This is a genomic window from Brevibacterium sp. HMSC24B04, assembly GCF_001806835.1.
Taxonomy (GTDB): domain Bacteria; phylum Actinomycetota; class Actinomycetes; order Actinomycetales; family Brevibacteriaceae; genus Brevibacterium; species Brevibacterium ravenspurgense.
In genome coordinates this window covers 57,672-288,357 of the sequence record NZ_KV786068.1, presented here as the reverse complement: position 1 = coordinate 288,357, position 230,686 = coordinate 57,672, and the positions used below count along the sequence as shown (strand labels likewise).

The 230,686-nt window shown below is 62.3% G+C and carries 214 protein-coding genes and 7 tRNA genes (1 of these 221 running past the window's edge); 163 read left to right on the top strand and 58 right to left on the bottom strand.

The window, feature by feature from the left end; translation table 11 throughout:
- Window positions 1-38: 38 nt before the first annotated feature.
- Both HMPREF3092_RS01355 and HMPREF3092_RS01350 read right to left on the bottom strand, forming a co-directional pair.
- Window positions 39-710, bottom strand: coding sequence for a TenA family protein (locus HMPREF3092_RS01355; protein ID WP_070423568.1), 672 nt, complete (start codon window positions 708-710; stop codon window positions 39-41).
- A 77-nt stretch (window positions 711-787) separates the two neighbouring features.
- Window positions 788-2,224 (bottom strand): L-lactate permease, encoded by a 1,437-nt coding sequence (locus HMPREF3092_RS01350; protein WP_070423567.1) that lies wholly within the window; start codon window positions 2,222-2,224, stop codon window positions 788-790.
- A 56-nt stretch (window positions 2,225-2,280) separates the two neighbouring features.
- Here HMPREF3092_RS01350 and dusB point away from each other — a divergent pair, with 56 nt between their 5' ends.
- The 3 genes from dusB (at window position 2,281) to dnaG (ending at window position 6,862) form a co-directional block, all read left to right on the top strand.
- A complete protein-coding gene (gene dusB, locus HMPREF3092_RS01345; protein ID WP_370919353.1) occupies window positions 2,281-3,504 on the top strand; it encodes a tRNA dihydrouridine synthase DusB in 1,224 nt (407 codons plus the stop codon).
- 1 nt (window position 3,505) lies between these two features.
- Window positions 3,506-4,789 carry a deoxyguanosinetriphosphate triphosphohydrolase gene (locus tag HMPREF3092_RS01340; protein ID WP_019175207.1) on the top strand — a complete coding sequence of 428 codons (1,284 nt, stop codon included), beginning with the start codon at window positions 3,506-3,508 and terminating at the stop codon, window positions 4,787-4,789.
- A gap of 93 nt (window positions 4,790-4,882) precedes the next feature.
- Window positions 4,883-6,862 (top strand): DNA primase, encoded by a 1,980-nt coding sequence (gene dnaG, locus HMPREF3092_RS01335; protein ID WP_070423565.1) that lies wholly within the window; start codon window positions 4,883-4,885, stop codon window positions 6,860-6,862.
- Window positions 6,863-6,871: 9 nt separating this feature from the next.
- Here the strand turns inward: dnaG and HMPREF3092_RS01330 are convergent, their stop codons facing one another.
- Both HMPREF3092_RS01330 and HMPREF3092_RS01325 read right to left on the bottom strand, forming a co-directional pair.
- Window positions 6,872-7,480 (bottom strand): response regulator transcription factor, encoded by a 609-nt coding sequence (locus HMPREF3092_RS01330; protein WP_062020949.1) that lies wholly within the window; start codon window positions 7,478-7,480, stop codon window positions 6,872-6,874.
- A complete protein-coding gene (locus tag HMPREF3092_RS01325) occupies window positions 7,477-8,736 on the bottom strand; it encodes a sensor histidine kinase (RefSeq protein WP_070423564.1) in 1,260 nt (419 codons plus the stop codon). The genes HMPREF3092_RS01330 and HMPREF3092_RS01325 overlap by 4 nt, the downstream gene beginning before the upstream one ends.
- A 141-nt stretch (window positions 8,737-8,877) precedes the next feature.
- On the opposite strand from HMPREF3092_RS01325, the gene HMPREF3092_RS01320 reads away from it, so the two are divergent.
- Window positions 8,878-9,498 (top strand): TetR/AcrR family transcriptional regulator, encoded by a 621-nt coding sequence (locus HMPREF3092_RS01320; protein ID WP_062020955.1) that lies wholly within the window; start codon window positions 8,878-8,880, stop codon window positions 9,496-9,498.
- On the top strand, window positions 9,495-11,114 hold the full coding sequence (locus tag HMPREF3092_RS01315; protein ID WP_070423563.1) for an MDR family MFS transporter: 1,620 nt from the start codon (window positions 9,495-9,497) through the stop codon (window positions 11,112-11,114). The genes HMPREF3092_RS01320 and HMPREF3092_RS01315 overlap by 4 nt, the downstream gene beginning before the upstream one ends.
- A 30-nt stretch (window positions 11,115-11,144) precedes the next feature.
- Here the strand turns inward: HMPREF3092_RS01315 and glpK are convergent, their stop codons facing one another.
- From glpK to HMPREF3092_RS01285, 6 genes are all read right to left on the bottom strand, one after another.
- Window positions 11,145-12,620: a glycerol kinase GlpK gene (gene glpK / locus HMPREF3092_RS01310; RefSeq protein ID WP_070423562.1), complete on the bottom strand. Its 1,476-nt coding sequence runs from the start codon at window positions 12,618-12,620 to the stop codon at window positions 11,145-11,147.
- A 2-nt stretch (window positions 12,621-12,622) separates the two neighbouring features.
- On the bottom strand, window positions 12,623-14,056 hold the full coding sequence (locus tag HMPREF3092_RS01305) for a glyceraldehyde-3-phosphate dehydrogenase (RefSeq protein ID WP_070423561.1): 1,434 nt from the start codon (window positions 14,054-14,056) through the stop codon (window positions 12,623-12,625).
- A 39-nt stretch (window positions 14,057-14,095) separates the two neighbouring features.
- Window positions 14,096-14,776 (bottom strand): DNA-3-methyladenine glycosylase, encoded by a 681-nt coding sequence (locus tag HMPREF3092_RS01300; RefSeq protein ID WP_070423560.1) that lies wholly within the window; start codon window positions 14,774-14,776, stop codon window positions 14,096-14,098.
- The gene (locus HMPREF3092_RS01295; protein WP_070423559.1) at window positions 14,776-15,813 is read right to left on the bottom strand and encodes a YhjD/YihY/BrkB family envelope integrity protein; all 1,038 of its coding nucleotides are present in this window, start codon (window positions 15,811-15,813) and stop codon (window positions 14,776-14,778) included. The genes HMPREF3092_RS01300 and HMPREF3092_RS01295 overlap by 1 nt, the downstream gene beginning before the upstream one ends.
- 10 nt (window positions 15,814-15,823) lie before the next feature.
- Complete coding sequence (gene ppk2 / locus HMPREF3092_RS01290; RefSeq protein WP_218078996.1) at window positions 15,824-16,936, bottom strand: polyphosphate kinase 2; 1,113 nt, start codon at window positions 16,934-16,936, stop codon at window positions 15,824-15,826.
- 86 nt (window positions 16,937-17,022) lie between these two features.
- On the bottom strand, window positions 17,023-18,825 hold the full coding sequence (locus HMPREF3092_RS01285) for an AMP-dependent synthetase/ligase (protein WP_070423558.1): 1,803 nt from the start codon (window positions 18,823-18,825) through the stop codon (window positions 17,023-17,025).
- Window positions 18,826-18,960: 135 nt separating this feature from the next.
- On the opposite strand from HMPREF3092_RS01285, the gene leuS reads away from it, so the two are divergent.
- Window positions 18,961-21,834: a leucine--tRNA ligase gene (gene leuS / locus HMPREF3092_RS01280; RefSeq protein ID WP_070423557.1), complete on the top strand. Its 2,874-nt coding sequence runs from the start codon at window positions 18,961-18,963 to the stop codon at window positions 21,832-21,834.
- A gap of 118 nt (window positions 21,835-21,952) precedes the next feature.
- Window positions 21,953-22,780, top strand: coding sequence for an ammonia-dependent NAD(+) synthetase (gene nadE, locus HMPREF3092_RS01275; protein WP_070423556.1), 828 nt, complete (start codon window positions 21,953-21,955; stop codon window positions 22,778-22,780).
- Between the two features lie 19 nt (window positions 22,781-22,799).
- Here nadE and HMPREF3092_RS01270 read toward each other — a convergent pair whose 3' ends face one another.
- From HMPREF3092_RS01270 to HMPREF3092_RS01260, 3 genes are read right to left on the bottom strand one after another with little or no spacing between them, the layout of a single operon-like run.
- Complete coding sequence (locus HMPREF3092_RS01270; protein WP_070423555.1) at window positions 22,800-23,159, bottom strand: fluoride efflux transporter FluC; 360 nt, start codon at window positions 23,157-23,159, stop codon at window positions 22,800-22,802.
- Window positions 23,156-23,581 (bottom strand): FluC/FEX family fluoride channel, encoded by a 426-nt coding sequence (locus HMPREF3092_RS01265; protein ID WP_019175191.1) that lies wholly within the window; start codon window positions 23,579-23,581, stop codon window positions 23,156-23,158. The genes HMPREF3092_RS01270 and HMPREF3092_RS01265 overlap by 4 nt, the downstream gene beginning before the upstream one ends.
- On the bottom strand, window positions 23,578-24,273 hold the full coding sequence (locus tag HMPREF3092_RS01260; RefSeq protein WP_070423554.1) for a hypothetical protein: 696 nt from the start codon (window positions 24,271-24,273) through the stop codon (window positions 23,578-23,580). The genes HMPREF3092_RS01265 and HMPREF3092_RS01260 overlap by 4 nt, the downstream gene beginning before the upstream one ends.
- A 72-nt stretch (window positions 24,274-24,345) precedes the next feature.
- On the opposite strand from HMPREF3092_RS01260, the gene HMPREF3092_RS01255 reads away from it, so the two are divergent.
- From HMPREF3092_RS01255 to holA, 5 genes are all read left to right on the top strand, one after another.
- Window positions 24,346-25,701 carry a UDP-glucose dehydrogenase family protein gene (locus HMPREF3092_RS01255; protein WP_083274185.1) on the top strand — a complete coding sequence of 452 codons (1,356 nt, stop codon included), beginning with the start codon at window positions 24,346-24,348 and terminating at the stop codon, window positions 25,699-25,701.
- A 109-nt stretch (window positions 25,702-25,810) separates the two neighbouring features.
- Window positions 25,811-26,758: a DegV family protein gene (locus HMPREF3092_RS01250; RefSeq protein WP_070423552.1), complete on the top strand. Its 948-nt coding sequence runs from the start codon at window positions 25,811-25,813 to the stop codon at window positions 26,756-26,758.
- 109 nt (window positions 26,759-26,867) lie between these two features.
- The gene (locus HMPREF3092_RS01245) at window positions 26,868-27,584 is read left to right on the top strand and encodes a ComEA family DNA-binding protein (RefSeq protein ID WP_061941152.1); all 717 of its coding nucleotides are present in this window, start codon (window positions 26,868-26,870) and stop codon (window positions 27,582-27,584) included.
- Window positions 27,585-27,630: 46 nt separating this feature from the next.
- Window positions 27,631-29,832, top strand: a complete 2,202-nt coding sequence (locus HMPREF3092_RS01240) for a ComEC/Rec2 family competence protein (RefSeq protein ID WP_070423551.1) — start codon at window positions 27,631-27,633, stop codon at window positions 29,830-29,832.
- Between the two features lie 9 nt (window positions 29,833-29,841).
- Complete coding sequence (gene holA / locus HMPREF3092_RS01235) at window positions 29,842-30,828, top strand: DNA polymerase III subunit delta (protein ID WP_070423550.1); 987 nt, start codon at window positions 29,842-29,844, stop codon at window positions 30,826-30,828.
- Window positions 30,829-31,607: 779 nt separating this feature from the next.
- On the opposite strand, the gene HMPREF3092_RS01225 is transcribed toward holA, so the two are convergent.
- The gene (locus HMPREF3092_RS01225; protein ID WP_019175183.1) at window positions 31,608-31,961 is read right to left on the bottom strand and encodes a hypothetical protein; all 354 of its coding nucleotides are present in this window, start codon (window positions 31,959-31,961) and stop codon (window positions 31,608-31,610) included.
- A 280-nt stretch (window positions 31,962-32,241) separates the two neighbouring features.
- On the bottom strand, window positions 32,242-32,409 hold the full coding sequence (locus tag HMPREF3092_RS11275; protein WP_155799786.1) for a hypothetical protein: 168 nt from the start codon (window positions 32,407-32,409) through the stop codon (window positions 32,242-32,244).
- 132 nt (window positions 32,410-32,541) lie between these two features.
- On the opposite strand from HMPREF3092_RS11275, the gene HMPREF3092_RS11150 reads away from it, so the two are divergent.
- Window positions 32,542-33,120, top strand: coding sequence for a hypothetical protein (locus HMPREF3092_RS11150; protein WP_141737918.1), 579 nt, complete (start codon window positions 32,542-32,544; stop codon window positions 33,118-33,120).
- A gap of 554 nt (window positions 33,121-33,674) precedes the next feature.
- Here the strand turns inward: HMPREF3092_RS11150 and HMPREF3092_RS11145 are convergent.
- Complete coding sequence (locus HMPREF3092_RS11145) at window positions 33,675-34,205, bottom strand: hypothetical protein (protein ID WP_141737917.1); 531 nt, start codon at window positions 34,203-34,205, stop codon at window positions 33,675-33,677.
- 284 nt (window positions 34,206-34,489) lie between these two features.
- Between HMPREF3092_RS11145 and HMPREF3092_RS01205 the strand changes: the two genes are divergently transcribed.
- On the top strand, window positions 34,490-35,557 hold the full coding sequence (locus tag HMPREF3092_RS01205; protein ID WP_070423546.1) for an IS1249 family transposase: 1,068 nt from the start codon (window positions 34,490-34,492) through the stop codon (window positions 35,555-35,557).
- Window positions 35,558-35,687: 130 nt separating this feature from the next.
- On the opposite strand, the gene rpsT is transcribed toward HMPREF3092_RS01205, so the two are convergent.
- Window positions 35,688-35,954, bottom strand: coding sequence for a 30S ribosomal protein S20 (rpsT, locus tag HMPREF3092_RS01200; protein WP_061941135.1), 267 nt, complete (start codon window positions 35,952-35,954; stop codon window positions 35,688-35,690).
- A gap of 249 nt (window positions 35,955-36,203) precedes the next feature.
- Window positions 36,204-36,935 carry a type II toxin-antitoxin system PemK/MazF family toxin gene (locus tag HMPREF3092_RS01195; RefSeq protein ID WP_070423545.1) on the bottom strand — a complete coding sequence of 244 codons (732 nt, stop codon included), beginning with the start codon at window positions 36,933-36,935 and terminating at the stop codon, window positions 36,204-36,206.
- 71 nt (window positions 36,936-37,006) lie between these two features.
- On the opposite strand from HMPREF3092_RS01195, the gene lepA reads away from it, so the two are divergent.
- From lepA to HMPREF3092_RS01180, 3 genes are all read left to right on the top strand, one after another.
- Window positions 37,007-38,869, top strand: coding sequence for a translation elongation factor 4 (lepA, locus tag HMPREF3092_RS01190; protein ID WP_070423544.1), 1,863 nt, complete (start codon window positions 37,007-37,009; stop codon window positions 38,867-38,869).
- A gap of 15 nt (window positions 38,870-38,884) precedes the next feature.
- Window positions 38,885-40,099 carry a radical SAM family heme chaperone HemW gene (hemW, locus tag HMPREF3092_RS01185; RefSeq protein ID WP_070423543.1) on the top strand — a complete coding sequence of 405 codons (1,215 nt, stop codon included), beginning with the start codon at window positions 38,885-38,887 and terminating at the stop codon, window positions 40,097-40,099.
- A 74-nt stretch (window positions 40,100-40,173) separates the two neighbouring features.
- Window positions 40,174-40,246: transfer RNA gene (locus HMPREF3092_RS01180), tRNA-Ala, on the top strand.
- Between the two features lie 54 nt (window positions 40,247-40,300).
- On the opposite strand, the gene HMPREF3092_RS11270 is transcribed toward HMPREF3092_RS01180, so the two are convergent.
- The gene (locus HMPREF3092_RS11270; RefSeq protein WP_070423542.1) at window positions 40,301-40,579 is read right to left on the bottom strand and encodes a hypothetical protein; all 279 of its coding nucleotides are present in this window, start codon (window positions 40,577-40,579) and stop codon (window positions 40,301-40,303) included.
- A 117-nt stretch (window positions 40,580-40,696) separates the two neighbouring features.
- Here HMPREF3092_RS11270 and HMPREF3092_RS01170 point away from each other — a divergent pair, with 117 nt between their 5' ends.
- Window positions 40,697-41,224, top strand: coding sequence for a GNAT family N-acetyltransferase (locus HMPREF3092_RS01170; RefSeq protein WP_070423541.1), 528 nt, complete (start codon window positions 40,697-40,699; stop codon window positions 41,222-41,224).
- 22 nt (window positions 41,225-41,246) lie between these two features.
- On the opposite strand, the gene HMPREF3092_RS01165 is transcribed toward HMPREF3092_RS01170, so the two are convergent.
- From HMPREF3092_RS01165 to HMPREF3092_RS01155, 3 genes are all read right to left on the bottom strand, one after another.
- Window positions 41,247-42,518, bottom strand: a complete 1,272-nt coding sequence (locus tag HMPREF3092_RS01165; RefSeq protein ID WP_061943109.1) for an ATP-binding protein — start codon at window positions 42,516-42,518, stop codon at window positions 41,247-41,249.
- A gap of 140 nt (window positions 42,519-42,658) precedes the next feature.
- Window positions 42,659-43,663, bottom strand: coding sequence for an isopenicillin N synthase family dioxygenase (locus HMPREF3092_RS01160; protein ID WP_070423540.1), 1,005 nt, complete (start codon window positions 43,661-43,663; stop codon window positions 42,659-42,661).
- A 187-nt stretch (window positions 43,664-43,850) separates the two neighbouring features.
- Window positions 43,851-44,330, bottom strand: a complete 480-nt coding sequence (locus HMPREF3092_RS01155; RefSeq protein WP_070423539.1) for a hypothetical protein — start codon at window positions 44,328-44,330, stop codon at window positions 43,851-43,853.
- Window position 44,331: 1 nt separating this feature from the next.
- On the opposite strand from HMPREF3092_RS01155, the gene HMPREF3092_RS11140 reads away from it, so the two are divergent.
- From HMPREF3092_RS11140 to HMPREF3092_RS01135, 6 genes are all read left to right on the top strand, one after another.
- On the top strand, window positions 44,332-44,568 hold the full coding sequence (locus HMPREF3092_RS11140) for a hypothetical protein (RefSeq protein ID WP_141737915.1): 237 nt from the start codon (window positions 44,332-44,334) through the stop codon (window positions 44,566-44,568).
- A 62-nt stretch (window positions 44,569-44,630) separates the two neighbouring features.
- Entirely contained in the window at window positions 44,631-46,352 is a 1,722-nt protein-coding gene (locus HMPREF3092_RS11470) for a phosphodiester glycosidase family protein (protein WP_256174348.1), read from the top strand.
- Complete coding sequence (locus HMPREF3092_RS11465; protein ID WP_256174347.1) at window positions 46,249-48,411, top strand: metallophosphoesterase; 2,163 nt, start codon at window positions 46,249-46,251, stop codon at window positions 48,409-48,411. Before HMPREF3092_RS11470 ends, HMPREF3092_RS11465 begins: the two co-directional genes overlap by 104 nt.
- 167 nt (window positions 48,412-48,578) lie before the next feature.
- Entirely contained in the window at window positions 48,579-49,343 is a 765-nt protein-coding gene (locus HMPREF3092_RS01145; RefSeq protein WP_070423538.1) for a hypothetical protein, read from the top strand.
- A 77-nt stretch (window positions 49,344-49,420) separates the two neighbouring features.
- A complete protein-coding gene (locus HMPREF3092_RS01140; RefSeq protein ID WP_061943099.1) occupies window positions 49,421-50,014 on the top strand; it encodes a TetR/AcrR family transcriptional regulator in 594 nt (197 codons plus the stop codon).
- A complete protein-coding gene (locus HMPREF3092_RS01135) occupies window positions 50,011-50,367 on the top strand; it encodes a DoxX family protein (protein ID WP_061943097.1) in 357 nt (118 codons plus the stop codon). Before HMPREF3092_RS01140 ends, HMPREF3092_RS01135 begins: the two co-directional genes overlap by 4 nt.
- 66 nt (window positions 50,368-50,433) lie before the next feature.
- On the opposite strand, the gene HMPREF3092_RS01130 is transcribed toward HMPREF3092_RS01135, so the two are convergent.
- Together HMPREF3092_RS01130 and HMPREF3092_RS01125 are read right to left on the bottom strand one after the other, a co-directional pair.
- On the bottom strand, window positions 50,434-50,973 hold the full coding sequence (locus tag HMPREF3092_RS01130) for a GNAT family N-acetyltransferase (protein WP_070423537.1): 540 nt from the start codon (window positions 50,971-50,973) through the stop codon (window positions 50,434-50,436).
- Complete coding sequence (locus HMPREF3092_RS01125) at window positions 50,973-51,821, bottom strand: DUF3097 domain-containing protein (protein ID WP_070423577.1); 849 nt, start codon at window positions 51,819-51,821, stop codon at window positions 50,973-50,975. Before HMPREF3092_RS01125 ends, HMPREF3092_RS01130 begins: the two co-directional genes overlap by 1 nt.
- 199 nt (window positions 51,822-52,020) lie before the next feature.
- On the opposite strand from HMPREF3092_RS01125, the gene hrcA reads away from it, so the two are divergent.
- The 25 genes from hrcA (at window position 52,021) to HMPREF3092_RS01000 (ending at window position 74,517) form a co-directional block, all read left to right on the top strand.
- Complete coding sequence (gene hrcA, locus HMPREF3092_RS01120) at window positions 52,021-53,025, top strand: heat-inducible transcriptional repressor HrcA (protein WP_070423536.1); 1,005 nt, start codon at window positions 52,021-52,023, stop codon at window positions 53,023-53,025.
- 97 nt (window positions 53,026-53,122) lie between these two features.
- Window positions 53,123-54,229 (top strand): molecular chaperone DnaJ, encoded by a 1,107-nt coding sequence (gene dnaJ / locus HMPREF3092_RS01115; RefSeq protein ID WP_070423535.1) that lies wholly within the window; start codon window positions 53,123-53,125, stop codon window positions 54,227-54,229.
- Entirely contained in the window at window positions 54,226-54,999 is a 774-nt protein-coding gene (locus tag HMPREF3092_RS01110; RefSeq protein WP_070423534.1) for a 16S rRNA (uracil(1498)-N(3))-methyltransferase, read from the top strand. The genes dnaJ and HMPREF3092_RS01110 overlap by 4 nt, the downstream gene beginning before the upstream one ends.
- 34 nt (window positions 55,000-55,033) lie before the next feature.
- Window positions 55,034-55,984 (top strand): PhoH family protein, encoded by a 951-nt coding sequence (locus HMPREF3092_RS01105; RefSeq protein ID WP_040377231.1) that lies wholly within the window; start codon window positions 55,034-55,036, stop codon window positions 55,982-55,984.
- Between the two features lie 13 nt (window positions 55,985-55,997).
- On the top strand, window positions 55,998-56,474 hold the full coding sequence (ybeY, locus tag HMPREF3092_RS01100) for an rRNA maturation RNase YbeY (protein WP_070423533.1): 477 nt from the start codon (window positions 55,998-56,000) through the stop codon (window positions 56,472-56,474).
- Window positions 56,475-57,734: a hemolysin family protein gene (locus HMPREF3092_RS01095; RefSeq protein ID WP_070423532.1), complete on the top strand. Its 1,260-nt coding sequence runs from the start codon at window positions 56,475-56,477 to the stop codon at window positions 57,732-57,734.
- Window positions 57,731-58,666: a GTPase Era gene (gene era, locus HMPREF3092_RS01090; protein WP_019175155.1), complete on the top strand. Its 936-nt coding sequence runs from the start codon at window positions 57,731-57,733 to the stop codon at window positions 58,664-58,666. The genes HMPREF3092_RS01095 and era overlap by 4 nt, the downstream gene beginning before the upstream one ends.
- Before the next feature lie 56 nt (window positions 58,667-58,722).
- The gene (zapE, locus tag HMPREF3092_RS01085; protein ID WP_070423531.1) at window positions 58,723-59,769 is read left to right on the top strand and encodes a cell division protein ZapE; all 1,047 of its coding nucleotides are present in this window, start codon (window positions 58,723-58,725) and stop codon (window positions 59,767-59,769) included.
- Between the two features lie 139 nt (window positions 59,770-59,908).
- Window positions 59,909-59,981: transfer RNA gene (locus HMPREF3092_RS01080), tRNA-Gly, on the top strand.
- Between the two features lie 29 nt (window positions 59,982-60,010).
- Window positions 60,011-60,081 (top strand) — tRNA-Cys (locus tag HMPREF3092_RS01075).
- 12 nt (window positions 60,082-60,093) lie between these two features.
- Window positions 60,094-60,165 (top strand) — tRNA-Val (locus HMPREF3092_RS01070).
- A 36-nt stretch (window positions 60,166-60,201) separates the two neighbouring features.
- A tRNA-Val gene (locus tag HMPREF3092_RS01065) sits at window positions 60,202-60,273 on the top strand.
- A 201-nt stretch (window positions 60,274-60,474) separates the two neighbouring features.
- Window positions 60,475-61,581 carry a DUF4190 domain-containing protein gene (locus HMPREF3092_RS01060; RefSeq protein WP_070423530.1) on the top strand — a complete coding sequence of 369 codons (1,107 nt, stop codon included), beginning with the start codon at window positions 60,475-60,477 and terminating at the stop codon, window positions 61,579-61,581.
- 249 nt (window positions 61,582-61,830) lie between these two features.
- Entirely contained in the window at window positions 61,831-63,783 is a 1,953-nt protein-coding gene (thrS, locus tag HMPREF3092_RS01055) for a threonine--tRNA ligase (protein WP_370919354.1), read from the top strand.
- On the top strand, window positions 63,783-64,364 hold the full coding sequence (locus tag HMPREF3092_RS01050) for an HIT family protein (protein ID WP_019175150.1): 582 nt from the start codon (window positions 63,783-63,785) through the stop codon (window positions 64,362-64,364). Before thrS ends, HMPREF3092_RS01050 begins: the two co-directional genes overlap by 1 nt.
- Window positions 64,351-64,965 carry a phosphatidylinositol phosphate synthase gene (gene pgsA / locus HMPREF3092_RS01045; protein WP_019175149.1) on the top strand — a complete coding sequence of 205 codons (615 nt, stop codon included), beginning with the start codon at window positions 64,351-64,353 and terminating at the stop codon, window positions 64,963-64,965. Before HMPREF3092_RS01050 ends, pgsA begins: the two co-directional genes overlap by 14 nt.
- Window positions 64,962-65,459, top strand: a complete 498-nt coding sequence (locus tag HMPREF3092_RS01040; protein WP_019175148.1) for an NUDIX hydrolase — start codon at window positions 64,962-64,964, stop codon at window positions 65,457-65,459. The genes pgsA and HMPREF3092_RS01040 overlap by 4 nt, the downstream gene beginning before the upstream one ends.
- Before the next feature lie 75 nt (window positions 65,460-65,534).
- A complete protein-coding gene (locus tag HMPREF3092_RS01035) occupies window positions 65,535-66,290 on the top strand; it encodes a YebC/PmpR family DNA-binding transcriptional regulator (protein WP_019175147.1) in 756 nt (251 codons plus the stop codon).
- Between the two features lies 1 nt (window position 66,291).
- Window positions 66,292-66,894, top strand: a complete 603-nt coding sequence (gene ruvC / locus HMPREF3092_RS01030; RefSeq protein WP_019175146.1) for a crossover junction endodeoxyribonuclease RuvC — start codon at window positions 66,292-66,294, stop codon at window positions 66,892-66,894.
- A 52-nt stretch (window positions 66,895-66,946) separates the two neighbouring features.
- Entirely contained in the window at window positions 66,947-67,546 is a 600-nt protein-coding gene (ruvA, locus tag HMPREF3092_RS01025; protein ID WP_019175145.1) for a Holliday junction branch migration protein RuvA, read from the top strand.
- The gene (gene ruvB / locus HMPREF3092_RS01020; RefSeq protein WP_019175144.1) at window positions 67,543-68,613 is read left to right on the top strand and encodes a Holliday junction branch migration DNA helicase RuvB; all 1,071 of its coding nucleotides are present in this window, start codon (window positions 67,543-67,545) and stop codon (window positions 68,611-68,613) included. The genes ruvA and ruvB overlap by 4 nt, the downstream gene beginning before the upstream one ends.
- A 105-nt stretch (window positions 68,614-68,718) precedes the next feature.
- Complete coding sequence (gene yajC, locus HMPREF3092_RS01015; protein WP_019175143.1) at window positions 68,719-69,159, top strand: preprotein translocase subunit YajC; 441 nt, start codon at window positions 68,719-68,721, stop codon at window positions 69,157-69,159.
- 20 nt (window positions 69,160-69,179) lie between these two features.
- A complete protein-coding gene (gene secD / locus HMPREF3092_RS01010; RefSeq protein ID WP_070423528.1) occupies window positions 69,180-71,102 on the top strand; it encodes a protein translocase subunit SecD in 1,923 nt (640 codons plus the stop codon).
- Window positions 71,102-72,121 (top strand): protein translocase subunit SecF, encoded by a 1,020-nt coding sequence (gene secF / locus HMPREF3092_RS01005; protein ID WP_019175141.1) that lies wholly within the window; start codon window positions 71,102-71,104, stop codon window positions 72,119-72,121. The genes secD and secF overlap by 1 nt, the downstream gene beginning before the upstream one ends.
- Window positions 72,122-72,210: 89 nt before the next feature.
- Complete coding sequence (locus tag HMPREF3092_RS01000) at window positions 72,211-74,517, top strand: RelA/SpoT family protein (RefSeq protein WP_070423527.1); 2,307 nt, start codon at window positions 72,211-72,213, stop codon at window positions 74,515-74,517.
- 39 nt (window positions 74,518-74,556) lie between these two features.
- Here the strand turns inward: HMPREF3092_RS01000 and HMPREF3092_RS00995 are convergent, their stop codons facing one another.
- Both HMPREF3092_RS00995 and HMPREF3092_RS00990 read right to left on the bottom strand, forming a co-directional pair.
- Window positions 74,557-75,126 (bottom strand): hypothetical protein, encoded by a 570-nt coding sequence (locus HMPREF3092_RS00995; protein WP_019175139.1) that lies wholly within the window; start codon window positions 75,124-75,126, stop codon window positions 74,557-74,559.
- 101 nt (window positions 75,127-75,227) lie between these two features.
- Window positions 75,228-76,574, bottom strand: coding sequence for a DUF349 domain-containing protein (locus tag HMPREF3092_RS00990; RefSeq protein WP_070423526.1), 1,347 nt, complete (start codon window positions 76,572-76,574; stop codon window positions 75,228-75,230).
- Window positions 76,575-76,795: 221 nt separating this feature from the next.
- On the opposite strand from HMPREF3092_RS00990, the gene HMPREF3092_RS00985 reads away from it, so the two are divergent.
- The 51 genes from HMPREF3092_RS00985 (at window position 76,796) to HMPREF3092_RS00735 (ending at window position 129,568) form a co-directional block, all read left to right on the top strand.
- A complete protein-coding gene (locus HMPREF3092_RS00985; protein WP_019175137.1) occupies window positions 76,796-77,446 on the top strand; it encodes an MBL fold metallo-hydrolase in 651 nt (216 codons plus the stop codon).
- A gap of 47 nt (window positions 77,447-77,493) precedes the next feature.
- Entirely contained in the window at window positions 77,494-78,837 is a 1,344-nt protein-coding gene (gene hisS, locus HMPREF3092_RS00980) for a histidine--tRNA ligase (RefSeq protein ID WP_070423525.1), read from the top strand.
- 65 nt (window positions 78,838-78,902) lie between these two features.
- Window positions 78,903-80,684, top strand: coding sequence for an aspartate--tRNA ligase (aspS, locus tag HMPREF3092_RS00975; protein WP_070423524.1), 1,782 nt, complete (start codon window positions 78,903-78,905; stop codon window positions 80,682-80,684).
- The gene (locus HMPREF3092_RS00970) at window positions 80,685-82,109 is read left to right on the top strand and encodes a replication-associated recombination protein A (protein ID WP_070423523.1); all 1,425 of its coding nucleotides are present in this window, start codon (window positions 80,685-80,687) and stop codon (window positions 82,107-82,109) included.
- 225 nt (window positions 82,110-82,334) lie between these two features.
- Entirely contained in the window at window positions 82,335-82,958 is a 624-nt protein-coding gene (gene rpsD, locus HMPREF3092_RS00965; protein WP_019175133.1) for a 30S ribosomal protein S4, read from the top strand.
- Between the two features lie 123 nt (window positions 82,959-83,081).
- Window positions 83,082-85,739, top strand: a complete 2,658-nt coding sequence (gene alaS, locus HMPREF3092_RS00960) for an alanine--tRNA ligase (protein WP_070423522.1) — start codon at window positions 83,082-83,084, stop codon at window positions 85,737-85,739.
- Window positions 85,736-86,212 carry a Holliday junction resolvase RuvX gene (gene ruvX / locus HMPREF3092_RS00955; RefSeq protein WP_019175131.1) on the top strand — a complete coding sequence of 159 codons (477 nt, stop codon included), beginning with the start codon at window positions 85,736-85,738 and terminating at the stop codon, window positions 86,210-86,212. Before alaS ends, ruvX begins: the two co-directional genes overlap by 4 nt.
- Window positions 86,209-87,342, top strand: a complete 1,134-nt coding sequence (gene mltG, locus HMPREF3092_RS00950) for an endolytic transglycosylase MltG (RefSeq protein WP_019175130.1) — start codon at window positions 86,209-86,211, stop codon at window positions 87,340-87,342. Before ruvX ends, mltG begins: the two co-directional genes overlap by 4 nt.
- Complete coding sequence (locus tag HMPREF3092_RS00945; protein WP_070423521.1) at window positions 87,335-88,180, top strand: shikimate dehydrogenase family protein; 846 nt, start codon at window positions 87,335-87,337, stop codon at window positions 88,178-88,180. Before mltG ends, HMPREF3092_RS00945 begins: the two co-directional genes overlap by 8 nt.
- The gene (locus HMPREF3092_RS00940) at window positions 88,177-88,926 is read left to right on the top strand and encodes an A24 family peptidase (RefSeq protein WP_070423520.1); all 750 of its coding nucleotides are present in this window, start codon (window positions 88,177-88,179) and stop codon (window positions 88,924-88,926) included. Before HMPREF3092_RS00945 ends, HMPREF3092_RS00940 begins: the two co-directional genes overlap by 4 nt.
- Window positions 88,927-88,936: 10 nt before the next feature.
- Complete coding sequence (aroC, locus tag HMPREF3092_RS00935) at window positions 88,937-90,121, top strand: chorismate synthase (RefSeq protein WP_070423519.1); 1,185 nt, start codon at window positions 88,937-88,939, stop codon at window positions 90,119-90,121.
- Window positions 90,118-90,750, top strand: coding sequence for a shikimate kinase (locus HMPREF3092_RS00930; protein ID WP_061943049.1), 633 nt, complete (start codon window positions 90,118-90,120; stop codon window positions 90,748-90,750). The genes aroC and HMPREF3092_RS00930 overlap by 4 nt, the downstream gene beginning before the upstream one ends.
- Window positions 90,747-91,850 (top strand): 3-dehydroquinate synthase, encoded by a 1,104-nt coding sequence (gene aroB / locus HMPREF3092_RS00925; protein ID WP_070423518.1) that lies wholly within the window; start codon window positions 90,747-90,749, stop codon window positions 91,848-91,850. The genes HMPREF3092_RS00930 and aroB overlap by 4 nt, the downstream gene beginning before the upstream one ends.
- 52 nt (window positions 91,851-91,902) lie before the next feature.
- Complete coding sequence (gene efp / locus HMPREF3092_RS00920) at window positions 91,903-92,466, top strand: elongation factor P (protein WP_061943046.1); 564 nt, start codon at window positions 91,903-91,905, stop codon at window positions 92,464-92,466.
- Window positions 92,463-92,942 carry a transcription antitermination factor NusB gene (nusB, locus tag HMPREF3092_RS00915; protein ID WP_070423517.1) on the top strand — a complete coding sequence of 160 codons (480 nt, stop codon included), beginning with the start codon at window positions 92,463-92,465 and terminating at the stop codon, window positions 92,940-92,942. Before efp ends, nusB begins: the two co-directional genes overlap by 4 nt.
- A 70-nt stretch (window positions 92,943-93,012) precedes the next feature.
- Window positions 93,013-93,573: a bifunctional pyr operon transcriptional regulator/uracil phosphoribosyltransferase PyrR gene (gene pyrR / locus HMPREF3092_RS00910; protein WP_070423516.1), complete on the top strand. Its 561-nt coding sequence runs from the start codon at window positions 93,013-93,015 to the stop codon at window positions 93,571-93,573.
- Window positions 93,573-94,553 carry an aspartate carbamoyltransferase catalytic subunit gene (locus tag HMPREF3092_RS00905; protein WP_061943040.1) on the top strand — a complete coding sequence of 327 codons (981 nt, stop codon included), beginning with the start codon at window positions 93,573-93,575 and terminating at the stop codon, window positions 94,551-94,553. The genes pyrR and HMPREF3092_RS00905 overlap by 1 nt, the downstream gene beginning before the upstream one ends.
- Window positions 94,550-95,854 carry a dihydroorotase gene (locus HMPREF3092_RS00900; protein WP_019175120.1) on the top strand — a complete coding sequence of 435 codons (1,305 nt, stop codon included), beginning with the start codon at window positions 94,550-94,552 and terminating at the stop codon, window positions 95,852-95,854. Before HMPREF3092_RS00905 ends, HMPREF3092_RS00900 begins: the two co-directional genes overlap by 4 nt.
- Complete coding sequence (locus HMPREF3092_RS00895) at window positions 95,842-96,324, top strand: PH-like domain-containing protein (RefSeq protein ID WP_070423515.1); 483 nt, start codon at window positions 95,842-95,844, stop codon at window positions 96,322-96,324. Before HMPREF3092_RS00900 ends, HMPREF3092_RS00895 begins: the two co-directional genes overlap by 13 nt.
- A complete protein-coding gene (gene carA / locus HMPREF3092_RS00890; RefSeq protein WP_070423514.1) occupies window positions 96,321-97,466 on the top strand; it encodes a glutamine-hydrolyzing carbamoyl-phosphate synthase small subunit in 1,146 nt (381 codons plus the stop codon). The genes HMPREF3092_RS00895 and carA overlap by 4 nt, the downstream gene beginning before the upstream one ends.
- A complete protein-coding gene (carB, locus tag HMPREF3092_RS00885) occupies window positions 97,466-100,738 on the top strand; it encodes a carbamoyl-phosphate synthase large subunit (protein WP_070423513.1) in 3,273 nt (1,090 codons plus the stop codon). Before carA ends, carB begins: the two co-directional genes overlap by 1 nt.
- On the top strand, window positions 100,735-101,571 hold the full coding sequence (pyrF, locus tag HMPREF3092_RS00880) for an orotidine-5'-phosphate decarboxylase (RefSeq protein ID WP_070423512.1): 837 nt from the start codon (window positions 100,735-100,737) through the stop codon (window positions 101,569-101,571). The genes carB and pyrF overlap by 4 nt, the downstream gene beginning before the upstream one ends.
- A gap of 47 nt (window positions 101,572-101,618) precedes the next feature.
- Window positions 101,619-101,930 carry an integration host factor, actinobacterial type gene (gene mihF, locus HMPREF3092_RS11460; protein WP_019175115.1) on the top strand — a complete coding sequence of 104 codons (312 nt, stop codon included), beginning with the start codon at window positions 101,619-101,621 and terminating at the stop codon, window positions 101,928-101,930.
- Window positions 101,923-102,495 carry a guanylate kinase gene (gmk, locus tag HMPREF3092_RS00870; protein WP_019175114.1) on the top strand — a complete coding sequence of 191 codons (573 nt, stop codon included), beginning with the start codon at window positions 101,923-101,925 and terminating at the stop codon, window positions 102,493-102,495. The genes mihF and gmk overlap by 8 nt, the downstream gene beginning before the upstream one ends.
- Before the next feature lie 15 nt (window positions 102,496-102,510).
- Window positions 102,511-102,831: a DNA-directed RNA polymerase subunit omega gene (rpoZ, locus tag HMPREF3092_RS00865; protein WP_141737913.1), complete on the top strand. Its 321-nt coding sequence runs from the start codon at window positions 102,511-102,513 to the stop codon at window positions 102,829-102,831.
- Window positions 102,828-104,069, top strand: a complete 1,242-nt coding sequence (gene coaBC, locus HMPREF3092_RS00860) for a bifunctional phosphopantothenoylcysteine decarboxylase/phosphopantothenate--cysteine ligase CoaBC (RefSeq protein ID WP_070423510.1) — start codon at window positions 102,828-102,830, stop codon at window positions 104,067-104,069. Before rpoZ ends, coaBC begins: the two co-directional genes overlap by 4 nt.
- A gap of 9 nt (window positions 104,070-104,078) precedes the next feature.
- The gene (metK, locus tag HMPREF3092_RS00855) at window positions 104,079-105,266 is read left to right on the top strand and encodes a methionine adenosyltransferase (RefSeq protein ID WP_062021158.1); all 1,188 of its coding nucleotides are present in this window, start codon (window positions 104,079-104,081) and stop codon (window positions 105,264-105,266) included.
- Window positions 105,267-105,271: 5 nt separating this feature from the next.
- Window positions 105,272-107,377 carry a primosomal protein N' family DNA-binding protein gene (locus HMPREF3092_RS00850; protein WP_083274179.1) on the top strand — a complete coding sequence of 702 codons (2,106 nt, stop codon included), beginning with the start codon at window positions 105,272-105,274 and terminating at the stop codon, window positions 107,375-107,377.
- 27 nt (window positions 107,378-107,404) lie between these two features.
- On the top strand, window positions 107,405-108,319 hold the full coding sequence (locus HMPREF3092_RS00845) for a methionyl-tRNA formyltransferase (RefSeq protein ID WP_070423509.1): 915 nt from the start codon (window positions 107,405-107,407) through the stop codon (window positions 108,317-108,319).
- A complete protein-coding gene (locus HMPREF3092_RS00840) occupies window positions 108,316-109,725 on the top strand; it encodes an RsmB/NOP family class I SAM-dependent RNA methyltransferase (RefSeq protein WP_070423508.1) in 1,410 nt (469 codons plus the stop codon). The genes HMPREF3092_RS00845 and HMPREF3092_RS00840 overlap by 4 nt, the downstream gene beginning before the upstream one ends.
- A 10-nt stretch (window positions 109,726-109,735) precedes the next feature.
- Window positions 109,736-110,398 (top strand): ribulose-phosphate 3-epimerase, encoded by a 663-nt coding sequence (gene rpe / locus HMPREF3092_RS00835; RefSeq protein WP_070423507.1) that lies wholly within the window; start codon window positions 109,736-109,738, stop codon window positions 110,396-110,398.
- Window positions 110,392-111,063 carry a nicotinamide riboside transporter PnuC gene (pnuC, locus tag HMPREF3092_RS00830; protein ID WP_062021172.1) on the top strand — a complete coding sequence of 224 codons (672 nt, stop codon included), beginning with the start codon at window positions 110,392-110,394 and terminating at the stop codon, window positions 111,061-111,063. The genes rpe and pnuC overlap by 7 nt, the downstream gene beginning before the upstream one ends.
- Before the next feature lie 88 nt (window positions 111,064-111,151).
- Window positions 111,152-111,415 carry a phosphoribosyl-ATP diphosphatase gene (locus tag HMPREF3092_RS00825; RefSeq protein ID WP_019175105.1) on the top strand — a complete coding sequence of 88 codons (264 nt, stop codon included), beginning with the start codon at window positions 111,152-111,154 and terminating at the stop codon, window positions 111,413-111,415.
- A gap of 11 nt (window positions 111,416-111,426) precedes the next feature.
- Window positions 111,427-112,296: an ATP phosphoribosyltransferase gene (hisG, locus tag HMPREF3092_RS00820; RefSeq protein ID WP_070423506.1), complete on the top strand. Its 870-nt coding sequence runs from the start codon at window positions 111,427-111,429 to the stop codon at window positions 112,294-112,296.
- A 51-nt stretch (window positions 112,297-112,347) separates the two neighbouring features.
- Window positions 112,348-113,541: a CaiB/BaiF CoA transferase family protein gene (locus HMPREF3092_RS00815; RefSeq protein WP_062021177.1), complete on the top strand. Its 1,194-nt coding sequence runs from the start codon at window positions 112,348-112,350 to the stop codon at window positions 113,539-113,541.
- Window positions 113,538-115,043, top strand: coding sequence for a carboxyl transferase domain-containing protein (locus HMPREF3092_RS00810; protein ID WP_070423505.1), 1,506 nt, complete (start codon window positions 113,538-113,540; stop codon window positions 115,041-115,043). Before HMPREF3092_RS00815 ends, HMPREF3092_RS00810 begins: the two co-directional genes overlap by 4 nt.
- Window positions 115,043-115,798 carry an imidazole glycerol phosphate synthase subunit HisF gene (gene hisF, locus HMPREF3092_RS00805; protein WP_062021183.1) on the top strand — a complete coding sequence of 252 codons (756 nt, stop codon included), beginning with the start codon at window positions 115,043-115,045 and terminating at the stop codon, window positions 115,796-115,798. The genes HMPREF3092_RS00810 and hisF overlap by 1 nt, the downstream gene beginning before the upstream one ends.
- On the top strand, window positions 115,795-116,142 hold the full coding sequence (gene hisI, locus HMPREF3092_RS00800; RefSeq protein ID WP_061943002.1) for a phosphoribosyl-AMP cyclohydrolase: 348 nt from the start codon (window positions 115,795-115,797) through the stop codon (window positions 116,140-116,142). The genes hisF and hisI overlap by 4 nt, the downstream gene beginning before the upstream one ends.
- A complete protein-coding gene (locus HMPREF3092_RS00795; RefSeq protein ID WP_070423504.1) occupies window positions 116,123-117,661 on the top strand; it encodes an anthranilate synthase component I in 1,539 nt (512 codons plus the stop codon). The genes hisI and HMPREF3092_RS00795 overlap by 20 nt, the downstream gene beginning before the upstream one ends.
- On the top strand, window positions 117,658-118,173 hold the full coding sequence (locus tag HMPREF3092_RS00790; RefSeq protein ID WP_070423503.1) for a Trp biosynthesis-associated membrane protein: 516 nt from the start codon (window positions 117,658-117,660) through the stop codon (window positions 118,171-118,173). Before HMPREF3092_RS00795 ends, HMPREF3092_RS00790 begins: the two co-directional genes overlap by 4 nt.
- Window positions 118,174-118,251: 78 nt before the next feature.
- The gene (locus HMPREF3092_RS00785) at window positions 118,252-118,542 is read left to right on the top strand and encodes an HGxxPAAW family protein (RefSeq protein ID WP_061942996.1); all 291 of its coding nucleotides are present in this window, start codon (window positions 118,252-118,254) and stop codon (window positions 118,540-118,542) included.
- On the top strand, window positions 118,539-119,321 hold the full coding sequence (gene trpC, locus HMPREF3092_RS00780; RefSeq protein ID WP_061942994.1) for an indole-3-glycerol phosphate synthase TrpC: 783 nt from the start codon (window positions 118,539-118,541) through the stop codon (window positions 119,319-119,321). The genes HMPREF3092_RS00785 and trpC overlap by 4 nt, the downstream gene beginning before the upstream one ends.
- A 94-nt stretch (window positions 119,322-119,415) precedes the next feature.
- Window positions 119,416-120,633: a tryptophan synthase subunit beta gene (trpB, locus tag HMPREF3092_RS00775; protein WP_062021193.1), complete on the top strand. Its 1,218-nt coding sequence runs from the start codon at window positions 119,416-119,418 to the stop codon at window positions 120,631-120,633.
- The gene (gene trpA, locus HMPREF3092_RS00770) at window positions 120,630-121,409 is read left to right on the top strand and encodes a tryptophan synthase subunit alpha (protein WP_070423502.1); all 780 of its coding nucleotides are present in this window, start codon (window positions 120,630-120,632) and stop codon (window positions 121,407-121,409) included. Before trpB ends, trpA begins: the two co-directional genes overlap by 4 nt.
- Complete coding sequence (lgt, locus tag HMPREF3092_RS00765) at window positions 121,406-122,506, top strand: prolipoprotein diacylglyceryl transferase (RefSeq protein WP_070423501.1); 1,101 nt, start codon at window positions 121,406-121,408, stop codon at window positions 122,504-122,506. Before trpA ends, lgt begins: the two co-directional genes overlap by 4 nt.
- Window positions 122,507-122,558: 52 nt before the next feature.
- A complete protein-coding gene (gene pyk, locus HMPREF3092_RS00760) occupies window positions 122,559-124,055 on the top strand; it encodes a pyruvate kinase (RefSeq protein WP_070423500.1) in 1,497 nt (498 codons plus the stop codon).
- Window position 124,056: 1 nt separating this feature from the next.
- Entirely contained in the window at window positions 124,057-124,779 is a 723-nt protein-coding gene (locus HMPREF3092_RS00755) for a GntR family transcriptional regulator (protein ID WP_083274178.1), read from the top strand.
- Between the two features lie 192 nt (window positions 124,780-124,971).
- Complete coding sequence (locus HMPREF3092_RS00750; protein WP_019175090.1) at window positions 124,972-126,006, top strand: 2-keto-3-deoxygluconate permease; 1,035 nt, start codon at window positions 124,972-124,974, stop codon at window positions 126,004-126,006.
- On the top strand, window positions 126,003-127,271 hold the full coding sequence (locus tag HMPREF3092_RS00745) for a four-carbon acid sugar kinase family protein (RefSeq protein ID WP_061942981.1): 1,269 nt from the start codon (window positions 126,003-126,005) through the stop codon (window positions 127,269-127,271). The genes HMPREF3092_RS00750 and HMPREF3092_RS00745 overlap by 4 nt, the downstream gene beginning before the upstream one ends.
- A complete protein-coding gene (gene pdxA / locus HMPREF3092_RS00740) occupies window positions 127,268-128,299 on the top strand; it encodes a 4-hydroxythreonine-4-phosphate dehydrogenase PdxA (RefSeq protein ID WP_070423498.1) in 1,032 nt (343 codons plus the stop codon). The genes HMPREF3092_RS00745 and pdxA overlap by 4 nt, the downstream gene beginning before the upstream one ends.
- A gap of 153 nt (window positions 128,300-128,452) precedes the next feature.
- Window positions 128,453-129,568 carry an IS1249 family transposase gene (locus HMPREF3092_RS00735; RefSeq protein WP_083274177.1) on the top strand — a complete coding sequence of 372 codons (1,116 nt, stop codon included), beginning with the start codon at window positions 128,453-128,455 and terminating at the stop codon, window positions 129,566-129,568.
- A 92-nt stretch (window positions 129,569-129,660) separates the two neighbouring features.
- Here HMPREF3092_RS00735 and HMPREF3092_RS00730 read toward each other — a convergent pair.
- Window positions 129,661-129,742 (bottom strand) — tRNA-Leu (locus tag HMPREF3092_RS00730).
- A 119-nt stretch (window positions 129,743-129,861) separates the two neighbouring features.
- Between HMPREF3092_RS00730 and HMPREF3092_RS00725 the strand changes: the two genes are divergently transcribed.
- A complete protein-coding gene (locus tag HMPREF3092_RS00725; RefSeq protein ID WP_026022758.1) occupies window positions 129,862-130,467 on the top strand; it encodes an ANTAR domain-containing response regulator in 606 nt (201 codons plus the stop codon).
- A 101-nt stretch (window positions 130,468-130,568) separates the two neighbouring features.
- Here HMPREF3092_RS00725 and HMPREF3092_RS00720 read toward each other — a convergent pair whose 3' ends face one another.
- The gene (locus HMPREF3092_RS00720) at window positions 130,569-131,015 is read right to left on the bottom strand and encodes a PaaI family thioesterase (RefSeq protein ID WP_019175086.1); all 447 of its coding nucleotides are present in this window, start codon (window positions 131,013-131,015) and stop codon (window positions 130,569-130,571) included.
- Between the two features lie 75 nt (window positions 131,016-131,090).
- Here HMPREF3092_RS00720 and polA point away from each other — a divergent pair, with 75 nt between their 5' ends.
- The gene (polA, locus tag HMPREF3092_RS00715) at window positions 131,091-133,718 is read left to right on the top strand and encodes a DNA polymerase I (protein ID WP_070423497.1); all 2,628 of its coding nucleotides are present in this window, start codon (window positions 131,091-131,093) and stop codon (window positions 133,716-133,718) included.
- A gap of 56 nt (window positions 133,719-133,774) precedes the next feature.
- On the opposite strand, the gene HMPREF3092_RS00710 is transcribed toward polA, so the two are convergent.
- Window positions 133,775-134,611: a class I SAM-dependent methyltransferase gene (locus tag HMPREF3092_RS00710; protein ID WP_070423496.1), complete on the bottom strand. Its 837-nt coding sequence runs from the start codon at window positions 134,609-134,611 to the stop codon at window positions 133,775-133,777.
- Between the two features lie 189 nt (window positions 134,612-134,800).
- On the opposite strand from HMPREF3092_RS00710, the gene rpsA reads away from it, so the two are divergent.
- From rpsA to coaE, 3 genes are all read left to right on the top strand, one after another.
- Window positions 134,801-136,279 (top strand): 30S ribosomal protein S1, encoded by a 1,479-nt coding sequence (gene rpsA, locus HMPREF3092_RS00705; RefSeq protein WP_070423495.1) that lies wholly within the window; start codon window positions 134,801-134,803, stop codon window positions 136,277-136,279.
- A 61-nt stretch (window positions 136,280-136,340) separates the two neighbouring features.
- A complete protein-coding gene (locus HMPREF3092_RS00700; RefSeq protein ID WP_141737911.1) occupies window positions 136,341-138,068 on the top strand; it encodes a hypothetical protein in 1,728 nt (575 codons plus the stop codon).
- On the top strand, window positions 138,062-138,664 hold the full coding sequence (gene coaE, locus HMPREF3092_RS00695; RefSeq protein WP_070423493.1) for a dephospho-CoA kinase: 603 nt from the start codon (window positions 138,062-138,064) through the stop codon (window positions 138,662-138,664). The genes HMPREF3092_RS00700 and coaE overlap by 7 nt, the downstream gene beginning before the upstream one ends.
- A gap of 127 nt (window positions 138,665-138,791) precedes the next feature.
- Here coaE and HMPREF3092_RS00690 read toward each other — a convergent pair whose 3' ends face one another.
- A complete protein-coding gene (locus HMPREF3092_RS00690) occupies window positions 138,792-139,220 on the bottom strand; it encodes an OsmC family peroxiredoxin (RefSeq protein WP_019175080.1) in 429 nt (142 codons plus the stop codon).
- Between the two features lie 92 nt (window positions 139,221-139,312).
- Here HMPREF3092_RS00690 and uvrB point away from each other — a divergent pair, with 92 nt between their 5' ends.
- A complete protein-coding gene (gene uvrB, locus HMPREF3092_RS00685) occupies window positions 139,313-141,457 on the top strand; it encodes an excinuclease ABC subunit UvrB (RefSeq protein WP_062021240.1) in 2,145 nt (714 codons plus the stop codon).
- Between the two features lie 180 nt (window positions 141,458-141,637).
- Window positions 141,638-142,624, top strand: coding sequence for a TerC family protein (locus HMPREF3092_RS00680; protein ID WP_070423492.1), 987 nt, complete (start codon window positions 141,638-141,640; stop codon window positions 142,622-142,624).
- Between the two features lie 68 nt (window positions 142,625-142,692).
- Here HMPREF3092_RS00680 and HMPREF3092_RS00675 read toward each other — a convergent pair whose 3' ends face one another.
- Window positions 142,693-142,986, bottom strand: a complete 294-nt coding sequence (locus HMPREF3092_RS00675; protein WP_070423491.1) for a YciI family protein — start codon at window positions 142,984-142,986, stop codon at window positions 142,693-142,695.
- A gap of 51 nt (window positions 142,987-143,037) precedes the next feature.
- Between HMPREF3092_RS00675 and HMPREF3092_RS00670 the strand changes: the two genes are divergently transcribed.
- The 10 genes from HMPREF3092_RS00670 to secG are packed head-to-tail and all read left to right on the top strand — an operon-like array spanning window position 143,038 to window position 156,594.
- The gene (locus HMPREF3092_RS00670) at window positions 143,038-145,566 is read left to right on the top strand and encodes a DEAD/DEAH box helicase (protein ID WP_070423490.1); all 2,529 of its coding nucleotides are present in this window, start codon (window positions 143,038-143,040) and stop codon (window positions 145,564-145,566) included.
- A gap of 3 nt (window positions 145,567-145,569) precedes the next feature.
- The gene (gene uvrA / locus HMPREF3092_RS00665) at window positions 145,570-148,467 is read left to right on the top strand and encodes an excinuclease ABC subunit UvrA (protein WP_070423489.1); all 2,898 of its coding nucleotides are present in this window, start codon (window positions 145,570-145,572) and stop codon (window positions 148,465-148,467) included.
- Window positions 148,460-150,316 carry an excinuclease ABC subunit UvrC gene (gene uvrC / locus HMPREF3092_RS00660; RefSeq protein ID WP_019175074.1) on the top strand — a complete coding sequence of 619 codons (1,857 nt, stop codon included), beginning with the start codon at window positions 148,460-148,462 and terminating at the stop codon, window positions 150,314-150,316. Before uvrA ends, uvrC begins: the two co-directional genes overlap by 8 nt.
- 33 nt (window positions 150,317-150,349) lie before the next feature.
- A complete protein-coding gene (rapZ, locus tag HMPREF3092_RS00655; RefSeq protein ID WP_070423488.1) occupies window positions 150,350-151,222 on the top strand; it encodes an RNase adapter RapZ in 873 nt (290 codons plus the stop codon).
- Between the two features lies 1 nt (window position 151,223).
- The gene (gene yvcK, locus HMPREF3092_RS00650) at window positions 151,224-152,237 is read left to right on the top strand and encodes a gluconeogenesis factor YvcK family protein (protein WP_070423487.1); all 1,014 of its coding nucleotides are present in this window, start codon (window positions 151,224-151,226) and stop codon (window positions 152,235-152,237) included.
- A 16-nt stretch (window positions 152,238-152,253) separates the two neighbouring features.
- A complete protein-coding gene (gene whiA, locus HMPREF3092_RS00645; RefSeq protein ID WP_070423486.1) occupies window positions 152,254-153,237 on the top strand; it encodes a DNA-binding protein WhiA in 984 nt (327 codons plus the stop codon).
- A 48-nt stretch (window positions 153,238-153,285) separates the two neighbouring features.
- Window positions 153,286-154,290 carry a type I glyceraldehyde-3-phosphate dehydrogenase gene (gene gap, locus HMPREF3092_RS00640; protein WP_070423574.1) on the top strand — a complete coding sequence of 335 codons (1,005 nt, stop codon included), beginning with the start codon at window positions 153,286-153,288 and terminating at the stop codon, window positions 154,288-154,290.
- Between the two features lie 25 nt (window positions 154,291-154,315).
- Entirely contained in the window at window positions 154,316-155,536 is a 1,221-nt protein-coding gene (gene pgk, locus HMPREF3092_RS00635) for a phosphoglycerate kinase (RefSeq protein ID WP_070423485.1), read from the top strand.
- Window positions 155,537-155,546: 10 nt separating this feature from the next.
- Window positions 155,547-156,338: a triose-phosphate isomerase gene (gene tpiA, locus HMPREF3092_RS00630; RefSeq protein ID WP_070423484.1), complete on the top strand. Its 792-nt coding sequence runs from the start codon at window positions 155,547-155,549 to the stop codon at window positions 156,336-156,338.
- A 34-nt stretch (window positions 156,339-156,372) separates the two neighbouring features.
- Window positions 156,373-156,594 (top strand): preprotein translocase subunit SecG, encoded by a 222-nt coding sequence (secG, locus tag HMPREF3092_RS00625; protein ID WP_019175067.1) that lies wholly within the window; start codon window positions 156,373-156,375, stop codon window positions 156,592-156,594.
- A 507-nt stretch (window positions 156,595-157,101) separates the two neighbouring features.
- Here secG and HMPREF3092_RS00620 read toward each other — a convergent pair.
- From HMPREF3092_RS00620 to tkt, 4 genes are all read right to left on the bottom strand, one after another.
- Window positions 157,102-158,766, bottom strand: a complete 1,665-nt coding sequence (locus HMPREF3092_RS00620) for an alanine/glycine:cation symporter family protein (protein WP_256174346.1) — start codon at window positions 158,764-158,766, stop codon at window positions 157,102-157,104.
- Between the two features lie 131 nt (window positions 158,767-158,897).
- A complete protein-coding gene (locus tag HMPREF3092_RS00615) occupies window positions 158,898-160,505 on the bottom strand; it encodes a hypothetical protein (protein ID WP_070423482.1) in 1,608 nt (535 codons plus the stop codon).
- Window positions 160,502-161,593: a transaldolase gene (gene tal / locus HMPREF3092_RS00610; RefSeq protein ID WP_083274176.1), complete on the bottom strand. Its 1,092-nt coding sequence runs from the start codon at window positions 161,591-161,593 to the stop codon at window positions 160,502-160,504. The genes HMPREF3092_RS00615 and tal overlap by 4 nt, the downstream gene beginning before the upstream one ends.
- Window positions 161,590-163,671 (bottom strand): transketolase, encoded by a 2,082-nt coding sequence (gene tkt / locus HMPREF3092_RS00605; protein ID WP_070423480.1) that lies wholly within the window; start codon window positions 163,669-163,671, stop codon window positions 161,590-161,592. Before tkt ends, tal begins: the two co-directional genes overlap by 4 nt.
- Before the next feature lie 153 nt (window positions 163,672-163,824).
- Between tkt and HMPREF3092_RS00600 the strand changes: the two genes are divergently transcribed.
- A complete protein-coding gene (locus HMPREF3092_RS00600; RefSeq protein WP_019175062.1) occupies window positions 163,825-164,799 on the top strand; it encodes a heme o synthase in 975 nt (324 codons plus the stop codon).
- 176 nt (window positions 164,800-164,975) lie between these two features.
- On the opposite strand, the gene HMPREF3092_RS00595 is transcribed toward HMPREF3092_RS00600, so the two are convergent.
- The 6 genes from HMPREF3092_RS00595 to HMPREF3092_RS00575 are packed head-to-tail and all read right to left on the bottom strand — an operon-like array spanning window position 164,976 to window position 171,242.
- Window positions 164,976-166,856 (bottom strand): ABC transporter ATP-binding protein, encoded by a 1,881-nt coding sequence (locus tag HMPREF3092_RS00595; RefSeq protein ID WP_070423479.1) that lies wholly within the window; start codon window positions 166,854-166,856, stop codon window positions 164,976-164,978.
- Complete coding sequence (locus tag HMPREF3092_RS00590; RefSeq protein ID WP_070423478.1) at window positions 166,849-168,573, bottom strand: ABC transporter ATP-binding protein; 1,725 nt, start codon at window positions 168,571-168,573, stop codon at window positions 166,849-166,851. The genes HMPREF3092_RS00595 and HMPREF3092_RS00590 overlap by 8 nt, the downstream gene beginning before the upstream one ends.
- A 3-nt stretch (window positions 168,574-168,576) precedes the next feature.
- Complete coding sequence (locus HMPREF3092_RS00585) at window positions 168,577-169,545, bottom strand: COX15/CtaA family protein (protein WP_061942920.1); 969 nt, start codon at window positions 169,543-169,545, stop codon at window positions 168,577-168,579.
- 13 nt (window positions 169,546-169,558) lie between these two features.
- Complete coding sequence (locus HMPREF3092_RS11455; protein WP_256174345.1) at window positions 169,559-169,987, bottom strand: hypothetical protein; 429 nt, start codon at window positions 169,985-169,987, stop codon at window positions 169,559-169,561.
- Window positions 169,954-170,343, bottom strand: coding sequence for an ABC-2 transporter permease (locus tag HMPREF3092_RS11450; protein WP_256174344.1), 390 nt, complete (start codon window positions 170,341-170,343; stop codon window positions 169,954-169,956). Before HMPREF3092_RS11450 ends, HMPREF3092_RS11455 begins: the two co-directional genes overlap by 34 nt.
- A complete protein-coding gene (locus HMPREF3092_RS00575; RefSeq protein ID WP_070423477.1) occupies window positions 170,340-171,242 on the bottom strand; it encodes an ABC transporter ATP-binding protein in 903 nt (300 codons plus the stop codon). The genes HMPREF3092_RS11450 and HMPREF3092_RS00575 overlap by 4 nt, the downstream gene beginning before the upstream one ends.
- Window positions 171,243-171,382: 140 nt before the next feature.
- Here HMPREF3092_RS00575 and HMPREF3092_RS00570 point away from each other — a divergent pair, with 140 nt between their 5' ends.
- From HMPREF3092_RS00570 to HMPREF3092_RS00535, 8 genes are all read left to right on the top strand, one after another.
- On the top strand, window positions 171,383-172,102 hold the full coding sequence (locus tag HMPREF3092_RS00570; protein WP_070423476.1) for a helix-turn-helix transcriptional regulator: 720 nt from the start codon (window positions 171,383-171,385) through the stop codon (window positions 172,100-172,102).
- Window positions 172,099-173,538 (top strand): Fe-S cluster assembly protein SufB, encoded by a 1,440-nt coding sequence (gene sufB, locus HMPREF3092_RS00565; protein ID WP_305366915.1) that lies wholly within the window; start codon window positions 172,099-172,101, stop codon window positions 173,536-173,538. The genes HMPREF3092_RS00570 and sufB overlap by 4 nt, the downstream gene beginning before the upstream one ends.
- Window positions 173,539-173,578: 40 nt before the next feature.
- On the top strand, window positions 173,579-174,730 hold the full coding sequence (gene sufD / locus HMPREF3092_RS00560; RefSeq protein ID WP_070423475.1) for a Fe-S cluster assembly protein SufD: 1,152 nt from the start codon (window positions 173,579-173,581) through the stop codon (window positions 174,728-174,730).
- Complete coding sequence (locus HMPREF3092_RS00555) at window positions 174,727-175,047, top strand: Rieske (2Fe-2S) protein (protein WP_019175053.1); 321 nt, start codon at window positions 174,727-174,729, stop codon at window positions 175,045-175,047. Before sufD ends, HMPREF3092_RS00555 begins: the two co-directional genes overlap by 4 nt.
- An 11-nt stretch (window positions 175,048-175,058) precedes the next feature.
- Window positions 175,059-175,814, top strand: coding sequence for a Fe-S cluster assembly ATPase SufC (sufC, locus tag HMPREF3092_RS00550; RefSeq protein ID WP_061942908.1), 756 nt, complete (start codon window positions 175,059-175,061; stop codon window positions 175,812-175,814).
- An 18-nt stretch (window positions 175,815-175,832) separates the two neighbouring features.
- Window positions 175,833-176,168: a metal-sulfur cluster assembly factor gene (locus HMPREF3092_RS00545; protein ID WP_019175051.1), complete on the top strand. Its 336-nt coding sequence runs from the start codon at window positions 175,833-175,835 to the stop codon at window positions 176,166-176,168.
- Window positions 176,169-176,230: 62 nt separating this feature from the next.
- Window positions 176,231-176,953, top strand: a complete 723-nt coding sequence (locus HMPREF3092_RS00540) for a ribonuclease H family protein (RefSeq protein WP_070423474.1) — start codon at window positions 176,231-176,233, stop codon at window positions 176,951-176,953.
- Window positions 176,950-178,551, top strand: coding sequence for an ABC-F family ATP-binding cassette domain-containing protein (locus HMPREF3092_RS00535; protein WP_070423473.1), 1,602 nt, complete (start codon window positions 176,950-176,952; stop codon window positions 178,549-178,551). The genes HMPREF3092_RS00540 and HMPREF3092_RS00535 overlap by 4 nt, the downstream gene beginning before the upstream one ends.
- 55 nt (window positions 178,552-178,606) lie before the next feature.
- On the opposite strand, the gene HMPREF3092_RS00530 is transcribed toward HMPREF3092_RS00535, so the two are convergent.
- Window positions 178,607-179,503, bottom strand: coding sequence for an SURF1 family cytochrome oxidase biogenesis protein (locus tag HMPREF3092_RS00530; RefSeq protein ID WP_070423472.1), 897 nt, complete (start codon window positions 179,501-179,503; stop codon window positions 178,607-178,609).
- 202 nt (window positions 179,504-179,705) lie between these two features.
- Window positions 179,706-180,065 carry a DUF3099 domain-containing protein gene (locus HMPREF3092_RS00525; RefSeq protein ID WP_070423471.1) on the bottom strand — a complete coding sequence of 120 codons (360 nt, stop codon included), beginning with the start codon at window positions 180,063-180,065 and terminating at the stop codon, window positions 179,706-179,708.
- A gap of 116 nt (window positions 180,066-180,181) precedes the next feature.
- Here HMPREF3092_RS00525 and HMPREF3092_RS00520 point away from each other — a divergent pair, with 116 nt between their 5' ends.
- From HMPREF3092_RS00520 to HMPREF3092_RS00510, 3 genes are read left to right on the top strand one after another with little or no spacing between them, the layout of a single operon-like run.
- Window positions 180,182-180,892 carry a beta-ketoacyl-ACP reductase gene (locus tag HMPREF3092_RS00520; protein ID WP_070423470.1) on the top strand — a complete coding sequence of 237 codons (711 nt, stop codon included), beginning with the start codon at window positions 180,182-180,184 and terminating at the stop codon, window positions 180,890-180,892.
- Window positions 180,893-180,918: 26 nt separating this feature from the next.
- The gene (gene fabI, locus HMPREF3092_RS00515) at window positions 180,919-181,677 is read left to right on the top strand and encodes an enoyl-ACP reductase FabI (protein ID WP_061942899.1); all 759 of its coding nucleotides are present in this window, start codon (window positions 180,919-180,921) and stop codon (window positions 181,675-181,677) included.
- A gap of 10 nt (window positions 181,678-181,687) precedes the next feature.
- Entirely contained in the window at window positions 181,688-182,158 is a 471-nt protein-coding gene (locus HMPREF3092_RS00510; RefSeq protein ID WP_019175043.1) for a SixA phosphatase family protein, read from the top strand.
- A gap of 127 nt (window positions 182,159-182,285) precedes the next feature.
- On the opposite strand, the gene serB is transcribed toward HMPREF3092_RS00510, so the two are convergent.
- Complete coding sequence (serB, locus tag HMPREF3092_RS00505; RefSeq protein ID WP_070423469.1) at window positions 182,286-183,077, bottom strand: phosphoserine phosphatase SerB; 792 nt, start codon at window positions 183,075-183,077, stop codon at window positions 182,286-182,288.
- Window positions 183,078-183,105: 28 nt separating this feature from the next.
- Window positions 183,106-183,861, bottom strand: a complete 756-nt coding sequence (locus HMPREF3092_RS00500) for a hypothetical protein (RefSeq protein ID WP_070423468.1) — start codon at window positions 183,859-183,861, stop codon at window positions 183,106-183,108.
- Between the two features lie 39 nt (window positions 183,862-183,900).
- Here HMPREF3092_RS00500 and HMPREF3092_RS00495 point away from each other — a divergent pair, with 39 nt between their 5' ends.
- The 5 genes from HMPREF3092_RS00495 to HMPREF3092_RS00475 all read left to right on the top strand — a co-directional run bounded on the left by HMPREF3092_RS00495 (window position 183,901) and on the right by HMPREF3092_RS00475 (window position 187,566).
- Complete coding sequence (locus tag HMPREF3092_RS00495) at window positions 183,901-184,689, top strand: ABC transporter ATP-binding protein (protein ID WP_019175040.1); 789 nt, start codon at window positions 183,901-183,903, stop codon at window positions 184,687-184,689.
- Complete coding sequence (locus HMPREF3092_RS00490; protein WP_070423467.1) at window positions 184,689-185,492, top strand: sulfite exporter TauE/SafE family protein; 804 nt, start codon at window positions 184,689-184,691, stop codon at window positions 185,490-185,492. The genes HMPREF3092_RS00495 and HMPREF3092_RS00490 overlap by 1 nt, the downstream gene beginning before the upstream one ends.
- Entirely contained in the window at window positions 185,489-186,376 is an 888-nt protein-coding gene (locus tag HMPREF3092_RS00485; protein WP_070423466.1) for a TrmH family RNA methyltransferase, read from the top strand. The genes HMPREF3092_RS00490 and HMPREF3092_RS00485 overlap by 4 nt, the downstream gene beginning before the upstream one ends.
- Window positions 186,369-187,133, top strand: a complete 765-nt coding sequence (locus HMPREF3092_RS00480; RefSeq protein WP_083274174.1) for a phosphatase — start codon at window positions 186,369-186,371, stop codon at window positions 187,131-187,133. Before HMPREF3092_RS00485 ends, HMPREF3092_RS00480 begins: the two co-directional genes overlap by 8 nt.
- Window positions 187,134-187,308: 175 nt before the next feature.
- Window positions 187,309-187,566: a type B 50S ribosomal protein L31 gene (locus tag HMPREF3092_RS00475; protein WP_019175036.1), complete on the top strand. Its 258-nt coding sequence runs from the start codon at window positions 187,309-187,311 to the stop codon at window positions 187,564-187,566.
- A 130-nt stretch (window positions 187,567-187,696) separates the two neighbouring features.
- Here HMPREF3092_RS00475 and HMPREF3092_RS00470 read toward each other — a convergent pair whose 3' ends face one another.
- Both HMPREF3092_RS00470 and HMPREF3092_RS00465 read right to left on the bottom strand, forming a co-directional pair.
- On the bottom strand, window positions 187,697-188,527 hold the full coding sequence (locus HMPREF3092_RS00470; protein ID WP_019175035.1) for a bifunctional hydroxymethylpyrimidine kinase/phosphomethylpyrimidine kinase: 831 nt from the start codon (window positions 188,525-188,527) through the stop codon (window positions 187,697-187,699).
- 20 nt (window positions 188,528-188,547) lie between these two features.
- Window positions 188,548-189,015 carry a tRNA (cytidine(34)-2'-O)-methyltransferase gene (locus HMPREF3092_RS00465; protein ID WP_019175034.1) on the bottom strand — a complete coding sequence of 156 codons (468 nt, stop codon included), beginning with the start codon at window positions 189,013-189,015 and terminating at the stop codon, window positions 188,548-188,550.
- Window positions 189,016-189,078: 63 nt separating this feature from the next.
- On the opposite strand from HMPREF3092_RS00465, the gene HMPREF3092_RS00460 reads away from it, so the two are divergent.
- The 5 genes from HMPREF3092_RS00460 to HMPREF3092_RS00440 all read left to right on the top strand — a co-directional run bounded on the left by HMPREF3092_RS00460 (window position 189,079) and on the right by HMPREF3092_RS00440 (window position 197,231).
- The gene (locus HMPREF3092_RS00460) at window positions 189,079-189,735 is read left to right on the top strand and encodes a hypothetical protein (RefSeq protein ID WP_019175033.1); all 657 of its coding nucleotides are present in this window, start codon (window positions 189,079-189,081) and stop codon (window positions 189,733-189,735) included.
- Window positions 189,728-191,365 (top strand): Y-family DNA polymerase, encoded by a 1,638-nt coding sequence (locus HMPREF3092_RS00455; RefSeq protein ID WP_070423464.1) that lies wholly within the window; start codon window positions 189,728-189,730, stop codon window positions 191,363-191,365. Before HMPREF3092_RS00460 ends, HMPREF3092_RS00455 begins: the two co-directional genes overlap by 8 nt.
- Entirely contained in the window at window positions 191,362-194,634 is a 3,273-nt protein-coding gene (locus HMPREF3092_RS00450; protein ID WP_083274173.1) for an error-prone DNA polymerase, read from the top strand. The genes HMPREF3092_RS00455 and HMPREF3092_RS00450 overlap by 4 nt, the downstream gene beginning before the upstream one ends.
- A gap of 200 nt (window positions 194,635-194,834) precedes the next feature.
- The gene (locus HMPREF3092_RS00445) at window positions 194,835-196,145 is read left to right on the top strand and encodes a bifunctional o-acetylhomoserine/o-acetylserine sulfhydrylase (RefSeq protein ID WP_070423463.1); all 1,311 of its coding nucleotides are present in this window, start codon (window positions 194,835-194,837) and stop codon (window positions 196,143-196,145) included.
- Between the two features lie 21 nt (window positions 196,146-196,166).
- Window positions 196,167-197,231, top strand: coding sequence for a homoserine O-acetyltransferase MetX (locus tag HMPREF3092_RS00440; RefSeq protein WP_256174343.1), 1,065 nt, complete (start codon window positions 196,167-196,169; stop codon window positions 197,229-197,231).
- 51 nt (window positions 197,232-197,282) lie between these two features.
- Here the strand turns inward: HMPREF3092_RS00440 and HMPREF3092_RS00435 are convergent, their stop codons facing one another.
- The 3 genes from HMPREF3092_RS00435 to HMPREF3092_RS00425 are packed head-to-tail and all read right to left on the bottom strand — an operon-like array spanning window position 197,283 to window position 200,632.
- Entirely contained in the window at window positions 197,283-197,930 is a 648-nt protein-coding gene (locus HMPREF3092_RS00435) for a DUF8175 domain-containg protein (protein ID WP_070423461.1), read from the bottom strand.
- Window positions 197,931-197,951: 21 nt separating this feature from the next.
- Window positions 197,952-200,027, bottom strand: a complete 2,076-nt coding sequence (locus HMPREF3092_RS00430; protein WP_070423460.1) for an acyl-CoA dehydrogenase family protein — start codon at window positions 200,025-200,027, stop codon at window positions 197,952-197,954.
- Window positions 200,027-200,632 carry a TetR/AcrR family transcriptional regulator gene (locus tag HMPREF3092_RS00425; protein WP_061942869.1) on the bottom strand — a complete coding sequence of 202 codons (606 nt, stop codon included), beginning with the start codon at window positions 200,630-200,632 and terminating at the stop codon, window positions 200,027-200,029. The genes HMPREF3092_RS00430 and HMPREF3092_RS00425 overlap by 1 nt, the downstream gene beginning before the upstream one ends.
- 53 nt (window positions 200,633-200,685) lie before the next feature.
- Here HMPREF3092_RS00425 and HMPREF3092_RS00420 point away from each other — a divergent pair, with 53 nt between their 5' ends.
- From HMPREF3092_RS00420 to HMPREF3092_RS00405, 4 genes are all read left to right on the top strand, one after another.
- Window positions 200,686-201,966 (top strand): acetyl-CoA C-acetyltransferase, encoded by a 1,281-nt coding sequence (locus HMPREF3092_RS00420; RefSeq protein ID WP_070423459.1) that lies wholly within the window; start codon window positions 200,686-200,688, stop codon window positions 201,964-201,966.
- 1 nt (window position 201,967) lies between these two features.
- The gene (locus HMPREF3092_RS00415) at window positions 201,968-203,308 is read left to right on the top strand and encodes a 3-oxoacyl-ACP reductase (RefSeq protein ID WP_070423458.1); all 1,341 of its coding nucleotides are present in this window, start codon (window positions 201,968-201,970) and stop codon (window positions 203,306-203,308) included.
- The gene (locus HMPREF3092_RS00410) at window positions 203,308-204,144 is read left to right on the top strand and encodes a MaoC/PaaZ C-terminal domain-containing protein (RefSeq protein WP_070423457.1); all 837 of its coding nucleotides are present in this window, start codon (window positions 203,308-203,310) and stop codon (window positions 204,142-204,144) included. The genes HMPREF3092_RS00415 and HMPREF3092_RS00410 overlap by 1 nt, the downstream gene beginning before the upstream one ends.
- A gap of 76 nt (window positions 204,145-204,220) precedes the next feature.
- Window positions 204,221-204,308 (top strand) — tRNA-Leu (locus HMPREF3092_RS00405).
- 537 nt (window positions 204,309-204,845) lie between these two features.
- On the opposite strand, the gene HMPREF3092_RS00400 is transcribed toward HMPREF3092_RS00405, so the two are convergent.
- A complete protein-coding gene (locus HMPREF3092_RS00400) occupies window positions 204,846-205,379 on the bottom strand; it encodes a hypothetical protein (protein WP_070423456.1) in 534 nt (177 codons plus the stop codon).
- Window positions 205,380-205,489: 110 nt separating this feature from the next.
- On the opposite strand from HMPREF3092_RS00400, the gene HMPREF3092_RS00395 reads away from it, so the two are divergent.
- From HMPREF3092_RS00395 to HMPREF3092_RS00380, 4 genes are all read left to right on the top strand, one after another.
- Window positions 205,490-207,394 carry a Dam family site-specific DNA-(adenine-N6)-methyltransferase gene (locus HMPREF3092_RS00395; RefSeq protein WP_070423455.1) on the top strand — a complete coding sequence of 635 codons (1,905 nt, stop codon included), beginning with the start codon at window positions 205,490-205,492 and terminating at the stop codon, window positions 207,392-207,394.
- Window positions 207,394-209,148, top strand: a complete 1,755-nt coding sequence (locus HMPREF3092_RS00390) for an AlwI family type II restriction endonuclease (protein ID WP_070423454.1) — start codon at window positions 207,394-207,396, stop codon at window positions 209,146-209,148. The genes HMPREF3092_RS00395 and HMPREF3092_RS00390 overlap by 1 nt, the downstream gene beginning before the upstream one ends.
- A gap of 318 nt (window positions 209,149-209,466) precedes the next feature.
- The gene (locus HMPREF3092_RS00385) at window positions 209,467-210,096 is read left to right on the top strand and encodes a hypothetical protein (protein WP_141737910.1); all 630 of its coding nucleotides are present in this window, start codon (window positions 209,467-209,469) and stop codon (window positions 210,094-210,096) included.
- Window positions 210,097-210,099: 3 nt separating this feature from the next.
- On the top strand, window positions 210,100-211,410 hold the full coding sequence (locus tag HMPREF3092_RS00380; protein ID WP_070423452.1) for a M20/M25/M40 family metallo-hydrolase: 1,311 nt from the start codon (window positions 210,100-210,102) through the stop codon (window positions 211,408-211,410).
- Window positions 211,411-211,456: 46 nt separating this feature from the next.
- Here the strand turns inward: HMPREF3092_RS00380 and HMPREF3092_RS00375 are convergent, their stop codons facing one another.
- Together HMPREF3092_RS00375 and HMPREF3092_RS00370 are read right to left on the bottom strand one after the other, a co-directional pair.
- Complete coding sequence (locus HMPREF3092_RS00375; RefSeq protein ID WP_070423451.1) at window positions 211,457-212,431, bottom strand: DMT family transporter; 975 nt, start codon at window positions 212,429-212,431, stop codon at window positions 211,457-211,459.
- Window positions 212,428-212,622, bottom strand: coding sequence for a DUF5703 family protein (locus tag HMPREF3092_RS00370; RefSeq protein WP_019175019.1), 195 nt, complete (start codon window positions 212,620-212,622; stop codon window positions 212,428-212,430). Before HMPREF3092_RS00370 ends, HMPREF3092_RS00375 begins: the two co-directional genes overlap by 4 nt.
- A 60-nt stretch (window positions 212,623-212,682) precedes the next feature.
- Here HMPREF3092_RS00370 and HMPREF3092_RS00365 point away from each other — a divergent pair, with 60 nt between their 5' ends.
- Window positions 212,683-213,348 (top strand): histidine phosphatase family protein, encoded by a 666-nt coding sequence (locus tag HMPREF3092_RS00365; protein WP_070423450.1) that lies wholly within the window; start codon window positions 212,683-212,685, stop codon window positions 213,346-213,348.
- Window positions 213,349-213,369: 21 nt separating this feature from the next.
- Here the strand turns inward: HMPREF3092_RS00365 and HMPREF3092_RS00360 are convergent, their stop codons facing one another.
- Both HMPREF3092_RS00360 and HMPREF3092_RS00355 read right to left on the bottom strand, forming a co-directional pair.
- Entirely contained in the window at window positions 213,370-214,215 is an 846-nt protein-coding gene (locus tag HMPREF3092_RS00360; RefSeq protein WP_070423449.1) for an undecaprenyl-diphosphate phosphatase, read from the bottom strand.
- A gap of 135 nt (window positions 214,216-214,350) precedes the next feature.
- On the bottom strand, window positions 214,351-214,659 hold the full coding sequence (locus HMPREF3092_RS00355) for a hypothetical protein (protein ID WP_070423448.1): 309 nt from the start codon (window positions 214,657-214,659) through the stop codon (window positions 214,351-214,353).
- A gap of 46 nt (window positions 214,660-214,705) precedes the next feature.
- On the opposite strand from HMPREF3092_RS00355, the gene HMPREF3092_RS00350 reads away from it, so the two are divergent.
- The 3 genes from HMPREF3092_RS00350 to mshC are packed head-to-tail and all read left to right on the top strand — an operon-like array spanning window position 214,706 to window position 217,318.
- A complete protein-coding gene (locus HMPREF3092_RS00350) occupies window positions 214,706-215,245 on the top strand; it encodes a DUF3090 family protein (RefSeq protein WP_070423447.1) in 540 nt (179 codons plus the stop codon).
- Complete coding sequence (locus tag HMPREF3092_RS00345) at window positions 215,242-216,039, top strand: SCO1664 family protein (RefSeq protein WP_141737909.1); 798 nt, start codon at window positions 215,242-215,244, stop codon at window positions 216,037-216,039. Before HMPREF3092_RS00350 ends, HMPREF3092_RS00345 begins: the two co-directional genes overlap by 4 nt.
- A 25-nt stretch (window positions 216,040-216,064) precedes the next feature.
- Complete coding sequence (mshC, locus tag HMPREF3092_RS00340; RefSeq protein ID WP_370919352.1) at window positions 216,065-217,318, top strand: cysteine--1-D-myo-inosityl 2-amino-2-deoxy-alpha-D-glucopyranoside ligase; 1,254 nt, start codon at window positions 216,065-216,067, stop codon at window positions 217,316-217,318.
- A 19-nt stretch (window positions 217,319-217,337) separates the two neighbouring features.
- Here the strand turns inward: mshC and HMPREF3092_RS00335 are convergent, their stop codons facing one another.
- A complete protein-coding gene (locus HMPREF3092_RS00335) occupies window positions 217,338-218,171 on the bottom strand; it encodes a PAC2 family protein (protein ID WP_019175012.1) in 834 nt (277 codons plus the stop codon).
- A gap of 67 nt (window positions 218,172-218,238) precedes the next feature.
- Here HMPREF3092_RS00335 and HMPREF3092_RS00330 point away from each other — a divergent pair, with 67 nt between their 5' ends.
- Entirely contained in the window at window positions 218,239-218,898 is a 660-nt protein-coding gene (locus HMPREF3092_RS00330; protein ID WP_256174342.1) for an HAD family hydrolase, read from the top strand.
- Here HMPREF3092_RS00330 and HMPREF3092_RS00325 read toward each other — a convergent pair.
- Window positions 218,876-219,688: a RecB family exonuclease gene (locus HMPREF3092_RS00325; RefSeq protein ID WP_070423444.1), complete on the bottom strand. Its 813-nt coding sequence runs from the start codon at window positions 219,686-219,688 to the stop codon at window positions 218,876-218,878. The two genes, HMPREF3092_RS00330 and HMPREF3092_RS00325, sit on opposite strands and share 23 nt — an antisense overlap.
- A 69-nt stretch (window positions 219,689-219,757) precedes the next feature.
- Here HMPREF3092_RS00325 and HMPREF3092_RS00320 point away from each other — a divergent pair, with 69 nt between their 5' ends.
- Genes HMPREF3092_RS00320 through arc form a run of 3 tightly spaced genes read left to right on the top strand, consistent with a single transcriptional unit; the run spans window position 219,758 to window position 223,682 of the window.
- Window positions 219,758-220,930, top strand: coding sequence for a site-2 protease family protein (locus HMPREF3092_RS00320; protein ID WP_070423443.1), 1,173 nt, complete (start codon window positions 219,758-219,760; stop codon window positions 220,928-220,930).
- Between the two features lie 54 nt (window positions 220,931-220,984).
- Entirely contained in the window at window positions 220,985-222,022 is a 1,038-nt protein-coding gene (locus tag HMPREF3092_RS00315; RefSeq protein ID WP_070423442.1) for a tRNA (adenine-N1)-methyltransferase, read from the top strand.
- Window positions 222,015-223,682 (top strand): proteasome ATPase, encoded by a 1,668-nt coding sequence (arc, locus tag HMPREF3092_RS00310; RefSeq protein ID WP_070423441.1) that lies wholly within the window; start codon window positions 222,015-222,017, stop codon window positions 223,680-223,682. Before HMPREF3092_RS00315 ends, arc begins: the two co-directional genes overlap by 8 nt.
- 21 nt (window positions 223,683-223,703) lie before the next feature.
- On the opposite strand, the gene HMPREF3092_RS00305 is transcribed toward arc, so the two are convergent.
- Window positions 223,704-224,081: a DUF3054 domain-containing protein gene (locus HMPREF3092_RS00305; protein WP_019175006.1), complete on the bottom strand. Its 378-nt coding sequence runs from the start codon at window positions 224,079-224,081 to the stop codon at window positions 223,704-223,706.
- 32 nt (window positions 224,082-224,113) lie between these two features.
- On the opposite strand from HMPREF3092_RS00305, the gene dop reads away from it, so the two are divergent.
- The 8 genes in view from dop to HMPREF3092_RS00265 are tightly spaced (at most 48 nt apart) and all read left to right on the top strand, a layout consistent with a single transcriptional unit that may run on beyond the window.
- Entirely contained in the window at window positions 224,114-225,655 is a 1,542-nt protein-coding gene (gene dop / locus HMPREF3092_RS00300; protein ID WP_019175005.1) for a depupylase/deamidase Dop, read from the top strand.
- 3 nt (window positions 225,656-225,658) lie between these two features.
- Entirely contained in the window at window positions 225,659-225,856 is a 198-nt protein-coding gene (locus HMPREF3092_RS00295) for a ubiquitin-like protein Pup (protein WP_019175004.1), read from the top strand.
- Window positions 225,853-226,656, top strand: a complete 804-nt coding sequence (gene prcB / locus HMPREF3092_RS00290; RefSeq protein WP_070423440.1) for a proteasome subunit beta — start codon at window positions 225,853-225,855, stop codon at window positions 226,654-226,656. Before HMPREF3092_RS00295 ends, prcB begins: the two co-directional genes overlap by 4 nt.
- Entirely contained in the window at window positions 226,653-227,339 is a 687-nt protein-coding gene (prcA, locus tag HMPREF3092_RS00285) for a proteasome subunit alpha (RefSeq protein ID WP_070423439.1), read from the top strand. Before prcB ends, prcA begins: the two co-directional genes overlap by 4 nt.
- On the top strand, window positions 227,336-228,796 hold the full coding sequence (gene pafA, locus HMPREF3092_RS00280; protein ID WP_070423438.1) for a Pup--protein ligase: 1,461 nt from the start codon (window positions 227,336-227,338) through the stop codon (window positions 228,794-228,796). The genes prcA and pafA overlap by 4 nt, the downstream gene beginning before the upstream one ends.
- 48 nt (window positions 228,797-228,844) lie before the next feature.
- A complete protein-coding gene (locus HMPREF3092_RS00275) occupies window positions 228,845-229,792 on the top strand; it encodes an FKBP-type peptidyl-prolyl cis-trans isomerase (RefSeq protein WP_256174341.1) in 948 nt (315 codons plus the stop codon).
- A 12-nt stretch (window positions 229,793-229,804) separates the two neighbouring features.
- A complete protein-coding gene (locus HMPREF3092_RS00270) occupies window positions 229,805-230,179 on the top strand; it encodes an FKBP-type peptidyl-prolyl cis-trans isomerase (RefSeq protein ID WP_019174999.1) in 375 nt (124 codons plus the stop codon).
- 2 nt (window positions 230,180-230,181) lie between these two features.
- Window positions 230,182-230,686 carry the 5' end (the start) of a helix-turn-helix transcriptional regulator gene (locus tag HMPREF3092_RS00265; protein ID WP_070423436.1) on the top strand. 512 nt of this gene lie beyond the right edge of the window, so 505 of the gene's 1,017 nt are visible here — the first part of the coding sequence; it begins with the start codon at window positions 230,182-230,184; its stop codon lies off the right edge, out of view.

Below are 230,686 nucleotides of genomic sequence, written 5' to 3'. Positions count from 1 at the left end.
CGTCACCGGACCGGCGCCTCGTGTGTTGTGTGGTTGGGTCAGTAGGCGGCGTCGAAGAACGCCCGCTCGACGGCGACGCACTCACAGAAGAGGTTCGTCAGACGGTCCTGTTCTGGCTTGTCCGCCGGCCAGACCTCTTCAAGTTCGTCCAGCAGGAACTGCGCCCAGGCGCGAAAGTCCTCGCCTCGGTGCAGGTCAATCCAGTCCAGGTGCAGCCATGAGTTCGGTTCGCCCAGATCAGTGCGCTCGCCCCAGTCCAGGTAGAGCCATTCGGCGACGAGCAGAACGGTGAGCATCTGCGCGTAGTTCTGCGACTGCGCGGCGTCGTGCATGAGGCGGTTGAAGTCCCGCGTCGGCTGCTTCCATGCGTCCTGGCGGCGCTGCAGATTCTCTCCGCCTACCGCCTCGAGCGCGCGTGTGAAGTACGTGTCTTCATCAGCTGCGAGCATTCCGAGCTGGGCGGCGTAGCGGATTTTGGATTCGGGCTTCGGCGCCGTGGCAACACAGCCGCCGAGCAGCGCGACGAAATCGGTGAAGAACGTGTAGTCCTGTTCGACGTAGGTGCGCAGGACAGCCTCGTCGACGGTCCCGGCAAACAGTTCGCGGACGAAACGGTGATCAACTGCGGCAGCCCAGTCGGCTTCGGCGGCAGTGCGCAGTGCGTCTCCCACGCCGTGCGGTGAAACGGTCAGTGTTGTGGTGTAGCTCATATGTGAATCCTAGCGCTTGTGTCCGTGACGAACACGCGGCCGACCAACGGGTCAAGGGCAGCGGTCCACGCGGCAGATCAGGCCGCGACGAACGTGAGTGCGACAGCAAGGACCGCGGTGAGAATGAGCGTATTGACGCTCACCGCGACACTCAGGGTTCGGGTCACGGGACGCTGATCGGTGGCGGCATTGGCTCCGGCCATCTGCATGCCCAGCAGAATGCGCGGGGGAGAAGCGATGATTGCCAAAGAACCGGCCACATTGGCCGCAGCGATCGTCACAAGCACATTCGCACCGCTGCCAGAGGCCATCGCCGCGATTGTCTGGGCGAACATCGCGTTCGAACCGGTGGTGCTGCCCACCAGATAGGCCCCAACAGTGTTGAGCGTCGGAGCTGGCCACACCCCGAGAACAGAAGCCGCCTGGCCCAGTGCGGTGCTCATTCCGGTGACAGTCATGATCCAGCCGAGAACCATAAAACCGGCCGTTGAGACTCCCACCGGAACCCAGCGGCGGGCAGCTGCGGGCACCTCGGGAAGCAGAGCGCGGCCCCGCCAGATGAAGAAAACGGTCGCACACGCCGCAGCCAGCCACACGGGCGGCCAAATGAGAACAGCGGTCAGCGTGTTCTCCCACACTCCGTGGGCGGCGTAGGAGACAAGCAAGCCGCCGGTGAGAACCGCGTAGGGCACACCCGCAATTGCCGTGGCCCGCGTTGCCGGAAGCCTGCCGGTGCGAATCCGGAAGAACACAAACAGCGCGAGCAACACCGCAAGACCGCCGAGAACACCGGCAACGGCGGTGCCGATGAGCAGATTGACCGTCAGCACCGAAACCCACAGGAACGCGGCTGAAGCTAACACGGCGAGCGCGCTGCCAAACCCGGGACGGTGGTCGGAAGACTGGCCGGGCTCACCGCCGGCAAACCGCATTGTCAGCCACACGACTACCGCAACAAGCAGGAGAGTCGGGCCGTTGAAAAGGGCGGAGAACACACCGATGTCCTGAAACGTCTGTCCCGAAAGCTGCGCGGCGATTGACGTGCCGGGGCCCAGTGCGCCCCACGCCACCGCATTGAGGCCCAGCATGCCCAAGATTACCGCTTTTGCCGGGGCGAAGCCCAAAGCACGCAGAATCGGCACGCCTACTGTCACGCCGACCCCGTAGCCGGTGACTGACTCGGCAAAGGGCACGACACCGAACACAACGGCTGCCGCCCCCAGTGTCGGGGTAGGCACAGACTCAGAAAGGAAGCGGGAAAGCTCCGCCATGGCCCCCGAACGCTCCAGCAGTGCGGCCAACAACATGCCGAACAGCAGAATGAGCAGCACCTGAAGAGTCAGCAGGCCATACTCGCCGGCCTCGCCCAGGTGGTGCCACGACAGCCCGCCCGTGGCCACCCCGATGACGACAGCGACAGCAGCAGAAGCCAAGGCAGCGGTGACGGCACCTCGTCCCAGCAGAAGAATGCCGACCGCGGTGAGAACCGGAAGGGCCATGAGGAAGAGGGACATAGCGTCACACTAGCCCTCCCGAAGTCTGCTGAACAGAGAAAGCGCACGACTCAGTCATGTTTCGCCCCCTCCGGCACACACCGGAGGTGCCGTGGATTTGCCCCGCCTGGGATAATGTGCCCGTGACTGTGACTGAGAAGACGAAGCTGCGAATCGGCGACATCGAACTGGACTCCCCGGTGGTGCTCGCCCCGATGGCCGGCATCACCAACACCGCGTTCCGCAGGCTGTGCCGCGAATACGGTGCCGGGCTGTACGTGACCGAAATGGTCACCAGCCGCGCCCTCATCGAACGCAACGACAAGAGCATGCGGATCATCCAGCACGAAGATTGGGAAACCCCGCGCTCAGTCCAGCTGTACGGGGTCGACCCCGAAACCATGGGTGCGGCCGTAAGGATGCTCGTCGAAGAAGACAGGGCGGACCACATCGACCTCAACTTCGGCTGCCCCGTCCCGAAAGTCACCCGCAAGGGCGGCGGTTCCGCTCTGCCGTGGAAGCTCGACCTGTTCAGCGACATCGTCCACACCACCGTGCGCGAAGCCGACAAGGGCGACATCCCGCTGACCATCAAACTGCGCAAAGGCGTTGACGCCGACCACCTGACCTACCTCGATGCGGCGCGCATCGGCATTGACGCGGGCGTGGCAGCCATGACGCTGCACGGGCGCACCACCGCCGATCTCTACTCAGGAAAAGCCGACTGGGACGCCATCGCCAGGCTCAAAGACTTCGTCGTCGACCGCGTGCCGGTGCTCGGCAACGGAGACATCTTCGCCGCTGAAGACGCCCAGGCCATGATGGCCACAACCGGCTGCGACGGCGTCGTCATCGGACGCGGCTGCCAGGGACGGCCGTGGCTGTTCGGCGACCTGCAGAACGCCCTGAACGGCTCCGATGAACGTCACCGCCCCACCCTGGGGGAAGTCGCCGACATCGTGTACCGCCACGGAGAATACCTGCGCGACTACTATGACGACGAATTCTTCGGCGTACGCGATCTGCGCAAACACATGGCCTGGTACTTCAAGGGGTACCCGGTTGGCGGAACCCTGCGCACCCGCCTGGCCATGGTGTCCAGCCTCGAAGAGCTGCGCAGCTTCCTTGACGAACTCGACCATTCCGCGCCCTACCCGGGGGCTGCTGCGGAAGGTGTGCGCGGACGCACTGGGCGCGCTCGCCGCCCCCACCTGCCCGACGGCTGGCTGGACGACCGGATCTTCGACCACGAAGCCCACGCGGACATTTCCGAAGCTGAACTCGACATTTCCGGAGGCTGATGTGTCACTGACCGGCGGTGTTGCCGAATACGACGACCACTCGCGCGAACGGTGGGTTGTCGAACCCCGAAAGAACCCGCGCCGTTCGGCCTTTCAGCGCGACCGCGGACGGCTCCTGCATTCGTCGGCACTGCGCCGGCTGTCCGCAAAAACCCAGGTCGTCTCACCTGGAACTGATGACTTTGTGCGCAACCGACTGACCCACTCCCTCGAGGTGGGGCAGGTGGGCCGCGAACTGGCCCGGTACCTCGGGTGCGACCCCGACATCGTCGAAACAGCGTCACTGGCCCACGACCTCGGCCACCCGCCGTTTGGGCACAACGGCGAAACGATCCTCGATGACTTCGCAAAGGACATAGGCGGCTTCGAGGGCAACGCGCAGACACTGCGGATCCTCACTCGCCTAGAGCCGAAGGTCTTCACCGACCAGGGCGGACCGGCGGGACTCAACCTGACGCGCGCAACCCTTGACGCCTGCATCAAATACCCGTGGTCGCGGGAGAACGCGCCCACACCGGACAAAGCGGGTGCCCCCGTGCGGAAGTTCGGAGCCTACGAAGATGACAGCACGGTCTTCGAATTCATCCGCGACGGCAGAACGGGAACACAGCGCTGCATTGAGGCCCAGCTGATGGACCTTGCCGATGACATCGCGTACTCCGTCCACGACGTCGAAGACGCTGTGAACTCCGGCCACCTGGTGTTCGAGGCCTACGAAAACGATCACGCCATGGCCGGCCTGATCGACATCACGCGGTCCTGGTATCTGCCGGGGGCACGCGACGAAGACATCATCGATGCGCTCGACCGCCTGCGCTCCACCGCCTACTGGCCTAGGGAGCGCTTTGACGGGTCCCGCCGTGCGCAGGCTGCGATGAAGCACCTGACAAGCCAGCTCATCGGCCGGTTCGTCGGTGCGGCAGAAGCGGCAACCCGCGAAGGCTACGGCTGGGAGCCGCTGGGCCGCTATCAGGGCAACCTCGTCGTGCCGCAGACGACCGAACACGAAATCGCGGTGCTCAAAGGTCTGGCAACCGTCACAGTCATGGTTGCCGAAGAGCGCATGCAGACCCAGCGCATCCAAGGCCGAGTGCTGAGTGCGCTGTGCGAATACTTCAGCGAAAAACCCGAAGCCATGGACACCATGTTCTGGATGGACTACCGGGATTCCGACAGCGACGACGGGAAAGTCCGCGCCGTCATCGACCAAGTGGCAAGCCTGACCGACCACTCAGCGTGGGCGTTCTACCATGCAATGCAGGAGGACACCGGCAGCCTTCTGTAAGCCGCCGTTCAGGTCTGCTGCGCAGGTACGCTGCCCGGACAGGTGAGCGTGTAGGCAGGCGCCGGGGACAGGATTCTTAAGGGGGAGGACGCAATGGCAGGGCTGATAGTGCGCGAGGACATCGACGAGGTGCGCTCGCGCGTACGGATCGACGATGTTGTCGGTGAGTACGTCACCCTGCGCAGTGCGGGAGTCGATTCGATGAAGGGCCTGTGTCCCTTCCACGACGAAAAGACCCCGTCCTTCCACGTCAGGCCGAGCTCGGGGTACTACCACTGCTTCGGCTGCGGCGAAAGCGGCGACGCCTACACGTTCCTGCAGAAGATGGACGGCTGCACATTCACAGAAGCCGTCGAACGGCTGGCTGAGCGCGCCGGCATGCAGCTGCGCTACGAAAAGGGCAGCGGACCGGACAGACGCGAGGCCGGTCAGCGGGCCCGGCTGTTTGAGGCGCACAAAGAGGCTCAGGACTTCTTCCGGGCGAACATCCGCTCACCCGAAGCTGAAAAAGCCCGCCGCTACATGGCTGAGCGCGGCTTCGACGAAGGCGCACTCACGTCCTTTGGCGTGGGCTATGCGCCGCGCGGTTGGGACAATCTCAGCATGCACCTGCGCTCGCGCGGTTTCCTCGACAAAGAGCTGACCGCGGGAGGGCTGGCCGCGGAAGGCCGCCGAGGCGGAGTCTACGACCGCTTCCGAGGTCGCCTGATCTGGCCGATCCGGGATGTGACGGGACGTGTGATTGGCTTTGGGGCGCGCAAACTGTACGACGATGACGAAGGTCCCAAGTACCTCAACACCCCCGAAACTCCGCTCTACCGCAAAAACCAAGTGCTCTACGGGCTGGACCGGGCGAAAAGGGCGATCGCCAAGGACGGCCGGGCGGTCGTCGTTGAGGGGTACACGGATGTTATGGCCGCTCACCTGGCCGGCATTGACTGCGCGGTTGCAACCTGCGGTACGGCGTTCGGAGCTGAGCACACCAAGATCATCCGCCGCCTCATGGGGGATGCTGCATCGAAGACGGGTGAGGTCATCTTCACCTTCGACGGCGACGAGGCAGGCCAGCAGGCAGCTCTGCGCGCGTTTCGCGAAGACAGCGAATTCACTGCAGACACTTTTGTTGCGGTCGAGCGCTCCGGACTCGATCCTGCGGACATCCGTCTGCAGAAGGGCGACGGCGCGCTGCGCGACCTCATTGAGTCCCGCCGACCGCTTTTTGAATTCGCACTTTCGAAGGCAATTGCCGACTACGACCTCGACACTGTTGAGGGGCGCGTGAAGGCTCTGCGCGAAGCCGCACCGATTGTCGCTGCTATTCGCGACCGTGGTATGCGGCCGGGCTATGAGCGCTGGCTCTCGGGCCGGCTGGGTATGACCTTCGACGAAATCCGCGACGCCGTGCAGCGTGCCGCCGCGGCGAACCGACCTTCCGCCCAGCCGGGACGCGATCAGCAGAACCGCGGCTGGCAGCAGCAGGCGCCTCGCGGGGGAGGCCAGCAGGCGGGCAGCTACTCCGGTCACCAGCGCGGCTACGCGGAGGATCCAGGCGCCCGGATTGCCAGTGATGTCGAGTCCTATCAGCGGGAAATCGGCGGGACCGAACAGGACTCGACCGGTTTCCGCATTGAGCGCGGCGCACTGCAGGTGGCGCTGCAGAAACCGGACTTCATCAACGTCAGGCTGTTTGACCGGCTCAAGCCCGAAGCGTTCAACGATCCGGGCAGCCGCGCCGTCTTCCAGGCCATGCAGGCCGCCGGCGGTATGGCCTGGGCAGTGCAGAATCCGCAGAACTGGCCCGAGCGCGTGATCGAAAACGCTGATGAACGGGCAAAGCAGATCGTGGCGGAACTCGTGGTGCGAGCTCTTCCGGCACAGAAGGAAGACGAGGTGGAGCGCTACTGCCGCTCGATTGTTGCGCGGCTTTTCGACAAGGACATTGTGCGCATTGCCGGGCTTCTGCACTCGCAGCTGCTGCGCACCGATCCGAGCGATGTAGAAACCTCGGCCAAGCTGCTGGAACAGCTGCAGGTGCTCGAACGTCAGCGGGCCAGGCTGCGCCAGCACATGTGATGTACAGCCTCAGCTGATGAGGCCCAGCTCCCGGGCTCTTTTCGCGGCTGCAGTCCGGTTGTCGACGTCGAGCTTGTCGAAAATGCGGCTGACGTGGGTTTTTACGGTTGCCAGTGAAATGAACAGCTCACCGGCGATATCGCTGTTGGTGCGCCCGGCTGCCAGCAGGCGGACGATCTCGGTTTCGCGTTCGGACAGTTCGCTGTGGGACATGCGGGTGCGCTGCATGAGCGCTGTTGCCGCGGCATCGGACATGACCGGCTGCCCCGCGGCGGCCCGCCGGATGCCATCCAGAAGGGTCTGTGCGGGGGAGTCCTTGAGCAGATAGCCCGCCGCACCCGCATCGACCGCCCGGTAGACCAGCGACTGGGTGTCGAAAGTCGTGAGAATGAGCACGGGAGGGCCGTCGGGCAGGGCTTTTATGAGCTCGATGCCGTCACCGTCAGGCATCTGCAGATCAGAGACGACCAGGTCCACATCGACAGTGCGCAGGCGGTTCAGAGCATCTGTGCCGGATTCGGCGACGTCGACAACGTCAATGTCGTCAGCGCTGGAAATGACGGCCGCCAGCCCGGCGCGCACAACAGGGTGGTCATCAACCAGAAGAACGCGAATCACGGTGTTCCCTCCTGCCGGGCGGTCTGGGCGTTCAGGGGAGCCGAGGTGCCTGCTGGACGGGCGAGAGAATCTCCTGTGATCGGGACGAAGACGCTCACTTCGGTGCCTGCACCGGGGGATGAGCGAACGGTCATGGAACCGCCGAGTTCCTCTGTGCGCTCATTGAGCGAATTCAGTCCGTAGCCGTAGTGGCTGCCGGCGAATCCCTTGCCGTTGTCAACGACATCGAGGCCGACAGCCGTTCCCCAGTAGTGCAGGCTCACGGATACGTAGTCGGCTTCGGAGTGCAGGAGAGCATTCGACAGAAGTGACTGCCCGGCACGCGAAAAGAAATATTCAAGTGACGGCGCCAGACCGATTTTTGCGCCCTCGGAGGAAAACTCCGCGCGCAGGGGAGTGCCGATGGCCGCAGCGGCGGCCTCGACGGTGGAGCAGGCTTCCGCGAGTTCTGCTTCGGCGGAGCCCCCGCCCAGTTCTTCACCCGCGAGGAAACCGCGGACCGTTGTCAGGCTGTGCGAGGCTGTGTTCTCGATTGTTGACAGGTCCTCATGCAGTTCCTGCACGTCGTTGCGGTTCTGCCCGGCGCGAGAGATGAGCACAATCGACAGCAGGCTCTGAGCAATCGTGTCGTGGAACTCTGCGGCAACTTTCTGCCGCTCAGCCAGGCGGCCCTCCTGCTGCTGAGACAGGGCGAGCTTCGCCTGCGCGGCGCGCAGCTCATCAAATGCCGCCCGCGTGCGCACGGCTTCGTCGACAAGCTTTGCGTACACCGCCGAAATGGTGACGGCGACGATCGCGCCGACGAGCGGTCCGATGATGACTCCGGGGGTGAATGCGGAGTGCAGAACGCTGCTGCCGGCGATGACGACGAGCATCCCCACAATGGCTGCTGCCGCGCCGATTGGAGGCCACGCGTAGAGGACGAGGAAGAACAGCGGAAAGGACACCCACACAAAGCTTTCGCCCGACATCGCCAGCCCGGCCCACAGGACGAGGATGGAAGCCAGCCACCACGTGGTCAAAGACCGCGGGTCAAAGGATGACTGCCCTTTGGCGAAGCGGATTTCGCTGAGAGTCCCCACAAAGTACAGGCAGGCGGTGAACGCTGCTGTCAGAAGAATGCAGATGAGCGGCGCAAGCTGGGTCTGTTCGATGAACGTCCGCAGGATGCCGACGCCCAGCAGCGCTGCGAAGCTCAAATGCAGGATGATGCGCAGCATCGAAAGAATGTGGGGAATGGAGGACTCTTGAGCCATGTCCCCAAGAATACGGGAGTGCTATGTGAGCATCCTGGCGCCCAAGGAGGGTGCAGAGCGCATCCCCATCAACTCGCCTCGTGAGCAATATCCCAAATGTTGCAGTTGATGTAACTTTGCAGTGAGTGCATAATTGTCTACGTGACTGAACAGGATTCGCTGCGCGTACGCAAACAGAACGCCACCCGATCAGCGTTGCATGCAGCGGCAGTCGAACTCGTCTACGCAGGGTCCTTGGAAACGGTGACGACCGCGCAGATCGCCGAAGCCGCAGGCGTGTCACCGCGCACGTTCTTCAACTACTACGACACAAAAGAAGACGCCATCATCGGGCTGAGCGATCAGACCCTCAACCCGCAGCGGCTGGCTGAATACGTTGCAGACTGTCCACTGGCGGGCAGCCCGCTGGAAGACGTATCAGCGGTCATGCGGTCGGTATACAGCCGCATTGGCGGTGATGACGTCGACAAAGACAAGCGCAAGGCGATTCTGCGCCGCTACCCGATGTTGGTGCGGCGCAACGTCGAGATTGCCCGCGGCATCGAAACGCACTTGGCAGAACAGATCGCGGATCGCGTTGAAAGCCTCGGCGTGCAGCTGCCCGACGGTGATCGCACGGTTGTAGGCCGCATGATCATTCGCGTGTGCTCTGTACCCCTGGCTCTGGCCTACCAGCTCAGCGGAGAAGGCCAGGAGGAATTCGACCGGACTTTCGCCGACACGGTGGACCTGTGCAGACAGCTTTTGGAAAGGATGAAATGACAGACGACACGACCGTCGCCGGTGCCGACGCGAACCCCGCTGAGCCCATGTCGCGGGGCGCTGTTCTGTGGGTGTTCGTCGGACTGCTCGTGTCGATGTTCATGTTCTCGCTGAACCAGACGGTGCTGGCGACAGCGCTGCCGACAATTGTCGGTGAACTCGACGGCTGGGACAGCATGCTGTGGGTCTCAACCGCTTTCATGCTCGCATCGACCGCAACGATGCCCGCCTACGGGAAGATCGGCGACCTCTTCGGCCGCAAACCCCTGTTCCTCGTGGCCATTTCGATCTTCATTCTGGGCTCCGTCATCGCTCTGTTCGCAGATTCAATGGCAATGCTCATCACCGGACGCGTTTTTCAGGGCCTTGGCGGGGGAGGGCTCATGACGCTCTCCCAGGCGATCATCGCAACCATCGTGCCTGCGCGCAGCCGCGGCAAGTACATGGGCATCATGGGTTCCGCCTTTGCTGTGTCCTCGGTTGCCGGGCCGCTGCTGGGCGGCTGGATCACGGAAGGGCCGGGCTGGCGGTGGGCTTTTGCCATCAACCTGCCGCTGGGAGCGCTCGCGATTCTGACGGCGGCTTTCCTGCTCAAACTGCCGCACCAGAAAGCAGACGAACGTCCCCGCATCGATGGGGCCGGCATGATGCTCATTGCCGTGTTCACCACCTGCCTCGTGCTGATGTCGGCGTGGGGCGGCCACCAGTACGAGTGGACCGATCCGGTCATCATCGGCCTGGGAGCCGCATCACTGGTTTCAGCGGTGACCTTCGTATTCGTCGAACTCAAGGTGACCGAACCGATTGTGCCCATGTCGCTGTTTGCGGACCGCAACTTCACGCTGAGCACAATCGCCGGTGTATTCATCGGCGTGGCAATGTTCGGCGTTCTGTCGTACATGCCGACCTACCTGCAGATGGTGCACGGTGTCGAGGCCGCCCGCGCAGGGCTCATGATGACGCCGATGATGGGCTGCATGCTCATTGTGTCCACCGGAATCGGCTTCGTCGTGTCCCGCTGGGGGCGCTACAAGATCTACCCGATCATCGGGACTGTCATCATCGGGCTGGCGCTTTTCTTCATGTCGCGCATGCATCCTGACGACTCCGCCGTCATTCCGATTGCGCTGCTGGCACTGCTGGGCCTGGGCATTGGCCTGTCGATGCAGCTGCTGGTGCTGATCGTGCAGAATTCCTTCCCCGTGAGCATGGTCGGCACTGCAACAGCGTCGAATAACTTTTTCCGTCAGATCGGCGCGACACTGGGCATGTCGGTCATCGGATCAGTCTTCACCGCCAGGCTCATGACGAACCTCGCAGAATCCCTTCCCGCCAAGGCGCAGGGCGCAGCAGGCGCTTCGGGTCAGCTGACCCCAGCAAAAGCGGCTGAACTTCCCGCACCCATCCACGATGCGGTCATTGCGTCCTACAACGACGCTTTAGTGCCGATCTTCCTGTGGGTTGTTCCGCTGCTGGCCATCGCCGCGGCCATCCTGCTGTTCATCAAGGAGATTCCGCTGGCCACAACGGTGGGCAAACAAGGAAGTACACGCACAACCCTCGAAGACAGCTCCGAGGTGAGCTCCGCCTCGTCAGCTTCAGCGGAAGCGCGCTGACCGAAGATCAGCGCGCACCCAGCCGAAAGTTCAGACCCAGCCCAGCGAGCGCTCGACCGCCTGATACCAGCGGGCCATCCGGGCCTGTGCCCAGTCCCGATCGCGTTCCGGTTCGAATGTGCGGTCAGCCGACCACAGCTGGGTGAGCTCGGCAAGATCCGAGTGGAGGCCGCAGCCGAGTCCCGCCGCGAACGCAGCTCCCAGGGCGGTCGATTCCGAGGTGGAGGACCGGATGACGGGGGTGCCCAGGAGGTCCGCTTGGAACTGCATGAGCAGATTGTTGAGGCTCATACCGCCGTCCGCGCGGATTTCGCTGATGTCATAGCCGGAATCGGCGCGCATGGCATCGAGAACTTCCGCTGTCTGGTAGGCGGTTGACTCCAAAGCGGCGCGGGCAATGTGGCCGCGGCCGGCAAAACGGGTGAGCCCCACGAGAACGCCGCGTGCATCCGGCCGCCAGTGGGGAGCCAGGAGGCCGGAGAAAGCCGGCACCAGGTAGACGTCGCCGTTGTCGCTGACAGAGCGGGCCAGCGGCTCGATCTCATCTGATGACCGCACCAGGCCCAAGTTGTCGCGCAGCCACTGAATGAGCGATCCCGCCACCGCAATGGAGCCTTCCAGCGCGTAGGTCAGCTCACTGCCTTCGCGACCGTAGGCGACGGTCGATACGAGTCCGCTGTCCGAGCTCGGGATGTCGGTACCGGTGTTGGTCAGCAGAAAACCACCGGTGCCGTACGTGTTCTTGGTGTCGCCGGGCTGATAGCAGCACTGGCCGAACGCGGCGGCCTGCTGGTCGCCCAGAACACCGGTGATCGGCGTGCCGCGCAGCAGCTGGCCCTCAGAGACCTCGCCGAAGAAGCCGACCGACGGTTTGATCTCCGGAAGCATCGCCCGGGGAATTCCCGTGAGCTCAAGCATCCTGTCTGACCACTGGCCTGTGCGCAGATCCATGAGCATGGTGCGCGAAGCGTTTGTGACGTCCGTTGCGTGCACTCCGCCGGTCAGATTCCAGATGAGCCACGAATCAATCGTGCCGAAGGCCAGTTCCCCAGCTTCGGCACGGGCCCGCAGGCCGTCGTGCTCACGCAGCATCCACATGAGTTTCACGGCAGAAAAATACGTGTTGACGGGCAGGCCGGTGATGGCTCGGATCTCATCGGTGTGCTCGGTGAGCGATTCGGCGCTGTCGGTGCCCCGACCGTCCTGCCAGACGATTGCGGGGCCAACGGGAACACCCGTCTGCCGGTCCCATACGACCGTGGTTTCACGCTGATTGGTGATGCCGAGCGCGCGGATATCGTCTTTTGTCAGACGCGCACGGCCCAAAGCTGCGCCGATCACCTGACTGGAGGCCAGCCAGATTTCCTGGGCGTCGTGTTCAACCCAGCCGGGCTGCGGGAAGCTCTGCGTGAACTCGGTGGACGCGGAAGCGACCGTGCGGCCATCTTCAGCGAAGATGACCGCACGGGTGCTCGTCGTCCCCTCATCGAGGGCGAGCAGGTACATGATCAGTCGTTGCCGGGCAGAGAGGGTGCCTGAACTCCGGCCATAACGGCGAGGCAGCGGACAACCTGCCACGAATAGCCGTACTCGTTGTCGTACCAGACGTAGACGACGGCGCGGTCGCCGTCGACGATCGTGGCCAGGCCGTCGACGATGCCGGCGCGGTGCGAGCCGACGAAGTCAGTGGAGACGACCTCGGGGCTGGCGATGTAGTCGATCTGGTTGCGCAGCGGCGAATCCAGCGAAACATCGCGCAGGTGGGTGTTGAGTTCGTCCTTCGTGGTGGCCTTGTCCAGGTTGAGGTTGAGGATGGCCATCGAAACGTCCGGGGTGGGAACGCGAATGGCGTTGCCGGACAGCTTGCCCTCGAGTTCCGGCAGGGCCTTGGACACGGCCTTTGCAGCACCGGTTTCGGTCAGAACCATGTTCAGACCGGCTGCGCGGCCGCGACGCGATCCCTTGTGGAAGTTGTCGATGAGGTTCTGGTCGTTGGTGAACGCGTGCACGGTTTCGACGTGGCCGTTGCGGATGCCGAAGCGGTCGTTGATGACCTTGAGCGTGGGCGTGATGGCGTTCGTGGTGCACGATGCTGCCGACAGGATAGTGTCGCTCTCTTCGATGTCTGCCGTGTTGACACCGTAGACGATGTTCTTGATGTCGCCCTTGCCGGGAGCAGTGAGGATGACCTTGCTGACACCCTTGGACTTCAGGTGCTGGCCCAGGCCCTCTTCGTCGCGCCACACGCCGGTGTTGTCGACGACGATGGCGTCGTTGATGCCGTAGGCGGTGTAGTCGACACTGGCGGGGTCAGACGAGTAGATGACGTTGATGAGAACGCCGTTTGCCTGGATGGTGCTGTTCTCTTCGTCGACGACGATGTTGCCGTCGAACTTGCCGTGCACAGAGTCACGGCGCAGCAGCGAGGCACGCTTGATGATGTCGTCATCAGATCCCTTGCGGACCACGATGGCACGCAGGTTCAGGCCGTTTCCGCCGGCCTGCTGGACGAGGATGCGGGCCAGCAGACGGCCGATGCGGCCGAAGCCGTAGAGCACGACGTCACGCGGTGCGGGTGAATTGCCTGCCTTGCCGACGGCGTCGGCGAGTTCGCTGCGGAGGTATCCTTCGAGGTCGCCACCCTGGAAGCCAGCGGTCAGGCGGCCCAGGTCGATGGTGCTTTCACCCAGTTCGAGGGTTTCGAGGACGCCGGCGATTTCAGCTGCGGTGCTGAGGTCGAGTTCGACTCCGTTGTTGTGGTGACGCGCGTAGCGGGCGGCTTTGATGATGCCGTTGACCGACTTGTTCTGCAGTGTGCGACCGAAGATGGTCAGCTGTACGCGGTTGTTCCGGTAGAGGCGGCCGACAGCGGGAAGAAGCTGTTCAGCGGCTTCTGCTTTTGCGTTCCATTCGCTCAGGCGCTTCTCGGTAAGCTCACTCACCCTGGGGGTTCCTTCCTTTGGCAGATGATCGCCCCCATTCTACTGGGGACGCGGTCCTATCGCCCAGCGGCTCGCAGGGCGGATGTTGCGTCCGGGGCGGAATTGCGAAACCGACGGGTCGCCCGCAAGCCAGAAGCGCCACGGGAAGACGTCCGGGTCGCCGCCCTCGCCGCTCACGCCGACCCGCGGGCCGTTTCTCACGAGGTGCCGATCCGGCTGCCCTCCTCCGGTGCGCAGCTGCCACGGTCCAGGCGACAGCAGGTGTGCTCCGTCATCGCTGAGGTCAGCGCCGAGTGCCTGTGCCACATTGCCGGGGCCGGAGGCCAGGATCCGATGGGGGACCGGCGTGGTGCGCCTGGCCATGCGGCGCTGCTGTGCAAGGTCTGTGCCCTCGACGATTTCGCCGGAGCGGATGAGCACTCCCGTTCCGCACCCTGCACGGTCGGCCACGATGTTGATCGAGAAGTGCATTCCGTAGATGAAATAGCAGTACAGGTGCCCTCCGGAGCGGAACATGGTCTGATTGCGCTGGGTCCGGCCGCGGAAGGCATGGGACCCGGGGTCTGCGCTGCCGACGTAGGCTTCAACCTCGGTGATGCGCAGAGCAACGGTTCCGTCAGTGCTCGTGTTGATGAGAACTCGGCCAAGAAGATCCGGGGCGAGGGAAAGGGCAGGGCGGAGGAAGAAGCCTTCCTCCGCCCTGGGTCCGTATGTGTTGATCAGTGCTTCTCTTCGTAGCGTTTGAGTCCCAGAATGGTTGCTGCGACGATGCCGGTTCCGACGACCAGTGCGCCCAGGTGGGCGGCCGCCGACGGCGGTTCGACGTTTTCACGTTCAGCAACTGCCTGCGGGTCTTCGCTGACGCGGCCGAACACGGGAGTTTCCGCGGTGGTGCCCATCCAGGCCGCGACCACCAGGATGATGCGGGCAAACAGGTTCATCGACAGCATGATCGCGATGACCGGTCCGAACAGTGCCGCGGTGGGCGAACCGGAGAACATCGAAATGAGCACGGTCGCCAGGTTGAGCAGAAGCGTCAGGGCGATTGCACCGAACAGGGAGCCGAGCATGAGCGTGTTCTTCGGCAGCGGCTTCGCCGGGATCGACCAGAAGATGAACATGAACAGCACCCAGCCCAGGCCCAGCGTCAGCAGGATCGTGACGATGTTGAGCACCGGTGCCGCCCAGCCGGGCAGCTGGAACAGTTCGGCGATGAACGACTGCAGGCCGGTGCCGATCACGGTGCCGGCGATCGTCAGCCCCGTGAGGATGAGAATCCCGATGAGTGTTCCGATGTTCGTGATGACGCGAACGGGGAACGACTGCTTGGGAATCTCGTCCATGTCGGCAGCCAGCTGCGAGCGGATCGCGTCTTTGAGGTTGCCGATGAATCCCTGGGCGGTGTAGAGCGCCGAGAGGATACCGACGATGCCGACGGCCTTCCAGTTGGAGATGAAGTTCGTCAGCATCGCGGCCATTTCGTCACTCGAGCCGAGCGAGCTTTCGATGTAGTCGTTGACGGTGTCGACCAGTTCTGGACGGACAACATCGAGGAAGAACCCGAGTGCGGAGAAGGCGAACATGAGGATCGGGATCATGGCGAGCACGAGGAAGTACGTGATCGCAGCACCGAACTGGTTGCCCAAACGGGCTCCGAAACGGCTCATCGCCCGGATGAGGTGGGCGATGGCCGGACGGGCCGTCAGCGGGACCGAATATTCGTCTTCGCTTTTCTTGTCCGTCAGAAGCTGAGTCATAGGTTCCTAATCAGATTTCGAGGGTGTCGAACCGCACGCCGGGAGTTTCACCCGAATCGTAGATGTCGAAGCGGGACCCGAGGATGAGTGGGTCGGGTGCGGTTGCGATCTCTTCGTCCTTGCCAGGGTAGTCAAACTGGTTGAGAACGTGGCGAATCGCCTCGAGGCGGGCGCGCTTCTTGTCGTTGGACTTCACAACCGTCCACGGGGCTGCCGCAGTGTCGGTGTAGAAGAACATGGCCTCCTTGGCCTCGGTGTAGGAGTCCCACTTGTCGAGGCTGGCGAGGTCAGTCGGGGAGAGCTTCCACTGGCGAACCGGGTCGTTGCTGCGCGATGCGAAGCGGTGCAGCTGTTCTTCACGGCCGACGGAGAACCAGAACTTGACCAGGTGGATGCCGGAGTTGACGAGCATGTTCTCAAACTGCGGGGCCGAGCGGGTGAACTCGAGGTACTCTTCCGGCGTGCAGTAGCCCATGACGCGCTCAACGCCGGCACGGTTGTACCAGGAGCGGTCGAACAGGACGATTTCGCCGGCTGCCGGCAGGTGGTAGACGTAGCGCTGGAAGTACCACTGGGTCTTTTCGCGCTCAGTCGGCTTTTCGAGGGCGACGACGCGGGCGCCGCGCGGGTTGAGGTGCTCCATGAACCGCTTGATGGTTCCGCCCTTGCCTGCTGCGTCGCGGCCTTCGAAGATGATGACGAGCTTCTGGCCGCTTTCCTTGATCCAGGTCTGCAGCTTCAGCAGTTCGATCTGCAGTGCGCGCTTGGTGCGCTCGTATTCCTTGCGGCCGAGCTTTTCGTCGTACGGGTAGTTGATCTTCCACGCGTCCGACTTCGGTCCCTTGCGCTTTTCCAGGCTGTTGCGCAGCGAGCGGATGGAGTCGATTTCGTTGGCGAAGTCCGGCACACCCTTGGGTGTGAGTTCGAATTCTGTGTCGGCGTCAGGCTTCGTGGTCTGCGCGGTGTTGGTCGCCTGCGCTTTGTCGGCTGCGCCGGCCGAGGTGTCGGGCCTGTCAGCGGCTGCTGTTGCGGGCTTCTTGGCAACCGGTTTCGCGGTTGCGCCTTCCGGCTTCTGCACGGGGGTGATGGCGGGCTTGCGCGGGTCTTTGTTCTGAGCGTTCATAATTCAACCTTAAGAGAATTCACAGGCTTCATGGAGCATCTGTTCATGGAGCAGAAGCGTGCGTCTTGCCGCGTGGTCTCAGCGGATCATTCGGCTGGTTTGTGCTGTGCGTAGATGTCGTCAATGGCCTCAGCAAAGTCGCGTGTGACCAGGTGGCGCTTGACGGACTGCTTGGCCGACAGGTAGCCGTTCTCGACTGTCAGTTCGACCGGCAGAATGCGGAAGGCACGGATCGACTCTGCGCGGGAAACCGTCTTATTCGCCCGGTCGATGACCCGCTGGACTGCCTCCTGGATGCGTTCGTGCTTGGCTGCTTCCTCCAGGCTCATGTTCGGCAGGCCCTTGCTTTCGAGCCAACCGGGAAGCATTTCCGAATCGAGGAAGATGAGCGCGGACACGAACTTCTGCCCTTCGCCGATGACGACCGGCTGGCCGACCACAGGGTGGCGCCGAATGATGTCTTCCAGGGGTGCCGGTGCTACGTTCTTGCCTCCGGCAGTGACGATGAGCTCCTTCTTGCGGCCGGTGATGGTGATGAAGCCGTCTTCGTCAATCGAACCCATATCTCCGGTGCGGAACCAACCGTCGACGAAGCTGTTCTTGGTGGCTTCGTCGTTGTGCAGGTAGTCCTTGAACACGCACACGCCCTTGGCGAGGATTTCGCCGTCGGGCGCCAGTGCGACAGAACAGCCCGGCAGGGGAGTGCCGACCGTGCCGATACGGCTGCGTCCCGGTGTGTTGACGCTGATGGGTGCGGTGGTCTCCGTCAGGCCGTAGCCTTCCAGGACATCAATGCCGACTCCGGCGAAGAAGTGGCCCAGACGGGTGCCCAGCGGGCCTCCGCCGGACACCGCGTGTGCTGCCTGGCCGCCGAGGATGTTGCGCAGCTTGCTGTAGACCAGCTTGTCGAACAGTGCGTGCTGCAGTTTCAGGCCCAGCGGGACCTTGCCCTTGGACTTAGCTTCCGAGAAGGCGACGGCGACGTTTTCGGCAGCGCTGAAGATCTTTCCCTTGCCGGAGGACTCAGCGTTCTGCAGGGCGCCGTTGAACACCTTTTCGAAGACGCGGGGCACGCCCAGGATGAAGGTGGGGCGGAACAGGCCGAGCGATTCGGTGAGCTTGCCCAGGTCGGCTTCGTGAGCCAGTACGACGCCCTGAATGATGCACGCCGTCTGGATGAAGCGGGCGAAAACATGTGCTGTGGGCAGGAACAGCAGGCAGCGGGCTCCGGTGTAGAAGACTTCCGGAACGTGGGCGCGGGCCGCCTGCACCGTCTGTACGAAGTTGGCGTGGGTGAGTTCGCAGCCGCGTGATTTGCCGGTGGTGCCGGAGGTGTAGATGATCGTGGCGACGTCGGCCTGCTGGACTGCGGAGCGGTGCTGTGTGAGTTCGTCGTCGCTGACCGACCGGCCTTCGGCGATGAGCTCGGTGCAGCCGCTGTCCCAGACGACGACTTCGATGTCGCCGGATGCGGCTTCGCGCAGGCGCTGGGCGTATTCATCGTTTTCTGCCGCGGCGATTGTGACACCTGCGTCTTCGAGGATCCAGGCCACCTGGTCACGGCTTGACGTGTCGTAGAAGGGGACCGAAATGCCGCCGGCGAAGCTGATGGCGAAGTCCATGACGGACCAGTCGTAGCTGGTGGGCCCGAAGATGCCCACGCGCACGCCGGGGCCGACTCCGCGCTTCATGAGTCCTTTTGCACGCGCCAGGATGTCGGACAGGAATTCGCGGGCGCTCACTTCTTCTTCGCGTCCGCTCTCAAGACGGCTGAGCAGATGCGCTTGGGGGTCGATTTCGACTCGTGCGATCAGGGCGTCGGGGATGGTCGACACGGTGTCAAGCTCAAACTCGAGCGGGGTCGACGACATCGGCATCATCAGCGTCATGCAATCTCCTTCGAATTGTTACTGCCATCGTATTGGTGATCTCGCGCCTGTGCACCTTTCGGACACGCTGAGCGTTCTCTTGCGCCTGTGCATAGAATTAGCCGCGACCCACCGTGTTCACCTGGAAGGACCCCGATGACGTCTACGTCGCCCAAGCCCGCCTCTTTTCGATACGACGCGGCTCTTGCCGAAAAGATCGAACAGAAGTGGCAGCGTCGGTGGCAGGAGCGGCAGACCTTCGCCGCTCCGAACCCCACGGGTGATCTCGCCGAGCCGATCAACGGGTTTTCGGCGAAAGACCGCGAACCGGTCTACATCATGGATATGTTCCCGTACCCGTCGGGTGCTGGCCTGCACGTGGGCCACCCGCTGGGCTACGTGTCGACTGACACCTATGGCCGGTTCCTGCGCATGCGCGGCAAGAACGTCATGCACGCACTGGGCTATGACGCCTTCGGTCTGCCGGCCGAACAGTACGCCCTGCAGACGGGGCAGCACCCGCGCGTGACGACGGACGCTGCGATTGCCAACATGCAGAAGCAGCTGTTCCGCATGGGCCTGGCACACGACCCGCGCCGTTCTTTTGCCACGACGGACCCCGAGTTCGTCAAGTGGACGCAGTGGATCTTCCTGCAGATCTTCAATTCCTGGTATGACCCAGAGGCTGAGGGCGGACGAGGTGCCGCCCGCCCGATCTCGGAACTGGTCTCCCAGTTCGAGCAGGGGCGGGATACCGGCCGCGGTCCGTGGGCCGAGCTCAGCGCTGCCGAACGCGAAGACGTGCTGCAGGACTACCGCCTGGCCTATGTTTCGGAATCCCCGGTCAACTGGTGCCCGGGTCTGGGAACGGTGCTGGCGAACGAAGAGGTCACTGCCGAAGGCCTTTCGGAGCGCGGGAACTTCCCGGTGTACACCCGCAGCCTGCGTCAGTGGAACATGCGCATCACCGCCTATGCCGACCGTCTGGCCGATGATCTTGACAAGGTCGACTGGCCGGACGCGATCAAGGCCATGCAGCGCAACTGGATCGGCCGTTCGACGGGTGCTTTCCTGCGCTATGAACCGCAGACCGAGGGCCTGGAGCGCATTGAGGTCTACACGACCCGCGCCGACACGCTGTTCGGCGGAACGTTCCTCGTTCTGTCACCGGAGCACCCGCTCGTCGAGTCCTACACGGCCGAGCAGTGGCCGGCCGACACTCCCGACAGCTGGAAGGGCGGCAAGGACACTCCTGCTGCCGCAGTAGAGGAGTACCAGCGCTGGGCTGCCGGGCGCACCCCCGTGGAGCGTCAGCAGGACAAGAACAAGACCGGTGTGTTTACCGGCACCTATTCGACGAACCCGGCAACGGGCAAGCGCATCCCCGTCTTCATTGCCGACTACGTGCTCATGGGATACGGCACGGGAGCCGTCATGGGCGTTCCCGCTGAAGACCCCCGCGACTGGGACTTCGCGAAGGTGTTCGACCTGCCCTACATCCGCACGGTCCAGCCGGATGCCGACCACGACGAAGACTCGGCCTATCAGGGTGAAGGCGAGAAGATCAACTCCGCCAACGCCGACATCGACATCAACGGCATGGAGGTCGAAGCCGCCAAGGCCGCAGTTGTCGAATGGCTGGCGGGCCAGGGTCTGGCCGAAGAGGCCACGCAGTACCGTCTGCGCGACTGGCTGTTCTCCCGTCAGCGCTACTGGGGTGAGCCTTTCCCCATCGTGTACGACGAAGACGGCATCCCGCACGCACTTCCGGAAGACCAGCTGCCGGTCGACCTGCCGGAAATGGACGACTTCTCGCCGCGCACCTTCGACGCGGACGACGTTGCCTCTGAACCGGAACCGCCGCTTGGACGCAAGGAAGCGTGGGTCAACGTCACCCTCGACCTGGGCGATGGGCCCAAGCAGTACCGCCGGGAAACCAACACGATGCCCAACTGGGCCGGATCGTCCTGGTACCAGCTGCGCTACGCGGACCCGAAGAACGACAGCGTTCTGGTCGACCCGCAGAACGAGGCGTACTGGCTTGGCCCGACAGCTGAGCGGCCCGCCGGGGGTGCTGGCCTGTACGTCGGCGGTGTTGAACACGCAGTTCTGCACCTGCTGTACGCCCGCTTCTGGCACAAGGTGCTGTTCGACCTCGGCCACATCTCTTCGTCTGAGCCGTTCCACCGCCTGGTGAACCAGGGCTACATTCAGGCTTATGCCTACACGGATTCCCGCGGGGTCTACGTGCCGGCCGCAGAAGTCGAAGAGCGCACGGATGAGGCCGGTGAAACCACCTACTGGTTCGACGGCGAAGAGGTGAACCGCGAATACGGCAAGATGGGCAAATCGCTCAAGAACGTCGTCACCCCGGATGAAATGTATGCCGCCTTCGGTGCCGACACCTTCCGTGTCTACGAAATGTCGATGGGCCCGCTGGTCATGTCCCGGCCGTGGGAGACCCGCGCGGTTGTCGGCTCGCAGCGCTTCCTGCAGCGCCTGTGGCGCCTGGTCGTGGATGAAGACTCAGGTGAACTGCTGGTCACCGATGACGCCCCGGACGAAGAGACCCTGCGGGCCATGCACACCGCGATTGCCGGTGTCACGGAGGACATGGAGAACATGCACTTCAACACCGCGGTGGCGAAGCTCATTGTTCTCACCAACCACCTGACCAAGTCGGGGAAGGCACCTCGGGAGGCTGTTGAGGCCCTCGTACAGATGACCGGCCCGCTGGCACCGCACATTGCGGAAGAGCTGTGGGAGCGCTTGGGGCATGAAGAAACCCTGGCCTACCGCGCCTTCCCGGAAGCTGACGAACGCTACCTCAAGGCCGAAACCGTGACTGCAGTCGTGCAGGTCAAGGGCAAAGTCCGCGACCGGCTCGAAGTTCCTGCAGACATCACGGAAGAAGAGCTTGAGAAGCTCGCCATCGAATCGCCGGGAGCCCAGCGGGCACTGGCCGGTGCAGGCCTGCGCCGCGTGATCGTCAAGGCCCCCAAGCTCGTCAACCTGGTGCCGGACGCCTAAGCTCCCGACGCCCTTTTGTGACGCAGGCCGTCTGCTGTTGTGAAACTCACACCTGCAGACGGCCTGTTTGTGCGCTGTTTAATTGGTGTGAATTCTTCTTCGGGCTACCGTGGAGCTCATGACTAGGCTTGCTGATGAGATCCGGGCTTCCCTGGTAGTAAGGCCGACCATTGAACCGCGCGACGAAATCGCTGTGCGCGTGCAGTTCCTTGTCGACTACTGCCTGACAACGGGGGCCCGCGGTTTTGTGCTGGGCATTTCCGGCGGCCAGGATTCCACACTTGCCGGCCGTATGTGCCAGATGGCAGCGGAGAAGCTGCGCTCACTGGGCGAAGACGTCACCTTCACCGCTGTGCGGCTGCCCTACCGCGTCCAGTCAGACCACGAAGACGTGCAGCTGGCCATGGAGTTCATCCAGCCTGACAAAGACGTTGACTTCAACATCGGCAACTCCGTTGATGCTCTCGCAGACGAATTCACCGAAACTCTCGGCGAACCGATGAGCGATTTCAACCGCGGCAACGTGAAAGCCCGCATCCGCATGACCGCCCAGTACGCAATCGCCGGTGCCGCTGGCCAGCTGGTTGTCGGCTCCGACCACGCGGCAGAAGCAGTCACGGGCTTCTACACGAAGTTCGGTGACGGAGGAGCGGACGTCATGCCCCTGTACGGGCTGACCAAACGCCAGGGCCGTGCCCTTTTGGAAGAAATGGAAGCTCCCGCCCGCCTGTACGAGAAGACACCGACAGCTGACCTGCTGGACGACGCGCCGGGACAGTCCGACGAAGACGCGCTCGGTGTGAGCTACGAGGAGATTGACACCTACCTCGAAGGCGGCGAAGTCCCCGACGACGTCGCGATGAAAATCGAACAGCTCTTTATGCGCAGCAGGCACAAGCGCACCGTGCCGGTAACACCGCAGACCGACTGGTGGATTCGCTGCTGAGTTCGCGTGCCCAAAGGCCTCAGCCGGACAGCAGGTAGAACACCCAGGCGCCCGCACCGCAGAAGATCGCGGTGGCCGCGAGGTAGCTGATCGCTAGAGCAATCCGGCGAGTAGACAGCATCTGCACGACTGACACCATGAGTGTTGAGAACGTTGTGAAGCCCCCGAGGAAACCGGTCGAGATCAGCGGCACCTCGTTCCCAGTAAGACCGGCCGCGGCGGCTCCGGCAGCACAGCTGCCGACCAGGTTGACAGCAAAGATGCCGACAGGCCACGCGGGAGAGCGGAACAGGCGCGTGAGAGCGCTGTCGAGCAGATAACGCGCGACCGCACCCAGACCGCCCGCGGCGCACACGGCGAAGAAAACAAACCCGGTCATGCTTGACCCGTGAAACGGTGCCCGGCGACCAATCCTGCGACCGCTGCCGCAAGCCCCGCCAAGATTGTCAGCAGCGGGTAGAACGCGGAGTTGGTCAGCACACTGTGCACGGCAATTGCGGACGTGCTGGAGAGTGCACCAGCCAGTCCCGTGCCGAGGGCCAGGCGAACAAGCGGGTGCGCGGTGAAACGCGATGTCAGGGCGAAGCCAAGCAGACCGCACGCCACGGTATTGGCGGCAAGCAGTGCCGGGCCTTCTGCAAACAGCAGGCCCAGTCCTGCGCGAAGAGCAGTGCCGGCCATACCGCCGATGAAAACCGCCGCCAACCTGCTCAGCAGGTGCGGAGGTGTGGCAGAGGGGTGCGCTGTGGTGCCGCGGCTCTCAGGGCCGGGTGGGTCGGCTGCGTAGGCAGCGGAAGTCACAGGAGGTCGGCTTCGAGTGCGGCTCGTTCAAATGCCGAACGCGCAGTCAGCAGGTCCTGGGCGAGAACATCGCCGCGTGCTGCGGCCGCCGAAAATTCGCGCCATCCGCCTTCCCGAGCGTCGCCCGGGGTGATCGACAGGATGCCGTCAGCTTCCGCGGTTTCAGCCTTGAGCCATTCGCGCAGGTCGCGTGCGGCACGGAAAACACTCATAAAAGCAGAGTGGACCGCCGCATCCGAGAACGACTGCTTGGCTGAGGAGCTGAGAAAGCCGTCAAGCTGGGCAGCACCTTGGGCCGGGAGGTCCTGGCCGCGATCAATGCGGAGGTTCTCCATCAGCGGGCTGTCAGCGGCAAAGGTCTCGAGGAGCTTCTGTGCGACGGGGGCATCAGGCTGGTCGTCTTCTGGCAGTTCGGCCGCGTAGTAGATGGTGTTCTCAGCACTGCGGGCTTCCGCGACTTCGGCATTGAGAGCGTCAATGCGGTTCTGCGTGCGCGCCCATTCTGCGCCGATGCCGACGGTGCCGGCCACAACGACCAGGCCCGCGACGACGATGATGAGGCCGATGACAACAGCTGCGGTACCGGGGAAGATGACAGCCGCGACGATTCCCACAGCCACGATGACGACACCGGCGACCGCAATGAGCAGCGCCGGCAGGGAATTCACGAGAAAGTCGGTAAAACGCTTCACACCGTCAACCTTAGTACGGACACCCGTGGGACTATGGGAGGCAGAACTGATCACCTGCGAGGAGAGGGTCAATTGACTCACATTTCGGTCATCGGCTGTGGTTATCTCGGAGCGGTGCACGCCGCTGCTATGGCTTCTGTCGGACACACCGTCGTCGGAGTCGACACGGACAAGCAGAAGCTGCAGAAGCTGGAAAACTACCAGCCGCCGTTCTTTGAACCCGGACTTGCCGAGCTTCTGGAAGCCGGCCAGGCCGATCATTCAGCCGGCCAGGAAGGTGCGGACGGGACAGCGCAGCGTCTGCTGTTCACCTCGGATATCTCTCGTGCCGCCGAAGCCACGGTCCACTTCATCTGTGTGGGCACGCCGCAGTCGAAAGACAGCAACGCGGCCGACATGACCTATGTGAACTCCGCGATCACCGACCTCATGCCCCACCTCAAGCCCGGTGACCTGGTTGTCGGGAAGTCGACCGTGCCCGTGGGGTCGGCCGCCGAACTGGCCAAAAAGATTGCCCCGACGGGAGCGAAACTCGCCTGGAACCCGGAGTTTCTGCGCGAAGGCCACGCTGTCGAAGACACCCTGCGTCCGGATCGGATCATCTACGGGGTTGAAAGCGGCAGTGAAGACGACCCGGCTGTGGCCATCCTCGACGAGGTGTACGCACACAACCTGGGTGAAGAGGAAACAACCCCGCGGCTCGTCATGGACTACCAGACGGCGGAACTGGTCAAGACTGCCGCGAATTCGTTCCTCGCGACCAAGATTTCGTTCATCAACGCCATGGCCGAACTGTGCGAAACCGCCGGCGGTGACGTTGCCGTGCTGGCTGATGCGATCGGCATGGACAAGCGCATTGGGCGTCGGTTCCTCAACGCCGGCCTGGGCTTCGGCGGCGGCTGCCTGCCAAAGGACATTCGCGCCTTCATCGCCCGTGCTGACGAACTCGGAGTCGAACAGGCCGTGAGCTTCCTGCGGGAAGTCGACAGCATCAACCTGCGCAGGCGCGCCCGCATGGTCGACCTGACCCGCGAAGCACTCGGCGGCGACCTCACCGGCAAGCGGATCACGGTGCTCGGCATTGCGTTCAAACCGAATACCGACGACGTCCGAGACTCTCCTGCACTCGATGTTGCTGAGCGGCTGGAACAGGCCGGCGCACAGGTCGTCATCACCGACCCCGAGGCGATTGAAAACGCACGCCTTCGCGACCCGGAGCTGACCTACACGCCGGACCTCACCGAAGCGCTTACAGGAGCTGACGGTGTCGTCCTGCTGACGGAATGGAAACAGTACAAGGAACTCGACCCGGTCGCTGCCGGCGAACTCGTTGCACAGAAGATCATTGTGGACGGCCGCAACGTCGTCGACCGCAAGGCCTACCGCGACGCCGGCTGGACGGTCCGCGGTCTGGGCAGGCAGGAATGAGCTTGGGTTCTTTCAGCGGGCGCGGCTGCTGTGGGGTCGGTCGCGGGAATCGCGGGAGTCGTGGCTGCGAGGTGGATGGTCGCGGGGTAGATCGGCGCGGAGGTGCGCTGTGATCGGCCTGATCCTCGACTCTACCGTGCGACTGAGCGACTCTGACCGCGAAGTAATCACCGAGGCGTTCGCCGGGCGGGTGCGCACAGTGGACCTCACGGTCACGGTTGACGATGACGAGTTCCGGGATTCGCAGCTGGAACCGTCTGAACTGTGCTCGCGTATGCGCGGCGGAAGCACGGCGCGGACATCCATGCCCGCCGTCGAAGACTTCGCCGTTGAGATTCGCGAACTGCTGGACGACGGAGCCGACGGGGTCATCATCATCACGCTGTCGGCAGAAATGTCCGGCACCTATAAGGCCGCGGCTGCCGCGGCCGCGCAGGTTGCGCAGGAACGGGGTCTTCCGGCTGACAGCGGTGCTGGTGCTGAGGGTGTTCGGCCAGGCGAGGCCGTGGGCATCCGGGTGATCGACTCGCGCACCGCCAGCGCCGGCTCCGTCGGCATCGCCCACTGGGCGGCCGCATATGCGCACTTGGGATTGGCAGCTTGCGGCGATGCCGCGGAAAAAGCCGCCGCACAGTACAGCGCAACCTACTTTGTGCCCGAAACACTCGAGTACCTGCACAGGGGAGGAAGAATCGGCGGCGCGGCGGCTTTGTTCGGACGCGCACTGAAGATCGTGCCCGTCTTGCAGGTCGACGAAGGCCGCGTCGAACCGGCAGCCAGGGTCCGCACCACCGCAAAGGCCGCACGTCGCGCAGTCGACGAGGCCGTGGCCGCCGTGGACGCGATGCGGACGCTTGACGGGGCGGAAAACTTGCGGGTGCAGGCGACCGTTATGCACCCCGAAGCCACAGACGGTGAAGCCAGCACGCTGTTTCGCGCCATTCTTGAGGCCGCACAGGCTCAATGGGATGACGTGGACACGGCGGTTCTGTCGACTGTTGTGACAGCCCATGTGGGTCCAGGTGCTGCCGGCGTGGAAGTGCGACTGGTTCCCTAAACAGCTCCTGCAACTTCAGGCGGGCACTTCTGTGTCTGCCGCTGTGGATGGTTTCGCACTGTCCACAGGCACCCTCCGCTGGGCTTGGCGACGGGGTTGAATGCGGTGCATGAAACGCTCACCAGAAGACAGACTGGGTGCCCTGCGGGAAAACTCGGCGCAGGGCTGGCAGCCCGACGACGACGTCGATGACATCGCCGACCTGCTGCCCAAAAGCCGCCCGCTCCCGCGGCGGATGGTTATTGTGTCGCTTATGATCATCGTCCTCATCGCCCTCTGTGTTTTCGGTTTCCTCAGGACACGCGGAACCAGCCAGCCTGAGGCAGCGCAGATCACTGCGCAGCCGACCGAAAAGGCAAGCGTGCAGGTGCACGTCGCAGGGGCTGTGAAGAAGCCGGGTGTTGTCACCCTCGACGGACAAGCACGGGTGGTTGATGCTCTCGACGCCGCCGGAGGGACGAAGAAGAACGCTGATCTCACCCAGGTGAATCTCGCCAGGGTCGTCAAAGACGGTGAACAGATCGTTGTACCGGAAATCGCTGACGATGCCGGTGCAAACGCACCGCAGACGGCACAGGGCACAGCCGGAGGCGGCACCGGTTCCGCGGCCGGCGGCACAGCGGCGGGTGCGGGCCAGAAGATCAACATCAATTCCGCCTCGGCAGCTGAACTTGAGAATCTGCCCGGTATCGGGCCGGTTACGGCCGCGGCGATCGTGGCGTACCGCGAGGAGAAAGGGCCTTTTGCCTCGGTGGATGCGCTGACAGAGGTGTCAGGTATCGGGGAGGCCACCCTTGAGAAGATCAAGCCGAACGCCACCGTCTGAGCATCTTTTTCGATATGCGCTGAAATTTCCCGTCACGCTCCGCCTGGTGGCAACGGCTGCGGCCGTGTGGGTGTGTGCTGCTCTTCCCGGCCGTGATTGGACGATCCTGCTGGGCTCTGGATCTTTCGCTGTCATGGCCGTTGGCCTGTGGGTGTGGACTGCGCGGTCATCCGGCGGCGTGCAGAAGACAGCGCTCGTAGCGGTGACGTGTGTTGTCGTTGGGATGGCCGCAGTGTGTGTCAGCACGGTGCGCATGCTCGGCACACCAGACGAAGGTGACCTGTCGGGGCAGGTCAAGATCGTCAGTGATCCTGTGCAGAGCGCTTCGGGGCGGTGGCGAGCGGCGGCCTCAACGGATGACGGCCCGGTCACCCTGTTGTCACGTGAAGAACTCCCCGAAGCCGGCAGCACAGCCCAGGCGGAACTGTCGCTCAAGCGCACAGGGGCGCAGGCAACCGGTTTCGTCACCGCGCTTGAAGATGTGCGCGAACCGGTTGGCGTGTGGCGCATTCGGCGGGATGTGCGACAGGAGTTCCACGCGGCGGTGTCAGCAGGCAGTGAAGGTGCGGGGTTGGTGCCCGGTCTGGTGGTCGGCAATCGCACCACGGCCGATGACGCGCTGTTGGAGGACATGAAGATCGCCTCGCTGACTCACGTGTCGGCGGTCTCGGGTACGCATTTGGCGATTGTTGCGATGACCGCACTGTGGTTGGCCCGCTGGATCAGCCATCATCCGCTGGCATCGACTGCAGTGGCCGTCGTGATCGTGGCAGGGTTCGTGTTCATTGTGGGTCCGGCTCCTTCGGTCATCCGCGCCGCGGGCATGGGGCTCGTGGGCGCCTACGCCGTTGTGCGCGGAACCGGCAAGCGCAGTCTGGCGCTCATAGCGGCGGCAGTCATCGGGGTACTCATCATCCGACCAGAATTGTCCACATCGATCGGCTTCATCTTGTCGGTGTGCGCTGCTGGGGCGCTGATCGTACTGAGCCAGCCGATGACAACCGCACTGTGTCGGTTCATGCCGTCTTTTGCTGCGAATCTCCTCGCGGTTCCGGTGTGTGCCCAGCTGGGTGTTTTCCCGGTTCTGCTGACAATCGACAGTCAGCCGAACCTGTGGTCGATACCGGCAAACATCGTGGCGGTTCCCGCACTGGGGCCGATTGTCATCGGAGGGCTGGCAGTGCTGGCATCCGGGGGTCTGCACGTACTCACTGGCTGGGCAGTTTTCGGATACTTCGCTGATGGTGTGGGCTGGCTGCTGCAGTGGCCGGCCCAGTGGATTGTCGTGGTCTCACACGTGGCCGCGGCTTTGCCCGGTTCTGTGCTGCCGTGGGCAGCGGGAATCGCGGGTGTCATTCTGGCCGCCCTACTTGGAATTGCCATTGGTGTTGCTGTCCTCGGTTTTCGGAAAACCAGGGTCCGCCGCATCGCTGTGGCTGTCGCTGTCTGTGCGCTGGCAGCCGGGATGGGACTGCCTTTTATTCACCGTCCCGCTGGTGACTGGACGGTCGCATTCTGCGATGTGGGGCAGGGCAGTGCGACGCTGGTTCGGCTCGATTCCGCACACTCCCTGCTGATCGATGCCGGACCGGACGAGGCGAAACTCGCCGACTGCTTGTCTGCTCTGAGAGTGCAGCAGACGAGTGTCATCATCAGCCACTTCGACGCCGACCACTACGCGGGCCTGCGGGCTGCCACGGTAGGCGGACGGACAGTCGAAGCCGTATGGACATCCGCCCCGAGCCTCGCAGACCCCAGAGTAAGCGAAGTGCAGACTCTCACGGGTCACGAGGTGCAGGGGCTTTCAGACGGCATGGCCTTTTCAGCCGGTGAGGTCCGGTGGGAAGTGCTGTGGCCGCCGCCGGCGATGGCCGAACAGACCGACGGACGCAATCAGATCTCAGCTGTCATCAAGGTCGAAACCGCAGGAGTCTCAGTTCTTGTCACAGGCGACGTCGAAGAAGACGGGCAGAGAGCCATGGCGGCTGAGAGCATAGATGCCGACATCCTCACCGCACCCCACCACGGTTCCCGGTTCATAGAACCAGCCTTCTTCACCCAGGTGGGAGCCGCGGCGGGGATCGTGTCCGTCGGAGCTGACAATCGCTATGGCCACCCAACACAACAGGCACTTGATGCTTTCGGCCCTGTGCCGGTGCTGCGCACAGACGAATGCGGCACTGTTGTACTTCGCCGGGACGGACAGCTGACAGGCCTCGGCGGGTGCACAGCAGCCGTGAACCGCTAGGCTGATCCCGTGGCAGCGAAGAAAACCCTCACCCCGTGGCACCGAGCCAAACCGGCTCCCATCGTGCTGATTTCCGGGCCGGAAGCCGTTCTTGCCAGAAAAGCCCAAGACACCGTGTTGGCCAAGGCGAAGAAAACCCACGGGGATGACATCACCCATCTCGACGCCAGTTCGTACCAACCGGGTGAACTCGCACAGGCGGCCGCACCTTCGCTGTTCACCACACGCGGGATTGTGGTGGTCGACAACTGCGCCACCATGAACGACGCCTTCTTAGACGACGCGCTCGCCTACGCGGCTGAACCCTCCGATGACATGGTCGTCATCCTCAAACACTCAGGCGGCAACAGGGGAGCGCGGCTCATCAAGGCGCTCGAAAAAGCAAAGTTTCCCCGCATCGACGCATCGGCCCTGAAGTCAGAAGCCGACAAAAACGCCTTTGCCGAAGGCGAATTCAAACGTGCCGGACGCTCCATTCGACCGGACGCGCTCGCGGCCCTCATGGATGCACTGGGCTCAGATGTTTCCGAGCTCGACCAGGGCATCCGCCAACTGTTGGCAGATACAGAAGGCGAGATCACCCACCAGATCGTTGACCGCTATTACGGCGGACGGGTAGAAGCGACCGGCTTCAAAGTCGCTGATGCGGCGTGTTCCGGCAATACGGGGCAAGCGCTCGCGCTGACCCGTCACGCACTGTCAACGGGAACCGACCCCGTGCCGATTGTTGCAGCGATTGCGCTGAAGCTTCGTCAGCTGGCAAAGGTACAGGGCCTCAGCGGTTCTTCAGGACAGCTGGCGGCCGAACTCAAAATGGCGCCGTGGCAGGTGGATCGGGCACGCCGGCAGGTGCGCCAGTGGAACGAGGCGGAACTCGGCAGGGCGCTTCTCAGTGTGGCTGCCGCTGATGCCGCCGTGAAGGGCGGGGGACGAGACCCCGAGTTTGCCGTCGAAACCCTCGTTCGGGAAGTTGCCCAGTCGGCCCGTCGGCGCTGAAACCAGCCCGGCGCCGCCCCTCCGGAAGCCATACACACATTTTGTCGCTTACCCCCGAACGGTGGCGCTCTCTGCGGCACTGACACTGGGCCTCACGGTCGCCTGTAGCTCTGAGCCGGAAGGAGGCCAGGTGGTTTCGTGCGGGGCGTATGCACAGGATCCTGATGTTGAGGCGTTAATTGATGAGTCAGCTGCAGTCATCGTCGGGGATCTCAGTGAGACCGGTGATAATTCGGTAGAAGCTCAAGTAAAGGACGTTTTCAAGGGCTCGATAAACCCTGGTGACACGATTACTTTCTCGTGGGGCAACGATTGCGGAAGCCCAACGGACTTCCTCACCGCACCCCCGAAGACAATGATGAATTTGTATATTTCCTCGGCAAGCAGGGAGAGTAGTTCACGCTCGTTGACGGCGCTTACGGCATGTTTAATGCATCCGTTGCTCTACTCGGTGAAGTCTCTGCCGCAACTCGCAAGTGAGCACGAGTCTATAAACATTCCGTCCGTATGGCTGATGCGTAGCGCATTGGATCCCACAGGGACGAAGTAGCTAACGATGGATGTCCATTGGGTATACGGTCTCAACAAATCCGCCCCACGGTTCGACCGAACCGTTGACAAATGTGCCTATCCCCGCACCACCTTGACCTCAGGAATCGCCGCCCAAGAGAAGGCCGGCGTTACGGCGCCTCCGTTTCGATAAGACAATCGACGCGAGTATCCCCGCAAGCAGCAGCGGCACCATTGTATCCGCCACGACTTGCCGTGGGAACGGCAGCTCACACGGCGCCCCAACCGCATACACCTGACGTGAGAACGATGATTTGGCGACTGCCGGCCAGGAACACGCAGGCCATGCCGACAACGATCGTCCCAAGCGATTGGTGCACGATGTCGACGATGTCAGCAACTGGTGCTGCGAAGACCGTGAACTCGGCAACCAGGCCGAAACCGATAGAGATGAGGGTGGCGGTCGCGATGGCCGGTGCGGCGTCGGCAAATGCTGATGGCCACCGGCTGCTTAGCAATGACCAGAGTGCATTCGTCGCAACGATCAGGATCAGTGTGCCACTGACCCCTGCGAGGAAGTATGCGGCGTAGTCGAAGCGGCCGGATCCGATGAGATACGCCACTGCCCCCGCTCCTGCAAGTACGCAGACCGCCACAAGGCGGCGGACTACCAGGAACTCATACATTGCGGATCTCGATGGGAATCGAATGCCACCACCAACCGGTTGACGTCTCATATTTCCCATTCGTTTTCAGATAGTCTTCGACATCCTCGCGGGTGCTATGGTCAGCGACCTATATTTCAATGATCGCGCCATCACATCGATCAACCAGAATTGGGTCTGCATCAGCGATCCGAGGGAAGTCGCCGATGACTTGCACTACGGTCGCTGTTGCCGGGACTTACGAACAGGATGCTTTCGACGGAACGTTGTCGTAGACGGCATCTTGGACGAGGAACGAGCGGAGGACAAGAATGGCCGCGATGCCTAACAAAGCGAGAACAGCGCACACCGCTCCCGCCGCGAGAGCGATACGAAAGATCGAACGGCGACGTGTACTGCGCTTCACGAGTGCCTCCCTGTGCCAGTACCCGTCTCTGGACCCGCCCTCGCACGAAAGCCCGAGCCCAATGAAGTACGCATCCTCCGTGACCTGAGTAGAATGGATTAGTGTCGGCACGCCTATCTGTGAGGACCCAAAGTGACCCACCCCGTACCGCTAGACGCCGTGATGACACCACTTGCGGAGCTTTCTGATTCCGATGTAATCATTACAACAGAAGGAGAATTCGCCTGGGTAGCGGCTGTTCTCCATGGCCCCGATGGCACGAGCGTTCATGCATTTCCTGGCGCCGGACCCGGATCCCAGGGAGACGGTTTTAGCACATCTCTACCGGAGTTCAGTCTGCCCCCAGAATCCGTGGTTGTGGCGTCTCCTGGAGTTCCCTCAGACTGTCCAACCATATTGGCACTCCCTCCTGGCAGGATTCAGCAAGCCTTCATACTAGCGGGCGTGAACGCAACGAGGATACGCGTCGAATGGAAGCGCTCCGACGACTTGGACTTCTTAAATCAAGACAGTGCCGTGCATTTTGTACTCGACGATGGAAGACTCTACCATGCCGTTTACGGCACTTTCGTCCCCTCCGGTGCAAATCTGGAAAAAACTAAAATTAGATACAGTAAATCTACCGTAAATAACTATTTGGCCAATAAAGACTGCGCACACTGGCCGCTTCTTGCAATCACTGAACTATCTGAAAACCCCAAGCAAGCATAAGATCCTCCGGGCCATCGCTGGTATCAACAACCCAGGTCGCCTGAAACGCAAAATAGCGATCTTCCGGATTCGCCGCAGCTATGTGGACAGACGAGGTTTCCGACTCCCCTAACACCTGATCGATTGAGCATGACGAAAGGAGATCCGTCGACCCGAACGTGCATGTCTCAACTGTAGGGTCGCCCTGGGGGATTCCGGAACTGTCCACCTCCGCATACCGTGCGACTGTTGCCTCCAGCGGTGCAGAGGGTCCCTGGAGCGACAAATCAACCACTGAAGAATTTTGGTTTTTCGCTTGGCTGAGGTCAGGCCAGGTCACCTTCTTTGGTATAGGTGACGATTCAGGGTAGTCAGAAGTATCAGGCCATGAAGTAGAAACCAGAACAGGTTGAGTTGAACCACCGGGGAGCGATAGCTGGTAATGGGACTGGGCGGCACGCGATCGCTCTACGACCTCGTAACCGTCAGTGTCTTGCTTCTCAACAGTGCCTGCAGGGTTGTTGGAACAGCCGGCTAAGAGGGCGACTATCGACGAAAGAACTATTAAGCGGAGTCTATTTTCCACCCTTGACGCATGTCTCCTTCTTGGGCGTCTGATTATAGTAGCTCACCGCGAACGTCTTCTTGCCGACCTTTGAGTAGAATCGGCCAGTCGCGCGGTAGACATACTTCGAATTTTTCTTGCATTTTGTGTTGAGATTAACCTGGTGGTACTTCTTGGCCCCCGATCGCTTGCCGCTCTTGAGATGCTCTTGGCCAAACCACCGGAGGCGGTAGAGCTTTCCTTCGACGCTATGCGCGGATGGAGTAACCTTGCACCTACCGATTACATGCGTGTTGATCGTGTAAGTCACTCCCTTGCTTCTGGAAATATGAGGGTAGTCGATGTCTCCCTGGCATCCGGTCTTCGAGGGCGGACGCTTTGCGAAGGGCTGCGTGGCAACTGAGGCGTCGGCATATGCGGCCGTTCGCTTGGGCCCGTCAGGCGGTGGATCGCTATGTGCCGTTTCTGCCGAGGCGGGTGATGCTGAGAAGGTTGTCACCAGCGCTATGGAGCAGGCGATTGCTACAATGCACTTCTTCATGTCGATCCTTACTGACGGGGAGGAGGGGGCTGAGGTGGAGCGTCGAAACCAATCAGATAGTGAAGATGCCTTCGGGTGCCTCGCACGAAAGTATGAAGTGGGTTAAGCGACAAAATGTGTGTACAGGATAGGCCGCTTTCCCACTAGTCGGTAGGGCAGAAGGACTCTGCACACGCTTTGAAAGCATGTGGTGTGAGTGGTGCTTCTAATAATCCGCGTCGTGGTGTATGTGAATCCAAGCTGGTGAAGAACGGTAAGACCAGCGCGGGGCGCATCCGGTGGCGATGCAAATCCTGCGGAGCTTCAGCCACGCAGTCTCGCGGGTTGTCACGCGGACGCATCAGCTGCGCATCTTCTTGTCCTGGCTGCTCGATGGCTACCGCAAAACAGATCTAGCGCCAACATCCCGCACCTTTGAACGTTCCACCGCTTGGTGCTGGAACGTCGAGCCTCGCCTGGTGCCTACCGGTGAAGTCCGCGACCAAATCATGCTCGATGGCACGTACTTCAACGGCTGGTGCGTACTCATCGCCCACACCGGCCGGTATGTCGTTGATTGGCAGTGGTGTGACCGGGAAAGGACCGCTTCCTGGAGTGCGTTCATCGAACGCATCCCCGCCCCTGTGGCTGCGGTTGTCGACGGCAACGGGCCACTGTTGAGCACGATCAAGAAACTATGGCCTGAGACCCGAATCCAGCGGTGTCACTTCCACATCCAGCAAGCCGCCCGTAAGCATTCAACACGCCAGCCCAGACGGGAGGCGAACACAGAACTCCAAGCCATCTACAAGGCGCGCAGACGGGTGCGGTCCCTGGATGCAGCCGCAGTCTGGCAAGGCCAGTTCATCGAATGGGAAGCACGCTGGAGTGACTTCCTGAAAGAACGCACCTACGCCGCTCCTGTCGTATCTAGGTCTTCTTATGAGAAAGCCGATCAGACGTGGTGGCGCACCCGCCTGCGCACCCGCCGAGCTGTCAAACTCCTCCACACGCTGCTGAAAGTAGACCAGCTCTTCACCTGGCTGAAACTCGCCGATGACGGCTACCACATCGCTCGGACGACACCCCCCCTAGAAGGAGGGCCGAATGCCGCCATCAAAGGACTCCTGCGCGCCCACCGCGGACTCAGCCCCAACCACGCGATCCGAGCTGTCAATTGGGTGCTCTACCACCGAACCGAGAAACCCCAAGACCCCTGGAGCTTCGTCACCCCTGAAACATGGAAACCAACCAGAACACCCGCGCCACGGCAGACAAGCCTGAAACCCGAAACCGACTCCCTCTACGGCACATCCTTCAGCATCGAAGACGGCAACGGAGTCCAAAAAGGCTGGGCCGGACGCACCTTCTAAACCAATGACCTACAGCAACACGCCGAGCCCATACACACATTTTGAGCATTAACCCCATTTTGTCGCTTAACCCTAAAACAGCACGAAAAAGGGAACGAACCACGTGGTTCGTCCCCTTTTGTCGGCTTTATCAGGCCTTGAGCGCGTTCACAGCCTTAGCCAGGCGCGACTTGCGGTTTGCTGCGTTCTTCTTGTGCAGCACACCCTTGCTCACTGCCTTGTCGATCTTGCGCGAGGCAACCTGCAGGGCTGCCTGTGCTTCGTCAGCGTTGCCAGCTTCGATAGCTGCGCGGACGTTGCGGATGTGACCGCGAACTTCGCTACGCACAGCGCGGTTGCGCAGGCGAGCTTTTTCGTTGGTCTTGTTCCGCTTGATCTGGGACTTGATATTTGCCACTTCAACACTCTTCTGTCGAATTCAATAGGTCGTGAGGGCTTCCCGATAATCGATGCGCCCTCAGCGGGGAAAGCGTCCGGCGCCTGAATATCAGGAGTACATCCGCCCGACCATGGTGAGACACACACCTTGGCGGACATACGGCCAAAAGCTTAGCGGTTTGCAGGTCCGAACGCTAATTCTTGCGGGGCGTTCGCGCGGTTGTCTTCACCACACGCGGGGCTTCTTCTCAGCCCCACAGCGCTGCTGTCAGCCCTGCCCGCCGTTGTCTATGTTCTCCACGATCTTCGAATACAGCGTCATGGGCATGATGGAACCCTCGCGTCGCACAGCGTTGGGGGCAATGCGGATGACCCGATCCAGACGGATTTCCGACGGTCGGTTTTTAGAATCCCAATCGCCGGAGCCGATGTTGATCCACGGTGTTCCGTCGTTCTGCCGGATTTCGCCGACATTGCCGGGCACGTGGTCTTGTGAGGTGAGCATGAGCCCCAGCAGCCACGAACCGTCGTGGCCAACAAGCAGCACAGGCCTGTCTTTGCCCTTCGTGGAGTCCTCTTCGTAGGGAACCCACGCCCACACGACTTCGCCGGGGTCCGGATTGCCGTCAAGGTCGGGGGAGTAGACGGGGCGGACCGTGCCGGTGAAGTCACCGGGATAGCCACCAGAAGGACGCTTGGGGAAGCCCTGTTTGATCGGCTGCTTCTCCGCTCGCCTGGCGATCGAGAAGTCGTCGCGTTTCTTCTGGCCGCCACCGCGTTTCTGCGGGCTTGTCTTCTGCCTTTCGGCCCGCCCAGGTGAGGTGTCGGGACCGCGGTGAGTTCCACCTCGTGAGTCTGACGAGGTGGAGGTCCCGCCTCCCAGGAGGAGGTCGGCTGCCAGCCGACCCACCTGTTCTTGGTCGATGCTGCGGCTGAGCGCGTTGATTCCTGCGCGCAGCCCCCTGCGGATGAGGCGCTGTGAGAAGTTGGAGTTCGCCATGTGTCAACGATAAGCGCTGAACAGGCGTATGAGACAATGAGGAGCTGTTTGAGACCCACAAAGGAGCGTTCATGCCTCAGGTGAGCGATACTGCTGCCCAGCGGATTCAGGTGGCGTCCACCGACCCTGCGAATATCCGCAACTTCTGCATCATCGCCCACATCGACCACGGTAAGTCGACTCTTGCCGACCGTATGCTGCAGATGACCGGGGTGGTGCAGCCGCGTGAAATGCGCGCCCAGTACCTCGACCGGATGGACATCGAGCGCGAGCGCGGCATCACGATCAAATCGCAGGCGGTGCGCATGCCGTGGATGACGGATGACGGCGAACCGTTTGCGCTCAACATGATCGACACCCCCGGCCACGTGGACTTCTCCTACGAGGTTTCGCGTTCGCTGGCCGCATGCGAAGGTGCGCTGCTGCTGGTTGATTCGGCGCAGGGCATTGAAGCCCAGACGCTGGCGAACCTCTACATGGCCATGGAGCACGATCTGACGATTGTTCCCGTGCTCAACAAGATCGACCTGCCGGCGGCGAACCCGGACAAGTACGCAGAAGAGCTTGCCAACCTCATCGGTGTTGAGCCCGAAGACTGCCTGCGCGTGTCCGGTAAGACAGGTGAAGGGGTGGAGGATGTTCTCGACCGGATTGTCAGCGACATTCCCGCACCTGAGGGCAATAAGGACGCCCCGGCGCGTGCCATGATCTTCGACTCCGTGTATGACACCTATCGCGGTGTTGTCACGTACGTTCGCGTGGTCGACGGAAAGTTGGGTCCGCGCGAAAAGATCCAGATGTTCTCCACTGGTTCGACGCACGAAACCCTGGAGATCGGTGTGTCCTCGCCGGAGCCCAAACCGTCGAAGGGTCTGGGAGTTGGTGAGGTCGGCTACCTCATCACGGGTGTCAAAGACGTGCGCCAGTCGAAGGTCGGTGACACGATCACAACCGCCGCTGACCCTGCTGAAGAGGCGCTCGAGGGCTATCAGGAGCCCAAGCCGATGGTGTTCTCCGGTCTGTTCCCGATTGACGGTTCGGACTACCCGGTGCTGCGTGATGCGCTGGAGAAGCTGCAGCTCAACGATGCTGCGTTGACCTTTGAGCCTGAAACGTCTGCGGCTTTGGGCTTCGGTTTCCGCTGCGGCTACCTGGGGCTGCTGCACTTGGAGATTGTGCGCGACCGTCTGGAACGCGAATACGATCTTTCGCTCATTTCGACCGCCCCGTCTGTTGTGTACCAAGTGACGATGGAAGACGGTACCGAGTACACGGTGACCAACCCCAGCGAATACCCGGAAGGCAAGATCAAGGAAGTCCGCGAGCCGGTGGTCGCGGCAACGATCCTCACCCCGTCGGATTTCGTTGGTCCGGTCATGGAGCTGTGTCAGAGCAAGCGCGGCCAGATGAACGGCATGGACTATCTGTCGGAAGACCGTGTGGAGCTGCGCTACCGCATGCCGCTGGCTGAAATCGTGTTTGACTTCTTCGACCAGCTGAAGTCCCGCACCCGCGGCTACGCCTCTCTTGACTACCAAGATGACGGCGATCAGGCCGCCAACCTCGTCAAGGTCGACATTCTGCTGCACGGTGATCACGTGGATGCGTTCTCTGCGATTGTCCACCGTGATGATGCCTACCACTACGGCGTGAAGATGGCTGGGAAGCTCAAGGAGCTCATTCCCAGGCAGCAGTTCGAAGTTCCCGTGCAGGCAGCTATCGGTTCGCGCATTATTGCGCGCGAGACGATTCGCGCGATCCGCAAGGACGTTCTTTCTAAGTGCTACGGCGGTGACATCAGCCGTAAGCGCAAGCTGCTTGAGAAGCAGAAGGAAGGCAAGAAGCGCATGAAGATGGTCGGAACCGTTGAGGTTCCGCAGGAAGCGTTCATTGCCGCACTGTCGTCGGATGCTGCCGGCGGCGGGAAGAACTGACGGAAGAGCTGATCGGTGCCGGCACAGCCTGACGGCAACGTTCCTCCGCTTGACGGTTCTCTGCCTGCCTCCGCGCAGGCTGGGGCCGAGGCGCGCACACTCAGTGCCTATATTCACGTGCCCTATTGCCGGGTGCGCTGCGGCTACTGCGATTTCAACACCTATACGGCCGAGGAACTCGGTCCGGGTGCCAATCGTTCCGATTGGGCGGGGAATCTAGCTCACGAGGTGGAGCTCGCCTCCCGCGTTCTTGCTGGCTTTCCGGCCAGGCCGGTGGGCACCGTGTTCTTCGGCGGCGGGACGCCGACTCTTCTGCCGGCCGCTGATTTGGCCTTCGCGCTTGAACGTGTGCGGGACGCTTTCGGACTGGCGGCTGACGCTGAGGTAACGACTGAGGCGAACCCGGACACTCTGAGCCCGGAGTATGTGGCCAAGTTGGCGCAGGCTGGTTTTACGCGGGTTTCCATGGGCATGCAGTCGGCGGTTCCGCACGTGTTGGCAACACTGGATCGCACGCACAATCCAGAGCAGGTCCCCAAAGCTGTTCAGTGGGTTAAGGACGCCGGTATGCAGGTGTCAGTTGACCTCATCTACGGCACACCGGGAGAGTCGGCCGAGGACTGGCAGCGTTCTGTTGACGCAGCTGTTGCGATGGAACCGGACCACATTTCGGCGTATTCGCTCATTGTCGAACCGGGCACCAAGATGGGTGCGCAGGTTCGCCGCGGTGAGCTTCCCATGCCGGACGAGGACGATCTGGCGGACAAATACGCGGCTGCTGACGCTGCTTTCTCTACCGCCGGGCTGCACTGGTACGAGGTGAGCAACTGGGCGCGCAGCGCTGACCACGAGTGCCGCCACAACAATGCCTACTGGACGGGCCAGGACTGGTGGGGCTTCGGTGCTGGCGCGCACTCACATATTGGGGGAGTGCGCTTCTGGAATGCCAAGCACCCACGCGCGTGGGCTGATCGGCTGGGCCAGGGGCAGTCACCGGCCATTGGCCGCGAAGTTCTCGATGCGGATACTCGCAGGCTGGAAGACCTCATGCTGCGGGCAAGGATCCGCGGCGGTATGCGTCTGTCCGAACTGCCTGCGGGTACTGAACTTTTGCTGGAGCAGTTTGCCAAGCAGGGGCTTGTAGAACCTGATGAGGAATGGGTAGCGCTGACATTGCGCGGTCGGCTCATGGCGGATTTCATCGTCCGCGAGCTGTCGGAGTACCTGTAGTTACAGCGGAAGGTGAGCGGCGCCTCGTACCCATGACACAGTGCGCAGACCCAGGAGTACAGTGAGTACTAAAAGGGGCCGTAGCTCAGTTGGGAGAGCGTCTCGTTCGCATCGAGAAGGTCAGGGGTTCGATTCCCCTCGGCTCCACTTTGTGAAGCCCCGGGGGACATCGTTCACTCGATGTCCCCCCGGGACGCCCGCTTAGCCGTCTTCCGAAAGCGTGAACGAAAGCCAGTCCGCGATTTCGTCTCTCAGCTGCTCATCAGTCGGCAGAGGGCCAAAGAGCATCAGCTTCAGGGTCTCGACCCAATAGGTCAGTCTGCTGTCCGCCGCGACGTATGCACCCGAAGAGTACCCGCTGGGGAACTCTTCACTCGGGCACGTCAGCCAATGCACGTGCTGTGTCCGCGGGGTAGCTACCACGCGAAAACGGTGGCCGTCGACCTCAAGGTAGGTGGTTTGGCGTCTGCGCAGCTTCATGCATCTCGTTGTATCACAGGTGTCCAAAACGCGATAGATTCCAGTTCTGGCTTTGATGCGGCGCAAAACGCACGAAGAAATCAGCACCCGGAACCAAGCCGCGAAAGGAAACTCGCGTTGATACCGATCCTCCGCCGACTGCGCACTTCCGATGTGACCGCTGTTTTGGACGCATTCTTGTCCGCCCCGGATATGGTCCGGCAAGGCGATGTGACATCCCTTGCGGATGCTGAGCGCTATGTCGGCAAACTGTGCGAAGCTTCTTCGCCCCACCGGCCGTGGGCAGTCTGCGACAGCGAGTCTCTTGTCGGTGTGGTCTGTGTGACCGTCGACGAAGAGAACCGTTCTGGCTGGTTCTGGTACTGGATGACTGCACGGGCCCGCGGCCGAGGCTGGACAAGCAGGGCAGCAGCCACCGAGGCAGATTGGGCACTCGACCACGAAGGCTTGGAACGGCTTGAACTCGGCCACCGGGTGAACAACCCTGCATCCGGACATGTGGCGCGATCCGCTGGCTTCATCAAAGAGGGCACCGAGCGAGCAAAGTTCCTCATTGACGGCCAGCGGATCGACGTTGACACCTACGGGAGGCTGACGACCGACCCGCACCCGACATACGACAGCATCCCTATGCGGATTGAATAATGACGGCTGTGAACCTGTGCCTTCAACACAGCAGTGCGAGTGGGACAACGGCCACACCGTCCGGTCTTCGGTAAGCATCTGTGCCCGTTGTGACCACGACCTTGTCCGCCAAGCGCGGACCGATGTGATCGCCCAACCAATGCAGGTGGCGAACGTCCCTGTCCGTGGGTGTTGGCTTCAACTTCACTTCGAAGGCAACGACCCTGCCGTCGTACCGTTCAAGAATCAGGTCGATCTCCTGTGCTCCGCCTTGTGTGCGCAGATGTGAGACCTTCGCCTCGGAAGCCTGTCCAGCCGCGCGAACAGTGAGAGTGACCAGCGATTCGAAGAGCTGGCCAAACAGCTCCCACGAGCCGGGCTCGCCGGAGGTAAGGATGTTCGGCGTAAGACCGAGCAGAGCGGCCGCAATGCCGGGATCAAATATCTGATGCTTCGGGGCAGCAGTGAGCTTTTTGAATGGGGAGGGGTTGGGGAACCATGCCGGTACCGGATCCAACAGCCATAGTTTGCTGAGGATGTCGCGGTAACCCAGAGCCGAATCTTTGGAGATTTTGGCAGCGTCACCCGGAGAGGCGGCGTTCAGAATTTTGGTGTACGAGGTGGTGGTTGAGGATGCCGCTGCGTATGCCGCCCACCATGCACGCAGCGATTCTGGTTTGCGCACCAGGAGTCCCTGCTCTGGAACGTCGCGGTCGATAACGCGCTGAACATAGGCGTCGATGAGCTGGCGACGAAGCCGGGCTGGCTGTCGGCAGACGCCCGGCAGTCCGGTAGCGGACAGTGCTTCAGCATAGTCTGTCAGCGAATAGTCTGTGTGGCCGGAGATTGTGGCTGTGCCTGTGAAGAGCTCAGCGATTTTGACCGTTGGTGAGGTGTCAGCGCGCTCAGACAGGGCGAGTGGTCGCATCCGTAGGCTGATCACACGTCCGGCGCCTGAGTGCGTATCGACGCCCTGCTTGGGTGTGGCGCTTCCGGTCAGCAGGTAGCGCGTGGTTACCTGCTTGTCTACATTCCTCCTCACCGCATCCCAAACTTGAGGCAAGTGCTGCCATTCATCGATGCACAGTGTGTCTTCGGCAACCAATAGGGCGTCCATGTCAGCTCGAAGGAGCTCCCGTTCGCTGTCACGGTCGAGGAAGTATGTTCGATTCGCTCGCCTTGTGGCCGTCTCGGACTTGCCCACTGCTTTTGGTCCGTCGATGGCGATGGCAGATGCCCCCGTCAGCTCGTCCAATTCAAGGTCGATGTAGCGCGGGAGATACGAGGGGCTGTCAGTCGGGTAGTCGATGGCCATAGTCTGAACAATAGCAGGCTAACCGCCGATTTATCGAGGAGATAACCGCCAACTTATCGCCTCGTTACCAGGCAGTTTATCGGACTGTTAGCCGCTAATTTATCGGCCCGGTGCCTGAACAGACACCTCAACAGCTCCCGTCACTGTGCTCCGACGAGGTGCGGGTAGTGCTTCTCGGTCACATTGGGGTGGCTGCGCAGGCGGGAAGCGAAGGCATTGTCGCCGTAGACGGTGTGCAGGACATCGAGTTCGTCGACCGAAACCCCGCGCGCCTTCGAGGCAAGCTCCGGCGGGAGAGTCACTGCCGGCAGCTGCGCGCTCAGTGCCGGGTTGTAGAAGAACGGCACCGAGATCCTGTCTTCACCGGGCTTGGTCGGCAGCACACGGTGGAGCGTCGCCTTGAGGTAGCCGTCGGTTGCGACTTCCAACAGCTTGCCGATGTTGACGATGAAGGTGTTCTCAATCGGATCAGCATCGATCCACCCGTCGGCTGTTAGCACCTGCAGTCCCGAAGTTCCCGGCTGCGGGTACAGCAGCGTGAGAGTGCCGGAGTCACGGTGTTCGCCCACGCCCTGCGTGACGGAATCATCAACGGCAGCCGGGTAGCGGATGATCTTGATGAACGATTCGGGCTCATTCGCAAATGCGGGTGCGAAGTGATCAGCCGGCTGGCCCAGGCTCAGCGCCCATTCGCTCAGCAGCTTGTCGCCGACCTCCGACAGCTGCTTAAACCAGCTGTCGGTAATGGTTTTGAGCTCCGGGAGTGACTCCGGGTACTGATTGGGGCCGCGTAGGTTGTCGTAATCGTGTTCCGGTTCGGCAATCGCGGGCCGGTCAGCACCGATGTCGATCTGTTCGCGCCAGTCGACAACACCTCGCGTGTGTTCGCCGCCGGTGCGGGTGTATCCGCGGAAGTGCTTGGAGTGAGTGTTCTCAATTGCGAGTTTCTCTTCTTCCGGCAGGTCGAAGAACTTCTGCGAGACTTCGAGAATCTGTGCGAAATCCTCAGCGGGAATTCCGTGACCTGTCAGGTAGAAGAACCCGATTTCGTGTGTCACCCGGCGCAGCTCTTCGCGGAACTGCTCGGCGGTTGCCGGGTCGTCGGCCAGGCTGAGATCAAGGATGGGCAGCTGTTTCGCGGTCATGGGCGCCTCTGCATTCTTCGCTCGGGTGAATGAACAACGCCGAAGCTAGACACGTACGAGGCGCCCACGGGGTTCCGCTGTCACGGCCGGAAAGGTTCCGTCATCTTGGGCTGGTTTCTTTGACGTTCTGTTACAGACGATGACTGAAACGGCAGGCTGACTCCAGCCTCAACTTCGGAGCCTGCGCTCAGAGCCCGCCGAAGGAAACCCCCGGCTCGGGGTGAGAAGTCACGAGGTGCGCAATCTGGGGGAGTGCTCCGTCCTCGCGGATAAAAGTGCACAGCACTAGGGCGGCATCATCGAGCCCGGCCTCCTCACTGTTGCGGCCCTTCTTGGTGGGAAGCCCGTAGATGAGCGGTTCACTGCCAGTGAGCACTTCCGGCTGATAGCAGCGCTCACCCTTGTACAGCGCTTGCGCGCTCAGCGCTGGGTCACCGGACTTCTGCACGACGGCGCATCCCCATTCCTCCAGTCCCGCTAGTGCTGAACGGACCTGCTCGAAAGAGCCGATCGCAGCGGGGTTCTCTCCATCGATGAGCAGCTCCCACCCATCGGGCGCCTGCGCTGTGAAATCAAAATCCATTGCGGGTACCGGGTGAGCGTCAGGGGAATCGCCAAGCGGAGCCGCCGCCGGCTCGCTGTGCTTCTTCTTGAAAATGGAGAACACCGTGACCTCTCTGTCGTCAGACAGCCAGTTTTACATCGACCGCGCGTCTGAACAGCCGGTTCGGTCGGGCTCCCAGGCCCCCTTCACGGGGAGTTCACCACGATGTCACTCACGAGGTGCCGACGGCACCCTTTCCGAGCCCGGTTTGCCGGGTGCTCGTCTGGATTCTCCCAACATCATCGTCGCAGGTCAGGAGGCCGTTGAGTGGTTACGCGATATTCATCTGCGAGTGATCTGAGTGACGCTTCGCCCTTTTACGGTTTCAGAGCACCCACACATTGTTTTCCCAGGAAGGCTTTGATGCGCTCTCCAGCTGCTGAGCACACCGACACTGCCCATCTCGGCTCTCTGAAGCACCAAACGATCCGCGCTCGCATTTTTGCGCTGCTTGCGGTCTTTGCGCTTCTCACACCGGGGCTGACCGCACTCGAAACATGGCAGGCCGCACCTGCTGCCGCAGAGGTCACCGACGAACAGCTGTCCAGGGGCGGCGTACTGCGGACCTCGGAAACCCAGCCGGTTGCTCCCGGCCTGGACCTGACCACTTTTTCCCGCCTCGAACAGCCCGGCTGGAACGAAGGCAGCGTTCTCACCGCTGATCTGAGCGAGTCGACACTTTCAACTGACCTGCGCGACACCGGGACGGTAACGGGACGCGCACCGCTGGACGATGTGATGCACCAGGGTCCGCGTGGAAAAGAAGCTGTTGCAGCAGTCAACGGCACGTTCTTCGACATCAACCACTCTGACGCCCCGATCTACACATCGGTCAGCAGCGACGGCCTGCGCGCAGGAAATTCGAAGCCTCAGCCGTCCCTGACGATCGCCCAGAGCCGTGCAGCAGTCCAGCAGCTTTCCGCAACGGGCACCGCAACACTGCCCGAAGGCAAAAAGCACGAACTCGCCGGCATGAACACCCCGCAGCTGGCAGCGGACGGAATCGGCGTCTACACCTCGGCGTGGGGTGACTACACCCTCGACCGCCCGGTGGGAGCGCCGGACAAGAAGGCTAGGAAGATCGCCGCGGCCGTTATCGAAGACGGCACCGTCACGGAAACCACCGACATTGTCGACAGCTTCGGCAAGCGCCGCGTGGCCGATGGCACCCAGGTGCTCATCGGCCGTGAAGCAGGCGCCGAGACCATCGCCCAGCTGGAAGAGGGCGACAAGGTTGAAATCGAAGTGGGACCGTCTGAAGACGTCGACCTCGGCATCGCAGGATCACACCAGATTCTCACCAACGGCACAGTGCCGAAGATGACCGACAGCCTGGCAACGGGCACCCACCCGCGCACCGCCGTCGGCATCAGCAAAGATGGAACCGAACTGTACGTCATGGTACTCGACGGCCGCTCAAACAAGTCACGCGGTATGAACCTCACCGAAATCGGTGAGCTGCTGCGTGACATGGGTGCGCACAACGCGCTCAACCTCGACGGCGGTGGATCGTCCGCCATGTCCGCCCGCGTAGCAGGTGATGACGGTCCCAAGATCTGGAACACCCCCTCGGATGGACAGGTGCGCGAGGTGCCCAACGCCCTCGTCTTCTACTCCTCCGCAAAGTCCGACGACACCTCGGGCGTTCAGCTGAGCCTCGGTCTGAAAGGCGAGGACGCGGTGTTCCCAGGGCTCACCCGCACCGTGAAGGGCACGGGACTGTCCTCCAACCTCTCCCCGGCTGAAGCCGCAGGAAAGTTCAGCGCAGACGCGCCCCTGAAGGTCGCCGCGACTGACAAGAACACAGCCCGCATCACTGGTGAAGAACGCGGAACCGGCACGGTCACCTACAGCGCGGGCGACAAGAGCGACGAAACGAAGCTGCGGGTGCTCGGCAAAGCCATCGCCCTGCGCGCCTCGGAGAAGTCACTCAGCCTGCCAGACGCTGACGCCAGCGCGAAGATCACCCTCACCGGTCTCGATGCTGACGGCCAGCGGGCGCGCATCGAAACCTCCGACGTCAAGGTCAGCACCACCGGGGGGAGTAGAAGTCGAAGACGACGGACTGGGCACCTGGACCGTTAAGGCGACAGGCGAAACACCCACGGGCAAGATCACCTTCACCGTCGGCGACCTCAGCACCACTGTGACAGTCGCCTACGGAACCAAGGACACTGCCGTGTGGGACTTCTCGGACCCCGAGAACTTCGAAACCGCGAATGCACGCGCGTCCGGCGAGATCGCCAAAGCAGAAGGCCGGGACGGCAAGCCTGCCATCGGCATGAAGTACGACTTCACCACCTCGGCAGCCACCCGCGGCTTCTACCTGGGCTCGAAGGAAACCGAACCTGTCGACGGCACAGCCATCGGCTTCAGCCTCGACGTGAAAAGTGACGGCACAGGCGCGTGGCCCCGCCTGCAGGTGACCGACGCCAATGGCACAGTCGCCAACCTCGACGGGGACCACCTCGAAGAAGAAGGCTGGCAGAAGGTCAGGTTCGCCGTCCCGGACGGCCTGGCACAGCCACTGACAGTCGACCGCATCCGCATCATGGAAACCCGACCGGAAGCCCAGTACAAGGGCGACATCGCGGTCTCCAACCTCCAGGTGACAACAGTGCCGACTGCGGAAGGCGAAAAGGACTCCGCAATCCACGACCCGGCACTGCTTGCCCACGGGACCACAGCAGACCGCCCCCAGCGGATCGCCGTGATGAGTGATGCGCAGTTCATCGCCAAACAGCCTGATTCTGCAGCCGTTGAAGGCGCCCGCCGCACTTTGCGTGAAATCCGCAAAGCTAAGCCTGACCTGCTCATCATCGACGGTGACTTCGTGGACGAAGGGTCGAAGGAGGACTTCGACCTGGCGAAGAAGATCCTCGACGAAGAGTGGGATAAGAACATTCCGCACGTCTACGTACCCGGCAACCACGAAATCATGGGCAGCAAAGACATCGGCGTGTTCGAAAAGGAGATCGGCCCGGCAACAACTTCGCAGGACCTCGATGGCACCCGCGTGATCACACTCAACACCGCTGGCGGTTCGCTGCGCAGCGGCGGAATCGACCAGATCGAAAAGCTTGAAAAGCAGCTGGACGAAGTCGCGGCTGATGACAAGCTGACGGGTGTCACGGTGTTCTTCCACCACCCGCCGAACGATCCGCTGCCCACCAAGAGCAGCCAGCTGTCGGATCAGCGCGAAGCACGCGCTTTTGAGAAGCTTATGGCCGATTTCAAGCGATCCTCGGGTAAGTCGGCTGCGGTCATCAACGGTCACGTCGGTGCTTTCCACGGTTCGGCTGTTGAGAGCGTGACCTATCTGATCAACGGAAACTCGGGTAAGAACCCGGCGGGAACACCGGAAACCGGCGGCTTCACCGGCTGGACGATGCTCGGTATCGATCCGGTCAAGGGCACGGTCGGAAAGGACCCGTCACCTCAGGACCGTGTGAACTGGCTGGCGGCTGAAACCCGCCCCTGGGTTGACGAGGTGTCGCTCGAGGCCGCCGGTGTTGTTCCGCTCGGTGAGAGCAGCTCGGCTACCGCATCGTTTACGCAGGACGGTCGTACCGTTCCGGTGGCGTGGCCTGTTACCGCTCAGTGGGGCGGCGACGGCGTGCAGGTTGTCGACGGCAACCAGCAGTTCGAGCGAGCGGCAGCTCAGGACGCTGTCATTCGATTCAACCCGTCGACCGGCGAGATCACAGCGCTTCGCCCGGGAACGGCAAAGCTGAGCGTGACCGTCAATGGCCGGACTGCGACCCAGAAGGTGACAGTTCCTGCAGCTGATAACGAACAGCCGGAGCCGGAAACGCCGGAGAACCCTGACGAAGGTGAAGAACCGGGTGAATCAGAGCCGGGCGGCTCTGACTCAGACGGTTCGGAAGGTGACGAACCGGGTGACGCCGGCGATGGTCAGTCGGGTGGCGGCACCTCGGAAGACTCGACCGGCAGCGACACCGCAGAAGACAGCGGTTCCGGCAGCGGCACCTCGGCAGAGGGCGCGTCAGCTGGTTCGGGTGCTCAGTCTGGTGCACTTCCGCGTACGGGAACCGAAGCGGCCGCACTGTTGGTGCTTGCCCTGGCGGGCATCGGCACGGGCAGTGTGCTGCTGATGGGAACGAGGCGCAAAGCTAAGCACTGACGCGTATGCCGATAGGCGCCTGGACTACTGATGGTGGGGCGGTCACCTGCAAGGGTGACCGCCCCGTCATTATTGCGGGCGCGAGCCTTCCTTGTAGGCCGAATCGTTCTCAACATGTCATGTCAGTGGCGGCTGGCATGGTGAAGGCAGCTCAGAGAGGAGTATCCGTGAACGAAGTAGGCGGAATGTTGCTTGCCCTAATTAAGGATTTGAAGATCGGCCGGGACTCGGTTTACCAATGGCTTGGATGCGTCGCTGGCATTTTGATGATCGTCGCGTCCATTCGTGATCAGCGCCCCAACGAGGTTCTCTCTGGGGTGTTCAGGGGCATTGGTGCCCACAGCATCGGGGAGTGGTTCGAAACAAGCCTCCCACCAGTTCTTACGCAGCCAAACTCTTCGGCGAATCATCTTTTTATTGGGATTGCATTCCTCGCCGTTGTCTCCATGCTTGCAATGCCCTTCTTCAGCGCGCAAAAGAACGAGTGGCACCTCGACTTTCAGGCTTCAGGGCTGCTTGGCGCTCGGGCACCGAGCACAGCTTGGATATCCCTGATGTTTGCCGCACAGTTCGGATCTTTGCAATGGGCGTACGGCTGGTTGTATTCCCTCTCTTGGGTCCTAGGCGCAGTTATCGTGGTCCTCGCGGTCATTCTGCTCGTCACTTACCTGGCTATCTGCAAACTGCAAATACAGGATCTGTTTGTGCCAGTGGTAGGTACCCTTTTGCGATGTGGAGCCCAGGCTGGAGTTGTTGTTACGGCCACGGCTTTCGCTTTGATTCTCGTAGTTGCCGGTCCTCTGCTTGGCTTCGCGCTATGGCTGTTCTCTACCGTGTCTGAAGCTCACTATGAGGCCCAATGCAGAATCGCCCAGAAGCGCTCGGAACGCAAAGTTGCCTCTGGCGCCAAGCCGATTCGCAGAACGGCATAACTTTTGTGCGGATATGACTCGGAGCCGAACCGCGCCTACACTGAACGTGTTCAGTGAACATGTTCAGGGAGGTTTAGATGGCTGGTGTTCGCTCTTCGGCGCGCAATGAAACTCGCCGCGCCGTGTTAGACGCAGCGGATCGTCTGTTCCATGAACGGGGGTTCCAGGTGACAACTGTGCGCGGCATAGCCCAGGAAGCGGGAGTGAGTGCCGGAACGGTCATGTCTGTCGGTGACAAAGAGGCTCTGCTCGTGGAGCTCTTCGACGGTCTCATTGCGGAACGTCAAGCCCATGCTGATGCGCAGAACTATGCCGCGGAGGTGCGCTGCGGCGCAGACGCAGTCGCCGTGGTCGAGCCATTCGCGGCGCTGTTCGACGAACGTCGTGGCCTCGCGCAGGTCTATGCCTCAATTCTCGTCAGCGGACGACACACATCCGTGGTCTTCACGGACCTCGCACAGAGATTGACCACAGTGTTCCAGCAGGCCATAGCTGCCTGTGGGTGCTCAAATGCGACCAAAGTGCGCAGACGCGCCAAAGCGCTTCACGCTGCCTACATCGGCAACCTGTTCATCTGGGCTGCAACACCTGAGATCTCCAAACAACGGTTCTTGGCTCAGCTGAGCGATATCTTCGCGGCAATATGCCCGCATACAGGAGGCGACTCATGACCCTGATTCCAACGTTCTGGATGCTGCCGGCGTTTCTGGCCGCTGTTCTCCTCGGGGATGTAGCCCTGTCCATCAAGCCAGTCCGCTTCATTCGCGACTGTCTTCACAGCGTTAACTTCCCCGAGAACTGGTGGTGGTCCTTGCTCGTGATCAAGATGCTCGCAGTCGGTGGACTCATTGCGGGAATATGGGTGCCTGGACTGGCTTTCTCGGCTAACGCCGGGGTCATTGCCTATTTTCTCTGCGCGGCTGTGGGGCACATACGAGCAAAAGCGACAGGCTCTGCCTTTTGGATCAACTGTTTGGGGATGCTAGTGCTGTCTTGCGTCACTATGGGGTTGAGCTTCCTGTAGTCAGGCTCTTCCAGCCTCGCCGCCCCAAGGCGAACAAAACAGGCTGCCCTGCTGCATTGGGGGTGCTCAGTGTTCTTCTGGGATGGCGGAATACACCGCGAGGTCGCGGACCTCGCCGCGAAGCACTTCGCCGTTGCGGCGGATGCCCTCGAATGTGAACCCCGCTTTCTCAGCAACCTTGCGTGACGCTGCATTGTCGGGGTGGACGCAGATTTCAACCCGCTGTGCGCCGCGCGCAAAGGCGAAATCTGTCACAATCCGCACAGCAGCTGTCATGAGTCCCTGTTCGCGTGCCCACGGGGCAGACATGTAGCCCAACGACACGTAATGGGCAGTATGGACGCGCATATCAATCTGGCCTGAGTATCGGCCAGGGTGTTCTGCTGTTGGGGAGGTGATGACCCACGAGGGTTCCGGTGGGTTCGCGCACCAGTCAAGCGCCATGTCACGGGTGTAGTGCTGGGGGACCTGCGTCCATTCCAGCACCGAGGCGTCCGTGCAGGTGGCCACAAGGTCGTCTGCGTCCTCCGGCCGGTACGGGCGGAGAGTCACAGTGCCGTCAGCCAGTTCACCGGAATTGAGGAAAGGGTTTTCGCTGTGCGCCATCAGTGCCTGCCGACTGTCACGAAGTCAATGAGCTCTTCGACTCGACCTGACAGGGTCCAATCGACATCCGCGATGGACTTCACTGAACCCAGAATCCGCTGCCAGGCTCGTGCCGTGTCGGTGTGGTCGGCGTGCGGCCAGCCGATCCGGCGCAGAACACCCAGCTTCCAGTCTTCTCCGCGTGGCACCTCTGGCCATTCGGAAATCCCAACAACCGACGGCTTCACGGCCTGCCAAACGTCGACGTACGGGTGACCCGTGACTCGCACGTGCTCAGCCCACGGCTGCCTTGCGACTTCGCTGACGATCCGCGTTTCCTTCGTGCCCTCGATTAGGTGGTCGGCAAGTACCCCAACCCGGTGCTCGGCATCCGGCTGGAACTCGACGAGCGCCTCCATGAGGTCATCCAGGCCGCCCAACGGTTCCACAACAACCCCCTCGACCCGCAGGTCGTCACCCCAGATCTTCTCGACCAGCTCCGCATCGTGCTTTCCCTCAACCCAGATGCGGCTGCCCCGGGCGACTCGCGCCTTGGTCTGCACGGTGCGACTTCCCGAGGCGGTGCGTCCGGGCTGTTTCTGTGCAGCCGGCCGCGGACGTGTGAGCTCCACGGACTTGCCCTCCAGCAGGTAGCCGAAGCCCAGGGGGAACGCCTGCGTGCGACCGTGCCGGTCTTCGAGGTGGATGAGGAAACCGCCGTTGGTCTTCTCAAGCTTGACGATCGCTCCGACGTAGCCGGTCTCAACCTCTTCAACGACCATTCCGCGTTTGACCTCAACCTGCTGGGTCTTGGGTCGTTGGTGAGTGCGGCCAGAAGAGAGGACATCGCGTCCATAGCGGTCAGACATGATGACCACGGTACCCGCGTGCCGGCGCCACTGGCCGCATTGTCGTGCGTAGTGTTGCTCGCAAGGCCGACATCCGCAGGCGCGGTGGGGTTTGTATAGATGTGCGCGCATCACTAGAATTGGCACTCTAAGACTGAGAGTGCCAAGAGGGTCGGCTGACAAACGCCGTCCGGTTCGGTGCAGATAGGAGCGATGCGGGATGAGCGACGAGCGGCGCAGCAGAGTTCTGCGGGCCATCGTCGAAGACTATGTGGCCACCAACGAACCGGTTGGCTCGAAAGCCCTCGTTGAACGTCACAAGCTCGGTGTTTCCTCAGCCACCATCCGCAACGACATGGCGGCACTCGAACAAGAAGGCCTCATCGCACAGCCCCACACATCGGCCGGCCGCATCCCGACCGATGCGGGCTACCGTGCTTTTGTCGACCGCATTGACGACGTCAAACCGCTCTCCAGTGCAGAAAAGCGGGCCATTTCCCAGATCCTGTCCAGCACGCAGAGCATTGACGACACCCTCGCGCAGACAGTCCGCCTGCTGTCGCGGCTGACACACCAAGTTGCCCTCATCCAGTATCCGGTGCGCGCTCAGACCACCATCCGGCGCATCGAATTGGTGCAGTTGAGCCCCGAGCGGATCCTCGTCATCCTCATCACCGACACCGGTGAAGTCGAACAGCGCATAGTCGAAGCGCTCGACCCGGTTGACGAAGACGATGTCCGCGGCATGCGGCGGGCCTTCAACGAAGCGCTGGAAGACACGCGGCTGGACGCCGTCGAAGACACCCTCAGCGGACTGGCGGTGCCCGTGGCACTGGCTCAGACGGCAACCGCAATCGCCGAACGGCTGGTGGAACTTGCCCGCAGCAAGAGGCAGGACCGGCTCATCATGGCAGGGGCCGCCAACCTCGCCCGTGCCGGAAGTGAGTTCGGCACCCACATGGGCCCGCTGCTTGAAGCAATCGAAGAGCAGGTCGTGCTGCTCAAGCTGCTGGCGGATATGCAGGCTGACGGAATTGCCGTTCAGATCGGCAGTGAGAACCGCTTCGAAGCCCTGGCCGGAGCATCGCTTATTGCAACCGGCTACGGAACAGAAGACACAACCGCTTCACTGGCAGTGCTCGGCCCCACCCGCATGGACTACCCAACGACAATGGCGGCAGTCAGAGCCGTAGCGAAATACGTCTCAACCATCCTGTCGGACTGACTGTACGCTCTGACCGGCTGACCGCCCGACCGAAGACCGCAAGCACACAATCGAACCCCGCACTTTTCACAGACGCATCCGAACGAAAGAAGAAGCAGTGAGCGATCACTACGAAACACTTGGCGTTGAACGCGACGCTTCCGCAGACGACATCAAAAAGGCCTACAGGAAGCTCGCCCGCAAGTACCACCCGGACGTCAACCCCGGACACGAAGACGAATTCAAGAAAGTCTCCGTCGCCTACGAAACACTGTCCGACCCGGATAAGCGACGCCACTACGACATGGGCGGCTCCACTGGGGGTGCCGGCCGATTCGGCGGCTTCTCCGACCTGTTCGACACGTTCTTCGGCGGGGGAGGACCGCGCCATGCTGGCCCTCCGAACCAGCGTGTGCGCCCCGGTCGCGACGCCCTCGTGGAACTCACCATCGACCTTGAAACCGCTGTCTTCGGCGGCAAAGAGGACATCCGCGTGCAGACGGCCGTCATGTGCGAAACATGCCACGGCGGCGGTGCCCGCGAAGGCACCAAACCCGAAACCTGCGGCCTGTGCCACGGAGCGGGCACCATTTCGACTGTTCAGCGGACCATCCTGGGTGACATGCGCACCCAGCAGGTGTGCGGCAACTGCTCCGGCTACGGCGATGTCATCAAAGACCCCTGCAACAGCTGTGGCGGCGAAGGCCGAGTGCGCGAAGAGAAGACCCTCGCCGTCAAAATTCCCGCCGGTGTGCACGACGGCACCCGCATCCTCCTGTCCGGCCACGGCGAAGTCGGCCCCGGCGGTGGCCCGGCTGGTGACCTCCACATCGAAATCACCGTCCGCGAACATGACGTCTTTACCCGCGACGGCGATAACCTGCGCGCAGAACTGTCCGTGCCCATGACCACTGCGGCGCTCGGCAGCACCGTGACACTCGAAACCTTTGACGGTCCGCGTGAACTCACGATCGAACCGGGCACCCAGACCGGCACCGTGGAAACCCTGTCCGGGCTTGGTGCGGGCCGCCTGCGCCGGGAAAGCCGCGGCGACCTGCTGGTGACGGTCGTCGTGCAGACGCCCACCAAACTCAGCGGCGAACAGAAGAAGCTTCTGCAGCAGCTTTCAGAAATGCGCGGCGAAGACTCTGCTGACCACGGTCTGCAGAAGAAGTCCAAGAGCCCCTTCAGCCGCTTCCGCGAAAGGTTCGCACAGAGGTCGTGACTCTTCCGGTCTTCTACACTGACGCCCCGCTGGCGGAGGTCAGCCCCGGCCAAAGCCTCCTGCTTACCGGCCAGGCACACCGTCACGCCGTGATCGTACGGCGGATGAAAGCCGGCGAAGCCCTCGAACTCACCGACGGGGCTGGTCTGCGGGTGCGCGGGGTTCTCGAGTCGGCTTCTAAAGAAGCCGCTGTCCTTAAGATTGACGAGGTGGAGCATGAGCATCCGCAGACCCCTCGGCTTGGTCTGATCCAGGCTTTGGCCAAGGGCGACCGAGACCTAGCGGCAGTGGAAACCGCGGTTGAAGTCGGCGTCGACGTGGTTGTTCCGTGGCAGGCGCAGCGCTCAATCGTGCAGTGGAAAGGCGCGAAGGCCGCTAAAGCGCACGACAAATGGGCCAACCTCATCCAGGCGGCAGCCCTCCAGTCCCGGCGCGTGAACTTTCCACAGCTCGAGCAGCTGAGCTCCACCTCGTTCGCCGTCCAGAAAGCGCGCGAAGGCGCGCTCGTGATTGTTCTGCACGAAAGCGGAACCCGGCCTTTCGTGCAGACTGTGCGCAGTGAGCTCAGACAGCGTGAGGCGGATGAAATCTACGTGGTCGTCGGCCCCGAGGGCGGTATCACGGACGCAGAACGACAGCAGATGGAAGAAGCCGGAGCCGTCACCGCGGTGCTCGGCCCTACGGTTCTGCGGGCATCTTCGGCAGGCCCAATCGCACTCGCCCTGGCCCAACAAGAACTGGGGCGCTGGGACCCGTCCGAAAACAGCTAGGCTGGTAGAAGACAACTGAGGAAAGGAAGCTCTCCTGGACACTGACCAGAGCACCGCACTGTCCGTTCCCGAATCCGTCGACCTCATCGCGCTGTACGGACCGCAGGATCAGAACCTGCGGACAGTCGAAAAGCTGTTCCCCGACGTCAAAATCCATGTCCGCCAGCGCACCATCCAGCTGACCGGCGACCCCACGAGTGTGGCCCGCGTGACCGAAGTGTTCGGCCACATGCGCAAAATCATCGCCAGCGGCGGCCGCCTCGACCCCGAAGCCGTATCTCGCGTGGCCGGAATGCTCGACGAGGGCCAGGACTCGGCGAAGGTCATGACCGACAACATTCTCTCCACCCGCGGCAAGACCGTGCGGCCGAAGACTTTCGGCCAGCACGAATACGTCACCTCGATCCGCGAGAACACCATCACGTTCGGGATCGGCCCGGCCGGTACCGGCAAAACGTACCTGGCGATCGCCATGGCCGTGCGCGCCCTGCAGAACCAGGAAGTCTCCCGCATCATCCTGGCCCGCCCGGCGGTCGAAGCGGGGGAGAAGCTCGGCTTCCTGCCTGGCACTCTTGACGAAAAGATCGACCCCTACGTGCGGCCGCTGTACGACGCGCTGCACGACATGATCGAAGCCGAGCGCATCTCATCGCTGCTGGACCAGGGGATCATTGAAGTGGCCCCACTTGCCTACATGCGCGGCCGCACACTCAACGACGCCTTCATCATCCTCGACGAAGCGCAGAACACCACGCCCGAACAGATGAAGATGTTCCTCACCCGCCTGGGCTTCAATTCCCGCATGGTGGTCACCGGCGACACCAGCCAGATCGACCTGCCCGGCGGTACGAACTCTGGACTCAACGTGGTTCAGTCGATCCTCGGCAATGTCGACGACATCAAATTCCACCGGCTGACCGCGAAAGACGTCGTCCGGCACTCACTCGTGACGAAGATCGTCCAAGCCTACGAAGAATGGGCGTAGAACAGCACCGACCATGAGCATAGAAATCCACAACGAAACACCCGCGGACGTCGACCTTGAAGCGGTGCGCGGCGTAGCTGCACTCGCGTTGGAACATCTGCAGATCCACCCGGATGTTGAACTGTCCATCCAGTTCATCGACACCGAACAGATGAGCCAGCTGCACGTGCAGTGGATGGATCTTGAAGGCCCCACCGACGTCATGTCCTTCCCCATGGACGAACTGCAGCCCGGCGCTCAGGCCGGCATGCTCGGTGACATCGTCATCTGCCCTGACGTCGCACAGCAGCAGGCAGAAGCCAACGGCCACAGCCAAGCTGACGAAATCCAGCTGCTCACCGTCCACGGTGTTCTCCACCTGGCCGGCTACGACCACGGAACGGCTGAAGAAAAGCAGGAGATGTTCGGCAAACAGGCCGATGTTCTTCGCGCCTGGTTCGCCCACACCGAACCCGGGCGAACGCGGCTGCCGATCCCCACGGAGTCCTAAGTGGAAATAGCCCTGAACTTCCTGCTGGCACTGCTGAGCCTCACCCTGGCGGCGGTGCTGGCAGCTGCTGACGCCGCGTTTTCCACAGTCAGCCATCACGAAGTCGAAGAAGCAGTCGAGGACGGCAAGCACACAGCCCCGAAGGCTGAGCGGATCCTGAAAGACCTGCCCACGCACATCAACGTGCTGACCTTTGTGCGGCAGCTGTTTGAAACTGCCGCCGTCGTGTTCACCCTGCTGGGCTTTACAAGCTTCATCGACAGCATGCCCACAGCGCTCATTGTCACCGCCCTGACATCAGCTGTCGCCGTGTTCGTCATCGCAGGCGTTTCGCCCAGGACAATCGGGCGACGCAAAAACCTCACGGTTGTGCTTGCTTCGGCCCCGCTGGTCTCCGGCCTGCGCCAAGCACTCGGCCCGGTGGCCCGCGTGCTCGTATGGCTGGGCAACATGCTCACCCCGGCAAAGGTGTTCCGCGATGGCCCGTTCGTGACAGAAGAGCAGCTGCGCGACCTCGTGGATCGGGCCAGCGCCGGCAACATCATCGAAGACGACGAACGCGACATGATCGAAAGCGTCTTCAACTTAGGCGACACCCGGGCGTACAAAGTCATGGTGCCCAGGCCCGACCTCGTGTACCTGCGCTCTGAAAGCACACTCGAACACGCCATGACGGTGTTCCTGCGCTCGGGCTTTTCGCGCATCCCGGTTGTGGGCAAGGATCTTGACGACGTCCGCGGCATCGTGTTCCTCAAGGACGTCGCCCGGCGCCTGCACACCCACCCTGAGGATCGCGACCAGCCGGCCCTCGACATCGCCCGCCCCGTGACTTTCGTGCCGGACACCAAAACGGTGGACTCGCTCCTGCGCTTCATGCAGGTCGAAGCGACTCACATGGTCATCATCGTCGACGAATACGGCGGCACCGCCGGTCTGATCACGATTGAAGACATCGTCGAAGAGATCGTCGGGGAAATCGCGGATGAGTACGACCGCGATGAAGACGACATCGTTCCGCTCGAAGGCGGGGGAGCGCGCGTTGCTACCCGCACCGACATCGAGGACGTTGCAGAATACTTTGACGTGCGGATCGACGAGGAAGACGTCACCACCGTCGGCGGTCTGCTGGCAAGCGAACTGGGCGAGGTGCCGATTGCCGGCTCTGAAGCTGTCATCAACGGGCTGCGGCTGGTTGCCGAGCCGGGCCAGGGTCGCCGCCACCGCATCAGCCACGTCATCATCACCCGGGAGGAAGAATGAGTCTGTTCCGCGAAGTTCCCGACGACTTCCGCGCTGGTTTTGCCTGCTTCGTCGGCCGCCCCAACGCTGGAAAGTCGACGCTGACGAATGCGCTGGTCGGCACGAAGATCGCAATTACGTCGTCCAAGCCGCAGACCACGCGTCACACGATCCGCGGGATCGTCCACCGGGATGACCACCAGCTGGTTCTTGTCGACACCCCCGGTCTGCACCGTCCGCGCACCCTGCTGGGTTCGCGCCTGAACGACCTTGTAGCCGACACTCTGCGCAGCGTTGACGTCATCGCGCTGTGCATCCCCGCGGATGAAAAGATCGGCCCCGGTGACCGCTACATCGCCGAACAGCTGGCTGATTCACGCGGCTCGACGCCGGTCGTCTGCATTGTGACGAAAGCCGACAAGGTCGACCGTGCTGGCCTTGTTGAGGCTCTCACCGCCGCCGGTGAGCTCATGGACTTCGCAGACATCGTTCCGGTGTCCGCTGTGGACGACTTCCAGGTCGACACGGTCGACGAGGTTCTCGCCAAGCACCTGCCTTTGAGCCCGCCTCTGTACCCGGATGGGGACATCACGGATGAACCCGAGCGGGTCCTCATTGCGGAGTTCGTTCGCGAGGCCGCACTCGAAGACATCCGCGACGAACTGCCGCACTCCCTGGCGGTGCAGGTTGAGGAGATCCGCCCGCGCGAAGACCGGCCGGAGGACCGGCCCCTCATGGAGGTCTACGTCAACATGTACGTGGAGCGGCAGAGTCAGAAGGCCATCATCATCGGCCGAGGCGGATCTCGCCTGAAAGAAGTCGGTCGCAAGGCGCGCAAGCACATTGAGGGCATCCTCGGCACCCCTGTCTACCTGGACCTGCACGTGAAGGTCGCGAAGGACTGGCAGCGTGATCCGCGGGCTCTTGGTCGCCTGGGCTTCGAATTCGAATAAGCGTCGCTGCGGGCTGACGTCGGTGCCGTCCGGCACATCCGGCTACACTTGCCGGCGTGACTCAAGCCGTTCATCTCACCGACCGTGACCCCCGCGTCAATCGCAACGAACTTCTTGCTGACTTCGTACCGCCTCCGCAGTTCGAAGGGGTGTCCTTTGACAGCTACCAACCAGACCCGGCCCAGCCGTCCCAGTCGAAGGCGCGTGACAGCCTGCAGGCTTTTGCGCAGGCCGGACGAGGTGGAGGAGGGCTATTCAGGAAGCTCTTCGGCAAGGCCGACAAGGCAGCCGAGAAGGGCATCTACTTGGACGGCGGCTACGGTGTCGGCAAAACCCACCTGCTGGCCTCAGCGTGGCACGCCTCTGAAAAGCCCGCCGCTTTCGGCACGTTCGTCGAATACACCAACCTCATCGGCGCTCTTGGCTTTCCCACGGCTAAGGCGGAACTCGAGAAGATGAAGCTCGTCTGCATTGACGAGTTCGAACTCGATGATCCCGGTGACACCGTCATGATGTCGCGGCTGATGCGTGAACTGACCGATGCCGGCACGAAGATCGTGGCGACTTCCAACACCCTGCCGGGCGCACTGGGTCAGGGCCGCTTTGCCGCACAGGACTTCCTGCGCGAAATTCAGGCGCTGTCTGATCAGTTCAACGTTCTGCGCATCGACGGTGATGACTACCGTCACCGTGAAATCACTGAGCCTCCGGAGCCTTTGGGTGCTGAAGAGCTCGCAAGTGCCGAGGAGAAGGTTCTGAGTGATGGGCGAGTGCTTGCGACTGATGAGTTCCCCGAACTCGTTGAGCACCTGCAGCGAATCCACCCTTCGAAGTACCGCAGGCTCATTGATGGTGTGCAGTTTGCTTCGTGGCGGCAGGTTGAGCCGATCGGCAACGAGGGTGTCGCGCTGCGCTTTGTCGCTCTCGTAGACCGCCTGTACGACGCTGACATCGGGATTGTGAACTCCGGTATCCGCCTGGACAAGATCTTCTCCGATGAAATGCTCGGTGGGGGATACCGGAAGAAGTACATGCGCTGCCTTTCGCGCATGACGGCGCTGTCGTCGAAGTCCGTGGACGGTGCTGAAGAGAGTGCAGCCTGACCCGGTTTTGCGGGCTATGCGAACACCGATCGGCAGATGGTGACGAGGGTCACTGTCTGCCGATTTGGTTTTCTGCAAAAGGGTGTGTAATGTTTAGTCCTGTTGCACGGCACGAAGGGAAACCTTCAAAGTGCACCACGCGGATGTGGCTCAGTTGGTAGAGCATCACCTTGCCAAGGTGAGGGTCGCGGGTTCGAGTCCCGTCATCCGCTCTGGTTCGCCAGATATGGCGGTCGCCTCTGGTGGCGTGGCCGAGAGGCGAGGCAGCGGCCTGCAAAGCCGTATACACGGGTTCGAATCCCGTCGCCACCTCGAACAGGGCTGGCGCGATTGGCGCAGCGGTAGCGCGCTTCCTTCACACGGAAGAGGTCACTGGTTCGATCCCAGTATCGCGCACGGAGTTCGCTCCTTTAACTGAATAGCCTTTTATAGGCGCGATTGGCGCAGCGGTAGCGCGCTTCCCTGACACGGAAGAGGTCACTGGTTCGATCCCAGTATCGCGCACAGACTGCCGGGGGGTTTAAGCCCCCGGCTTTTTTGTGTCTTGCGGCTGTGGTCTGCTGTATCTGGAGATTCCCGGTGAACGTGAAATGAAGTTCTCCTGGAAATTTCTGCCAGTATCGGCGTTATGCTTTGGGAAGTTCGAATGATCAGTGAAGATCATGCTCGATTGCACCTGAACGAACAAAAACAAAAGGAAACCGCATGAGCGAGAACCCCTCCGGGCATAACGGCTCGAACCCGCAGAACAGCCCCTACGGCAACAATTACGACCCTTCGGGAAGCAGCTCCGGAAGCTACGGTCAGGGCAATTATGGCCAGGGAAACTACGGCCAGGGTGATTACGGGAGCCAGTACTCGCAGGCTGACTTCGGCAGCAGCTACGGGCAAGATGCTCAGCAGCCTGTTGGCAGCCAGGGCGGCTACGCCGACTACCAGCAAGACCTGCAGGCGTACGGCGGCAGTGACCTCTACGGGGCAGGCGGTCCCGGGGGCCCGGGTGGTCCATCGAGCACTGAAAAGAACAGTCTGGGCGTTATTTCACTGGTCTCCGGTATCGTTGGTTTTTTCATCTGGCTGGTCGGAATCGTTGCGATCATTACGGGCTTTATGAGCCTCAAGGCCGTCAAAAACGGTCAGGCCAACAACAAGGGCGTTGGCCTGACCGGTCTTATCCTGGGCTTCTTCACGACTGTGGTCGGCTTGATCGTCACTGTGATCGTCGTGATCTTCGTCGTTATCGGCATAGGTTCGGCAAACCCAGCGCCCGCTCCGGATGATCCCGGCAGCGGCACTGAAGCCCCGGCAGAACCACAAGGCGACGGTGACCCGGACGAATCCGGCGACAAGGGCGAAGCTGCGGGCGACGGAGCTGCTGAGGGCGACGACATCAACGCCGGATCTGACAAAGCCACGTTGATCGGAGCGTACGAAGGCATTGAGATCCGTGCGTACATTACAAGCGGCAAACCTGATAAGTACTCGATTCCCGAAGCATTTGCCGGCCGTGAGGTTCTTGTCATCAAGTACTTCCTGAAGAACACGAGTGACAAAGACGTTGAGATTGGCTCCGCTCGCATCAACTGCATTGCCAACGGTCAGGACTGTTCTAAGAATGTGCACGGCAAGATCGGCGACAGGAACCTTGACGTCCCGACCCTCGACCTAGGTGCCAAACCCATCAAAGCCGGTAAAGAACACGAGTTCCTTACAGCACAGGCAATCGAATACGATCGCGCTGGAGACGCCGAGATCTCGATTTCGATCATGAGCAAGGACTGGAGTGACGAAGAGGAATTCAAGATCAAGTGACCCTGCTTGAAACAGGCTGGTGAACGCGGGGTGGGAACAGGCGGTTCCCACCCCGCACAGTCTTTAAGTTGGCTGGTCACCAGATCCGGGCTCGTTCCCGTAAGAGCCAGCAGTTCCTGACTGCTGAATCGGACGTACGACCACACCTGCCAACGGGTACAGTAGAAACGCTGAAACGACCACATAAAAGGAGAAGCCGTGTCTGACACGCTGACCGTCGCCGGAGAAGAGATTCCCTACACCGAAGGGATGACGAGCACAGAGCTCTTTGCATCCGATCCGACGACAGTTGCCGTCTGGATCAACGGCACTTCCTGCGACCTTCACCGTGAGCTGCAACCCGGCGATGTCGTCGAGCCCATCAGCATCAGCAGCGAAGAGGGCCTCAACATTCTTCGCCACTCCACGGCGCACGTTGTCGCACAGGCCGTGCAGGAACTGTTTCCGGGAACCAAGCTCGGCATAGGCCCCTACATCACTGACGGCTTCTACTACGACTTCCAGGTTGAAGAGCCGTTCACACCGCAGGACCTCAAAGCCATTGAGAAGCGCTGCCAGCGGATCGTGAAAGAAGGCCAGACCTTCCACCGCACCGAAGTCAGCGACGACGAAGCTCGCACCCGCCTGGCCGACGAGCCCTTCAAGCTCGAGCTCGTCGAAGACAAGGGCAAGGGTGCCGAAGGTGCCAGCGTTGAGGTCGGCGGCGACCAGCTGACCATCTACGAAAACCGCAACCGCAAGGGCGACATCGTGTGGGAAGACCTCTGCCGAGGACCCCACCTGCCGTCTACCAAGCTCATCGGCAACGGCTTTGCCGTCACCAAATCCTCCGCAGCGTACTGGCGCGGCGACCAGTCCAACGCCAGCCTGCAGCGCGTCTACGGAACCGCGTGGCCCTCGAAGGATGAACTGCGCGCCTACCAGGAGCGCATCGCAGAGGCCGAACGCCGTGACCACCGCAAGCTCGGTGCGGAACTCGACCTGTTCTCCTTCCCCGATGAACTCGGTTCGGGCCTTCCCGTCTTCCACCCCAAGGGCGGCGTCATCAAACGCGTCATGGAGGACTACGTCCGCCAGCGCCACATTGAAGAGGGCTTCGAGTACGTGGGCACCCCGCATATCTCCAAGGAGACCCTGTACTATACCTCGGGCCACCTGCCGTACTACGGCGAGAACATGTTCCCGCCCTTCACCGTCGACAAGCACGTTGCCGAAGACGGCACCGTCACCCACGAGGGCACGGACTACCGGCTGAAGGCAATGAACTGCCCGATGCACAACCTCATCTACCGATCCCGCGGCCGCTCCTACCGCGACCTCCCGCTGCGTCTGTTTGAATTCGGCACCGTGTACCGCGACGAACCGTCCGGTGTTATCCACGGCCTGACGCGCGTGCGCGGCTTCGCACAGGACGATTCGCACTCCTACGTGGCAGAAGAAGATGCGGCAGCGGAAATCAAGCACCTACTGGACTTCATGCTGTCGCTGCTGCGCGACTTCGGCCTGGACGACTTCTACCTCGAACTGTCCACCCGCGAAGTCGACGGTGCTAAGAAGGACAAGTTCATCGGCTCCGACGAACAGTGGGAAATCGCCACGAACACCCTGCGCGAAGTTGCCGAAGCCACGGGTCTTGAGCTTGTACCGGACCCGGGTGGTGCAGCCTTCTACGGTCCGAAGATCTCGGTGCAGGCGCGTGACGCCATCGGCCGCACCTGGCAGATGTCGACCGTGCAGATGGACTTCAACCAGCCGGAGCGCTTCGACCTCGAATACAGCGCCTCGGACGGCACCCGCCGCCGCCCCGTGATGATCCATTCGGCCAAGTTCGGTTCGATTGAGCGCTTCATCGGCGTGCTCACCGAGCACTACGCCGGTGCGTTCCCCGTGTGGCTCTCACCCGTCCAGGCAACACTGGTTCCGGTGGCCGACGAATTCAACGACTACTGCTACGACATCGCCCAGAAGCTCAAGGCCAGGGGAGTACGCGTGGAGGTCGATACCTCCGACGACCGCTTCCCCAAGAAGATCCGCAATGCATCGAAGTCCAAGGTGCCCTACACGCTCATCGCAGGCGGAGAGGACCGTGACGCAGGTGCTGTGTCCTTCCGCTTCCGTGACGGCAGTCAGGACAACGGCGTGCCGGTCGACGAAGCCGTCGAACGGATCGTCAAGGCGATTGAGGAACGGGCACAGGTCTGATGGCGGGAATCCCCGAACCGGAAGCAGCCGCCGGGTTTCCCGGCGAACCCGACGGACTGCAGCGACTGTGGACACCCCATCGTTTCGTGTACGTCGGCGGGGAAGACAAGCCCGCTGACTCCAGCGAACAGTCCTGCCCGTTCTGCTCGGCACCTGAGCGCAGCGACGAAGACGGGCTCATCGTTGCCCGCGGCGAGCACGCTTTCGTGATCCTCAACCTGTACCCGTACAACCCGGGCCACGTGCTCGTCTGCCCGTACCGCCACGTGGCGGACTACACGGATCTGACAGCTGAGGAAACCGTTGAAATCGCCCAGATGTCGCAGAAGATGATGCGCGTCATCCGGGCGGCGTCTTCGCCGCACGGCTTCAATCTGGGCATGAACCAGGGCTCCGTCGCGGGAGCGGGAATCGCCGCTCACCTGCACCAGCACATCGTGCCCCGGTGGGGAGGGGATGCGAACTTCTTCCCGATCATCGCCGAAACCAAGGCTCTGCCGCTGGTCCACGGGCAGGTGCAGAAGCTCTACAGCGAAGAATGGAACCGACAGGAACCGCACAACGGCGATGCTGACCTCTAAGCTGCGCGGTGCGGTCGAGGTCTGCACGCGGCCCGTAGCTGCTGTGTTGGGCAGGCTGGGGCTGACACCGAACGCGATCACGGTCATCGGCACCGTCGGCACCGTCCTGTCGGCCGCTGTTCTCTATCCGCTCCAGCACTACTTCTGGGGCACCGTGGCTGTGACGTTCTTCGTCCTGTTCGACATGCTCGATGGGACGCTCGCCCGGCTGCGGGGCACCACCAGCAGGTGGGGAGCTTTTCTGGACTCGACACTCGATCGGGTTGCCGACGGGGCGGTGTTCGGCAGTCTTGCCGCCGCCGCTTTTCTCACTGACCGGCCGATAACGGGTGGGCTGGCTCTGTTTGCCCTGGTCTTCGCCTTCACGGTGTCCTACACCCGCGCCCGAGGTGAAGCTGTTGGCGGGGACGGTTCGGGTGGTCTGATGGAGCGCACGGAGCGCTTGGTCGTGGTGCTGGTGGCCGCTGGTTGTGCTGGCCTCGGTGCGCCGTATAGTCTGCTCACTATTGCTCTTGCACTGGTTGCCGCCGGTGCCCTTGTGACTGTTTTTCAGAGAATGCGCTCGGTGTTCCTGAGCGTGAAATCGGAGGACGCGCTATGAAGGTCCGCACGGCTGCCCGCGTGGTGCTTCTCAATGCCGAAGACGAAGTCTTTATGCTCCAGTGCCGCGACCTGGGCGATGACTCGAGGCGCTACTGGTTCACCGTCGGCGGCGGAGCAGAGCTGGGGGAGACCTCGAAGCAGACCGCGGCACGCGAACTCGCCGAAGAGACCGGCATCGAGTGCGACCCCTCTGAGCTTCTGGGCCCCCTGGCCACCCGCCGTGTCTCCATCCAGTTCTCCACTGGTGTCCTGGTGCAGGACGAGGTGTATTTCGGTATGCGCTGCACGGAAGACATCGACCTTGATGAAGCCATGTGGAGCGACAAGGAAAAAGCGGCCATCACCGGTTCGCGCTGGTGGTCCAAAGAGGAAGTCGAGAACTCTTCCGAGGTGATCTACCCTCCCGAGCTTCCCCTGCTGATCGACCTTGTCAGCACGGGTGCCGAACCCGTGTCGCCGCTTCCCCTGGGCGTTCCCAGCGGTGTTGAGTAGACGGTCGGACTCTTAAGTCCGTGGGGTGGTCTTACAATGTAGACCGGACATCAATCGAACGCGAGGAGAGAATTCGTGGCAGGTCACTCAAAATGGGCGACAACCAAACACAAAAAGGCCGCTATCGACGCTAAGCGCGGCAAACTCTTCGCGAAGCTTGTCAAGAACATCGAAGTAGCCGCCCGTGCCGGTGGTCCCGATGTCGATGGCAACCCCACCCTGTTCGACGCCATTCAGAAGGCCAAGAAGAACTCGGTTCCCGCCGACAACATCGAACGCGCGGTCAAGCGCGGCGGCGGTCTTGACGGTGATGGTGTGGAGTATTTCCCCATCACCTACGAAGCCTACGGCCCCGGCGGTGTCGGCCTGCTCATCGAGTGCCTGACCGACAACAAGAACCGCGCAGCCTCTGAGGTGCGCGTGGCAGTCAGCCGCAACAACGGCAACCTGGCCGACCCCGGTTCGGTGGCCTTCAACTTCGCCCGCAAGGGCGTCGTCGTGGTCAAGCAGTCCGCTGCTGACGACATGGCGATTCTTGAGGCAACCATGGACGCCGGTGCAGAAGAGGTCAAGGACCAGGGCGAAACATGGGAAGTCATTTCGGAAGCCACTGACCTGGTGCCGGTCCGCTCCGCTCTGCAGGAAGCGGGCATTGACTACGACAGCGCCGACCTGGCCTTCGTGCCGAACGTCGAAGTTCCGCTGTCGGTTGAAGATGCGCGCAAGCTCGCCACGCTCGTGGATGCGATCGAAGACCTCGACGACGTGCAGAACATCTACGACAACGCAGACATCTCGGACGAAGTAGCGGCTGCACTGGCCGAAGACTGACATGCGTGTTCTCGGCGTCGACCCGGGGCTGACCCGCTGCGGTATCGGGGTGATCGACTCCGGTCGCGCATCCCGGCCGTCGCTTGTGGCCGTCGACGTCATCCGCACCGACGCCTACGGGGCCTCGGACGTTCGTCTGGGCCTCATTGCGGATGCCTTCGACCGTTTTCTTGACGACTGCCGGCCGGACGTTGTCGCAATCGAACGGCCCTTCGCCCGTTCGGACGTGTCGACGATCATGGGGACCGCGCAGGCTTCAGGGCTGACGATGGGCCTTGCGGCACGGCGCGGAATCCCCGTGGCAATGCACACGCCATCGGAAATCAAGAAGGCCGTGTCCGGCAACGGGCGGGCTGATAAGAAGCAGGTGACGAACATGGTCACCCGCATTCTCCGACTCGATGAGCCTCCCAAACCCGCCGACGCGGCAGACGCCCTGGCAGTTGCCATCTGTCACCTGTGGCGCGGTGCAGTGGGGGCCCAGTCGACTCCCGGTTCGACGAAAGACGTTTTGGCCCGCCGCGCTCAAGGTCTGCAGGGTTCCGGCATGACGAAGGCGCAGGAACAGTGGGCCGCGGCGATTCGGACCGCAAAATCACGCTGACGAAGTGGCATACTGTTTTCGTACGTCTGTTCTAAAAATCTGAGGGTTTTCTTTGATCAGCTTTATTCAGGGGAGCGTTGAGTCGATCCACGCTGACTCCGTTGTCATTCTCACCCACGGCATCGGACGCAAAGTCTTTGTCAGTCCGTCGCTGCTGAGCAGTGTTCGGCACGGGCAGGACGTCGGGATCCACACGGAGCTCGTGGTGCGCGAAGACGCGCTCACCCTGTTCGGCTTTTCTTCCCGCGATGAACGGGACACCTTTGTTACCCTGCAGTCAGCTTCGGGCGTTGGACCCAAGCTCGCGATGGCGGTCCTGGCAGTGCTCACCCCGGGCGAACTTGCCGCCGCTGTAGAAAACGGAGACACCAAGGCGCTCACTCGAGTTCCCGGTGTCGGACCCAAGGTTGCGGGCCGCCTAGTGCTGGAACTGTCCGGAAAGATTACCGCCGCGCCCACGGGTGCAGAATCTGCTCCCCAGACGGGCGGCAAACAGGCAATCATCGCCGAAGTCGTGCAGGCACTCATCGGCTTGGGCTGGAAAGAAGCGAATGTGCAGCCGGTCGTGGAGACTGCGGCTGAAGATGATGCCAACAGCGACGTCAGCAGTCTGCTCAAGGCCAGCCTGCGCACACTCGGGAAGAAACGATGAGCGACGGGTACGAAATCGACTTCGGCGGCGACGAACCCACGCCTGCCGAACTTGAACGGCTGATGAGCGCAGGTGCGGGTTCGGATGAACGCGCTGCCGAAGCCGCTCTGCGCCCCAAGGGTCTGGATGACTTCACGGGGCAGCCGCAGGTTCGCGAACAGCTCTCACTCGTGCTCGATGCCGCGCGTGCCCGCGGCAAAGCACCCGATCACGTGCTCTTGTCCGGACCTCCGGGGCTTGGCAAAACGACTCTTGCGATGATCATCGCCCACGAAATGAACTCGCAGATCCGCATCACCTCGGGCCCGGCCGTCCAGCACGCGGGCGATCTCGCGGCGATTCTGTCTTCTCTGGAAGAAGGCGAAGTCCTCTTCATCGACGAAGTGCACCGCATGGCCCGCGCCGCGGAGGAAATGCTCTACGTGGCCATGGAAGACTTCCGAGTCGACGTCATCGTGGGCAAAGGCCCCGGCGCTACAGCGATTCCGCTTGACCTGCCGCCCTTCACCATGGTGGGTGCAACCACGCGCAGCGGTCTGCTTCCAGCACCCCTGCGCGACAGGTTCGGCTTCACGGGGCATCTCGACTTCTATTCGCCAGAGGACCTGCTGATCGTGCTGCGCAGATCAGCGCGGATGCTCGGCATAGAAGCTGATTCAGACGGTCTGGCTGAGATCGCAGGCCGGTCCCGCGGCACACCGCGGATTGCCAACCGCCTGCTCCGCCGTGTACGCGACTGGGCGCAGGTGCGCGGCACCGGGATCATCGACCTCCACGCAGCCCAGTCGGCATTGGAAGTCTACGAGGTCGACAGTCGGGGACTCGATCGGCTGGACCGCGCGGTGCTCGACACCCTGTGCCGTCGGTTCGGCGGGGGACCGGTGGGCCTGCAGACGCTCGCTGTTTCCGTTGGCGAAGAATCCGAAACGGTCGAAGAGGTTGCCGAACCCTTCCTCGTGCGCGAAGGGCTGCTCTCGCGCACACCCCGCGGCAGGATCGCAACGGCGGAAGGCTGGGAGCACATCGGCCTGACACCACCCGAGGGCGCTCTTTCCCAAATGTTCTGACCGGGTCTGCTTCCTTGCACACTCGCCGACGGTTTTCGCAGTGATTGACGACAACGGTAGAATGTACAAGGTTTGTTCTGACCCCACATGCGAAAGAGGTTTCCGGTGAACCCCAATCTTCTCATCATGCTCGCCCTCGGTGCGCTGCTCATCTTCATGATGGTCAGCTCCCGCCGCAAGCAGAAAGCCCGCCAGGAGCAGATCTCGCGCGGCCTCGTGCCCGGAGCGCGTGTTATGACCGGTGCGGGCATCTTCGGCACCGTCGTATCGGTTGACGAAGACACCAACCAGGTGACGATCGAATCCGGTCCCGGAACCCAGCTCATCGTCCACCGTCAGGCCATCGGCCAGATCGAAGTCGATGAAGCCAACGCACCGGCAGCACCGGCTGAGCCCAGCACCAACCAGGGTCCCATCCAGCGTGACGATGCTGACGAAACCCCGCTGAAGAACTCCGAACCCAGCATCACCGACGCCGAACTCGACGCTCACAACGAAGCCAAGCGCGCCAAGGGCGACGTCGACGACTCTGACGACGCTAAGTAACACCAACCAGAAAGCAGACCGTGTCCGCTTCAGATAAAAAAGCTCGCCCGGGACGCAGCTTCGCAGTGCTGGGAATCTTCTCCGCACTGCTTGCTGGTCTTGTAGCCCTGGGAGTTGCGTTCTCCTCGGCGACCTGGGCCCCGAAGCTCGCCCTAGACCTCGAGGGCGGCACCTCGATCATCCTGGAACCCCAGATCGAAGATCAGCAGATCACCAAGGAACAGCTGGAACAGGCCGTCGAGATCATCCGTCAGCGCGTCGACTCCACGGGTGTGTCGGAAGCTGAGATCTCCACGCAGGGTGACCGCAACATCGTTGTTAACCTGCCCGGCAACCCCGACGAGAAGACCCGCAACCTGGTCCGCTCCTCGGCACAGCTGTCCTTCCGCCGCGTAGCCTTCGTCGGCCCACCCGAATCCGCTGCTGCACAGGAAGAACAGCAGAAGGAACAAGAGGACGCAAACAAGAAGAAGTCCGAGGGCCTGTCTGACGAAGACAAGAAGCGGATCGAAGACCTCATCGGTGACCAGGAGGGCGAACAGGAAGACGGCGACGCTCCCCAGGGCGGCGGAACCGCAGCCGCTCCCGCCGACGGCGAAGACGCGGACCAGCCGGCTGACGAAGATGCTCCCGCAGCACCTGCAGAGGGCCAAGAGGACGACGGCAAACACCCCCGCTTCGACCCGATGACCGACACCAGCTGGCAGTCGCAGAAGGTCATGAAGGAATTCACCGAACTCGACTGCACCGACCCCGCCAACCGCACCGGCGGCAAGCAGACGCCGGCAGATAAAGTCGTCGTCGAATGTGCGCAGGACGGTTCGGCTAAATTCGTGCTCGGCCCGGTTGAGCTTTCCGGTGAGCACGTCAAGGACGCCTCCTACGGCTTTGAGACCTCGGCTTCTGGCCAGCAGACGAACCGTTTGGCCGTGACGATGGAATTCGATGAGGTCGGCCGCAAGGTGTTCGGCGAAATCACGCAGACCATCACCGGTCAGCAGGAGCCGTACAACCAGTTCGCAATCGAACTTGACGGACTCGTGCTGTCCGCCCCGGCCTCGCAGTCAGCCGTGACCGACGGCCGTGCGCAGATCACCGGCAGCTTCTCCGAAGAAGAAGCGCAGACCCTGTCAAACCAGCTGAAGAACGGTGCTCTGCCGATCTCCTTCCAGGTGCAGTCCGAAGAGCAGATTTCGCCCACCCTCGGTGCTGACTACCTGCAGAAGGGCCTCATCGCCGGTGCTATCGGTCTGCTGCTCGTGGTTCTGTACTCCGTGCTGCAGTACCGAGCGCTCTCAACCGTGACGATCGCCAGCCTCGTGGCGGCGGGTATTCTCACCTACCTCCTGCTGCTGTTCGCGTCCTGGCGCTACGGATACCGTCTTTCGCTTGCAGGTCTGGCCGGCATCATCATCGGCATCGGCATGACGGCCGACTCGTTCATCGTGTACTTCGAGCGCATCCGAGACGAAATCCGCGACGGCCGTCGTCTGACGTCCGCGGTGGAAGTCGGCTGGGTGCGCGCACGTCAGACGATCTACGCCTCAAAGGCAGTCAACATGCTGGCGGCTGTCATCCTGTACATCCTCGCTGTCGGCTCGGTGCGAGGCTTCGCCTTCACCCTGGGCCTGACGGTGATCGTTGACGTCATCATCGTCGTGTTCTTCACCCACCCGATGCTGCAGCTGCTGGCCCGCACGAAGTTCTTCGGCGAAGGCCACCCGATGTCCGGTATGGACCCCCGCCAGTTGGGTGTCAAGCCCGCCGCCTACCGCGGTGCCATGGGGCTTGACCTCGAAAAGGCGAAGCAGAAGAGCACCGGACGCTCCGCTGAGGAAGCTGAGAGGCGCGAAAGTGCGCGCAAGCGCAGGGAGCGCGACACCTCGTCATCGCTTGCCGCACGCAAAGCAGCTGCCGCCGCCGAAGAAGCAGGAGAAGACTGATGAAGAAGTTCTTTGATTTCGGCAACAAGCTGCACTCGGGCGAAGTTTCGATCCCGTTTGTGCGCAAGCGCAAGCTGTGGCTGGGACTTGCCGCGCTGCTCACCGTCCTGTCGCTCATGGTGCCCGTTGTCCGTGGCATGGCGGGTGCGGAGCCGTTCAACCTCGGGATCGCCTTCACCGGCGGTTCGGAATTCCAGGTCGACCACGTTGACTCGTCCGCCGAAGCGCAGGCGAACAAGGCCGTGACCGACGCCGTGCCCGGTGCTGAACCGCGCACCGTGCCGACCTCGAACGACTCGCTCAAAATCGAGACGCGTCAGCTCAATGACGATGAAATGCAGAAAGTGCGCGATTCGCTCATTGAGTCCTTCGAAGTCAGCGCGGAGAACGTGACATCGAACTTCGTGGGCCCGCTGTGGGGACAGAACATCACCAAGAAGATGACCCTCGCACTGGTCATCTACGTGGGTCTGGCGCTGATCATCATGGCGCTGTACTTCCGCACGTTCAAGATGTCGCTGGCGGCGATCGTCGGTCTGTTCTTCGTCATGGTGCTCACCACGGGCATCTATGCGGCAACCGGCTTTGAGATCACTCCCGAGGCGATCATCGGCTTCCTCACGGTTCTTTCGTTCTCGCTGTACGACACCGTGGTGGTGTTCGACAAGATACGCGAAACCACAAAGGGCTTTGAAGACAACCGCAAACAGACGTTCTCGTCGCTCGTGGAGCTTGGTGTCAACCAGACGACCGTCCGTTCGATCAACACGACAGCCATCGGCGCCCTGCCGATCGGTGCGATTCTGTTCATCGGCGTGTTCCTGCTGGGCGCGGGAACTCTCACCGACATCGCGCTGTCGCTGTTCGTCGGAACGATCGTCGCCACGGTCTCCACGCTGTTCGTCGCTTCGCCTCTGTACGCAGTTCTGCGCGGCACAGAGGAAAAGGTGCGCGAGCAGGAGCGCCTGGTCCGCGAGACCGCGAAGCCTACGGCCGAAAAGGAGCCGGTCGCATCGTGACCCCATGACGGTACGGTCCGTGTTCTGATCCCGAAGGTGCTTCCCCACGCGTACAATGGGGAAGCACCTTCGGCGTTTCAGAGGGGAAGATGACTCAACAGCCACGCTCAGGTTCCGGTCGACGCGGACTCAGCCGTCGCTTTGCTTTTTGGACGGCGCGCGCGCAGAACAGCCCGCAGACGCCGAAAGTCCTGGCCCCGCTGCTGCAGATCGTCAAAGAAAACCATCCGAAGCTCGACACGGATGTGATCCTCCGGGCGTACCGTTTGGCTGACAAAGCCCACAAGGGGCAGATGCGCCGAAGCGGCGATCCCTACATCACGCACCCGGTCGCAGTTGCGACGATTCTCGCCGAGATCGGTATGCCGCCCATTACGCTCGCTGCAGCGCTGCTGCACGACGTTGTGGAAGACACCGACTATTCGCTTGACTATGTGCGCGAAGAATTCGGCGTCGAAATCGCCGTCATGGTCGACGGCGTTACAAAGCTCGACAAGATCGAGTACGGGCAGGCTACCCAGGCCGAAACAGTGCGCAAAATGGTCATCGCCATGTCGCGCGATATTCGGGTGCTCGTCATCAAACTTGCCGACCGACTGCACAACGCGCGCACGTGGAAGCACGTTTCCCCTGAATCCTCATCGCGCAAGGCACGCGAAACCCTCGACATCTACGCACCCTTGGCTCACCGCCTCGGTATGAATACCATCAAGTGGGAGCTTGAGGACCTGTCTTTCCAGGTGCTCTACCCCAAGGTGTATTCCGAGGTTGTGCGCCTGGTGGCCGAACGCACTCCCGAACGCGACAAATACCTGGGCATCGTCGCGAAGGAACTCGGTGCGGAACTTGCTGAAGCGCACATTGATGCGGACATCACCGGCAGGCCCAAGCACTACTACTCGATCTACCAGAAGATGGTCGTCCGCGGCCACGATTTCGAAGACATCTACGACCTCGTGGGCGTGCGCGTGCTGGTTGAAACCGTCCGCGAATGCTATGCGGTTCTTGGCCTTGTCCACTCGCACTGGAGTCCGGTTGCCGGTCGCTTCAAGGACTACATTGCGATGCCGAAGTTCAACATGTACCAAAGTCTGCACACGACTGTGATCGGCCCGTACGGCAAGCCTGTTGAAATTCAGATTCGCACCCGCGAAATGCACCGCAGGGCAGAGTTCGGTGTCGCAGCCCACTGGAAGTACAAGAACCGGGGCGGCACTGCAGCTACTCTTGGGGCAGCCGGGGCCCGGACTGCGAAAGTCGGCGACGGCGGTGAAGTCGACCAGGTGGCGTGGCTGCGTCAGCTGATGGACTGGCAGAAGGACGTCCAGGACCCTGATGAATTCCTCGACAGCCTGCGCTACCAGGTCAATGCGCAGGACGTCTACGCCTTCACACCGAAGGGCGACATCAATTCGCTGCCGTCCGGTGCGACGCCGGTTGACTTCGCCTACACCGTTCACACCGAGGTGGGGCACAAGACAATCGGCGCCCGCGTCAACGGACGACTTCTGCCGCTGGACACCGCGCTGAAGAACGGCGACGTTGTTGAGATCCTCACCTCGAAGGACGAAAACGCAGGCCCCAGCCGCGACTGGCTGACCTTTGTCGCTTCGGCGCGTGCACGCAACAAAATCCGCCAGTGGTTCTCCAAGGAACGGCGGGAAGAGGCAATTGAAACCGGCCGCGAACAGCTGGCCCGGGCCATGCGCCGACACCACCTGTCGGCCGAAAGGCTCATGAGCAGCGAAGCGCTCGAAGCCGTCACCACGGGGCAGCACTTTGACGATGTTTCCGCTCTCTACGCGGCTATCGGCAACGGCACGATCTCTGCTGCTCACGTGGTTGATCTGCTGGCGCGGGAAGTAGAAAACGACACCGAAGACGTCGAAGAGACCTCACCCGTCCCGCCCTCGAACGCCTCCGGTCGTTCCCGCGGACACCATTCCTCCACCTCGGGTGTGCGGGTCAAGGGTGTTGACGACATCCTCATCAAGCTGGCCCGCTGCTGTACTCCCGTTCCCGGTGACGACATCATCGGCTGGGTGACCCGCGGTGACGGAGTATCGGTGCACAGGACTGACTGCCGTAACGTTGCTCAGCTGAAAGCCTCGCCCGAACGCATCATCGACGTTGAGTGGGTGGGCGATGCTCGCGGCGTCTACCTGGTGCAGATCCAGGTCGAAGCGCTTGACCGGGCGGGTCTGCTGTCCGACATCACCAAGGTCCTCACCGACAACCACGTCAACATTCTGTCCGCCACGATCGCCACGTCGAAGGCACGCGTTGCGCAGTCGCGCTTCGTCTTCGAAATGGGGGACTCGGGCCACCTCGAAACGGTTCTCAAAGCCGTGCGCAAGGTCGACGGCGTTTTCGACGTCTACCGCATCACCGGCTAGCCGCCGGGTAAACCGCCTTCCGCCAGAGGTCTGTTCGGGTCACAGGCCCGCGTGCGAGGCGGGGTCAATTGAACGCAGAAGCCTGCGGATCTCGACAACCCCGGGACGGCGAAAGGAATCCTCCGCCAGTGCTGCCAACGCCCTGCGCTGCTGTGGGGCCGTGGGAGCGAGCACCGAACGAGCGGCCCGTTTGCGCTGCGTGAGGTCCTCGATCGGCAGAATGCAATCGACAACAAGGTCGAAAAGGGTTTTGAGCGGTTCCGTCACACGGCAGTCGCCGAACTCCCGGTACTCGTCGCCGCCTAAGCTCCGTTCCCACACAGCGGTGCCTTCAGGTACGCGACGCACACGGCGTCTGACCAAAGTTGTAACGTCCAGCAGTGCGGGAGCCTGTGCGCTGCCCCACCACACCCAGTGCGCAGCCGCGTGGGAAAAGGCCGTCCCGTGAATCGGCGGGGCGCCGAGAGCGGCGGCGCGCAGCTTGGGCGTCAGCACCGCACCCGCGCGTATCCATGCGGTTTCCGTCAGCTGTACCAGCAGGCCGTCGCGTCTGAGCGCATACAGCTGGAGTGCGCTCAGCGGCTGTCCGGTGCGAATGATCGTGTCCATGCATCCACTTTCCGCGGTGGACCCCGGTGAAACAAGAGGCCCCCGAAAGCTGTGGATAACTTTCGGGGGCCTGCGTCGGCTTAACGTGCTGTCAGCGGATGTCAGCTGAAATCAGCGGCTGTGCGGCGCAGCTGTTCAAGCCACTGTTGCTTGGTGGCGAGCTCGTCACGCAGCTTGGCCGCCGTGGCTGAATCGCCGTCAGCTTCGGCCTTGTCCGCTTTTTCCTTCAGCTGGGCTGTCTGCTGTTCCAGCTGTGCGAGCATGCCGGAAGCGCGGTCCTGCTTGTCGGGGTCGGTGCGCTTCCATTCGGCCTGTTCGGCGTCCTCAATTGCGCGTTCGACTTCGCGCAGTCCGTTTTCCATGCGGCTGATGTCAGCGCGGGGGACCGGGCCGGCTTCTTCCCACTTGTCATGGATGGTGCGCAGCTGTTGTTTGGCCTTCTTGTGGTCCTCAATCGGCAGTAGTGCCTTGGCCTGGGCCAGCAGCTCCTCTTTCACTTCGAGGTTGCCGCGGTACTCTTCGTCGCGTTCGGCCTGGTCGGCGCTGCGGGCTCCGAAGAACTTGTCCTGTGCGGAGCGGAAGCGCTCCCACAGTTTGTCGTCGTCCTTGCGCTGGGCTCGCGGTGAAGCCTTCCACTGGCTCATGAGGTCGCGGAAACGGCTGCTGGTTTCGCGCCACGCGGTCGAATCGGCAAGCTGTTCGGCTTCTTCGACGATCTTCTCTTTGATCTTCTTGCCTTCGGCACTGCGCTTGTCGAGTTCGGCGAAGAATTCGCGGCGCATCTTCTCAAAGGAACCGCGGGCTTTTTTGAAGCGGTCCCACAGTTCGGTGTCCTGGGCGCGGGGAATGCGCGGGAAGCTCTTCTGGATGTCCTTCCATTCGTCGAAGAGTTCGTTCATCTTCGCCGAGGTGTTCTTCCAGTGGATGCTGCCGGGAGCCTGGGCGATGAGCTCTTCTGCGCGCTCAATGACCGTCATGCGCTTCTGCACGCCTTCTTCGCGCGCCTTTTCGTGGTCTGCAGCCTGTTCTTTCGCAGCATCTTTCGCACGCTTCTCGAGCTTGTCGAGGCGCTCCTTCAGGCCTTCGACATCGCCGACCACACGGGCTTCGTCAAGGTCGTTCCGTGCTTTTTCGACCGAGCGGATGATGTCGTCGGCTTTCGTGCCGGCTGCCAGGCGCTCTTCCAGTAGGTCAACAGCCGATGCGTGTTCGAGGAAGCGCCGAGCGTAGAACTCAAGCGCCTGCTCTTTCGAGGCCGAGGGGTACTGGCCGACGACAACCTCGCCTTTCGAGGTGGTCAGGTACACATTGCCTTCGTCGTCTGCGCGTCCGCAGTTCATGGCCGCGATAAGCGCCTCTGAGCTGGGCTGAGCGGGTGCTGCTGCGGCGGCTGGGCGAGGAGCCGGCTTGGGGACGGGGCGCGGCTTGGGAGCGGGTGAGTCGGTCATCGTCTGCCTTCGGTTTTGTCTGCAATACGGCGCCCGCGGGCGCGAAACACTGCCAGCATAGCGATTCTTCGGCTTTTCTGTGCGGTTGTTGTGGACTGTTCGGCTGCTCGGACAAGGATTTGCTCTGCCCGATCGCCCCGGCAGGCGCTTTCACATGAGCTACCGCACTGGTGTCGGGCCCGCTGTGCGGCCTGTCGTCAGTTGTCATTAGACTGTCGCCTATGCGCATCCTCAATTCAGAAGCCCCTTTTCTGGGCGTCAACTGCTACGCCGTTGCCGCGGACAACGGCAGCGACTGCGTGCTCGTCGACGCCGGATACGGCAACACGGATGCTCTTGCCGCTGGACTGCAGCAACACGGCCTGACTCCCGTCGCTGTTCTTCTGACCCACGGTCACGTCGATCACGTCCTGGGACTGCCCGACTACATGCGGCACTGGGACGTTCCCGTGTGGTTGCACGAAGCCGATGTCTACCGGCTCGATGACCCTGCCGCGACCATGTCGGCGCAGTTCCAGCCCATGCTCGCCGATGTTCTGCAGGGGTGGGCACCACCGACACCCGAATCCTTTGCCGACGGCCATGAGTGGGATCTTGCCGGCCTGCAGATCTCTGCTCATCATCTTCCTGGTCATACGGAGGGCTCTACGGTCTTCTCCGTCACAGACGGTTCCGACAGGGTGTACTTCAGCGGTGATGTCCTGTTTGCCGGATCAATCGGCCGGACGGACCTACCTGGGGGAGACCACGCCACCATGCAGGAGTCCCTGGCCGCTCTGCGCACATTCACACCAGCACCCGTGTACCCGGGCCACGGCCCCGGCACAGAACTTTCCCACGAAGTCGCAACCAACCCCTTCCTTGTCGGCTGAGTCCGACCTATCGTTTCCGAACTACGGATTTTTCAAGGAGCACTGTCATGTCCAAAGCCGCAAAGCTGTCGGGTTTCCCCGAATGGCTTCCGCAGGACCGGATCATCGAGGAGCGCGTCCTCGATCTGCTCAAGCACACCTTTGAACTCAACGGCTTCGCTGCGGTCAACGTGCGCGCTGTCGAACCGCTTTCGATCCTCGCCAAAGACGGTGAGATCGACAAAGAGATCTTCACCCTCGGGAGGCTTCACTCGGAGGGCAAAGAGCGCAACCCGCTGGGCCTGCACTTCGACCTGACCGTGCCGACCGCACGCTACGTGCTGGAGAACGCCGGTCACCTGAACTTCCCGTTCAAGCGCTACTCGATTCAGCCGGTGTGGCGCGGTGAGCGCCCGCAGGACGGTCGCTTCCGCGAATTCATTCAGGCGGACATCGACGTCATCGGCGATGAGGTCCTCGCCGACCACTTCGAAGTTGAAATCCCGCTGGTCATGGTGCAGGCGTTCGACGCTCTGCGCGAACTCGGCGTGCCGGAAGCGGGCATCGTTGCCAACAACCGCAAACTCCTCGAGGGCTTTGCCCGCGGACTGGGGCTGGACGACGTCACCTCGGTCCTGCGCGCCATCGACAAGCTCGACAAGATCGGCCCGGAAAAGGTCGAAGAGCTGCTGATCGAAACAGCTGGAGCAGACCAGGCACAGGCCAAGCAGTGCCTGCGCCTGGCAGAAATCGAATCGGGAACTTCGGCATTTGCCGAAGACGTCATCGCCCTCGGTGTTGAGCACCCGCTGCTGGATGAGGGAATCGCCACTCTCGTCGCGCTTCTCGATTCGGCCGACCGTCTGCACCCGGGAGCCGTAAAAGCCCAGCTGAAGATCGCCCGCGGCCTCGACTACTACACCGGAACCGTGTACGAAACCTTCCTCAAAGGCCACGAATCCCTGGGCTCGGTTGCCTCCGGCGGCCGCTACGACGCACTGGCCAAAACCGATAAGAAGGTCTACCCCGGCGTGGGCATGTCGCTCGGGGTCTCCCGCCTCATGTCACGCCTTGTCGGAGCCAACCGTGCGCTTACAGCCACCCGCGGTGTGCCGACCGCAGTGCTTGTCGCAGTGACGACAGAAGAGCAGCGCGCGGAAGCTGATCAGATCGCCACGGCGCTGCGGCGGCGGGGCATTCCGGTCGACGTTTCCCCATCGGCTGACAAGTTCGGCAAGCAGATCCGCTTTGCCGAACGCCGGGGCATTCCCTTCGTGTGGTTCCCATCGGCCGAAACCGGCAGCGAAGTCAAAGACATTCGGACCGGCGAACAGGTTTCAGCAGACCCGGACCTGTGGGCACCGCCGGAAGAGGACATCTGGCCCCGCGTGCTCCGCGTTGACGCCGAATGAACCCCCGCCGAGATCGCTAAACTGAACACAGACACCCTCGAAACAACCTCCAAGGAGACCGCGCAGTGCTGAGAACCCGCGAAGCAGGATCCCTGCGTCTGACCGACAAGGGCCAGACCGTCACCCTCACCGGATGGGTCGACCGTCGCCGTGACCACGGCGGGGTTGCATTCATCGACCTCCGCGACGCCTCGGGCATTGTGCAGGTCGTCGTCCGCGAAGACGTCGCCGACCGCCTGCGCAGCGAATCCGTCATCAAGGTGACCGGAAGCGTCGAAGCCCGCCCGGAAGGCAACGCCAACCCGCAGCTGCCCACCGGTGACATCGAAGTGGTAGACACCCAGGTCGAACTGCTCAGCCTGGCTGAAGCCCTCCCGTTCCAGGTGTCCGACCACGCTGAGGACTCCGGCCAGGTGGGTGAAGAAACCCGCCTGCGCTACCGCTACCTCGACCTGCGCCGTTCGGAACAGGCACAGCGCATGCGTCTGCGCTCCAACGCAAACCGCGCAGCCCGCCGCGTGCTCGACGACCACGGTTTCATCGAAGTGGAAACCCCCACGCTTACCCGTTCCACCCCGGAAGGTGCGCGCGACTTCCTCGTGCCCGCTCGCCTCAAGCCCGGCTCCTGGTACGCACTGCCGCAGTCCCCGCAGCTGTTCAAGCAGCTGCTCCAGGTGGGCGGCATCGAGAAGTACTACCAGATTGCCCGCTGCTACCGCGACGAAGACTTCCGCGCTGACCGCCAGCCGGAATTCACCCAGCTCGACATTGAAGCTTCCTTCGTCGAACAGGAAGACGTCATCGCAATTGCCGAAGACATCCTGCGCGAAGTGTGGGCTCTCATTGACGTGGAACTGCCCGCCTCGATTCCGCATATGACCTACCACGAGGCCATGGCCCGCTACGGTTCGGACAAGCCGGACCTGCGCTTCGACCTTGAACTGACGGAACTGACGGAGTTCTTCAAGGACACGCCGTTCCGCGTTTTCCAGGCTCCCTACGTCGGTGCTGTCGTCTACCCGGGCGGTGCTTCGCTGCCGCGTCGCCAGCTGGATGCGTGGCAGGAGTGGGCCAAGCAGCACGGTGCCAAGGGTCTTGCCTATGTGCTCATCGGCGAAGCCGGTGAACTCGGCGGTCCCGTCGCGAAGAACCTGTCGGATGCCGAACGCGCAGGCCTGCAGGAAGCTGTCGGCGCATCCAATGGTGACGCTATCTTCTTCGCAGCCGGCGAAAAGAACGCATCGCGTGCCCTGCTGGGTGCCGCCCGCGGAGAAATCGCGGAGCGCACCGGCCTGATCAAGGACGGCGACTGGGCCTTCGTCTGGATTGTCGACGCACCCATGTTCGAATCGGCTGAAGAAGCCGAAGCCGCCGGCGATGTCGCTGTCGGCAGCGGACGCTGGACCGCAGTCCACCACGCCTTCACGGCACCCAAGCCGGAACACCTGGACACCTTTGACCAGGATCCCGCATCGGCTCTGACCAACGCCTACGACATCGTGTGCAACGGCAACGAAATCGGCGGCGGTTCGATCCGCATCCACCGCCGCGACATCCAGGAGCGCGTGTTCAAGGTCATGGGCCTGGACGAAGAAGAAGCCCAGGAGAAGTTCGGCTTCCTGCTCGAAGCTTTCAGCTACGGCGCACCCCCGCACGGCGGCATCGCCTTCGGCTGGGACCGCATTGTGGCCCTGCTGGCCGGCACCGATTCGATTCGCGACGTCATTGCCTTCCCGAAGACCGGTGCGGGCTACGACCCGCTGACGGCCGCCCCGGCGCCCATCACCGCGCAGCAGCGCAAGGATGCCGGCGTTGACGCCAAGCCGAAGGAATCAAAGGACGCCTGATTGGCTGACCTGTTCTCCGCGGAGCCCGAACCGAACGCCGGTTCGGGCTCCGCTTCTGCTCTTGACCCGCTGGCAGTGCGCATGCGCCCGCGCACAATGGACGAAATAGCGGGACAGAAGCACCTCACGTATCCCGGATCACCGCTGCAGCAGCTGGCCACCTCGCAGGCCGGTTCGAAAGCCGGTCCCAGCTCGGTCATTCTGTTCGGCCCGCCCGGGGTCGGCAAAACCACGATTGCGCACGTGGTGTCCCACGCTCCCGACCGTTCCTTTGTCGAACTGTCGGCGATTTCGGCAACCGTGAAAGACGTCCGCCAGGTCATCGAGACCGCGCGAAATGACCGTGACCTCTACGGACGCACAACGGTTCTGTTCCTCGATGAGATCCACCGGTTCACAAAAGCCCAGCAGGACGCACTGCTGCCGGCAGTCGAGAACCGGCTTGTTGTGCTGGTTGCCGCAACAACGGAAAACCCGTCCTTTTCTGTTATCGCCCCGCTCGTGTCGCGCTCACTCGTGCTGCAGCTCGAACCTCTGAGCGAAGACGACATCCGCTCACTCATTGAGCGCGCCTTGCACTCACCGCGAGGTCTGGCCGGCGGCTATGAACTCGAGGAAGACGCTCTTGAGCACATAGTGCAGACCGCATCGGGGGACGCACGGAAGTCCCTGACCGTTCTCGAGGCGGCCGCCGGCATCGCCGAGGCCCGAGCCGAGGGCGGGACTCCTGTCATCACGGAAGCCGAGGTGCTCGAAGCCGCCAACGAAGCCCGGGTCCGTTACGACAGGGCGGGGGACCAGCACTACGACGTCGTGTCGGCGTTCATCAAGTCGATTCGCGGCTCCGACCCGGACGCTGCGCTGCACTATCTTGCGCGCATGATCTCGGCGGGGGAGGACCCCAGGTTCATCTGCCGCCGCATCGTGATCTCGGCTTCGGAGGACATCGGCATGGCAGACCCGCAGGCACTGACGGTTGCAGTCTCCGCGCAGACCGCGGTCGAACGGATTGGGATGCCCGAAGGGCGGATCCCCATGGCTCAGGCAGTTGTATATCTGGCCTGCGCGCCGAAGTCGAATGCTTCCTACAAGGCAATCGGAGAAGCTCTGGCCGACATCAAAAAGGGAAGCTTCGGCGAAGTTCCCAAACCGCTGCGCGATGCCCACTATCCCGGAGCAAAAGCACTCGGCCACGGGGTCGACTACCGCTACTCGCACGACTATCCGTACTCCGTTTCACCCCAGGAGTACATGCCCGAACCGCTGCGCGGCAAGCGCTACTACCGGCCCACCGTCAACGGAGCCGAACGCACAATGGAAGACCGTCTGGCCGCCCTCGAAGCGCTGCGCAGCGGCCGACCACAGCGCACGGACAGTGCTGAAAAAGTCGAGCCGGCACAGACAGAAGGCAAACAGGAAGACTGACAGCGCCACCTCGTGAGGGGAGCGTGGGCGACGACACGCCAGCCCGCATTGTGCCCCGGGCTGTCAATGAACTAAACTGGGTCGCTGTTGTGCCTCATATGAATAGGCGGTCGTGATCATTCGACCTCGCGATGATCACCTCTTTCCCACAGGGGGAAACAACAGCTTCTGATCCGACCGAGGCATGTCGGCCGAAGCACAATACTCTGAAAATGAAAGGTGAACATGGCTCCGTCACGTTCACGCCGACAGGTCCGCCTGTCGCGCGCTCTCGGCATCCCGCTGACCCCGAAGGCTGAAAAGTACTTCGAACGCCGTCCCTACGCTCCCGGTGAGCACGGCCGCGCACGTCGCCGCAACGACAGCGACTACTCGGTCCGTCTGAAGGAAAAGCAGCGCCTCCGCGCTCAGTACGGCATCCGCGAAGCTCAGATGCTCAACCTGTTCAAGGAAGCAGCCCGCACCCCCGGTCTGACCGGTGAAACCCTGGTCGAGCTGCTCGAAATGCGCCTGGACGCCCTCGTCCTGCGCGCTGGCTTCGCCCGCACCATCGCTCAGGCACGCCAGTTCGTCGTTCACCGCCACATCATGGTGGACAACCAGCTGGTCGACCGTCCGTCCTACCGCGTCAAGCCGGGTCAGATGATCCGCGTGCGCGAACGTTCGGTCGGCATGGACCCGTTCCAGGTTGCCGCAGCCGGTGCACACCGCGACGTTCTTCCGACCGTTCCCGGTTACCTGACCGTGAACCTTGAGGCACTGCAGGCCACCCTGGCCCGCCGCCCCAAGCGCGAAGAAGTCCCCGTCACCTGTGACGTCCAGATGGTCGTCGAGTACTACTCGCGCTGACCTGCTTTATTCAAGTGCCCGGGCCGTGTCGGCCCGGGCACTTGTTGTTTGTCGGTGCACTAGACTCGACAAAGCACGCGTCCTGCCTGGCAGGCTGCCAACACCCAAACGGAAAGGCCCGGAATGAAAACTGCTGAGATCAAGCGCCGGTGGCTCGAGTTCTTCGAGTCGAAAGGGCACACCGTCGTTCCCTCGGCCTCGGTGATCAGCAACGACCCGTCGATCCTGTTCAACATCGCGGGCATGGTGCAGTTCATTCCGTACCTTTCCGGCGACGTCCCCGCCCCCTACCCGCGCGCCACGAGCGTGCAGAAGTGCGTGCGCACCGCAGACATCGAAGAGGTCGGCAAAACCACCCGCCACGGCACGTTCTTCCAGATGAACGGCAATTTCAGCTTCGGCGACTACTTCAAGCGCGAAGCCATCCAGTTCGCGTGGGAACTGCTCAGCACCCCCGAAGACAAGGGCGGTCTGGGCTTTGACCCCGAACGCCTGTGGGTCACAGTCCACCGCGAAGACGAAGCCTCGATCGAACTGTGGCTGGAAGAAACCGACATTCCGCGTGAACGCATTCAGTCCCGCGGAAACGAAGACAACTTCTGGCACACCGGCCAGCCCGGGCCCGGCGGCTACTGCTCGGAAATCTACTTCGACCGCGGCCCCGACTACGGTGTGGAAGGCGGCCCGGAAGCCGATGAAGACCGCTACATCGAAATCTGGAACCTCGTGTTCATGGAATTCGAGCTCTCCGAGGTTCGCTCGAAGACCGATTTCGACATCAAGGGCGAACTTCCCGCAAAGAACATCGACACCGGCATGGGCCTTGAGCGCGTTGCTTTCCTTAAGCAGGGCGTCGAGAACATGTACGAAGTCGACGAAGTCTTCCCGGTCATCAAGGCGGCCGCGGACATGGCAGGCATTTCCTACGGCGATGGTGAAGAAAACGATGTGCGCCTGCGCGTCGTGGCCGACCACGTGCGTTCCGCGCTCGTCATCATCGGCGACGGTGTTCGTCCCGGCAACGAAGGGCGCGGGTACATTCTCCGCCGTCTGCTGCGCCGCTCGATTCGCGCTATGCGCCTGCTGGGTGTGAAGGACGAGGTCCTGCCCTCACTCCTGCCGGTGTCTCGCGACGCCATGAAGGAGTCCTACCCCGAACTTGAAAAGGACTTCAAGCGCATCTCGCAGGTTGCCTACGCAGAAGAGCGGGCGTTCCTGCGCACACTGGAATCCGGCACCCAGCTGCTGGAGAACTCTGTTGCAGAGATCAGCCGCGGCGGAACACTGTCCGGTGATGTCGCCTTTGCACTGCACGACACGCACGGCTTCCCAATTGACCTGACCCTCGAAATGGCAGAAGAAGCCGGTGTGAAGGTCGACCGCGAAGGCTTCGAAGCGCTTATGAAGGAACAGCGCACCCGCGCTAAGGCCGATGCAAAGGCCAAGAAGGGCGGACTGCAGACCGACCTGAGCGCCTTTGCCGCTCTGCGCGAAGGCGGTCCCAGCGAATTCGTCGGCTATGACGCGCTCGTGGCTGACTCCACTGTGCGCGGCCTGGTTGCAGACGGTGCCTCCGTTCCCGTGGCACGCGCTGGCGAAACCGTCGATGCCGTTCTTGACCTCACGCCGTTCTATGCCGAATCCGGTGGTCAGACGTCCGACATCGGCATCTTCGTGGGCGACGGCTTCAAGGCGCGGGTCCACGATGTGCAGAACCCGGTTGCCGGTCTTGCCGCCCACCGTATCGAGATCCTCGAGGGCGAACTTGAAGCGGGCGCCAGCCTGTCAGCGCAGGTCGACTCCGAACACCGCTACCAGGCTCAGCAGGCTCACTCGGCAACCCACATGATTCATGCCGCTCTGCGCGAAGTCCTGGGTGAAACCGCAACGCAGGCCGGTTCGCTCAACCAGCCCGGCTACCTGCGCTTCGACTACTCCTACCCGGAGGCCATGACCGCGCAGATGCGGGCTGAAGTCGAAGAAGCCGCAAACCTGGCAGTGCGCAACAACTTCGAAGTCGGCTACGAGTACATGTCCTACGAGGACGCCAAGAAGTCTGGTGCGACCGCCCTGTTCGGCGAAAAGTACCCCGAGATCGTCCGTGTGGTCGACATCGGCGGTCTGTGGTCGCGCGAACTCTGCGGTGGTACGCACGTGAAGTCGACAGCTGAGATCGGCCCGATTTCGCTGTACTCCGAAAGCTCGGTCGGCTCCGGCACGCGCCGTGTGGAAGCCAGTGTCGGCCTTGACGCGATTCGCTCGCTGTCGAAGGAACGCGCCATCGTTCAGGCGCTGTCTGACCTGCTCAAGGTGCCCGGTCCGGAAGTCTTCGACCGCGTTGGCGGTCTGCTCGGCCGCATTAAGGAAGCCGAGAAGACCATTGCGCAGCTCGAACGCGACAAGGTGCTGGCCGGTGCGGGCCAGGCTGCGCAGGATGCGCAGACCGTGGGAGATGTGCGCTTTGTCGGCGTCAACCTCGGCGAAGCCGGCGGCGGTGACGTGCGCACCTTTGCACAGGACGTCAAGCAGCGCCTGGGCGACACTGCCTCCGTCGTTGCCGCATTCGGCGCTGCCGGCGGACGCCCCACGGTTGTCGTGGCGGTCAGCCCCGCAGCACAGGAGCTCGGCTTCAAAGCCGGTGACCTCGTCAAGACCGCAACCGGCGTGCTCGGTGGCGGTGGCGGAGGAAAGCCCGACCTCGCCCAGGGCGGCGGTCAGGATGCCTCCAAGATCGATGAGGCGATCGCGGCTGTCCGTCGTGAACTTCAGGAGCGCGGGTGACGTTTCGACGAGGACGACGGCTGGCGGTTGATGTCGGCACGGTCCGCGTGGGCGTTGCCGCGTGCGATCCCGACGGCATCCTCGCCAGCCCTGTCGGGACGCTCTATCGGCGCGAAGGCGACGAGGCCGTGCTGAAGCAGTTCGCACAGCTCATCGAAGAATACGAGCCGATCGAAATCATCAGCGGCAAACCCACGTCGCTCGACGGCAGGCAGCGGGCATCCGCGAAAAAAGCTCTGGCTTTCACGGAACAGCTGTCCCGTGCCGTGGGCATGCCCATCAAACTCATGGACGAGCGGTTCTCGACTTCGCAGGCGCACGCGCAGCTTGCCGAAGCGGGACGGAACTCAAAGCAGCGTCGCGAAATCGTGGACGCGCAGGCAGCCGTCATCATCCTGCAGAGCGCCCTCGAATACGAGCGCTCCAATGGGCCGCTGACGGAATCTGTCGGCGTCGGGGAGGAGCCCGCATGAACAGCCTCGTGGACGAATTCGGCACGGACACGATGACCCGTGCCGAACGCAGAGCACGGGAACGCCGCAAGAAGTTCCGCAGGCGCCGCCTGGTTGCGATCCTCGTCATCGCTGTGCTTCTGCTGGGCGGAGGTGCGGTCGTCGGAGTGCTCACAACGAAGAACTCTCTGGGCGATGCGCTGCTGAGCCGGGGTGACTACGAGGGTGAGGGCAAGGACGAGGTCAAAATCTCGATCGCTCCGGGCTCATCTGCTGGTCAGGTTGCCAATCAGCTGGTCGATGAGGGCGTCATCAAGGCAGCCGGTCCGTTCCTCAAGCAGATTGAGGAGCGCGAGATCGTCATTCAGGCGGGTACGTTCACTATGCGCCGCGAGATGAGCTCGAAGGCGGCAGCTGATGTTCTGGAAGCTGCTGAGGCGGCGAACAAGCTGACTTTGGCCGAGGGCAACACGATCAAGGTGCTCAAGAAGAAGCTTGCCGAGCACGAATTCTCCGAGGACGAAATCAACGCGGCCCTTGATGACAAAAAGCCGAAGGACTACGGGCTCGATGTCGATGCGCCGAGTCTCGAGGGTTATCTGCACCCGGCGACATATGAAATCCACGCTGATACGACGCCGGAAAAGCTTGTGCAGTCGATGGTCGACGGCACGAAGAATATGCTCAACGAGCAGGCCATCAGCAATGACGACGCCAACTACTTCATGACTCTGGCCAGCCTCGTGGAGATCGAAGCGACCGGTGATCCCGAGGTGCGCGCCAAGGTTGCTCGAGTGTTCATCAACCGTCTGTCCAAGGACTCCGAAACCCACGGCTACCTGCAGTCTGATGCGACCGTGGCCTATATCTTCGGAGCCCGACAGGATCTGTCGACTACGGCCGAGCAGCGCAAATCCGACAGTCCATACAACACGTACAAGCACAAGGGCCTGCCGCCCGGACCGGTGAACTCGCCGTCCGACGGTGCCTTCGCCGCGGCAAAGAACCCGGCCGAGGGCAAATGGGAGTACTTCGTGGCAACTGACCCGGATAAGGGCGAAGTGAAGTTCGCCGAGACCTATTCGGAGCACGAAAAGAACGTCAAGGAATACCAGAAGTGGCTCAGGGAGCACCGCGAAAAGAATGGCTGACACACAGCTTGCCGTCCTCGGTTCGCCGATAGCCCACTCACTGTCGCCGGCTCTGCACGCTGCGGCATACCGCACCTTGGGCTGGGACTGGGCGTACGGGCGGTTTGAAGTCGCCGAGGCGGATCTCGCCTCTTTTCTCGACGCTCACTCAGGCTGGGCTGGGTTTTCTTTGACCATGCCGCTCAAAACCGAGCTGGTTCACTTGGCCGGGCAGTGCGGATGGGCCGTTGATGACACCGCCCGGCTGACCGGCGGGGGAAACACGTGGGTAGGCGGTCCGGTGCCAGGGGTCTACAACACCGATGTGTACGGCATTGAACAGGCTCTGCGTGAAGTGCGCGCGGACGTGTCCGCGTGCGCTGTTGTCGGCAGCGGAGCGACAGCGAAGTCCGCGGTGCTCGCCGCTGTGCACCTGGGCGCTGAACGGGTCGATGTGTACGCCCGGTCTGCACATAAAGCCCAGGCCCTGGCCGATTTCGCCCAGTACCTCGGCGCGCAGTCGCACACACAGGCAATAGGGGAGCTCCACCTCGCCAGCTGCTCGACAGTCCTGTCGACCCTGCCCTCGGGGGTTCTGACCGAAGACTCCCTGGAGCTGCCGGAGAACTGCCAGACGACTGTTTTCGAAGCCGGCTATGCCCCCGGCGGCTTTTCGCTTGCCAGGGCCGCAGCCGAGCGCGGCGGAACAGCGGTGTCCGGGCAGCGCATGCTCATCCATCAGGCCATTCGCCAGATTGAGCTGTTCGGCATCGCCCAAGGACAGCTGGCAGGTCCATTCGACGCACAGACACTCACCGCTTTGGAAGAAACGATGACTCAGGAGGCGCAAACACTGTGAATGACACTCTGACGCTCGGCTTGGCGCTGCTCATAAGCTCAGCTCTCAGCGTCGGAACGAGTCTTGTCATCCGCTTCCGCTTCGCCGACATCATTCACGACGAAGCGGGACTGCGCCTGCTGATCGGCCAAGGCACCTGGCCACACAAACCGCCGCGCTTCCTGGCGGTTGTGTTCACGGCTATCGCCTTCGTTCTGGCTTGGTTGGCCGCCTTCATCACCCCGGTTGTCTTCGGCGATGAACTGGGAACCCTCTTTCCCGTCTCCGCGCTGTCGCTTCTTGCCGGAGCCACCGGCTGGCTGTTCTGGATCGACAGCAGAATCCACCGCCTGCCGGACAGGCTCGTGCTTCCACTGGGTGCGGCCATGTTCCTCGTGACCGCCGTCGGCCTGGTGGTGGGGTACTTCGAAACCGTCAAAGCCGCGCAGACTGCCGGCATCCGGGGCCTGATCGGCGCAGCGATTGTCGTGGCGGTCTTCGGTGTTCTCAACCTCGTGGCCTACGTGGGCCGCTGGGACACTATCGGCTTAGGCGATGTGAAACTCGGCGCGCTCATCGGACTGGCCGTTGGGATGGTCAGCCTGTGGGGCCTCATAGTGGTCTTGGCAGTCGCCAACGCATCCGCTCTCGTGTACTGGATCAACACCAAGTTCATTAAACGCGCCAAGGTTACCCACATCGCTTTCGGACCACATCTGCTTATCGGCACGTGGACTGCCGTTCTGCTCACGCCGCTGGCTTTGTAGACTCTGAAGAATGTTGAGATGGTTGACCGCCGGCGAATCCCACGGCGAAGCTCTGACGGGCATTATCGAAGGCCTGCCCTCCCACGTCCCCGTGACGTCCGAGATGATTTCGGCCGCCCTGGCCAGACGCCGCCTGGGCTACGGGCGCGGGGCGCGAATGAAGTTCGAAGCAGATGCCGTTCGCGTGCTCGGCGGCGTTGTCCACGGACGCACCCTGGGATCGCCGATCGCAATTGAGGTCGGCAACACCGAATGGCCCAAGTGGGAAAAGGTCATGAGCCCCGACCCGGTAGACCCGGCCGCACTCGAAGGCCAGGCCCGGGCTCAGGCTCTCACTCGTCCTCGTCCCGGCCACGCCGACCTGGTCGGCATGGAGAAGTACCGCTTCGACGAGGCCCGTCCGATCCTCGAACGGGCATCTGCGCGTGAAACCGCGATGCGCGTTGCCCTGGGTGCCGTCGCACAGTCATTCCTGTCAGAACTCGGCATCACGCTGGTCTCGCACACCGTGTCGATTGGGCCTGTCGAAGGCTCCCGCGTTGCGGCCCGCCCCACGGCTGCCGATGTCGAGGCACTCGATGCGGACCCCATGCGGTGCTTTGATCAGGAACTGTCGGCTCGCATGGTCGCAGAGGTCGACGACGCCAAGAAGTCCGGCGATACTCTTGGCGGCGTCGTCGAGGTCGTTGCCTACGGACTGCCAGTCGGTCTGGGTTCCCACGTGCACTGGGACCGTCGCATTGACTCTCGCCTTGCGGGAGCCCTCATGGGCATTCAGGCCATCAAGGGCGTTGAAGTCGGCGACGGGTTCGAAACCGCGCGTCGCCGCGGATCCCAGGCACATGACGAAATCGGCCTCGACGGAGACAGCGCCGTGCGTGCAAGCAACCGAGCCGGCGGAACGGAAGGCGGTATGACGACGGGCGAACCGCTCGTTGTGCGTGCAGCTATGAAGCCGATCGCCACCGTGCCGCGCGCCCTGGGCACAATCGACGTGCAGAAGAGGGAAGCCGCAAAAGCCCACCACCAGCGTTCGGATGTCTGCGCTGTTCCAGCCGCGGGCGTTGTCGCCGAAGCGATGGTGGCTCTCGTCATCGCCGAAAGCGTCACCGAGAAATTCGGTGGGGACTCGCTTGAAGAAACCAAGCGCAACCTCGACGCCTACGTGGCCCAACTGAACTTCCCGACGACATGACCGAACGGCCGCTGCCACGACCGGCCCCGCCCGTCGACCCCGTCCCGGCGGCCGGAGCGCGCATTGTCATGGTCGGCCCACCCGCGGCGGGAAAATCAACCATTGGGCGGCTGATCGCCGAGCGGCTCGACATTCCCTTTGTCGACACCGACCACCGGATTGCCGAACTCTACGGGCCGATCCCGCAGATCTTCGCCGAGCGCGGTGAGGACCGCTTCAGGGAATACGAGCGCGCCGTTGTGCGCCGTGAACTGCGGCGCCTGCTGGAACGGCCGGGAGTCGTGTCGCTCGGCGGCGGTGCGGTGCTCAACCCGGGTACGCGAGCTCAGCTCAAGCATCCTGCGATCAAGACGATCGCCATTGAGATCGACAGCACGACAGCCGTGCAGCGCCTCGGCGGTTCCAGACGACCGCTTCTGGATGACAGCGATGACCCCGGTGCCCGCTGGCAGCGAGTGTTCGACGAGAGGCGAAGCCTGTACGAAGAAGCCGCAACGGCTGTCATCCAGGCCGATGACGGTCCGCCGTCAACGGCAGTCAACAGAATCATCGGGATCATCACCGGCCTGCAGCGGGCCGAAGAATACGAAAAATTCCGTGAAAGCAGCCAGGAACAGGAGTTGCAGTGACAGAAGCAGTCGTGCCGGTCAGCGCCGGGGGAGACTACGACGTTGTTATCGGACACAAGCTCATGCACCGACTGCCGGAGCTCATCGGCGGTCGCGCGCAGAAAGTGCTCATCATCTACCCGCGGGCACTGCGGACAACCGGTGACCTCGTCCGCGACGATCTCCAGGCGGCAGGCTACGAGGCTCTCGCGGCAGAGATTCCGGATGCTGAAGAGGCTAAGCACAGCCGTGTAGCCGAATTCTGCTGGAAGATCCTCGGCCAGTCCGACCTCACCCGCACTGACGTCATCGTCAACGTCGGCGGGGGAGCAGTGACCGACCTGGGCGGCTTTGTCGCCGCCACGTGGCTGCGCGGCATCCGCTACATCAACATCCCCACGACGGTGCTCGGCATGGTTGATGCTGCAGTGGGAGGCAAAACCGGCATCAATACGGAAGAGGGCAAGAACCTTGTCGGCGCCTTCCACGCGCCAGCGGGTGTTCTGTGCGATCTGGAAACGCTGGGCACTCTGCCGCCGAACGAACTGTTCACGGGTCTTGCCGAAAGCGTCAAGTGCGGTTTCATTGCCGATCCGGAAATCCTCGACATCATCGAAAAGACGCCCAAGGATTCACTTACCGACCCCGAATCGCCGGAGCTGTTTGAGATCATCCGCCGCTCCATTGCAGTCAAGGCGGCCATTGTGAGCGAAGACTTTCAGGAATCGGGCAAACGCGAATTCCTCAACTTCGGTCACACCCTGGGCCACGCGATCGAACGCCTGGAGCGCTACCAGTGGCGCCACGGGGCAGCGGTTGCCGTCGGCATGATGTTCGCCGCGGAGCTGTCGGTGCTCACCAAGAACCTGTCGGAGGAAAACGTCAACCGTCTGCGCGGCATTCTTGAGCACCTGGGTCTGCCCACCGGCTACCGCGGTGACAAATGGCCACAGCTGCTCGACACCATGCGGCGGGACAAAAAGGCCCGCGGTTCGCTGCTGCGGTTCGTCGTCCTTGAGGACATCGGCCGCCCGGCCGTGCTGGAGGCAACCGACACATCGCTGCCGTTCAGCGCGTACACCGCAATCGGAACAGATTCGCCCATCACGCGGCTGAGCTGAGCACTGATACAATCGACGGGGTTTTCGCCCATTCATTCAATGAAGGAGAAACGTGGCAACGACGAATGATCTGAAGAACGGCATGGTGCTGGTTCTCGACAACGAACTGTGGCAGGTGCTGGAGTTCCTGCACGTCAAACCCGGCAAGGGCCCGGCTTTCGTTCGCTCCAAGATCAAGAACGTTCTGTCAGGCAAGATCGTCGACCGCACGTTCAACGCGGGCACCAAGGTGGAGACAGCCACGGTTGACCGCCGCGACATGCAGTACCTCTACAACGACGGCACCGACTACGTCTTCATGGACGAGAAGGACTACGAGCAGGTGTCCATCGGCCCCGACCTCGTGGGCGACGCTGCCAACTTCATGCTGGAAAACCAGTCTCTGCAGATTGCCTTCCACGAAGGCAACCCGCTCTACGTTGAGCTCCCGCCGATCGTCGAACTGACGATTGCACACACCGAACCCGGCCTGCAGGGCGACCGCTCTTCCGGCGGCACCAAGCCGGCAACCCTGGACACCGGATACGAAATCCAGGTTCCGCTGTTCCTCGAAGAGGGCACCCCGGTGCGTGTGGACACTCGCTCCGGTGAGTACCTCGGGCGCGTTCGCGATTGAGCGCCCGCAGCCGCGCCCGCCGCAGGGCGCTCGAACTTCTCTTTGAAGCCGGGGAGCGCAAGCTGGATGAAAACGAACTCATCCAGCTGCGCTCCGGCGACCCCGAATACCCCATGAAGGAGTACGCGGTCGAAATCGTGCGCGGTGTTGTTGAGCACCGCGACGACATCGACTCCACCCTGCGGGAGTACTCGGAGTGGAACGTCGACCAGCTGCCTAAGGTCGACGTGGCTCTGCTGCGCATGGGCCTGTGGGAAGTTCTCTACAACGACGAACTCGACGATCCGGTTGCGATCGACGAAACCGTCAGCCTCGCCGCGGCCTATTCGACCGACGATTCGCCGGCATTCATCAACGCGCTCCTAGACCGTGTGAGCAAGCAGGGGAAGAAGGACCGCGGCACTTCAGACCAGGCTGCGTCACAACCGCAGCCGGACTCAGCACAGTCCGACGAAGGCTCAGACGAACAGGACTGATCCGGGTTCGGCTATGCTGATGGAAATCACTCCTTTAATGACCGTCCAGTGAGGCGGGGAAGGGGGACCGATGCGCACAGCCGAAGTTTTCGACGCGAGTGAGATCTCGCGTGCGCTGACACGCATTGCCCACGAAATTCTCGAATCCAACAAGGGTGCCGAAGGGCTTCTGCTCTTGGGCATTCCCACGCGCGGGGTGCCGCTGGCGCAGCGTTTGGCCCAGCGCATTTGCGCCATTGAACCGGGTGTGAGTGCTGACAAGATCGTCGGCAGCATCGACGCGACGATGCACCGGGACGATCTCAACACGGGCAAGCTCCGCCCGGCTCTGCCCACCCAGCTGCCCGAAAGCGGCATTGACGGCCGCACTGTCGTACTGGTCGATGACGTTCTGTACTCGGGGCGTACGGTGCGGGCTGCACTCGACGCGCTGCACGACTACGGCCGCCCGCAGGCGGTCCGCCTTGCTGTCCTCGTTGACCGCGGGCACCGCCAGCTGCCGATTCGCGCTGACTTTGTCGGCAAGAACCTGCCCACCTCCGCCGAGGAGCGGGTTACGGTCTCGCTGTCTGAAACGGACGATGCGGATGACCGGGTCGTCATCACCTCCCCGGCGGGAGGTGACGAGTGATGCAGCACCTGCTTGGCACCTCGGACCTGGCGAAGGCCGACGCGGTCGACCTGCTCGACATTGCTGAAGCCATGACCGTCTCCGGCGGTCAGGCGGTCAAGAAGCTGCCCGCGCTGCGCGGGCGCACCGTCGTCAACCTGTTCTTCGAAGACTCCACCCGCACGCGCATTTCCTTTGAGGCAGCAGCCAAGCGGCTGAGCGCGGACGTCATCAACTTCTCGGCCAAGGGTTCGTCGGTCTCTAAGGGAGAAAGCCTGCAGGACACGGTGCAGACGCTGGGCGCTATGGGCATCGATGCAATCGTCATCCGCCACCCCGGTTCTGGCACTCCGCACTTCCTGGCCGGCAGCGAATGGACTGACGCACACATCCTCAACGCCGGTGACGGCATGCACGAACATCCCACGCAGGCGCTGCTCGACGCTTTCACGCTGCGCCGCATCCTGTCGGACGAACCGGTTTCCGGGCCGGCTGAAGCGAGCTTCGGCAAGGACCTTTCCGGCATGCGGGTCGCCATCGTCGGCGATGTTCTGCACTCCCGCGTGGCGCGGTCCAATGTGCACCTGCTGGAAACCCTCGGCGCGTCTGTCGTCCTCATCGCCCCGCCCACCCTGCTGCCATGGGGCGCAGAAAGCTGGCCGTGTGAAATCCGCTATGACTTCGATGCCGCGCTCGAAGAGTTCTCCTTCGACGCCGTCATGATGCTGCGCGTGCAGCGTGAGCGCATGCACCAGGCGTTCTTCCCCGGACCGCGCGAATACACGCGCCTGTGGGGGCTCACTGAGGACCGCTACCGCCGTCTGCCCGAAACAGCCGCGATTCTGCACCCCGGGCCCATGAACCGCGGTTTTGAAATCTGTGCGGCCGCCGCCGATTCGCCCCGCGCCGCCGTCCTCGGACAGGTGGAAAACGGCGTCTACGTGCGCATGGCGGCCCTCTATCGCCTTCTGACCGGTCGCACTTCGGAGGACATGCAATGACATCTCTGCTCATCACCAACGCCCAGCTGCCCGACGGCAGCACAGGTTCGATTGCCGTTCGCGACGGCCGGATCGTCGAATCCGTCGACAGCCCCGACACCACGATCGACGCGACGGGGCTTGTGGCCCTGCCCGGTCTTGTCGACATGCACGTCCACCTGCGCGAACCCGGCAAAGAAGACGCTGAGACAGTTGCCACCGGTTCGGCCTCAGCCGCCCGCGGCGGCTTCACCGCCGTCAACGCCATGGCCAACACACAGCCTGTGGCTGACACCGCGGGTGTCGTTGAGCAGGTGTGGCGCCTGGGCCGCGAGGTGGGGCTGACCGAGGTGGCTCCGATCGGTGCAGTCACCGTCGGCCAGGAGGGCACTCAGCTGGCAGAGCTGGGCGCCATGGCCGGCAGCGCAGCACAGGTGCGCATCTTCTCCGATGACGGCATGTGCGTGCACGATCCGCTCCTTATGCGCAGAGCTCTCGAATACGTCAAGACCTTTGACGGCATCATCGCCCAGCACGCGCAGGACCCTCGGCTGACCGAGGGAGCGCAGATGAACGAGGGCACCGTATCGGCCAAGCTCGGTCTGCCCGGCTGGCCGGCCGTTGCCGAAGAATCGATCATCGCCCGGGACATCCTGCTGGCCGAACACGTGGGTTCGCGACTGCACGTGTGCCACCTGTCAACAGCCGGTTCGGTTGAACTGGTGCGCTGGGCGAAATCGCGCGGCGTCCGGGTCACTGCCGAGGTCACCCCGCACCACCTCATGCTCACCGACGAACTCGTCGAATCCTTCGATCCGGTGTACAAGGTCAACCCGCCGCTGCGCACCCGCCGCGACGTCGAAGCGGTCCGCGAAGGCCTGGCTGACGGCACAATCGACATTGTGGCCACCGACCACGCGCCGCACCCCGCAGAACACAAGTGCTGCGAATGGTCAGCTGCGGCCATGGGCATGGTCGGCATGGAATCGGCTCTGCCGATCGTGGTCGAAGCTATGCGCGACTACGATTTCGGCTGGGCAGACATCGCACGCGTCATGAGCGCCAACCCGGCATCGATTGCCGGGCACACCGAACACGGCTCACTGGAAGTCGGAACGGGTGCGAACATCATTCTGGTCGACCCGAATGCTCCCGGTGTCGTCGAACCCGACACCCATGCGACCAAGGGCCGCAACAACCCCTTCCGCGGGCTCGAGATCAACACGCGGGTCGTGCACACCATCCTGTACGGCACCCACATCGTTGAAAACGGCGACATCGTTCGCAAGCACGAACTTCGGGAGGGCTCGTGGATCGGCTGATCCCGGTGCTCGTCCTCGCCGCCATCGCAGTGGGGATCCTCGTGCTCATGCGCTGGGGATGGAAAGCTCGACAGAAACGCCAGGCCGACATCCCCGCCCCGCAGCCGGCCGCACCGACGGACAGCGGCTACGACGGCTACTACATTGCGACAACGCCGGCCGGCCAGCACCTCGAGAGGATCAACGTCCACGGTCTCGGTGTGCGCACCGGTGCCGGACTCGACGTCCAAGACGACGGGGTCGTGTTCAGCCTCGACGGGCGCGACGCGTTCCGGATCCCCGCCGAAGACATTGTGGATGTTTTCTTCGGCTCCGGCATGATCGGCAAGTTCACCGAAAAAGACGGAATCCTCATCATCCGCTGGAACCTCGGAGACCACGAAGTCGACACCGGCTTTCGCCCCCGAGCACACAGTGCCAAGAAGACCATCGCCGCGGAAATCGACACACTCAAAGGTAGGAGACGATGAGCCTGCGCACACAGCCCGCCCAGCTCGTTCTGGAAGACGGCACGCACTACACGGGAGCCGCTTTCGGGGCCCTGGGCACAACGGTCGGCGAGGCGGTCTTCACCACCGCTATGACCGGCTACCAGGAGACCCTGACCGACCCCTCGTACCACCGGCAGATCGTGATTCACACGTTCCCCCACATCGGCAACACCGGGGTCAACAGCGAAGACACCGAATCACGCCGCTGCTGGGCAGCCGGCGTCGTCGTCCGCGACCCTTCCCGGATCACATCGAACTGGCGCGCAGAAGGTGACTACGAAGAACACCTGAAGTCCACCGGGCTGGTCGGCATCTGCGACGTCGACACCCGTGCGCTGACCCTGCACCTGCGGGACAAGGGCGCCATGCGGATGGGCATCTTCTCCGGTGATGACGCCCAGAAGCCTGTCGAGGAGCTGCTCGAGATCGTTCGTCAGGCCCCGCAGATGCAGGGCGCGGACCTCGCCTCGGAAGTCACCTGCGATGCCCCCTACACGATTCCCGCTGAAGGCCAGAAGCGCTTCTCGATTGTCGCCTACGACCTCGGCGTGAAGAAGACAACGCTGGAGCAGCTGGCCCAGCGCGGCCTCGAAGTGACCGTGGTGCCGGCAAACACGACAGTTGAGGAACTCACCGAGCTTTCCCCCGACGGCGTGTTCTTCTCCAACGGGCCGGGCGACCCTTCGGCCATGAAGCAGCCGATCGCAGTGCTGCAGCACGTGCTGAAAGAGCGCATCCCGTTCTTCGGCATCTGCTTCGGCAACCAGCTGCTGGGCCGCGCCCTGGGCTTTGACACCTACAAACTGACCTTCGGCCACCGCGGATCGAACCAGCCGGTTCTCGACGTCGCGTCGGGCCGTGTCGAAATCACCACGCAGAATCACGGCTTCGCGGTCGATGCGCCGCTGGGTGAGCCGGTCACGGCACCGAACTCCGAGTACGGCAGGGTGCAGGTTTCGCACATCGGCATGAACGACAAGGTTGTCGAGGGGCTCAAGTGCCTCGACATCCCCGCGTTCTCGGTGCAGTTCCACCCGGAATCAGCGGCGGGACCACACGATTCGCGCACCCTTTTCGACACTTTCGTCCAGCTGCTGGCTGACAACGCCAAGGAGAACTGATGCCGCTGCGTACAGACATCAAGACCGTCATGGTCATCGGCTCGGGTCCGATCGTCATCGGCCAGGCCTGCGAATTCGACTACTCGGGAACCCAGGCGTGCCGCATTCTTCGCCGCGAGGGTCTGCGGGTTGTGCTCGTGAACTCCAACCCGGCGACCATCATGACCGACCCGGAGCTGGCTGACGCCACCTATGTCGAGCCGATCGACCCAGACGTCATCGAGAAGATCATCGAAAAAGAAAAGCCGGACGCGCTTCTGCCGACCCTCGGCGGACAGACGGCACTCAATGCCGCCATCAACCTGCACGAATCGGGAGTTCTCGCCAAGCACGGCGTTGAGCTCATCGGCGCCGACGTCGATGCGATCCAGCGCGGTGAAGACCGCCAGCAGTTCAAAGACGTCGTCGAACAGTGTGGCGCCGAAGTCGCCCGCTCCTACATTGCGAACACAATGGACGAGGTTCTCGAGGGAGCCGAAAAGCTCGGCTACCCGCTCGTGGTGCGTCCGTCATTCACAATGGGCGGTCTGGGCTCCGGCATGGCCTACTCCGAGGCGGACCTGCGCCGGATCGCGGGTGACGGCCTGCACGACTCACTGACCAACGAGGTGCTGCTCGAAGAGAGCATCCTCGGTTGGAAGGAGTTCGAACTCGAACTGATCCGCGACAAGAACGACAACGTCATCGTCGTGTGCGCAATCGAGAACTTCGACCCCGTCGGCGTGCACACCGGCGACGCCATCACGGTGGCCCCATCGCTGACTCTGACGGACGTCGAGTATCAGAAGCTGCGCGACATCGGCATTGCGATCATCCGCGGTGTCGGCGTGGAAACCGGAGGCTGCAACATCCAGTTCGCCATCCACCCTGATACCGGCCGCGTCGTCGTCATCGAAATGAACCCCCGCGTGTCGCGCTCCTCGGCACTGGCCTCGAAGGCGACCGGCTTCCCGATCGCCAAGATCGCGGCGAAGCTCGCGGTGGGCTACACGCTCGATGAAATCCCGAACGACATCACGGCAACAACCCCGGCGGCGTTCGAACCCGCCCTGGACTACGTGGTGGCGAAGATTCCGCGCTTTGCCTTTGAGAAGTTCCCGGCCGCTGACCCGACCCTGACGACCACCATGAAGGCCGTCGGCGAAGTCATGGCGCTCGGCCGCAACTTCACGACCGCGCTGCAGAAGGCGCTGCGCAGCCTCGAGAAGAAGAACTCCGAGTTCTCCTTCGACGCCCCGTTCGACCTCGACGACAGCAGTGTGCGCACTGATGTCGAAGCAAAGCTCGCGCACGCAACCGAGGACCGCATCTACACGGTTCAGCGCGCCCTCATGTCGGGTATGAGCATTGACGACGTCTTCGAAAACACGAAGATCGACCGCTGGTTCCTCGACCAGATTGCGCTCATCAACGAAGTTGCCGACTTTGTTCGCGAAGCTGAGGACCTGACTCCGGAGGTCCTGACGATCGCCAAGAAGCACGGCTTCTCGGACCGGCAGATCGCGCAGCTGCGCAACCTGGACCCGGCCGTTGTTATGGGAGTGCGCCACGCGCTGGGCGTTCGCCCGGTCTACAAGTCGGTCGACACGTGCGCCGGGGAATTCGAAGCGAAGACCCCGTATTACTACTCGAGCTATGACGCGACGAGCGAAGTCGCGCCGCGGGAACGCGAAGCCGTCATCATCTTGGGCTCCGGTCCCAACCGCATCGGCCAGGGCATCGAATTCGACTACTCCTGCGTGCACGCGGCTATGGCGCTCGAATCTGCCGGATACGAAACCGTCATGGTCAACTGCAACCCAGAAACCGTGTCGACGGACTATGACACCGCTGACCGTCTGTACTTCGAGCCGCTGACGCTTGAGGACGTTCTCGAGGTGTATCACGCCGAGGCGCAGGCAGGTCCGGTTGCAGGTGTCATCTGCACCCTGGGCGGGCAGACCCCGCTGGGTCTGGCAACCGCTCTCAAGGACGCGGGCGTGCCGATTCTCGGCACCCAGCCCGAAGCGATCGACCTGGCGGAGGACCGCGGTGAGTTCGGCCGGATCATGGCCGAAGCCAACCTCGTGGCACCTAAGCACGGCACCGCCGTCACCTTTGATGAGGCCGTCGACATTGCCGAGGAGATCGGCTACCCGGTGCTCGTGCGCCCCTCCTATGTGCTGGGCGGTCGCGGCATGCAGATCGTGTACGACTCCGAGCAGCTGCGCTCCTACATGGAGACCGCAACCGAGGTGTCGTCCGACCGGCCGGTGCTCGTTGACAAGTTCCTCGACGACGCCGTGGAAATCGACGTCGACGCCCTGTACGACGGCGAAGAGCTCTACATCGGCGGCATTTCCGAGCACATCGAAGAAGCCGGTGTTCACTCCGGTGACTCGACGTCTGTTCTGCCGTCGATCAGCCTGGGTGAGAGCGTTCTGCAGCGCGTTCGCGAAGCAACGCTTGCGATTGCCCGCGGCACGGGTGTGCGCGGCCTGCTCAACATCCAGTTCGCGGTTGCAGCTGACATTCTGTACGTCATCGAGGCCAACCCGCGTGCTTCGCGCACCGTGCCGTTCGTGTCGAAGGCAACCCACCGCCAGCTGGCCAAGGCCGCGGCCCTCATCGCCGTCGGCAGCACCATCAGCCAGCTGCGCGGCACGATCCTCGCCGAAGAGTCCGACGGTTCGCACCTGCCGCTGGACCACCCGGTCACGGTGAAGGAAGTTGTTCTTCCGTTCCGCCGTTTCCGCACCCCGGAGGGCAAGGTCGTCGACTCGATCCTCGGCCCGGAAATGCGTTCGACCGGCGAAGTCATGGGCATTGCCCCGAACTTCCCGGAAGCATTCGCGAAAGCTCAGCTTGGCGCCTCGACCGCGCTGCCCACAGGGGGCCGCGTGTTCGTGTCGATTGCCGACCGCGACAAGCGCTCGATCGTCCTGCCGGTCAAGACCCTTGCCGACATGGGCTTTGAAATCATCGCCACCGCCGGCACGGCAGATGTTCTGGCCCGCCACGGAGTGCCCAGCACGCGGATTGCCAAGCACTACGAAGCCGAACACGGCGAGGACACGATTCTGCAGAAGATCGACCGGCGGGAAATCGACCTCGTGGTCAATGTTCCGTCTGGCCGCCAGGAGCGCTCCGACGGCTACGAGATCCGCGCGGCAGCCATTGCCGCGAACGTGCCGATCATGACCACGACGGCCGCTTTCTCATCGGCTGTCGGCGCCATCGACGTACGCCGTCGGGGAACTGTTGAAGTTCGTTCGCTCCAGGACTGGGCATGACGTTCAGGAACTGGCACGACGCCGCGCAGGCAAGCCCCCTGTGCGTGGGAATTGATCCTCACCCCGAGCAGATCGCGCAGTGGGGTCTGCCGGACACCCCGGACGCGCTCGGCACTTTCGCACAGAACGTGCTGAGCGCGGCCACAGGGCGGGCGAAGTTCATCAAGCCCCAGTCAGCTTTCTTTGAACGCCACGGCTCAGCCGGGATCGCGATTCTCGAAGACCTGTTGGCGCAGGCTCGCGAAGCCGGCGTCATGTCGATCCTCGACGCCAAACGCGGCGACATCGGTTCGACTATGGCCGGCTACGCCGACGCCTACCTCAACCCTGCACGACCGCTGGCAGCTGACGCGCTGACAGTGTCGCCCTACCTGGGGGTCGGGTCACTGCGGCCGGCCATGGAGCTTGCGGCAGAACACGGCAAAGGCCTGTTTGTTCTCGCCCTGACTTCCAATCCGGAGGGCAGGGAAGTGCAGCACGCCCGAACCCAGGAGGGCAGGGCAGTAGCCGCCGAGGTGGTCCGGCACGCTGAGGAGGTCAACGGTCAGCTCGATGTGCCGCTGATCGGCCTGGTGGTCGGCGCCACCATCGGCACTGCCGCGGCTGATCTTGGCATTGATCTGCCGAGCTTTTCGGGGCCCGTGCTGTCGCCGGGCTTCGGTTCGCAGGGGGCCGGGGTCGCCGACCTCGAGGCGGTGTTCGGGGATGCCTACAGCGACGGGAGGGTGATCGTCAATGCCTCGCGGTCCCTTTCGCGTCGCGGTCCGGACAGGGCCGACATTGCGGATGAAATAACCACGGTTATCGAAGCTTTGAGGCCAAAAGGCCGATAGACTGCGAGTGTCCCGATCTATAAACGGATCTTGAGGAGGGGGACACATTGGTACTGACGCCGTTGACTGAGGAGCAGCGATCAGCTGCCCTGCGAAAGGCCTTTGACGCTCGTGTCGAGCGGGCGGAAGCCAAGGCAGATCTGAAATCGGGCAAGAAGAAGCTCGCTCAGGTGCTCGCGGACGCAAAAGACAGCGAAGCGCTGCAGAAGATGAAGGTCTATGATCTTCTGCGCTCGATCCCCAAGGTGGGGGACAGGCGCGCAGAGACCATTATGGAAGAAGTCGGCATCGCCATGTCTCGTCGTATCAGAGGCTTGGGCGTACACCAGCGAGCCGCGCTATTGGAGAAATTTGAGTGAACCAGTTCTGACCGTGCTCACCGGCCCTTCCGCGGTCGGCAAGGGCACCGTCGTCCAGCACGCCAAGAACAGCGCTGACCGCATGTGGCTGTCGGTGTCCGCAACAACACGCGATCCTCGCCCGGGCGAAGTCGACGGAGTGCACTATCGCTTTGTGACTGACGCCGAATTCGACGACCTCATTGATGCGGGCGAAATGCTCGAATACGCGGTCGTCCACGGCAAACACCGCTACGGAACGCCGGCGGGCCCTGTCGAGCAGGCCCTGGCCGACGGTCTGGCGCCGCTTCTGGAGATCGACCTCGACGGGGCGCGCCAAGTGCGTGAGCACGCGCCGAATGCGCGTTTCGTGTTCATGGCTCCACCCAGCTGGGACGAACTCGTCCGCCGGCTCACCGGCCGCGGCACCGAAACGCCCGAACAGATTGCCCGTCGCCTTGAGACCGCGCGCACTGAACTGGCGGCACAGGACGAATTCGACCACGTGATCGTCAACACCGATGTTTCAGCAGCGGCTGCCGAACTAGTAGACTTGATGGGACTGTCATCAGACACCCCTAGGTGAATGTGGAGAAATTTCTTGACTGCTAACCCCGAAGGCATCACCAATCCGCCGATCGACGATCTGCTCAATGTGACGCCGTCGAAGTACGAACTCGTCATCGAGGCCGCACGCCGCGCCCGCCAGATCAACTCGTACTACGCACAGCTGCAGGACGGACTGCTGGAAAACGTCGGTCCGCTCGTGACTCCGGAAGCCGGCGAAAAGCCGCTGTCGATTGCCCTGCGCGAAATCAACGAAGGCAAGCTCGTCAGCCGTGAGGCAACTGCAGAAGAACTCGCTCACGAAGAAGCTCTTGCAGAAGAGTTCGACTTCAGCTTGGACCCCGACGCACTGTGAACATCGTTCTCGGCGTCACCGGGGGCATTGCCGCGTACAAAGCGGCTCACGTAGTCAGACTTCTGAAAGAAGCGGGACACAGCGTCCGCGTTGTTCCCACCGAAAGCGCTCTGTGCTTTGTCGGCGCACCCACGTGGGAAGCGCTTTCTGGTCAGCCGGTGCAGACTGACGTCTTCACCCGCGTCGAAGAGGTCGAACACGTGCTCATCGGCCAGCAGGCCGACCTCGTGCTGATCGCACCGGCAACGGCCGACAGCCTGGCGCGCATTCGCGCTGGCATGGCCGATGATCTTCTGACTGCCACGGTGCTCACCACGACCGCGCCTGTCGTGGTTGCTCCCGCCATGCACACCGAGATGTGGTTCAACCCGGCCACCGTCGACAACGTCGCGGTTCTGCGGGCACGTGGTGTGCACGTCCTCGAACCCGCATCGGGTCGTCTGACCGGTGCTGATTCCGGGCCGGGACGTCTGCCCGAACCGCAGGACATCGTCGACTTCGCTCTGCGGGTTCACCGTGAGGCATCGGCTCGAACAGACGGCTCTGACAGTGGACTGCTTGCCGGCCGCCGGGTGTTCATCAGCGCCGGCGGCACGCGCGAACCGCTTGATCCGGTTCGCTTCCTCGGCAACCGCTCATCGGGTAAACAGGGTGCGGCTCTTGCTGCGGCCGCTCACCGTTTTGGAGCCGAGGTTGTTCTGGCTGCGGCGAATGTCGATTCTGCGATTCTTGAGTCTCTGCCGTCGGGCATTGACATTCGCGAAGTCGAAACCACCGCCCAGTTGGAAAGCGTGTGTCGTGCACAGGCAGCAGAAGCTGACATCGTCATCATGGCTGCCGCTGTTTCTGACTACCGTCCAGCTCAGGCAGCCGGCCACAAAATGAAGAAGGACGGCGACGCCGGACTGACAATCGAGCTTGTGCAGAACCCCGACATCCTCGCCGGCCTCGTTGCCGACCGCCGTGAGGGCCAGACGATCGTCGGATTCGCAGCTGAAACGGGAAGTCCCGAGACCCCGGCGGACGAACTGGCCAGGCAGAAGATCGTGCGCAAGGGCTGCGACATCCTCGTATTCAACGACGTGTCCGACGGCAAGACCTTCGGCCACGACACCACGCACGTCGAAGTGCTCGCCCTGACGGGTGCGGGCGTCGTGGGGCTCGGCGAATTCACCGGAAACAAAGCCGATGTGTCGGTTTCTGTCATGGAAACGATCGCGAAGCACGCGGTCGAATAGGATTGAAGCGTGTCTGAACTTCGTCAATTCACCTCTGAATCCGTAACCGAGGGCCACCCGGACAAGATCTGCGACCAGATCAGCGATGCCGTGCTTGACGCCCTCCTCGAACAGGACCGTCGCGCCCGCGTTGCTGTCGAAACGATGGTCACGACCGGTCTTGTGCACGTCGCCGGCGAGGTAACGACCTCCGGCTATGCCGACATCGCACAGCTGGTGCGCGATGTCATCACCGACATCGGCTACGACTCTTCGTCCAAGGGCTTCGACGGCCACACCTGCGGCGTTTCGCTGTCGATCGGCGCTCAGTCGAACGACATCTCCGAGGGCGTGACCCGTTCGCTGGAGGCCCGCTCCGGTACGACCGATCTTTACAGCTCCCTGGGTGCTGGCGATCAGGGTCTCATGTTCGGGTATGCGGACAATTCGACTGCGACCCTCATGCCCACGCCGATCTACTGGTCGCACAGGCTGACTGAAAGGCTCACCGCAGTTCGCAAGTCCGGCACCCTGCCGTACCTGCGCCCTGACGGTAAGTCGCAGGTGACGGTGGGCTATGACGGCGACAAGGCTGTGACGGTTGAAGCTGTTGTTCTTTCCACGCAGCACGACGAGACCGTGACCCACGCTGAGCTCGCCCAAGACATCCGCGCCCACGTGGTCGACCCGGTGTTGGAAGAGTCCGGGCTCGACACCTCGCGAACCAACTACTTCATCAACCCCGCGGGTCCGTTCATCACGGGCGGACCGATGGGCGATGCCGGTCTGACTGGCCGGAAGATCATCGTCGACACCTACGGCGGTTTTGCCCGTCACGGCGGCGGCGCTTTCTCCGGCAAGGACCCGTCGAAGGTTGACCGTTCGGGAGCCTACGCAACTCGCTGGGTGGCCAAGAACATCGTCGCCGCGGGTCTTGCTGAGCGTGCAGAAGTCCAGGTGGCCTATGCGATTGGTGCTGCCAGCCCCGTCGGCCTTTACGTCGAAACCTTCGGCACCAGTGAAGTCGATCCGGTGAAGCTGGCCGGAGCGGTGCGCGAGGTCTTTGACCTTCGCCCCGCGGCGATTATCGCCGAGCTCGACCTCAACCGTCCCATTTACCGCAAGACGTCGACCTACGGCCACTTCGGCCGCGAAGACTCTGATTTCACGTGGGAGAACACTGACCGCGCCGATGCGCTGAAGTCCTATTTCAGCTGAGAACCGTGGACGACGCTCAGCTGTTCGCAGACGCTGAGGAGCCTCGCCTGAGGATCCGCGGCGGTGCACAGCCTGCTGAGGACCGTCCCGTGGCGCGCGTCCTGCTGGAGTCCCCGCTTCCGCATCTGGATCGTCTGTTCGACTACGCCGTAACGCAGGAGCAGGCTGATGAGGCGGTCATCGGAGCTCGCGTCCGGGTTCGCTTTTCAGGGCGGAAGCTTTCCGGTTTCATCGTCGAGCGCACGGACACGACCGATGTCGATGGTGAACTCGCACCCCTTGCCTCTGTTGTTTCGCCGCTTCCCGTGCTGGGTGAGGATTTGTACGGCCTGTGTCAGGCTGTTGCGGCGCGCTTTGCCGGGACGACGGCGGATGTTGTCAGGCTTGGTGTGCCCGCCCGCCACGCGCGCGGGGAGAAGAACGTTCTGAAGTCTGCACCCGGTGATCCTGACGGGGCAGCTGAGGCCGCCCGCGCTGTGCTTGAGGCCCCACCGGCCGACCATGTCCCAGCTGCCGAAGCCGATTACCTCGCGGCCCTGCAGTCGTGGGCTGAGAACGCGAACTCATCTGAACGGTCAGATCCCGAAGCTGGGCCTAGGGGTGCCTACACGGTGCTGCCGGGGGATTCCGGTGGTGTCGACTGGGTGCGGTTCGGGATTGAGGCCGCCGCGCGGGTCATCGCTGAAGGCCGCACCGTGCTGTGGCTTGTGCCCGATTATCGGGAACTCGAGGAGGTCAAGCGTCACCTGGGGTCACTGGCCGAGTTCACTTCCGTGCTCAGTGCTGACCAGGGACCGGAAGCACGATGGGCCGCTTGGGTTCGCGTGCTGACTGGACGGTCGCGCTTGGTGTTGGGGATGCAGGCTGCAGCTTTTGCGCCGCTGCAGAGCCTCGGACTCGTTCTGATGTTCGATGATGGCAATGACTCCTATCTCTTCGGCCGGGCACCGTATGCGCACGCGCGCTTCGTTCTGCAGGAGCGGGTTCGCCGTACGGGTGCTGCTCTTCTGTTTCTTGACCGCACGCGCACGGTCGACGTGCAGTTCCTGATCGGCGCCGGCTGGGTGGGGGAGCTGCGCACCTCCCGCCAGGAGCGACGTGAGGCAGCCCCCGTCGTGTTCCGTCCGCAGGCAGAGCGCAGCCTCAGCGATTTGACGCAGCTGCCCGAGGCTGTGTTCAGCGTCATCCGGGGTGCCCTGGGCCGGGCGAAAAGCGATGCCGCTGTCGGCCCGGTTTTGGTGCAGGTTCCGCGCACCGGCTATTCGACCTTTCTGACCTGCACGGGGTGCAGCAATCCTGCGCTCTGCCCGTCGTGCGAAGCGCCGCTGAGTGCCGCCGGTCCGGAAGGTCCCTTTGCCTGTGCCCGGTGCGGATGGCACATCGAGCAGCTGGCGTGCCGCAGCTGCCGAGGCAGGCGCTTCAGCTTCCGCAGTGCGGGCCTCGACGGGATTCACGCTCAGCTGGGGCGCGCGTTTCCCGGCTTCACGGTTGTGCGCTCCGGCGGCAGCAAGATCTTCTCCAGGCTGGATGATCCAGCGGACATCGTCGTTGCCTCAACGGGTGCTGAACCCTATGTGGACGGCGGCTATGCGGCTGCGGTTCTGCTCGACACTCTGTGGCCTGGCCCCGTGCTCAGAGCAACTGACAGGGCAATTGCCAGGCGGATGCGGGCGGCAGCCATGGTCCGACCCTCCCGTGCCGGCGGCCGTGTTCTCATCTTGGATGATGACCCGGACGTCGTCCGCACCCTGACCCGATGGGATCCGGACGTCTACGCCGCGGGAGAACTCGCGGATCGTACGGAAGCGGGGTTCCCGCCGGCTTGGCGAACAGCCGAAGTCACGGGTGCACGCCACGCGGTCGAAGAGGTTGCGGTGGACTGCTGTGAAGAGTTCGACGCACGGCTGTATGAGCTTCGCGACGGCCCGCCCCGGTCGCGCTTCACCCGCCCCGGCGACGAGGTCGATGAATCCGTCGTCACGGCGGTTCTCGGCATTCCCGCTTCGACTGGCAGCACGCTCTCAGAGCACTTGGCGGCCGAAACCGCCAGCCGGTCAATGCGCGGCGACGTGCAGATTCGCGTTTGCATGGACGATCCCGACGCCCTGTGACAGCAGCCGCCCACTAGACTGAACTGCGTGAGAATCCTGTTTGCCGGCACTCCGGAACCCGCCGTTCCCTCCTTGCGCGCCGTCGCCTCGCAGCACAGCGTGGCAGCTGTGCTCACCCGACCCGATGCGCCGGTCGGACGTAAGCGCGTTCTGACGCCCAGTCCAGTGAAGATGGCAGCGCAGGAACTCGGTCTTCCCGTCATTGAGGCCAGCCGCCTGGTCGGTGACGTCGTGACACAGATCGAAGAGCTTAAGGTCGATGCCGTTGCGGTCGTCGCCTACGGGGCGCTGGCCGGACCGCGGTCACTCGCGGCCGCCCGCCTGGGCTGGTACAACCTCCACTTCTCGCTGCTTCCCGAATATCGAGGTGCCGCGCCTGTCCAACGCGCCCTCATCGACGGGCACACCACCTCTGGTGTGACCGTGTTCCGACTTGATGAGGGGATGGACACCGGCGACATCGTCAGCGCACTCGAACTGCCGCTTGACCACGTCGATGCCGGAGCGGCCCTGGCCGACTACGCTGACAAGGGTGCGGCTGTTCTCGCCGATGCCCTCACCGAGGTAGAAAACGGCACGGCACAGTTCACTCGGCAGCCGACCGAGGGGAAACTCGCACCCAAGATCACCGCCGCTGATGCGCACCTGGACTTCCAGCAGTCAGCCGAACAGCTCATTGCCCGCTCGCGCGGCACCTCGCCGGCCCCGGGACCGTGGAGCACAATCGACGGCAAGCGCACTAAGCTTGGCCCGCTCGCACCAGCCGAGGGCTCGCTTGAACCGGGCCACACCGCCAGTGCCGATGGCGGAATGCTGATCGGCACGGGAAGCCATCCGGTATTCATCGAGACAATCCAGCCGTTCGGCAAGCAGCGCATGGCCGCCGCGGACTTCCTGCGCGGCAACCCCGGCGTCAGCTTTGACCTGGGTGAGGGCGCATGAGCCGGCCTGACGCTCGTCGCAGTCGGGGCCGGAACAACCCGCAGAAAGCCAACCTCGCCCGCATCCTCGCGTGGGAGGTGCTCGTCGCGGTTGATGAAGACGACGCCTATGCCAACCTTCTGCTGCCGCGCAAGATTGCGCGCACGCGCCTGCGCGCTGATGATGCGGCACTGGCAACCGAACTGACCTACGGAACGCTGCGCGCCCGCGGTCTCTACGACGCGATCATCGCCGAAGCGGCGTCTCGCAAAGTCGACACCCTGGAAATCCCGGTGCTTAATGCCATGCGGATGGGAGCGCACCAGCTGCTGGCCATGCGCATTCCCGACCACGCGGCAGTCGGCGAAACAGTAGCCGTCATCAAGCAGTCGCTGCCGCGCGCATCCGGGATCGTCAACGCCGTCCTGCGCCGGATCGGTGAACGCAGCTATGACGACTGGCTGGCACTCGTGACAGCCGGTCTGCCCGAAGACCAGGCGAAGTCTCTGCGGTACTCGCACCCGGCCTGGATCGTCAGCGCCCTGCGGGAGGCCCTCGAAGCTCACGGGCGCAGTCCGGCAGAAATCGATTTGCTGTTGCAGTCGCACAACGATCCTGCTCCCGTCGTGCTCACGGCACTGCCGGGACTGGACCGCAGCGAACTTCCCGGAACTCCGACCGGGCTGTCACCCCTGGGTGTGATTCTCGACCGCGGTGACCCGGGGAATCTCGAGGCGGTGCGAACGGGACGTGCGCGGGTGCAGGACGAAGGTTCTCAGCTGACAGCACTCACCCTGCTGGAGGCTGAAGCTCCCGAGGGCGAATGGCTTGACATGTGCGCCGGCCCCGGCGGCAAAACCGCGATTCTCGCCGCCACGGCAGCCCAGCGGGGCGCACCCGTGACAGCCCTCGATGCGTCGGGTCACCGAGCTGACCTCGTGGTCGACAGCACGCGCGCTTTTGCCGACACCGTCGAAGTGTTCAAAGGCGACGGACGCGAATTCGCCGAAGCGTATCCCGGCGACTTCACCCGGGTGCTCGTAGACGTTCCCTGCTCCGGTCTGGGTGCGCTGCGGCGCAGGCCGGAAGCGCGCTGGAGGCGCAGTCCCGAGGACGTGCGTACACTGCGCCCGCTGCAGGACGGCCTTCTTCGTGCCGCATGGCAGGCGTGTGCGCCCGGCGGCGTCGTCGCCTACTCGACGTGCTCACCGCACAAGCACGAAACCCTTGACGTGGTCCGCGCTTTCGCAGCAGACACCCCCGCGGTGCAGATTCTCAACACACCCGACCACCTGGCCCGGGTGACGGGACAGCCAGCCGAAAGCTTCGCCTCGTCCGCCGTGGGCGACGGTGCCGCCGCTCAGCTGTGGTCCCACGTTCACGAAACGGACGGCATGTTCATCTGCCTCATCCGCCGCCCAGCCTGAGAGGACACCCGTGTCGATTTCCATCAACCCCAGCATCCTGTCCTGTGACTTCGCGCAGTTCGACCGCGAACTTGCCAAAATCGCCGACGCCGACATGGCGCACGTCGACGTCATGGACAACCACTTCGTGCCAAACCTCACCTTTGGCCCGCCCGTTGTTGAGCGGATCAAAGCCGTCTCGCCCATCCCGCTGGACATGCACCTTATGATCTCTGAAGCCGACCGGCACGCACCGGTCTATGCCGAAATGGGCTGCGAGTCAGTGACCTTCCACCTGGAGGCCTCGGCCGCTCCGGTGCGCACAGCGCGTGAACTGCGCCGCCTTGGGGCAAAGGCCTCTGTCGCGGTCAAACCGGCGACTCCCGTCGAACCGCTCATCGACCTGCTTGGTGAATTCGACCAGGTGCTCATCATGACCGTTGAACCTGGCTTCGGCGGACAGAAGTTCCTCGACGTGTGCCTGCCGAAGGTCCGCAGGATCCGCGAAGCGATCTCGGCTGCCAATCTCGAGCTGACCGTCCAGGTGGACGGCGGAATCTCCGAGGACACGATCGGTCGCGCGGCAGAGGCCGGCGCCGACGTCTTTGTGGCGGGCTCCGCGGTCTACGGTGCCGACAACCCTGCCGCGCAGATTGCGCGTCTGCGTGAACTTGCAGGAGAACACGCTTGCTGACCGACCTTTTCGGAATCCTCAACACCCCGGCTTTCTGGCTGGCGGGCAAACCGGTCCCGTGGTCAGACCTCATCGGCAACATCTTTGCCCTGCTGACGGTGGGACTCGCACTCAAACGCAGTGTGTGGTCATGGCCCGTGCAGATTCTGGGCTCCATCCTGCTGCTGAGCGCATCCCTGTCCGCCCACCTGGGCGGCAACGCCAGCCGACAGGTGGTCATCATCGCCGCCGCCGTGTGGGGGTGGAGCACGTGGCAGAAATCAAAGAGCGAAACCGGCTCGATCGAGGTTCGCTGGGCCACCTGGAAAGAGCGCGCCGTTCTGCTGGCTGCTCTCATCGTGGGCACCGCCGTATTCGGCACGGTGCTGAAACTGGGGGACTGGTCGTGGAACCCCTACCCGGACGCGTATATCTTCATCGGCTCACTCGTTGCGATGTACGCCCAGGGCAAGGCAATCGTCGAATTCTGGTTCGTGTGGCTGGCCGTCGACCTTGTGGGCATCCCGCTGGCCGTCATGGGCGGCCTGCTGTTCTCCGGAATCGTCTACTTCATCTTCCTCATCATGGTTCTCATGGGCATGCGCGACTGGGCCAAGAGATCGCGCCAGACGATTTCCTCACCGTCCTCAGCCGCCGCGACGATCCACGGTGAGGAAACAGCCTGAGCAGCCGGCACCTCGTGCGTGATCAGTTGAGATTCCCACAACGTGAGCCGCGATACATCGCGCTTGAGCCGTGTACTAATCTGGCACCGTGAAGACCTTTGACGAGCTTTTTGCCGAATTGAAGACCAAAGCGGAGACCCGCCCGGAAGGGTCGTCGACCGTCGCCGAACTTGACGCCGGAGTGCATCAGATCGGAAAGAAGATTGTCGAAGAGGCCGCTGAGGTCTGGATGGCTGCCGAATACCAGTCGGACAGCGAACTGGCCGAAGAGATCTCCCAGGCGATCTACCACCTGCAGGTCATGATGCTCGCACGCGGACTGACCCCCGAAGACATCTACCGGTACCTGTAAGAAAGGCCCCTGTGCTCAGAGTCGCCGTTCCCAACAAGGGATCACTGTCAGAAAAAGCCACGGAGATGCTCCGCGCCGCAGGCTACTCGCTGCGGCCCAACGCGAAGACGCTGGCCCACACCGACAACGTCAACGAAATCGAGTTCTTCTACCTGCGCCCGCGCGACATCGCGGTGTACATCGGGCGGGGAATCCTCGACATCGGGATCACCGGTCGCGACCTTCTGCTCGAATCCGGTGCGGAAGCCGAAGAGATCATGTCCCTGGGCTTCGGAGCTTCACGATTCCACTACGCCGGTCCCGCCGGCGCTTTTGCCGACCCGAGTGAGCTCAGCGGCAAGAGCATTGCGACCTCCTACCCGGAACTCGTCCAGCAGGATCTTAAGCAGCGTGGGATGAGCGCATCAATCGTGCCGCTGGACGGGGCTGTTGAAGTGTCCATCCAGCTGGGCGTTGCCGACGCCATCGCGGACGTCGTCGAAACCGGCACCACCCTGAGGGCTGCGGGACTGGAGACAATCGGCGAGCCGATTCTGCGCTCGGAGGGCGTTCTCATCGGCCGTGACGGCCCGCCGCGCGAAGCCGAAGACCCCAAGCAGATCGAGCTCAGGACTGACATCCTGCTTCGCCGCCTGGAAAGCGTCATCGTCGCCCGCGACTACGTTCTCATCGACTATGACGTTGCCGAAGAGAACCTCGAAGCGGCGATCGCCATCACCCCGGGCTTTGAAAGCCCGACCGTGTCTACCCTGCACGATCGCGGCTGGTTTGCCGTCCGGGCCATGGTGCCCTCAGCCGACCAGCACACACTCATGGACAAGCTCTACAGCGTCGGCGCGCGGGCAATCCTCGTCAGCCGCATCGACGCCTGCCGCATCTGACACCGGCCGCCAGCACCGACGCCGGCGGCCGCCACACCAGGAAGGACTGACATGTCGCAAGGACCACTCAACGGCTACACCGTCGTCGACCTTTCCCGCGCTCTCGCCGGCCCTCACGCAGGCCAGATCTTCGGCGACCTCGGTGCGCGGGTCATCAAAGTAGAAAATCCCACCAGCGGTGACGACACGCGCAGCTGGGGCCCGCAGTACGTGGGGCCGGAAGACCAGAAGCAGGCCACGTACTTCCTGGCGTGCAACCGCAACAAGGAATCCATCGCGCTGGATCTCAAGAGCGAGGACGGCAAGCACGTTCTCGAAGAGCTCATCAAGCGCGCAGACGTGGTCATCGAGAACTTCCGCACCGGCGTTATGGACCGCCTGGGCTTTTCCACGCAGCGCTGCCTGGAGCTCAACCCGCGCCTGGTAATCCTGTCGATCACCGGCTTCGGCCACGACGGTCCCGAGGGCGGTCGTGCCGGCTACGACCAGATCGCCCAGGGCGAGGCGGGGCTCATGTCGGTCACGGGTTCGGGCCCGGACGACTTCCAGCGGGTCGGTGTGCCGATTGCCGACCTCCTGGGCGGCATCAACGGAACCCTCGGTGTTCTTGCGGCTCTCCTTGAACGCGAACGCACCGGCAAGGGCAAGATCGTTCGCACCTCGCTCATCGCCGGCATTGTCGGCGTGCACGCCTTCCAGGCCACCTCGCAGCTCGTCGGCGGTGTGACGCCTAAGCCCAATGGCAACCACCACCCGGCGCTGTCGCCCTACGGTCTTTTCCGCTGCAAGGGCGGCGAAGGCGGTGCGGTCCAGATGTCGGTGGGCAACCAGTCGCTGTGGCAGAAGTTCTGTAATGCCTTCGGACTCGACCCCGAAGCTGATGGCATGGCCGACAACGACGCGCGCGTGAAGAACCGCGAAGCAGTCACTGCTGCTGTCGAAGGTGCTTTTGCCGACCTCGATTCCGAAGAAGTGCTGGCCAAGCTCAGCGAAGCCGGCATTCCGGCCGGTGTTGTCCGCACGCTCGACGAAGTCTACGAATGGGATCAGGCACTCTCGCAGGGCCTCAAGATCACGGTGGACCACCCCGTTGTCGGCGACATGGACCTCGCCGGCCCGGTTCTGCGCTTCTTCGACGGCGGTGAAGAAGGCGAAGTAGAAACGACGTTCTCCGAACACAAGGCACCCCCTGTTCTCAACGCAGACTCTGAGGCCATCCGCGCCTGGTTGGACGGTGAAGCATGACCAAGCGGTACTCAGCCCGCGAACTCATCGACCTCGTCGTTGATGAGGGCACGTTTGAGTCTTGGGACACTGAACCGATCACACCGGCGGCAGGAATCTCGGACGAGTACGCTGCAGAACTTGCGGCAGCCCGCGAAAAGTCTGGTGCCGACGAAGCGATTCTTACGGGCGAAGGCCGAGTGCGGGGACGTCGTGTTGCCATTGTGGCCAGCGAGTTCCGTTTCCTCGCCGGCTCGATCGGCATTGCCGCGGCAGAGCGTCTGACGTCCGCCATTGAACGCGCAACCGCGGAAGGGCTGCCGCTGCTGGCCGGCCCAGCATCAGGCGGCACCCGCATGCAGGAGGGCACGGTCGCCTTCCTGTCGATGGTCAAGATCACGGCAGCCGTCAACGACCACCGCAAGGCCGGTCTGCCGATCCTCGTCTACCTGCGCCACCCCACCACCGGCGGTGTGTTCGCCTCGTGGGGGTCGCTCGGCCACTTCTCCGTTGCCGAACCGGGCGCGCTCGTGGGCTTCCTCGGTCCGCGCGTGTACGAAGAGCTCTACGGCGAGCCCTTCCCAACCAATGTGCAGACCGGAGACAACCTCCACCGTCGCGGTCTCGTCGACGCCGTCATGGACCCCGAACGTCTGGGGGAGACCGCAGCGAAGGCGCTCGACGTCCTCATGGGCGCACTCGAGGTGCCGGCGCCCGTCGACAATCCCGACACCTCGCCGAACCCCATGCCCAGCGGCACGAACGCGTGGGACATCATCACCGCCTCGCGCGATGAAAAGCGGCCCGGAGTGCGCGAACTGCTGCGCTACGGGGCCCGCAATGTGCTGCCGCTCAACGGCACGGGACAGGGTGAAAAAGACCGCGGCATGATCCTTGCTCTGGCCACGTTCGGCTCTGCGCCGTGCATTGTGCTCGGCCAAGACCGCCGCGGACAGCGCAAGTACGAACCGATGGGGCCTGCAGCCCTGCGCGAAGCCCGCCGCGGTATGCGCTTGGCCGACGAACTGCACATCCCGTTGGTCACCGTCATCGACACCCCGGGTGCGGCCCTTTCCAAGGACGCCGAAGAGGGCGGTCTTGCCGGTGAAATCGCCCGCTCCCTGTCTGACCTCATTGCGCTGAAGGCACCGACGGTGTCGGTCATCCTCGGTGAGGGCTCAGGAGGCGGAGCTCTCGCGCTCATTCCCGCCGACCGTGTGCTCAGTGCCGAAAACGGCTGGCTGTCGCCGCTGCCGCCAGAGGGCGCATCGGCAATCGTGCATCGGACGAAAGACCGCGCCGCCGAAATGGCGCAGGCCCAGCAGGTGCACTGCGAAAAGCTCGTCGAACATGGAATCGTGGATCGGGTCATTGCGGAAAAGCCGAACGCGGCCCAAGAACCGCGCGAATTCTCCGAACGTGTGGCGCAGACCCTGGAATACGAAATCATCGACCTCATGCGCGTCCACCCGTCGCGTCGCCGCTACCAGCGGATTGACCGCTACCGAAAGCTGGGTATCTGATGCCTGCCGTGCGAATCATCCCATGTCTCGACGTTGACGGCGGGCGCGTAGTCAAAGGCGTGAACTTCAAGGGGCTGAAAGACGTCGGCGACCCCGTTGAACTCGCCGAGCGCTACGGCGCCGGCGGGGCTGACGAACTGACGTTCCTCGACATCGGCGCCTCCAGTGGGAACCGCGAAACCCTGTACGACGTGGTGAAGAAGACCGCAGAGCAGGTTTTCATCCCCCTGACAGTCGGCGGGGGAGTCCGCACCGCTGACGACGTCGACCGGCTGCTGCGCGCAGGTGCCGACAAAGCGTCGATCAACACCGCCGCCATCGCCCGCCCGGAAGTCATCGGCGAAATCGTCGACCGCTTCGGTTCGCAGGTCCTCGTGCTCTCCGCCGATGTGCGTCGCGGAGATACCGCCTCCGGCTATGAGGTGACCACGCACGGCGGCAAGAGGGGCACCGGTCTGGACGCTCTCGAATGGGTGCGTGAAGCTCAGGAACGGGGCGTCGGCGAGGTCCTCCTGAACTCCATGGACGCTGACGGCACCAAGGAGGGATTCGACCTCGAGCTGATCCGCGACGTTCGCCCGCACATCGCGGTTCCGCTCATCGCATCCGGCGGCGCCGGCAAACTTGAGCACTTCGCACCGGCTGTGCGCGCTGGCGCCGATGCTGTGCTGGCCGCCTCCGTCTTCCACTACGGAACGTTCACGATTGCCGATGTGAAAGACGCTCTGCGCTCTGAGGGCATCGAAGTTCGATGACTGAGATTCTTCGCCCCGAGGACTTGCGCTACGGTGCTGACGGTCTGCTGCCGGCTGTCGTCCAGGAGTACGACACTCGCGAGGTGCTCATGCTCGCCTGGGTTGACGCCGAGGCGGTGCGCCGCACGCTCGACACGCGCAAGGCCACGTACTGGTCGCGTTCACGTGGTGAGTACTGGGTGAAGGGCGAAACTTCCGGGCACGCGCAGCAGGTCATGCGGGTCAGCCACGACTGTGACGGTGACACCGTCCTGTACGAGGTGCGCCAGACCGGTCCGGCTTGCCACACGAACACGCCGTCGTGCTTTTCCGACAGGAGGATGGATGATCACTCCGCTCAGTGAGTTCCGCGAACTCGGCAAACACCACCGGGTTGTTCCAGTCACGGCCACGGTTCTCGGCGACGGGGAAACTCCGATGTCGATCTACCGCGCCATTGCTCACGGTCGTCCGGGAGCGTTTCTGTTGGAGTCGGCTTCGCAGGGTTCCTGGCAGCGATACTCCTTTGTGGGTCGCAACCCGCTCTCAACGCTGAGCGCACAGCGCGGTGGAGAACTCACGTGGCAGGGAACAGTGCCCGCGGGTGCGCCGACCGGCGGCGATCCGCTGGAGGGCGTTTCGCAGGTTCTCAGCCTGCTCAAGAGCCCTCCGCCGGTGGATCTTCCCCCGATGACGTCGTCGCTCGTGGGCTACATCGGCTGGGATGCGGTTCGCCGCTTTGAGAAGCTCGGCGCTGGCCCCGACGCTGTGTCGAACATCCCGGAGATCCACCTGTCGATCCCCGGCGATGTCGTAGTGTTCGACCACTACACGGCTGAACTCACCCTGGTCGCAAACGTGCTCAACGCCGATGGATCACCAGAGCGCATCGAGCAGGCCTATGAGAACGGCCGCAAGCGGATCGACGCCATGCTGCGCGACCTCAATGAGCGGCGTAAACCCGTCATTTCGACGCTCGATTGGCCGGCACCGACGGTGCGGTCCCACACGGAGCACGAAGACTTCCTCGCGACCGTTGAAACCGCGAAAGAGCACATTCGCCGCGGTGACGTGTTTCAGGTGGTTCCGGGACAGCGGTTCGAAAGCGACACCTCGGCTTCGGCTCTCGACATCTACCGTGTCCTGCGGCGCACGAACCCGAGCTCCTACATGTACCTGCTCGAGGTGGAAAACTCCGAAGGCGAGCCCTTCAGCATCATCGGCTCGTCTCCTGAAGCACTCGTGACGGTGAAAGACCGCGAGGTCCTCACTCACCCGATTGCCGGTTCGCGGCCACGCGGCAAGACCGAGGTCGAAGACCGTAGGCTTGCGGAAGAACTCATCGGCGATGCGAAAGAGCGCTCCGAGCACATCATGTTGGTTGACCTGGCGCGCAACGACCTGGCGAAAGTGTGCCAACCGGGAACCGTGGACGTCGCTGAGTTCATGGAGGTCGCCCGCTACAGCCACATCATGCACATTGAATCTACTGTCACGGGCACTCTGCGCGACGACGTCGACGGCATGGACGTCATCCGCGCTGCGTTCCCGGCGGGTACGCTTTCGGGCGCACCGAAGCCGCGGGCCCTGCAGCTGATCGACGAACTCGAACCAATTGGCCGCGGACTGTACGGCGGTGTTGTCGGCTACCTGTCGTTTGCCGGTGATCTCGACATGGCGATTGCCATTCGCACGGGTGTGCTCAAAGACGGTGTTGTGGCCGTCTATGCCGGTGCCGGTGTTGTTGCAGACTCCGTGCCCGAATCCGAATACCAGGAAACCCGCACCAAGGCGGCGTCGGTGCTCAATTCGGCTGCTGCCGCGCAGACGCTGCGAGCAGCGGTGTCGGCAGATGACCTCGAAGAGCCGGGTGAGCGCAAATGACCCGCGGACGGTCCGTTCTGCTCCTCCTAGCGGCAGCGGGAATCCTGTGGTTCGTCTCGACACGTGAACTCGTGACCATGACGGGTGCGGTCAACACCGGCCCGGCAGGTGTTGCTGACGCCGCCCCCGGAGCATCGGGCGGCGGAGGCTCGCCTGTTCTCACGGCACAGGCGGCTGCGTTTGCCGTGTCGGCTCTGCTGCTGGCGATGCTCGGAACCGCAGGCCGAAGAATCACCGGCGTACTCATGGTTCTCCTGGGGTTCGGCTACTTCGGCACCGGCCTCGGCATCGCCCTGGGCCAAGACGCCACACCCTGGGCGTGGATCGCAGCTGCAGCCGGCCTTGTGGCAGCCGTTGCCGCTGGTCTTGCCGGATTCGGACGTACTCAGTGGCGCACCAGCCAGAAGTTCGAACGCGCTGACATCGTGGAGGGCGAAGCAGATCCCGACGACGACCCGGCTGCCGCCTGGGACGCACTTTCGCGCGGTGAAGACCCCGACGACATCAGATGATTCGCCTCTCATGGCGAGCCGATTGCCAGCAACTCAGTCTTTCGTGAGAGAATCCTGACAGCAGAATGAAGGAGCACAATGTCTAAGACCAAGTACCGCAACGGACCCTCTGACCTCGACAAGTCGAGCATCGACTACGAGGCAATCCAGGACCCCGGCCACATGCACTCTGTCGGTGCGTGGATCGGCGTCATCCTCGTGTTCGTCGGCGTTGCTGTTGCCAGCATCGGCACCCTGATCGTCAACAACAGCGGCTGGACGCTGTTCTTCGTCGGCTGCGGAATCGTCGTGCTCGGCGCAATCGTCGGCCCCATCCTGGTCAAGGCAGGCCTGGGCCCGAAGATTCACCGCAACACCCTGCAGCGTTGACAGTTCTCGGCGAGATCATTGACGGGGTCCGCGAAGACCTCGAACAGCGCCGCGCTCGTGTCGACCTCGAGCAGATGAAAGAGCGCGCAGCGGCAGCAGCCCCTGCGCGCTCCTTCGCACCCGAACAGTTCGGGCTGATCTGCGAAGTCAAGCGTTCGTCACCTTCCAAGGGCGCGCTGGCCGACATCGCAGACCCGGCTGAACTCGCCGCCGCCTACGAGGCCGGAGGTGCGGCAGCAATTTCGGTGCTCACGGAGGAGCGACGCTTCGGCGGCAGCCTCGAAGACTTCGCAGCAGTGCGTGCCCGCGTGGACGTCCCGCTGCTGCGCAAGGACTTCATGGTCGACGAATACCAGGTGTACGAGGCCCGCGCCTACGGGGCGGACATCATCCTGCTGATCGTCGCGGCTCTCGACGACGAGCAGATGCGCAGCCTCTACGAGCTTGCCCACGAACTCGGCATGGCAGTCCTCGTCGAAGCTCACACCAGCGAAGAGATCGCGCGTGCGGCGAAGCTCGGGGCGAAGATCCTCGGTGTGAACACCCGCAACCTCAAAGACCTGTCGGTTGATCCCGCGCGCTTTGCGCCCCTGGCGGCTGAAGCGACGGGGCACACCCACCTGGTCGCTGAAAGCGGTGTCGCAACAAGCGCCGAAGTCGAACTCTACGCGGCGGCCGGCGCAGACCTCGTGCTCGTCGGCGAAGCACTCGTGAAGCACGGCGACCCGCAGACCGCGGTTGCCGAGTTCACCCGCGCAGGCCGCGCACAGCGGCCCTAGCGACTCAATCGCAGCGCACACCCACAGCAAGCCGCCCGCGCACAGGCGCCTCGTGCTCTAACATCCCGAGCCGCCCACACAGAACGGAAGTGACATGCCCGAAATCCCAGCAGCAGAAGCCGGCCCGTACTTCGGCGAGTTCGGCGGCCGGTTCTTCCCGGAAGCTCTCGTGCCCGCCCTCGACCAGATCGAGGAAGCGTGGCGCAAAGCCATGGTCGACCCCGAATTCGCCGAAGAGCTCACGCGACTGCAGCTTGAATATACGGGCCGTCCCAGTCTGCTGACGGAAGCGCCGCGCTTTGCTGAACACTGCGGAGGAGCACGCGTCTTCCTCAAGCGCGAAGACCTCAACCACACGGGCTCGCACAAGATCAACAACGTGCTCGGGCAGGCTCTTCTCACGGTGCGCATGGGCAAGACCCGTGTCATTGCCGAAACCGGTGCCGGCCAGCACGGCGTTGCAGCAGCGACCGCCGCAGCTCTTTTCGGCCTTGAGTGCACCGTGTACATGGGTGAAGAAGACACTCAGCGGCAGTCGCTCAACGTGGCCCGCATGCGCCTGCTGGGAGCCGAAGTCGTTCCTGTGCGCACAGGAACCCGCACCCTGAAAGACGCCATGAACGAAGCCATGCGCGACTGGGTGGCGAACGTTGAGACAACGCACTACATGATCGGCACGGTCGCCGGACCCCACCCGTTCCCCGCTATGGTGCGCAGCTTCCAGCGCGTCATGTCGGACGAAGCGCGTGAACAGATCCAGCAGAAGGCCGGCCGTCTGCCCGACGCTGTGTGCGCCTGCGTGGGCGGCGGTTCGAACGCCATGGGAATCTTCGCGGCGTTCATCGGCGATGAGAACGTCCGCCTGTACGGTTTCGAAGCCGGCGGCGACGGCGTGGACACCGGCCGTCACGCTGCACGATTCTCCGGCGGACGCCCCGGTGTTCTCCACGGTTCGGCCACCTACATCCTGCAGGACGAAGACGGCCAGACCCTGCCGTCGCACTCGGTGTCCGCAGGCCTGGACTACCCGTCGGTCGGCCCCGAACACTCCTACCTCAATGACTCCGGACGGGCTGAGTACCGTCCGATCGTCGACGACGAGGCCATGGAGGCCTTCCGCCTGTTGGCCCGCACCGAGGGAATCATCCCGGCTATCGAAAGCTCGCACGCTCTTGCCGGTGCCATGAAGGTCGGCAGGGAGCTCGGAGAAGACGCTGTTATCCTCGTGAGCCTGTCCGGGCGCGGCGACAAGGACATGACGACCGCCGCCCGGTGGTTTGACTACATCGACGAAGGAGCGGTCCAGGTATGAGCACGGCTGAAGTCCTCACACAGACCAAGAACGACGGGCGTGCCGCCCTCGTGGGCTATCTGCCCGTCGGCTTCCCCGATGTTCCCGGCTCCCTCGACGCGATGGCAGAACTGGCCCGCGGCGGCGCTGACATCATCGAAGTCGGCATCCCGTACACCGACCCCGGCATGGACGGTCCCGTCATCCAGCGGGCGGCCGATGCTGCTCTGCAGGCCGGTGTGCGCGTTGCCGATTCGCTGCGTGCTGTTGAAGCCGCCGCGAACGCGGGAGCTGTTCCCGTTGTCATGAGCTACTGGAACCTCATCCTCCAGTACGGCGTCGAAGCCTACGCCCGCGACCTCGCGTCCGCCGGTGGTCACGGCATCATCACGCCGGACCTGCTGCCGGACGACTGCGCGGCGTGGGATGCAGCCTCGGACGCTCACGACCTCGACAGGATCTTCCTGGCCGCACCGTCATCAACGCCCGAGCGCCTCGCTCTCATCAGCTCGCGTTGTCGAGGTTTCGTCTACGCCGCTTCGACAATGGGTGTCACCGGCACCCGCGACCAGGTGGACTCGCACGCGGAAGACCTCGTAGGCCGCGTGCGCGACGCTGGTGCTGAGCACGTGTGCGTGGGGCTCGGAGTCTCGAACCGCGAACAGGCGGGCGAAGTCGCCGCCTACGCCGACGGTGTCATTGTCGGCTCCGCTCTGGTGCGGGCTCTTGACGAGGGCGGTCCCGCCGCGGTCGGCCGACTCGCGGAAGAGCTGCGCGAAGGAACGGTTCGCTCGTGACGTATCAGGCGGCGATTCCCTCACCGACCTGGCAGGGCTTTTCGCTCGGCCCGCTGACCATCCATGCCTACGCGCTGTGCATCATCACCGGGATTTTCGTGGCCCTGTGGCTGACGAACCGCAGATGGACCGCACGAGGCGGAGATTCCGATGATCTGTGGACGATCGCCATGTGGACGATTCCGGCTGGCATCATCGGCGGTCGGCTCTACCACGTGTTCTCGACTCCCGCCCCGTACTTCGGGGAGGGAGGAAACCCGGTTGCCGCTCTGTACATCTGGAACGGCGGGCTCGGCATTTGGGGTGCTGTTGCCCTGGGCGTCCTGGTGGCGTACTTCGTGGCGCGCAAGCTCGACATTCGCTTCGGCGCTTTTCTTGACGCCGCCGCTCCCGGCCTGCTGCTGGCGCAGGGGATCGGCCGCTGGGGCAACTGGTTCAATCAGGAGCTGTTCGGCGCACCGACGACCCTTCCGTGGGGCCTGCACATCGATCAGGTAATCAACGGCCGTCTCAATCCCAACTGGCCCGACCCCTCGATTCCCGAAGGCACGCTGTTTCATCCGACGTTCCTCTATGAATCGATCTGGAACATCATGGGGGCACTGCTGCTCATCTGGCTGGGCAAGCGGTTCCGGCTGGATCACGGTCAGGTGTTCTTCTCCTACATCTGCTATTACACGCTGGGCCGGGTGTGGATTGAGGCGCTGCGAATCGACACGGCGGAGTACATTCTGGGTCTGCGGCTCAACGTGTGGACATCGATTCTCGTGTTCGTCCTCGGCGCTGTCTTGCTCGCGGTGTCGCGTATCCGGTACTCCGAGTTCAACCCGGACATCACACTGAGCGGATCACGGGGTGACGAACGCACTCAGGCAAGCGGCACCTCGGCAGAAACCTCCGCTCTGCCCCAGCAGTCGGACAGGGGAGAGGAGATCGGCTTCGGCCCTGTCACACAGGCACTGCCCGTGATCGCTGATCCCGAAACTTCGGAACTGCCGGTGTCAGGACGGTCCTTCGGATATTTCGGTGCGGTGACATCGACGATCTCGATCGTTCCGCAGGTGAGCAAATACGAAGACGGCAAGCACGACGGCTGATTGATCCGCGGCGGGTCTCTCACCGGGGACAACATTCGACTAGGGTGGAACTATGCGGCTAGCCAAGATCGTTGCAACCCTCGGACCTGCTCAGAAATCCTACGAAGACATCCGTGCCATCATCGATGCCGGAGTTGATGTTCTTCGCTTCAACTTCTCTCACGGCATCCACGCCGATCACAAGCGCCTGTACGGATGGGCGCGCGAAGCGGCCAACGACACCGGCCGTCCCGTTGCGGTCCTCATGGACCTGCAGGGGCCCAAGATTCGGCTGGGCACGTTCGCTGACGGCAAGAAGCACTACTTCGAGCGCGGTCAGCAGTTCACCATCACAACCGACGACGTCGAAGGAACCGTCGAGCGCATCTCAACCACATACCCGGGTCTGCCCGGTGATGTCAGCGTCGGCGACCCGCTGCTGGTAGACGACGGGCGCGTGCGCCTGCGGGCAGTGGAAGTCACCGGGACCGACATTCTTGTTGAGGTCGAGGTTCCCGGGTACCTGTCTGACCACAAGGGAATCAACCTTCCCGGTGTCGCAGTCTCAGTGCCGGCGATGACCGAAAAGGACATCGCCGATCTCCGCTTCGGCCTGCGCATGGGTGTGGACTGGGTGGCGCTGTCCTTTGTGCGCGATGCCGCAGATGCTGAGCTCATTCGCTCGATCATGGACGACGAGGGCATCCACATTCCCGTCATCGCCAAACTCGAGAAGCCCCAGGCTGTTGAAAAGCTCGACGAAATCGTCGACGCCTTCGACGGGCTCATGGTTGCCCGCGGAGACCTGGGTGTCGAAGTTCCGCTGGAACAGGTTCCCCTCGTACAGAAGCGCGCCATCGCCAAGTGCCGCCGTGAAGCCAAGCCTGTCATTGTGGCCACCCAGATGCTCGAATCGATGATCGAAGAGCCACGGCCCACCCGCGCTGAAGCCTCCGACTGCGCCAACGCAGTGTTCGACGGAGCGGATGCTCTCATGCTCTCCGGTGAAACCTCGGTCGGTCAGCACTGGCTCGATGCGGTGCGCACCATGGCCCGCATCATCGAATCCTCCGAACAGCAGGGCCTGCACCTTGTTCCCGAACTGGGCAGCGAGCCGAAGACCCGCGGCGGTGCAATCACCGCGGCTGCCGTGCAGGTCGCCCACGACCTCGACATCGACCACATGTGTGTGTTCACGCAGACGGGCGACTCGGTGCGCCGCATGTCGCGGCTGCGTGCGCCTCGTCGACTTCTGGCGTTCACCCCTGACGTCAAGGTGCGTCACCAGCTGGCGCTCACCTGGGGTGTTGAGACGATTCTCGTCAACGCCGTCAGCCACACCGACCAGATGGCCCGGCAGACAGACGAAATCCTGCTGGGCGAGGGAATGGCTGAAGAAGGCGACTACTGCGTCATCGTGGCCGGTTCGCCCCCGGGGCTGCCCGGCTCAACCAACGCCCTGCGCGTGCACAAGCTCGGTGACGCCATCAAGGGACTGGCACCTGCATACCGGGATGACAACCAGATCTTCAGCCACCCGGAAGCCGGATACGGCAAGGTAACGGAATGACGTGAACGCCACAGTGCGCCGACCCTTACATCGGCACGTTTCAGAAACACTGCGCGGCGATATAGCCAGCGGCCGCTACAAGCCCGGAGAGGTGTTGCCCTCCGAACCGGACTTAACGCAGCTGTTCGGGGTGTCTCGCTCAGTCGTACGGCAAGCACTGGCAACCCTGCAGGCCGAAGGGCTGGTTGAGCGATCCCACGGTCGAGGCACATTCGTCAAACCCCGTGAACTGCACCGTCGCGTTGTGCAGGAGCTTGACGGTCTGGGCGCGCAGATATCCGGCGAAGCCGGCCCAGTTCACACCACCGTCTTGGAGTTCGAGCTCGTTGCATACGAGTCTGCTCCGTGGGACGGAGACTCGGCGCTGCGGCTGATGCGGCTGCGCTCCGTTGATTCCGAGCCGGTTGCGCTCATCGAGACATACCTTCCACCGGCCTGTGCTGAGTTCTTAAACGCAGACGTGTTGAACGATGCTTCCCTCCATTCCCTGCTGCGCAGTTCCGGCATGACACTCGAGAGCAGCACGCGCACGGTTCGAGCGGTTGCAGCATCCGCAGCAGAAGCCAAACACCTGGACCTTGGCATTGGTGCTCCCACGCTCGTGCTGAAGGGCACAACGTTCGATGCCGACGACAAGCCAGTCGAGGTGTTTCGCACGGCCCACCGCGGTGACAGGGTCGCCTTCGACCTTGATGCGCTGTCGAACACGCGCGCCGCCCCTTAACGCCACCATCATTTCTGCGCAGAAAGGGGAGTGAGGCTTCAGGCAGCGCCCATTTCTGCGCAGATCGCCATTGTCGCGAAGCCGCGCACTGGAAAGACCCCCCACGCAAACCCTGAGAATCGGAGCGCGACAGCAGCCTATCTCTATTGCTATGGTTGTACGTACATGTAATCGGCGTCACGAGGAGTACGTATGTCGCCACTCGGCACCGTTAAGAGCACCGTCCCGATGTACGCGACAATGAACCGCGTTCCCGGGGGCGCTATGCTCATTCCGCTGATCCTGGGTTCGATCATCGGGACCTTCGCGCCGGAAGCCCTCGGCATTGGGTCTTTCACCACCGCGCTGTTCAAAGAATCAGCTCTTCCGCTCATCGGGCTGCTTATCTTCGCCACCGGGATGCAGATCACCCTGCGTTCATCGGGAGCAGTGTTGGCTCACGCAGGTGTGATCCTCGTGGGTAAGTCCCTCATTCCCGCGGCGCTGGTCGTCGCCCTCGGCGCCAGCCTTGGCAAAGAGGGACTATTCGGCGTGTCGCTCCTTGCGCTGCTCGTGGTGGTCGATAACTCCAACGGCGGACTGTGGCTGGCGTTCACCGGCAAATACGGCACCAAGACCGACAGGGGCGCTTATATCGCCTCCGCTGTCAACGACGGGCCGTTCTTCACTCTTGTGTTCCTGGGAGCATCTGGTCTTGCTGACATCCCGGGCATCCTTATCCTGGCGGCTGTCGTTCCGCTCATCCTCGGCATGATCGTCGGCAACCTCGACCCGCATTGGACCGACGTCATGCGGCCGACCGCGAGCATTGTGATCCCGTTCTTCGCCTTTGCCCTGGGTGCCGGTATCGACTTGCGCTCGATCGTCATCGGCGGTCTGCCCGGTCTTGTTGTAGGTGCGATCAGCTCCGTTATCACCGGGTGCATCGTGTATGCCGGTTACCGTTTCCTGCTGCGCCGCGGCAAGATGTCCGGCATCGGCTTCGCGGCAGGAACAACGGCGGGCAACGCAGTTGCAACCCCGGCTATCGTCGCCCAGGCAGACCCGAGCTTCGAACCGTTCGTCGCTGCAGCAACTGCCCAGGTTGCGGCAGCCGTGCTGGTGTCCTCGATCGTTGCACCGCTCATGGCGACGTGGGTTCTTAAACGCAGCGGTGGACTTGCCCAGGCGCAGGCGGAAGCAGATTCAGAAGCCGGTCAGCCTGCCGACTTAGGACCAGCACTGTGAGTTCGAACGCCACAGTCCTCGGCAAGCTCTTGATCATTGCAGATGACCTCACCGGCGCCAACGACACAGCGGTGACGTTTGCCTCGCGTGGCCGGCGCAGCACAATCCACTTGGACGCCCAGGCAGTCCGCGACCACGGCGGCGATGTTGCTGCTGTAGCACTTGATACACGCGCCAACTGGGGCGGAGCTGCCGATATCACGCGCCAAACAGTCGACGCATGTGCATCATTCAACGCCACCATGTTGTACCTCAAGGTCGATTCGACCATGCGCGGTACAGCGGCCCTGCAGATCCGCGGAGCACTGACCGCACAGAAGCAGTCGCAGTCACACGCAATAGCAGTTGTGTGCCCCGCATTTCCGGCAATGGGGCGGACAATTGAGAACTGTCAGGTGCTCGTCGATGGAATTCCAGTCAACGACACGGCTTCCGGCAAAGACCGGATTGCTCCCGTGAAGACCGCTGATATGCGTGAGCTGGTTCCCGGTGCGGTCGCGATTCCAACACCGACAAGTGCTGCTGACATCGTCAGCGCAGCACAAAGCGCTGGCACGGACACCGTCATTGTCGATGCGCGGAACGATGGCGACCTCGGTCAAATCGCGCAGGCCATCGTCGAAGGGGGCGAGCAGTTTATTCCCGTCGGCTCCGCAGGTCTTGCCAACGCGCTGGCTGCTCTCATTCCCGCAGGTCCTGAACATGAGCAGTCGTTTCCGCCGGTCCGGGGAAACAAACCTCTGTTGGCCGTCGTCACATCGATTCACGAAGCCAGTCAGCGGCAGGTGTCGCGCTGGCTCTCAACACCTCAGGGTGGGCCATCGGCCGTGTTCAGCCCACACCCAGAACAGCTGATCAACCCGGATAACCTGCCCTATTTGTCCAAGCAGCTGGAAGGCCTGGTTGGGGCGACCGATCGCGATGTGCTTATCCGTGCTAACCCCGCGCTGCTGGAAAACGGACCGGTATCCGGGGCGCTGTCGACACTCGCCGATTCGCTGGCGGAGCTGGCGTACACGTGCTTGGACGTGCGTCCCTTCTCCGCCTTCATCCTCATTGGCGGCGACGGCGCCCGCGCTGTTCTTTCCCACCTGCAGGCAACCACCATCAACGTGTCCGGAGCGCTAGCCGAAGGAGTCCCACTGGGGACGATTGCCGACGGTCAGGCAGCTGGAACACCCGTAGTCACAAAATCAGGTGGCTTCGGAGGACCGGAACTCCTAGTAGAAATCTTTGCCCGACTTCAGAAAGGAATCCATTCGTGACTGAAAAAGACCTGCCTCTGTTGGGCGTCACTGTCGGCGATGCCGCGGGTATTGGCCCAGAAATCACTGCACGCACACTGTTGGAAAACCCTGAGCTGCGCACCAAGTGCAGGCCGGTGGTCATCGGCGATGTCGAGCTCATCCGCCGCGGTGCGCTTGCCGCTGGACTCGACCCGCAGACCGTCATAGAAATCGCTGCACCCGCCGACGCGGTAAATGATCCTGCCATTGCAGAAGTCATCCAGGTGGGCGCTCCGATGCCAGAAGTCCCTTTCGGAGAGCTGTCGGCTGTTGCCGGGGACGGTTCTTACCGCTTTGTTGTTGAAGCCTGCAGGCTGGCACGTGAAGGACGGATTGACGGAATCGTCACCGCCCCTTTGAACAAAGAAGCTATGCACGCCGGTGGACATCTGTACCCGGGACACACCGAACTCCTGGCAGAGCAGTTCGATGTTGATGACTATTCGCTCGTTCTGGCGACCGCCGACCTTGCGTTCTTCCACCTGACCACGCACGTGTCGTTGCGCCAGGCAATTGAAGACATCACGCCAGAGCGCACTGACACCGTCTTGCGCCTGGCCGGTGCCTTCAGCCGGGCTATGGGCAAACCGGATGCGCACATCGGCGTCTGTGGTCTGAACCCGCACGCGGGGGAGAACCGCCTGTTCGGTGACGAAGATGCCGACGTCCTGGCACCTGCGGTTCTCCGCGCGCAGGAAGCCGGCGCCAACGTTCAGGGGCCGCTGCCAGCAGATGCGCTTATCCCGCAGGCCGTGCGCGGAAAGTGGGACGTTGTCGTTGTCTGCTACCACGACCAGGGTCATGCACCGTTCAAGGCTGTATACGGCAACGACGGTGTCAACATTACGGTGGGTCTGCCCGTCGTGCGCGTGTCAGTGGACCACGGAACCGCGTTTGACATTGCGGGCAGGGGCATCGCCGACGCAAGCTCGCTTGTGCTGGCATGTGAGCGCGCTGCAGAGTTGTCACCCGGTTGGCACGAACTGTGGGACACTACAGCCGTCTGACAGACCAAGCCGAACAGTACAGAAAAACAGAGGGCTATAGGCAGAAATGTGTGTCCGCCACGGTGAGCTTGGGCTGCCATACTGCCGAAGCAGCAAGTTCGCTAAGCTTTTTAAGCTTAGTATGACAAGGGTGCTTGTAATCGGCCGCGCTGTGTGATCTGTGGTGGCTCAACGAAAAAGAATGGGACAACGTCTGCTGGGAAGCCCAGGTATCGATGCCTGGAATGTGGGGCGTCGCGCACCATGTCCCGAGAGGTGTCGCAACGCCGCTACCAGCTCGAGGCCCTAGTGGAGTGGTTGTGTTCAAACCAGACCCAGGCCCAAATCCGGCCCGGTATCTCGGCCAGGACCTTCCGGGCTCAGACTGCTTGGTGCTGGAACATGGAACCAGTTATCGAGCCCACCGGGGAAATCTTCGACGAAGTCCAACTTGATGGGATCTATCTGCAACAGGGCCATTGCTGCTTGATTGCCTACGCCAACGGGTATGTGGTGGATTTTCAATGGTGCACCACCGAAAACGCCACCGCCTGGCAGGTGCTGCTGGAACGGATCCCAGCCCCGGCAGTCGTGGTGATCGATGGTGGCGCTGGCCTGGCCAAAGCGCTGCGAACAGCGTGGCCCGACACTGCCATCCAGCGGTGTCTGGTGCATATCCAACGCAATGTGCGCCGGCATTTGACCCGCCGACCACGAACCACCCCCGGCAAACAACTGGCTCGGCTCAACTACGCGCTGACCAAAGTCCACACGGTAGACGAAGCCGCCGAATGGATGGCGGCGTTAGCCACCTGGCATTCTGAGCACCGCGCGTTCTTGAACCAAAAGACCTACGCTACCGACCCGCTGGCCACGACTCCGTGGTGGTGGACCCATGATCGGGTGCGCAAGGCCTACAACCTGTTGGCCACCCAGGCCCGCAAAAACACCTTGTTCCAGTACTTACAACCCGCACTGCTCGCCGAGGTCGCAGGGCCCGTCTCGTCGACCACGAACCGGATTGAAGGTGGCGTCAACGCGCCACTACGCCAGATGCTGCTATCGCACCGGGGCATGCGGTTGGCACGACGCAAACGCGCCGTGGAATGGTGGCTGCAACAACACACCGACACCCCAGCACCCGTGCACACGTTCATCGAGCAACAGCACTACGACCCTGGCGTGCGAACCAAACCAATTTCCGAAGAACCCATCGGCCCGGCGCTCTATGATCGCGCCTTCTCAACCGAAGAAGGCATCGGCATTCAACGAGGATGGAAAGGACTCTAACCCCACCAGACACGCCGGGGCCAGACACACATTTCTGCCTATAACCCAAAACAGAAACTCCGCCTCGTGTATTCACGAGGCGGAGTTTTTCGTACCGGATGCGGGACTCGAACCCGCACATCTTGCGATAGAGCATTTTGAGTGCTCCGCGTCTACCAATTCCGCCAATCCGGCATCAGGGCAATCGTAGTGCACGCGCTCAGATGCACAAAACAGGTGTCACCGGCGTGGTCTTTCACGCCCAGACCCGGCCTGCCATACCGTTTGCGCGCTGAGGCGACTACGATGGAGGCGTGTCTAACCCAGATCAAGAACTTCAGCCCGTACGCCGAGTCATCGTCGCCGAAGACGAATCCGTTATCCGACTCGACATTGTGGAAATGCTCCGGGAAGTCGGCTACGACGTCGTAGGCGAAGCGGGCGACGGCGAATCAGCCGTCCGCCTTGCCGAAGAGCTCCGTCCCGACCTTGTGGTCATGGACATCAAAATGCCGAAGCTCGACGGCATTTCCGCAGCCGAGAAGATCGCTCGGGCCAGTATTGCCCCCGTCGTGCTGCTCACTGCGTTCTCGCAGAAGGAACTCGTTGAGCGCGCCCGCGATGCCGGTGCCATGGCCTATGTCGTCAAGCCGTTCACGGCCGCGGACCTGGTTCCCGCCTTGGAAATCGCCCAGTCGCGCTACCAGGAGATCCAGGCACTGGAATCTGAGATTGCGGATATGACCGACCGCTTCGAAACCCGGAAGCTGGTCGAACGAGCCAAGGGTCTGCTCATCTCCAATATGGGGCTGACCGAACCCGAAGCGTTCCGCTGGATTCAGAAGACGTCAATGGACCGTCGTCTGACAATGCGCGAAGTCGCCGAAACTGTTCTCAACCAGCTCGATTCGAAAGACTGAGCTTTCGCTGAAGGCGGTCCTGACCGACGCTCGGACAGGACCGCCTTTGCCGTGCGGTGGCCGTGAACGGCCGGACCTGGTGTAAGGCTGGTGCTCTAGCCTCAGGCCTGGGGCTGGAGCACCAGGTTGGTGATCCGCACAATCGACAGGAGCTTGCCGTTGTCGTCCGTCATGCGAACCTCGTGGTTGATGATGGTGCGTCCAGCGTGGATGACTTCAGCGCGTCCCCAAACCCGTCCGCTGCGAGCGGCTTTCAGGTGGGTGGCGTTGAGGTCAACGCCGACGACGTTCGTCCCGGCGCGCATGAAAGAGTGCAGCGAAGCCAGGGATTCTGCAAGCGCCACGTGTGCGCCGCCGTGGAAAAGGCCCGCGGGCTGCTTGTTGCCCTCAACCGGCACGCTGCCCGTCAGGAATTCGTAGCCCAGGGTGTCCACCGACATGTTCATAGCGGCCATGAGGGTGTCGTCGTCAAACTTCTGGTAGTCGGCGAGGATTGCCGCGTATTCTTCTTCGCTCAATCCCTTCGCCAGTGGTGTGATCTGCTTCATGTTCCTCCTTGTGGGGTCACTGTAGCCGATGCAAGCCGCCCCGCCTTGCCGCAGCTTTGCCGGTAGTGTTGAGGTGTGAGCACGAAGCGACTTCTTCTGATTGACGGCCATTCCCTTGCCTACCGGGCGTACTACGCTCTGCCGCCGGAGAACTTCTCGACGGCTGACGGGCAGACTACGAACGCAGTTTTCGGCTTCGCCAGGATGCTGTTGACGGCGGTCAACACGCTTGAGCCCACGCACGTCGCGGTGGCCTTCGACTTGGGCCGACAGACCTTCCGGCTCGAGGAATACCCGGAGTACAAGGCCGGACGCGCCAAGACGCCGGAGGACTTCCACGGCCAGGTCGACCTCATCAAGGACATGCTTGCCGCCTTCGGCGTTCCGGTGATCACCCGGGAGGGGTATGAGGCGGATGATCTGTTGGCCTCGCTTGCTCGCCGAGGTGCGGGGGAGGGTTATGACACCCTCATCGCCTCGGGTGACAAAGACTCCTTCCAGCTGGCCGATGACAACATCACGATCATGTATCCCAAGAGGGGCTTCACCGACCTGCAGCACATGACGCCACAGGCGGTGGAAGACAAATACGGCGTCAGCCCTGCCAACTACCGAGGCCTTGCTGCTCTCGTGGGCGAAAAGGCGGACAACCTGCCGGGTGTTCCGGGAGTCGGCGAAAAGACCGCCGTGAAATGGCTGACGAAGTACGGTGATCTGCCGGCCATCATCAACAACGCGGAGGACATCGGGGGCAAAGTCGGGCAGAACCTGCGCGACCACATAGGGGATGTCGAACGGAACTATCGCCTCAACCGGCTTGTCGATGACCTCGACATTCCGCTGGACCTGGGTGATGCGGCACTGGGCCGCGGCAGCGCCGAGGAGATCGGCAAGCTGTTCGACGCCCTCGAGTTCCGCCAGCTGTCAGCTGAGATCGGCCCGTTCCTCGGCGGTGCTGAGATCCAGGCGCCCGCGGGAAGCGAAGTGCCCGCACCGCAGAAGACTGACGATGTGGCATCTGTTGTCGTTGCCTCCGAGGGCGAAGTCCTGGGTATCGACGTTGACCTCGAAACACCGGACGTTCTCGGCATTGCGGCCGGTGACAGCGCATGGCTTATCGATATGACCGCGCTTGGCCCGGAAGCCGAAAAACAGCTGGCCAGCCTGCTTGCCGAGCACCCGCAGATCGCCATGCACGTCGCTAAACCGCAGATCAAAGCGCTTGCTGACAACGGTCTGCGCGTGCGCGTGTGGACTGACACGGAGCTTGCCGCCTATCTGCTGATGCCGGATGCACGCGGCTACGATCTCGAAGAACTCGCCCAGAGCCGTGCTGGAATTGCGGCCGCACAGCCTGACGAAAACGCCGGCACTCTTCTGGAGAACACGGATGACGAGGCAGCGGGCAGGAGAGCCTACCTGGCCTCGCGACTGGCGCCTCTGCTGCGCGAGCAGCTTGACGAGTACAGCCAGCTGGCGGTCCTTGACGACATTGAAATGCCGACACAGGCAGTGCTGGCCCAGATGGAGCGAGTCGGCATCAACATCGATTCCGCGCAGCTGCAGAACCTCATTGACGAGTTCGGGCGCGAAGCCGACCAGAGCGCTGAAGACGCGTACTCCGCGATTGGCCACACCGTCAACCTCGGTTCGCCGAAACAGCTGCAGACCGTGCTGTTCGATGAACTCGACATGCCGAAGACCAAGAAGACGAAAACGGGCTACACCACGAATGCGGATGCTCTCAATGATCTGTTCCGCAAGACGCAGCACCCCTTCTTGGAGCACCTGCTGGCTCACCGCGAGCGCACCAAGCTCAAACAGACGGTGGTCGGTCTGAAGAAGGAAATTGCCGATGACGGACGAATTCACACCACCTACCTGCAGACGATGACGGCTACGGGCAGGCTCAGCTCAAAAGACCCGAACCTGCAGAACATTCCGGTCCGCACGGACTCGGGACGGCGCATCCGCGGTGTGTTCACGGCTGACGCCGATGCCGGCTTCACGGATCTGATGAGCGCTGACTATTCCCAGATCGAAATGCGGATCATGGCGCACCTTTCCGCGGACGAAGCGCTCATTGAGGCGTTCCGCGACGGGGAGGACCTTCACTCATTCGTCGCCGGTCAGGTCTTCCAGATTCCAGTGGAGGACGTCAGCCGCCAGCAGCGCGAAAAGGTCAAGGCCATGTCCTACGGCCTGGTCTACGGTCTGTCTGCCTACGGTCTGTCGAATCAGCTGGGCATCAGCCCGAACGAAGCCTCAGAGCTCATGGCCGAGTATTTCTCGCGTTTCGGTGCGGTGAAGGAATACCTGGACGGTTCGGTCGAAGAAGCGCGGAAGATGGGCTACACACAGACGATGTACGGTCGTCGCCGCTATCTGCCGGCCCTGCAGTCGGATAGCCGTCCGCAGCGTGAAATGGCCGAACGCGCAGCTCTCAACAGCCCTATTCAGGGCACCGCGGCAGACATCATGAAGATCGCCATGTGCAGGATTGCCGACGCATTGGCCGAGGCGGAACTCAAGTCCCGCATTCTTCTGCAGGTGCACGATGAAGTGATCGTTGAGTGTGCTGCGGGTGAGTTCGACAGCGTTGAGAAGATTGTGGTCGACACGATGAGCAGCGCGGCTGAGCTCAGTGTTCCCCTGGATGTCAATGTGGGACGCGGTCCGGACTGGCAGTCAGCGGCTCACTGACAGACCGTACAGATGAGTGTGGCCCCGCCCGGCGGCGGGGCCACACTCATCTGTGGTTAGTCAGCCAGTCGCGTTGAGAAGATCGCGGTGCCCGGCATCAGCTTGCCGCGCAGAGGAGACCAGCCGCCCCACGAAGTGTCGTTGTCTTCGGGCCATTCAGGTTCCGTGAGCTTTTCCAGGACGAAACCGGCACCGTGGATGAGTGAGATCCAGTCGCCCAGCGTTCGGTGGTGCTCGGCGTAGACCGGGTTGCCCTGTTCGTCGAGTTCGACGTAGGGAGTGCGGTCGAAGTAGGAGTATTCGACGCACAGGCCGTCTTCACCCGGAACATCCGGGAAGATCCACCGCAGCGGGTGGGTTACGGAGAACACCCAGCGGCCCCCGGGCCGAAGAACCCGGGCAGTTTCGGCCAGAACCTTTTCAGCGTCCTTCACGAAGGGCAGAGCGCCGTAAGACGAAAAGGCGATGTCAAAGGAACCCGAAGGGAAGGGCAGCTGGCGGGCATCGGCCAGCAGGAAGGTGGGCGGAGTGGCGGATTCGCTCAGCGGGTTCTCCCTGGACAGACGCGCGGCCTGTTCCAGCATGCCGGACGAAACATCGCATCCGGTGACAATGCCGCCCTGTTCGGCAACCCAGCGCGAACACTGGCCCGCGCCACAGCCGATTTCGAGCACCTGCAGGCGCGCAACATCGCCGAGCAGGTTGACGTCGTCTTCGTTAACCCCCTCTGGACACCAGATGAATTCTTTAGCGCCGAGGAATGAGCCGTGTTCGGCCAGATAGTCTTCCGCCGAATTGTCCCAATAGGTGCGATTTGCCCTGACAGAGGCCTCTTCGTCGATCGGAAAGTATCCGCCGGAGATGATGCTGGGGTAGCCGTCAGACGTGCTCATACACTTCCATTCCTATTGAACAGCGGGTTGTCTATTCTAAACCGCCTCAATGGATGTTACGATTATTCACTGTGTAATGCTTGCGCTGATAACGCGCCCGCGTACACAGAATATCTGTCCATATCAACACGAGCTCCGGACCGAGCAGCCCGCCCGGACCGGATAATCCAAATCGGAGTCCCTAACTTTATGACCAATAGCACGCCGGACGCGGCGAACACCAAGCAGATCGCTGTCGACGACATCGGATCTGCGGAAGATTTCCTCGCGGCAGTCGACGAAACCATCAAGTACTTCAACGACGGAGACATCGTTGAGGGCACAGTCGTCAAGGTCGACCGCGACGAAGTCCTGGTCGACATCGGATACAAGACGGAAGGTGTCATCCTTTCGCGCGAACTGTCGATCAAGCACGACGTCGACCCCTCTGAGGTTGTCGAAGTCGGGGATCCGATCGAAGCCCTCGTGCTGACGAAGGAAGACAAAGACGGTCGCCTGATGCTTTCGAAGAAGCGCGCACAGTACGAGCGCGCTTGGGGCGACATCGAAAAGATCAAGGAAGACGACGGCGTCGTCACCGGTTCGGTCATCGAGGTTGTCAAGGGCGGCCTCATCGTCGACATCGGACTGCGCGGCTTCCTGCCCGCTTCGCTTGTTGAAATGCGCCGCGTGCGCGACCTCACGCCGTACATCGGCCAGGAAGTCGAAGCCAAGATCATCGAGCTCGACAAGAACCGCAACAACGTTGTTCTGTCGCGCCGCGCATGGCTGGAAGAAACCCAGTCGGCCGTCCGCCACGACTTCCTGCAGACCCTGCAGAAGGGCCAGGTGCGCCCCGGTGTCGTGTCGTCGATCGTCAACTTCGGTGCCTTCGTGGACCTGGGCGGAGTCGACGGACTCGTCCACGTGTCCGAACTGTCCTGGAAGCACATCGACCACCCGTCCGAGGTCGTCGCAGTCGGCGACGAAGTCACGGTCGAGGTTCTCGACGTCGACATGGACCGCGAACGCGTCTCCCTGTCGCTCAAGGCAACCCAGGAAGACCCGTGGCAGCACTTCGCTCGCACCCACGTCATCGGCCAGATCGTGCCCGGTAAGGTCACCAAGCTCGTTCCGTTCGGTGCGTTCGTTCGCGTCGAAGACGGCATCGAGGGCCTCGTGCACATCTCCGAACTCGCTGTCCGCCACATCGACCTGCCCGAACAGGTCGTTTCGGTCGACGAAACCATCTACGTCAAGGTCATCGACATCGACCTGGACCGTCGCCGCATCTCGCTGTCGCTCAAGCAGGCCAACGAAGGTGTCGACCCGGACGCCGAGGAATTCCTCGACCCGGCCCTCTACGGCATGCTCCAGGAGTACGACGAAGACGGCAACTACAAGTACCCCGAAGGCTTCGACCCCGAAACCCAGGAATGGATGGAAGGCTACGAAGCACAGCGCGAAGAATGGGAGCAGCAGTACGCTGCCGCCCAGGAACGCTGGGAAGAGCACAAGAAGCAGGTTGCTCGCGCAATCGCCGCCGACGCAGAAGCTGCCGCTCAGGCTGGCGACGACGCAGCCGGTGCGGGCGCTTCGTTCAGCACGGAAGAATCCGCTGAAGACGAAGGCACCCTGGCTTCCGACGAAGCTCTCGCCGCTCTGCGCGAAAAGCTCGCTGGCAGCTGACCTTCTCTGAAGTGAGGCCGTGGCCGCTCCCTCCGGAGTGGCCACGGCTTCTTCTTTTGGCATGAAGAAGATTGTTCCCTGGCTGATCTACACAGCGGCGCTCCTATGCCTGTCCGCTTGGGTCTACGCTGAGCTCTTGGCTGATTTCGATGGCCGGGTCTTTGCCGACAACGACGATTCCTCGCTTTTCATCTGGTGGATTGCACATACGGCCGATGTCGTAGCGGGATGGTTCGGCAGGACCACCGGCGACGGTTCATTGCTGTATACCACTGCGATGAACGCTCCCGTGGGAGTCAACGGAGCGTGGAACACGTCCTTGGTCGGCATTGGCCTCCCGCTTGTGCCGGTGACGTGGCTTTTCGGGCCCGTAGTCAGCTACAACCTTGCGATCGTGTGCGCCCCGGTAGTGTCTGCTCTGACGGCAGCGCTGCTCATTCGCCGTTTCACCCGTCGAGCGCCCGCGTTCTTTGGCGGTGCTCTCTACGGTTTCTCGACCTACACGATCGCGCAGGCATCGGGTCACCTCAACCTGGCATGGGCGGTGTTCCCACCTTTAGTCGTGCTCATGATGGTTCTTGTCGCACACGACCGCCGGTGGGCTGTCCCGTTCGGAATTGTTCTGGGCTGGCAGTTCTATATTTCGACGGAGTTGCTGGCAGGCACCTTCCTCGCTGTTCTCGTACTTTCTGCAGCGGCGTGTCTGACGGCGTGGTCACACGTTCGGCGGTTCATAGTCGCGGTTGCTCTGCGCGGTTCAGCTGCAGCTGGGATAGCCCTCGTCATTGCCTCACCGCTGTTGTTCACTATGTGGTTTGCGCCGAACCGCCCGCGCGATTCTATTCGTCCGCACGGAGTGTGGAACACAGACGTGCTGGACGTCATGACTCCGGGCCCGTACACGCGGATAGGCACCGGGCGTGAACTGCCCCGCGTCGAACCGATTGACCCGTCTGAACTGGGCGGCTACCTCAGCATCCTGTGGCTCGTTGTGTGCCTCGCTGCCGTAGTACTCCTGTGGAAGCGCAGTCCAGCTGCCCGCACCGCCGCGTGTACTGGCTTCGGCATGTGGGCGCTGTCCCTGGGCTCGCCCATCTTCTTAGGCGGTGAGCAGCTGCTGCCCTACGGGCCGTTCCGCCTGGTAGAGCTGATCCCGGTGCTCAGCAATATCCTCCCGATGCGGCTCATGGTCCACGTGGTCCTGGCCTGCTCTGTCCTGTCTGCGCTTTTGCTGAACAGCGCCAGACGAGTTTCGTCACGCGCGCTTATCGGCACTGCTCTGAGCGGAGTCCTCGTTCTGACCTCTGCGGCTCCTGTCCCCGCCCGCGATCTGCACATCCCGGAGTTCTACACCGATCAGGTACGGGATGCGATTCCCGCAGGTGCACTCGTCAAAACACTTCCCAGACCCCGGGCCTGGGCCTACCCTCGGGCGGACGAGGCGATGCTCTGGCAGGCGGTGTCCGGCATGCACTACCGGGAAACCGGGGGCTATTTCATCGGCGGACGCGACGACGCACCCGTCACCTACGCGGCTGCCGCCGATTCGCTCGATATTCTCCTAGAAGAACACCGTGACTCTCCGGTGCCGCGCGCCGAAGACCTGAGGGACGGAGTTCGGGAACTGTGCCGCGGGGGAGTGGACTACATCCTCATCGCAGATGACGGCTTCAACCTGCCGCAGCCGGCCCCGGACATCGCCCGCGCTGTCGGAGCCGCTGCTGGTGTATCACCCGAGCACACCGGAGGGGTGTGGATGATCAAACTGAGCAAGGAGCAAGGATGCTGAAAATCGGTCTGACCGGCGGTATCGGAGCCGGCAAATCAACTGCTGCGGCACTTTTCACCGCGCGCGGCATTCCCGTCATCGATTCGGATGTCGTCGCTCGCGAAATCGTCGAGCCCGGTCAGCCGGCTCTGGAAGCTCTGCGGGAGCGCTTCGGCGAATCGGTTCTCAAGGACGGTGAACTTGACCGCGCGGAACTGGCACGCCTTGCCTTTGCCGACGCCGAATCCACCCGGGCTCTCAACGACATCATGCACCCGGCTATTGCACAGCGGACACGGGAGCTGTTTGCCGAACATGCCGACGCGCCGATTGTCGTCCACGATGTTCCGCTGCTGGCCGAAAACGGCCTGGAGGACGACTACGACCTGGTTGTTGTTGTCGATGTCCCCGCGGAAGTGCGCCTGCAGCGCCTGGTTGAACTTCGCGGTATGGACGAAGCTGACGCCCGTCAGCGGATCCTCCGCCAGGCCTCTGATGACCAGCGTCAGGCCATTGCGGATGTCGTACTCGACAATTCAGGCACTCCCGAAGAATTCGAGGAGCGCTTCGCAGACGCCTTCCAGAACGTGATCGAACCGGCAGCGCGCAAAGCCTGAGCACACCCTCCGGAAACTGACAGATCTTCGGAGGCACCGCCTCGTGAGCCAGCTGTCGAGCAGATCCACCCGGACAGAAGGAAACAGCGCCGTCAGTGACGGCGCTGTTCTCATGTCTGCGGGCAGATCAGGCCATTGTGGCGCTGAGCGTGATCTTCACACCTGAGAGAGCTTTTGCAGCGGGGCAGGTCTTCTTGGCTCGCTCGGCAAGGGTCTGGAAGGTCTTCTGCTCGATTCCCTCCGCACGACCCACGGTCACGAGGTGGATCTCCTGGATTCCCTTGACCGGGTCGAAGGTGATGTCAGCGCCCGTCGTGATCTGTTCGGGAGTGGCTCCCTCTTCTGCGACGATGTTGGCCAGCGCCATCGAGAAGCACGATGCCAGGCCGGCACCGATCAGCTCTTCGGGGTTGGTGACCTTGTCGACCTGGGATTCCGCTCGGTTCGTCCAGTTGACGGTGAACGGGCCTAAACCTGAGCTTTCCAGCGAAGCGGAACCTTCGCCGTCAGCCAGGTGGCCCTTCCATGTAGCCTGTGCTTTTGTTACGCGGCTCATTTTGCCTCCTCAGATTGGGGTTCACCCCCACTCTATGCGCTTTGGCCACTCCGGCGCTCGTGGTGCGCTGCCCTGCAGAGTAGCCTGGGAGCATGGCGCAGCAGTCTCTTCCCGTTCCCAAGATCGGTCACAGGCCGGAAGTCACCCGCTCGGTGGCCCCGTTCGAGGTCGTCAGCGAATACAAGCCGTCTGGCGATCAGCCCACGGCCATTGCCGAAATGGCCGAGCGGCTGCGGGCGGGCGAAAAAGACGTCGTGCTCATGGGTGCGACGGGTACGGGTAAGTCAGCGACAACAGCGTGGCTGATCGAAGAAGTGCAGCGGCCCACGCTCATCATGGCGCACAACAAAACCCTGGCCGCTCAGCTGGCCAATGAGTTCCGGCAGCTGCTGCCGAACAATGCAGTTGAATACTTTGTGTCCTACTACGACTACTACCAGCCGGAAGCCTATGTCCCGCAGACGGACACGTTCATCGAAAAGGACTCGTCGATCAATGACGAGGTTGAGCGTCTGCGCCACTCCGCAACGAACGCACTGCTGACCCGCAGGGATGTCGTCGTCGTGTCAACGGTGTCCTGCATTTACGGTCTGGGCACCCCGGAAGAGTACGTGGACCGCATGGTGTCACTCGAAGTGGGTGAAGAGGTCGACCGTGACGCGCTGCTCAAACAGTTCGTCACAATGCAGTACACCCGCAACGACGTGGCATTCACCCGCGGTACGTTTCGCGTGCGCGGTGACACGGTCGAAATCATCCCGCAGTACGAAGAGCTCGCCATTCGCATTGAGTTCTTCGGCGACGAAATCGAAGCTCTCTACACCCTGCACCCGCTCACCGGCGAAATCATTCGCGAAGAAGAGGTCATCCACATCTTCCCGGCGTCGCACTATGTGGCCGGTGAAGACCGCATGGCTCGGGCAATTGCAGATATCGAGGCGGAACTGCAGGAACGACTGGCCGAACTCGAGGGACAGAACAAGCTGCTGGAAGCCCAGCGCCTGAAGATGCGCACCACCTACGACCTCGAAATGATGCAGTCGATGGGCTTCACGTCCGGGATTGAGAACTACTCGCGGCACATCGACGGTCGTGCGGCCGGCACCGCACCGAACTGTCTGTTGGACTACTTCCCGGAGGACTTCCTGCTGGTGGTCGACGAATCGCACGTCACAATCCCGCAGATCGGCGGTATGTACGAAGGCGACATGTCGCGCAAGCGGACGCTCGTTGAGCACGGCTTCCGTCTGCCGAGCGCCCTGGACAACAGGCCGCTGCGGTTCTCTGAGTTCCAGGATCGGATCGGCCAGACCGTCTACCTGTCGGCTACACCCGGTGACTATGAGCTCGAGCGATCCAACGGTGTTGTCGAACAGATCATTCGCCCCACTGGCCTCGTGGACCCGAAGGTCATCGTCAAACCCACGCGCGGCCAGATTGACGACCTGCTGGATGAAATCAACCTGCGGGTTGAGCGCAATGAGCGCGTTCTCGTGACGACGCTGACGAAGAAGATGGCTGAAGACCTCACGGACTATCTGCTGAACCACAATGTGCGGGTCGAGTACCTGCACTCGGACGTCGACACACTGCGTCGCGTTGAGCTGCTGAGCGAACTGCGCTCCGGTGTGTTCGATGTGCTGGTCGGCATCAACCTTTTGCGTGAGGGTCTCGACCTGCCCGAAGTGTCGCTCGTGTCGATCCTCGACGCAGACAAGGAGGGTTTCCTGCGGTCCACCACCTCGCTCATTCAGACAATCGGGCGTGCAGCGCGAAACGTCAACGGCGAAGTGCACATGTACGCTGATACGCGAACCGAATCCATGCAGAAGGCCATTGAGGAAACCGAGCGCCGTCGCGAAAAGCAGATCGCGTTCAACAAAGAACACGGGATCGATCCGAAGCCGCTGGTCAAGAAGATCGCGGACATCACAGAACGGCTCAAGCGCGACAACGAGGACACCGCGGAGCTTCTCAACGACTTCGACTACGGCAAGGGCAAACGCGGCTACAACTCGGCCCAAACCGATGAGCAGCGCGCCCGTTCGGCCGGTCAGGAGACAGGGCAGCCGACATCGGTGCGCCCACCGACGACCGACCTGCCTGAGCTCATTGCTGAACTGACCGAACAGATGAACCAGGCGGCCGCCGACCTGCAGTTCGAACTCGCGGCACGTCTGCGCGACGAACTCCAGGAGCTCAAACGTGATCTGCGACAGATCCAGCGCGAAAGCTGAGCAGTCGGTCCTCGCTGTGCTCTAGACTGGATAGCCGGTGAAGGGGAGTATCCTCATGTGCTGATTCGTCAACACGAAACCGTCCGGCGGCCAGCCGGGTCGGGTTCCGGGTCAGCAGCGCGCAGCAGCGGCGCAGGAAAGACTTTCACGGACGTCATCGACCCCTAAGAAAGAACTCTCGTGCACCACGAATCAGCCAGCGGCCTTTCGCTGACCTTTGAATTCATCGTCCTCGGCGCACTCTGTGTGCTTCTCCTGGCAGACCTGCTGCTCATCCTCAAACGCCCACACCGGCCTTCCAACCGCGAAGCCGGCCTGTGGGTCGGCTTCTACGTCGCACTCGCCCTGATCTTCGCGGGTGTGCTGTACCTGTTCGGCAATAAGCAGGCCAGCGGCGAGTTTCTCGCCGGATGGCTCATGGAGTATTCGCTGTCAATCGACAACGTCTTCGTGTTCATCATCGTGCTGTCTGCCTTCAAGGTGCCGCCCCGGTATCAGCAGGAAGTCCTCATGGTTGGCATCATCATTTCGCTGGTCTTCCGGGGCATCTTCATCCTCGCGGGCGTGTGGGTCATCGAGAAGTTCATCTGGGTGTTCTTCATCTTCGGCGCGTTCCTCCTGTGGACCGCGTGGAAGCAGGCCACGGAGAAGGACAACGACGACGGCGGTGACAACCTGCTCGTCCGCATGGTGAAGAAGCGGTTTCCGTTCACGGACGATTACCACGACAACAAGATCTTCGTGAAGATCGACGGCAAGCGGTTTGCCACACCGATGCTTCTGGTGTTCATCGCGATCGGCACCACGGACGTCATGTTCGCACTCGACTCGATCCCTGCGATTATGGCTGTGACACGATCGGCGTTCATCATCTTCACCGCAAACCTGTTCGCACTCATGGGTCTGCGCCAGCTGTACTTCCTGCTGGAGAACATGGCCGACAAACTGCAGTACCTCAAATACGGTATCGCGGTCATCCTCGGCTACATCGGCTTCAAGCTCATTTACACGGCAGCCCGCGAAACCTTCGCCCACCAGCTTCCGGAAATCCCTCTGGCAGTCTCACTCGGCGTCATCGTGGTCTCCATGACGGTTGCCGTCATCGCCAGCCTCGTCAAGCGCCGGCGCGACTACCGGCACTTCCGCAGCGAGCACCTCGGCAGCTGAGGTCAGCCGACCGAACAGCACAAAAAGGGCGGACGCATGTGCGTCCGCCCTAGTCGTTGAAGATCAGATCAGCGTGCCTGACCGAAGCCTCCGATGACGATGTCCCATTCGTCGATCGTGGTCTCGGTGATGACCCGAGCTTCTGCGAAGGGATCGTTCGTCAGGAGGTCTTCGACATTGGCCTTGTCGTCAGCCTGGAATATCAGGAGGGCACCCGGCTGTTGAACATTGGCGAGAGGACCCGACGCCATGAGCATGCCGGCATCAGCCAGTTTGGCCAGCCACTCCCGGTGCGTGGGACGCACCTCCATTCGCGTCTGTTCATCGTCGCTGTAGCGATAGGTGACCGCATAGTAAGCCATGGCGTCCTCTCATGGGGAATAATGGGTAGTCTCAGTCAGTCTAGTTCAGGAATGGGTAATCGCTTCGTGAGTGCACTTGAGCAGATACCGGAAGAATTCGCCTCTGCCGACACCGTGTACGAAGCGTTCGAAGACTATGTGAGCGGTTTGGGCCTGAGCCTGTACGACGCTCAGCAGGAAGCGATACTCGCAGTTCTGGCAGGCGACAACACGATCGTCGCAACACCCACCGGCTCCGGAAAGTCGATGGTGGCACTCGCCGCCGCCTACTGGGGTGTCAGCACCGGGGTGCGGGTCTACTACACCGCTCCGATCAAAGCTCTCGTATCGGAAAAGTTCTTTGACTTAAGCGAGCGCTTGGGTGCCGACAACGTCGGCATGGTCACCGGTGACAGTTCGGTCAACGCGGACGCTCCCGTCATCTGCGCCACGGCGGAGATCCTCGCCAACCAGGCGCTGCGTGAAGGCCCAATGTTGGACGTGGGAATCGTCATCATGGACGAATTCCACTACTTCGGCGATCCCCAGCGCGGCTGGGCGTGGCAGGTGCCGCTGCTGACGCTGCCGCAGTCGCAGTTCGTCCTCATGTCCGCAACCCTCGGCGACACTACCGCTATTGCCAAGGGCATGGAGGAGCTCACCGGACGGTCCACGTCCTATGTGACGGGTGCGCAGAGACCGGTGCCGCTGGAATTCAGCTACTCGGAAGAACCGCTGCAGGAAACCCTCCACGCCCTCGTCCGCCACGATCAGGCTCCCGTCTACGTTGTGTCGTTTTCCCAGCGGCAGGCAGCAGAGCTGGCCGGGTCGATTGTGAGCGCCAATCTCGCCACCCGCGAGGAGCGCGAGGCGATCGCCGATGAGATTCGCGGCTTCGGCTTTCAGAAGGGCTTCGGAACGACGCTCAAGCGGCTTCTGCTGCACGGCATCGGCGTCCACCACGCCGGCATGCTGCCCAAATACCGACGCCTTGTTGAACACTTGGCCGGCAAGGGGCTGCTCAAAGTCATTTCGGGCACGGACACGCTCGGCATCGGCATCAACGTGCCCATCCGAACAGTCCTGCTGACAGCGCTGACGAAGTTCGACGGTTCGAAGATGCGCAGGCTCACAGTCCGCGAATTCCAGCAGATCGCCGGCCGCGCCGGCCGTGCGGGCTTCGACACCGTCGGTTTTGTGGTCGCGCAGGCACCCGAACACGAAATCGAAAACAAGAAGGCGGCGGATAAGGCCGCCAACAGCAATAAGAAACGCAAACCGGCCAAGAAGCAGCCGCCGGCGGGCTTCGTGGGCTGGTCACAGGATACTTTCGAGAACCTGCGCGACAGCGAAGTCGAAGAGCTCCGCTCGCGCATGAAGATCACGCACTCGACTGTCATCAACCTCGCCGCCCGCGGGGGAGATGTCGTGAAGACCGTGCGCGACTTCATTGCCTCGACTCACGAAACTCCGTCGCGCAAACTCGACATGCAGCTGCGCGCGCTGCGCATCGGCCGAGCATTGCTCAATGCGGACGTCCTCGTGCGCACAGAAGAGGACGGCAGGGTGCGCTTCGAACTCGCCGAGGACTTCGGTCCGCAGTTCGCACTCAACCAGCCGCTCTCACCTTTCGCTTTGGCTGCCTTGGAGCTTTTTGACCCCGAAGCAGACGACTGGGCGGACAACGTCCTCAGCGTCATCGAGGCGACGACAGAAGTCCCGTACCACGTTCTGCGCGGACAGCTGGATCGGCTCAAGGGTGAAGAGATCCAGGCGCTCAAGTCTGAGGGTGTGCCCTATGACGAGCGCATGGCGATTATCGACGAAATGGAGCTGCCCCGCCCCAACGGGGACGTGCTGGATGAGGCCTTTGAGGCGTTCACGGAGCACGCTCCGTGGTTGCGCGAGATCGGCATTGAGCCAAAAGCCGTTGTGGCCGACATGATCAGCCAGGCCATGAACTTCTCGCAGTTCGTCATGTACTACAAGCTGGCTCGCGTTGAGGGCGGACTGCTGCGCTATCTGACGGATGTCTATCGCGCGCTCGTCCAGACAGTGCCGGAAGACCTTGTGACGGAACCGCTGCAGAACATCATCGACTGGCTGGGTGATCTCGTGCTGCGCGTTGATTCCTCCCTCGTGCAGGAATGGGAGGCTCTGCGCAGGGCCGGTGCTGAAGAGACCGATACCCTTCCCCTGGAGCACGCAGCCCGTAAGCTCACCGACGATGAGCGCGCTTTCACGATACTTGTCCGCAACGCCCTGTTCCACCGTGTGCTTCTGGCCGAGCGCGCCGCTTACCGGGCCCTGGGTGAGCTCGACGGTGAGGACGGATGGGACCACCGGCAGTGGGAGGATGCGATCGAAGCCTTCTACGACGAATACGGTGACCTCGGAGTCGGCGCCGATGCGCGTTCGGCTGCTTTCGTGCACATCCGCCGTGACGGCAGAACCTGGATGGTCGACCAGATACTCGACGACCCTGAAGGCGACAGGGATTGGGCCATTCGCGCCCAAGTCGATCTAGACGCCTCGGATGATCTTGGAGAACCTGCGGTGACGATCATCGACGTCGCCCCACGTTCGGAAATGGAGAGCTGATACATGACCGCATACGAATCCCAGATTCACCGGCCCGCCGGCGGGGGAGTGTCTCACCTCGACACGATCATCGTGCAGGGCGCCCGGGCACACAACCTCAAAAACATCGATGTCGAGGTGCCGCGGGACAGTCTCGTTGTGTTCTCCGGTCTTTCTGGCTCCGGCAAATCCTCACTCGCCTTCGACACGATCTTTGCCGAAGGGCAGCGCCGCTATGTCGAATCGCTGTCGTCTTATGCCCGTATGTTCCTCGGCCAGATGGACAAACCGGACGTCGACATGATCGAGGGACTCTCCCCGGCGGTGTCGATCGACCAGAAGTCCACCTCGCGCAACCCGCGTTCGACCGTCGGCACCATCACCGAGGTCTATGACTTCATGCGTCTGCTGTGGGCGCGCATCGGCGTTCCCCACTGCCCGCAGTGCGGTGAGGAGATCTCCAGCCAAACTCCCCAGCAGATCGTCGATCAGCTGGTGACCCTGCCGGAGCGCACCAAGTTCATCGTCATGGCGCCGGTCGTCAGGCAGCGCAAGGGCGAGTTCGCCGAGCTGTTCCAACAGCTGCAGAGTCAGGGCTTTTCGCGCGCCTGGGTAGACGGCGAACAGGTCAGCCTGAGTGAGCCGCCCACGCTGAAGAAGCAGTACAAGCACGACATTTCGGTTGTCGTCGACCGTCTCATTGCCAAGGACGGCATCCGCCAGCGGCTCACGGACTCGGTCGAAACAGCGCTGCGCACAGCGGACGGCCGCTTGGACGTCCTGCTGGTCGACTCAGACGAGATCCGCACGTTCTCCGAACACATGTCGTGCCCCAACGACCACCCGCTGACCACCGACACGATTGAGCCGCGCACCTTTTCGTTCAACTCGCCGTTCGGCGCCTGCCCCGTATGCGACGGAATCGGTGTTCGCCTGCAGGTTGACGAGCACCTCGTCGTCCCGGATGACGAACTGACACTCGCCAAGGGCGCCATCGCCGCGTGGTCGCACGGCAAGTCGACCATGAAGTACTTCAACCGCCTGCTCAAAGGACTGGGCGACGAAATCGGCTTCGACCTGAAAACCCCGTGGAAAGATCTGCCGAAGAAGGTCCGCACCGCGATTCTTGAGGGCAAGGACTACAAGGTCCACGTCAAGTACCGCAACCGCTTCGGCCGCGAGCGCACCTACTCGACCGGTTTCGAGGGCGTTTTCAACTACATCCTGCGCAAGCACAGCGAAACCGAATCCGACACTGCGCGTGACCGCTACGAAGCGTACATGCGCGAAGTCCCCTGCGCGTCCTGTGACGGAACCCGCCTGAAGCCGGAGGCACTTGCCGTCACAGTGGCGGGCACCTCGATTGCGGATGTCAGCCGGATGGCGATTGACCAGGCGGCAGAGTTCCTCGGCGGTCTCGAGCTGAGCGCACGTGACGCACGGATTGCCGACCAGGTGATGAAGGAGATCCGGGCCCGCCTGCAGTTCCTGCTGGACGTGGGCCTGGAATACCTGTCACTCGACCGGGCCGCAGGCACGCTGTCCGGCGGTGAAGCACAGCGCATCCGGCTTGCCACCCAGATCGGCTCCGGCCTGGTCGGCGTTCTGTACGTGCTCGACGAACCGTCGATCGGCCTACACCAGCGGGACAACAGGCGCCTGATCGACACCCTCATCAAGCTGCGGGACCTCGGCAACACCCTCATCGTCGTCGAACACGACGAAGAGACGATCGATGCGGCCGACTGGATTGTCGACATCGGCCCGGGTGCTGGTGAACACGGCGGTCAGGTCGTCTACTCGGGACCGGTCAAGGGCTTGCCCGAGGCTGAGGGCTCCGCAACCGGCGACTACCTTGCCGGACGTAAGAAGATCGGCGTGCCTGATGTGCGCCGACCCGTGGACCGCAAGCGGATGCTCGGTGTCGAACGAGCCCGGGCGAACAACCTCAAGGACATTTCGGTCAAGTTCCCGCTGTCAGTGCTCACTGCAGTCACGGGTGTGTCAGGTTCCGGCAAGTCGACGCTGGTCAACGACATCCTGTACAGCGAACTGGCCAACAAGCTCAACAACGCCAAGCGGGTGCCCGGCCTGCACAAGCGGGTGACGGGAGTTGAAGAGCTCGACAAGGTCATCCACGTCGACCAGTCGCCCATTGGCCGCACACCGAGGTCGAACCCCGCCACCTACACGGGTGTCTTCGACCACGTGCGCCGCCTGTTTGCAGAAACAGAAACAGCGCGCATGCGCGGCTACCAGCCGGGTCGCTTCTCCTTCAACGTCAAGGGCGGCCGGTGCGAGAACTGCTCCGGTGACGGCACCATCAAGATCGAAATGAACTTCCTGCCGGACGTCTACGTCCCCTGTGAAGTGTGCGGGGGAGCGCGGTACAACCGTGAAACGCTCGAAGTGAAGTTCAAGGGCAAGTCGATTGCCGAGGTTCTTGACATGCCGATCGAAGAGGCTGCCGAGTTCTTCGAAGCAGTCCCTGCGATTGCCCGCCACCTCAACACGCTCGTCAAGGTGGGCTTGGGCTATGTGCGCCTGGGCCAGCCGGCAACCACGCTGTCCGGTGGTGAGGCTCAGCGTGTGAAGCTCGCAGCGGAACTGCAGAAGCGCACACGCGGTCGTGCCGTCTATGTGCTCGACGAACCGACCACGGGCCTGCACTTTGAGGACATCCGAAAGCTGCTTCTGGTGCTGCAGGGGCTGGTTGATAAGGGCAACACGGTCATCGTCATCGAGCACAATCTCGACGTGATCGCCGCGAGTGACTACATCATCGACATGGGACCCGAAGGCGGCCGAGGCGGAGGCACGGTTGTCGCTGCCGGCACACCTGAGGAAGTGGCTCAGGTTGAGGCAAGCCACACCGGGCGGTACCTGGCTGCCATGCCGGAGATTGCGAGCCGCATTGGCTGATCCGAGTCAGTATCGGCCGAAACCGGGTGAGATCCCCACGCTTCCGGGGGTCTACCGATTTCGCGATGACGAACGGCGGATCATCTACGTCGGCAAGGCGAAGAATCTGCGCAATCGGCTGAACTCCTATTTCGCCAATCCCGCCGGCCTGCACCCGCGGACTTTCACGATGGTCCACACGGCTTCGTCCGTTGAGTGGACGATCGTGGAAAGCGAAGTCGAGGCGCTGCGCCTGGAATGGACGTGGATCAACGAATTCAAGCCGCGGTTCAACGTCATGTTCCGCGACGACAAGTCCTACCCCTACCTGGCGGTCACCGTGAAGGACCGGTACCCGCGGGTTTTCGTCACTCGCGGCAAACGCCGCAAGGGTGTGAAGTACTTCGGCCCGTTCACTGCCGTGTGGGCGATCCGCGAATCGCTGGATCTGCTGCTGAAGGCATTCCCCGTCCGCACGTGCACAAAAACAGTTTTTGACCGTGCCGCGCGCTCGGGCAGACCGTGCCTGTTGGGCTACATCGACAAGTGCTCCGCCCCGTGTGTTGACCGGATTACCCCAGAGGCACATCGGGAGCTTGTCGACGGTGTTACAGAGTTCATGTCCGGCAGCACCGGGAAGATCATTTCGACGCGCAAGCGGGCAATGAAAGAGGCCGCCGGCGAACTCGACTTCGAAAGAGCCGCGCAGCTGCGTGACGAAATCGAGGCTTTAGAGAAAATCGTCGACAAGTCCTCCGTCATGCTGTCGCAGAACGTCGACACCGACATCTTCGGACTGACGGTCGAAGAGCTCGAGGCATCAGTCCAGGTGTTCCACGTGCGCGGCGGCCGCATCCGCGGTCAGCGCGGGTGGATCATCGAACGCATGCAGGACCTCACTGCAGCCCAGCTGACAAGCGACTACCTGCGGCAGGCATACCTGGACGTCGAAGCCGATGCCATTCCGAAGGAAATCCTTGTCGACACCCTTCCGGAAGACCACGCGGCGCTCGAGGACTGGCTCAGCGAAACGCGCGGTTCGAAGGTGACCATCAGGGTTCCCGAACGCGGGGAGAAGGCTGCAGCGCTCACCACCGTCATTGCGAACGCCGAACAGGCCCTCGAGCTGCACAAGAAACGACGGTCGTCAGACCTGACAACCCGCAGTCAGGCGCTCAACGAGATTCAAGAGAACCTGGGATTGGAAGAAGCGCCTCTGCGCATTGAGTGCATCGACAACTCGCACTTCCACGGTGAGGATGTCGTCGGTTCGCTCGTGGTGTTCGAAGACGGGCTGCCGGTCAAGCGGGACTACCGCAGGTTCTCGGTGACAGGGGACGCGGCCCGGGACGACACCTCGGCAATGTACGACGTCGTATCCCGCAGATTCAGCCGCTACCTGGAATCCCTGGTCAGCGAAGACGAGGATCCCAAGTTCGGCTACCGGCCCTCGCTGCTCGTGGTTGACGGCGCACTGCCGCAGGTGTCGGCTGCCAGACGAGCACTCGATGACCTGGGGCTGGTAGACATCACAGTCGTCGGCCTGGCCAAGCGGCTCGAAGAGGTGTGGGTGTCGTGGGATGACTTCCCCGTCATCTTCCCGCGCAACTCGGAAGGCCTGTTCATGCTGCAGCGCATCCGCGACGAAGCGCACCGCTTCGCCATCACCTTCCAGCGCAGCAAGCGAAAGATCACCGCCTCGGCACTCGACACCGTCGAAGGCCTTGGTGCAGCCAAGCGCACGGCTCTTCTTGACCACTTCGGCTCCGTCACGAAGATCAAAAAGGCCAGCGTCGAAGAGCTGACCGAAGTCAAGGGGATCGGCCCCGCTTTGGCCGAGCGTATTGTGGCCGCGTTCAGAAAAGACTGAAAGAATCAGGCGGGGAAGCAATAAGGAGAACGCATGACCACCAATCAGCGTGACACTGTGCTCGTTGTGACGGGCATGTCCGGTGCCGGACGTTCAACCGCGGCGAAGGCCCTCGAAGACATGGGCTGGTACGTTGTGGACAATCTGCCGCCGCAGATGATCAGCGGTCTTGTCGACCTTGTAAGCCGAGTCGACGGCGACGCCCCGAAGGTCGCGGTCGTTGCCGATGTCCGAGGGCGCGGCATGTTCACAACGCTCAAAGACACGCTGCGTAACCTGCATGGCCCCGAGGGCATCCGCATTCTCTATCTTGACGCCAACGACGACGCACTCGTCCGCCGCTACGAGTCTGTCCGCCGCCCTCATCCGCTGCAGGGGGACGGCACGATTGTCGACGGGCTCCAAGCTGAGCGCAGCGAGCTTGAACCGGTGCGCTCCAGCGCTGATGTCATTGTCGACACCTCAGACCTCAACGTTCACCAGCTGAGCGATGAAATCCGCCGTCTGTTCGACAAGGACGGGTCATCTGCTCTGCGCTTGACCGTTATGAGCTTCGGATTCAAATACGGCACGCCGAAAGACGCCGACTACGTGGCCGATGTGCGCTTCCTGCCGAACCCCTTCTGGGTGCCGGAACTCAAAGCGCTGCGCGGAACAGATGAGCCGGTTGCCGAATACGTGCTCACGCAGCCTCGCGCCCAAGACTTCATTGACCGCTACGTGTCGGCCTTGGAAATCGTCATCGACGGCTATTTGGCCGACCACCGTCCCTACGCGACGATCGCCATTGGATGCACCGGCGGCAAACACCGCTCGGTAGCTGTCGCTGAGGCGATTCATCGCCGGTTGGCGGAACTGACCAACGCGTCTGCCACTCTGCGCCACCGCGACCTGGGGAAGGAATGACATGGAACCCCCGGTTACAACAGCGGAGCTTCCGCTGTATCTGAAGCATCCCGCCAAGCGCTCCGGCCCGAAGGTCGTGTCTTTCGGCGGCGGTCACGGCCTGTACGCAGCCCTGCGGGCTTTTCGCCTGCTGACGGAGGACCTCGTTGCAGTTGTCACAGTCGCTGACGACGGTGGTTCCTCCGGACGTCTGCGTCAGGAGTTCGGCGGTCTGCCGCCGGGGGACCTGCGCATGGCTCTGGCCGCTCTGACGGATGACAGCGAATGGGGCCGCATCTGGCGCGACGTCATTCAGCACCGCTTCGCTTCTACGGGTCCCCTCGACGGCCACTCGGTGGGCAATCTTCTCATCAGCGCCCTGTGGCAGATCCATGGGGACGAAGTCGACGGCCTCGACTGGGTGGCCCGCCTGCTGCGCGCTCACGGCCGAGTTCTGCCCATGTCGTCGCTGCCGCTGACGATCGAAGCCGACGTTGCCGACAGCCATGGCTCAGTCGGTGTTATTCGCGGGCAGTCTCAGATTGCCTCAAGTCAGGGGACCGTGTCTCAAGTGCGGCTCGATCCCGCCGCGCCGCCGGCGCGGTCGGAGACAATTGCCGAGGTGGAACAGGCCGATGTTCTCAACCTCGGCCCCGGATCGTGGTACACCTCGGTCATGCCGCACCTGTTGGTGCCGGAACTGGCCAAGGCGATCTGCGCCTCGACAGCTGTGAAGTCGCTCACCCTCAACCTGCCGGGAGCATCAGCGGAAACCCGGGGGCTGAGTCTGACTGACCACCTGGAATCGCTGAAAGAGCACGCGCCGGGATTGCACTTCGACTACATTCTGGTCGACGAAACTGCAGCCGCGGAGGAAAAAGGTCTGCGAGAGGCAGCGGAAAAGCTCTTTTCGGCAACGCTGTGGGAGCGTCCACTGGCCGCGCGCATCCGCGGCCAGCACGACACGCTGAAGCTGGCTGCCTGCTATCGCGATATGTTTGTCAACGCCGGTCTGAAGACCGATGAACAGTGGTGACTGAGGAAGGAACCCCATGTCCCTGACCGCAAAGGTCAAAGACGAACTCACCCGGGTGGAAGAACGCCGTTCGCCCGCCCGCAAAGCCGAGGTCGCGTCGACGCTGCGCTTTGCGTCGGCTCTGCACATTGTGGCCGGTTCAATCGTCATCGAAGCTGAACTCGACACTGCGGCGGCAGCCCGCCGCCTGTACGGCGAAATCGCAACCCTCTACGGTGCATCGCCCGAAGTCGCCGTCATGGGAGCCTCGGGCCTGAACAAGCGCGAACGCTACATCGTGCGCGTCACCGCCGAAGGGCCGGCACTGGCCCGCCAGACGGGCCTGATCGACAACCGCGGCCGCCCAGTCCGGGGCCTGCCGCCGGCCGTCGTCAACGGTTCCATCAACGATTCGAAGGCCGCATGGCGCGGCGCGTTCCTCGCCCACGGTTCGCTCACCGAACCGGGCCGGTCATCAGCTCTCGAAGTCACGTGCCCCGGACCGGAAGCGGCACTGGCGCTCGTCGGTGCTGCTCGCCGCATGGGCATCATCGCGAAGGCCCGCGAAGTCCGCGGAGTCGACCGGGTGGTCATCCGTGACGGTGAAGCAATCGGCGAACTTCTTGAAGCCATGGGCGCGACCGAGGTGCGCAAAGAGTGGGAAGAAGGCCGCCAGCGCCGTGAAGTCCGCGCCACCGCCAACCGCCTGGCGAACTTCGACGATGCCAACCTGCGCCGCAGCGCCCGTGCTGCTGTCGCCGCCGGCGCCCGCGTTGAGCGAGCACTCGAGATTCTCGGTGACGATGTTCCCGATCACCTCCGCTACGCTGGGAAGCTGAGGCTCAAGCACAAGCAGGCCTCGCTGGAAGAGCTCGGCCAGCTGGCCGATCCGCCCATGACAAAAGACGCCATTGCCGGCCGTGTTCGCAGGCTGCTGGCCACCGCGGACAAGAAGGCTGAAGAAATGGGCGTTCCCGACACGAAGGCCAGCCTCACCCCCGAAATGCTCGACGACGTCTGACCACCACCTCGTACTCACGGAACCCTGCACATGCGAAAGGCAGACACCATGACAGTCCCCATCGGAATCAACGGGTTCGGCCGCATCGGCCGTTCCGTCCTGCGCCAGATCCTCGCCGGGAACACTTCGCTCGAAGTGGTTGCCGTCAACGACCTCACCGACAACGCAAGCCTCGCCCACCTGTTCCGCTACGACACCGTGTGGGGCCGCTTCGGCGGCACCGTGGAACACACCGACGATGCACTCATCATCGATGGCAAAACGATCCACGCCAGTGCCCACAAAGATCCAGCTGACATCCCGTGGGGTGAGCTCGGCGTCGACATCGTCATCGAAGCGACCGGCAAGTTCCGCAAGCGCGAACAGGCCCAGAAGCACATCGACGGAGGTGCCAAGAAGGTTCTTCTGTCAGCTCCGGGCAAAAAAGACGACGGCATGTTCGTCATGGGCGTCAACCACGAAGACTTCGACCCGCAGAAGCACCACGTGTTCTCGAATGCGTCATGCACCACCAACTGCTTGGCTCCGCTGGCGAAGGTCCTGCACGAAGAGTTCGGCATCGAATCCGGCATCATGACCACGATCCACGCCTACACGGGTGGTCAGGCTCTCGTCGACGGGCCGCACAAGGACCTGCGCCGTGCACGTGCTGCCGCTGTCAACATCGTGCCGACAACCACCGGTGCTGCAAATGCCGTCGGCAAGGTTCTGCCTGAACTCGAAGGCAAGCTGGACGGCTTCGCAGTCCGCGTGCCGGTCGTCACGGGATCGCTTGTCGACCTGACGTTCCTCCCCGGCAAGGCCGCCACGGTCGAAGAAGTCAACGCAGCGGTGAAGAAGGCCGCCGAGGGCCCGCTGAAGGGAATTCTCGGGTATACGGAAGACCCGATCGTGTCCTCGGACATCGTGATGGAAGACCGCTCCTCGATCTTCGATGCTCAGCTCACCCGCAAAGTCGGCGACCAGATCAAGGTCGTTTCCTGGTACGACAACGAGTGGGGCTACTCCGAGCGCCTGGTCGATCTGACAAACTACGTAGCCGAACGCCTCTGAACAACGGCACTGAGAAAAGGACACTATGCAGACTCTCACCAATCCGAGCGACTTCGCCGGCAAGCGCGTCATCGTTCGTTCTGACCTCAACGTGCCGATGGACGGCGACACCATCACCGACCCCGGCCGAATCGAGGCCTCCGCTCCGACCATTGCCTCTCTCGCAGAGGCAGGTGCGCGGGTCATCGTCATCGCGCACCTGGGCCGGCCCAAGGGCGAACCGAACCCCGAGTTCAGCCTTGGTCCCGTAGCCCCGGCACTTGCTGAGGCGATCGGCCGTCCGGTGCAGTTCGCCACGGACACCGTGGGTGAAGACGCAGCGGCTCGTGCTGGTGCGCTGGCCGACGGAGAAGTCCTGCTGTTGGAGAACTTGCGCTTCAACCCGGGCGAAACATCGAAGGATGATGCCGAACGCGGTGCCTTCGCGGACCAGCTGGCAGCCCTGGGGGATGCCTTCGTTTCTGACGGCTTCGGTGTTGTTCACCGCAAGCAGGCCAGCGTCTTCGACCTTCCTGCACGATTGCCTCACTACGCGGGCGGTCTCGTCGCCGCTGAAGTCGAAGTGAGCGAACGCCTGCTGCACGACCCCAAGCGTCCCTACGCGGTTGTCCTCGGCGGCTCGAAGGTGTCGGACAAGCTCGGCGTCATCGACTCGCTCATTGACCGCGCTGATTCGCTGCTGATCGGCGGGGGCATGGTCTTCACGTTCCTCAAAGCCCAGGGCTACGAGGTCGGTTCCTCCCTGCTGGAAGAGGACCAGATCGACACCGTCAAGGGCTACCTGGAAAAGGCCGAAAAGGCCGGCGTCGACATTGTTCTGCCCACCGACATCGTCATGGCGGAGAAGTTCGGTGCGGACGCGCAGCACTGGGTTGCACCGGTTGACGCGCTCGAAGACACCCCGGCCGGTGCCGATGCTCTTGGCCTCGACATCGGGCCGGAATCCGCGGCGCACTTCGCTTCGATCATCAAGCAGGCCAAGACAGTCTTTTGGAACGGTCCCATGGGAGTCTTCGAAATCCCGGCTTTCGCGGCCGGCACCAAGGCGGTAGCCGAGGCGCTGACGACCGCCCACGGTTCCGAGGCCGATGGCCGGCTCACGGTTGTCGGCGGGGGAGACTCCGCCGCAGCAGTGCGCTCTCTCGGCTTCTCCGATGACGACTTCGGCCACATTTCCACCGGCGGCGGTGCGAGCCTCGAATACCTCGAAGGCAAAGAACTGCCCGGACTGACAGCACTCAACTGAAAGCACAGCAATGACCCGCAAACCACTCCTGGCCGGCAACTGGAAGATGAACAATGATCATCTCGAGGCGATCGCCTCGGTCCAGAAGCTGGCATGGTCGCTGCGCGATGCGCGCTTCGACGGCTCGACCGCTGACATCGCGGTGATCCCACCGTTCACCGATATCCGTTCGGTGCAGACACTCGTCCAGGCAGACAAGGTTCCGGTGTCCTACGGGGCGCAGGACCTCTCGGTCCACGACGAAGGCGCCTACACCGGCGAGATCAGCGGTCGTTTCCTCAGGCAGCTTGGCTGCGAGTACGTTGTCGTCGGCCACTCCGAGCGCCGTGCACACCACGGTGAGGACGACGCACTTGTCGGTCAGAAGGTTCGTGCCGCACGGCGCCACGGGCTTAAGCCGATTCTCTGTGTGGGCGAACCACAGGAAGTCCGTGCAGAGGGAAGCCACATTGAGTACACCCTGTCGCAGGTAACTGGGGCTCTCGACGGGCAATCAGCGGATGATCTTGAAGGACTCGTCATCGCTTATGAACCCGTGTGGGCTATCGGCACGGGCGAAACCGCGACGGCTGAGGACGCCGGCACGATGGCTACGGCCGTCCGCGGGCTCTTGAGTGACTCCTACGGGGATGCGTTCGCGCAGTCGGTGCGCATTCTGTACGGCGGCTCCGTCAACCAGGACAATGTCGGCGACATTATGCGCCAGGCTGATGTCGATGGTGCCCTTGTCGGAGGCGCGAGCCTCGACCCGACAGGATTCGCCACGCTGTGCCTGAGCGCTGTACGAGCTTCGGCTGACTGATAGGATATCCGGCGTGACTATTCTGACGTGGATTATGACAGGCGTGCTCGTGCTCTCGAGCCTCATTCTTGTGCTCTTCATTCTTCTGCACAAAGGCAAGGGCGGAGGCATGTCCGACATGTTCGGCGGCGGTATGAGCGCCAATCTCGGTGCGTCCGGTGTCGCTGAAGGCAACCTCAACAGGTTCACCGCGCTCACCGCGATTGTGTGGGTTGCCTCCATTGTTCTTCTGGGACTTATCGTCCGCTTCCAGTAAGAGGGCTGATCTCTGAAGCGCCGCTGCCCGTGTGGCAGCGGCGCTTTTGTGCTCTCCGGAGGCTTTCTGCTCGGGCTGAGGTTCGAGGTGCCGCCCCGGCCGAGTCTGCAACATACCTCCTCACCGGCCCTCCACCTCGTGAGTATCCCGCACATGATGACGCAGCCGGTACTGGCATCCGGCCTCGGCAGAACTCCCAACAATGGCCGCCCACGCTTTAGCAACAGAAACTCCCGCTAGCAGTTCTTGCTAAGGCGCAGATTCCGGCTGCCGGGAGTTTCTTTGCGGCTAAGGGTGGATTTATTGCTAACGGGTGTTTTTGTTTGGGTTTGTTTCAGCAGTCGGGCGGTGGGTCCGAGGTGCCGCCCCGGCTGGGAGCAGAACATACCTCGGCACCGGGCCTCGACCTCGGCAGCGTCCCAGCACAAGATTGAGGGCCCCGCAGCTAGTGCTGCGGGGCCCTCAATCGTTCAGGCGGGAAGCTCCGCCGTGCGTTTCAAGCTGTTGTTACAGCTTGGTGTGCTTTTCTTCGCGTCCTTCGCGACGATCAGCAGTGATCTTGCGGAATGCCTTGCGGACACGCGACTGTTCTTCGCGTTCTGCCTTCAGACGAGCGTATTCCTCGTCGATCTGCTGCTGTGTCGGTTCGTGGTCGCGCAGACCCACCTGCAGGTCTTCCGGGATCTCGTCGAGGGTGCCGGCCTTGACGCGGGCTCGGTAGACCCAGATTTCCTTCTTAGCCCTGCGTGCCAGGAAGTATATGCCCAGGAGGTTCGGGAAGGCCATGATGAACAGCGTGGCGTCGGAAATGCCGACAACGCTTTCCAGGGTCATAGCCGAACCGATGACGACTGCGAGGATCCACACGATGTGGAAGGCGAGTACGGCAGCACGGCTCTTCTTGGTGAGGAACCCGATCGCAACCTCGCCGTAGTAGGCGTAGGACAGCACTGTCGAGAAGCCGAACAGAACGGCAGCAACGGTGACGAAGATCGGGAACCACGAGGTGACAGTGGCGAATGCCTCGGTGGTCAGGACGATGCCGTCGCCGCTGGCGTCACCCTGGTAGACACCGGTGACGGTGATGGCCAGACCGGTCAGGGTGCAGATGACGACGGAGTCGACGAACGGCTCCCACAGGGCGGTGAAGCCCTCAGTTGCGGGGTGGCGAGTCTTGACTGCTGCGTGGGCCATACCTGCGGTACCAACACCACCGACGTTCGAGAACAGAGCTCGCTGAATACCGACGATTGCGACACCCACGATACCGCCGGTCACACCTTCACCCGTGAATGCGCCGGTGAAGATGGCGCCGACAGCGCCCGGCAGGTGCTGCACGTTGATGACGAGGATGATGAGGACACATGCTACGTACATGACACCCATGAGCGGGGTGATTGCCGAAGTCCACTGTGCGATGCGGCTGATGCCGCCGAGGATCACAATACCGGCGAGGATCGCCATGATGAGGCCGATGATCCACAGGCGACCGGCGAAGAACGATTCCTCGCCGCCGGTGGCGTTCTGTACGAGCATGGCGACCTGGTTGGCCTGGAACAGGTTGCCTGCGCCGAACACGCCGACGAGGGTTGCGATGGCGTAGAAGTAGCCGAGGAAGGAACCGAAGCCCGGCATGCCCTTTTCGCGCAGACCGTTGCGCAGGTAGTACATGGGGCCGCCGATGACTTCGCCCTTGTCATCGACTTCGCGGTATTTAACACCAAGGGTTGCTTCGACCATCTTCATAGTCATGGCGAGGAAGCCGAAGATGATGATCCACAGGACAGCGCCCGGACCGCCGATCGTAATGGCGACAGCCACACCGGCAATGTTGCCGAGCCCTACCGTACCGGAGAGTTCGGTGGCAAGAGCCTGGAACGATGACACCTGGCCGGGGTCCGTCTTTCGGGTCAGGCGGCCCTGAACCACCTTGTAGGAGTACTTCAGGCCGGTGAACGGCTGGAACCGGAAGTAGACGGTCAGGAAGATAGCGCCGGCCATAAGCCAGACGACGATGAGCGGAATCTCGACGCCGCCGACACTCGGCGCGTAGAAGACCACCTTGTTGAGCCAGTCTGAGAACGGTCCCAGAATGCTCTGAATGGTCGCGTCGACGGACTCGAGTGACGAGCCCTCTTGTGCCAGGAAATCTGGTCGTGAGCCAGAGATCATAATCTCTCCGAAGTTCGGGTACATGGTCTCAGCTGTGAATTCACAGAGTCACTGTGATCCACGCCATGAACTCACCTTAGGGGAAATGCTGAGAGAATGCACAAGTTCCGACCAGGAAGGTTCTGATTCCGTTATATTTCCAGGCCTAGAGACCGGCCGAGCTGCTCCCAGCCGTCAGTCCGCAAGTGTAGGCGAATCACGGGACGTTCGGCGCGTCGGAGTGCGTCTGCGTCGCCATCGGCTTGGGCTCGGAGAAGCTGTGCAAACGTACAGTCCTTGCCCGGAACGGGAAGGTCATCTCCGACACGGTCAGCCGTGATCTGGATGAACGCACCGTTATTGCGTCCGCCCTTGTGGTACTGGCCCGTGGAGTGCAGGTACGCGGGGCCGTAGCCGAATGTTGTCACAACACCGGTCAGACGGAAAACTGCTTCGCGAAGAGCGCCGATCGCAGCAAAGCGGTCCGGATCGACGAAAGCTTGGATGGCCAGATAGCCGAACTCCGGCACTGCATCGGTCAATGCGCGAACGGCACCGCTGATGCTGCGCACGCTGCCCAGTGTGTGTTCATCACCGTAGACGTCGATGTTTTCATAGCTGAAGACCAGATCCATGCTCTGCACGGATTCCGGATCGGCAAGCGCTGCGCGGGCAGAGACTTTAGCTGATTCGACGTCAGGCTGGTCGAAAGGGTCAACAGCCGTCGAGAAGGCCAGGAGGGCGGTTGTGAACTCCCACAGGTAGAGTGCGCCGCCCAGCGAACCCGAGACCGCGCCGAAATGACCAGACACGGGGGCTGGCGGTTCCGTGTATTCAGCGCCGCTCGAGGCCAGCACGACAGTGCTGACATCCGGGCCGGCATTCTGAATGAGTTCCGAGGCCGGATCTTCAACCGCGATCGGCAGCAGACCCCTGCCGTTTTTGCCGAGTGATTCGCCGATGAGCTGCTCAATCCACGCGCCCAGACCAACACCTGTCTGATCGGCAAGGACGAGCTTGTCAACATCGCGGGCATGCGCACTGGAAAGGAACGCTGCCAGTTCCATTGCCGGGTTGTCTTCGTCGCCAGCGAGGACAGCTGCGCACTTTGCGGCTGAATCCACCAGTGAACGCGGATCACCGCCGGCAAGAACCGCCGGCACAAGTCCAAAGGCCGTAAAGGCCGAATAGCGTCCCCCGACATCGGCGGGAGCCGTGAATACCGCGGCAAAGCGCGCAGCGTCATCGAGTTCCGAACCGGTATCGGTGATTGCGACAAGGCGCTCAGCCGCATCGAGCCCAGCGTCGGCACAAGCCGCCTCAAAGGCAGCCAAGTGTGACCGGGTTTCGACCGTTGTGCCGGATTTCGAGGCGACAATGAGCCCCGTGTGCTTGAGATCATCGCCGAAAGCTCGGCGCACAGCGGCTGGTGCGGTGCTTGTCAGGAAGGTGAGCTCTACCTCGAGAGCTTTGGCGATAACAGCCGCACCCAGTGACGATCCGCCCATACCGGACAGGACGAAACGGTGCACGCCTCGCTTGGCGAGTTCGTGTCGCAGCTCTTCTGCGCGGGCGATCTCCGGGTGATCTGAAGCGGGCAGGTCAACCCAGCCCAGACGGTTCTTAGCCGTCTTCGCGGTCGACTCGCCCCATAGGTGCGCGTCACGCGCGGCCAGGCGCGACGCGGCGTGAGCTTCCGTGAGGATCGCGAGTTCGTGTTCGTAGGATTCAGCGGAGGCGGGGGAGAGGACGACCTTCATCGCAGACCCTCCTCGACCGTCTGCACCAGCTCAGCCCAGCTGTCGTCGAACTTCTGCAGGCCCTCTTCTTCCAGAACCCGCATAACGTCGGCGTAGTCAATGCCCGCAGCGGCCAAAGCGTCAAGAACGCTGCTGGCTTCGGCAGCAGTGCCGGTGACGGTGTCGCCCTTGTCCTCGCCGTGGTCGGCGTAGGCGCGCAGGGTCTTCTCCGGCATTGTGTTGACCGTTCCCGGGGCCGTGAGCTCTTCAACATAGAGCGTGTCGCGGTATTCAGGGTTCTTCGTGCCGGTCGAGGCCCACAGCGGACGCTGACGGTTGGCTCCCGCAGCTTCGAGCACAGCGAACCGCTCCGAGCTGAACTGCTCTTCGGCAATGCGGTAGGCGGCACGGCAGTTGGCAATACCCGCTTTGCCACGCAGCGCCAGAGCAGCGTCGGTCCCGATGTTCTCCAGCCGCTTGTCCACCTCGGTGTCTACGCGAGAGACGAAAATCGAGGCGACCGAGTGGATGGTGCTCAGGTCGTGGCCTGCTTCTCGCGCCCTCTCAAGGCCGTTGATGTAGGCCTCAACCACCCGGCGGTAGCGATCGAGCGAAAAGATGAGCGTGACATTGACGCTGATGCCCTCAGCCGTGACCGCGGTGATGGCCCGCAGGCCCTCGGGGGTTGCTGGGATTTTGATCATGACGCCGGGCCGGTCGATCATGCGGTGCAGCTTGCGCGCGCATTCGGCTGTGCCCTCGGCATCGTGAGCGAGCGTCGGCGGCACCTCAATCGACACGCGGCCGTCACGACCGCCGGTGGCGTCATAGACCGGCTTGAGGATGTCGCAGGCGAGCTGGACATCCCGAACGGTAAGGGCATCAACGGCATCCTCTGTCGAGGTGCCGCTCGCCTTGAGCTCGCTCAGCTGGTCTTCGTAGCCGCTTCCTTCCGCAAGTGCGGCTGCGAAGATCGTCGGGTTCGTGGTCACACCGACGACGGAGTCTTCCGCCACGGACTTCGCGAGCGAACCGGATTCGATTCGCGTGCGCGAAAGGTCGTCAAGCCAAATGGATACGCCGTTTGTGCTCAGTGCTTCAAGGCTCACTGTTCCCCCTTGGCCGCGCGGATGGATTCGCGGGCGGCGGCGACAACAGCGTCGGCGGTGATGCCGAATTCCTGGTAGAGGCGCTTGTAGTCGGCGGATGCGCCGAAGTGTTCGAGTGACACGGCTCGTCCGTCCGTTCCGAGGTAGCGGTGCCAGCTCATGGCCGAACCGGCTTCAACCGAAACGCGTGCGCGGATGTGTGATGGCAGAACGCTGTCGCGGTAGTCGGCAGGCTGTGCGTCGAACCATTCGTGGCTGGGCATCGAAACGACGCGCACTGCTGTGCCGTCGTGGCGCAGCTGCTGGGCTGCTTCGAGCGCCAGCTGCACTTCCGAACCGGTGGCCATCAGGATGACTTCGGCGTCAGCGTCGTCGGAAAGCACGTAGGCGCCTTTGGCGGTGTTCTCGGCACCTGCCAGTTCCGTGCGGTCGAACACCGGCAGGTTCTGCCGTGACAGCACGAGGCCGGATGGTCCGTCGGTGCGCTCGAGGATCTTCAGCCACGCGAACACTGTTTCGTTGGCGTCTGCGGGGCGGACAACGTCGAGCCCGGGGATGGCGCGCAGGGAGCTGAGGTGCTCAACCGGCTGGTGGGTTGGTCCGTCTTCGCCCAGGCCGATGGAGTCGTGCGTCCACACGAACACGTTCGGCAGGTTCTGCAGGGCTGCCAGGCGAACGGCAGCGCGTTGGTAGTCGGAGAACACGAGGAACGTGCCGGAGTAGGGGCGGGTGGGACCGTGCAGGGCAATGCCGTTGCAGATGAGTCCCGCTGCGAACTCACGAACGCCGAAGTGCAGGTTGCGGCCGTATTCATTGCCGCTGAACATGTCGGAAGAGCGGTCTTCCGGCAGGAAGGACGGGTCGGCCTTGATGAGGGTGTTGTTCGAGCCCGCGAGGTCGGAGGATCCACCCCACAGTTCGGGCATTGCTGCACCGAGCGCCTGCAGGACCTGACCGGAGGCTGCGCGGGTGGCGATGCCCTTGTCGTCGGCGTCGAAAGTCGGCAGGGTGTCTGCAAGACTTTCGGGGAGTTCGCGAGCCTGCAGACGGTCAAACAGTTCGGCGGCTTCCGGATTGGCCGTGCGCCACTGCTGGAAGCGCTCGTCCCATTCCCGCTGTGCTTCGCGGCCGCGCTCAGCTGCCTTTCGGGTGTAGTCGAGGACCGCTGGGGCGACCGCGAACTTCTCTTCGGGGTCGAAGCCCAGCATCTTCTTAGTCTGGGCGATTTCGTCATCGCCCAGTGCTGCGCCGTGCGAAGCGCCCGTGTTCTGGGCGTTCGGGGCGGGCCAGGCGATGATGGTCGACAGGCGGATGAACGACGGGCGGTCGTCTTCCTTGGCAGCTTCCACGGCGAGGTGGAGGGCGTCGAGGTCTTCGACGTAGGTGCCGTCTTCCTTAACCCACGAAACGTGCTGGGTGTGCCAGCCGTATGCGGCGTAGCGCGCTTCGACGTCTTCTGTGAACGCTATCGAGGTGTCGTCTTCAATCGAGATGCGGTTGTCATCCCAGATGACGATGAGGTTGCTCAGGCGCTGTGTGCCGGCAAGCGACGATGCTTCGCCGGACACGCCTTCCTGCAGGTCTCCGTCACCGGCGATGACGAAGATGTTGTGGTCGAAAACGCTTTCGCCCTTCGGAGTCTCCGGATCGAACAGGCCGCGTTCCCGGCGTGCTGCCATTGCCATGCCAACAGCACTTGCAATACCCGAGCCCAGCGGGCCGGTGGTGATTTCGACACCAGCAGTGTGCCCCACCTCGGGGTGGCCGGGAGTGAGCGAGCCCCACTGGCGCAGCTGCTTGATGTCGTCCAGTTCCAGCCCGTAGCCGGTGAGGAACAGCTGAACGTACTGCGTGAGGCTGGCGTGTCCGGCCGACAGAACGAAACGGTCGCGGCCCACCCAGTCCGGGTCGGCCGGGCTGTGGGTCATCGCGTATTGGTACAGGTAGTGCGCGGCCGGGGCGAGGCTCATAGCCGTGCCCGGGTGGCCGTTGCCGGCGGCCTGAACGGCATCAGCGGCGAGAAGTCGAGCGGTGTTGACAGCAGCCTGATCTTCGGCAGACCAGTTCAGCGGGCTCATGCGTAGGTTCCTCCTGTTGACGTGCGTCCACACCAACTGTAACGGGCACGCGCACCGGGTGGGAGCTGGTATTCACAGGCACAGCAGATAGAATGGGCGAACGCTGGGAAAATCCAGTGAGAATCTTCGCGTCGATTAACAGGAAGTGAATGCGTGAGCGCTCATCAGCAGCACCAAGCAGAACGTCCGCTGCAGCGTCTTCGGGATGAACAGCGACCGGCTGCTTCGGTTGAGAACCGCAGCCGCTTCATGGCCTTCGTCTCGCTCACCAAACCGCGCGTCATTGAGCTGCTGCTCGTTACGACGGCACCGGTGATGTTCCTTGCCGAACGCGGGCTGCCCAACCTGTGGCTCATTATCGCCACCCTGATCGGCGGTTCGGCGGCAGCCGCATCGGCGTCTGTTTTCAACTCGATTTTCGACCGCGATATCGATGCCCGCATGGCGCGCACCGAAACCCGTCCGCTCGTCACGGGTGAAATTTCGGTGAAGGAAGCGACGATCTTCGCCTTCACGCTGGCCATCGGCTCGATCCTGTGGATGGGCGGCTTCACCAACTGGGTTGCGGCCGGTCTGACCGCCGCCGCGATCCTCCTGTACGCCGTCTTCTACACCATGATCCTCAAGCGCCGCACCACCCAGAACATCGTCTGGGGAGGCGCCGCTGGCTGCATGCCGGTTTTCATCGGCTGGTCAGCTGTCACCGGTTCGCTCGACTGGGCTCCCGTTGCGCTGTTCCTGGTGGTGTTCTTCTGGACTCCGCCGCACTACTGGCCGCTGGCCATTAAGTACAAGGCGGATTACGAAGCTGCGGATGTTCCGATGCTTCCGAACAAGGTTCCGCCGAAGACCGTCGGCGTGCAGATGATCGGCTACACCGTGGCCATGATCGCAGCATCCCTGGCAGTTATCCCGCTGGCGCCCATGGGGCCACTCTACGCGGTTGTCGCCCTGGGCTCCGGTGCTTGGTTCCTGTGGGAGTGCATCACCTTCCTCAAGCGTGCCAAGAAGGGTCTGAGCGGAACCCAGTTGAAGGCGATGCGCGTGTTCCACGGATCCATCACCTACCTGTCGATCCTGTTCCTCGCAGTTGCCATCGACCCGTTCCTCAACCCGTTCATCGGCTGATCTTCTGAAGGCTGAAAGAGCGGGGCCGGTGAGAATCAGTTCTCACCGGCCCCGTTTTTTCAGTTCGGCGTGGGCAAGCCGCGCTGCTGAGTATTTGTTCAGGAGATTGAGGAGCCGCTGCAGACCCGCGAGGTGCTGTCGACGGATACCTGGCGCTACGGAGGTTCTGCTGAGACTCAGTCTTCCTCGAATCCTGCTGCGTGCAGTGATGCGTAGAGGCCGCCTGAGGCAATGAGGTCATCATGTGATCCCTGTTCGACAATCCGACCTTTGTTCATGACGACGATGACATCGGCATTGCGGATGGTCGACAGGCGGTGCGCGATGACAATGCTCGTCCGGCCGGCCCGCAGCCTGTTCATGGCTTCTTGGACGAGCACCTCTGTTCGCGTATCGACGTTCGAGGTGGCCTCATCAAGGATGAGGATCGTCGGCTGTGAGACAAAGGCACGCGCAATTGTGATGAGCTGGCGTTCGCCGGCTGAAATATTGTCCGCGGTTTCGGTGATCATGGAATCCAGGCCGTCGGGAAGGTGGCATGCAAAGCGGTCCACGTAGGCTGCCTTTGCGGCTGCCTCAATTGCGGCAGCGTCTGCACGGTCATTGCCGTAGGCGATGTTGTCGCGGATGGATCCTTCGAAAAGCCAGGTGTCCTGCAGGACCATGCCGATGGGGCGGCGCAGGTCAGCACGGCTCATATCGCGAATATCGCGGTCGTCAACCCGTATGCTGCCGGAATCCACGTCGTAGAACCGCATGAGCAGGTTGACGATCGTGGTCTTGCCAGCACCCGTGGGTCCTACAACGGCGATCGTCTGCCCGGGCTCGGCGGTAAGAGTCAGGTCAGTGATGAGTTCCTCATCGGGGCTGTAGGAGAAGTCGACGTCCTCAAACTTGATCTTTCCGTGCTGGGGTGCAAAGGGTGCCTCGCTGCTGTTCGAGACTTCCTCCGGTGCGTCGAGAAGTTCGTACACGCGTTCGGCGCTTGACGCGGCGGACTGCAGGCGCGATGCCATACCGCCCAGCTGACCGAAGGTCTGAGAGAATTGGCGTGAATACCACACGAAGGCCTGCACGATGCCCAGAGTGATCGCTCCGCCGGCCACAAGAGCGGCGCCGACAACGGCGATTGCAACGAATACCAGGTTCGACACGAACGTCATCGACGGCATCATCGAACCGGACAAGACCTGTGCGCGAAGACTTGCCCGATAAACATCGCGGTTGGACTCTTCGAACTCTTTACGTGCTGCCGTCAGTCCACCGTGCACGCGCAGCAGGGCCATACCAGCAATGGATTCTTCGACGTGCGCATTGAGTTCGCCTGTTGCGGCCCATTGTTTGCGAAACTGCCGCTGGCTGGGCGTGCCTACGAGAGCGAAGATCACGGCGGTGAGCGGAATTGAGGCGACCGCGATGAGGGCCAGCTGCCACGACAGGGTGAACATCACCGCGAGCACCCCGAGGAACGTGAGGATGCCGGTGATGATCTGCTGAAGGTTTTCGTTGGCGACCTGGGTGAGGTTGTCGAGGTCGTTGTTGAGCCTGGAGAGAACATCACCTTTGCGCTGTCTGTCTGAGTAGGACAGCGGAACACGGTGGAGTTTGTCTTCGACCCGGGTGCGCATATCGCTCATGACGATGTTGACGACGCGGATGCTGACCCATCCGCCGATGAAGGTGAACAACGACGACAGAAAGTACACTGCGACACCGGCTAGAACGAGCTTGCCGATGAGCCCGAAGTCCATGCCGGCACCCGGCACAATCTCCATTGAGTCGATGATCGGCCCAACTGTGGACTCCTGTCTTGGGTGTCCTGATGCGGTGCCGGCATGTTGGTCCGCTGCAGTTGTCTTGGACAGGTAGCCGGCAAAAACAGCGTCGGTAGCCAAGCCGAAAACATAGGGTGCAGCGATTGTGAGCACCGTTCCGATGAACAGGGTGAGCACAGTGAGCGCCATCGGTGTTCGATGCGGCTTGAATTCAGCGGAGAACCGTTTGATCGTGGCCCAGAAGTGAGCGGACTTTTCGTTCGGCGGGGCTTCTTCACTCATGAGCCGCTCCCGTCTGTGATTCGTAGATCTCCCGGTAGACGTCGGAAGATTCCAGAAGTTCAGAATGAGTGCCGACCGCAACGGCTCGGCCCTGATCGAGCACGACAATCTGATCGGCCTGAGCCGCGCTTGAGCAGCGCTGCGTCACCATGATCTGAGTCCGGGAACCCAACTCTGCAATACCTTCACGGGCCCGTGCTTCTGTCTGCGTGTCGAGAGCGGAGAATGAATCATCGAAGATCAGGATGGGGCTGGGGCGAACAAGAGCCATGGCTATTGCCAGCCGCTGCCGTTGACCGCCGGAGAGATTGGTGCCGTTCTGGTTGACCCTGTACTGGGTCTGCCCATCTAAGCCCTGGACGTACTCCCACGCCTGCGCTGCCTGCAGTGCGGCCAAAACATCGGCGTCGGTTGCGCGTGGATTGCCCTTGCGCAGGTTTCCCTCAATCGTGTCGCCGAACACCTGGGGTTTCTGCGGCACATAGCCGAACTGTTCGCTGCGAGACTCAGCGGTGAGTTCGCCAGCCGGCACGCCCCCGATGCGAACTGAGCCGCTTGTGGGGTCAAGCAGGCCGACGATGAGCTGCATGAGGATTGTCTTGCCTGAGCCCGTAGCTCCGATGACCGCAGTCGTGGTGCCCGGCTGGCAGGTGAAAGAAACAGAATTCAGCACCGGCGCCTCGGCACCGGGGAAGCGGAAGGTGACGTCCTGCAGCTCCAGCAGACCAGGGTCGGGAACAGACTCGACTGAACCTGAGCGCGTCTGCACCGGTTCGGTTTTCAGCACCTCCCAGATGCGCCCGGCGGCGACCTCTGCGCGAGGAATCATCATCGCCAGAAAAGAGGCCATGAGAACACCCATGAGGATGAGCATGAGGTACTGGGTGAAAGCCATAATCGTGCCGACATTCGCCGTCCCCGCATCGACACCGACCGCGCCGAACCACACGAGCGCCATCTGGCCGAGACCGACAACGAGCATGATCAATGGAAACAGCGTCACGAAGTACTTTCCGACGGTCATGTAGGCGTCCGTCATCTGCTCGTTGACGCGCTCATAGCGCTTTTTCTCAGCGTCTTCCTTCACAAAGGCGCGGATGACACGCAGACCTGAGAGCTGCTGCGACAGGACGGAGCCCATGGCATCAAGGCGCTCCTGCATGACGCGGAAGCTCGGCACCATTCCGCGGATGGCCCACACCATGATCCCCATCAGCAGAGCGACGGTCGCGACAATCGTCCACGAAAGAGTCAGATCCATGGCCAGCGCCATGATGAGGCCGCCGCCGGCCATGAACGGCGCCATGATGGCAATCGACATGGCCATCGTGAGGAACTGCTGCACCTGGCGGATGTCATTTGTCGAACGGGTGACCAGAGTGGATGTGCCGAACTGGGCGATTTCCTGAAAGCCGAATGATGAAACTTTGGCAAAGAACGCCGAGCGCATGTGCTCGGCCGCTTTCAGCGAGGCGTATGCCCCGCACGCGATCGCAAGAACGTTCGCCACCAGCTGTCCGAAGGTGAGCGCCAACATGATGCCGCCCAAACGCCACACTTCGGCAGTATTGCCCGTTGCGATGCCGTCGTCGATGACGAGTGCATTGAGCGTCGGAAGTGCCAGCGATCCGGCGATCTGCAGGGCCTCAAAGACGAGCAGTCCCAACAGCGCAGGCCAAAGGGGCAGGACGAACCTGCGGAAAAGACGCAGAAGCATGCGTCAAGCTCGGCTGTCTGCGGGTTCGAGAATGTCGTCGGCGGGGTGCGCTGGAGCGGCCTTCCACGAATAGTTGGACATGATGGCGAAGACCGCGGCCATAATGACCAGCGTCAGCCCGAACATGTGAACGAGCACAATGCCAATCGGCAGGCCGGTGAAGTACTGCACGTAGCCGATCAGGCCCTGAAGCACTGTGACGACCAGCAGGAAGTCGATGGCGCGAGCCTGGGGGACTGCTCCTTCTTTTGCCGCGATAACGCGAGTCCACACCGCGGTGATCACCATGAGCCACACCGGGAATGCGTGGAAGCGCGCCATCCATACGGTGGGCAGACCGTTGCGGGCGGATTCGCGGTCGCCCGCGTGCGGGCCGGCTCCGGTGGTGAGAACACCGAATACAAGGACAACGACGAGCAGAGCAGCAATAACCCACATGAGCTTGCGCAGCTTCTCCGGGCCAACGGGGCGACGCGGACCGGGTCCGGAATACACACGCACAATCAGGTACGCGGCGACCGCGACCGATGCGGCCGATGGAATGAAATGGCTGGCGACAACCCATGGATTGAGTTTGCTCAGCACTGACAGACCGCCGATGACAGCCTGGACCGGCACAACCATGAGGAGTGCAAATGTCGACCACGCAAGTTCGGGCCGTTCGCGCCGCCACGGCCAGACCACGATGAGCGCAGCCAGGCAGATGAGGCCCAGAACAACACCCAGGACGCGGTTGCCGAACTCAATGAAGCCGTGAATGCCCATCTCCGGGGTGTTGGTGAGCGATCCGGGTTCGCACATGGGCCAGTCGGAGCATCCCAAACCGGAGCCTGTCAGGCGCACAGCGGTCGAAGTGACGATGATACTCACTTGAGCGATGAGAACAACCCATGCAGCCACGCGAATGCGGCGAGGGAGAGTCGTGGTGTTGTGCGGCTGGGCCGCGGAAAGATCAGAGGCGGAGGTCGACATAGGGCCTATTCTCTCACCTGTCGTCGAAGGAGAACCAACGGCGAGCCGCTGCCGCTGCAATGACCGCCCAGACAGCGAGAACGAGCAGGCTCATCCAATCGAAGCGTCCGTCGATGATTGCGCTGCGCAGAGCAGAGCCCAACGCCCCAGACGGCAGGAAGCCGACGATTGCACCCCACGCGCCCCCGTGATCGATGAGCAGTCCGCCCCCGCCTGCCATGGCGGCCCACAAAAGGTTCGCAAAGGCGAGCACCGCCTCGGGCCTCATGGTGCCCGCCATGAGCAGACCCAAGCCGACGAAGGCCGCTGTTCCCACGACAGCGCTGATGACAACGGCTGCGATGTTGATGTTGGCGTCCAGGCCGAGAAATGCCGCGCAGGCGAAGGCGAGTGCGTACTGGACGACGGTCACGCCGAGTACTGCGATGATCTTGCCGGCCACGAGTCCACTTGCGCCCAGCGGGGTGGTGGCGGTGGGCGCAGAACCCCGTAGCGGCGCTCAAAAGCAGTTGCGATCGCCTGACCCGTGAAGGCGTTGGAGGCAATCGACACACCGAGCACGCCTGCCAGCGCGACAGCCGTGTGGTTGCTTCCGGTGTAGCCGAAGACTTCGAGTATGTCTGTCAGTGACAGGGTGAACAGGATGGCCAGAGGCAGCACGATCGACAGGATGAGCTGTTCGCCATTGCCTAGGATTGCCTTGGCTTCAAACACTGCCCGAGCTGCTATCCGGCGAAAAGCCGGTGCGGGCTGCTGCTGGAGCTCGTTGGACTGTGTACCGGGTGTGTGCGCGCTCACCGCAGGCTCCTTCCCGTCAGCTGGAGGAAGACATCCCCCAGGTCACCGGAGCTCATGGACAGGCCGGTCAGCTCTGCTCCGCTGGCTGCGATCTCCGCGGTGATCTGGCTGAGGTCGTCGGCGCTGAAGGTGCCGGCTGAGTTCATAGCCGTTGCCGAGGTGGGGCTCAAGCCCCAGCGGGACCGCAGCTTTTCGCTGAGCTTGCTTGGGGGAGCGTCCGCGAAGGTCAGGCGCAGGGCCGAAGCACGACCGGCAGTGAGTTCCGATGGTGTTCCCTCGGCGATGATTCGTCCGTGGTCGACGATGTGGACGTTGTCGGCGAGCTCTTGTGCGTCGGACATGTTGTGGGTGGTCAAAACGACAGCGGTTCCACTGTCGGCGAGGCTGCTGACGATTTCCTTGACTGCCAGGGATGCCTGCGGGTCGAGTCCCGCCGTCGGTTCGTCGAGGAACACCAGGCTGGGTTTGCCGATGAGTGCTGCAGCCAGGCCCACTCGCTGTTTCTGTCCGCCGGAGAGCCGACGGATGGACCTGTCGGCGAAAGAGCGGATTCCCAGCTGATCCATGAGCTCGTTCGGGTCAGCAGGATCCGCGTACATGTGAGCCAGGTGTTTGAGGATCGCCGGCGGCTTTGCGGCCATCGGCAGCCCACCATCCTGCAGCATGACGCCGATCATGGCTCTGGCCTGAGTTTCCAGAGGACTGAGGCCGAAGATCTCAACGGTTCCGGACTGCGGGCGAAGAAGGCCCGTGCACAATGAGATGAGCGTGGACTTGCCGGCCCCGTTTGGGCCCAGCACCGCGGTCGTCATACCCGGTTCAACAGAAAGCGAAATTCCGTCGACGGCATTGCTGCGACCGTAGGCAAACCGAACATCGCGGACTTGAAGAGCTGTCACAGGCGTCCACTGTAGCCGGCGCGCCGATCGAACCGGGAGGATGCCCTCGCCCAGCGGTTGTGGAACAATTTAGGGCACATTAACGTTATTGAATGGTGGAGAGGCGAAAAGCCTCGCAAATCAACACTACAAGGCAGGTTATGACTCAGCAGAGTTCGCAGGCTGTGCTGCGCACCCGGGCGCGGGTGCTGCAAGCGGTGTTGGACCACGGTCCGATCACCGCTGCCAGTATTGCCCGGCAGCTCGACCTGACCGCCGCTGCCATCAGGCGGCACCTCGACGCCCTGACAGACGAAGGGGCCATCGAAGTGCGCGATCTCGCCGGCGCGAAGACCGGTCGGGGGCGTCCGGCACGGCACTACGTGGTCTCGAGTGCGGGACACAGCAGGATCAGCGACTCCTATGACGAACTGACCGTAGAAGCACTCGAATTCCTCGAAGATAAGCTGGGCACGGAAGCGATCGATGAGTTCGCCAGGCAGCGAATCAGCGAACTCATGGAGCGTGTCGAAGCGCGCGTCGGCAAACGGTCGGCAACCGTGGCGGGACGCTCACGCGATCTCGCTGCAGCGCTGAACGACGAAGGCTATGCAGCATCGGCAATTCCGGTGGCGGTGGGAACACCGCTGGAGGCCATGCAGCTGTGCCAGGGGCACTGTCCCATTCACAAAGCTGCCGCAAGGTATCCGCAGTTCTGCGAGGCAGAGCTCGATGCCTTCTCTGAATTTCTGGGCGTGGACATCAGGCGCCTGTCGACGCTCGCGGCCGGAGGCCACTTGTGCAACACACACGTGCCGACCTCGGACGTCAACAGACCGCTGATCGATGCGCCGGATCAAAACCAAGGAGGAGCAAGGTGACTGACACCACTGAATCCAACTGGATTCTGGAAGCCAATCCCGAACTGAAGGACATCGGGAACGCCTACGAATACGGCTGGCGAGATTCTGATGAAGCAGGCGCCAATGCTCAGCGCGGGCTCAATGAGGATGTCGTCCGCAACATCTCGAAGCTGAAGGACGAGCCCGAATGGATGCTGCAGCGCCGCCTGCGCGCGCTTGAGCTCTTTGAGAAGAAGCCGCTGCCGCAGTGGGGCCCGGACCTGGGCGACATCGACTTCGACAACATCAAGTACTTTGTGCGCTCCACCGAGAAGCAGGCACAGACGTGGGATGACCTCCCGGAGGACATCAAGAACACCTACGACCGCCTGGGCATCCCGGAAGCCGAACAGCAGCGCCTGGTCGCAGGTGTCGCTGCCCAGTACGAATCCGAGGTCGTCTACCACAAGATCAACGAAGAACTTGAACGTCAGGGCGTCATCTTCGTTGACACCGACACCGGTCTGCGCGACTACCCGGAGATCTTCGAAGAGTACTTCGGCACCGTCATCCCCTCCGGCGACAACAAGTTCTCCGCGCTCAACACCGCGGTCTGGTCCGGCGGTTCGTTCGTCTACGTCCCCAAGGGCGTTCACGTCGAAATCCCGCTGCAGGCCTACTTCCGCATCAACACCGAGAACATGGGCCAGTTCGAGCGCACACTCATCATCGCCGACGAAGGTTCGTCGGTGCACTACGTAGAAGGCTGCACCGCTCCGATCTACAAGTCGGACTCGCTGCACTCGGCGGTCGTCGAAATCGTCGCCAAGAAGGGTGCAAAGGTTCGCTACACGACCGTCCAGAACTGGTCGAACAACGTGTACAACCTCGTGACCAAGCGCGCGATCGCCGAAGAGGGCGCCACCATGGAGTGGATCGACGGCAACATCGGTTCGAAGGTCACCATGAAGTACCCGGCCATCTGGCTGACCGGTGAGCACGCTCGCGGTGAAACCCTGTCGGTTGCCTTCGCCGGCACTGGTCAGGATCAGGACACCGGTTCGAAGATGGTGCACGCCGCTCCGAACACCTCGTCGAACATCGTTGCGAAGTCCGTTGCCCGCGGCGGCGGCCGTTCCGCCTACCGCGGACTCGTGCACGTCTACCCGAACGCGTCCGGTTCGGCCAACAACGTGCTGTGTGACGCCCTGCTGGTGGACAACCACTCGCGTTCGGACACGTACCCGTACATCGACATCCGCAACGACGATGTCACGCTGGGCCACGAGGCAACCGTGTCGAAGGTGTCGGCAGACCAGCTGTTCTACCTCATGAGCCGCGGCCTGGACGAAACCGAGGCCTACGCCATGATCGTCCGCGGCTTCGTCGAGCCCATTGCACGCGAACTGCCGATGGAATACGCACTCGAACTCAACCGCCTTATCGAACTTCAGATGGAAGGCGCGGTCGGCTGATCACCTCAGCGAAGACCATGCCGACTGTCAAAGGAGAGAAATGACCCAGACCTCGAGCAGCACCGCTCCCAAGCAGGTGCCTGCCACCACTCGTTCGCAGCGTACGCGCAGCTTCGACATTGCCGACTTCCCGGTGGTCACCGGCCGGGAAGAAGAATGGCGCTTCAGCCCGGTCAAGAAGCTTGACGCGCTTCTTCAGAATCAGTCCGGAACCGGTTCGCTGGGCCGCGAAGAAACGCTGCCCGAAGGCGTCACCGTTGAGAAGATCACGCTGGAGCGTGCGCGTGAACTCGGCGCCGTGGCACCGGAAGACCTCCCGGCTGTCGTTGCCGCAAACCAGGCGGCGGCCGTCACCCATTACTCGGTGGAAGCCGGTGCAGAAATCAGTGAACCCGTCCGCATCAACCTCACGGGTGAAGGCGGCCTCGTCCACGGCCACACCCTCGTGACCGTCGGCGACAACGCCCACGTCGACTTCATCGTCACCCACAGGGGTGCTGTCGACTACAGCGAACTCATCACGACCGTTGTGGGCGACGGGGCAAACGTCGACTTCATCGAACTGCAGCTGTGGGACGACACCGCCCTGCACGCCGCGCAGCACGATGCCGTCGTCGGCAAGGACGCGTACTTCAAGCACGTGCAGATCACGCTCGGCGGAAAGATCGTCCGCCTGAACACCAACGTCCGCTACTCCGCACCCGGCGGGGAAGCCGAAATGTACGGCCTGTACTTTGCCGATGCCGGACAGCACTTCGAACACCGCACCTACGTGGACCACAACACCCCGAAGGCCGTGTCGAACGTGCTCTACAAGGGAGCCCTCTACGGCAAGGACGCGCGCACCGTCTGGATTGGCGATGTGCTCATCCGCCCCGAGGCCCTTGGCATCGACACCTACGAAATGAACCGCAACCTGCTGCTCAGCAAGGGTGCACGCGCCGACTCGGTTCCGAACCTGGAAATCGAAACCGGCGAAATCGAAGGCGCCGGTCACGCATCGTCGACCGGACAGTTCGACGAAGAGCACCTGTTCTACCTCATGAGCCGCGGCATTCCCGAAGACGAAGCACGCCGCCTTGTGGTGCGCGGCTTCTTCAACGAAATCATCCAAAAGATCGAAAACGAGGAAGTCGAAGACGTCCTCAACCAGAAGATCGAAGAAGAGCTCGCCCGGAGCATGGCCGAATGAGCGGCAAGCCGGCACTGAAATCGGACGAGCTCGCAGTCGGCACCGCCGTCCGCGTGGTGATCGACGACGTCGAAGTGTGCATTGCGCGCACGGAAGACGGTGCGGTCCACGCCGTCAACGACGTCTGCACGCACGGCGAAGTATCGCTTGCCGAAGGCGAAGTCTCGGGCTGTTCGATCGAATGCTGGCTGCACGGCTCGGCCTTCGACCTCACAACGGGCGAGCCGCAGTCACCGCCGGCTTTTGAGCCAGTCGCCGTCTACGCCGCCGAAGAGCGCGACGGCACGATCTTCGTAGACATCAACTCGACGCACTGAAAGCAGGAAACATGTCCATTCTCTCTATCCGCGACCTCCACGTCAGCGTAGAAACCGACGAAGGCCCCAAGGAGATCCTCAAGGGCCTGTCTCTCGACATCAACTCGAAGAAGACCCACACCGTTATGGGCCCCAACGGCTCGGGTAAGTCGACCCTGGCCTACGCTCTGGCTGGCCACCCCGCCTACACCATCACCTCGGGCACGATTGAGCTCGACGGTGAAGACATCACCGAAATGGAAGCCGACGAACGCGCCAAGGCCGGCCTGTTCCTCGCAATGCAGTACCCCGTGGAAGTTCCCGGCGTGACCGTCACAAACTTCCTGCGCTCGGCCAAGACCGCCATCGACGGCGAAGCACCGAAGCTGCGCACCTGGTCGAAGGAACTGGGCGAAGCAATGGAGAAGCTGCGCGTTGACCCGGCGTTTGCCACCCGCAACGTCAACGAAGGATTCTCCGGCGGTGAAAAGAAGCGCCACGAGATCCTCCAGATGGAGCTGCTCAAGCCTCGCTTTGCCATCCTCGACGAAACCGACTCCGGTCTGGACGTCGACGCCCTGCGCATCGTGTCCGAAGGCGTTAACCGCGCCAAGGAGAACACGGACGTCGGCATCCTGCTCATCACCCACTACACGCGCATCCTGCAGTACATCAAGCCGGACTTCGTGCACGTGATCGTCGACGGCAAGATCGTCGAAGAGGGTGGCCCGGAACTGGCCGAGCGTCTGGAGAACGAAGGCTACGACCGCTTCTTCCAGAACGCCTGATCCAACAAGGAGGACAGTGTGACCGAAGTCATCGACTCGCCGAGCAATGCCTCGGCAGAAGAAGTCACAGAAGCGCTCCTTGACGTCGTCGACCCGGAACTCGGCGTCAACGTCGTCGACCTCGGGCTCGTCTACGGGGTTGTTGTCGAAGAAGACGGCACTGCTGTCATCGACATCACCCTGACCTCGGCGGCGTGCCCGCTGAGCGACGTCATCGAGGACCAGATTGCCCAGGCTCTCGACGGGATCGTCCCGGCATTCCGCCTCAACTGGATCTGGATGCCGCCGTGGGGTCCCGAAAAGATCACGGAAGACGGCCGCATGCAGATGCGCGCTTTGGGCTTCAACATCTGATCATCTGATGTTTTGGGGGCGGGTAGAATCTACCCGCCCCCACACTTATTTCTAGGAGTTCTGTGACGATCATCGCCGCCGTTGACGGTTCCGCTCTTGGCAATCCCGGCCCCGCCGGGTGGGCCTGGTACATCAGCGAGGACCAGTGGGCCTCGGGTGGGTGGCCCAAAGCGACGAACAACCGCGGAGAGCTGCAGGCTGTCATCGAACTGCTGCGGGCCGTTGAGGATTCCGGCTCGGATGTTCACGTTCTGTGCGATTCGCAGTACGCCATCAACTCCATCACCAAGTGGATGGCCGGGTGGAAGAAGCGCGGATGGAAAAAGGCCGACGGCAAGCCCGTGCTCAACGACGATCTGATGAAGCAGCTGGACGAACTCATGTCTGCCGCCAAGTCTGCGGGCCGTTCCATTACCTACGAATGGGTGAAGGGGCACGCCAATCATCGGATGAACGAACGGGCTGACGACCTCGCCCGCGCCGCTGCCGGCGCATATCAGAACGGCACGGAACCCGACATCGGCCCCGGTTACGCAGGCATTTCCGCAGACGCTCCCGAGCCCGCCGATACCCGGGCAGAAGAGAACTCCCCAGAAGGCACCTCGGCAGCAGGCGCCTCGGCAGCCGGCAGCGCGGCCTCGGAAGAATCAGCCGAAGAGACCGTGCGCATCTGGGCCGATGTTCCGCGGGACCTCGCCTCCGCAATTGCTGAACAGGCACGCAGCGAGGGCGTCCGCCCGCAGGACTACCTGGCGGGCCTCGTTGAGAAGGCGGTCCGTGGATGATCGCCGCTTCCGGTCTTGAAATCACCGTCGGAGCACGCGTGCTCATGTCCGATGTCACCTTCCGGGTGGAAAAGGGCGACCGGGTTGGCCTGGTCGGGCGCAATGGCGCGGGCAAGACAACCTTGACGAAAGTGCTCATGGACGAGGTGCCGCCGAGTGCCGGACAGGTGTTCCGGTCTGGTTCGGTCGGCTATCTGCCGCAGGACCCGAGGACCGGCAACCTCCGCATGACGGGCAAAGAGAGGATCCTGGCAGGACGTGAGCTCGATGTGCTCGCCAAACGTCTGCGCCGGACCGAAGAGCAGATGTCCTCGCCCGACCCGGACATTGCATCGAAGGCAATCGACAAGTACCCCCGGATTGAAGACGAGTTCATCGCGGCCGGAGGCTACGCGGCAGAGTCCGAAGCCCTTGCGATCGCAGCTAATCTGGGGCTGGACGCTGAGCTTTTGAAACAGGAGCTTGAGACTCTGTCCGGTGGTCAGCGGCGCAGAGTGGAGCTTGCCCGCATCCTGTTCGAAGCGCCGAAGACCATGATCTTGGACGAACCGACCAACCACCTGGATGCCGAAAGCGTTCTGTGGCTGCGCGACTACCTCGCCAAATATCCCGGCGGGCTCATCATCATTTCGCACGACCTCGATTTGATCGACGAGGTTGTCAACAAGGTGTTCTTCCTTGACGCCACGCGTCAGTGCATTGACATCTACTCGATGGGCTATCGCCAGTACCTCAAACAGCGCGAAGACGATGAGCGGCGCAGGAGGCGCGAACGCGCCAACGCTGAAAAGAAAGCGGCGGCCCTGCACGCCCAGGCCGACAAGATGCGCGCGAAAGCCACGAAGACCGTCGCCGCACAGAACATGGCCAAGCGCGCCGACCGCCTGCTGGCCGGCACACAGGGCGAGAGGCAGCGCGAAAAGGTCGCAGACCTCAGGTTCCCCGAACCGGCCAAGTGCGGCCGAGTTCCGCTAGAAGCCAAGGGCTTGTCCAAGGCCTACGGTTCAACAGAGGTGTTCACGGGTGTTGACCTCGCTGTTGACCGGGGGACGCGCGTGGTCATTCTCGGCTTCAACGGCGCCGGCAAGACAACCCTTCTGCGGCTTCTGGCTGGTGTCGAAGAGCCCGACAGCGGCGAAGTCGTGGCCGGGCACGGTCTTAAGCTCGGCTATTTTGCGCAGGAACACGACACTCTGGACCTCGACCGGACGGTTCTGGAGAACATGCAGTCAGCCGCACCAGACTCGTTTGACGACACGAAGGTGCGCACCCTGCTCGGTTCGTTCCTGTTCTCCGGCGACGATGTCGATAAACCGGCTGGAGTCCTGTCCGGTGGTGAGAAGACCCGCCTGGCCCTGGCGTGCCTCGTGGTGTCCTCAGCAAACGTGCTTCTTCTTGACGAACCGACAAACAACCTCGACCCCCAGTCGAGGGTTGAGATCCTCTCAGCCATTGAGCGCTACGAGGGTGCGATTCTGCTGGTGACACACGATGCGGGCGCAGTTGAGGCTCTTAACCCCGACAGGGTGCTGCTTCTGCCGGACGCAGACGAAGACCTGTGGAGCGATGACTACCTGGAGCTTGTCGAGCTGGCCTGAGTCGCCCTTGCGCGGCTGGGTGTGTTTGGGCCTGTGTTCGGCCGAGCAGCTTGCTTCAGCCCCAGCCCTGAGAATCCAATGCGGCGTCCTCGGCGTCTTCTGCCGAACGGTCGCGGCGGCCCGATTTCACACGGCGTCCTGTGTCGCCGTAGCGGCTTCCTGAGGCCCGCACTCCGTGGGCGATGGCTGCCTTTTCCAGGACAACGTAGTCGGTGTTCTCTTCGCTCTTGCGCTCGGCAATCGCTTTGCGCTCCCGCACAATCGCCACGATGAGAGCGCCGAGGGCCATGAGTCCGAACAGAATCCACTGCATTGTGTATGAGAGGTGGGAGCCAGGGTCGACAGACGGCTTCGGCAACGTTGGCAGAGGCTGCTGCGCCTGTGGGTCTTCGGAGCCCACCTGGAGGTACAGGCCCGTGTAGCCGCCCTCGTAACCGTTCATGACCTTCGGATCGAGCTGTTTTACGGTGCCGGGGGTGTTGTCGTCAGCTTTGCCCTCTTCTGCGGGGCGGATCCAGCCGTCAACCGTGACGGTGCCAGAAGGGGGAGTGGGAACGGTGCTCGGATCTGGGTCGCTGGAGCTCGGAGCCCAGCCGCGCACGACTGCAACGGGACCGGCTTCGGTATTCAGGGGTGTCACGACGAAATAGCCGGGTTGGCCGCTTAAGGGCCTGTTGCGCGCCAGTACCGTGCGCTCAGCGTCGTAGGTTCCGGTGACGGTCACGTGTTTCCAGTCGTCGTCATCCGGCAGCTGATCCGATGCCGATGGCACCGAGGCGTCCAGCTGCTGTGGTTGGGCACTGTAGTTGGCTTCGATGCGCTGGATTTCAGCGTTTCGGGCTTCCCGGCGGCTGTTCTGCCAGTTGGCCAAAAGCGCACAGGCAATGGCGAAGATGATCGCAATGGCGATGTAGCGAAGCCATTTTGCGGAGAAGATGAATCCGTAGCGCACTTATCCAGCTCCTGGGGGGATACGATCTGCGGGCACAGTTTCACGCAGAAATGATCGAAGTGTGAGGAATTCTTCGAGGGTTTCTCGATGCAGACTGCAGGCCAGCCACACTTTGCGGCGTTCGCCCGAGTGCAGTTTCGGGTTGTTCCACAAAAGCGCCCACGACGCCAATGCTGGGCAGCCTTTGGCTGAGCACTGCAGGTCAGTCATCGTCGCCCTCCACGATTTCGCCGTCGATGATGATCGGATCGTCGACATCAGAGTGGTCCGGTTGGCTTCGTTCGCTCGGTGAGCCGAGCGAGGCAGCCGTCGGCACGGACGGCTCGGCGTCGGTTTGCTGGTAGCGGCGCTTGACCGCGTTGGCTATGAGAACTGCGATCCAGGGCAGAACAACGGCGCCGGCGACGAGCGTCCAGCGAAACCAGCCGTGTGCAAAGACCGCACCGACAAAGCAGACCATGCGAATGGCCATGAGAATCAGGTATTTGCGGGTGCGGGCGTTGAGATCAGCTTCGTGAGATTCGCTGGCCGAGGTGATGCTGACCGCGGGCCTGCTCTTCACGTTTCCCCACCTTTCAAACGGACTACAAAAGCATATCGCTCCTTTGTTGTGCAGCCACGCCCCACTGGGCTTTAGGCTAGGTTGGGAGAGATTGACTTCAGACTGAAAGGATCAGCGTGGCTGAACCCCGTGTTGTTCTTGTAACCGGCGGAAACCGCGGCATCGGTCGCACGATCGCCGAACGTTTCCTCGCCCAGGGCGACAAGGTCGCCGTCACCTCGCGCAACGGCGATGCTCCCGAAGGAGCTTTCGCAGTCGCCGCAGACGTCACGGACCTCGCGTCGCTCGAAGCGGCCTACGAGGCCATTGAAAAGGAACTGGGCACGGTTGACGTCGTTGTGGCCAATGCCGGCATCACGCGCGACAACCTGCTGATGCGCATGTCGGAAGAGGACTTCGAGCAGGTCATCGACACCAACCTCACCGGCGTGTACCGCACCGTCAAGCCGGGCATCACCAACATGATCCGCTCGCGGTTCGGCCGCATCATCTTCATCTCCTCCGTTTCCGGTCTTTACGGCGTGCCCGGCCAGTTCAACTATTCGGCGGCTAAGGCCGGACTCGTGGGCATGGCACGTTCACTCACCCGCGAACTCGGTGCGCGCGGCATCACTGCAAACGTCGTAGCTCCCGGCTTCATCAAGACGGACATGACGGACGAACTGCCCGAGAAGCAGCAGAAGGAATACCTCGACACCATCCCGGCTAAGCGCTTCGCCCTTCCCGAAGAGGTCGCGGGCGTCGTCGCCTGGCTCGCATCGGACGATGCCGCCTATATCTCCGGCGCCGTCATTCCGGTCGACGGCGGCCTGGGCATGGGCCACTGACAGCAGAATCCTAAGAAAGGAACACCATGGGAATTCTTGAAGGCAAGCGCATCCTCGTCACGGGTGTGCTCACCGAATCGTCTATCGCCTTTTCGGCGGCCCGCCTGGCCCAGGAACAGGGTGCCGAAGTCATCCTGTCCTCCTTCGGCCGCCAGATGAAGATCACCTCGATCATCGCTGAACGTCTGCCGAAGCCCGCCGAAGTCATCGAACTCGACGCAACCAACGAAGACGACCTCGCGGCGCTGCCCGAACGTCTGGGCGGAAACATCGACGGCATTGTCCACGCAATCGCATTCGCCCCGAAGGACGCACTCGGCGGTGTTTTCCTCGACACCCCGTGGGAGTCGGTGTCAAACGCGCTCCACGTGTCGGCGTACTCGCTCAAGGCTATTGCCGTGGCAGCTCAGCCGGTGCTCAACAAGGGAGCATCGATTGTCGGTCTGACGTTCGATGCAACTGTCGCCTGGCCTGCATACGACTGGATGGGTGTGTCCAAGGCTGCCCTTGAATCCACCAGCCGCTACCTGGCCCGCTACCTGGGTGAGCATGACATCCGCGTCAACCTCATTTCGGCAGGCCCGCTCAAGACGACCGCAGCGAAATCCATCCCCGGCTTCGAGGCTTTCGAAGACGTGTGGGGCGACCGCGCACCACTCGGCTGGGATCAGAGCGACACGGAACCGGCCGGCCGCGGCATCGTCGCCCTGCTGTCCGACTGGTTCCCCAAGACCACCGGTTCGATGATTCACGTCGACGGCGGCCTGCACTCGACCGGATCCTGAGGCTGGGGCCATGCCGATTCTGATCTTCGCCCGCCACGCGCACGCTTCGCACGAACCCGGTCCGGACTACGACCGTCCGCTGACTGGGGAGGGGCGCGACGAAGCCCGCAGGGCTGGTGAATTTCTTGCGGATCTGCCGATCGACAGTGCCATCGCTTCGAGCGCGCGGCGCACAGCGGAAACCGCGCAGCTCATCATCGAACAGCTGAACGCTCAGCCTGAGCTCCGCCTGGATGACGCTCTGTACCAGGCGCAGGTGCTGGACTGGCGGGAAGCTGTAGCGACGATTCCGGCGGAGTCACAGGCTGCGATCATCGTGGGCCACAACCCCACGGTCGCCGATGCTGTGGCCGAGTTCTCCGGCCGTCCGGTTGAGAAGTTCCGCCCCAGCTCTATCGCAGTATTCGAGTTCGACAGCTGGGATGATGCGGCAGGAATCCTCCCTCAACCGCAGATCCGCGATTTCGTCCAAAGGGCGTGAATCAGCAGGCATGACAGCGGTTTGAGATCGACTGCGTATAGACAGACGAGGCGGTGAGCACTCCAAGCTAGGTGCTCACCGCCTCATCTGTGTTGGCCTCTGCTCAGCGGTACGAAGGTCGAATCGGTTAGATGCTCATGCCCGTAAGCCCGGGGTAGACCGCGTCAAGGCGTCGGGTACGCAGCTGGGCATCCGCGTGCTCCACGAGTGCCGGCTTGGCACAGAAGGCGATTCCGAAGCCGGCGGTTTCAATCATGTCAATGTCGTTTGCGCCATCGCCGATCGCCACGGTGCGGGCAATGTCGAGCCCTTCGTCTTCAACGATTTCCAGAAGTCGGCGGGCTTTCGTCTGCCTGTCGACAATCGGCCCGCTGACCCTGCCAGTGAGAACACCGTCGACGATCTCCAGGCCGTTGGCGGTGACATCGTCAATGCCGAGGGGACCGGCGATCTGCTCGACGATCGCGGTGAAGCCACCAGAGACCAGCGCGATGTGGCATTCGGCATTGTGCAGGTTCGCAACGAGCTTTTCTACACCCGGGGTCAGGGTGACAGACGCGGCGACTTCGTCAAGGGCTGAGGCCGGCACGCCTTTCAGCTGTTCGACGCGGTGAATGAGAGATTCGGCGAAGTCGAGCTCACCGGCCATCGCGCGCTCCGTCACGGCTCGCACTTCGGCTTCGCGGCCGGCGTGGGCTGCGAGCTTTTCAATGACCTCTTCGTTGATGAAGGTCGAATCGACGTCCATCACGACAAGCTCCGGGCCCAGCAGGCCCAATGGCAGCGGGACGGTCCACAGATCGCCGCCGGGGTACTGCTCCAGCAGTTCGCGGGCAACGATAGCGCGTTCGTCTTCGTCAAATAGATCCGAGTGTACGAAGAGACCGCCGTCGTCGGTGATGATGCTCAGTCGATCCATGCCGCGATTCTATGTGAGTGCATCCGGTCTACTGAGCTCGGGTAACAGACCACACGACGGCCGCTGCCGCAGCGTGCAGGCGGGCCAGCAGCGCTCCGAATTCCGGCGGCTGCATGGTGTGGGGAGCCAAAACCGGTGACAGCAGTGAATGGATTTCGCAGGCTGTGACGAGACTTGCCGCCCACCTGGGCTCCGGCAGAAGGTCCCCGATGTTGTCTGCCAGGCGGCCCAGCGCCATGTCCGCCTGCCAGTCGCGCCACGGCGCCTGCCGCAGGTTCTCCGGCAGTTCGTCTCCCAGCCGTTCAACAAGAGCAAGCCCCTCCATCGTGCATTCGCGCAGCTCACGCACCGCCTCGGCAGCCGAAACAGTGCCCAGAGGAGCAGAAGACACGGCAGCAGTGGGAATCACCTGGGCAGCTCCGTCGGCATTGAGCACGACGATGGCGCGCGAAACACCAGCCTGTTCAAGGACTGTGACGCTTGAGACCCGAGCCAACAGACGCCGGTGCTCCCGATCGGTCCGCGGCACCCGGTGGGGAAGCGTGGGGTGGATGAAAACGGTGTGTGCCGAGTCGATGCCCTCCCGTCGCAGCTGTGCGGCCCACAGAAGAAGCCCCTGAGGCGTGTCAGAGCCGAACACCGGGTCGTCGACGATGAGGGGAACCGGGGTGCTGGCCGAGGCGTAGGCATCGACAATCGTGTCCGGTGAACGGCGCTGGGAAAGCAGGTTCTGCAGCGCCGCGGCGAAGAACGCAGCCGAAGCATCGGGAGAAAGGGGATTCATCCGCCCGAGTATAGGTGCCAGTGCGTTAGAGTCTGATACATGAGCACTGTCCTGCAGCTAGACAACGTCGGTGTCCGCCGAGGAGCCAACCACCTCCTCTCTGATTTCTCCCTCACGGTTGAAGAAGGTCAGCACTGGGCTGTTCTCGGCCCCAACGGCGCCGGAAAGACAACCCTTTTGGAGCTTGCGGCCGGACGCATGCATCCCACGGAAGGCACCGTCGACATCCTCGAAGAGCGCCTTGGACGCGTTGACGTCTTCGAGCTGCGCCCACGGATCGGCTACACGTCATCGCAGCTGGCAAAGCGGATTCCCGGCAGCGAAAAAGTCCACGATGTCGTGCTCACCGCCGCCTACGGCGTGCTGGGCCGCTGGGTCGAAGAGTACGACGAGATCGACCTCGACCGTGCTGATGACCTCCTGTCAGCCTTCGGCATTGCCGGCTTCGGCACCCGCCGCTTCGGCACACTGTCAGACGGCGAAAAGAAGCGCGTGCAGATTGCCCGTTCGCTCATGACCGACCCCGAACTCCTGCTGCTGGACGAACCGGCAACCGGTCTTGACCTGGGTGGACGCGAAGAGCTCCTGCAGGCACTGACTGAGATCATCGGCTCGAAGTACGCGCCGACCACCGTCATGGTGACCCACCACGTTGAAGAGATCCCGCAGTCGATGACGCACGCTCTGCTCATCCGCGAAGGCGGTGTGGTTGCAGCCGGCGACATCAAGGACACCATCACAGAAGCCAACCTGTCGGAGACATTCGGCCTGCCCATCCAGCTCACCGTCACCGAAGGGCGCTTCCACGCGCAGGCACGCCTGAGCTGATGGGTTCATTCACCCTCGTCGAGGCCCTGCTCATCTTCGCGGCGGGCCTCGGCGCCGGAGCAATCAACGCTGCTGTCGGCTCCGGCACGCTCATCACATTCCCGGCTCTCGTCGCCTTCGGCGTTCCACCGCAGACAGCGACTATGAGCAACGCACTGGGTCTTATCCCCGGCAATGTGGCCAGCTCCTTCGGCTACCGCAAGCAGATGGCCGGCTACGGCAAACAGGTGGCCGCTTGGCTGCCCGCGTCGATCCTCGGTTCAATCGTCGGCGCGCTGTTGCTGGTGGTTCTGCCGTCAACGACCTTTGAAGCTGTCGTTCCCGTGCTCATCGTGCTTGCGGTCATCATGGTGATCGGCCAGCCCTTCCTCAAGAGGGCGCTTGCCAAACGTGCCGCAAAAGCCGGCCGCACAGCTCCGGCCAAGCCGGAAGACGCCTCGAGCGCTATGAAGGCGGCAGTCCTTGCCGCGATCTTCTTCACTGCGATCTACGGCGGCTACTTCGCTGCCGCGCAGGGTGTTCTGCTCGTCGGTCTCCTGGGTGTGCTTACGGCGTACTCGCTGCAGCAGATCAACGGTTTCAAAAACGTTTTGGTGCTCGGCGTCAACACGGTTGCGGCGATCATCTACATGATCGCCGGGTTTGACAAGATCAACTGGACGGCCGTGCTCCTGGTGGCAGTCGGTTCGCTCATCGGCGGATACGCGGGAGCGAAGTTCGCACAGAAACTGCCCGACCCGCTGCTGCGCGGCATCATCGTCATTCTCAGCATCATTGCCTTCTTCCGCATCATCCAACTGTGAACACGCCGGCCAAGCGCGATATCGACGACGCGCAGATTCAGCAGATCCTTCGTGCCCACGGGATCGACGAATCTCGCGTTGTTCGCTCCTTCCGCGCGCCCGAATCGCTGCTTGCGGACTACACGGACCTGACGGACGTTCAGCTGCGCAGCAAGCGAGAACCCGCCGAGGGCCTGTTCATTGCAGAGTCCTCCAAAATCGTCACGCGGGCTCTCGCGGCCGGCTATAGGGCGCGTTCGTTTCTTCTGCGACCCAACTGGCTGGAGGACCTGGCACCTCAGCTGGCTGGATCAGACGCTCCGATCATCCTGGGGACACCCGCGGAACTCGAGAAAATCGTCGGCTTCCACCTGCACAGGGGCGCCCTGGCCGCCATGGAGCGCAAACCCCAGCCGGAGCTGGGGGAGATCCTGGGCCGGGCGAACCGGATTGTGGTGCTGGAGGACATCGTCGACCACACCAACGTCGGTGCGATCTTTCGTTCCGCGGCGGCCCTGGGCGCCGATGCGGTTCTCATCAGCCCACGATGCGCCGACCCCCTGTACCGTCGGTCGATCCGGGTATCTATGGGCACAGTGTTCTCGGTGCCGTGGGCGCGGATCGACCCCTGGCCGGCAGGCATCGACCTGCTGCGCGAACACGGCTTCACGACCGCGGCTCTCGCTCTGCGCGACGGAGCGATCAGCGTTCGCGAGTTCGCCCGCGCCGGGCACCAGAAGACGGCGCTGATCATGGGTACGGAAGGGGCTGGGCTCAGTCGCCGAACGATCGAAGCCGCCGATGCCTGCGTCATCATTCCCATGTCTCACGGAATCGATTCGCTCAATGTCGCCGCGGCAGCCGCCGTGGCAGTCTTTGCACTCCAGGAGGATGCCGATGGCTGAAATCACGCGCGCTGCCGCTGCCGAGTCGCTGATTGAAGGCGGGGTGACGGGAGAAGTCGCCACTCCGCGAGAGAACAACCTGTCGCACATCCACAGGTTCTTGGCCCAGGAGCGCAACTTCGACTTCGGTGTGCCGCTCACCCAGGACTGGGATTACGACTCCGTGTTCGACGTCATGGTCGCCCGCTGCGGAATCCGCCCGGAACGCGATTACACGGAGGGCGTTGACACGATCTCCACTGAACTGTGCCTTGACGGGCTGGATCGTCTGCGCGCTGCTGTATCCGATGTTGCCGGACGCGGCGGGCAAATCCTGTTCGCCACGGGCCACCCTTCTGGTCTGCTGCCGGTTCACGAAGCCACGGCCGCCTGGGCTGGGCGGTTGGGTGCTGACATTGTGCGCCTGAACCAGTTCATTCCGCTGCAGTCTGAAGGCGGTGACGTCCGCCAGATCGGCAGTGTGTGGCACTGGCACATTCACGGCGGTCTGCCGCACACCCACCTGGCAGAGCCCATGCACGCTCTGCTTGACGCACTGGAAGAAGCCGGCCAGCCCATGCCCGACCTCGTGGTTGCCGATCACGGCTGGGCGGGAGCGGCGGCCAGCAGGGGACTGCGCACCGTGGGCTACGCCGACTGCAACGACCCGGCGCTCTTCGTCGCCGAAGCTCAGGGACAGGTGGAAGTCTGTGTGCCGCTGGATGACAACATTCCGCCGTACAACTACGCAGGACTCATTCGCTGGCTGACTCGGTGAGGCAATCCTGAAACACCTCGGGCCGCTGACACACCCGCCGCTTCGGTTCGCTTTGCGGGGGATGAGCCGGTATAGTTTCATAGGTTGACGCCTCAGCGTCGATCAATCCGAATTTGAGCAGCTGGCAGGCGACTCGGTCGCACCAGGGGCTCTGGCGAATTCAAAGGAAAGACTTATGCAGAAGGACATTCACCCCGAATACCAGGCGGTTGTCTTCAACGACCTCGCTTCGGGCAAGAAGCTCCTGACCCGTTCGACGGTCAAGAGCGACAAGACCATCGAGTGGGAAGACGGCAACACCTACCCGCTCGTCGACGTTGAAATCTCGTCGGAATCGCACCCGTTCTACACCGGCAAGCAGCGCATCCTCGACTCCGCTGGCCGTGTCGAAAAGTTCAAGGACCGCTACAAGTCCTTCGGCAAGCGCAAGTAAGCAGCGCCGAAAAAGCCGCCGGATCCCTGCGTGGGACCGGCGGCTTTCTGCTTTCCGGACGCGAGCCCTGGAATGCGCGCCTGCCAAGCACCGCCTGCGAGGCGGATCTCGCCTGACGGGCGGGACTGCTTCAGCTGACGGTGACGGCGACGTCGGGGTGTGGCCAGACGCGGGCTGCCGGATGGAACATCGAGTTGACGCCCATGGCGTTGGGCATGGAGCGGGCAATCCCGTGGGCGACCTTCACCTTGGCGCTGACGACCGCGTCGAGCGTTCTGTGTCCCAGTGCGAGGCCCGCGGCAATTGAGGATGCGAAGGAGCATCCGGCGCCGTTGACGAGTTCGTCATTGACCTTCCGCGAGCGCAGCACGTGGACTTCCGAACCGTCGTAGAAGACATCGACGGCGTCGGGTCCGGGGAAGCGGGCACCGCCCTTGACGACGACGCTTGCAGCGCCGAGTGCGTGCAGCTGTTTGGCGGCGGCGGTCATGTCCTCCACGGAGTCAAGGGAGTCGGCCCCAACCAGCTTTGCCGCTTCGTCCAGATTGGGCGTCATGACCGAGGCGGCGGGCACGTAGGTCTCCAACATCATCTGGGACAAATCGATCACACCCTTGCCGGTGCCCTTGTAGGTCAGCACGGGATCGAAGACGTACGGGGCGTCGATGTCGCGCAGGCGCTCGGCGAGCATGGGCGCTGTGTCAACACTTCCGAGCATGCCTGATTTGACGGCGTGGAAACGGTGGATGCCGAGCGTGGAATCGAACTGTCGGATCACGCTTTCGGGCGAGGTGAAGTCAATAGTGTGATCAAAGCCCTCCGCTGGATCGAAGGTGACGATGCAGGTGAGGACAGATGCGCCGAAGACCCCGTATTCGTTGAACATCTTGAGGTCCGCGGCAATGCCGGCACCACCGGAAACATCGGATCCGGCAACTGTCAGCGCGCGTCGATGCGTCATAGTCTGTCTCCTTCTGACGTTCAGCTGCCGCCGGGGTAGCCCAGCTGGCGCCAGGCTTCGTAGGCGGCGATGGATGCGGAGTTGGCGAGGTTGAGGGAGCGGCGACTGGGCAGCATAGGGATGCGCACGCGCTCGTCAATCCGCGGGTCGTCGGCAACGTTCTGCGGCAGGCCCGTGGATTCGCGGCCGAAGAGCAGCACATCGTCTTCGCGGTACTCAAGGCTGCCGAAGTGCTTGTCGGTGTGGGTTGTGAACGCAATGATGCGCCGGCCGGCCAGTTGTTCGAAGGCGTCGTCGATATTCGGGTGAACCGTAACGTGCGCGAGGTCGTGATAGTCCAGTCCCGCGCGGCGCAGCTTTGCGTCAGACAAATCGAAGCCCAGCGGTTCCACCAGGTGAAGATGAGCTCCCGTCACAGCGGCCAGGCGGATGGCGTTGCCCGTATTGCCGGGGATTTCGGGAGTGTGGAAGACGATGCTGAGCTTCATAGGGCCACCAGTCTATTCGAAAATCCATTTGCACTATTAGAACACGCGTTCGATACTGGAGGCATGTCCGTTCACGCCGTGCCCGCTGCACTCGCGCAGCTTCGCCGTCTGCCGGGCGTGAGCACTGCTCGCGACCTCGCGGACGCTAAGCCCGCGTTCCCCGTGGTCTCCGCTCTGCGCTCAGTGTTCCCCACTGGGCTGCCGCGCGGCGAGGTGACTGAGATCGTCGGTCCGCAGGCTCTGTCGCTGGCGCTGGCCGCCGTGGCTCGTCTGAGTGCGGAGGACCACTGGGCGGCCGCCGTGGGGGTGGGGGAGCCCGCTGTGCAGGCGATTGCCGACTACGGGGTTTCGCTCAGCCGCTTCGCCAGCGTTGAGGTCGACGCTCGTGACTGGCTGCGGGCAGTGTCGATTCTCGTGGAGTCCTTTTCCGCGATCATCGTCCGCCCGGGCTTTTCTCTCACACCCACCGAACAGGCGCGCCTACGAGCGAAAGTGCGCGAACGCAGCATGAGCCTCCTGGTGGTGGGCAGCAGCCGACAGCCGAAGGGAACCGCGGACCGCACGGTGTCTGTCTCCGCCCCGCGGTGGGTGGGCCTGGCCCAGGGCGCGGGAATGCTGAGCGAATGCGCCGTCACGGTCGACCACGGCCGTGAGCGCGTCCAGCTGCTGCTGCCCGGAGCATCCGGCCGCGCTGAAGAAAGGGGCATCCGCCTTGTCTGATGCTCACCGCGACACCGCTGCAGCCTCAACGGCCTCAACGGCCCAGAAGCAGCCGGCCGAGCCCGGCGGAACACTGCGCACACTCGTGCTCCACGTACCGGACTTCACCGCCGTCGCCCATGCCGAAGTCGCCGGCATTTCGCCGAGTACCCCGGCGGTTGTTCTGCACGCCGGGCGGGTCATCAGCGCAGACGCACAGGCCAGGGCCGCGGGCATCGCCGTGGGGCTGAACCGACGGGCAGTCGGCCACCGCTGCCCGCAGGCTGCCGTACTCAACTACAGCGAAGACACCGAACAGAGGCTCTTCGCCCGCAGTGTGGGAATCCTCGAAGACCGCATGGCGCGCTTCACCCTGCTGCGGCCGGGCACCATCGGCGTTCCCGTCAGCTCTTTCGCCCGCACCCACACGGAAGACACCGCTGCAGAAGAGCTGCTGACGGCACTGACCGACGCCACCGGCTGGGAAGTGTTGGCAGGCATTGCCGATTCACCGTTTGCGGCAGTTCTTGCATCCCACCGTTCCCACCGTGTTGAACCCGGAAGAACCGCAGAGTTCCTCGCGCCGCTGCCGGTCAGCACACTGGCAGAAGCCAACCCGGAGCGCTACGCGGACTTCACACAGCAGCTGGGCCGTCTGGGGCTGGGAACTCTGGGCGATCTCGCGGCACTGTCAGCTGACAGCGTTTATACGCGCTTCGGCTCTGTCGGTCAGACAGCCAGGCTGTTGGCGGCGGGGCTGACCGAATCTCTTCCAGCCACGCACCTTCGGACAGCCGATGTGACCGTCTCCTGTCCCATTGAACCGCCCACGGGCCGAACCGACGCACTGTCCTTCTATGCGCGCAGTGCTGCCGCAGACCTCTTCCGTCGTGTTCGCAGCACCGGGCTGGTGTGCACGCAGGTGACAGTCGTCCTCCACGCTTCCGGCGCAGAGGCCGAACAGCGCACGTGGCGACTGCCGGACATGGACGAATCGCACATCGCCGACCGCGTCCGCTGGCAGGCTGACGGCTGGCTGGCCACACGAGGTGGGGCTGCAGAACCGCAAGCCTCGACAGCTGCCAGCTCAACTGACACAGATGACGGCATCAGCCTCATCGAACTCACAGCGGCTGAACTCGTCCGACCGCTGGAAAACGCCGCGGACCTCTTCAGCACGCGTTCCGGGGACGTCAGCCGCACACTCGAACGCCTGCAGGGTCTCTTCGGCCCCGACGCTGTTCGCGTACCGCACGTGCAGGGCGGCCGTGAGCCCAGCGAAACAAACCTGTGGACCCCGTGGCAGCAGACACCTCGGCCGCTCAGGGACAGCCGGGCACCCTGGCCCGGTGCACTCCCGGCACCCCAGCCGACCCTCGTCGACACAGCTGACATCGACCTTCTTGACGCCCATGGCAGCACTGTCGTGGCCAGACCCTCCGGGCTGGACAGTCCACCGGACAGGATTGTGTGGCCGGGAGGGGAGCGCAGTCGTGTCATCGCCTACTCATCGGCCTGGCCGGTCGAAGCCGAATGGTGGGACCCACCGGGACAGTACCGGGTGCGCCTGCAGGTGCTGACCGACGATGACCGCGCCCTGTTGCTGAAAAAGGAAAACGGCCAGTGGTCAATAGCCGGCAGGTATGAATGAGCGGCTTCAACCCCCGCACACCGTGGTCAGAGCTCGAACGCCGCCTATCAGCCACAAAGCCCGACCCCGCGGACAGCAGTCCCGTCGGCGCCGGCTGGCCCAGCGCCTCGTCAGCCGAGCCCGCGCGGACCCAAGCCGCACCGGCCGTGCGCACGGCCCCACACTCCGTCCGCTATGCCGAACTGCACGCGCATTCGGTCTTCAGCTTCCTCGACGGGGCATCGCAGCCAGACGAACTGATAGCCGAGGCCGCCAGGGCAGGACTGAGCGCGATGGCGCTGACAGACCACAACAGCCTCGGCGGAGCAGTGCAGTTCGCCCAGGCGGCCCGCGAACACGAAGTCCCCACGGTGTTCGGCGCGGAACTGTCACTCGGATTGCGGGAAAAGATACCCGGCCAGATCGACCCCGAGGCTCACCACCTGCAGGTGCTCGCCGTCGGAGTCGAAGGCTACCGGCAGCTCTCAGCGGCGATCACCCGGGCGAATATGCGCGGCGAAAAGAACAGGCCGGTGTTCGAACTCGAAGAGCTCGCCGCTCTTGATGCCGACTGGAAGATCCTCACCGGCTGCCGGAAAGGGCACCTGGGCCGGGCACTCAATGACCCCGACGGGGGCGCTGCGGCGCTGCGGCGACTGGTCGACCTGTTCGGCCGCGATCGAGTGGTCGTCGAACTCACCCGCTTCGGACTTCCCGGCGACGATGCGCGCATAGCCCACCTGCAGGACCTCGCCGCTCGGTTCCGTCTGCCAGCGGCAGCCACAAACGCAGTGCACTACGCCGACCGCACAGGATTCCACGATGCGCAGGTGCGGGCCTCCATCCGCTCGCGCCTGCCGCTGTCTCAGTTGGCCGGATGGCTGCCTCCAACAGCCTCGGCCAGGATTCACACACCCGCCGAAATGCTGGCGCGCTTCGGCCAAGGCCCGGTCACCACTGCCGCCGCTATCGGCGAGGAATGCGCATTCGAGCTGCGCGCAGCACGCGCCGGACTGCCCAGCCCACCCGTACCAGCTGGGAGAACAGACGCCGAGCACCTGCGCGATCTGGTGATTCAAGGCGCCCGGAAACGGTACGGCAGTCCGGAACAGGCACCTCGGGCGTGGGAACAGATCCACAGTGAACTCGACGTCATCGACTCCATGGGACTGGCCGGGTACTTCCTCATAGTCGAAGACATTGCGCGGTTCTGCCGTGAGAACAACATCTTCTGCCAGGGGCGCGGCTCAGCGGCGAACTCGGCGGTGTGCTTTGTGCTCGGCGTAACAGCTGTTGACGCCGTCCAGTTCCAGCTGCTGTTCGATCGCTTCCTCAGTCCCGAACGTGCGGGCTACTCGGACATCGACCTCGACATCGAATCCAGCCGGCGCGAAGAGGTCATCCAATACACCTACCGCACATACGGGCGCGACCGTGCCGCACAGGTGGCCAACTACATCACCTACCGCCCCCGCTCTGCCATCCGCGATGCCGCGCACGCTCTGGGCTACAGCCCCGGCCAACAGGACGCCTTCACTAAGGGCGTCAGCCGCTGGCGAACCCTGCCTCCCGCAGACGAATCCCCGGCTCCGCCCCAAGTGCTCCAGCTTGCGGAGGGTCTGCTGGGCACACCGCGTCACCTGGGCATTCACTCCGGCGGCATGGTGCTCGCCGACCGCCCACTGGGTGAAGTCGTGCCCATCGAACAGGCCTCCATGCCCGGCCGCACCGTCCTGCAGTGGGACAAAGACGACTGCGCGGCAATGGACTTGGTGAAGTTCGATCTTCTGGGACTCGGCATGCTCGGGGCCCTGCACGAAATGGTCGACCTCGTCGCGCAGCACACCGGAGTGCGCATCGATCGGGCGCAGATACCCCAAGAGGACGGGGTCTACGACATGCTGTGCCGGGCTGATGCCCTGGGCGTGTTCCAAGTGGAGTCACGCGCTCAGCTGGCCACCCTGCCCAGACTCAAACCTCGCAACTTCTATGACCTCGCTGTGCAGGTGGCGCTCATCCGTCCCGGCCCCATCCAGGGCGGATCCGTGCACCCGTATATTCGCCGCAGGCAGGGCTTGGAGGACGTTGACTACATTCACCCCAGCACTCGGCCGGCGCTCGAGAAGACGCTCGGCGTTCCGCTGTTTCAGGAACAGCTCATGCAGCTGGCAATCGACGTTGCGGGTTTTTCGGGAACGGATGCCGATGAGCTGCGCCGCGCCATGGGCGCTTCCCGCAGTCAGCGGAAGATGCGCGAACTTCAGCAGCGCTTCCACTTCGGCTGTAAGCGGCGGGGAATCGACGAACAGACAGCGCAGGTCATCTTCGACAAGATCGCGGCGTTCGCCAACTACGGCTTTCCCGAATCCCACGCGCTGTCCTTTGCCGGTCTGGTCTATGAGTCCGCATGGTTCAAATACCGCCACCACGCGGCCTTCACAGCGGGGCTTCTGCGCAGTCAGCCGATGGGCTTCTATTCGTCACAGTCACTCATTTCCGACGCCCGGCGCCACGGCATTGCCATCCGTCCGGTGCACATCAACTCCTCTGGGGCGCGGACGGATCTCGAGGCGGATGCTGAGTCTTCCGGCGGGTTCGCCATCCGCTTGGGACTGGACGAAGTCAAGGGCGTTGCCGATGCTGCTTCTGCCCTAGAGCGGGAACGGCAGGCGGGGGAGTACACCTCAATCGTCGATGTCGCCGAACGCACCGGGGTGGGGGTGCGGGTCCTTGAGGCTCTTGCCACGGCCGGGGCTTTTGACTGTTTCGAGGTGGATCGCCGGCAGGCGCTGTGGACGGCGGGTGCTTTGGGGCGGGCGGGACCGCAGACGCTGCCGGGGACCGCACCGGCAGCTCAGCCGCCAACGCTGCCGGCTATGGATGACTTCGATGTCACGCTCGCGCAGCTGTTCTCCACCGGAATCACGGTCGAGGGCTATCCGACGGAGCGCCTGCGCGCACAGCTGACCGCTCGCGGCTGCTGGTCGACGGCGGACGTGCAGAACGCAGCCCAGGGCCAGCGGGTGACTGTCGCGGGAATTGTGACGCACCGCCAGCGGCCGAGCACCTCCCAGGGCATCACGTTCATCAACCTGGAAGACGAATTCGGCATGCTCAACATCGTCTGCACCCGCGGGCTCATCCGCCGTTTTTCACCGCACGCGCTGACCCGCAGCGCAATTGCCGTCACGGGGCTCATCCAGCGTGCGGGAAGCGTCATCAGCCTCTACGCCCACAGCATCGTGCCGTTAGAAGTCGACGTGCCTATCCGCTCCCGCGACTTCCAGTAGAGCCGCAGCTATGGGCAGAAAACAGCAGTTCTTCGCCCAGAAAATCAGCTTCATGACACGGGCAGACAAGTCTGTGACCGAATGTGACGAGCCGTGACGCAGACATGACGAGACCGCGGCGGTAGGCCGGAAACCGAACCTAGCGTGAGCATCAGCATCCCAGACCAAACCAGATCCGGGACAAGACTTAGGAGAATCCCTTGGCTGAACAGGCTTTTGAAACCCGCCAGATCCACGCCGGTCAGGTAGTGGACAGCGAAACCGGCGCACGCGCCCTGCCCATCTACCAGACCACCTCGTTCGTCTTCGACTCCACGAAGACCGCGGCAAACCGCTTTGCCCTTGCAGAGCTGGGCCCCATCTACAGCCGTCTGACCAACCCGACGGTTGAAGCTGTTGAGAACCGGATCGCTAGCCTCGAAGGCGGCGTCCACGCGGTTCTCGTATCCTCGGGCCAGTCGGCAGAGTTCCTGTCGCTCATCAACATCGTCGAGGCCGGCGACCACATCGTGTCCAGCCCCAGCCTCTACGGCGGCACCTACAACCTGCTCAACGTGACCCTGCGCAAGCTTGGCATCGAAACGACCTTCGTTGACGACCCCAGCGACATCGAAGCGTGGAAGCGCGCCGTGAAGCCCAACACGAAGGCATTCTTCGGCGAAACCATTTCGAACCCCCGTTCGGACGTGCTCGACATCCGTGCTGTTTCCGATGTCGCACACGAAGCCGGTGTGCCGCTCATCGTCGACAACACCCTTGCAACCCCCTACCTGCTGCGCCCCATCGAGCACGGTGCTGACGTTGTCGTCCACTCAGCAACCAAGTTCCTCGGCGGGCACGGCACGTCGATTGCCGGTGTCATCGTCGACTCCGGCAATTTCGACTACGGCAAGAACCCAGAGAAGTTCCCCGGCTTCAACGAACCGGACGACTCCTACAACGGTTTGGTGTTCGCCCGTGACCTTGGGGCTGACTCGCCATTCGGCGCGAACGTGTCCTACGGCCTGAAGATCCGCGTCCAGCTGCTGCGCGACCTCGGAAACTCGGCTTCGCCGTTCAACGCGTTCCTCCTGCAACAGGGTATTGAAACCCTGTCGTTGCGCATGGAGCGTCACGTAGAGAACGCCACGCGTGTCGCCCAGTGGCTCGAAGAGCGCGACGACGTGGAATCGGTCGCCTATGCGGGACTGGAGTCCTCACCGTGGTACGAACTGGGCAAGAAATACCTGCCCAACGGTGTCGGCGCGGTTCTTGGCTTCAACATCAAGGGAGGCTACGACGCAGCGGTGAAGTTCGTGGAGGCTCTCGAACTGCACAGCCACGTGGCGAACATCGGCGATGTCCGCTCGCTCGTCATCCACCCGGCTTCAACAACTCACGCCCAGCTGAGTGAAGAAGAGCAGCTCGCAGCGGGCGTCAACCCGGCATTTGTCCGCCTGTCGGTGGGCATTGAGGGCATCGAGGACATCCTCGCCGACCTCGAGAAGGGCTTTGCCGCAGCTCGCGGCTGATTCGCCATGACAGTCACCAGTGTGAACAGAGTTCTCGAGATCGACGACTTCGCCATTGAATCCGGCGTTCTCGATCACGTCAGCCTCGCATACGAAACATTCGGCACGCTCAACGCCGAGAAAACGAATGCGGTGATTGTCGAACATGCCCTCACCGGTGACTCCCACGTGACGTCCGGCCGCACGGATTCCCGTGTGGCCGGCGCTGCGCCCGGGTGGTGGGAGGAACTCGTCGGCCCGGGGCGACCTATTGACACCGACCGCTTCTTTGTCATCTGCACCAACGCTCTGGGCGGGTGCACAGGCACTACGGGCCCGCTGTCAACAGCACCTGACGGCCTGCCCTACGGCGGACGGTTCCCGCGGGTCAGCATCCGCGATATGGCCAGGCTGGAGCTGCTCCTGCTGGACCACTTGGGCATTGATCACCTGTACGCCGCGATCGGCGGTTCGATGGGCGGAGCACGTGCCCTGGAACTGGCTCTCGAAGCACCTGAGCGGGTGCAGCGGCTGACGGTTCTTGCCGCGCCCGCCTATTCGGAGGCCGACCAGATCGCCTGGGCTCACGCGCAGGTCGCGGCCATCACCATGGATCCTGACTACGCCGGTGGTGACTATGCCGCACTGGGCTCTGTGCCCGAAAAGGGTCTGGGGCTGGCCAGGCAGATCGCACACTTGACCTACCGCAGCGATGCGGAGCTCAATTCGCGTTTCGGCCGCAGCCTTCAGCACATCTCTGATGACCCTTATTACGCCGTGCAATCCTATTTGGACTACCACGGGGACAAGCTCGTGGGCCGCTTTGACGCTCAGGCGTACATTCTTCTGACGGAAGCGCTGCGCGACCACGATGTGCGCCGCGGGCGTGCTGACACGCTGGAGCAGGCCCTGTCGCGCTACACGGGTCAGGCCCTGATCCTGTCGCTGTCGACAGACAGGCTGTACCCGCCGCAGCAGGTGAAGCTCATTGCCGACAACCTGCCGGGGCAGGTTGAGTACGCCGAAATTCCTACGGACGTGGGCCACGACGGCTTCCTCACGGAAGCCCGCGCGGTCGGTGCGTACGTTTCGCGGTTCCTCGGCTGACGAGGCGGAGCAGCCTTTTCGGCTTCACTTTCAGGGGTGCTGAAGGTCGGTTCACTTCCACATAATGAAGTCTGAGGCCTGAGGCTCCGGATCGTACTGCGGAGGCGCTGTCATATCGAGACGCCAGTCGTTGGCGCTGTCATCCCAGACGAGCCGGTAGGTGAATGCACCCTTAGTGTCGTCTTTCGTCGCGTAGAGGGTCACTTCCGCGTTGGCTTCCGCGTAGCTTTCAATCCGAAACCCCTCGGGCTGCATGAATATGCCGTTCTCGCCCTGCAGCTTTTCGACTTCGGGTTGCTTCTTCGCTTCGGGCGAATCTGCTGCGGCCTCGATTTCCTTGCCAATGGAAAACGCGGCTGCAAGATTGGCTGCTGCGTAGGCCGCACCGGTTGGAGAATGGGCGAAGCACCGTGGCATCGCGCCGTCGTGGTGGAGCGGTCCGAATTCGTCTGAGTTAGGAAGCGTGAAAGGCGAATCGCCGTACGATTCCCACGTGGTGTTCGGCGCAGCGGTGGGACTGGCTTGGTCATCCGAAAGGCCCGCACAGTCGTTCCCCGTCTTCTGGGCCTGCGGCTTTCCCGTTGCTGTTATGGCGACAACGATGATCACGAGCAGTACGGCAAGCGCGAGCGCACCAACACCCCACGCCCACGGTTTGATTCTGCGGGTCTGTCGGATGCTGGTGTGCTCGGTGGCCATCGTTCTCCTCGTTGACGCAGCTCAGCTGTCGGTCGATTTTGCCTTCAGCTGTGCTTCTCGCTGCTGTTTGCGACGGTAGATGTCCTTTTCATCCCGCGGCATGTGCCCGCTGCGCTTGAGCTCAGCGTAGTAGTCCTGTGCTTCCTGCTGGCGGCGCTCTTCGGCTCCGTCGGCGATGGGACACCTGCGGTGTTCGGGGCCATAGCCGAATGCCGCAACGGCATCACCGGCATTGGCGGCGAGTTTGCGCACCAAACGGTTGATCGTCGGCTCGATCTGGCGGGCACGGTTCATGGACAGACGGCCGTTGGCAATGTGCCATCCGGCGTGCGCGTTGATCAGATCGAGGCCGTAGAGATCCCGAATGCGGCGCAGGAACTTCGCCTCTGCCGGGTTGTCCTTCGGATCGACGGAGTGCATGAGGTCATTGAGTGCGCGCCACTTGTGAAGCTCTATGAATGCGCGGGCCGTTTCGATGAGGTCATTCTGATGGTCGTTGAACAGTTCGGCGGCATCGGTCGAGTTCATCTTCTTCGCCGGCCGGAGGTTCGCAGCGAGTTCGGTCAGCGTCACCTCTGCTCGGGATGCCAGGAGCGCTTCCTGCAGGCGACCAGACCGGATGCGCTTTTCGTTCATCGCAGGGGTGAAGAGGTCCCCGATGGTCGAGCTGACATTGGCAATGCCGGAGCGGAAGAGTGTGCGCTCAGCCGCGTAGCTGCCGACGTAGCGGGCAATGCCGCCGACGTCGAGGTCGCGCATTTCGCTCGCGTAATCCGTCAGAAGGCGCTTGCCCACCAACTGAAGCAGCACCGTGTTGTCGCCTTCGAAGGTGGCGTACACGTCGAGGTCGTGGCGCAGCCCCACGAGGCGGTTTTCAGCCATGAAGCCTGCACCGCCGCAGGCCTCGCGTGCTTCCTGGATGATGTCGAGGGCTTCCCAGGTGGTTGTGGCCTTCAGCCCCGCGGCCAGCGTTTCAAGCTCCGCTCGGGCTTCTTCCGTGTCGTCCCGTCCGGAGAACACCGCGTCGAATTGGTCCAGAAGGCGCTCGTATGCTGCTTGGTTGGCCCAGATCTGTGCGAGCTTTGGCAAGAGTCGGCGCTGGTGACGGCGGTAGGAAAGCAGTGTGGATTCTTCCGCGGCGTCCGGTGATTGGAATTGGCGCCTGGCGAGTGCGTAGCGCACTGCGATGTCGGCGGCCAGTTTCGCCGCTGTATTGGAGGCCCCGACAAGTGAGACTCGTCCTTGCACCAGGGTTCCGAGCATCGTGAAGAAGCGCCGGCCGGGTGATTCGATGGGCGAGGAGTACTCGCCGTCTTCTGACACGCTTCCGTAGCGGTCCAGAAGGTGGGTGCGGGGAACGCGCACGTGGTCGAAGGCGAATCGGCCGTTGTCGACACCGGGAAGTCCGCCCTTATATCCGTCGTCTTCGATCGAGATGCCCGGCAGGGGGTTGCCGGATTCATCGCGTACGGGTACGAACAGCGCGTGTACGCCGTGATCAACACCGGCGGTGATGAGGCGGGCGAACACGACTGCCGCCTGTGCGTGGCAGGCCGCGTTGCCGATGTACTCCTTATACGCCGCGCGGAAGGGGGTGTTGATGACGAACTCCTGCGTTTCAGGGTCGTACTCGGCGGTCGTGGCGACCGCTGCGACATCGGAGCCGTGGCCGATTTCCGTCATCGCGAACGAGCCCAGAAGACGACCTTCTATCGCATCAAGCAGCCACGCATCGTGCTGTTCTTCATTGCCCAGGTGCTGAATCGCGCCTGCGAACAGGCCGATCTGCACACCCGCTTTGATCTGCAGGGAAGGGCTGACGGTGACGATCTCTTCGAACATCGTGATGTGCTGGTCGTGCTGGTTCTCGCCGCCGAGCCGCTCAGGCAGGGGAGTGCGCGCGATGCCCGTCTCAACCAGCTTCTGCAGGCTTTCACGTGTTGCTTCGCGCTTTTCCTCCAGCGTCCAGCTGTCTTCGAGCAGAAGGCCGTCGCCTCCTGCGAATGCACGGCCGGCGGCACGGGCTTCGGCGCGGGTGCCGTCCAGCAGAGCCGAGAGGACTTCAACGTCGAGTTTCAGGTGGTCTTTGCTGCTCATTATTCTCCTGGGAGGGTGCGGGCTGATGCATACAGCCAGTTGGTCAGCGTGGCGGCAAGATGATCGTGGGAGGGAAGGCTGTCAGCGGGCAGGCCAGCAGCGGGCTGTTCGGGGGCCTGGGCTAGCCAGTGCTGGGTCGCGGAGTGGATGAAGCCGAGCGCGCCGTAGGACCAAGCCAGTCCATCAGGTCCGGCCAAACGCAGCCGGCAGGCAATGAGCTCTGCAATGCCCTTCATAAAAGGGCTGTCAGGGCTTACCGCTATATCGCAGAAGCGGTAGACATTGGGGGATCCGGCTGCGAATTGGGCAAACGCAAAGACCATGTCGCGCAGTTCGCCTTGCGGGCTGCCCTGCCCGCCGGTGTCGAGGCTGCGCTCTATGCGGCCCAGAGCCCATTCGCCCATAGCGCGACGCAGGCCGGTGCGATCACCGAAGTAGCGGTAGAGAACAGTTTTCGAAGTGCCGATCTGAGCGGCGATGTCGTCCATTGACAGATCGCCGTGGGCATCGACCGCTTTGCGCGCCGATCGAAGCAGGTCAGCACGCCTGCGGGCGCGGTGAGCGTCCCATCGTGCTGCGCGGCCGTCGCGTCTCTGCGGTTCCATACGGCAACAGTATCAAGTACTGTTCGTATCAGATAACTCTTCAGGAGGTTCCCGTGTCACAGACCCCGGCCGCAATTCTCGGCGGCAACCGCATACCTTTCGCCCGCTCTAATCGTGAGTACGCCGAAGCTTGCGTGCAGGACATGCTCAGCTCAGCCATCGACGGACTCAGCGCCCGCTTCGGCCTTGCAGGAACGACCCTGGGGTCTGTTGCAGGCGGCGCTGTTCTGCGCCACTCGCGTGATCTCAACATCACGCGCGAGGCGGTGCTCGGCTCAGCTATCGCACCCCAGACTCCCGCTTTTGACCTGGGGCAGGCGTGCGCAACGGGTCTCGAATCCGTTGTCTCGATTGCCCAGAAGATCAAGGTGGGCCAGATCGAAGCCGGCATTGCATCGGGAGTTGACTCCGCCTCGGACGCTCCGATCGCAGTCAGCGAGGGCCTGCGCAGGGCACTTCTCGAAGCTTCCCGCGCACGCACCCTGCCCGCCCGCCTCAAAGCGCTGGCGAGCATTCGCCCCGCAGACCTCGCACCCTCCCCACCGAACAACACCGAACCGCGCACCGGACTGTCGATGGGTGAACACCAGGCCCGCACAACCGCAGCGTGGGGCATCAGCCGTGAAGACCAAGATGCGCTTGCAGCCGCCTCGCACAAAAACCTTGCCGCGGCGTGGGACCGCGGTTTCTTCGATGACCTCGTCACCCCGTACCTGGGACTTAAGCGCGATGGCAACCTGCGCCCCGATTCGACCCCGGAAGCTCTGGCAAAACTCGGCACCGTCTTCGGCCACAGCCTCGACACCCCGGCAACCATGACCGCGGGCAACTCGACACCGCTGACCGATGGCGCATCGTCGGTTCTTCTGGCCAGCCCAGACTGGGCTCAGGCGCACGGCTTCGAGCCGCTTGCCTACCTCAAGGACGCCGAAGTTGCGGCAGTTGACTTCGTCACCGGCGACGAGGGCCTGCTCATGGCACCCGCCTACGCCGTGCCGCGTCTGCTGGACCGCAACGGACTGACGTTCGCTGACTTCGACTTCTTTGAAATCCACGAGGCGTTCGCATCGACCGTTCTGTGTCACCTGGCCGCGTGGGAATCCGAAGAGTTCTGCCGTGAACGCCTGGGCCTGGATTCGCCACTGGGAGCGATTGAGCGCAGCAAGATCAACCCGAACGGATCGTCGCTGGCGGCGGGACACCCGTTCGCGGCAACCGGTGGACGGATTGTCGCTTCGGCGGCCAAACATCTGAAGGAAACCGGTGGTAAACGCGCACTCATCTCCATCTGCGCGGCCGGCGGTCAGGGACTCGCAGCAATCGTGGAGGCATGACATGGCTGATAAGTACATCGACATCGCAAACGGCCCGCTGGCCGGAATCGTCAAGAAGCTCGGATTGCCGTCACCGGTGAAGCTGCGTCGCTTCGATTCGGGTGCGGCCTATCTCAAAGAGCCGATTCTGCTGGTCGGGACAGGCAGTTCAGCAGACACGCTGGGACAGCTGCTGGAAGACAACGGCTTCCGCGTACATCGAATCTTTGACCCGGCCTACCGATACGGCGGAATCGTCGCCGACTACACGCAGATCGAGACACCAGCAGACCTTGCAGAGATCACGTTGGGAATTGGCTCTGCTCTGAGGCGAATGACCGCCTGCGCCCGGATCATCACGATTGCGCACGCCCCTGACAACAGCGCATCTGCAGAGCTCAACTCTGCACGCCAGGCCGTCGAGGGCATCACGCGTTCGCTGGCACACGAAATGCTGCGCGGCTCAACGACAAACGGCATTCAGCTGGACGGCGTCGGCCTCGATGCCCCGAGCGTCCGGGGCGCCCTGTGGTTCCTCCTGTCGTCGAAGTCGGCCTATGTGTCCGGTCAGTTCCTGCGCGTGAACTCGACAGCCGGTACGTCGATTGACGCCGAACAGTTCGCCGCCACCGGGAAGACCGGCCCCCTGGCAGGCAAGACGGCTGTTGTCACGGGTGCCGCCCGTGGCATTGGCGCAGCGATTGCGAAGACCCTCGCCCGCGACGGTGCCGACGTCGTCGGCGTTGATGTGCCTCCCGCTGGCGATGCTCTCGCAAAAACCATGAACTCGATCGGCGGGCGCGCCTGCGCACTCGATGTGACTGCTGAAGACGCCGGTGTGCGACTTGCTGAGGCTGTTGGCGCTCCCGTTGACATCCTCGTGCACAACGCCGGCATCACCCGCGACAAGCTGCTGGCCAATATGAATCAGCAGCAGTGGGATTCGGTTCTTGCGGTCAACCTCGAGTCCCAGCTGCGGATCAACTCGCAGCTGGCCGATGCGTGGGGGAGTGAACCGCACGTGGTGAGCCTCGCCTCGACATCGGGCATTGCCGGCAACCGCGGTCAGACGAACTACTCTGCGTCCAAGGCCGGTGTCATCGGCATTGCCGCTGCGTGCGCGGACGACTTCGCCGCTCGCGGCGGAAGCATCAACGCGGTGGCACCGGGCTTCATTGAAACCGATATGACCGCGGCGATGCCGTTCCTCACCCGCCAGGTGGCCAGGCGCCTGTCCAGCCTGCAGCAGGGCGGCCTTCCCGTCGATGTCGCTGAGGCCATTGCCTTCCTTTCAAGCCCCGCTGCTGGCGGCATCAACGGGCAGACGCTGCGCGTGTGCGGACAGAACATGGTCGGTGCGTGATGAGCGCTTCAATCTACGCGAAGGCCGCTCTGACTGCACTGCGTCGAGGGCCGCAGAAAGCAGCCGCACCCGCACGAACAGTGACCGAGGAACACCGCATCGACCCTGCCGAGTGGGCTCGTTTCCAGCGCGTCACGTCCGGGCCCGTTGGCAACAGCGTCAGCCCCGCCTACCTGCACACGCTAGGGTTCCTGCCCTCACTTGAGCTCATGGCTGACAGCCAGTTCCCTCTGCCGGTGCTCGGCATGGTCCACGTCTACAACCGCTTTGGGCTTCTCGAACCCGTGTGGGTGGGTGACGAACTGGCCGTGGAGACAGCCGTTTCTGCTCCCCGCCGGCACCCCAAGGGTGCCGTTGTGGACATCAAGGTCACAGGCCGCCGAGGTGGAGCCCCGGTCTTCGAAGAAACCTCGGTTTATCTGGCTAAGGGTGCGGAACTGATCGACGCTGATGAAGGCGAAGCAGTTCCGCGGATTGAGTGGGAGGCGGACAGCCTGCCGACAGCCCAGTGGAAGCTCGACCCTGCTATCGGCCGCAGCTATGCCGCGGTGTCAGGGGACCGCAACCCGATCCATCTCAGCGGTGTTGCCGCAAAGGCCTTCGGCTTCCCACGGCGCATTGCCCACGGAATGTACACGGCCGCGCGTGCGCTCAATGCGACTGATGTCGCAAGTGAAACATATGTGTGGGAGATTCAGTTCGCCAAGCCTCTTCTGCTGCCAAGCACGGTTGATTTCAGCCTGCAGCGGGCTGGAGAAAGCGTAACAACGGCTGTCACCCGCAAGTCCGATCGGGCGCCTCACGTGATCTCCAAAATCACCCCGCTGGGCGCGTGAATACACGGCGCAACCGGTGACGCACAGTCGATTTTGCATTCGCCTGACCAGGGTGTAGAGTGTTCTCTGTTGCCCAGCGCGGGTGGCGGAATTGGTAGACGCGCTAGCTTGAGGTGCTAGTGGCCACTTATACGGTCGTGGGGGTTCAAGTCCCCCTCCGCGCACAGTGTGAAGTCCCGGGACATCGTTCACTCGATGTCCCGGGGTTTTTTTGTGTGTGGGGCGGCTGATGTTTCGGGTCATCGTTCCCCGCTGTAGGTGCTGCACACCCCAAGCTGGAGCATGTGCCCTGACCTGCAGAACCCGCTGAAACGTGCGGGCTGTCTCTTGCTGCCGCGGCTGCTGGATGGCTGACTATTCCGCGTCTCCGCACCGTTAACGACTAATCCACGCTTGAGTCGCACGGAGACTCCCTTGAGCGACAGAAACTCCCGTTAGCAGTTGCTCCTAAGGCGCAGAATCCGGCTCAAGGGTGTCGGGCCGTCCGCATATGGGTGGGAACTATGTCGTGGGACATCCGCTGGCCGATTCTCAGCGGCAGGGGTGAACGATGTCGTGAAACCAGACACCCCTCCGCGCACAGCGAGACAAGGCCCGGAACCTAAGGTTCCGCGCCTTGTTCTTTGTGTCCCGTGTCCGGTGCCCCGCTGCGGAAACTCGCATCTTGCAGCGAAGCACCGACGCGGTTGATTCTTACGCGTTTATTTCAGCGCCCAGCGAATATCAACGGTGTCCGAGTGCTCACCCTCGGGGCGGTAGTAGCGGATGGCGGCCACTTCCGACTGGTCATCGGTGTCCAGAAGCGTCCAGCCGCGAACACATTCGCCCCAGCTCGTAGGGTTTTCCGGTTCAAGCACGGGTGATACGTCTTTGTTCCGTGTCCATTCAGTCGGATGGTTATAGTGACGGTTCTCCGTATCGATGGCAGACCAGTACTCGGTCATAACAGCGACCTCTGTGTCCTCCTTTCCGACGGGCGCCTCCTTGGCAATGCAGACTTCAACATCGGCAGCGCCGACTTTTTCGTCTACAGAGTCTGTCGTCACCCGATATTCGTAAACGGTGATCGACCCGCCGTCTTCCGTTCCGACGGTGTCGCCGATCGTCACTTTCTGCGGCCCTTTCGGAGCTTTCGAAGTTTCCTCCCCGGCTCCCGCCTGGTTTCCGCCTCCGGCCCCACAGGCCGTGAGCAGAAGAAGAGCAGCAGCGGCTGCCGGAATGAATGTACGTCGCATGTCGGCCCTCAGCTTTGCGGTGCTTTGCAGGTGTCTCGTCATGATAGGCGAGCTGACCAGCAACGACGGCCCTCACTGGCAGTAGTTACAAGCTGCTGTACAGTGGGCACATGCAAAGTTCCTCTGCCCGGGTGCCTGCGTCAGAACGCAAAAAAGCGAAGCCGATTCTCAAATGGGCTGGAGGCAAGACCCAGATCGTAGATGATCTAATGGAGCGACTCCCAAAGAAGTTTGGAAAGTACATCGAACCCTTTTTTGGCGGCGGGGCGCTTTTTTTCGCTCTCGAACCGAGGCCCGCTGTTATTGGAGAGATCAATCCCGAGCTTGTGAACCTATACACAGCAGTTCGGGATGACCTGCCTGCAGTAATCGACCACCTTAAGCGACACAGGAACGATAAAGACCACTTTTACGATGTTCGCGCTCAAGACTGGCAGACCCTTGCTGCAGCCGAAGCGGCCGCACGCACTATTTTTCTGAACCGCACTTGTTTCAATGGCTTGTACCGGGTGAATCGTTCTGGCGCCTTCAACGTGCCATTCGCTGGATACCGTAACCCGAAGATTCTTGACGAAGATAACCTCCGAGCCGCACATCAGCGCCTTCAAAAAGTCGAAATCGTAAAGGGAGATTACAAAGACGTCCTCGCCACGCATGCCGAGCCTGGCGACCTTGTATTTCTCGATCCTCCCTACTTACCCATATCAAAGTATTCTGATTTCAAGCGATACACCAAGGAACAGTTCTATGAAGAAGACCATGTAGACTTGGCTACTGAAGTCAAGCGCCTCCATGAGCTTGGTTGCCACGTTATCCTAACTAACTCTAATCACCCTCTGGTCCACGAGCTGTACAACGGTTTCAACATTGACGTGCTCAAAACTAAACGCCATATCTCGTCGCGTGGCGACCGCCGTACCGGTGAAGACGTCGTCGTAGAGATTCCGCCTAAGAAGCAGTTCTCGGTTAATCTTGTCCCCGAACCAATGGATAGTCAAACGCTGCAGTTTCCTGCGACACGATTCATGGGATCCAAAAGTAAACTATTGACTGACATTTGGTCGGTGGCGCGTCAGTTTGAATACGAAAACGTTATTGATCTGTTCTCAGGATCAGGAATTGTTTCCTACATGTTCAAATCTAAGGGAAAGAAGATTCTATCCAACGACTACATGGCGTTCAGTGCGACCATGTCTAAGGCGTTGGTCGAAAACTCTACACACATATTCCCCCAAGATCGTGCCCGCCGGCTTATCGAAAACATCCACCCTAATGACGGGTTTGTCGCTAATACTTTTTCCGGCCTTTATTTCAACGACGCGGATAATCAGCTGATTGACTCAATGCGCGTTGGCATATCTAAGATACGAAACCCGCATCAGCGGGCCATCGCGATGGCCGCACTAATTCGCGCTTGCCTAAAAAAGAGACCCCGCGGAATTTTCACTTATACGGGTATGCGGTATGACGATGGCCGCAAAGATCTCAAAACTAGTCTCGCGGATCACTTCTTAGCGGCTGTCGATTCGTTGAATAACGCGGTCTTTGACAACGGTAAGGAGAACAAGTCACGTCGAGGCGACGCGATGACGGTTCGACGCCAGCAGGATGCGCTCGTTTACATCGACCCACCATACTATTCACCGCTGTCTGACAACGAGTATGTGCGTCGCTATCACTTTGTGGAAGGGCTTGCCCGGAATTGGGCCGGCGTCGAAATCCAACAAAACACTCTGACCAAAAAGTTCAAGTCCTACCCAACGCCTTTTTCGTCAAGAAACGGGGCGCACGATGCTTTTGATCGGCTGTTCAAACGTCACCGTGAATCAGTACTGCTTGTTTCCTACTCTTCGAATTCGCGACCAACGCTGGAGGAGATGGTTGATTTGATGAGTAAGTATAAACGTCACGTAGAGGTCGTTCCCGTGAACCACAGATACTCATTTGGAAACCAGGGCCATAAAGTTGGTGACAACAGGAATAAAGTCCTCGAGTACCTATTTGTGGGCTACTGATGAATATTCCTACGACTAGACCTAAAGCTCGCGCCTGGCATATTGCCAATACGACTGTACGCAATCCTCTTAGGCTGAAAGGAGGCCTTGAGGCTCTTGTGGTCAGCGGTTTTGAAGGAAATATGAGCAAGTCGCAAGAGGAGAGAATTGCCGAGACTTTACACGACTTCGGCGTGATCACCTTAGCAGAAACTACTACGGATATCACTTCTATCGCTCGGAAGTGGCGAAGCGTCCTTGTTCAGCTTGGTTTTCTTTGGCCTGACGTGGAGATGCGGCCAAAAATTCGGGATGTTAAGCAATCTGAGATTGGCGCCCCATTCACGTTGACACCCAACGGGAGGAGGTTGCTTGCTGCACAGTCAGTTCAGGGTGAGCAAGAAGTTCTTCTGCGTTCTTTGGCAGCGCTCCGTCTACCGAGCCCCCTTGAACAGGACTACAACTTCGCAAGCTTTTCTCCGCTGAAGCATGTAATTGATATTCTAGAGAAGCTTGAGGAGATTGGTGCCGAGCCCTACATATCTCGGCTTGAAATGTCATCCATTGTAATCCTAACCAATGGACAAGACGACCTTGACTCAATAGCTAGCGAGATTTGTGACCTGCGTCGACTTCGTGCCGCATCCAACGCTAAACGCAAGTTTGACGTGCAATTCATCAGGGGCGTCGCAGAATACAAAGGTTTTAAACATGAGACTTTGTACGACTATCAAGACGTTTCATTTCGCTATTTGAAAGCTACCGGGCTTTTTCAGTCGCGTGGACGCGGCATCACTTTTGTTCCTGAAAAGCGTAAAACTGCTAGACTGCTTGCTGATATCCCAGAAACGCAGCTGGACGCTATCGAATACTTAAACCGTATTGCGCAAGGTTTAGAACTACCTACGGATAGTCTTTATGGCGCTAAAGAAGTACTTTCAGATTTGTTACTTATTGCCTCAGACCGAGCGATTGCCTTTGACAGTTCGAATTACGATCTGTCTTCTCCGGGCGGTGTTTCATTAGCTCGGCATGATCTCGAGCAACTAATCTTCGAAGCCAAGGAAGTTCAGTATGCAGGTGACCAAGTTAACCAGATCAATGAGATTCTTGCATACCTGCAAATGCTCGATGAAAATCGCACCACTCAGCAGTTTGGTGAAGATCAACTTCTGATCCCAAAGGAAGAAAGACCTGCATACTTCGAGTGGCTCCTTTGGCGTGTGTTGCTTGCCTTGGATTGCCTCGTCGTGCCGCCGAACAAGGTTAGACGCTTCGATATTGACCAGGACTTTTTGCCTGTGGGCACTGCTCCCGGGGGTGGCCCAGATGTTATCGCTGAGTATAGTGATTCCGTCTTGGTGGTTGAGGTAACACTTACTGAGAACTCACGCCAAGAAGCCGCAGAGGGTGAACCGGTCAGAAGGCACGTTGCTGATGTTTTAGAGCAGTTCGAACCTCTTGGCAAAACTGTTTATGGGCTATTCATCGCTCGTCGCATTGATACGAATACTGCAGAGACTTTCCGGATTGGTGTTTGGTACAAACGAAACGATGAACGGGTGAGCCTAAACGTAGTACCGCTGACGCTTGGACAACTTCGGGAAATCCTTCGAATCGGTGTCAAAAACAGGAAACTCAAGCCAGCGTTACTTATTGACGTGATTCTTCAAGCTTCAACAGCACGGCTCGACACTACAGGCGCCCCGGAGTGGAAGGCTCGCATCGCAGAGATAGTCGGCGTTCCTGCATCGACTTCCGCAAGTGTCACCTAAAGAATGTCTTGATTCTTTCTTCTTCATAGTTGGTTTTCATAACAGCGAACGACGTTTTCTGTTCCATGCACTGGAGATACGGCGGTTACGGTCCGTTAGGTCTTGATCGAGCTCCTGTGCTGTGTAAACCATGCATTTTTTGGCCAAGGAATCCCTACCACAAACCGTGTATAACTCAACAGCGGTTTGGATGGTTATTGATAGATCCAACTGCTTCTACTCATCGCACCTCCGCTTTACAGCAAGCGCTTGTCTGCCATGTGGGGCGCGGTACGCTTAGAAATCAGCTGAAAGAGCGCTGGGATGAACGGAGAACGCATGACAGAAGCGCATCTCGAATCGGAGCTGACCACCGCTGCGGTTTTGGCAGCCTACGCACGCATCCACCGGCTGCAGGCCCATGTGAGCGTCCGCGTCCTCACCCCTGAAGTGCGCTCTCTTCTCCTGAACCGTTTCGAACAGCAGGGCACCCCCACAGAGAAGATCAGCGAAGTTGAGGGCCTCATCGCAGCAGCTCAACAGCACATCGGATCGGATGAGGCAAAGCCGCTCAGCGCTGTTTCCTACGACAAGACTCGCAGGCAGTTTGTTTCGCGTCTTGTCCGCGCCGGCAGTGCGGGAGTCCGCCTGTGGCCGCCCACCAGCCAAACCGTGCGCGCCCAGCTTGGCGGCCAGCAGTGGAACACCGCCATGCGCAGCCTCGGCATTCCCATTTCCTCGCGAGGCAAAGCTCCCGGGCCCACACGCTTCAGCAGAGATCAGTATGTGCAGGCTGTGACGGACTTTATTGCAGAATCTTCGACCGATCAGTCCTTCCGGGCATACGGTGAGTGGGTGGCTCGCCAGAACGCCGCGGGAGCGCACCGACCCTCAGGGCCGGCGCTGCGCAAATTCTTCGGCAGCTGGTCCGCCGCAAAGGAAGCACAGGCTGACGAAACACAGGAGTAACCCATGACCATCGACTTCTCTGCCGCTCAGTCCGAAGTTGTGCAGATCTGCTCGGATCTCATCAGGATTGACACGCAGAACTGGGGTGAAGGCAAAGCCAACCCGGAACGGCCCGCCGCCGACTACATCGCAGAGAAGTTTCGCGAAGTCGGGCTTGACTCCGAAATCTATGAATCAGCCCCCGGCCGGGCCAATCTCGTGGCACGCATCAAAGGCACGAATCCTGATCGCCCAGCACTCGTCATGCACGGGCATACGGATGTCGTCCCCGCTGACGCCTCGGAGTGGAGCGTTGACCCATTCGGCGGCGAAGTCAAGGACGGTCTTCTGTGGGGCCGAGGTGCCGTCGACATGAAAAACGGCTGCGCCATGATCATTGCCGTAGTGCGACAGATGATGCGCGAGAACATCGTCCCGGACCGTGACATCCTCGTGGTCTTCTTCGCTGACGAAGAAGCCGGCGGAACGTACGGCTCCGGCTGGATGGTCGATAACCACCCCGAGGTGTTCGCAGGCGCGAGCGAGGCGGTTTCGGAAGTCGGCGGCTACTCCGTTGATGTGCGCGGTGAGAAGGTCTACTTGGTCCAGACCGCCGAAAAGGGCCTGCAGTGGCTCAAACTGGTAGCCAAGGGCACCGCCGGACACGGCTCGCAGCGCAACGACGACAATCCGATTGTGAAACTCGCTGAAGCTGTAGCGCGGATCGGGCGCTACGAATGGCCCGTCGAGATTCCTCAGGCGACCCGTGAACTGCTCAAGGGCGTCGCCGAGCTCACCGGGATTGAATACTCGGAAGACAATTTCCCAGCGCTGCTGAAAGAGCTCGGCTCGGTCGAAAAGTTCGTCGGCCCCACATTCGCGACGAGCGCCAATCCGACCGCTCTCGGTGGGGGATACAAGCACAATGTCATCCCCGGTTTTGCTGAGGCGCTCGTCGACTGCCGTCCGATTCCCGGCCGGACGGAGGACGCGCTCCTCACACTGAAAGAACTCGCAGGCCCTGACGTGGACATCGTTCCAGTCGTGCAGCACGTGTCATTGGAAACGCCGTTCGAAGGCGATCTGGTTGAGCAGATGAAGAAGAGCGTCCTCGCCTACGACCCTGAAGCCCACGTTCTGCCCTACGCGCTGTCTGCCGGCACTGATAACAAGGCTCTGAGCTTTTTGGGCATCACCGGCTACGGTTTCATCCCGCTGCGCCTGCCGGCCGATCTCGACTTCCCCGCGATGTTCCACGGGGTCGACGAACGCGTGCCGACCGAAACACTGGAGTTCGGCACCCAGATCCTGGGAGACTTCATCGTCAACGCGTAACCACCACGCGTTTGCCCGTTAAGCCTGACGGGCGCTGAGCACCGGCTCAGCTGTCCACGTTGACTTTCGTACGCACTGCCTGGCGGCCGCAGAAAACCGGCCTGCCGGGCAGTGTTGCAATGACAACTCCGAGTACGACCAGCGCAATCGACGTCAGAGCGGTAAGCGTGAAGGCCTGTTCATTTCCGTTCAGCGCATCGATGATGAGCGAACCGCCCATATTGCCGACCAACGTGGACAGGCTCAGTATGAGCACACCCAGGCGGGGAACGATGAGGGCGGACACCAGGATGAAGGCAACGCCGAACACACCACCGGAGTACAGCAGAGGTTCGGGCGGGAAACGCAGCGGAGGAGTGCCGGAAGCGAACACCACAGCGCACCCAACGGCCAGAGCCGTAAAGCCGACAACGAAGTTCATGGTTGTCGCAGCAAGCGCAGAGCCCGAAGCGGCTGACAGCCTGCCGTTGAAAGCGTGCTGAAGTCCGGTGAGAACGCCGGAGGCAAAGGGAACGAGCGGAATCCACCACTGCAGTCCGGACGTGAAGGCTCCCGCACTCATGATTGCAACCCCGGCCAGAACAACAGCGACGCCTACAAGACGGCCCAGAGTGATGGGCTTCGGTCCACCGGCCGGCAGCCGCGTGCTGTCGACGACGAGCGCGCCGAGCAGCTGCCCGGATGTGAAGCTCATGGTGAATACGGCAACGCCGAAAGCGGGAACCGTGACACCCTGAGCGATGACGATCGTCGCTCCGCCGAGCCCGCCCAGGCACATCCACCAGGGGAAGGCCTTTGAGCGCAGAAGCTGGATGGTTCTCGAGGCAGCCCGGCGGCCGGCCGGCAGGGCTGCGGTGACTGCCGCAATGATGATGAGCCCGCCGCCGAAAGACACTGCCGAACTGTAGATCCAGTGGCCGATTTCAACGGTGAGTTCGCCGTTGTACTTCCCCTGCAGGGAAACAGCGAGTCCGGTCGCAATCGCCGGAAGAATGTAGAGGAGATTTGCGCCGGACCTCATGCGGTGCGCACGACCGTCATAACGCGGCGACGAAGCCAAACGGTCTTCTGCCCACCCATACCGACGACCGTCCGTGCCAGCTCCCACCGACCGGTGTCGGCAGCTTCGGTCAGTGCGCGCAGAGATTCGCTGCGCGAAATCTTCGGGTGAAATGTCACCTGCCGCACTTCGTATTCGACTTCTCGCTTCACCTGGGCTTGTGCTCCTTCCCTGGGGTGGCCGTCACTGTATCATCGCGCTAGCCTGATTCTATGGTGAAGATCATCTTCGCGCGCCACGGACAATCGGAGGCAAATCTCGCTGGCGTTCTCGCAGGCCGCCGAGGCGCCAATCCGCTGACTGCTGCTGGCCGTCAGCAGGCCTGTGCCGCGGCTGAGCTGCTGCCTTCCAGCATCGCCCTGTGGAAGGTCTCTGAAATAGCACGATGCGCCGAAACAGTTGATCTTCTGATGCGCACTCACGCCGAGAAACACGGTTCTGATGCACCGGCTGCCTCCGTCATGGGGGAATTCTCAGAAGTCGACTACGGTGATTGGTCTGGCCGTCCCCTTGAAGAACTGCGCAGACTGCCGGAATGGGAATGCGTCCAGAACACTCCGCAGGACATGGTGTTTCCCGGTGGGGAAGCACAGCACGACGCCTGGCTTCGCACCCGCGACGGTGTTGAGAAAGTCCTCGACGAACTTCGCGAACGCAACAGTGAAGCCGTCGCAGTTGTCGTCACTCATGGAGACATCATCAAAATGGCCGTCGCAGACGCCTTGGGGCTGCAGCTGCAGAACTTTCAGCGAACAGCAGTCGCACCCGGTTCGCTGACGACAATCGACTATGCGAGCAGAGTTCCCGTGCTCACCGCACTGTCCGTGACACCAGCCGGAAGAACCGGCCAAGCGGGCACCCTCGGGGGAGGGGCCTGAAAAGCCGACCGCACCTCGTGATCAGGAAGCCGCGAGAACTCCCGTGCCCAGCAGAACGTAGATGACCAGACCCAGCGCAATGCGGTACCACACGAAGATCGCAAACGACTTCGTCTGCACGAACTTCAGGAAGCCGACGATGACGGCGTAGCCGACTGCAAAAGACACGACGGTGGCCAGCAGGGTGGGTCCCCAGCCGATTGTCATCGACGCAGTCCCGTCTACTTGATCCTTGATCGCTTTGAAAAGACTGTAAACACCCGAGGCCATGACGGCCGGGATTGCCAACAGGAACGAATAGCGTGCCGCTGCAGGACGCGTGAAGCCCATGATGCGACCGGCCATGATCGTGCCGCCGGAACGCGATACACCGGGCACAAGAGCCAGTGCCTGCGCAAAGCCGAACGTGAGGCCCTGACCCCAGTGCATGGAGTCAAGCGTGTTGACCCGCTTGCCGAAGGCATCAGCAAGACCGATGAAGATTGCGAAGACGATGAGCATCGTCGCGACAATCCACAGTGAGCGGAACGTCGAGGTGATCTGATCTTCGAACAGCAGGCCCAGCACACCAATCGGGATCGAGCCGATGATGATCAGCCAGCCGAGCCGAACTTCGGGATCCTGCCGGTCGTGCTTGCCGAACAGGGCTTTGAACCACTTTGTGATGATAGTGACGATGTCATTCCAGAAGTACACGAGAACGGCCAGCTCAGTGCCGATCTGGATAATCGCGGTGAAGAATGCGCCCGGTTCACGGCCGGGCATGAGGAATTCGCCGACGATCCTCAGATGTGCAGACGAGGACACCGGCAAGAACTCGGTGAGTCCCTGCACGATTCCCAAAATGGTCGCCACTAGCCAGTCCATGCGATCCCTTCGAAAACGACAGTCGGTCCTGTCAATCTGAGCAGGCCCTACGGGACTCTAACGGACAAGGCTGGCCAGTGCGCGAAAACGCGCCCGCGGTCGGCTTAGAGCTTGCACACAGTTGACCGACGGCGGTCAGTCGTCGTCTTCGTCATCCTCGCCGTCGTATTCTTCGTCGTCATCGAAGTCGTCGAAGTCGTCGTCGAAGTCATCAAAGGTGCCGTCTTCGCGGGCGTCTTCGATGTCGTCGAAAAGCTCGAACGGAGTCACTTCGTCGTAGGCGACGTACAGGGCGTCTTCGTAGATTTCATAGGCGTCAGCCAGCGCCATGTAGGCGGCTTCGACGCGTTCGTCGGTGTCGGAGGTCCGGTTGACTGAGGCCGCGTAGTGTTCGCGAATCGCTGCGATGAATGCTTCGAGGGCGACTTCCGGTTCTGAGCTCATGGCTCCATCGTAACCGCGCGGGGCCGAAGCGACTACCCTGTTGACCATGGCTGAAAGCGAATATGTTTTTCCCGCCCCCGAACGGTTCATAGTCGGCACCGTCGGCCTGCCGGGAGATCGCTCTTTCTACCTTCAGGCAAAGGACGCCGACAGGGTCGTCACGGCAGCTGTCGAAAAGGAGCAGGTGGAGCTCCTTGGTGAGCGCATCAACGAGCTTCTGGACATGGTGCGGTCACGCTCCGCCGACGGCTACATGATCCCGGCTGGTCCGGATCCGGCAGATGCTGACAACGCCAACCTCGAAATGCCGGTGGAACCCGAATTTCGCGTCGGCACCATGAGCCTGGGGTGGGACACGCGTCGCCGGCACTTGGAAATCGAGTGCTCGGCCATCAGCTTCGGACAGGACGACGAGGACTCCCAAACGCCTGTCCTGCGCGTTGTTCTTTCCGCCGAAGCCGCTCGCGAGTTCGCTCGCCGTGCCGACCAGGTGGTCAACGCGGGCCGTGCTGACTGCCCCTTCTGCTCGCTTCCACTGGATCCAGGCGGTCACCTGTGCCCGCGGGCCAACGGGGTGCCCAGGTGATCGAACCGGCTTTGGCCGAAGCACACATGACGGTGCTCGGCCGGGTGCCCGGCGCCTCGAACGCGGTTTTTCTGTGCCTGCTGGAAGGGGACTTCGGAACCGGCCCCACCGTACGCCGAGGCATCTACAAGCCGGTGCGCGGCGAAAGGCCGCTGCACGACTTTCCCGCAGGAACACTCGCACGCAGGGAAGTCGCCGCCTACCGCTTGGCTCACCACTTGGGAATTGACGAGGTGCCGCCGACGGTCTTTCTTGAAGACGGCCCGCTGGGGCCAGGATCTCTGCAGGCCTATGTGCTTTCAGACGGCGACGACGAACCGCCCGTGACGATCTGCCTGCCCTCTGAGCTTCCCGACGGCTGGCTCCCCGCTGCGGCAGGTGAGACCGAAACGGGCGAACAGGTGGTCATCGCCCACAGCCCCGACGAACAGGTTCTGCGCCTGGCAGTGTTCGACATCGTTGCCAACAACGCCGACCGCAAGGGCAGTCACATTCTCTCCGGGGCATGGGATCCGCAGGCGGAAGCTCAATTCTTCGGAATCGACAACGGCCTTACGTTCCACACGGAGCCAAAGCTGCGCACGATCCTGTGGGGGTTTTCTGGAGTACCGGTGCCGGGCTCCCTGTGCGAAGCGCTGGACTCTATCGCCGGCGCAGTTCCCGCCGAGCTATCAGAGCTACTCACTCCGGACGAAAGCCGAGCTCTCGCGCTGCGCGCCGGACAGCTCGCAGCGAACGGCACCATGCCGTCGATGCCACAGGACCGAATTCCAATTCCCTGGCCCCCGGGGTAGACACATGACGGTTATGCTGGGTGGCGTGAAACCTTGGTCAGCTCCCGCAATCCCGTCCCTGTCCGACTTCCCAGTCCTGCCGGCAGCTCCAGCCGACAGCACTGTCTACAGCACTTCGGCCAGGGGCCCCGTCAGCGGCCTCCTCGAAGATGGGAAGGCCCGGCTCTACGTGTGCGGCATCACCCCCTACGATGCAACGCACCTGGGCCACGCATCGACCTACGTCGCCTTCGACGTCCTGCTGCGCAGCTGGATTGATGCTGGAGCTGATGTCGTCTACGTCCAGAACACAACGGATATTGACGACCCCCTCCTTGAACGCGCTGAGGCGACCGGAGTTGACTGGCGCGAACTGGCCGACAGCCAGATTGAGCTGTTCTTTTCTGACATGGAGGCGCTGCGCGTCATCCCGCCAAAGCACTACATCGGCGCTGTCGAATCGATTCCGGACGTTGTTGAAGCCGTAGAGAAGCTGCTTGAGCGCGGCGCCGCCTACACCCTGGACAACGGCGACGTCTACTACCGCATCAGCACGGAAGTCGAACCGCCGTTCGGTTCAGAATCGCACTACAGCCGCGAGCACATGCTTGAAATCTTCCCCGAACGCGGGGGAGACCCAGACACACCCGGCAAAGAAGATCCGCTGGACGCTCTTCTGTGGCGCGCTGCCCGCGAAGGCGAACCGCAGTGGCCCGGCGGCAAACTGGGACCGGGCCGCCCAGGCTGGCACATCGAATGCGCTGTCATCGCCGGCAAGTACGCGGGGTACCCGCTGACCGTGCAGGGCGGAGGATCAGACCTCATCTTCCCGCACCACGAAATGGGTGCGGCTCACGCAATCGCCCTGACGGACACACCGTTTGCCGACGCCTACATGCACACCGGCATGGTCGCCTACGAAGGCGAAAAGATGAGCAAGTCCCTGGGCAACCTGGTGCTTGTGTCGAACCTGACAGCCGCCGGAACCGACCCCATGGCCATCCGCCTGGCGATTCTCGGCAACCACTACCGGTCGGACTGGGAGTACAGCGACGGTGTGCTGGCCGCCGCTGAGAACCGCTTGGCAGCCTGGCGCGCAGCAGCCGGCTGTGGAAACTCGTCTGATCCGGCTGAGGTCGTTGCCGAGATCCGCCGCGAACTGGCGGACGACCTCGACACGCCCAACGCGCTGTGCGTCATTGACGACTGGGCGGCTGCCCGGCAGACCGAAGCAGATGCGGACGAGAACACTCAGGCTGTCGTCGCCGCAGTTGATGCTCTCCTGGGCATCAAGCTCTGACTTCTGTCCCTGAGGCCTATCAGCGGTCCTCTTCGCGCCTGCGCAGCAGTTTTTCGAACTCCCGGGCAATGTCTTCGCCGTCGTGCTCGGTCGCGAGGTCGTACTCTTCTTCCATCATCGCGATCCTCTTGGCAAGGTCCGAGTCTGATTCTGCGAACATGTCGACGCTGTCCGACCAGGCTCGGGATGCTTCGGTTAGATCCTCGGGGTCGAACGTCATCCCGGTGATGTCTTCGAGCGCGGACAGAAGGGCCAGTGCCGCCTTCGGCGATGGTGAAAGAGCCGCGTAGTCGGGGATCTCGCATGTCAGCGAGACTGTGGGAATTCCCTTTTCGTACAGGGCCACGGCCATGACATCCTGCAGGTTCGCTGTTCCTTCGTATTCCGCCGTCTGGACTTCTGAGATGTCCACGATGTCCGGGTCCTCTGATGTCAGCCGGACTGGCAGGCTGCGCGTGTGCGGGACAGCGGCTGGCTCTGAGGCCAGGAGCATAACGACGTCGCTTTCTGGGCGCAGCGGCATCAGCAGGTCTTCGATGAGCTCTTCCCACATGTCGAGCGGCGTCGGCCCTGTGACCAGCAGGGTCTGCACAAACCTGCCGGCTCGCTCGATTGAGCCTTCGATGCCGACGACCTGCGGATGAACGACGACGGGCTCCCCTTCGGAGCGGATGATGAACGGCGGGTACTGCGTGCGGTCATAGCTTTCTGCCACGCTGACGTCGATCAGGTGATAGTCGTCCAGGTGCCGTTTGAGGATGTCGATGACGACTGCCGCAGCGTCGTCGGGGCTGTTGGGCCCCTGCAGGCCGACGATCACGATCTGTCCGTCTTGACTCGGAAGAAATGCCATGTGACCAGCCTAGTCGTGTTCACCGGGGTGTTGCCCGAAAGCCGCGCAGAGCTCTTAGGGTTGAAGCATGGAATTCTCTGGAGTCCTATGGGACATGGACGGCACTATCGTCGACACCGAACCGTACTGGATCGAAGCCGAACATCGGCTGACTGCCGAATTCGGCCTCCCGTGGTCACAAGAAGAGGGGCTGAAGCTGGTGGGCAATGCCCTTACGGTTTCAGCGCAGGTGTTCATCGACCTCGGCGTTCCGCTTGAGCCGCTGGAGATCATCAATCGGCTCACGCGCGATGTCATTGCCCAGGTGCAGGAGCGCGTGCCGTTCCGTCCCGGTGTGCGGGAGCTGTTGGCACAGCTGCGCGAAGCGGGGATTCCGTCCGCAATGGTCACGATGTCGTTTCGCCCCCTGGCTGATGCTGTTGTCGCCAGCCTGCCCGAGGGCACCTTTGATGCTGTCATCACCGGTGACGAGGTTCAGCACGGCAAACCGCACCCGGAACCCTACGAGGTGGGAGCGAAGGCCCTCGGTCTGCGCCCGCAGGAGTGCATAGCGATTGAGGACTCCCTCAATGGGGCACTCTCAGCTTCAAGTGCTGGGGCACACACGCTCGTCGTGCCGTGCCACGTTGACATTCCCGAAGACCCGCGCTGGTCGATTGCCCAGAGCCTGGAAGGCCTGTCGCTGGCAGAGTTTCAGCGAGCGGCTATCGCCCGGCAATCGCAGTGATTTCGGGGGTTTCCGGGGCCCGTCCGCCCCAGGCGGGGCAGATGTCTTTGAAGTGACACCACCCGCACAAGGGCGATTTCTTCGGCCGCCAGGTGTCCGTGAGGGCAGCCTGCACGATGTCATCCCAAATGTGCAGGATCTCCGCTTCCGTCCTCTCAATGTCCGACATCTGTGGGCGCATGGCCTTGATGGTGCCGGAGCCTAGGTACATCAGCTGCAGCGTGTGGGCCAAAGTGCCGTCAGTGCGGTGCTTGAGGACGCCGTAGAACCGCATCTGGAACTCCGCTTCCCGCGAATACTGAGGCTTGGGCTCCTTGCCGGTCTTGTAGTCGACGAGTCGCACTTCGCCGCCGGGAGCCACGTCGACCCTGTCAATGAACCCGCGCAGCAGCAGTCCGTTGTCCAGCTTCGTCTGCACAAACTGCTCGCGTCCCGCCGGTTCAAGCCGGTCTGGGAGTTCGAGGGTGAAATAGCGGTCAACGAGTTCACCTGCCTGCGCAAACAGCTTCAAACGAGACGGTTCGTCGGGAAAGAGCTCTGCGATCTCCGCTGTGTTTTTGCTCTCAAGTTCGGCAAAGCTCGGCTCGATGAGCGATCGCGCTGCTCCGGAAGTTCTCTCTTCAGCGGGCAGGTCGAAGAGCCCCTCAAGCACCGAGTGGACGAGCGTTCCCTTGAACGCGGCTTCACTCGGCGGTTCGGGAAGCTTGTCGATTGTGCGGAATCGAAACTTCAGCGGACACGACACGAAGTCGTTGGCGCGTGACGGTGAAAGAGCATTGAGCGAGACCATGACCACAGCCTAGTAGGCACGCGGTCGAAGGTCGCGATGTTGTCGACTCCGGCAGTTAGGATGGCGCATATGTCTCAAGCGAATGCGAGTAAGGACGGCACAGCCGGCGGCCTTGTGATCGGCCGCGCCCTCGGCGCGCCCATTGTGCTGTCATGGACGTGGTTCATTGCCGCGATCCTCATCACGGCCCTTCTGGCGCCCTTCATTCGCACGCTATCGCCCAGTATGAGCGTTCCGACGTCGATGTTCGTCGCGTTCCTCTACGCGATCCTTCTGTTCACCTCGGTGTTTCTGCACGAATTCGCCCACGGTGTTGCAGGCACGCTCGGCGGACAGAAGGTTTCCGTCATCGAACTCAACGTGTGGGGCGGCTTCACCAAGTTCGAACCCAAAATCGATGACGATGCGAAGCGCACTGCGATGACGAGCTTCTACGTGTCGATCGTGGGCCCCGTCGTCAACATCATTCTTGCCGCAGGCGGCTGGATCGGCATGAATCACTCCAGTCCGGGAAGCATCCCGTGGCTGCTGTGTGCCGCCCTGACCTTTGCCAATGTGGCACTTGGCGTCATCAACCTGCTGCCCGGCATCCCGCTGGACGGCGGGTGGGCCCTGCAGGCGCTCATCTGGCGGTTCACCGGCAGCCAGTTCCGCGGCACCATGATCGCCAGCCTCATCGGCAGGATCGTGGCGGTCGGATTCGTCGTCGGCGCTGTTGCATACCCCTACACGGTGGGATCCAAACCGGACCTCGTGACCGTCATCTGGACGACAGCAATTGCGGTCATGCTGTGGGTTTCGGCAGCTGATGCCGCGGCTCACGCCAAACGCGCCCGCCGCATGGAAACCTACGACCTCGACCAGGTCATCCAACCGGCAATCGCAGCGGCCTACGACGCGGACGTCGAAGAAACACTGCGCGCCGCAGACGCCGCGAGAACCGCTGAAGATGCAGCGCTGGTGGTGATCCTCGACCGCTCAGGTCTGCCCACCGGTCTGCTCAACAGGCAGCTTGCAGAAAGATCGGCAACGACCGTCGGCGGCCCCGGCAGCGCTGTGGTCGGCGATTTCTCTAGTCCGCTGGGTGCGTGGATCGGCGTGCCGCGCGGAATTTCCGCACCGCATCTTCTGGAATCCCTCACCCACAGGCCCAAAGCGCAGTTCTGCCTCATCATGGAGGGTTCGACGCTTGCAGGCATCATCGATCTGCAGGAGTTCTTCCACGAGCTTCTCGAAGACTGAGACTGCACCCGAGGGGCCCTCACAGCAGAACCTGCCCGGCTAGACTGGGGAATCATGAGTCTTGAATCCGCACCCGTTCCGGCCGGCGCCGATGACCGTCGGGGTCTTCTAAAAGCAGGAGACAAGGTCCAGCTGACCGACTCCAAAGGCAGGATGAACACCATCGTCCTCAAACCCGGCGGAGAGTTCCACACTCATCGCGGGATCATCGCCCACGACGACATCATCGGCGCGCCCGACGGTGTGACCGTGCAGAATTCCGTCGGCGTTGAATACCAGGTGCTCAAACCCCTGTATTCGGACTTCGTTCTCTCAATGCCGCGCGGTGCCGCGATCATCTATCCGAAAGACGCAGCCCTGATCACGGGTTTCGGTGACATCTTCCCCGGTGCCCGGGTTGTCGAGGCGGGTGTGGGCTCTGGTGCTCTCACAATCGCCCTGCTTCGAGCCGTGGGCGATTCCGGAAGCGTCCACTCCTTTGAGCTGCGTGAAGAATTCGCGCAGATTGCCGAGGGCAATATCTCTGACTTCTTCGCAGGCCCACATCCCGCGTGGAACATCACGGTGGGCGACCTCGCCGAAGAGCTTCCCAAGGCCTACGGACCGGGCGAAGTCGACCGCGTCGTGCTCGACATGCTCGCCCCCTGGAACTGCCTCGACGCTGTGACAGAAGCACTTGTGCCCGGCGGAGTGCTCGTGGTCTACGTTGCGACGGTTACACAGATGTCCCGCACCGTGCAGGCGCTGCAGGAGTCGGGCAACTACACAAAGCCGCACGCTTTGGAATCAACCGTCCGCGACTGGCACCTCGACGGCCTGGCAGTCAGGCCCGAACACCGCATGATCGGCCACACCGGCTTCCTTGTCTTCGCCCGTCGCGTGGCACAGGGAACAACCCCGCTGCGCCGCACAAAACGCGGCCAGCAGGCCGAACCGGACCAGAAGGACCTCGACGTGTGGTTCGGTCCCGAAGTCACCGACGAGTCCGTTGGGGTCAAGTACCCCACGCCGAAGAAGATCCGCCGTTCCGTCCGCGAGGCGGGTTCCCGGCTCGACATTCTCAACAGCAGCGAAGGAGAGCTCAATGGATGATTCGACAATGCGACAAGAACTGTCGAAGGTCCGTCAGGACGCAGCTGGCCTCCGCCAGCAGCTGTTCTCAGCTTTCCAGCGCAACGAACAGCTCAGCACAGCGCTCAAAGCTGCTCGGGCTGAACTGGACAGGCTGAAGACCGAGGCCGAAAGGATCGCCGAACCGCCGAACTCCTACGCGGTCGTGCTCGGCACCGTGCGCGAAGGCGATGTCGTCTTCGCCGACGTCCACTACGCGGGCCGCCCCATGCGCCTGTCGGTGAGCACGGAAGTTCCGCTGCGCGACCTCACACCGGGTCGACGCGTTCGCCTGACCGAAGGCCTCGTCATCGTCGAAGCACTCGGCTTTGTTGACGAAGGCTCGGTGGTCACAGTGCGTGAACTCATCGACGACACCCGCGTGCTCGCTGCGACATCCACGGACGAAGAGCGGGTCGTGATACTGGCTCAGCCGCTGCGCGACAAGCCCGTTCGAGTGGGGGATTCGCTCGTGTTCGATTCCCGCAGCGGGCTGGTTGTCGAAAGGCTTGAAAGGGCCGAAACGGCATCCCTCATGCTGGAAACCGTTCCGGACATTTCGTACTCCGACATCGGCGGCCTGTCCGCACAGATCAGCGAAATCCGCGATGCTGTCGAACTGCCCTTCGAACACCCTCAGCTGTACACCGAGCACGGACTCAAGCCGCCCAAGGGCATCCTGCTGTACGGGCCTCCCGGCAACGGCAAGACGCTCATCGCAAAGGCTGTTGCAAACTCGCTTGCCCAGCGTCGCGGCGGAGAGAACACCCGCTCCTACTTCCTCAACATCAAAGGTCCGGAGCTGCTGGACAAGTACGTCGGCGAAACCGAGCGTCAGCTGCGCACCATCTTCGCCCGCGCCCGCGAAAAGGCCACGGCAGGTTCGCCCGTCGTCGTGTTCTTCGACGAAATGGAAGCCCTGTTCCGCACCCGCGGAACCGGCAAGTCCTCCGATGTTGAAACCACGATCGTTCCGCAGCTGCTGACCGAAATCGACGGTGTTGAACAGCTGGACAACGTCATCGTGATCGGTGCGTCCAACCGCGAAGACCTCATCGACCCCGCCATCCTCCGGCCCGGACGACTCGACGTGAAGATCCGCATCGAACGTCCCGACAGGGAAGGCGCGAAAGACATCTTCAGCAAATACCTGACAGAAGACCTGCCGATCGCAGAATCTGAGATCACGACGACAAAGGCCGCCGCCGTCGAAAGCCTCATCGAACGCTGTGTTGAGGAAATGTACGCCGAGACCGACCGCAACCGCTTCGTCGAAGTGACCTACGCCAACGGTCGGCGCGAAATGCTCTACTTTGCCGAGTTCACCTCGGGAGCCATGATCTCCAACGTCGTCGATCGGGCGAAGAAGCACGCCATCAAGGCCTACCTCGACCTTGGCGAACACGGTATTACGTGGGATCACCTGTACCGGGCCATCCGGGAAGAGTTCAGCGAACACGAAGACCTGCCGAACACGACGAACCCAGACGAATGGGCTCGCATCTCTGGGAAGAAGGGCGAAAGGATCACACACCTGGTCCTGGCAGCCGATGTCGCGGAACGGGAAAGCCGTGCGGACAGCGGTGCCGGCAGCGGCACCTCGTCCGTTCAGACCGCCAGGGGAAACAGCAGCCTCATCTGAGGAACTGCTCCTGTGCTGGCTTCAGCGTTTGGCTGATCGCCCGCCGACAGCGCGGGCGATCACACGCCAGCCCACCAGCGTAAGGAAGTTCAGGGCGGAGGCCACGATGATGAACGGCCCGGCGATTCCCGCACCCACTGCAAAGCGGATGATCATGCCGAGCAGGATCGTCGTCGACCAGATCGCGACACCGGTGCGCATGGGTGCCAGGGGAGCGGTCCAAGCCGCGCTGAGAATCCACGCGCACCCAAGGCCCACCAGGAAAGGCCACGAGGTCTGAACAACGCCGTCGACCGTGAGAACCTGGGCGTGGGTGTAGAAGCCGACAGCCGCAAAGGCGATCACCAAGATGATGTCGGCGACGAGTGCAGTGAAAATATGAGAAGAACGCTTAGCCACAGGCCACAGTCTACGAAAGGCAGTGAGGCACAATGATCACCGTCCAGCGGATCATGGGCTCAGAAACCGAGTTCGGCATTGTCGCCGTCGGCGGTCGCCCGCAAGCGCCCATGCGCGATTCCGCACGTGTCGTCGACGCCTACGCGGGTCCGCGCGGCCTGAAGTCCGCGCAGAGTTTCTGGGACTTCGGTTCGGAAACACCCCTGGCGGATGCCCGCGGCTTCCTCATGAATCTGGCCGATGCACACGAATCCCAGCTGACCCACCTGCCGCAGGCCCAGCCGGAAGCGCAGTACTTGGCCAATGTGGTGCTGGAAAACGGTGCGCGCCTCTACGTTGACCACGCTCACCCCGAGTATTCATCGCCGGAGGTCACCAATCCGCGCGACATCGTCACGTGGGACCGCGCAGGCGACCGAGTGGCAGAAGAGGCCGTCAAACAGCTGCTCACAACGGGGCAGCCGGTCGACCTCTACAAAAACAATACGGACTCCAAGGGAGCCTCGTACGGCACACACGAAAACTACCTCGTCGACCGCAACACCGGCTTCGAGAAGATTGTCGAAGGGCTGCTGCCGTTCTTCGCCACGCGGCAGATTTTCTGCGGTGCCGGCAAGGTGGGAATTGGGCGCGAAGGCGAAGAGCCCGGCTTCCAGATTTCTCAGCGGGCAGACTTCTTCGAAGAGTGTGTGGGACTCGAAACGACCCTTCGCCGGCCGATCGTCAACACGCGCGATGAGCCGCACGCCGATCCCGTCAAATACCGGCGCCTGCACGTCATCATCGGCGATGCGACTCTCGCCGAAGTCGCCACGTTTGTGCGCTTCGGCTCTACGAGCCTCGTGTTGAGCTTGATCGAACAGGGTCTGGCACCCGTCATCGAACTTGCTGACCCGGTAGTCGCACTGCAGACGGTGTCGCACGACTTAAGCCTCAGCGCTCCGCTTGAACTGGCTGATGGGTCGACCATGACTGCACTTGAGATTCAGCGCGCGTTCTATACGGCGGCCGCCGAAGCAGCAGATCCGAGTGACGAACAGACCGCGCAGGTGCTTGCGGAATGGGATCGCCTGCTTACAGGACTTGCAACCGACCCCATGAGCCTGGCCGATTCGATTGACTGGGTTGGCAAACTGGCGCTCATGAACAGCTACCGCCAGCGTGAGGGCCTCGACTGGAACAGCCCGAAGCTCGCCCTCATCGACGTGCAGTACACGGACGTCCGCCAGGAGAAGGGACTGTTCTACCGGCTGGAGCGGGCAGGACGCTTCCGCAGGCTCACGACTGACGAAGAGGTCGAGCGCGCCATGACGACCCCGCCGGAGGACACGCGCGCCTATCTGCGCGGCACGGTCGTCGACCGGCTGCGCGAAGACCTCGTTGCCGCCAGCTGGGAGTCAATCGTCATGCGCCGGGGCGATTCTGCAGTCAGAATCCCCATGAGCGAACCGCTCAAGGGCACACGCGAACTTCTTGAAGAGCGGCTGAGCAGGGCCGTTGACACCGACAGCCTGTTGGCTGCACTCGGTGTCACTACAATCGACAACAACAGCACAGACGACTACGGGATGTGAACAATGGCTGGTCAGGATCAGATTCACAGGCACTCAGGCGGAGCAGAAGGACCGGAAGAACCCGGCGATCTGAACGTCGGCGGAGGCCAGGCGCAGATCAACACGCAGGGTCTCGACGACATCCTCGATGACATCGACTCCGTACTGGAGACCAATGCCGAAGACTTCGTGAAGAACTTCGTGCAGAAGGGCGGACAGTGACAGGTCTGTCATCCGCCTATCTGAGCACCGCCTCGAACTCCTTTGTTGAGTTCGCACGGACTGTTGCCCCGCACGTGCTGCCTTCGGGTGACCTTCCGGTGTCGGACAGCATCGCCCCGCACGCTACGACCATCGTCGCACTGACAACGGCAGATGGTGTGCTCATGGCCGGCGATCGCCGAGCGACCATCGGTTCGCTCATTGCCAGCCGCACCATGGAGAAGGTTCACCGGGCGGATGACGCCTCGGTTGTCGGCATCGCCGGAACCGCGGGTATTGCGCTTGAGCTCGTCCGGCTGTTCCAGTTGGAGCTCGAACACTACGAAAAGATCGAGGGCACGGTCCTGTCCCTTGACGGCAAAGCCAACCGTTTGGCTTCAATGCTGCGAGCCAATCTCGGCTTCGCGCTGCGCGGTCTCGCCGTTGTTCCGCTGTTCGCCGGTGTCGACCAGAAGGCAGAAGGCGAAACTCCCGGCAGGATCTTCTCGTTTGACGTCACGGGCGGCAGGTACGAAGAAGAGGACTACCACTCGGTTGGCTCCGGTTCGACTTTTGCCCGCGGTTCGCTCAAAAAGAGGTGGAAGCCCAGCTTAAGCGAAGAAGCAGCTGTCGAGGTGGCAGTCGAAGCCCTTTTCGACGCCGCCGACGACGATTCGGGAACCGCCGGACCAGACCTCATCCGCCGCATCGGGCCGACCATGATGGTGGTTGACTCCGACGGTGCCAGCGAAGTCGAGACTGACGTCATTTTGGCCGCGGCAGCTGAGGTCGCAGCACGCCGAGGAGGCGGTTCGGCATGAGCATGCCCTTCTACGTTTCACCCGAACAGCTCATGAAGGACCGGGCTGAGTTTGCCCGGAAGGGGATTTCGCGCGGCCGCTGCGTCCTTGTTGCCCGCTGCTCAGACGGGATTGCGCTCGTTGCCGAAAACCCGTCGACAACACTGCACAAGATTGCTGAGATCTACGATCGAATCGGGTTCGCAGCAGTCGGCAAGTACAACGAGTTCGAGTCGCTGCGCCAGGCAGGTGTGCGCTATGCGGATCTGCGCGGATACTCCTACGACAGGGCGGATGTGACTGCGCGAGGGCTGACAAATGCCTACGCCCAGACGCTGGCCTCTGTCTTCACAACCGAATCGAAACCTTTCGAGGTTGAGATCATCGTCGCCGAGCTCGGTGCTGATGCTGACGACGACAGGATCTACAGGCTCTCCTATGACGGTTCAGTTGCCGATGAGGCCAGTGCGGTCATCATCGGCGGGGACTCGGAAGCGCACAGCCAGAAGCTGGCTGAAATCGACACGACCGCCATGACGAGTGCAGAAGTCCTGCGGTGGGCAGCCAGCGCTCTTGGTGTCGACGCTCCGATTCCCGCCCAGCACATCGAAGCCGCACTGCTGGACCGCAACGCTGAAGGACACAGGAAATTCCGCCGGCTGAACACAGAGATCGTCGAGCAGATCATCGGGGGAGAAGCATGAAGCGCATCTACGGCATTGAGACAGAGTACGGTCTGACCTACTCCGCCGGCAGCGGCAGGCACCTGGGTCCCGAAGAAACCGCACGCTACCTGTTCAAACCGGTCGTCAGCAGGTTCCGTTCGTCCAACGCCTTTTTGGCCAACGGCGGTCGCCTGTACCTGGACGTGGGATCTCACCCCGAATATGCGACTGCGGAATGCTCAACGCTCGATGAGCTCATTGCGCAAGAAGAAGCCGGCACCCTGCTGCTGACGCAGAATCTCGAGACCGCCCAGCGTGAACTGACGGCTGACGGGCTCGACGGAACAGCCCACATGCTGAAGAACAACCGTGATTCAGCGGGCAATTCCTTCGGCAGCCACGAAAACTTCCTCGTGCGCCGCACCATGGACTTCACGCGCCTGACCACCTCGCTGCTGCCGTTCCTCGTGGTCCGGCAGCTCATTGCAGGTGCCGGCTGCGTCATTCCCGCCCGCGCCAGCACCGATATGCCCGCAGCTGACTCCCAGCGGGCGTCGCTCAGCGGCCACGCGACAAAAGTCGAACCGCTGCACGGCGATATCGTCTACGGCCTATCCGGCCGTTCCGACGTCATGTGGGAGGGCGTGTCATCAGCGACCACCCGCTCCAGGCCGATCATCAACGCCCGCGATGAACCCCATGCCGATGCCGAAAAATACCGCCGACTGCACGTGATCGTCGGCGATTCCTCGATGTCGCAGACCACGACCGAACTCAAAGTCGGTTCGGCAGGTCTCGTGCTTGACCTGCTGGAAACCGGTGTGCCCCTTGCAGACCACACTCTGCGCAATCCCATCCGGGATATCCGCACCGTGGCCCGCGACCTCACCGGGACTGCTCAGCTGGAGCTGCGCTCTGGCGAAACCACGACCCCGCTTGAGCTGCTGGGCTTCTACTGGGAGCACGCCCAGAAGCTCGCAGACAGGGGCGACCACAGCCTCGGCAGCGACGAAACCGCACAGCGCGTACTCGACCGGTGGAAGCGCGTTCTCGAGGCAGTTGAAAGCGGTGATTTCAGCTCGGTCGACACTGAAATCGACTGGGCCATCAAGAAGAAGCTCTTTGACCGCTACCTCGAACGCGAATCCTTAAGCCTGAAAGATCCGAAGATCACGCGTCTCGACTACGCCTACCACGATGTCACCCCCGGCATCGGGCTGTTCCCCAAACTCGAGCAGGCCGGCTTGGCCAAGCGCGCCGTGCCACCGGAAGACTCCCAGCGGGCAATGAGCACACCGCCGCAGAGCACTCGAGCCAAACTGCGCGGCGAATTCATTGCGCAGGCATTGGAACACCGCCGTGATTTCACGGTCGACTGGGTGCACCTGCGGCTGAACGACCAAACTCAGAAGGCTGTGGTTCTCCGCGATCCGTTCGCAACTGAGGACGACAGGGCTCGCGCCCTGACAGAGGCTCTTGCCGAACCGGTCATCTGAGCCTGAGGACACTCAGCCGAGGCCCAGACTCGCCCCACTAGGATTGGCGTGAGCTATCGAAAGGGATGTATCTACGTGCGCAGACAGGTGATCGGTTCCGCCGCCATCGCAGCGCTTCTTCTGACAGGCTGCTCTAAGGGCGATGATCAGAGCGCTGACAACACAGCAACACAGCAGGCACAGGAGGCTAAAACCACGAGCCTCGACGGTGTCAAGGTCAGCGGTAAGCAAGGCGAAAAGCCGAAGGTCGAGTTCGAAGCTCCCTTTGCCGTCGAAAAGGCCGAATCAAAGGTCTACACGGAAGGCGACGGCGACGTCATCAAGGACGGCGAACAGGTCACCGCCCACATGACGACCGTCGACGGCAACGATCCGAAGAACCAGCAGACCACCTACGACCAGGGCAAGCCCTCCGGCTTCCCCATGGACGAAGAGCAGGTTGCCAAGGAACTCGTCGATGCTCTCGTCGGCCAGAAGGTCGGCTCCCGCGTTGCTCTCGCCACCCCTGGTGAAAACGGACCGAGCATCCTGTACGTCATCGACGTTGTGAAGACCGAAGAGCTCAAGACCCGTGCCGAAGGCAAGGAGCTTCCGCAGAAGAAGGATCTCCCACAGGTCAGCCGCGATAAGAACGGCAAGCCGTCGATCAGCAAGCCCGAGGGCGATCCGCCGAAAAAGTTCATCGTCGAACCGACAATCGAAGGTGACGGCCCCAAGGTCAGCAAGGACCAGGAAGTCACGGTTCAGTACTCCGGGTGGCTGTGGGATGACTCCTCGAAGACCTTTGACTCGTCCTGGGATCGCGGTCAGCCGGCCACTTTCCCGCTTGACGGCGTGATCAAGGGCTGGACTGAAGGTCTTGAAGGCCAGAAGGTGGGTTCGCAGGTTCTGCTCATTGCACCGCCGGACATGGCCTACGGCGAAGCCGGCAGCCCACCGAACATCGGCCCAAACAAAACTCTCGTGTTCGTCGTCGACATTCTCGCCGCAAACTGATTGGAGATTCTCGTGTCCCGCACTAAACCCGAAGTCGAATTCCCCGGCGAAAGCGCCCCAACAGAACTCGAAATCATTGACGACATTGAGGGTACCGGCCGCGAAGTCCAGGCCGGCGACACCGTCAGCGTTCACTACGTCGGCGTCGGCTTTTCCACTGGCGAACAGTTTGATGCCAGCTGGGACCGCGGTCAGCCGCTGAACTTCCGCGTCGGCGTCGGCATGGTCATTCCCGGCTGGGACCAGGGCCTGCTCGGCATGAAGGTAGGCGGCCGTCGCACCCTGCGGATTCCCTCTCACCTGGCGTATGGCAGCCAGGGCGTGCCCGGTGTCATCGCACCGGGTGAATCGCTTATCTTCGTCTGCGATCTCGAGGCCATCGCCTGACAATGTCCGATATCGACCGTCCGAAGACCGGCCGCGCGCGTCGGCAGACTGAGCGCCTGCTCAACCTGCTCATCGCGCTGCGGTCGGTTTCCGGTTGGCTCGACCGCGATGTTCTGCGCCAGACAATCGCGGACTACCGCGACAAAGACGATGAAGCCTTCGACCGGATGTTCAACCGCGACAAGAAGGCACTGCGGGATTTGGGCATTGAGATCAGCACGACCGACTGGTCCGACCCGTTCACCGGCGAGTCCGCCTACGGCTACCGGATCAGCGACGAAGACTACCTGCTGCCGCCCATCGATCTGAGTCCCGAGGACATTTCGCTACTGGCTGCCGCACTCGACGTCATGCGCAGCTCCGCTGTTTCCGGCGCGGCAGTCGCAGCCGTGAACAAGCTGCGTGGCCAAGCCGCCCCTCCGGCAGGAAGCATCGACACGGCCGCGGCTTTTGATCTGCGAGCTGTTGATAGCCGCTATGCCGAAGTCATGGCGTACGTGGCTGACC

What these genes read in the sequence shown, in the direction of transcription:
- tkt (WP_070423480.1), bottom strand. Translation starts at nt 163,671, where the DNA reads ATGAGCCCGCTGAACTGGTCTGCCGAAGATCAGGCTGCTGTCAACACC.
- HMPREF3092_RS01160 (WP_070423540.1), bottom strand. Translation starts at nt 43,663, where the DNA reads ATGACCGCGAAACAGCTGCCCATCCTTGATCTCAGCCTGGCCGACGAC.
- HMPREF3092_RS00930 (WP_061943049.1), top strand. Translation starts at nt 90,118, where the DNA reads ATGACCGAACGGCCGCTGCCACGACCGGCCCCGCCCGTCGACCCCGTC.
- alaS (WP_070423522.1), top strand. Translation starts at nt 83,082, where the DNA reads ATGAAAACTGCTGAGATCAAGCGCCGGTGGCTCGAGTTCTTCGAGTCG.
- HMPREF3092_RS00495 (WP_019175040.1), top strand. Translation starts at nt 183,901, where the DNA reads ATGAGCACTGTCCTGCAGCTAGACAACGTCGGTGTCCGCCGAGGAGCC.
- hisI (WP_061943002.1), top strand. Translation starts at nt 115,795, where the DNA reads ATGACTGAGATTCTTCGCCCCGAGGACTTGCGCTACGGTGCTGACGGT.
- pgk (WP_070423485.1), top strand. Translation starts at nt 154,316, where the DNA reads ATGCAGACTCTCACCAATCCGAGCGACTTCGCCGGCAAGCGCGTCATC.
- glpK (WP_070423562.1), bottom strand. Translation starts at nt 12,620, where the DNA reads ATGTACCTGCTCGCCCTCGATGAGGGGACGACGAGCACCCGTGCGGTC.
- HMPREF3092_RS11145 (WP_141737917.1), bottom strand. Translation starts at nt 34,205, where the DNA reads ATGAAGAAGTGCATTGTAGCAATCGCCTGCTCCATAGCGCTGGTGACA.
- HMPREF3092_RS00475 (WP_019175036.1), top strand. Translation starts at nt 187,309, where the DNA reads ATGCAGAAGGACATTCACCCCGAATACCAGGCGGTTGTCTTCAACGAC.
- trpA (WP_070423502.1), top strand. Translation starts at nt 120,630, where the DNA reads ATGAGCACGGCTGAAGTCCTCACACAGACCAAGAACGACGGGCGTGCC.
- HMPREF3092_RS00350 (WP_070423447.1), top strand. Translation starts at nt 214,706, where the DNA reads ATGGCTGAAAGCGAATATGTTTTTCCCGCCCCCGAACGGTTCATAGTC.
- HMPREF3092_RS00430 (WP_070423460.1), bottom strand. Translation starts at nt 200,027, where the DNA reads ATGAGCAGCAAAGACCACCTGAAACTCGACGTTGAAGTCCTCTCGGCT.
- nadE (WP_070423556.1), top strand. Translation starts at nt 21,953, where the DNA reads ATGACTAGGCTTGCTGATGAGATCCGGGCTTCCCTGGTAGTAAGGCCG.
- era (WP_019175155.1), top strand. Translation starts at nt 57,731, where the DNA reads ATGAGTCTGTTCCGCGAAGTTCCCGACGACTTCCGCGCTGGTTTTGCC.
- pyrF (WP_070423512.1), top strand. Translation starts at nt 100,735, where the DNA reads ATGACGTTCAGGAACTGGCACGACGCCGCGCAGGCAAGCCCCCTGTGC.
- HMPREF3092_RS00375 (WP_070423451.1), bottom strand. Translation starts at nt 212,431, where the DNA reads ATGAGGTCCGGCGCAAATCTCCTCTACATTCTTCCGGCGATTGCGACC.
- HMPREF3092_RS00450 (WP_083274173.1), top strand. Translation starts at nt 191,362, where the DNA reads ATGAGCGGCTTCAACCCCCGCACACCGTGGTCAGAGCTCGAACGCCGC.
- HMPREF3092_RS00365 (WP_070423450.1), top strand. Translation starts at nt 212,683, where the DNA reads ATGGTGAAGATCATCTTCGCGCGCCACGGACAATCGGAGGCAAATCTC.
- HMPREF3092_RS01140 (WP_061943099.1), top strand. Translation starts at nt 49,421, where the DNA reads ATGGCTGGTGTTCGCTCTTCGGCGCGCAATGAAACTCGCCGCGCCGTG.
- HMPREF3092_RS00400 (WP_070423456.1), bottom strand. Translation starts at nt 205,379, where the DNA reads ATGCGACGTACATTCATTCCGGCAGCCGCTGCTGCTCTTCTTCTGCTC.
- HMPREF3092_RS00720 (WP_019175086.1), bottom strand. Translation starts at nt 131,015, where the DNA reads ATGAAGCAGATCACACCACTGGCGAAGGGATTGAGCGAAGAAGAATAC.
- pgsA (WP_019175149.1), top strand. Translation starts at nt 64,351, where the DNA reads ATGCTGACCTCTAAGCTGCGCGGTGCGGTCGAGGTCTGCACGCGGCCC.
- HMPREF3092_RS00675 (WP_070423491.1), bottom strand. Translation starts at nt 142,986, where the DNA reads ATGGCTTACTATGCGGTCACCTATCGCTACAGCGACGATGAACAGACG.
- HMPREF3092_RS00390 (WP_070423454.1), top strand. Translation starts at nt 207,394, where the DNA reads ATGAATATTCCTACGACTAGACCTAAAGCTCGCGCCTGGCATATTGCC.
- HMPREF3092_RS11270 (WP_070423542.1), bottom strand. Translation starts at nt 40,579, where the DNA reads ATGAAGCTGCGCAGACGCCAAACCACCTACCTTGAGGTCGACGGCCAC.
- ruvC (WP_019175146.1), top strand. Translation starts at nt 66,292, where the DNA reads ATGCGTGTTCTCGGCGTCGACCCGGGGCTGACCCGCTGCGGTATCGGG.
- HMPREF3092_RS00490 (WP_070423467.1), top strand. Translation starts at nt 184,689, where the DNA reads ATGGGTTCATTCACCCTCGTCGAGGCCCTGCTCATCTTCGCGGCGGGC.
- HMPREF3092_RS01050 (WP_019175150.1), top strand. Translation starts at nt 63,783, where the DNA reads ATGGCGGGAATCCCCGAACCGGAAGCAGCCGCCGGGTTTCCCGGCGAA.
- HMPREF3092_RS00985 (WP_019175137.1), top strand. Translation starts at nt 76,796, where the DNA reads ATGCGCATCCTCAATTCAGAAGCCCCTTTTCTGGGCGTCAACTGCTAC.
- HMPREF3092_RS00415 (WP_070423458.1), top strand. Translation starts at nt 201,968, where the DNA reads ATGGCTGATAAGTACATCGACATCGCAAACGGCCCGCTGGCCGGAATC.
- rpsA (WP_070423495.1), top strand. Translation starts at nt 134,801, where the DNA reads ATGACCAATAGCACGCCGGACGCGGCGAACACCAAGCAGATCGCTGTC.
- HMPREF3092_RS00460 (WP_019175033.1), top strand. Translation starts at nt 189,079, where the DNA reads ATGTCCGTTCACGCCGTGCCCGCTGCACTCGCGCAGCTTCGCCGTCTG.
- pyk (WP_070423500.1), top strand. Translation starts at nt 122,559, where the DNA reads ATGCGGCTAGCCAAGATCGTTGCAACCCTCGGACCTGCTCAGAAATCC.
- coaE (WP_070423493.1), top strand. Translation starts at nt 138,062, where the DNA reads ATGCTGAAAATCGGTCTGACCGGCGGTATCGGAGCCGGCAAATCAACT.
- HMPREF3092_RS00990 (WP_070423526.1), bottom strand. Translation starts at nt 76,574, where the DNA reads ATGACCGACTCACCCGCTCCCAAGCCGCGCCCCGTCCCCAAGCCGGCT.
- sufD (WP_070423475.1), top strand. Translation starts at nt 173,579, where the DNA reads ATGACCCAGACCTCGAGCAGCACCGCTCCCAAGCAGGTGCCTGCCACC.
- secF (WP_019175141.1), top strand. Translation starts at nt 71,102, where the DNA reads ATGAAGAAGTTCTTTGATTTCGGCAACAAGCTGCACTCGGGCGAAGTT.
- HMPREF3092_RS00470 (WP_019175035.1), bottom strand. Translation starts at nt 188,527, where the DNA reads ATGACGCATCGACGCGCGCTGACAGTTGCCGGATCCGATGTTTCCGGT.
- ruvB (WP_019175144.1), top strand. Translation starts at nt 67,543, where the DNA reads ATGAGCGACGGGTACGAAATCGACTTCGGCGGCGACGAACCCACGCCT.
- dusB (WP_370919353.1), top strand. Translation starts at nt 2,281, where the DNA reads ATGTTTCGCCCCCTCCGGCACACACCGGAGGTGCCGTGGATTTGCCCC.
- secG (WP_019175067.1), top strand. Translation starts at nt 156,373, where the DNA reads ATGACAGGCGTGCTCGTGCTCTCGAGCCTCATTCTTGTGCTCTTCATT.
- HMPREF3092_RS00330 (WP_256174342.1), top strand. Translation starts at nt 218,239, where the DNA reads ATGGAATTCTCTGGAGTCCTATGGGACATGGACGGCACTATCGTCGAC.
- HMPREF3092_RS01350 (WP_070423567.1), bottom strand. Translation starts at nt 2,224, where the DNA reads ATGTCCCTCTTCCTCATGGCCCTTCCGGTTCTCACCGCGGTCGGCATT.
- uvrA (WP_070423489.1), top strand. Translation starts at nt 145,570, where the DNA reads ATGACCGCATACGAATCCCAGATTCACCGGCCCGCCGGCGGGGGAGTG.
- dop (WP_019175005.1), top strand. Translation starts at nt 224,114, where the DNA reads ATGATCACCGTCCAGCGGATCATGGGCTCAGAAACCGAGTTCGGCATT.
- HMPREF3092_RS01295 (WP_070423559.1), bottom strand. Translation starts at nt 15,813, where the DNA reads ATGACTCAGCTTCTGACGGACAAGAAAAGCGAAGACGAATATTCGGTC.
- ybeY (WP_070423533.1), top strand. Translation starts at nt 55,998, where the DNA reads ATGAGCATAGAAATCCACAACGAAACACCCGCGGACGTCGACCTTGAA.
- trpB (WP_062021193.1), top strand. Translation starts at nt 119,416, where the DNA reads ATGCCCGAAATCCCAGCAGCAGAAGCCGGCCCGTACTTCGGCGAGTTC.
- fabI (WP_061942899.1), top strand. Translation starts at nt 180,919, where the DNA reads ATGGGAATTCTTGAAGGCAAGCGCATCCTCGTCACGGGTGTGCTCACC.
- HMPREF3092_RS00465 (WP_019175034.1), bottom strand. Translation starts at nt 189,015, where the DNA reads ATGAAGCTCAGCATCGTCTTCCACACTCCCGAAATCCCCGGCAATACG.
- pyrR (WP_070423516.1), top strand. Translation starts at nt 93,013, where the DNA reads ATGCGCACAGCCGAAGTTTTCGACGCGAGTGAGATCTCGCGTGCGCTG.
- whiA (WP_070423486.1), top strand. Translation starts at nt 152,254, where the DNA reads ATGTCCCTGACCGCAAAGGTCAAAGACGAACTCACCCGGGTGGAAGAA.
- yvcK (WP_070423487.1), top strand. Translation starts at nt 151,224, where the DNA reads ATGGAACCCCCGGTTACAACAGCGGAGCTTCCGCTGTATCTGAAGCAT.
- pafA (WP_070423438.1), top strand. Translation starts at nt 227,336, where the DNA reads ATGAAGCGCATCTACGGCATTGAGACAGAGTACGGTCTGACCTACTCC.
- HMPREF3092_RS01270 (WP_070423555.1), bottom strand. Translation starts at nt 23,159, where the DNA reads ATGACCGGGTTTGTTTTCTTCGCCGTGTGCGCCGCGGGCGGTCTGGGT.
- carA (WP_070423514.1), top strand. Translation starts at nt 96,321, where the DNA reads ATGAGCCTGCGCACACAGCCCGCCCAGCTCGTTCTGGAAGACGGCACG.
- HMPREF3092_RS01135 (WP_061943097.1), top strand. Translation starts at nt 50,011, where the DNA reads ATGACCCTGATTCCAACGTTCTGGATGCTGCCGGCGTTTCTGGCCGCT.
- HMPREF3092_RS00380 (WP_070423452.1), top strand. Translation starts at nt 210,100, where the DNA reads ATGACCATCGACTTCTCTGCCGCTCAGTCCGAAGTTGTGCAGATCTGC.
- aroC (WP_070423519.1), top strand. Translation starts at nt 88,937, where the DNA reads ATGTTGAGATGGTTGACCGCCGGCGAATCCCACGGCGAAGCTCTGACG.
- HMPREF3092_RS00360 (WP_070423449.1), bottom strand. Translation starts at nt 214,215, where the DNA reads ATGGACTGGCTAGTGGCGACCATTTTGGGAATCGTGCAGGGACTCACC.
- hisS (WP_070423525.1), top strand. Translation starts at nt 77,494, where the DNA reads ATGTCCAAAGCCGCAAAGCTGTCGGGTTTCCCCGAATGGCTTCCGCAG.
- HMPREF3092_RS11470 (WP_256174348.1), top strand. Translation starts at nt 44,631, where the DNA reads ATGCGCTCTCCAGCTGCTGAGCACACCGACACTGCCCATCTCGGCTCT.
- HMPREF3092_RS00590 (WP_070423478.1), bottom strand. Translation starts at nt 168,573, where the DNA reads ATGCTTCTGCGTCTTTTCCGCAGGTTCGTCCTGCCCCTTTGGCCTGCG.
- HMPREF3092_RS00585 (WP_061942920.1), bottom strand. Translation starts at nt 169,545, where the DNA reads ATGTCGACCTCCGCCTCTGATCTTTCCGCGGCCCAGCCGCACAACACC.
- HMPREF3092_RS00670 (WP_070423490.1), top strand. Translation starts at nt 143,038, where the DNA reads ATGGGTAATCGCTTCGTGAGTGCACTTGAGCAGATACCGGAAGAATTC.
- HMPREF3092_RS01325 (WP_070423564.1), bottom strand. Translation starts at nt 8,736, where the DNA reads ATGGCTCAAGAGTCCTCCATTCCCCACATTCTTTCGATGCTGCGCATC.
- HMPREF3092_RS00395 (WP_070423455.1), top strand. Translation starts at nt 205,490, where the DNA reads ATGCAAAGTTCCTCTGCCCGGGTGCCTGCGTCAGAACGCAAAAAAGCG.
- arc (WP_070423441.1), top strand. Translation starts at nt 222,015, where the DNA reads ATGGATGATTCGACAATGCGACAAGAACTGTCGAAGGTCCGTCAGGAC.
- HMPREF3092_RS00325 (WP_070423444.1), bottom strand. Translation starts at nt 219,688, where the DNA reads ATGGTCTCGCTCAATGCTCTTTCACCGTCACGCGCCAACGACTTCGTG.
- HMPREF3092_RS01130 (WP_070423537.1), bottom strand. Translation starts at nt 50,973, where the DNA reads ATGGCGCACAGCGAAAACCCTTTCCTCAATTCCGGTGAACTGGCTGAC.
- serB (WP_070423469.1), bottom strand. Translation starts at nt 183,077, where the DNA reads ATGGATCGACTGAGCATCATCACCGACGACGGCGGTCTCTTCGTACAC.
- HMPREF3092_RS00995 (WP_019175139.1), bottom strand. Translation starts at nt 75,126, where the DNA reads ATGGACACGATCATTCGCACCGGACAGCCGCTGAGCGCACTCCAGCTG.
- HMPREF3092_RS01205 (WP_070423546.1), top strand. Translation starts at nt 34,490, where the DNA reads ATGCAAATCCTGCGGAGCTTCAGCCACGCAGTCTCGCGGGTTGTCACG.
- HMPREF3092_RS00385 (WP_141737910.1), top strand. Translation starts at nt 209,467, where the DNA reads ATGACAGAAGCGCATCTCGAATCGGAGCTGACCACCGCTGCGGTTTTG.
- HMPREF3092_RS01315 (WP_070423563.1), top strand. Translation starts at nt 9,495, where the DNA reads ATGACAGACGACACGACCGTCGCCGGTGCCGACGCGAACCCCGCTGAG.
- HMPREF3092_RS01245 (WP_061941152.1), top strand. Translation starts at nt 26,868, where the DNA reads ATGAAACGCTCACCAGAAGACAGACTGGGTGCCCTGCGGGAAAACTCG.
- HMPREF3092_RS00945 (WP_070423521.1), top strand. Translation starts at nt 87,335, where the DNA reads ATGGCTGACACACAGCTTGCCGTCCTCGGTTCGCCGATAGCCCACTCA.
- HMPREF3092_RS00795 (WP_070423504.1), top strand. Translation starts at nt 116,123, where the DNA reads ATGATCACTCCGCTCAGTGAGTTCCGCGAACTCGGCAAACACCACCGG.
- gap (WP_070423574.1), top strand. Translation starts at nt 153,286, where the DNA reads ATGACAGTCCCCATCGGAATCAACGGGTTCGGCCGCATCGGCCGTTCC.
- HMPREF3092_RS00710 (WP_070423496.1), bottom strand. Translation starts at nt 134,611, where the DNA reads ATGAGCACGTCTGACGGCTACCCCAGCATCATCTCCGGCGGATACTTT.
- HMPREF3092_RS00785 (WP_061942996.1), top strand. Translation starts at nt 118,252, where the DNA reads ATGTCTAAGACCAAGTACCGCAACGGACCCTCTGACCTCGACAAGTCG.
- prcA (WP_070423439.1), top strand. Translation starts at nt 226,653, where the DNA reads ATGAGCATGCCCTTCTACGTTTCACCCGAACAGCTCATGAAGGACCGG.
- carB (WP_070423513.1), top strand. Translation starts at nt 97,466, where the DNA reads ATGCCGCTGCGTACAGACATCAAGACCGTCATGGTCATCGGCTCGGGT.
- HMPREF3092_RS00615 (WP_070423482.1), bottom strand. Translation starts at nt 160,505, where the DNA reads ATGAAGGTCGTCCTCTCCCCCGCCTCCGCTGAATCCTACGAACACGAA.
- rpsD (WP_019175133.1), top strand. Translation starts at nt 82,335, where the DNA reads ATGGCTCCGTCACGTTCACGCCGACAGGTCCGCCTGTCGCGCGCTCTC.
- leuS (WP_070423557.1), top strand. Translation starts at nt 18,961, where the DNA reads ATGACGTCTACGTCGCCCAAGCCCGCCTCTTTTCGATACGACGCGGCT.
- hrcA (WP_070423536.1), top strand. Translation starts at nt 52,021, where the DNA reads ATGAGCGACGAGCGGCGCAGCAGAGTTCTGCGGGCCATCGTCGAAGAC.
- sufC (WP_061942908.1), top strand. Translation starts at nt 175,059, where the DNA reads ATGTCCATTCTCTCTATCCGCGACCTCCACGTCAGCGTAGAAACCGAC.
- HMPREF3092_RS01165 (WP_061943109.1), bottom strand. Translation starts at nt 42,518, where the DNA reads ATGGCCATCGACTACCCGACTGACAGCCCCTCGTATCTCCCGCGCTAC.
- HMPREF3092_RS00535 (WP_070423473.1), top strand. Translation starts at nt 176,950, where the DNA reads ATGATCGCCGCTTCCGGTCTTGAAATCACCGTCGGAGCACGCGTGCTC.
- HMPREF3092_RS00690 (WP_019175080.1), bottom strand. Translation starts at nt 139,220, where the DNA reads ATGAGCCGCGTAACAAAAGCACAGGCTACATGGAAGGGCCACCTGGCT.
- thrS (WP_370919354.1), top strand. Translation starts at nt 61,831, where the DNA reads ATGACGAGCACAGAGCTCTTTGCATCCGATCCGACGACAGTTGCCGTC.
- HMPREF3092_RS00410 (WP_070423457.1), top strand. Translation starts at nt 203,308, where the DNA reads ATGAGCGCTTCAATCTACGCGAAGGCCGCTCTGACTGCACTGCGTCGA.
- HMPREF3092_RS00355 (WP_070423448.1), bottom strand. Translation starts at nt 214,659, where the DNA reads ATGAGCTCAGAACCGGAAGTCGCCCTCGAAGCATTCATCGCAGCGATT.
- HMPREF3092_RS00555 (WP_019175053.1), top strand. Translation starts at nt 174,727, where the DNA reads ATGAGCGGCAAGCCGGCACTGAAATCGGACGAGCTCGCAGTCGGCACC.
- HMPREF3092_RS00570 (WP_070423476.1), top strand. Translation starts at nt 171,383, where the DNA reads ATGACTCAGCAGAGTTCGCAGGCTGTGCTGCGCACCCGGGCGCGGGTG.
- HMPREF3092_RS00315 (WP_070423442.1), top strand. Translation starts at nt 220,985, where the DNA reads ATGAGTCTTGAATCCGCACCCGTTCCGGCCGGCGCCGATGACCGTCGG.
- HMPREF3092_RS01000 (WP_070423527.1), top strand. Translation starts at nt 72,211, where the DNA reads ATGACTCAACAGCCACGCTCAGGTTCCGGTCGACGCGGACTCAGCCGT.
- HMPREF3092_RS01040 (WP_019175148.1), top strand. Translation starts at nt 64,962, where the DNA reads ATGAAGGTCCGCACGGCTGCCCGCGTGGTGCTTCTCAATGCCGAAGAC.
- uvrB (WP_062021240.1), top strand. Translation starts at nt 139,313, where the DNA reads ATGGCGCAGCAGTCTCTTCCCGTTCCCAAGATCGGTCACAGGCCGGAA.
- HMPREF3092_RS00750 (WP_019175090.1), top strand. Translation starts at nt 124,972, where the DNA reads ATGTCGCCACTCGGCACCGTTAAGAGCACCGTCCCGATGTACGCGACA.
- HMPREF3092_RS00320 (WP_070423443.1), top strand. Translation starts at nt 219,758, where the DNA reads ATGTCTCAAGCGAATGCGAGTAAGGACGGCACAGCCGGCGGCCTTGTG.
- HMPREF3092_RS00840 (WP_070423508.1), top strand. Translation starts at nt 108,316, where the DNA reads ATGAGCCGGCCTGACGCTCGTCGCAGTCGGGGCCGGAACAACCCGCAG.
- HMPREF3092_RS00700 (WP_141737911.1), top strand. Translation starts at nt 136,341, where the DNA reads ATGAAGAAGATTGTTCCCTGGCTGATCTACACAGCGGCGCTCCTATGC.
- HMPREF3092_RS00790 (WP_070423503.1), top strand. Translation starts at nt 117,658, where the DNA reads ATGACCCGCGGACGGTCCGTTCTGCTCCTCCTAGCGGCAGCGGGAATC.
- HMPREF3092_RS00900 (WP_019175120.1), top strand. Translation starts at nt 94,550, where the DNA reads ATGACATCTCTGCTCATCACCAACGCCCAGCTGCCCGACGGCAGCACA.
- HMPREF3092_RS00815 (WP_062021177.1), top strand. Translation starts at nt 112,348, where the DNA reads ATGTCGCAAGGACCACTCAACGGCTACACCGTCGTCGACCTTTCCCGC.
- HMPREF3092_RS00810 (WP_070423505.1), top strand. Translation starts at nt 113,538, where the DNA reads ATGACCAAGCGGTACTCAGCCCGCGAACTCATCGACCTCGTCGTTGAT.
- HMPREF3092_RS00510 (WP_019175043.1), top strand. Translation starts at nt 181,688, where the DNA reads ATGCCGATTCTGATCTTCGCCCGCCACGCGCACGCTTCGCACGAACCC.
- HMPREF3092_RS01195 (WP_070423545.1), bottom strand. Translation starts at nt 36,935, where the DNA reads ATGGCGAACTCCAACTTCTCACAGCGCCTCATCCGCAGGGGGCTGCGC.
- HMPREF3092_RS01125 (WP_070423577.1), bottom strand. Translation starts at nt 51,821, where the DNA reads ATGTCTGACCGCTATGGACGCGATGTCCTCTCTTCTGGCCGCACTCAC.
- tpiA (WP_070423484.1), top strand. Translation starts at nt 155,547, where the DNA reads ATGACCCGCAAACCACTCCTGGCCGGCAACTGGAAGATGAACAATGAT.
- HMPREF3092_RS00595 (WP_070423479.1), bottom strand. Translation starts at nt 166,856, where the DNA reads ATGAGTGAAGAAGCCCCGCCGAACGAAAAGTCCGCTCACTTCTGGGCC.
- ppk2 (WP_218078996.1), bottom strand. Translation starts at nt 16,936, where the DNA reads ATGAACGCTCAGAACAAAGACCCGCGCAAGCCCGCCATCACCCCCGTG.
- HMPREF3092_RS01060 (WP_070423530.1), top strand. Translation starts at nt 60,475, where the DNA reads ATGAGCGAGAACCCCTCCGGGCATAACGGCTCGAACCCGCAGAACAGC.
- HMPREF3092_RS00425 (WP_061942869.1), bottom strand. Translation starts at nt 200,632, where the DNA reads ATGGAACCGCAGAGACGCGACGGCCGCGCAGCACGATGGGACGCTCAC.
- mltG (WP_019175130.1), top strand. Translation starts at nt 86,209, where the DNA reads ATGAACAGCCTCGTGGACGAATTCGGCACGGACACGATGACCCGTGCC.
- HMPREF3092_RS00435 (WP_070423461.1), bottom strand. Translation starts at nt 197,930, where the DNA reads ATGGCCACCGAGCACACCAGCATCCGACAGACCCGCAGAATCAAACCG.
- HMPREF3092_RS00335 (WP_019175012.1), bottom strand. Translation starts at nt 218,171, where the DNA reads ATGGCATTTCTTCCGAGTCAAGACGGACAGATCGTGATCGTCGGCCTG.
- dnaG (WP_070423565.1), top strand. Translation starts at nt 4,883, where the DNA reads ATGGCAGGGCTGATAGTGCGCGAGGACATCGACGAGGTGCGCTCGCGC.
- HMPREF3092_RS01355 (WP_070423568.1), bottom strand. Translation starts at nt 710, where the DNA reads ATGAGCTACACCACAACACTGACCGTTTCACCGCACGGCGTGGGAGAC.
- HMPREF3092_RS00480 (WP_083274174.1), top strand. Translation starts at nt 186,369, where the DNA reads ATGGCTGAAATCACGCGCGCTGCCGCTGCCGAGTCGCTGATTGAAGGC.
- lepA (WP_070423544.1), top strand. Translation starts at nt 37,007, where the DNA reads ATGCCTCAGGTGAGCGATACTGCTGCCCAGCGGATTCAGGTGGCGTCC.
- HMPREF3092_RS00620 (WP_256174346.1), bottom strand. Translation starts at nt 158,766, where the DNA reads ATGATCTCTGGCTCACGACCAGATTTCCTGGCACAAGAGGGCTCGTCA.
- HMPREF3092_RS00500 (WP_070423468.1), bottom strand. Translation starts at nt 183,861, where the DNA reads ATGAATCCCCTTTCTCCCGATGCTTCGGCTGCGTTCTTCGCCGCGGCG.
- HMPREF3092_RS00905 (WP_061943040.1), top strand. Translation starts at nt 93,573, where the DNA reads ATGCAGCACCTGCTTGGCACCTCGGACCTGGCGAAGGCCGACGCGGTC.
- HMPREF3092_RS00295 (WP_019175004.1), top strand. Translation starts at nt 225,659, where the DNA reads ATGGCTGGTCAGGATCAGATTCACAGGCACTCAGGCGGAGCAGAAGGA.
- HMPREF3092_RS11465 (WP_256174347.1), top strand. Translation starts at nt 46,249, where the DNA reads ATGCTGACGGCCAGCGGGCGCGCATCGAAACCTCCGACGTCAAGGTCA.
- HMPREF3092_RS01285 (WP_070423558.1), bottom strand. Translation starts at nt 18,825, where the DNA reads ATGACGCTGATGATGCCGATGTCGTCGACCCCGCTCGAGTTTGAGCTT.
- rapZ (WP_070423488.1), top strand. Translation starts at nt 150,350, where the DNA reads ATGACCACCAATCAGCGTGACACTGTGCTCGTTGTGACGGGCATGTCC.
- hisF (WP_062021183.1), top strand. Translation starts at nt 115,043, where the DNA reads ATGCCTGCCGTGCGAATCATCCCATGTCTCGACGTTGACGGCGGGCGC.